182 protein-coding genes, 6 tRNA genes, 3 rRNA genes, 1 other RNA gene and 2 pseudogenes (2 of these 194 only partly in view) are annotated in these 230,686 nt (G+C 34.9%); 100 read left to right on the plus strand and 94 right to left on the minus strand.

Annotated features, from left to right (window positions below; genetic code table 11):
- The 7 genes from LPC21_RS08490 to LPC21_RS08520 all read right to left on the minus strand — a co-directional run.
- A protein-coding gene (locus LPC21_RS08490) for a SixA phosphatase family protein (RefSeq protein WP_229316738.1) crosses the window boundary here: on the minus strand, positions 1–336 show its 5' portion. Its footprint begins 150 nt before the window's first position; 336 of the gene's 486 nt are visible here — the first part of the coding sequence; the start codon lies at positions 334–336; its stop codon lies beyond the left edge, outside the window.
- Positions 337–467: 131 nt separating this feature from the next.
- Positions 468–1,112 carry a pyridoxamine 5'-phosphate oxidase gene (pdxH, locus tag LPC21_RS08495; RefSeq protein WP_229316739.1) on the minus strand — a complete coding sequence of 215 codons (645 nt, stop codon included), beginning with the start codon at positions 1,110–1,112 and terminating at the stop codon, positions 468–470.
- A 14-nt stretch (positions 1,113–1,126) separates the two neighbouring features.
- Positions 1,127–2,032 carry a ribonuclease Z gene (locus LPC21_RS08500; RefSeq protein WP_229316740.1) on the minus strand — a complete coding sequence of 302 codons (906 nt, stop codon included), beginning with the start codon at positions 2,030–2,032 and terminating at the stop codon, positions 1,127–1,129.
- The gene (locus LPC21_RS08505; protein ID WP_229316741.1) at positions 2,032–2,364 is read right to left on the minus strand and encodes a ribonuclease Z; all 333 of its coding nucleotides are present in this window, start codon (positions 2,362–2,364) and stop codon (positions 2,032–2,034) included. The genes LPC21_RS08500 and LPC21_RS08505 overlap by 1 nt, the downstream gene beginning before the upstream one ends.
- 61 nt (positions 2,365–2,425) lie before the next feature.
- Positions 2,426–3,352 (minus strand): aspartate carbamoyltransferase catalytic subunit, encoded by a 927-nt coding sequence (locus tag LPC21_RS08510; RefSeq protein WP_229316742.1) that lies wholly within the window; start codon positions 3,350–3,352, stop codon positions 2,426–2,428.
- 35 nt (positions 3,353–3,387) lie between these two features.
- Positions 3,388–3,927, minus strand: coding sequence for a bifunctional pyr operon transcriptional regulator/uracil phosphoribosyltransferase PyrR (pyrR, locus tag LPC21_RS08515; protein WP_229316743.1), 540 nt, complete (start codon positions 3,925–3,927; stop codon positions 3,388–3,390).
- Between the two features lie 127 nt (positions 3,928–4,054).
- Positions 4,055–5,671 carry an ABC-F family ATP-binding cassette domain-containing protein gene (locus LPC21_RS08520; RefSeq protein ID WP_229316744.1) on the minus strand — a complete coding sequence of 539 codons (1,617 nt, stop codon included), beginning with the start codon at positions 5,669–5,671 and terminating at the stop codon, positions 4,055–4,057.
- A gap of 259 nt (positions 5,672–5,930) precedes the next feature.
- Here LPC21_RS08520 and LPC21_RS08525 point away from each other — a divergent pair, with 259 nt between their 5' ends.
- The gene (locus LPC21_RS08525) at positions 5,931–7,592 is read left to right on the plus strand and encodes an MFS transporter (protein WP_229316745.1); all 1,662 of its coding nucleotides are present in this window, start codon (positions 5,931–5,933) and stop codon (positions 7,590–7,592) included.
- 73 nt (positions 7,593–7,665) lie between these two features.
- Here LPC21_RS08525 and fsa read toward each other — a convergent pair whose 3' ends face one another.
- Together fsa and LPC21_RS08535 are read right to left on the minus strand one after the other, a co-directional pair.
- Positions 7,666–8,322, minus strand: a complete 657-nt coding sequence (gene fsa / locus LPC21_RS08530; RefSeq protein ID WP_229316746.1) for a fructose-6-phosphate aldolase — start codon at positions 8,320–8,322, stop codon at positions 7,666–7,668.
- 126 nt (positions 8,323–8,448) lie between these two features.
- Positions 8,449–9,180, minus strand: coding sequence for a bacteriorhodopsin-like (locus tag LPC21_RS08535; RefSeq protein WP_229316747.1), 732 nt, complete (start codon positions 9,178–9,180; stop codon positions 8,449–8,451).
- 110 nt (positions 9,181–9,290) lie between these two features.
- On the opposite strand from LPC21_RS08535, the gene LPC21_RS08540 reads away from it, so the two are divergent.
- Complete coding sequence (locus LPC21_RS08540) at positions 9,291–10,178, plus strand: Brp/Blh family beta-carotene 15,15'-dioxygenase (protein ID WP_229316748.1); 888 nt, start codon at positions 9,291–9,293, stop codon at positions 10,176–10,178.
- Between the two features lie 2 nt (positions 10,179–10,180).
- Here LPC21_RS08540 and LPC21_RS08545 read toward each other — a convergent pair whose 3' ends face one another.
- The gene (locus LPC21_RS08545) at positions 10,181–10,984 is read right to left on the minus strand and encodes an SDR family oxidoreductase (protein WP_229316749.1); all 804 of its coding nucleotides are present in this window, start codon (positions 10,982–10,984) and stop codon (positions 10,181–10,183) included.
- 101 nt (positions 10,985–11,085) lie between these two features.
- An RNA gene (ffs, locus tag LPC21_RS08550) (signal recognition particle sRNA small type) lies at positions 11,086–11,183 on the minus strand.
- Positions 11,184–11,271: 88 nt separating this feature from the next.
- On the opposite strand from ffs, the gene LPC21_RS08555 reads away from it, so the two are divergent.
- Positions 11,272–12,345, plus strand: a complete 1,074-nt coding sequence (locus LPC21_RS08555; RefSeq protein ID WP_229316750.1) for a glutaminyl-peptide cyclotransferase — start codon at positions 11,272–11,274, stop codon at positions 12,343–12,345.
- A gap of 58 nt (positions 12,346–12,403) precedes the next feature.
- Here LPC21_RS08555 and LPC21_RS08560 read toward each other — a convergent pair whose 3' ends face one another.
- Positions 12,404–13,279 (minus strand): hypothetical protein, encoded by an 876-nt coding sequence (locus LPC21_RS08560; RefSeq protein WP_229316751.1) that lies wholly within the window; start codon positions 13,277–13,279, stop codon positions 12,404–12,406.
- Positions 13,280–13,385: 106 nt separating this feature from the next.
- Between LPC21_RS08560 and LPC21_RS08565 the strand changes: the two genes are divergently transcribed.
- On the plus strand, positions 13,386–14,450 hold the full coding sequence (locus tag LPC21_RS08565) for a formimidoylglutamase (RefSeq protein WP_229316752.1): 1,065 nt from the start codon (positions 13,386–13,388) through the stop codon (positions 14,448–14,450).
- A 72-nt stretch (positions 14,451–14,522) separates the two neighbouring features.
- A complete protein-coding gene (locus tag LPC21_RS08570; RefSeq protein WP_229316753.1) occupies positions 14,523–15,773 on the plus strand; it encodes a DEAD/DEAH box helicase in 1,251 nt (416 codons plus the stop codon).
- A 39-nt stretch (positions 15,774–15,812) separates the two neighbouring features.
- On the opposite strand, the gene LPC21_RS08575 is transcribed toward LPC21_RS08570, so the two are convergent.
- The 10 genes from LPC21_RS08575 to LPC21_RS08620 form a co-directional block, all read right to left on the minus strand.
- A complete protein-coding gene (locus LPC21_RS08575; RefSeq protein WP_229316754.1) occupies positions 15,813–17,078 on the minus strand; it encodes a dicarboxylate/amino acid:cation symporter in 1,266 nt (421 codons plus the stop codon).
- A gap of 97 nt (positions 17,079–17,175) precedes the next feature.
- Positions 17,176–18,240 (minus strand): chorismate synthase, encoded by a 1,065-nt coding sequence (aroC, locus tag LPC21_RS08580; RefSeq protein ID WP_229316755.1) that lies wholly within the window; start codon positions 18,238–18,240, stop codon positions 17,176–17,178.
- 160 nt (positions 18,241–18,400) lie between these two features.
- Positions 18,401–19,534 (minus strand): N-acetyl-alpha-D-glucosaminyl L-malate synthase BshA, encoded by a 1,134-nt coding sequence (bshA, locus tag LPC21_RS08585; RefSeq protein ID WP_229316756.1) that lies wholly within the window; start codon positions 19,532–19,534, stop codon positions 18,401–18,403.
- 64 nt (positions 19,535–19,598) lie between these two features.
- A complete protein-coding gene (locus tag LPC21_RS08590; RefSeq protein ID WP_229316757.1) occupies positions 19,599–20,201 on the minus strand; it encodes a phosphatase PAP2 family protein in 603 nt (200 codons plus the stop codon).
- 5 nt (positions 20,202–20,206) lie between these two features.
- Positions 20,207–23,215 (minus strand): serine hydrolase domain-containing protein, encoded by a 3,009-nt coding sequence (locus LPC21_RS08595; protein ID WP_229316758.1) that lies wholly within the window; start codon positions 23,213–23,215, stop codon positions 20,207–20,209.
- A gap of 10 nt (positions 23,216–23,225) precedes the next feature.
- Complete coding sequence (locus LPC21_RS08600) at positions 23,226–23,708, minus strand: ABC transporter ATPase (RefSeq protein WP_229316759.1); 483 nt, start codon at positions 23,706–23,708, stop codon at positions 23,226–23,228.
- A gap of 34 nt (positions 23,709–23,742) precedes the next feature.
- Positions 23,743–24,534, minus strand: coding sequence for a (Fe-S)-binding protein (locus LPC21_RS08605; protein ID WP_229316760.1), 792 nt, complete (start codon positions 24,532–24,534; stop codon positions 23,743–23,745).
- A gap of 49 nt (positions 24,535–24,583) precedes the next feature.
- A complete protein-coding gene (locus tag LPC21_RS08610) occupies positions 24,584–25,912 on the minus strand; it encodes a 4Fe-4S dicluster domain-containing protein (protein ID WP_229316761.1) in 1,329 nt (442 codons plus the stop codon).
- Positions 25,913–25,919: 7 nt separating this feature from the next.
- Positions 25,920–26,909 (minus strand): MlaD family protein, encoded by a 990-nt coding sequence (locus LPC21_RS08615; protein WP_229316762.1) that lies wholly within the window; start codon positions 26,907–26,909, stop codon positions 25,920–25,922.
- A 43-nt stretch (positions 26,910–26,952) separates the two neighbouring features.
- Entirely contained in the window at positions 26,953–28,125 is a 1,173-nt protein-coding gene (locus tag LPC21_RS08620) for an N-acetylmuramoyl-L-alanine amidase family protein (protein WP_229316763.1), read from the minus strand.
- Between the two features lie 82 nt (positions 28,126–28,207).
- Here LPC21_RS08620 and LPC21_RS08625 point away from each other — a divergent pair, with 82 nt between their 5' ends.
- Positions 28,208–30,943: a putative LPS assembly protein LptD gene (locus LPC21_RS08625; protein WP_229316764.1), complete on the plus strand. Its 2,736-nt coding sequence runs from the start codon at positions 28,208–28,210 to the stop codon at positions 30,941–30,943.
- Between the two features lie 10 nt (positions 30,944–30,953).
- Positions 30,954–31,337 carry a RidA family protein gene (locus tag LPC21_RS08630; RefSeq protein ID WP_229316765.1) on the plus strand — a complete coding sequence of 128 codons (384 nt, stop codon included), beginning with the start codon at positions 30,954–30,956 and terminating at the stop codon, positions 31,335–31,337.
- A gap of 18 nt (positions 31,338–31,355) precedes the next feature.
- Here LPC21_RS08630 and LPC21_RS08635 read toward each other — a convergent pair whose 3' ends face one another.
- From LPC21_RS08635 to LPC21_RS08650, 4 genes are all read right to left on the minus strand, one after another.
- Positions 31,356–32,207 (minus strand): N-acetylglucosamine kinase, encoded by an 852-nt coding sequence (locus LPC21_RS08635; protein WP_229316766.1) that lies wholly within the window; start codon positions 32,205–32,207, stop codon positions 31,356–31,358.
- Between the two features lie 152 nt (positions 32,208–32,359).
- Entirely contained in the window at positions 32,360–33,364 is a 1,005-nt protein-coding gene (gene gap, locus LPC21_RS08640; protein WP_229316767.1) for a type I glyceraldehyde-3-phosphate dehydrogenase, read from the minus strand.
- Between the two features lie 80 nt (positions 33,365–33,444).
- On the minus strand, positions 33,445–34,431 hold the full coding sequence (pfkA, locus tag LPC21_RS08645) for a 6-phosphofructokinase (protein ID WP_229316768.1): 987 nt from the start codon (positions 34,429–34,431) through the stop codon (positions 33,445–33,447).
- Positions 34,432–34,622: 191 nt separating this feature from the next.
- Entirely contained in the window at positions 34,623–38,996 is a 4,374-nt protein-coding gene (locus LPC21_RS08650; protein WP_229316769.1) for a translocation/assembly module TamB domain-containing protein, read from the minus strand.
- Between the two features lie 253 nt (positions 38,997–39,249).
- Between LPC21_RS08650 and tsaD the strand changes: the two genes are divergently transcribed.
- The 6 genes from tsaD to LPC21_RS08680 all read left to right on the plus strand — a co-directional run bounded on the left by tsaD (position 39,250) and on the right by LPC21_RS08680 (position 44,416).
- Positions 39,250–40,272: a tRNA (adenosine(37)-N6)-threonylcarbamoyltransferase complex transferase subunit TsaD gene (gene tsaD / locus LPC21_RS08655; protein WP_229316770.1), complete on the plus strand. Its 1,023-nt coding sequence runs from the start codon at positions 39,250–39,252 to the stop codon at positions 40,270–40,272.
- A 4-nt stretch (positions 40,273–40,276) separates the two neighbouring features.
- A complete protein-coding gene (locus tag LPC21_RS08660) occupies positions 40,277–40,984 on the plus strand; it encodes a 16S rRNA (uracil(1498)-N(3))-methyltransferase (RefSeq protein WP_229316771.1) in 708 nt (235 codons plus the stop codon).
- A gap of 5 nt (positions 40,985–40,989) precedes the next feature.
- Entirely contained in the window at positions 40,990–41,505 is a 516-nt protein-coding gene (locus LPC21_RS08665) for a TrmH family RNA methyltransferase (protein ID WP_229316772.1), read from the plus strand.
- A gap of 66 nt (positions 41,506–41,571) precedes the next feature.
- Positions 41,572–42,663 (plus strand): AI-2E family transporter, encoded by a 1,092-nt coding sequence (locus tag LPC21_RS08670; RefSeq protein ID WP_229316773.1) that lies wholly within the window; start codon positions 41,572–41,574, stop codon positions 42,661–42,663.
- Between the two features lie 2 nt (positions 42,664–42,665).
- Positions 42,666–43,847 (plus strand): class I SAM-dependent methyltransferase, encoded by a 1,182-nt coding sequence (locus tag LPC21_RS08675; protein WP_229316774.1) that lies wholly within the window; start codon positions 42,666–42,668, stop codon positions 43,845–43,847.
- A gap of 2 nt (positions 43,848–43,849) precedes the next feature.
- Entirely contained in the window at positions 43,850–44,416 is a 567-nt protein-coding gene (locus tag LPC21_RS08680; protein WP_229316775.1) for a hypothetical protein, read from the plus strand.
- A 16-nt stretch (positions 44,417–44,432) separates the two neighbouring features.
- Here the strand turns inward: LPC21_RS08680 and ddpX are convergent, their stop codons facing one another.
- A complete protein-coding gene (ddpX, locus tag LPC21_RS08685; RefSeq protein ID WP_229316776.1) occupies positions 44,433–45,062 on the minus strand; it encodes a D-alanyl-D-alanine dipeptidase in 630 nt (209 codons plus the stop codon).
- Between the two features lie 132 nt (positions 45,063–45,194).
- Between ddpX and LPC21_RS08690 the strand changes: the two genes are divergently transcribed.
- A complete protein-coding gene (locus tag LPC21_RS08690) occupies positions 45,195–46,646 on the plus strand; it encodes a redoxin domain-containing protein (RefSeq protein WP_229316777.1) in 1,452 nt (483 codons plus the stop codon).
- 87 nt (positions 46,647–46,733) lie between these two features.
- On the opposite strand, the gene LPC21_RS08695 is transcribed toward LPC21_RS08690, so the two are convergent.
- Positions 46,734–47,186, minus strand: a complete 453-nt coding sequence (locus LPC21_RS08695) for a hypothetical protein (RefSeq protein ID WP_229316778.1) — start codon at positions 47,184–47,186, stop codon at positions 46,734–46,736.
- A 62-nt stretch (positions 47,187–47,248) separates the two neighbouring features.
- On the minus strand, positions 47,249–47,698 hold the full coding sequence (locus LPC21_RS08700) for a hypothetical protein (protein ID WP_229316779.1): 450 nt from the start codon (positions 47,696–47,698) through the stop codon (positions 47,249–47,251).
- 237 nt (positions 47,699–47,935) lie between these two features.
- On the opposite strand from LPC21_RS08700, the gene LPC21_RS08705 reads away from it, so the two are divergent.
- On the plus strand, positions 47,936–48,385 hold the full coding sequence (locus tag LPC21_RS08705; RefSeq protein WP_229316780.1) for a LexA family protein: 450 nt from the start codon (positions 47,936–47,938) through the stop codon (positions 48,383–48,385).
- Entirely contained in the window at positions 48,385–49,644 is a 1,260-nt protein-coding gene (locus LPC21_RS08710) for a Y-family DNA polymerase (protein WP_229316781.1), read from the plus strand. The genes LPC21_RS08705 and LPC21_RS08710 overlap by 1 nt, the downstream gene beginning before the upstream one ends.
- Positions 49,645–49,737: 93 nt before the next feature.
- On the opposite strand, the gene LPC21_RS08715 is transcribed toward LPC21_RS08710, so the two are convergent.
- The 8 genes from LPC21_RS08715 to LPC21_RS08750 form a co-directional block, all read right to left on the minus strand.
- The gene (locus tag LPC21_RS08715; RefSeq protein ID WP_229316782.1) at positions 49,738–51,252 is read right to left on the minus strand and encodes an ArnT family glycosyltransferase; all 1,515 of its coding nucleotides are present in this window, start codon (positions 51,250–51,252) and stop codon (positions 49,738–49,740) included.
- 7 nt (positions 51,253–51,259) lie between these two features.
- Positions 51,260–51,634, minus strand: coding sequence for a GtrA family protein (locus tag LPC21_RS08720; protein ID WP_229316783.1), 375 nt, complete (start codon positions 51,632–51,634; stop codon positions 51,260–51,262).
- Positions 51,634–52,215: a phosphatase PAP2 family protein gene (locus LPC21_RS08725; protein WP_229316784.1), complete on the minus strand. Its 582-nt coding sequence runs from the start codon at positions 52,213–52,215 to the stop codon at positions 51,634–51,636. The genes LPC21_RS08720 and LPC21_RS08725 overlap by 1 nt, the downstream gene beginning before the upstream one ends.
- A 274-nt stretch (positions 52,216–52,489) precedes the next feature.
- Positions 52,490–53,857: a 30S ribosomal protein S6--L-glutamate ligase gene (rimK, locus tag LPC21_RS08730; RefSeq protein ID WP_229316785.1), complete on the minus strand. Its 1,368-nt coding sequence runs from the start codon at positions 53,855–53,857 to the stop codon at positions 52,490–52,492.
- 225 nt (positions 53,858–54,082) lie between these two features.
- Positions 54,083–54,421 carry a hypothetical protein gene (locus LPC21_RS08735; RefSeq protein ID WP_229316786.1) on the minus strand — a complete coding sequence of 113 codons (339 nt, stop codon included), beginning with the start codon at positions 54,419–54,421 and terminating at the stop codon, positions 54,083–54,085.
- A gap of 795 nt (positions 54,422–55,216) precedes the next feature.
- Positions 55,217–57,211 carry a tetratricopeptide repeat-containing sensor histidine kinase gene (locus LPC21_RS08740; RefSeq protein WP_229316787.1) on the minus strand — a complete coding sequence of 665 codons (1,995 nt, stop codon included), beginning with the start codon at positions 57,209–57,211 and terminating at the stop codon, positions 55,217–55,219.
- 60 nt (positions 57,212–57,271) lie between these two features.
- Positions 57,272–57,454 (minus strand): hypothetical protein, encoded by a 183-nt coding sequence (locus LPC21_RS08745; protein ID WP_229316788.1) that lies wholly within the window; start codon positions 57,452–57,454, stop codon positions 57,272–57,274.
- Positions 57,455–57,732: 278 nt separating this feature from the next.
- The gene (locus LPC21_RS08750; protein ID WP_229316789.1) at positions 57,733–58,449 is read right to left on the minus strand and encodes a LytR/AlgR family response regulator transcription factor; all 717 of its coding nucleotides are present in this window, start codon (positions 58,447–58,449) and stop codon (positions 57,733–57,735) included.
- A gap of 110 nt (positions 58,450–58,559) precedes the next feature.
- Between LPC21_RS08750 and LPC21_RS08755 the strand changes: the two genes are divergently transcribed.
- From LPC21_RS08755 to LPC21_RS08775, 5 genes are all read left to right on the plus strand, one after another.
- Positions 58,560–59,243 carry a response regulator gene (locus tag LPC21_RS08755; protein WP_229316790.1) on the plus strand — a complete coding sequence of 228 codons (684 nt, stop codon included), beginning with the start codon at positions 58,560–58,562 and terminating at the stop codon, positions 59,241–59,243.
- 505 nt (positions 59,244–59,748) lie between these two features.
- The gene (locus LPC21_RS08760; protein ID WP_229316791.1) at positions 59,749–60,507 is read left to right on the plus strand and encodes a GGDEF domain-containing protein; all 759 of its coding nucleotides are present in this window, start codon (positions 59,749–59,751) and stop codon (positions 60,505–60,507) included.
- Between the two features lie 90 nt (positions 60,508–60,597).
- Entirely contained in the window at positions 60,598–61,401 is an 804-nt protein-coding gene (locus tag LPC21_RS08765) for a nucleotidyltransferase domain-containing protein (protein WP_229316792.1), read from the plus strand.
- A 3-nt stretch (positions 61,402–61,404) separates the two neighbouring features.
- Positions 61,405–61,995 carry a Cap15 family cyclic dinucleotide receptor domain-containing protein gene (locus LPC21_RS08770; protein ID WP_229316793.1) on the plus strand — a complete coding sequence of 197 codons (591 nt, stop codon included), beginning with the start codon at positions 61,405–61,407 and terminating at the stop codon, positions 61,993–61,995.
- Positions 61,996–62,164: 169 nt separating this feature from the next.
- Positions 62,165–63,139, plus strand: coding sequence for an AbiH family protein (locus tag LPC21_RS08775; RefSeq protein ID WP_229316794.1), 975 nt, complete (start codon positions 62,165–62,167; stop codon positions 63,137–63,139).
- A 177-nt stretch (positions 63,140–63,316) separates the two neighbouring features.
- Here the strand turns inward: LPC21_RS08775 and LPC21_RS08780 are convergent, their stop codons facing one another.
- From LPC21_RS08780 to LPC21_RS08820, 9 genes are all read right to left on the minus strand, one after another.
- On the minus strand, positions 63,317–63,661 hold the full coding sequence (locus LPC21_RS08780) for a hypothetical protein (protein WP_229316795.1): 345 nt from the start codon (positions 63,659–63,661) through the stop codon (positions 63,317–63,319).
- 303 nt (positions 63,662–63,964) lie between these two features.
- Positions 63,965–64,426, minus strand: coding sequence for a hypothetical protein (locus LPC21_RS08785; RefSeq protein ID WP_229316796.1), 462 nt, complete (start codon positions 64,424–64,426; stop codon positions 63,965–63,967).
- Between the two features lie 3 nt (positions 64,427–64,429).
- Positions 64,430–66,142 (minus strand): RHS repeat domain-containing protein, encoded by a 1,713-nt coding sequence (locus LPC21_RS08790; RefSeq protein ID WP_229316797.1) that lies wholly within the window; start codon positions 66,140–66,142, stop codon positions 64,430–64,432.
- Positions 66,143–66,292: 150 nt separating this feature from the next.
- Positions 66,293–66,460 carry a hypothetical protein gene (locus tag LPC21_RS08795; RefSeq protein ID WP_229316798.1) on the minus strand — a complete coding sequence of 56 codons (168 nt, stop codon included), beginning with the start codon at positions 66,458–66,460 and terminating at the stop codon, positions 66,293–66,295.
- A gap of 256 nt (positions 66,461–66,716) precedes the next feature.
- Entirely contained in the window at positions 66,717–67,058 is a 342-nt protein-coding gene (locus LPC21_RS08800; protein WP_229316799.1) for a hypothetical protein, read from the minus strand.
- A 294-nt stretch (positions 67,059–67,352) separates the two neighbouring features.
- Positions 67,353–67,757, minus strand: coding sequence for a hypothetical protein (locus tag LPC21_RS08805; RefSeq protein WP_229316800.1), 405 nt, complete (start codon positions 67,755–67,757; stop codon positions 67,353–67,355).
- Positions 67,758–67,760: 3 nt separating this feature from the next.
- Positions 67,761–69,923, minus strand: coding sequence for an RHS repeat domain-containing protein (locus LPC21_RS08810; RefSeq protein ID WP_229316801.1), 2,163 nt, complete (start codon positions 69,921–69,923; stop codon positions 67,761–67,763).
- A 331-nt stretch (positions 69,924–70,254) separates the two neighbouring features.
- On the minus strand, positions 70,255–70,752 hold the full coding sequence (locus LPC21_RS08815; protein WP_229316802.1) for a hypothetical protein: 498 nt from the start codon (positions 70,750–70,752) through the stop codon (positions 70,255–70,257).
- Complete coding sequence (locus LPC21_RS08820; RefSeq protein ID WP_229316803.1) at positions 70,749–72,392, minus strand: RHS repeat domain-containing protein; 1,644 nt, start codon at positions 72,390–72,392, stop codon at positions 70,749–70,751. Before LPC21_RS08820 ends, LPC21_RS08815 begins: the two co-directional genes overlap by 4 nt.
- Positions 72,393–72,832: 440 nt before the next feature.
- Here LPC21_RS08820 and LPC21_RS08825 point away from each other — a divergent pair, with 440 nt between their 5' ends.
- Entirely contained in the window at positions 72,833–73,054 is a 222-nt protein-coding gene (locus LPC21_RS08825) for a hypothetical protein (protein ID WP_229316804.1), read from the plus strand.
- A 10-nt stretch (positions 73,055–73,064) separates the two neighbouring features.
- Here the strand turns inward: LPC21_RS08825 and LPC21_RS08830 are convergent, their stop codons facing one another.
- Genes LPC21_RS08830 through LPC21_RS08840 form a run of 3 tightly spaced genes read right to left on the minus strand, consistent with a single transcriptional unit; the run spans position 73,065 to position 84,456 of the window.
- Positions 73,065–79,412 carry a DUF6443 domain-containing protein gene (locus LPC21_RS08830; RefSeq protein WP_229316805.1) on the minus strand — a complete coding sequence of 2,116 codons (6,348 nt, stop codon included), beginning with the start codon at positions 79,410–79,412 and terminating at the stop codon, positions 73,065–73,067.
- 10 nt (positions 79,413–79,422) lie between these two features.
- A complete protein-coding gene (locus LPC21_RS08835) occupies positions 79,423–82,803 on the minus strand; it encodes an RHS repeat domain-containing protein (protein WP_229316806.1) in 3,381 nt (1,126 codons plus the stop codon).
- A 6-nt stretch (positions 82,804–82,809) separates the two neighbouring features.
- Complete coding sequence (locus LPC21_RS08840; RefSeq protein WP_229316807.1) at positions 82,810–84,456, minus strand: T9SS type A sorting domain-containing protein; 1,647 nt, start codon at positions 84,454–84,456, stop codon at positions 82,810–82,812.
- Between the two features lie 549 nt (positions 84,457–85,005).
- On the opposite strand from LPC21_RS08840, the gene LPC21_RS08845 reads away from it, so the two are divergent.
- The 5 genes from LPC21_RS08845 to LPC21_RS08865 all read left to right on the plus strand — a co-directional run bounded on the left by LPC21_RS08845 (position 85,006) and on the right by LPC21_RS08865 (position 89,899).
- Positions 85,006–85,326 carry an HNH endonuclease signature motif containing protein gene (locus tag LPC21_RS08845; protein WP_229316808.1) on the plus strand — a complete coding sequence of 107 codons (321 nt, stop codon included), beginning with the start codon at positions 85,006–85,008 and terminating at the stop codon, positions 85,324–85,326.
- 265 nt (positions 85,327–85,591) lie between these two features.
- Positions 85,592–85,843: a hypothetical protein gene (locus LPC21_RS08850; RefSeq protein ID WP_229316809.1), complete on the plus strand. Its 252-nt coding sequence runs from the start codon at positions 85,592–85,594 to the stop codon at positions 85,841–85,843.
- A gap of 59 nt (positions 85,844–85,902) precedes the next feature.
- On the plus strand, positions 85,903–86,661 hold the full coding sequence (locus LPC21_RS08855; RefSeq protein ID WP_229316810.1) for a GLPGLI family protein: 759 nt from the start codon (positions 85,903–85,905) through the stop codon (positions 86,659–86,661).
- Between the two features lie 3 nt (positions 86,662–86,664).
- Positions 86,665–87,306: a GLPGLI family protein gene (locus LPC21_RS08860; RefSeq protein ID WP_229316811.1), complete on the plus strand. Its 642-nt coding sequence runs from the start codon at positions 86,665–86,667 to the stop codon at positions 87,304–87,306.
- Between the two features lie 16 nt (positions 87,307–87,322).
- The gene (locus LPC21_RS08865) at positions 87,323–89,899 is read left to right on the plus strand and encodes a TonB-dependent receptor (RefSeq protein WP_229316812.1); all 2,577 of its coding nucleotides are present in this window, start codon (positions 87,323–87,325) and stop codon (positions 89,897–89,899) included.
- A 405-nt stretch (positions 89,900–90,304) separates the two neighbouring features.
- On the opposite strand, the gene LPC21_RS08870 is transcribed toward LPC21_RS08865, so the two are convergent.
- Positions 90,305–90,592 carry a response regulator transcription factor gene (locus tag LPC21_RS08870; RefSeq protein WP_229316813.1) on the minus strand — a complete coding sequence of 96 codons (288 nt, stop codon included), beginning with the start codon at positions 90,590–90,592 and terminating at the stop codon, positions 90,305–90,307.
- Positions 90,593–91,150: 558 nt separating this feature from the next.
- Between LPC21_RS08870 and LPC21_RS08875 the strand changes: the two genes are divergently transcribed.
- From LPC21_RS08875 to LPC21_RS08890, 4 genes are all read left to right on the plus strand, one after another.
- A complete protein-coding gene (locus LPC21_RS08875) occupies positions 91,151–91,441 on the plus strand; it encodes a hypothetical protein (RefSeq protein WP_229316814.1) in 291 nt (96 codons plus the stop codon).
- 85 nt (positions 91,442–91,526) lie between these two features.
- Positions 91,527–91,667 (plus strand): hypothetical protein, encoded by a 141-nt coding sequence (locus LPC21_RS08880; protein WP_229316815.1) that lies wholly within the window; start codon positions 91,527–91,529, stop codon positions 91,665–91,667.
- Positions 91,668–91,752: 85 nt separating this feature from the next.
- Entirely contained in the window at positions 91,753–92,319 is a 567-nt protein-coding gene (locus LPC21_RS08885; protein ID WP_229316816.1) for a hypothetical protein, read from the plus strand.
- Between the two features lie 146 nt (positions 92,320–92,465).
- The gene (locus tag LPC21_RS08890; RefSeq protein WP_229316817.1) at positions 92,466–92,672 is read left to right on the plus strand and encodes a hypothetical protein; all 207 of its coding nucleotides are present in this window, start codon (positions 92,466–92,468) and stop codon (positions 92,670–92,672) included.
- A 211-nt stretch (positions 92,673–92,883) separates the two neighbouring features.
- Here LPC21_RS08890 and LPC21_RS08895 read toward each other — a convergent pair whose 3' ends face one another.
- Complete coding sequence (locus tag LPC21_RS08895) at positions 92,884–93,096, minus strand: hypothetical protein (protein ID WP_229316818.1); 213 nt, start codon at positions 93,094–93,096, stop codon at positions 92,884–92,886.
- Positions 93,097–93,102: 6 nt separating this feature from the next.
- Positions 93,103–93,477, minus strand: coding sequence for a hypothetical protein (locus LPC21_RS08900; RefSeq protein ID WP_229316819.1), 375 nt, complete (start codon positions 93,475–93,477; stop codon positions 93,103–93,105).
- 65 nt (positions 93,478–93,542) lie between these two features.
- Between LPC21_RS08900 and LPC21_RS08905 the strand changes: the two genes are divergently transcribed.
- The 3 genes and pseudogenes from LPC21_RS08905 to LPC21_RS10315 form a co-directional block, all read left to right on the plus strand.
- Positions 93,543–94,487 carry a hypothetical protein gene (locus tag LPC21_RS08905; RefSeq protein ID WP_229316820.1) on the plus strand — a complete coding sequence of 315 codons (945 nt, stop codon included), beginning with the start codon at positions 93,543–93,545 and terminating at the stop codon, positions 94,485–94,487.
- An 80-nt stretch (positions 94,488–94,567) separates the two neighbouring features.
- Complete coding sequence (locus LPC21_RS08910) at positions 94,568–94,732, plus strand: hypothetical protein (RefSeq protein WP_229316821.1); 165 nt, start codon at positions 94,568–94,570, stop codon at positions 94,730–94,732.
- Positions 94,707–95,477, plus strand: a pseudogene (locus LPC21_RS10315) (recombinase family protein); the annotation flags it as partial. The gene LPC21_RS08910 and the pseudogene LPC21_RS10315, both read left to right, overlap by 26 nt.
- Before the next feature lie 733 nt (positions 95,478–96,210).
- Here LPC21_RS10315 and LPC21_RS08915 read toward each other — a convergent pair.
- The 3 genes from LPC21_RS08915 to LPC21_RS08925 all read right to left on the minus strand — a co-directional run bounded on the left by LPC21_RS08915 (position 96,211) and on the right by LPC21_RS08925 (position 96,479).
- Positions 96,211–96,287: transfer RNA gene (locus LPC21_RS08915), tRNA-Arg, on the minus strand.
- A gap of 13 nt (positions 96,288–96,300) precedes the next feature.
- Positions 96,301–96,375 (minus strand) — tRNA-Pro (locus LPC21_RS08920).
- 20 nt (positions 96,376–96,395) lie between these two features.
- A tRNA-Ser gene (locus LPC21_RS08925) sits at positions 96,396–96,479 on the minus strand.
- 226 nt (positions 96,480–96,705) lie between these two features.
- Between LPC21_RS08925 and LPC21_RS08930 the strand changes: the two genes are divergently transcribed.
- Positions 96,706–97,884, plus strand: coding sequence for an acetyl-CoA C-acyltransferase (locus tag LPC21_RS08930; RefSeq protein WP_229316822.1), 1,179 nt, complete (start codon positions 96,706–96,708; stop codon positions 97,882–97,884).
- A 43-nt stretch (positions 97,885–97,927) separates the two neighbouring features.
- A complete protein-coding gene (locus tag LPC21_RS08935; RefSeq protein ID WP_229316823.1) occupies positions 97,928–98,689 on the plus strand; it encodes a C40 family peptidase in 762 nt (253 codons plus the stop codon).
- A gap of 50 nt (positions 98,690–98,739) precedes the next feature.
- Here LPC21_RS08935 and LPC21_RS08940 read toward each other — a convergent pair whose 3' ends face one another.
- Both LPC21_RS08940 and gyrA read right to left on the minus strand, forming a co-directional pair.
- Positions 98,740–100,014 carry a tetratricopeptide repeat protein gene (locus tag LPC21_RS08940; protein WP_229316824.1) on the minus strand — a complete coding sequence of 425 codons (1,275 nt, stop codon included), beginning with the start codon at positions 100,012–100,014 and terminating at the stop codon, positions 98,740–98,742.
- A 39-nt stretch (positions 100,015–100,053) separates the two neighbouring features.
- Positions 100,054–102,675 carry a DNA gyrase subunit A gene (gene gyrA / locus LPC21_RS08945; protein WP_229316825.1) on the minus strand — a complete coding sequence of 874 codons (2,622 nt, stop codon included), beginning with the start codon at positions 102,673–102,675 and terminating at the stop codon, positions 100,054–100,056.
- A 257-nt stretch (positions 102,676–102,932) separates the two neighbouring features.
- Here gyrA and LPC21_RS08950 point away from each other — a divergent pair, with 257 nt between their 5' ends.
- Complete coding sequence (locus LPC21_RS08950; RefSeq protein WP_229316826.1) at positions 102,933–105,479, plus strand: ATP-dependent Clp protease ATP-binding subunit; 2,547 nt, start codon at positions 102,933–102,935, stop codon at positions 105,477–105,479.
- A 67-nt stretch (positions 105,480–105,546) separates the two neighbouring features.
- On the opposite strand, the gene LPC21_RS08955 is transcribed toward LPC21_RS08950, so the two are convergent.
- Together LPC21_RS08955 and LPC21_RS08960 are read right to left on the minus strand one after the other, a co-directional pair.
- Positions 105,547–106,860, minus strand: a complete 1,314-nt coding sequence (locus tag LPC21_RS08955) for an inorganic phosphate transporter (protein ID WP_229316827.1) — start codon at positions 106,858–106,860, stop codon at positions 105,547–105,549.
- Positions 106,861–106,884: 24 nt separating this feature from the next.
- Positions 106,885–107,529: a DUF47 domain-containing protein gene (locus LPC21_RS08960; protein ID WP_229316828.1), complete on the minus strand. Its 645-nt coding sequence runs from the start codon at positions 107,527–107,529 to the stop codon at positions 106,885–106,887.
- Positions 107,530–108,147: 618 nt separating this feature from the next.
- Between LPC21_RS08960 and thrA the strand changes: the two genes are divergently transcribed.
- The 4 genes from thrA to LPC21_RS08980 all read left to right on the plus strand — a co-directional run bounded on the left by thrA (position 108,148) and on the right by LPC21_RS08980 (position 113,455).
- A complete protein-coding gene (thrA, locus tag LPC21_RS08965; RefSeq protein ID WP_229316829.1) occupies positions 108,148–110,595 on the plus strand; it encodes a bifunctional aspartate kinase/homoserine dehydrogenase I in 2,448 nt (815 codons plus the stop codon).
- 31 nt (positions 110,596–110,626) lie between these two features.
- Positions 110,627–111,556, plus strand: a complete 930-nt coding sequence (locus LPC21_RS08970; protein ID WP_229316830.1) for a homoserine kinase — start codon at positions 110,627–110,629, stop codon at positions 111,554–111,556.
- Between the two features lie 31 nt (positions 111,557–111,587).
- On the plus strand, positions 111,588–112,877 hold the full coding sequence (gene thrC / locus LPC21_RS08975; protein ID WP_229316831.1) for a threonine synthase: 1,290 nt from the start codon (positions 111,588–111,590) through the stop codon (positions 112,875–112,877).
- 68 nt (positions 112,878–112,945) lie between these two features.
- Positions 112,946–113,455, plus strand: a complete 510-nt coding sequence (locus tag LPC21_RS08980; protein ID WP_229316832.1) for a GNAT family N-acetyltransferase — start codon at positions 112,946–112,948, stop codon at positions 113,453–113,455.
- On the opposite strand, the gene LPC21_RS08985 is transcribed toward LPC21_RS08980, so the two are convergent.
- The 7 genes from LPC21_RS08985 to LPC21_RS09015 all read right to left on the minus strand — a co-directional run bounded on the left by LPC21_RS08985 (position 113,456) and on the right by LPC21_RS09015 (position 121,204).
- A complete protein-coding gene (locus tag LPC21_RS08985; RefSeq protein WP_338030330.1) occupies positions 113,456–114,304 on the minus strand; it encodes an NAD(P)H-hydrate dehydratase in 849 nt (282 codons plus the stop codon). It abuts the gene before it with no gap.
- Between the two features lie 318 nt (positions 114,305–114,622).
- A 5S ribosomal RNA gene (rrf, locus tag LPC21_RS08990) occupies positions 114,623–114,732 on the minus strand.
- A 162-nt stretch (positions 114,733–114,894) separates the two neighbouring features.
- Positions 114,895–117,774 (minus strand): 23S ribosomal RNA (locus tag LPC21_RS08995).
- A 134-nt stretch (positions 117,775–117,908) separates the two neighbouring features.
- Positions 117,909–117,982, minus strand: a tRNA-Ala gene (locus tag LPC21_RS09000).
- 103 nt (positions 117,983–118,085) lie between these two features.
- A tRNA-Ile gene (locus tag LPC21_RS09005) sits at positions 118,086–118,159 on the minus strand.
- A 129-nt stretch (positions 118,160–118,288) separates the two neighbouring features.
- Positions 118,289–119,802: ribosomal RNA gene (locus LPC21_RS09010) — 16S ribosomal RNA — on the minus strand.
- The 16S, 23S and 5S rRNA genes sit together here with 2 tRNA genes alongside, the layout of an rRNA operon.
- Before the next feature lie 736 nt (positions 119,803–120,538).
- On the minus strand, positions 120,539–121,204 hold the full coding sequence (locus LPC21_RS09015) for a DUF4294 domain-containing protein (RefSeq protein ID WP_229316833.1): 666 nt from the start codon (positions 121,202–121,204) through the stop codon (positions 120,539–120,541).
- 81 nt (positions 121,205–121,285) lie between these two features.
- Here LPC21_RS09015 and LPC21_RS09020 point away from each other — a divergent pair, with 81 nt between their 5' ends.
- Positions 121,286–122,374, plus strand: coding sequence for a M42 family metallopeptidase (locus LPC21_RS09020; protein WP_229316834.1), 1,089 nt, complete (start codon positions 121,286–121,288; stop codon positions 122,372–122,374).
- Positions 122,375–122,535: 161 nt separating this feature from the next.
- Here the strand turns inward: LPC21_RS09020 and LPC21_RS09025 are convergent, their stop codons facing one another.
- From LPC21_RS09025 to LPC21_RS09040, 4 genes are read right to left on the minus strand one after another with little or no spacing between them, the layout of a single operon-like run.
- Positions 122,536–123,489, minus strand: coding sequence for a phosphoribosylaminoimidazolesuccinocarboxamide synthase (locus LPC21_RS09025; protein WP_229316835.1), 954 nt, complete (start codon positions 123,487–123,489; stop codon positions 122,536–122,538).
- 59 nt (positions 123,490–123,548) lie between these two features.
- Positions 123,549–125,894 (minus strand): S9 family peptidase, encoded by a 2,346-nt coding sequence (locus LPC21_RS09030; RefSeq protein WP_229316836.1) that lies wholly within the window; start codon positions 125,892–125,894, stop codon positions 123,549–123,551.
- An 11-nt stretch (positions 125,895–125,905) separates the two neighbouring features.
- Complete coding sequence (locus tag LPC21_RS09035; RefSeq protein WP_229316837.1) at positions 125,906–126,718, minus strand: Cof-type HAD-IIB family hydrolase; 813 nt, start codon at positions 126,716–126,718, stop codon at positions 125,906–125,908.
- A 20-nt stretch (positions 126,719–126,738) separates the two neighbouring features.
- Complete coding sequence (locus tag LPC21_RS09040) at positions 126,739–127,689, minus strand: PhoH family protein (RefSeq protein WP_229316838.1); 951 nt, start codon at positions 127,687–127,689, stop codon at positions 126,739–126,741.
- Between the two features lie 174 nt (positions 127,690–127,863).
- Here LPC21_RS09040 and LPC21_RS09045 point away from each other — a divergent pair, with 174 nt between their 5' ends.
- The 5 genes from LPC21_RS09045 to dnaN all read left to right on the plus strand — a co-directional run bounded on the left by LPC21_RS09045 (position 127,864) and on the right by dnaN (position 132,623).
- Entirely contained in the window at positions 127,864–128,694 is an 831-nt protein-coding gene (locus LPC21_RS09045) for an SAM hydrolase/SAM-dependent halogenase family protein (RefSeq protein WP_229316839.1), read from the plus strand.
- 7 nt (positions 128,695–128,701) lie between these two features.
- A complete protein-coding gene (locus LPC21_RS09050) occupies positions 128,702–128,998 on the plus strand; it encodes a putative quinol monooxygenase (protein WP_229316840.1) in 297 nt (98 codons plus the stop codon).
- 11 nt (positions 128,999–129,009) lie between these two features.
- Positions 129,010–129,738 (plus strand): gliding motility-associated ABC transporter permease subunit GldF, encoded by a 729-nt coding sequence (gene gldF, locus LPC21_RS09055; RefSeq protein WP_229316841.1) that lies wholly within the window; start codon positions 129,010–129,012, stop codon positions 129,736–129,738.
- Positions 129,735–131,420, plus strand: a complete 1,686-nt coding sequence (gldG, locus tag LPC21_RS09060; protein ID WP_229316842.1) for a gliding motility-associated ABC transporter substrate-binding protein GldG — start codon at positions 129,735–129,737, stop codon at positions 131,418–131,420. The genes gldF and gldG overlap by 4 nt, the downstream gene beginning before the upstream one ends.
- Before the next feature lie 84 nt (positions 131,421–131,504).
- On the plus strand, positions 131,505–132,623 hold the full coding sequence (dnaN, locus tag LPC21_RS09065; RefSeq protein ID WP_229316843.1) for a DNA polymerase III subunit beta: 1,119 nt from the start codon (positions 131,505–131,507) through the stop codon (positions 132,621–132,623).
- A 67-nt stretch (positions 132,624–132,690) separates the two neighbouring features.
- Here the strand turns inward: dnaN and LPC21_RS09070 are convergent, their stop codons facing one another.
- Positions 132,691–133,527, minus strand: a complete 837-nt coding sequence (locus LPC21_RS09070; RefSeq protein ID WP_229316844.1) for a universal stress protein — start codon at positions 133,525–133,527, stop codon at positions 132,691–132,693.
- Positions 133,528–133,694: 167 nt separating this feature from the next.
- Here LPC21_RS09070 and mnmE point away from each other — a divergent pair, with 167 nt between their 5' ends.
- The gene (mnmE, locus tag LPC21_RS09075; protein WP_229316845.1) at positions 133,695–135,095 is read left to right on the plus strand and encodes a tRNA uridine-5-carboxymethylaminomethyl(34) synthesis GTPase MnmE; all 1,401 of its coding nucleotides are present in this window, start codon (positions 133,695–133,697) and stop codon (positions 135,093–135,095) included.
- A gap of 14 nt (positions 135,096–135,109) precedes the next feature.
- A complete protein-coding gene (locus LPC21_RS09080; protein WP_229316846.1) occupies positions 135,110–135,820 on the plus strand; it encodes a DUF4339 domain-containing protein in 711 nt (236 codons plus the stop codon).
- A 2-nt stretch (positions 135,821–135,822) separates the two neighbouring features.
- Here the strand turns inward: LPC21_RS09080 and LPC21_RS09085 are convergent, their stop codons facing one another.
- The 4 genes from LPC21_RS09085 to LPC21_RS09100 are packed head-to-tail and all read right to left on the minus strand — an operon-like array spanning position 135,823 to position 137,147.
- Positions 135,823–136,209 carry a YchJ family protein gene (locus LPC21_RS09085; protein WP_229316847.1) on the minus strand — a complete coding sequence of 129 codons (387 nt, stop codon included), beginning with the start codon at positions 136,207–136,209 and terminating at the stop codon, positions 135,823–135,825.
- Positions 136,210–136,431, minus strand: coding sequence for a hypothetical protein (locus tag LPC21_RS09090; RefSeq protein ID WP_229316848.1), 222 nt, complete (start codon positions 136,429–136,431; stop codon positions 136,210–136,212).
- A gap of 7 nt (positions 136,432–136,438) precedes the next feature.
- Positions 136,439–136,594 carry a hypothetical protein gene (locus LPC21_RS09095; protein ID WP_229316849.1) on the minus strand — a complete coding sequence of 52 codons (156 nt, stop codon included), beginning with the start codon at positions 136,592–136,594 and terminating at the stop codon, positions 136,439–136,441.
- Between the two features lie 7 nt (positions 136,595–136,601).
- Positions 136,602–137,147: a hypothetical protein gene (locus LPC21_RS09100; RefSeq protein ID WP_229316850.1), complete on the minus strand. Its 546-nt coding sequence runs from the start codon at positions 137,145–137,147 to the stop codon at positions 136,602–136,604.
- An 88-nt stretch (positions 137,148–137,235) separates the two neighbouring features.
- Between LPC21_RS09100 and LPC21_RS09105 the strand changes: the two genes are divergently transcribed.
- The 5 genes and pseudogenes from LPC21_RS09105 to LPC21_RS09125 all read left to right on the plus strand — a co-directional run bounded on the left by LPC21_RS09105 (position 137,236) and on the right by LPC21_RS09125 (position 139,669).
- Positions 137,236–137,481, plus strand: a complete 246-nt coding sequence (locus LPC21_RS09105; protein WP_229316851.1) for a hypothetical protein — start codon at positions 137,236–137,238, stop codon at positions 137,479–137,481.
- Between the two features lie 144 nt (positions 137,482–137,625).
- Positions 137,626–138,066, plus strand: a complete 441-nt coding sequence (locus LPC21_RS09110) for a KTSC domain-containing protein (RefSeq protein WP_229316852.1) — start codon at positions 137,626–137,628, stop codon at positions 138,064–138,066.
- Between the two features lie 190 nt (positions 138,067–138,256).
- Entirely contained in the window at positions 138,257–139,009 is a 753-nt protein-coding gene (locus LPC21_RS09115) for a DUF4369 domain-containing protein (RefSeq protein WP_229316853.1), read from the plus strand.
- An 18-nt stretch (positions 139,010–139,027) separates the two neighbouring features.
- Positions 139,028–139,414: pseudogene (locus LPC21_RS09120) on the plus strand (peroxiredoxin family protein); the annotation flags it as partial.
- Positions 139,415–139,588: 174 nt separating this feature from the next.
- A tRNA-Tyr gene (locus tag LPC21_RS09125) sits at positions 139,589–139,669 on the plus strand.
- Positions 139,670–139,713: 44 nt separating this feature from the next.
- On the opposite strand, the gene LPC21_RS09130 is transcribed toward LPC21_RS09125, so the two are convergent.
- The gene (locus LPC21_RS09130) at positions 139,714–140,352 is read right to left on the minus strand and encodes a rhomboid family intramembrane serine protease (protein WP_229316854.1); all 639 of its coding nucleotides are present in this window, start codon (positions 140,350–140,352) and stop codon (positions 139,714–139,716) included.
- A gap of 114 nt (positions 140,353–140,466) precedes the next feature.
- Between LPC21_RS09130 and LPC21_RS09135 the strand changes: the two genes are divergently transcribed.
- The gene (locus LPC21_RS09135) at positions 140,467–141,336 is read left to right on the plus strand and encodes a lysophospholipid acyltransferase family protein (RefSeq protein WP_229316855.1); all 870 of its coding nucleotides are present in this window, start codon (positions 140,467–140,469) and stop codon (positions 141,334–141,336) included.
- 52 nt (positions 141,337–141,388) lie between these two features.
- Here the strand turns inward: LPC21_RS09135 and glmM are convergent, their stop codons facing one another.
- The gene (glmM, locus tag LPC21_RS09140; RefSeq protein ID WP_229316856.1) at positions 141,389–142,777 is read right to left on the minus strand and encodes a phosphoglucosamine mutase; all 1,389 of its coding nucleotides are present in this window, start codon (positions 142,775–142,777) and stop codon (positions 141,389–141,391) included.
- A 149-nt stretch (positions 142,778–142,926) separates the two neighbouring features.
- Between glmM and LPC21_RS09145 the strand changes: the two genes are divergently transcribed.
- The 8 genes from LPC21_RS09145 to LPC21_RS09180 all read left to right on the plus strand — a co-directional run bounded on the left by LPC21_RS09145 (position 142,927) and on the right by LPC21_RS09180 (position 156,888).
- Positions 142,927–143,511: an acyl carrier protein phosphodiesterase gene (locus tag LPC21_RS09145; RefSeq protein ID WP_229316857.1), complete on the plus strand. Its 585-nt coding sequence runs from the start codon at positions 142,927–142,929 to the stop codon at positions 143,509–143,511.
- Positions 143,508–145,190, plus strand: coding sequence for a gamma-glutamyltransferase (gene ggt, locus LPC21_RS09150; RefSeq protein ID WP_229316858.1), 1,683 nt, complete (start codon positions 143,508–143,510; stop codon positions 145,188–145,190). Before LPC21_RS09145 ends, ggt begins: the two co-directional genes overlap by 4 nt.
- Positions 145,191–145,199: 9 nt before the next feature.
- The gene (locus LPC21_RS09155; protein ID WP_229316859.1) at positions 145,200–145,865 is read left to right on the plus strand and encodes a DNA alkylation repair protein; all 666 of its coding nucleotides are present in this window, start codon (positions 145,200–145,202) and stop codon (positions 145,863–145,865) included.
- Between the two features lie 29 nt (positions 145,866–145,894).
- A complete protein-coding gene (locus LPC21_RS09160) occupies positions 145,895–147,679 on the plus strand; it encodes a chloride channel protein (RefSeq protein ID WP_229316860.1) in 1,785 nt (594 codons plus the stop codon).
- A gap of 113 nt (positions 147,680–147,792) precedes the next feature.
- Positions 147,793–150,624, plus strand: coding sequence for an excinuclease ABC subunit UvrA (gene uvrA / locus LPC21_RS09165; RefSeq protein WP_229316861.1), 2,832 nt, complete (start codon positions 147,793–147,795; stop codon positions 150,622–150,624).
- 58 nt (positions 150,625–150,682) lie between these two features.
- A complete protein-coding gene (locus LPC21_RS09170) occupies positions 150,683–151,405 on the plus strand; it encodes an LOG family protein (RefSeq protein ID WP_229316862.1) in 723 nt (240 codons plus the stop codon).
- Between the two features lie 150 nt (positions 151,406–151,555).
- On the plus strand, positions 151,556–154,303 hold the full coding sequence (locus tag LPC21_RS09175) for a gluzincin family metallopeptidase (RefSeq protein ID WP_229318577.1): 2,748 nt from the start codon (positions 151,556–151,558) through the stop codon (positions 154,301–154,303).
- A 176-nt stretch (positions 154,304–154,479) separates the two neighbouring features.
- Positions 154,480–156,888, plus strand: a complete 2,409-nt coding sequence (locus tag LPC21_RS09180; RefSeq protein ID WP_229316863.1) for an alpha-ketoacid dehydrogenase subunit alpha/beta — start codon at positions 154,480–154,482, stop codon at positions 156,886–156,888.
- A 60-nt stretch (positions 156,889–156,948) separates the two neighbouring features.
- On the opposite strand, the gene LPC21_RS09185 is transcribed toward LPC21_RS09180, so the two are convergent.
- The 6 genes from LPC21_RS09185 to LPC21_RS09210 form a co-directional block, all read right to left on the minus strand.
- Positions 156,949–157,959 (minus strand): type IX secretion system membrane protein PorP/SprF, encoded by a 1,011-nt coding sequence (locus LPC21_RS09185; RefSeq protein WP_229316864.1) that lies wholly within the window; start codon positions 157,957–157,959, stop codon positions 156,949–156,951.
- A 7-nt stretch (positions 157,960–157,966) separates the two neighbouring features.
- Complete coding sequence (locus tag LPC21_RS09190) at positions 157,967–174,070, minus strand: PKD-like domain-containing protein (RefSeq protein WP_229316865.1); 16,104 nt, start codon at positions 174,068–174,070, stop codon at positions 157,967–157,969.
- Between the two features lie 308 nt (positions 174,071–174,378).
- The gene (locus LPC21_RS09195; RefSeq protein ID WP_229316866.1) at positions 174,379–175,071 is read right to left on the minus strand and encodes a glycoside hydrolase family 78 protein; all 693 of its coding nucleotides are present in this window, start codon (positions 175,069–175,071) and stop codon (positions 174,379–174,381) included.
- Between the two features lie 2 nt (positions 175,072–175,073).
- Complete coding sequence (locus LPC21_RS09200) at positions 175,074–179,756, minus strand: Ig-like domain-containing protein (protein ID WP_229316867.1); 4,683 nt, start codon at positions 179,754–179,756, stop codon at positions 175,074–175,076.
- A gap of 184 nt (positions 179,757–179,940) precedes the next feature.
- Complete coding sequence (locus tag LPC21_RS09205; protein WP_229316868.1) at positions 179,941–181,521, minus strand: NADP-dependent glyceraldehyde-3-phosphate dehydrogenase; 1,581 nt, start codon at positions 181,519–181,521, stop codon at positions 179,941–179,943.
- Between the two features lie 29 nt (positions 181,522–181,550).
- On the minus strand, positions 181,551–181,862 hold the full coding sequence (locus tag LPC21_RS09210) for a rhodanese-like domain-containing protein (protein WP_229316869.1): 312 nt from the start codon (positions 181,860–181,862) through the stop codon (positions 181,551–181,553).
- A gap of 320 nt (positions 181,863–182,182) precedes the next feature.
- Here LPC21_RS09210 and LPC21_RS09215 point away from each other — a divergent pair, with 320 nt between their 5' ends.
- From LPC21_RS09215 to LPC21_RS09240, 6 genes are all read left to right on the plus strand, one after another.
- Positions 182,183–182,971: a sulfite exporter TauE/SafE family protein gene (locus LPC21_RS09215; protein ID WP_229316870.1), complete on the plus strand. Its 789-nt coding sequence runs from the start codon at positions 182,183–182,185 to the stop codon at positions 182,969–182,971.
- A gap of 73 nt (positions 182,972–183,044) precedes the next feature.
- A complete protein-coding gene (locus LPC21_RS09220; protein WP_229316871.1) occupies positions 183,045–184,460 on the plus strand; it encodes an MBL fold metallo-hydrolase in 1,416 nt (471 codons plus the stop codon).
- A gap of 6 nt (positions 184,461–184,466) precedes the next feature.
- Complete coding sequence (locus LPC21_RS09225) at positions 184,467–185,300, plus strand: methyltransferase domain-containing protein (protein ID WP_229316872.1); 834 nt, start codon at positions 184,467–184,469, stop codon at positions 185,298–185,300.
- Positions 185,301–185,306: 6 nt separating this feature from the next.
- Entirely contained in the window at positions 185,307–185,501 is a 195-nt protein-coding gene (locus LPC21_RS09230; protein ID WP_229316873.1) for a hypothetical protein, read from the plus strand.
- Positions 185,502–185,504: 3 nt separating this feature from the next.
- Positions 185,505–185,807, plus strand: a complete 303-nt coding sequence (trxA, locus tag LPC21_RS09235; RefSeq protein ID WP_229316874.1) for a thioredoxin — start codon at positions 185,505–185,507, stop codon at positions 185,805–185,807.
- 183 nt (positions 185,808–185,990) lie between these two features.
- Positions 185,991–186,902, plus strand: coding sequence for a serine aminopeptidase domain-containing protein (locus LPC21_RS09240; protein ID WP_229316875.1), 912 nt, complete (start codon positions 185,991–185,993; stop codon positions 186,900–186,902).
- 97 nt (positions 186,903–186,999) lie between these two features.
- On the opposite strand, the gene ytxJ is transcribed toward LPC21_RS09240, so the two are convergent.
- Entirely contained in the window at positions 187,000–187,389 is a 390-nt protein-coding gene (gene ytxJ / locus LPC21_RS09245) for a bacillithiol system redox-active protein YtxJ (protein WP_229316876.1), read from the minus strand.
- A gap of 145 nt (positions 187,390–187,534) precedes the next feature.
- Here ytxJ and clpB point away from each other — a divergent pair, with 145 nt between their 5' ends.
- The 12 genes from clpB (at position 187,535) to LPC21_RS09305 (ending at position 201,530) form a co-directional block, all read left to right on the plus strand.
- Entirely contained in the window at positions 187,535–190,138 is a 2,604-nt protein-coding gene (gene clpB / locus LPC21_RS09250) for an ATP-dependent chaperone ClpB (RefSeq protein WP_229316877.1), read from the plus strand.
- A 257-nt stretch (positions 190,139–190,395) separates the two neighbouring features.
- The gene (locus LPC21_RS09255) at positions 190,396–191,796 is read left to right on the plus strand and encodes an anthranilate synthase component I family protein (protein ID WP_229318579.1); all 1,401 of its coding nucleotides are present in this window, start codon (positions 190,396–190,398) and stop codon (positions 191,794–191,796) included.
- A 10-nt stretch (positions 191,797–191,806) separates the two neighbouring features.
- The gene (locus LPC21_RS09260) at positions 191,807–192,373 is read left to right on the plus strand and encodes an anthranilate synthase component II (protein WP_229316878.1); all 567 of its coding nucleotides are present in this window, start codon (positions 191,807–191,809) and stop codon (positions 192,371–192,373) included.
- 9 nt (positions 192,374–192,382) lie between these two features.
- Positions 192,383–193,375, plus strand: a complete 993-nt coding sequence (gene trpD / locus LPC21_RS09265; RefSeq protein WP_229316879.1) for an anthranilate phosphoribosyltransferase — start codon at positions 192,383–192,385, stop codon at positions 193,373–193,375.
- Positions 193,376–193,382: 7 nt separating this feature from the next.
- Positions 193,383–194,165: an indole-3-glycerol phosphate synthase TrpC gene (trpC, locus tag LPC21_RS09270; RefSeq protein WP_229316880.1), complete on the plus strand. Its 783-nt coding sequence runs from the start codon at positions 193,383–193,385 to the stop codon at positions 194,163–194,165.
- A 2-nt stretch (positions 194,166–194,167) separates the two neighbouring features.
- Positions 194,168–194,791 carry a phosphoribosylanthranilate isomerase gene (locus LPC21_RS09275; RefSeq protein ID WP_229316881.1) on the plus strand — a complete coding sequence of 208 codons (624 nt, stop codon included), beginning with the start codon at positions 194,168–194,170 and terminating at the stop codon, positions 194,789–194,791.
- Between the two features lie 10 nt (positions 194,792–194,801).
- On the plus strand, positions 194,802–195,983 hold the full coding sequence (trpB, locus tag LPC21_RS09280; RefSeq protein WP_229316882.1) for a tryptophan synthase subunit beta: 1,182 nt from the start codon (positions 194,802–194,804) through the stop codon (positions 195,981–195,983).
- Between the two features lies 1 nt (position 195,984).
- Entirely contained in the window at positions 195,985–196,746 is a 762-nt protein-coding gene (trpA, locus tag LPC21_RS09285) for a tryptophan synthase subunit alpha (RefSeq protein WP_229316883.1), read from the plus strand.
- A gap of 168 nt (positions 196,747–196,914) precedes the next feature.
- Positions 196,915–197,544 (plus strand): TetR/AcrR family transcriptional regulator, encoded by a 630-nt coding sequence (locus LPC21_RS09290; RefSeq protein WP_229316884.1) that lies wholly within the window; start codon positions 196,915–196,917, stop codon positions 197,542–197,544.
- Positions 197,531–198,859 carry a TolC family protein gene (locus LPC21_RS09295; RefSeq protein ID WP_229316885.1) on the plus strand — a complete coding sequence of 443 codons (1,329 nt, stop codon included), beginning with the start codon at positions 197,531–197,533 and terminating at the stop codon, positions 198,857–198,859. Before LPC21_RS09290 ends, LPC21_RS09295 begins: the two co-directional genes overlap by 14 nt.
- A gap of 12 nt (positions 198,860–198,871) precedes the next feature.
- Positions 198,872–199,951: an HlyD family secretion protein gene (locus LPC21_RS09300; protein WP_229316886.1), complete on the plus strand. Its 1,080-nt coding sequence runs from the start codon at positions 198,872–198,874 to the stop codon at positions 199,949–199,951.
- Positions 199,929–201,530, plus strand: a complete 1,602-nt coding sequence (locus LPC21_RS09305; protein WP_420828056.1) for a DHA2 family efflux MFS transporter permease subunit — start codon at positions 199,929–199,931, stop codon at positions 201,528–201,530. The genes LPC21_RS09300 and LPC21_RS09305 overlap by 23 nt, the downstream gene beginning before the upstream one ends.
- Positions 201,531–201,561: 31 nt before the next feature.
- Here LPC21_RS09305 and yaaA read toward each other — a convergent pair whose 3' ends face one another.
- Positions 201,562–202,320, minus strand: a complete 759-nt coding sequence (gene yaaA / locus LPC21_RS09310; protein WP_229316887.1) for a peroxide stress protein YaaA — start codon at positions 202,318–202,320, stop codon at positions 201,562–201,564.
- Positions 202,321–202,443: 123 nt separating this feature from the next.
- Here yaaA and LPC21_RS09315 point away from each other — a divergent pair, with 123 nt between their 5' ends.
- The 3 genes from LPC21_RS09315 (at position 202,444) to LPC21_RS09325 (ending at position 203,778) form a co-directional block, all read left to right on the plus strand.
- A complete protein-coding gene (locus LPC21_RS09315; RefSeq protein ID WP_229316888.1) occupies positions 202,444–202,818 on the plus strand; it encodes an iron chaperone in 375 nt (124 codons plus the stop codon).
- Between the two features lie 251 nt (positions 202,819–203,069).
- Positions 203,070–203,450: a DUF6864 domain-containing function gene (locus LPC21_RS09320; protein WP_229316894.1), complete on the plus strand. Its 381-nt coding sequence runs from the start codon at positions 203,070–203,072 to the stop codon at positions 203,448–203,450.
- A complete protein-coding gene (locus LPC21_RS09325) occupies positions 203,443–203,778 on the plus strand; it encodes a hypothetical protein (protein WP_229316895.1) in 336 nt (111 codons plus the stop codon). Before LPC21_RS09320 ends, LPC21_RS09325 begins: the two co-directional genes overlap by 8 nt.
- Positions 203,779–203,858: 80 nt before the next feature.
- Here LPC21_RS09325 and LPC21_RS09330 read toward each other — a convergent pair whose 3' ends face one another.
- Positions 203,859–204,896, minus strand: coding sequence for an RluA family pseudouridine synthase (locus LPC21_RS09330; RefSeq protein WP_229316896.1), 1,038 nt, complete (start codon positions 204,894–204,896; stop codon positions 203,859–203,861).
- The gene (locus LPC21_RS09335) at positions 204,886–205,506 is read right to left on the minus strand and encodes a PASTA domain-containing protein (protein ID WP_229316897.1); all 621 of its coding nucleotides are present in this window, start codon (positions 205,504–205,506) and stop codon (positions 204,886–204,888) included. Before LPC21_RS09335 ends, LPC21_RS09330 begins: the two co-directional genes overlap by 11 nt.
- Positions 205,507–205,712: 206 nt before the next feature.
- Here LPC21_RS09335 and LPC21_RS09340 point away from each other — a divergent pair, with 206 nt between their 5' ends.
- Genes LPC21_RS09340 through LPC21_RS09350 form a run of 3 tightly spaced genes read left to right on the plus strand, consistent with a single transcriptional unit; the run spans position 205,713 to position 207,789 of the window.
- Positions 205,713–206,684: a D-alanine--D-alanine ligase gene (locus LPC21_RS09340; RefSeq protein WP_229316898.1), complete on the plus strand. Its 972-nt coding sequence runs from the start codon at positions 205,713–205,715 to the stop codon at positions 206,682–206,684.
- Positions 206,685–206,694: 10 nt separating this feature from the next.
- Entirely contained in the window at positions 206,695–207,153 is a 459-nt protein-coding gene (gene coaD / locus LPC21_RS09345; RefSeq protein WP_229316899.1) for a pantetheine-phosphate adenylyltransferase, read from the plus strand.
- Positions 207,154–207,210: 57 nt separating this feature from the next.
- Entirely contained in the window at positions 207,211–207,789 is a 579-nt protein-coding gene (locus LPC21_RS09350) for a PhnA domain-containing protein (RefSeq protein ID WP_229316900.1), read from the plus strand.
- A 91-nt stretch (positions 207,790–207,880) separates the two neighbouring features.
- On the opposite strand, the gene LPC21_RS09355 is transcribed toward LPC21_RS09350, so the two are convergent.
- A complete protein-coding gene (locus LPC21_RS09355; RefSeq protein WP_229316901.1) occupies positions 207,881–209,224 on the minus strand; it encodes a DEAD/DEAH box helicase in 1,344 nt (447 codons plus the stop codon).
- 113 nt (positions 209,225–209,337) lie between these two features.
- Between LPC21_RS09355 and LPC21_RS09360 the strand changes: the two genes are divergently transcribed.
- Positions 209,338–211,068: a M14 family metallopeptidase gene (locus LPC21_RS09360; protein WP_229316902.1), complete on the plus strand. Its 1,731-nt coding sequence runs from the start codon at positions 209,338–209,340 to the stop codon at positions 211,066–211,068.
- A gap of 57 nt (positions 211,069–211,125) precedes the next feature.
- On the opposite strand, the gene rho is transcribed toward LPC21_RS09360, so the two are convergent.
- Positions 211,126–212,811 carry a transcription termination factor Rho gene (rho, locus tag LPC21_RS09365; RefSeq protein ID WP_229316903.1) on the minus strand — a complete coding sequence of 562 codons (1,686 nt, stop codon included), beginning with the start codon at positions 212,809–212,811 and terminating at the stop codon, positions 211,126–211,128.
- A gap of 183 nt (positions 212,812–212,994) precedes the next feature.
- Between rho and LPC21_RS09370 the strand changes: the two genes are divergently transcribed.
- The 3 genes from LPC21_RS09370 to LPC21_RS09380 all read left to right on the plus strand — a co-directional run bounded on the left by LPC21_RS09370 (position 212,995) and on the right by LPC21_RS09380 (position 215,925).
- Positions 212,995–213,408 (plus strand): DUF4293 domain-containing protein, encoded by a 414-nt coding sequence (locus LPC21_RS09370; protein ID WP_229316904.1) that lies wholly within the window; start codon positions 212,995–212,997, stop codon positions 213,406–213,408.
- Positions 213,409–213,543: 135 nt separating this feature from the next.
- Positions 213,544–214,206, plus strand: coding sequence for a response regulator transcription factor (locus tag LPC21_RS09375; RefSeq protein ID WP_229316905.1), 663 nt, complete (start codon positions 213,544–213,546; stop codon positions 214,204–214,206).
- Between the two features lie 21 nt (positions 214,207–214,227).
- The gene (locus LPC21_RS09380) at positions 214,228–215,925 is read left to right on the plus strand and encodes an ATP-binding protein (RefSeq protein WP_229316906.1); all 1,698 of its coding nucleotides are present in this window, start codon (positions 214,228–214,230) and stop codon (positions 215,923–215,925) included.
- Here LPC21_RS09380 and LPC21_RS09385 read toward each other — a convergent pair.
- On the minus strand, positions 215,922–216,419 hold the full coding sequence (locus tag LPC21_RS09385; protein ID WP_229316907.1) for a metallophosphoesterase family protein: 498 nt from the start codon (positions 216,417–216,419) through the stop codon (positions 215,922–215,924). The genes LPC21_RS09380 and LPC21_RS09385 overlap by 4 nt on opposite strands.
- 134 nt (positions 216,420–216,553) lie before the next feature.
- Here LPC21_RS09385 and truA point away from each other — a divergent pair, with 134 nt between their 5' ends.
- The 6 genes from truA to pepT all read left to right on the plus strand — a co-directional run bounded on the left by truA (position 216,554) and on the right by pepT (position 223,511).
- Positions 216,554–217,294: a tRNA pseudouridine(38-40) synthase TruA gene (truA, locus tag LPC21_RS09390; protein WP_229316909.1), complete on the plus strand. Its 741-nt coding sequence runs from the start codon at positions 216,554–216,556 to the stop codon at positions 217,292–217,294.
- Between the two features lie 11 nt (positions 217,295–217,305).
- On the plus strand, positions 217,306–219,060 hold the full coding sequence (locus LPC21_RS09395) for an ABC transporter ATP-binding protein (RefSeq protein WP_229316911.1): 1,755 nt from the start codon (positions 217,306–217,308) through the stop codon (positions 219,058–219,060).
- Between the two features lie 134 nt (positions 219,061–219,194).
- The gene (gene lpdA / locus LPC21_RS09400; RefSeq protein WP_229316913.1) at positions 219,195–220,583 is read left to right on the plus strand and encodes a dihydrolipoyl dehydrogenase; all 1,389 of its coding nucleotides are present in this window, start codon (positions 219,195–219,197) and stop codon (positions 220,581–220,583) included.
- 94 nt (positions 220,584–220,677) lie between these two features.
- A complete protein-coding gene (gene cysK, locus LPC21_RS09405) occupies positions 220,678–221,592 on the plus strand; it encodes a cysteine synthase A (RefSeq protein WP_229316914.1) in 915 nt (304 codons plus the stop codon).
- 127 nt (positions 221,593–221,719) lie between these two features.
- On the plus strand, positions 221,720–222,169 hold the full coding sequence (locus LPC21_RS09410; protein WP_229316915.1) for an endo-arabinase: 450 nt from the start codon (positions 221,720–221,722) through the stop codon (positions 222,167–222,169).
- Between the two features lie 100 nt (positions 222,170–222,269).
- The gene (gene pepT, locus LPC21_RS09415; RefSeq protein ID WP_229316916.1) at positions 222,270–223,511 is read left to right on the plus strand and encodes a peptidase T; all 1,242 of its coding nucleotides are present in this window, start codon (positions 222,270–222,272) and stop codon (positions 223,509–223,511) included.
- A 48-nt stretch (positions 223,512–223,559) separates the two neighbouring features.
- Here pepT and yajC read toward each other — a convergent pair whose 3' ends face one another.
- Complete coding sequence (yajC, locus tag LPC21_RS09420; RefSeq protein WP_229316919.1) at positions 223,560–223,832, minus strand: preprotein translocase subunit YajC; 273 nt, start codon at positions 223,830–223,832, stop codon at positions 223,560–223,562.
- A gap of 27 nt (positions 223,833–223,859) precedes the next feature.
- Positions 223,860–224,771 (minus strand): transcription antitermination factor NusB, encoded by a 912-nt coding sequence (nusB, locus tag LPC21_RS09425; protein ID WP_229318583.1) that lies wholly within the window; start codon positions 224,769–224,771, stop codon positions 223,860–223,862.
- A gap of 222 nt (positions 224,772–224,993) precedes the next feature.
- Between nusB and LPC21_RS09430 the strand changes: the two genes are divergently transcribed.
- Together LPC21_RS09430 and LPC21_RS09435 are read left to right on the plus strand one after the other, a co-directional pair.
- On the plus strand, positions 224,994–226,772 hold the full coding sequence (locus LPC21_RS09430; protein ID WP_229316920.1) for an ABC transporter ATP-binding protein: 1,779 nt from the start codon (positions 224,994–224,996) through the stop codon (positions 226,770–226,772).
- A gap of 67 nt (positions 226,773–226,839) precedes the next feature.
- Positions 226,840–227,220 (plus strand): PUR family DNA/RNA-binding protein, encoded by a 381-nt coding sequence (locus LPC21_RS09435; RefSeq protein ID WP_229316921.1) that lies wholly within the window; start codon positions 226,840–226,842, stop codon positions 227,218–227,220.
- A 58-nt stretch (positions 227,221–227,278) separates the two neighbouring features.
- Here the strand turns inward: LPC21_RS09435 and LPC21_RS09440 are convergent, their stop codons facing one another.
- Together LPC21_RS09440 and LPC21_RS09445 are read right to left on the minus strand one after the other, a co-directional pair.
- Positions 227,279–228,820, minus strand: a complete 1,542-nt coding sequence (locus LPC21_RS09440; protein ID WP_229316922.1) for a S10 family peptidase — start codon at positions 228,818–228,820, stop codon at positions 227,279–227,281.
- A gap of 153 nt (positions 228,821–228,973) precedes the next feature.
- On the minus strand, positions 228,974–229,906 hold the full coding sequence (locus LPC21_RS09445; protein WP_229316924.1) for a peptidylprolyl isomerase: 933 nt from the start codon (positions 229,904–229,906) through the stop codon (positions 228,974–228,976).
- 253 nt (positions 229,907–230,159) lie between these two features.
- Between LPC21_RS09445 and trmD the strand changes: the two genes are divergently transcribed.
- Positions 230,160–230,686, plus strand: the 5' portion of a protein-coding gene (gene trmD, locus LPC21_RS09450) for a tRNA (guanosine(37)-N1)-methyltransferase TrmD (protein WP_229316926.1). It continues 151 nt past the right edge of the window; only the first 527 of its 678 coding nucleotides appear in the window; the start codon lies at positions 230,160–230,162; its stop codon lies beyond the right edge, outside the window.

Here is a 230,686-nt window from a genome sequence, read left to right on the forward strand (position 1 = left end):
AGCCTCGTTATGGCCAAAAAGAATAACAGTTTCGTAAAGATTATTACACGATTTAATAACTTTTTCCAATTGCAATTCATCAAAAGTGTATAAATCTTCTTTGTAAATTATATTCTCTATAGGAAAGGATATGTTTTGTGCAAAAATAAGTGCCGTTTCAGAGGCTCTTTTTGCAATACTACTCCAAAGTAAAAATGTGTTAGGAATATAATTTGAAATAGCAGAAGAAACTAAATGCGCATCTACAATTCCTCTTTGCAATAGCGAACGATCAACGTCTTGAAGTGGAGCTTCCCAACTGGATTTGGCGTGTCTGACTAAAATTAGATTTTTCAAAATAGTGTAGCAATTTAAAGTTCAAATGATTTAAATAATCTTATACATTTCTTTACTACACAATTTACGAAAGTTTAAAACACTAATTACATTTACTATTGATAAATTACTAACGCAAACCAAATTCAATCTTAGGGAGATAAACGATCAATTTTCCAAGAAAAATCAGACTGTGCTTGGTATCGAATTCGATCATGAAGACGATTAGGTCTTCCTTGCCAAAATTCAACTTCAAGAGGGGTTACTAAAAATCCGCCCCAATGTTCAGGTCTAGGAATCACTATCCCTTCAAAATCAGATTCTAATTGCTTTAGATTAGCTTCCAAATACTCTCTCGACGGCACTACCTCCGATTGGTTTGAAACTATAGCACCCAACTTACTTCCGTCGGGTCTTGAAGCAAAATAATTATCCGAAATAATTTCAGCTGTTTTTTGAGCAATTCCTTTGATGATCACTTGACGTTCCATGCTATGCCAAAAAAAGGACAAACAAATATGTGGATTAGCAGTTATAGCTTTTCCTTTTTCGGAATTGTAATTGGTATAAAAAACAAATCCTTCTTCATTGAATTTCTTTAACAAAACGACTCTCGATTTTGGAAATCCATCCAAACCAATTGTAGCAACAGTCATCGCATTGACCTCTTCGGTACCACCAAAATCCTCTACTTCATGAAACCAACGATTAAACAAATTAATCGGATCCCCAGGTATTGAAGTTTCTAACAATTCACTTTTATCGTAAGTTTTTCTGTAATCGCTTAAATCTTTCATAAAAATTTTATGTTTTACAATTCAAAGGTTTTCCCATCTTCTGCCAAAAGCACTTCAGGAAAAATAGTTTTTGCTTCTTCTTTAAATAAATCTATACTTTCGTATCGAGTAGAATAATGTCCTAAAATTAACTGTTTTGCATTAGCTTTCAAAGCAATTCGTGCCGCTTCTTTAGCAGTTGAATGTAAGGTTTTATTGGCTAAACTTACTTCTGATTCTAAAAAAGTAGATTCATGATATAGAATATCAACATTTTCGATAATTGGAATTATGTCTTCATGAAATACGGTATCAGAACAAAAAGCATAACTTTTCGGTTCAATTGGATCAAATGTTAGAACAGAATTTGCAATCAATCTTCCGTCATCCAATTTAATATCTTTTCCGTTTTTAATTTTTTGATAGTAACAGCTCTCAATTTCATGATTCAGAACCGCATCCATATTCAATTTTCGTTCTCCCACTTTTTCTTGGAACAAAAAACCATTGGTATACACTCGATGTTTCAAAGGTATGGTTGTCACCAAAACTTTATCATCTTCAAAAACAACTTCACTTTCTTCCGATTCCAATTCGTGAAAATACAAACCGTAATTCGTCCATGAATTAGACAATCTCAATTGTAAAATGATAATCTCTTTAATTCCTTTTGGCCCGTAAATATGTAAATCGGTGGTTCTACCCAACAAACTAAATGTGGAAATCAATCCGATCAAACCAAAAAAATGATCCCCATGCAAATGGGAAATAAAAACCTGATTGATTTTAGAAAATTTTATTTTATTTTTTCGAAGCTGTACTTGAGTTCCTTCGCCACAATCAATCAAAAACATTCTGTTTTTAATCTCTAATACCTGGGAAGTTGGATTAGTAATTGTTCGTGGTGTAGCGGCATAACAGCCAAGAATAGTAAGTTTCATTAAAATCCTAAATCGCGTTCAATTTCTTCCATCTCAATGATATCATGAGCTTCTAGAACCGAGGGTACTACCGTTAATTGTTCAGGAACCGCATTAAAATCAATTCCTTCAACAACAACGACAAATGATTTCTTGGATTTTTTGTAAAGCTTAGCCAATGGAAGCACTAATTTCAAATCAGCAAGAGTGATCGAATTATTATGAGATAAATCAAGTATTATATTATGCGTTTCAAAAGAAGGGTTAGATTGCGACACTTTGTCTAAAAATGACGTAAAATCTCCCTGAGTATCCTTGATAGTTATGGTATGGCCTTTTTGATCAACTTTCATAAATAGGAAATATAAAACTGAAATAGTTTATTAAATTATAAATCAAGTTTGTAACAATGAACTATTGTATTTTAGACGCCAAAAGGTAGATCACTGCCATTCGTATCGCTACACCATTTTCAACTTGGTCTAGAATAACAGATTGTTGTGAGTCGGCAACATCACTCGTAATTTCAACTCCACGATTGATTGGTCCAGGGTGCATGATGACAATCTCTTTATTGAGCGAATCCAATAGCTTTTTATCTACTCCATATTGTTGTGCGTATTCTCTTGTGGAAGGAAAATAATTCACATCCATTCGCTCATTTTGAACGCGTAACATATTAGCTACATCACACCATTCAAGTGCTTTACGTAAATTAGGCTCAACTGTTACTCCAAGTGATTCAATGTGTTTCGGAATTAAAGTTTTAGGACCGCAAACTTTTACTTCTGCACCTTGCATTTGCAAAGCATAGATGTTAGATAAGGCTACTCGAGAATGTAAAATATCTCCAACAATTACCACTTTTTTTCCAGCAACATCTCCTAGTTTTTCACGAATCGAATAACTATCAAGTAAAGCTTGTGTAGGATGTTCATGTGCTCCATCTCCCGCATTAACAATACTAGCTTTTACATTTTTGGATAAAAAATAAGCTGCTCCAGGGTTAGCATGTCGCATGACTACCATATCCACTTTCATGGAAAGTATGTTATTTACAGTATCTATAAGGGTTTCTCCTTTTTTAACTGAAGATTGTGCAGCCGAAAAACTAATTACATCAGCTGACAAACGTTTTTGGGCTAATTCAAAAGAAAGTTTGGTTCGGGTACTGTTTTCAAAAAAAATATTAGCAATGGTAATGTCTCGCAAAGAAGGAACTTTCTTAATAGGTCTATTGATAACTTCCTTAAAATGATCAGCGGTTTCAAAAATTAAGTCAATATCATTGTTGTTGATATATTTAATTCCTAATAAATGATTTACGCTTAATTCTTTCATTTTTCTTTACAATTATATATTAATGAAGGCTGCTTTTAATTTGTAATTAAATAAACACCATCTTCTCCATCATTTTCTTTCCAACACACTTTTACTTTTTCATTATTGATTGCATCGACCTGTCTACCTCTATAATCAGGTTGTATCGGTAAATTACGGCTAAAACGTCTGTCAATCAAGACCAACAATTCAATTTCAGACGGTCTTCCAAAAGATTGAATAGCAGTTAAAGCGGAACGAATACTACGCCCAGTAAACAAAACGTCATCAATAAAAATGACTTTTTTATTTTCTACTATAAAGTTGATATTGGTTTTATTAGCCTCCAAAGGTTTTTCGGTTCTACGGAAATCATCTCTAAAAAAAGTGATGTCTAAATAGCCTAAGGTAATTGCAGGGGTTTGGTATTCTTTTTCTAAAATTTCTTTCAAACGTTCTGCCAAGAAAACGCCTCTAGGCTGAATCCCTACAAGAATAGTATCTGAGAAATCTAAGTGTTTTTCAATTAATTGACAAGCCAAACGATGTAGTATGATAGTAACTTCTTTTGCAGTAAGTAATACTTTTTGACTCATGGTAAAGTGTAATGTTTGGTTGGGCAAATATACAAATTCTGTTTTATGATTGATAATTAAAAACAACAGAAATAAATATCCAAAAAAAAAGCCTTGAAAATTCAAGACTTTTTAATTTATTTACAAATTAAGAATACATTTTAGTTCTTAATTCTTGTACTTTTTCATCATCCAAATAATCGTCGAATGTCATGTAACGATCAATCGCTCCATTGGGTGTTAATTCGACTACACGATTACCAACAGTTTGTGCAAATTCGTGGTCATGTGTAGTAAATATAACAGAGCCTTTAAAGTTCTTTAACGAATTATTGAAAGCCGTAATCGACTCTAAGTCCAAGTGATTGGTAGGTTCATCCAACATTAAAATATTGGCACGTTCCATCATCATTCGAGACAACATACAACGTACTTTTTCTCCTCCTGATAATACACGGCTAGTTTTTAAAGCTTCTTCTCCAGAGAAAATCATTTTGCCTAAAAACCCTCTAATAAAGACTTCGTCTCTTTCTTCTTCTGTTTTAGCCCATTGACGCAACCAATCTACTAAGGTCAAATCATTCTCAAAATAGGAATGATTTTCAGCTGGTAAGTAGGCTTGATTTGTTGTAATTCCCCAATCAAAAGTACCTTCATCGGCTTTTTGATTGCCGTTTACTATTTCGTAAAAAGCAGTTGTTGCTCGAGAATCTTTAGAAAAAAGAACAATCTTATCCCCTTTTGCCATGTTCAAATCCACTCCTTTAAACAAAAGCTCTCCATCAATCGAAGCACTAAGGTTTTCTACATTTAAAATTTGGTCACCCGCTTCACGGTCTTGATCAAAAATAATAGCAGGATAGCGACGACTTGACGGTTTGATTTCAGAAATGTTTAATTTCGAAATCATTTTTTTACGAGAAGTCGCTTGTTTTGACTTAGCCACATTCGCAGAAAAACGACGAATAAATTCTTCTAATTCTTGTTTCTTTTCTTCGGCTTTTTTGTTTTGTTGTGCACGTTGTTTCGCCGCTAACTGGCTCGATTCGTACCAAAAAGTATAGTTTCCTGAATAATGATTGATTTTTCCGAAATCAATATCAGAAATATGTGTACAAACCGCATCTAAAAAGTGACGGTCGTGCGATACTACAATTACAGTGTTTTCATAATTGGCCAAGAAATTTTCTAACCAAGCAATGGTTTCAAAATCCAAATCGTTGGTAGGCTCATCCATAATCAATACGTCAGGATTCCCAAAAAGAGCTTGTGCCAAAAGCACACGCACTTTGATCTTTCCTTCCAAGTCGGCCATCATGGTATAATGATTGTCCTCTGTAATTCCTAAATTGGATAACATGGAAGCCGCATCAGAATCAGCATTCCAACCATTCATTTCTTCAAATTGGACTTGTAATTCCCCAATTCGATCCGCATTGGAATCGTTATAATCTAAATACAATTCGTCCATTTCTTTTTTAACGGCATACAAAACCTTGTTCCCCATCATTACGGTTTCCAAAACAGTATATTCGTCAAACATATTGTGGTTTTGATTTAAAACCGACATACGTTTTCCTGGCTCCAAATGAATGTGACCCGAAGTTGGATCCATTTCGCCTGAGATAATCTTTAAGAAAGTTGATTTTCCAGCACCATTGGCTCCAATAACACCATAAATATTACCTTGGGTAAAAGTGGTGTTTACTTCGTCGAATAAAATTCGCTTGCCAAACTGAACAGATAGATTATTAACTGATAACATGTGTTTCTAATTTTTTTGCAAAAGTAGCAAAAAACTAAATAGAATCGTGTTTTAATTCTAATGACAAATCAGGTAAATCAAAAGTGTCAAAATCATTTTATAGATATAGGTAATGGTAAATAATCAACAATTGTTACAAAAAACTATTGATTCAATAATTTTAACAATATTTACACTGAAATATTTTTTTTTGATTTTTGTAACAAATATTTTTACATCTTTACAGCAATTAATTATCACAAACTAAAAAAACCAAAACATGAATTCAGAACAGACAAAGTCGAATAACTCGGCCCTTTCGACCCTTATTACGGTTTTCTTCTTCTGGGGATTTATTGGAGCATCAAATGGTGTGTTCATCCCTTTTTGTAAAGCTAAATTCGGATTAGATCAATTTCAAAGTCAGCTAATTGACTTCGCTTTTTACGGAGCTTACTATATTGGTGCTTTATTACTTTTTATTTTTAGTAGTACTGCCAAAAGAGACATTCTTAATGGCTGGGGATTTAAAAAAGGAATTATTTACGGATTGTTGATTAGTACTTTTGGTGCTGCATTGATGATTTTAGCAGTTATTCAAGGAAGTTATTTATTCATACTAGGAGCTTTATTTATAGTAGCCTTAGGATTCTCTCTACAACAAACATCTGCACAACCCTTTGCTGCTTCCTTAGGAGAACCTCATACTGCATCTAGCCGTTTGAACTTGGCTGGAGGTATCAACTCTTTAGGAACAACTATTGGGCCGATCGTAGTATCTTTTGCCCTTTTTGGAGTTATTTCTGGAGTGAGTATTGAAGAGTTTGCACAAAAAGCAGATTCATTAGATTCGATGATCACTTTATACATGGCTGTAGGTGGTTTGTTTTTATTAGCCGCTGCATTATTTCATTTTTCAAAAAAATTACCTGCTGGAAAAAGTGATGATTCCTTTGAAACAGCTAACAAAGCTTTAAAAACACTTATTATCATTACAGTGATTTTAGTAGTGATTTTTGGGTATATCTTTTCTCGTTACGAAGATCCTGAGTTTATAAAACATTTCATCGAAAACAAAGAAGTAGATTATTTAGGATTAGGACTTACCATCTCTACTTTATTAGTTGTTGTAGTTGGTCTTTTATTTGCTAACACAACCGCTCAAAAAAATCCAGAAGGATGGGGAGCTATGAAATATCCTCAATTAGTTTTAGGGATGCTTGCATTATTCTCTTATGTGGGTGTTGAAGTGAGTATCGGTAGTAATTTAGGTGAATTATTAAAAACTGACGATTTTGGTGCCATTACAGGACCAGGACTTGCACCATTTATGTCTATGTATTGGGGAAGTTTAATGATTGGACGTTGGGCTGGTGCGATTTCAGTTTTTAACCCATCTTCTCAAATGAGAAAGATTTTATTGATTGCAGTTCCTTATGTTGCGTTTGGTGTTGTTTTAGCAGCTAATGCTATATCAGGTCAAGATATCACTCCTTTGTATGCTTATGCATTTGTAATTATTTTCCAAATTGTTGGTTTCTTCTTAGGAAAAGATCAACCATCAAGAACCTTATTAATTTTTGGTTTATTAGGAGCAATTGCGATGTTAATCGGTTTAGCTACCACCGGTACAATAGCAATTTTCGCCTTTATGAGTGGTGGATTATTCTTGAGTATTATGTGGCCTTGTATCTTCTCATTAGGAATTGCAGGTTTAGGAAAATACACTTCTCAAGGTGCTGCTTTCTTAGTTATGATGATTTTAGGTGGAGGTATAATTCCACCATTACAAGGTAAATTAGCCGATGTTATCGGAATTCATACTTCTTATTTCATTCCAGTATTGTGTTTTGCTTTTATAGCATTCTACGGTTGGAAAGTAATTGGGATTTTAGAAAAACAAGGTATTGGAAACGATATCGAAGTGGGTGGTGGACACTAAAAATACGCAACTAACCAAAACCAAAAAATCCCATCAATTGATGGGATTTTTCATTTTAAACCAAAAGGTTTATTTATTTGTTTCCTTTTTCAAAATCAGCTACAAACTGCGCTAATCCAATATCGGTTAAAGGGTGTTTTAATAATCCGTAAATTGCTGAAAGTGGTCCTGTCATTACATCAGCACCAATTTTAGCACAATTCATTATATGCATTGTATGACGCACAGAAGCCGCTAAAATTTGTGTTTCAAATCCGTAGTTATCATAGATTTGACGAATTTCTTCAATCAAAGCTAATCCATCTGTAGATACATCATCCAATCGTCCAATAAAAGGAGAAACATAAGTAGCACCTGCTTTAGCAGCTAATAAAGCTTGTCCTGCAGAGAAAACTAAGGTTACATTCGTTCTTATTCCTTTATCAGAAAAGTATTTGGCTGCCATAACACCTTCTTTGGTCATAGGTAATTTCACCACAATTTGCTCATGCAAATCAGCTAACTCCTCTCCTTCTTTCACCATACCTTCAAAATCCAACGCATTAACTTCGGCACTTACATCTCCATCTACTAAATTACAGATATCAACATAATGTTTCAAGATATTATTTTTTCCGGTGATGCCTTCTTTAGCCATCAATGACGGATTAGTAGTTACACCATCCAAAACGCCCAATGCTTGTGCTTCTTTAATCTGAGCTAAATTAGCTGTGTCTATAAAAAATTTCATTCCAAATATATTTAGTTGTGAATACGTTAACAAAAGTAAGAAATGAATTGAGAACAAAAAATAAAATAAATGCATAAAAAAACCGCCTCTTTTCAGAGGCGGTTTAATATTCAATATCTTAAATTTCTAGTTAGAACCAGAAGTAGATTTAACAGCAAGGTTGTAAACAACTAATCCAAATCCGATTTTGTTGATTGCATCTGCAATGTTGTACGCAACATCTACACTTCCTTTTCCAAGGAAACTAGTATACCAACCATCAGTTCCTAACATGTAACCTAATGGGTAAATTGCCCATCCTACAAGTACGAACCAACACAAGATTTTGTGAGAAGCTAATACATCTCCACCAGCAGCTTTAGCTAGTTTAGAAGCTTCACCTAACCAAATTTCATAAACAATTACGAAATAAGCAAGACCTGAGATGAATCCCCACATGGCCGCTTGGTCACTAAAAATAGTTTCTCCAAAGTAACCTGTTACTAACATCACAATTGAAAGGAAAATCATTTTCCACAACAAGTTTTGTTTTGCACCAGCAACTTTAAGGATTAAATAAAACTCAAGACACATCAATGGCACTGTAAGTACCCAATCCACGTATCTAAAGAATGTTGGCGACTCTTGGAAAGCATTCCAATAATCACGCATGTAAAAGTAATGTACTGCAGCAATAAAAGTAATCAATCCAGATACTAATACTGAAGTACGCCATTTCTTATCGAATTGACTTAACGATAAGAAGAAAAAAGCCGAAGCAGCCATCATGGCCATGCTTCCAATGAAGAATGTAAATCCAACATAGTCATTTGGTAGCATTTTTGCTACATTCGCAGAAATAAACATAAAATTTGACATAAAAATAAAAATTAGGTTAATTAATAATCTAAATTTACATTTAAAAAAAATACAAAGCACCATTTATTGTTTATTTTTTTTAAAAAAATGTTAAACAAAAATAAGATTTTATGTCAAAAACTTTGAAACTGTCTGTAATTACTAGCTTTGTTGGACTTTGGCTAACTTCTTATTTATCAAATAAATATCAAATAATTGTAGGATTTATCTTAATTTTGAGTTTTGGAGTGCTACATGGAGCCAATGATTTAGTACTGATCAACAACTTAAAATCAGATAAAAAACTCAATTTCAGAAAGTTAATTATACTATATATCCTGCTTATTGGTATTTCTGCACTTCTATTCACCACCATTCCGATACTGGCCTTACTATTATTTATATTGTTTAGTAGCTATCACTTTGGAGAACAACATTGGAATGAAATAGTCACAATCAATAAAAATAGCTATTCATCCGTATTTCATTTTATATATGGCCTATTAATATTACTTCTATTGTTTTATATAAATACAAACGAAGTTATTGCAATCATATATGAAATCACTCAATTCCGAATTTCAGAAGCATTGATAGAAGTAACTTTACTAGTTTGTTTAGTACTTTTTAGTATCAGTACTATAAAGATGTATATTGATTCAACTGAATTCAGGAAGAATATTATCGAACAGTTGTTCTATTTATTGGTTCTTGTTATAGTATTTAAAGCTTCTAGCTTGATTTGGGGATTTGCTATCTACTTTATTTTTTGGCATAGTATTCCCTCGTTAAATGACCAAATTACATTTTTGTATGGTTCTTCGACATGGGCGAATTGCAAATTGTATTTTAAAACTGCTTTCCCCTATTGGTGTATTTCTTTAATTGGAATTTTTGGATTGTATTATATAGCTAAAGATATGCTCGTTTTTGATGCGCTATTTTTTGCCTTTTTAGCGTCAATTACATTTCCACACTGTATTGTAATACTTAATATGTTTAAAAATAAATCACACTAAGATTACAACTTATAATGGTTCATCAACATTTTTTCGTAGACTTTATCGGGTAAAATTCTCTTCAATACAATGGAGAACTTTTGCATAAAAGCACCCACTTTATAATGGATTCTAGGATTTATTTCTTGAATAATTTGAAAAACTGCTTCTGCCATTTCGTTGGGATTACTTCCACTATCAACGTGTTGATCCATGGTTCGCAATACGTCACCATATACTTTTTCGTAAGCTGAACCATTTGTAACTGGTGCATGAAAACGACCTGCTGCTATATTGGTAGTAAAATCGCCAGGCGCTACATTTGTAATTTGGATTCCGAAAGGTTTCACTTCCATTCGTAACGCCTCTGTTATCAATTCTAAAGCTCCTTTAGAAGCTGAATAGACACTTCGATACGGCAATCCCATATACCCTGCAATTGATGTAATATTAATAATCAAACCTGATTGCTGTGAACGCATTTGTGGCAATGCCGCTTTCATTACTTCGATAGGTCCAAAAAAATTGGTTTCAAAATTATTTTTGATTTCCTCCATCGGAATCTCTTCCAAAGGACCAGTAATTCCTACACCCGCATTATTGATTACAATATCTAACCGACCTGTTTCTTGTATAATTTTGGCAACAGCCAAATGAATAGAAGCCGAATCTCTAACATCCAAAGGAACCAACGGAAAAGATGAGTTAGTAATCTTCTCAGGGTTTCTACTTGTTCCATATACCGTAAATCCTTGATGATGTAAATATTCACCTATAGCTTTTCCTATTCCTGAAGATCCTCCTGTAATTAAAACTACTTTACTCATTCCAATGAATTTAATATGGCTTGTTTAGTTGATAAAAATACTCAAAAAAGAAGTTTTGAATACCCAATAAACAAAAAAATCTTCCCAATGGAAGATCAAAAAAATGGCAAGCGACCTACATCGCACCGCTCAACCACGTACCCTTGCTATGTTCCCATCCTGGGGGAGTCTGCAGGAGCTGGTCGTGTAGGACTTGCCGGTGCAAATATACAACCTTTTTATATTTTTGCAAGAGCATTGTTACTAATAAAATAAGGTTGTATATTCGAATATTAAAAAATATAAACATGAAAAAGTATAACTTCTTATTTATCATTTTATTAGGAGTAATTGTAACCAACTGTGGAGGTGCTAAAAAGGAAAACAATTCTCTTTTTACTTTTGATTCTTCTCAATTTAAAGAACAGTACCAATCGGAAGAATCTATCGATTTGGCATTATTGAATCCGAATACTTTAAGCGTTGATAGTGTTGTCTATTTTGTAAATGATACTAAAATTGGAACTAGAAAAGGATTGGATAGACTATCATTCAATTTTAAAGACCAAAAGTTAGGATACCAAAACTTAAAAGCCATTGTATATTATGATGGGGAACTTATTGAAGCTACTGACCGTGTTGAATTAGTGTCAAATGTTGAGCCTAAATTATTACAGTACACTATTGTAAATACGTACCCTCACGACATACAAGCGTACACACAAGGTTTAGAATTTTACCGTGACACTTTGTATGAAGGAACAGGAAATGGAAGTGGTCCAACAGGAAATAAAGGAATTTCTAGTTTGAGAAAGACCAATTATAAAACCGGAGAAGTATTAAAAAAAATAGAATTAGCTGAACAATATTTTGGTGAAGGAATAACCATTCTAAACAATAAAGTTTACCAATTGACTTGGTTAAATAATGAAGGCTATGTTTACAATGCAGATACGTTCAAAAAAGAAAAAACGTTTCCCTATTATAAAAAAATGGAAGGTTGGGGATTGACAACCGACGGAAAATCTTTGTATATGACAGATAGCTCTGAAACTATTCATATTTTGAATCCGGCAACATTCACTGAAATAGGTTCCATCAATGTGTATTCTTTAGCTAACAAAGTGAAAGCTGTGAATGAATTAGAATGGATCGAAGGAAAAATTTATGGTAACGTATACCAAAAAGACGCCATTGCTGTTATCAACCCTCAAACTGGAGCGGTAGAAGGAATACTAAATTTAGCTGATTTAAAAACAAAAATTACCCAATTACCTGACACGGATGTTCTGAATGGAATTGCTTACAATCCTAAAACTAAGACCATTTTTGTAACTGGTAAAAATTGGGATAAAATGTTTGAACTAAAAATTACAAACTAAATAGTAAGCATAAAAAAAAGGGAGCTTATTGCTCCCTTTTTTTATATCTGAAATAGAATTATCTCAAAGAAAAACTTGTTCTTGAAACCAATTCAGCTTTGTCAAAAACATTTACTGTATAAGTTCCTTTTACAAATTTACTTCCTGCTAAATCTTCTGTAACATCAACTGTTTTGTTATCATATTTTACATTGGTTGTAAAACTGTAAGTTAACGATTTAGTTCCAAAATTTTCTACTTTCTTTTCTCCAACCACATTGTTTTCGCTATCAATAACTTGAACATAAAACATTTTAGTTCCTGATTTTGCGATTTTATTTTCAGCAATTGTAAAACTAACTTTTAAAATGTCAGCTCTACTTGCTTTATCTGTCTCTATTTGTTTACCAGAACTTCTTACTTTGTAAGCAGCACCTTTAGTATTCAACACAGTTAATATAGATCCTTTTTCAACAGTTTTAGCTAATTCTGAATTTTGAGTAGTCAATACTTCATTCGCTTTTTTAGACTCTACCAAAACAACTCTTGTACTATCACGTTGAACGGTCAAAGTCACGTTTTGTTTTTTCAAGTTATCATTTTCAGCAATCAAAACTTTCATGTTATTTTGAAGTGCAGTCAATTGAGATTTAAATTTTGAAACATCTCCATTCGATTTTTTCAAATCAGCCATTAAAGCAACTACTTTATCTCTCTCTTTAATCAATTCTTCTGACATTGTGGTATTTTCAGCAATTGCAGCATCATAAGTTGCTTTTAACGCTTGCAAATCTTTCATTACTGATTCTTTCTCAGTCAATGTAGTTTTTAATTCTGTACGAACCACTTCAGCATCTGTAGACATTTTAAAAATATAACCTAAACTGCCCAATAGTAATAGCGCTAATACAATTACAATTGCTTTCAAATTCGAATTGCTTTTTTGATTTTCCATTTTAATAATTTATAGTTTAATTGTTTCGACAAAAATAATAATATATCGCTACCACACAACGTTTTTTGACACATTTATAGTATTTTTGGACAAACCTTTTTTAACAATGGACAAACTAATTCCTTTTACAAGTACCGATTTAGGCAAAATTACCAATCATCGAAATGGTGAAATTAAATTTGGCGAAAAAATGATTACGGTACCTAAAGGAGTTGATCCATTAGAATTTCTTGCAACTTGTGACGCAAAATATGTAGTCTTCGGAATCCCAGAGGATATAGGTATTAGAGCTAATTATGGTAGACCTGGCGCTGCTTCTGCATGGAAAAGTGCTATAAAAAGTATTGCCAATATTCAGCACAACCGTTTTTGCAAAGGAAACCAAATTGTGATATTGGGAACTATTGATGTAACCAATGAGATGGCAGAAGTAACTAACTTGGATTTCAATGATATTGATGATCGCTCTAAGTTAAGTCAATTAGTGGAGGCAATAGACAAAGAGGTTTCGCATATTATTTTTCATATAATTAAATTAGGTAAAACACCGATTGTTATTGGCGGTGGGCAAAATAACGCCTATGGTAATATTAAAGGAACTGCTTTAGCAAATGGCAAACCAATCAATGCGATCAACTTTGATGCCCATTCTGATTTTAGAATTTTAGAAGGCCGTCACAATGGAAATGCATTTTCATATGCCTTTGAAGAGGGATTTCTGAAAAAATATTTTGTATTTGGTTTGCATGAAAACCACGTTACCAAAAGTGTGTTGGACTCGTTTAAAAAATTAGAAGATCGTTTACAATATGTCACCTATGATAGCATTCGCATTCGAAAAGAAAAAGATTTCGAAGAAGAAATGCTTCAAGCCTCAGAATTCATAACTCAAGAACCATTTGGATTGGAAATAGATTTGGGTGCTATTCCTAATATCGCAAGCAGTACCATGACACTTACTGGATTTTCAATTGAAGAATTACGCCATTTTGTTTCCTATTTTGGCCAATTTAAAAATGCCACTTATCTGCATCTATGTGAAGGCGCTCCCGAATTAGGTGAAGAAAAAAATGATCATTTAATAGGTAAAATTATTGGGCACTTAATTACTGACTTCATTAAGTCCAATAATGAAAAAATAATTCCTCAGCCAGAAGAATTGCCAATTTAATGGATCAAAAATAATAACACTATCTTTGCAAAGTATTGCTGTACTTATTACAGCGTATTTAATACCAAAAATATGTTATTCGAAGATTTATCACTTTCAAAAAGTATTCAAAAAGCCGTCTATGAAGAAGGCTATACCCACCCTACTCCTATTCAAGAACAAGCTATACCTTTAGTTTTATCGGGTAGAGATGTAATTGGATGTGCTCAAACAGGTACAGGAAAAACAGCTGCATTTGCTATTCCAATTATTCATCAATTACACCGAATCGTTGGTTCATCAAAAAAAGCTAAGGAAATTAGAGCTTTAATTGTAACTCCAACACGTGAATTAGCTGTTCAAATAGGCCAGAATTTTGACACTTATGCCAAATATACTAATCTAACTCAAATCACTCTTTTTGGGGGTGTCTCTCAAATTCCACAAGTAGACACCTTGAAAAAAGGGGTCGATGTGGTGATTGCAACTCCTGGAAGATTATTGGATTTGCACAAACAGGGTTTTATCAATTTTGATCATTTACACACCTTAGTATTGGACGAAGCCGATCAAATGTTAGATATGGGTTTTATCAATGATGTCAAGAAAATTGTGAAGCTTACGCCAAGTAACAGACAAACCTTATTATTCTCAGCAACAATGCCAATAGCGATCAGAGAATTAGCTGAGATGTTTTTAAAGGACCCCGCAAAGGTGGAAGTTTCTCCCGTTTCGTCTACCGCTGAAAAAGTAGAACAACGCATTTATTTTGTAGAAAAAACAGAGAAAAGAAACCTACTCTATCATTTAATTAACAATGAAAATCTATCGGATGTTTTAGTTTTTTCAAGAACAAAACACGGAGCTGATAATGTGGTAAAAGCCTTGCGCAAAAACAATATAGCTGCTGAAGCGATACATGGTGACAAATCACAAAACGCTAGACAACGTGTTCTAGAAGCATTTAAAAATAAAGAAGTGGGGGTGCTTGTAGCTACTGATATTGCTGCTCGTGGCATTGATATTGACCAATTGCCTTTTGTAATCAATTTTGATTTACCCAATATTCCTGAAACCTATGTTCACCGAATCGGTCGAACCGGTCGTGCCGGAAATGGCGGAATTGCGATTTCATTTTGTAGTAAAGACGAAGAGCCATACTGGAAAGACATTCAGAAATTGATCAAAGTAGATGTGCAAACCATTACAGATCATCCTTATCCTTGGCACTCTGGAAGTCCTGCAGCTATTACAAATAAACCCAACAATTCGAATCGTAGTGGTGGTGCTCACAAATCAAGAAAATCAAACGCTTCCAAACAAAACAAAAAACGTTGGTATTAATACCAACGTTTTTTTTATGTAAAATGAATTGAAAACAGATTAATTTCCTGCTTCAATTTTGTCTTCCCATTGCCCAACTACAGATGTAGCTAATGCATTTCCTAATACATTGGTTGCCGTTCTAAACATATCACAAAAGTGATCAATTGGCAATATTAATGCAATCCCTTCAACTGGGATATCAAACATCCCACAAGTTGCAGCTACTACTACTAAACTCGCTCTTGGAACACCTGCAATTCCTTTACTAGTTAACATCAAAACAAGCAACATGGTGAATTGTGTTCCTAAATCTAAATCAATTCCATAGGCTTGCGCTATAAAAATACTAGCAAAAGTCATGTACATCATACTTCCGTCTAGATTAAATGAATATCCCAAAGGCAACATGAAGGAAACAATTTTATCCTTTACTCCAAAACGTTCTAATTCTTCTGTTAATTTTGGAAATACTGCCTCGCTACTTGTAGTTCCAAAGGCAACTATTAACGGGCTTGAAATTCTTTTTAAAAGGGTTGACATTCTTGATTTTAAGAAGATATAGCCCACTAGAATAAGAACAGCCCATAATGATGAAATTCCGATTAAAAAAGATCCAAAATATTTGAAATAGGTAATCGCTAATTCTTGAAAATCACGAACGGCAAAAACACCCGCAATGGCACCAAATACACCAATAGGCGCAAACTTCATAACATAGTTTACCATTTTTAAAACAATATGTGAAGTTTTATCAAGTGCATTTACAACTGGCTTAACTGACTCCCCAATAGCTGCTGCAGCTAATCCAAAAAAGATAGAGAAAATTACAATTTGTAAAATTTCATTAGTAGCCATTGCTTCAAAAATACTTTTGGGAACGATATGTTCAATGAAGTTTTCAAAAGATAGTGTGGTTGTTTTTGCAGTTACTTCTGAAGCGGCTGTCAAATCAACATTAGAAAGATTTAATCCAACTCCTGGTTGCAAAATATTTACAAAAAACATACCTAACAATAAGGAAATAAAAGAGGCTGTAAAAAACCAACCTAAAGCTTTTCCTCCAATACGACCAACAGCTTTGATATCTCCTAATTTAGCAATCCCTACCACAAGTGTAGTGAATACCAAAGGAGAAATTATCATTTGCACCAAACGAATAAAAACGGTTGCCAGCATTTTTATTTTGCTACTGAAAGACTGGGCAATTTCATCCGTACAATTGGTATGGATAGCAATTCCTAAAACGGCCCCCACTATCATTGCAATTAAAATTTGTCCCGTAAGTCCAGATAAAAAGGACGGCTTATTAGTAGTTTCTTTCATTTTGGTTTTGGTTTTTGGTTAGCCCTGATGGAAGCGGCATACTTTAACAGCGGGGTTCGCTGGTAAAGATATAGCGTACAGCAGGAAATAGCTCCTATTATTTTGAATAGGTTTTGTTTAACAAATGAAAATCGGCCAAAACAATGGCAGCCATTGCTTCTACAATAGGAACTGCACGAGGAACCACACAAGGATCGTGACGCCCTTTACCAGTCATTTCAGTAATATTTCCTTTATTATCTAAAGATTCTTGTTTTTGCATAATAGTGGCAACTGGTTTGAAGGCTACTCGAAAATAAATATCCATACCGTTACTAATTCCGCCTTGGATTCCTCCAGAAAGATTCGTTTTAGTCGTTCCATCTTCGAGATACAAATCATTGTGATCGCTTCCTTTCATTTCGGCACCACAAAAACCACTTCCAAATTCAAATCCTTTAACGGCATTAATCGAAAGCATGGCTTTACCAAGTTCAGCATGGAGTTTATCAAAAACAGGTTCTCCTAATCCAACAGGTACATTTTGAATCACACAAGTTACAACACCACCAACGGTATCACCTTGCTTGCGAATTTCACGAATGTATTCTTCCATTTTAGCTGCTGAATCGGCATCAGGACAACGAACGGGATTGCTTTCAATTTTGGAGAAATCTAATTCTTGGTATTTCTTGTCTAAATGAATATGACCCACTGAGGATACAAAAGCATTGATTTTTATTTTGGGTAACATTTGCTTTGCAATGGCTCCTGCTACTACTCTACTTGCCGTTTCACGAGCAGAACTTCTTCCGCCTCCTCGATAATCTCTAAAACCATATTTTTGGTCGTACACATAATCGGCATGACTTGGTCTGTAATTGTCTTTTATGTGAGAATAATCGTCTGACTTTTGATTGGTATTCGGTATGATAAAACCAATTGGTGTGCCCGTTGTTTTTCCTTCAAAAATACCTGAAAGAAATTGCACATCGTCTGGTTCTTTACGTTGGGTTACAATAGCGGATTGTCCTGGTTTTCTTCGAGACATCTCTAATTGAACTGCTTCTAAGTCAATCGTAATACCTGGAGGACATCCGTCAATAATTCCGCCTAAAGCTTCTCCATGTGACTCTCCAAAAGTAGTAATTCTAAATAGTGTGCCGTAGCTATTTCCTGCCATTGTAATTAGTTTTGAACAAAAGTACCATTTTAGTTTAAAGTTTAAAAATTTAAGGTTTAAAGATTTACACTACCCCATTGAATTTCGTTTTGAGAATCATAAAACTAGATGGAAAACTACTAGCTATTAAAAAAGCCACTTAAAAGTGGCTTTTTTAATATTATGAATATTTAGCAATGGCTCTTTGGTATAAATCTTCGTATAGTGGTAGAATTTTTTTAATATCAAATTGCTGGGCAGTAATTAGAGCATTTTTCTTAAACTCAGATAATGCATCATCGTCTTTTAAAATTTTCATCGCATTTTTGGCCATGCCGTCAACATCACCTACTTCGCTTAAATAACCTGAAAAACCGTCTTTATTAACTTCAGGCAATCCACCTGCATTACTCGATATTACTGGTACGCCACACGCCATGGCTTCAAGTGCTACCAATCCAAAACTTTCGGTTTTTGAGGGTAATAAGAATAAATCAGTTTGGCATAAAATGGTGTCAATCTCATTACTGTTGCCAAAGAAAATTACTTTATCCTGAATTCCTAATTCGCGACATAAATGCTCTGCTTTTTCTTTTTCTGGACCCTCACCTACCATCATTAATTTGGCCGGAATTTCCTTTTGAATCTTGTTGAAAATTGCAATGATATCTGGTATACGTTTGACTTTTCTAAAATTACTTATGTGCGTAATAATACGTTCCTCGTCATTGGCCATAACCGAACGTTGACAAGGAGATTTATCTTCTTTCTTGATTTTATCCAATTCAATAAAATTCGGAATGACTTGAATTTCATTTTTAATATTGAATAATTTGAGAGTATCGTCTTTCAAACTTTGCGAAACAGAAGTTACAAAATCAGACTTATTAATGCTAAAAGTAACTGCTGGTTTGTAAAATGGGTGATTCCCTACCAGAGTAATATCGGTTCCGTGAAGTGTCGTTACCATAGGGATATCAATTCCTTCGTCCTTTAGCATTTGCTTAGCCATATAGCCCGCATAAGCATGAGGGATAGCATAATGAACGTGTAAAACTTCAATTTTATACAATTTTACCATGTCTACTAATTTGCTAGACAAGGCCAATTCATAAGGTTGGTAATGGAATAATGGATATTCAGGAACGTTAACTTCGTGATAATGAACGTTCGGATTTAAGAGTGCCAAACGTACGGGTTGACTATAGGTTATAAAATGAATTTCGTGACCACGTCGAGCTAATTCAAGACCTAATTCGGTAGCCACAACTCCACTTCCACCAAATGTGGGATAACATACGATTGCAATTCTCATTGGTATAATTTAAGAATACGAATTTACAGAAATAAAGGCGGTTTCTACTTAATGCAGAAAGAAATTAATAATTATTCTTCTCTCGTTTTTTATTTAGCCATTGGATGGCTTTTTGGGTGAGAAAAGCAGAACCGCTTCCAACCAAAGCTCCAACAAGAACATCAGAAGGATAATGGACCCCCAAATGCATACGAGAATACCCAACCGAACTTGCCCAAACAAAGGAAGGTACCACTACATACCATTTAGGAAAAGCCAAACTTAATGAAGTCGCCGTTGCAAATGCTGAAGAGGTATGACCAGAAGGCATAGAATAACTTCCTTCTACCGATAAAGGTTGAATTGATGGATGAGTTACATACGGTCTATCTCTTTTAATAATTGATTTTGATGCAATTGTAACAAAAGCAGAAGCCAAAAAAGTCTCGCCTATAAATAGTGCTTTTTGTTTTATTACTGAATCTTTTTGAATTAAACCAATAGAATACATTACCACGGGAGTGGCAAAACTAAGCGGCACGGCTGTATTTGTAATTAATTTAAAGGTAGGATCAAAAGCCGAATTTCTGTTGACATTGATTTTAGTTAAAATGTCAATGTCAATGTTTTGAGCACTAACAACAAAAAAACTCATCAAGAAAAAAATAGTACAACTTAATTTATTCATTTCAACTATTTTATAATGGCTTCATTAATAATTCTTTGAATGTCTTCGCGAATGTGTTCTTTAGATATAGTATTAATCGGATTCGTTGGATAGGTTCTATTGGACAGAAATACATACACAATTTCAGTAACTGGATCGGCCCAAGCCATTGTTCCTGTGAAACCGGTATGGCCAAAACTTGATGAAGAAACACAACCACAAGTGGGACTATCTCCAGTCAATTGAGGTTTATCAAAACCTAAACCTCTTCGATTTCCTTCTGAACAATAATAACAACTGTTAAAATCATCAAAGGTTTTCTCAGAAAAAAATTGTTGGTTACCATAATTCCCTTTTTGCAAATACAGCTGCATTATTTTGGCAACATCCATAGCATTTGAAAAAACACCGGCGTGACCAGCAACTCCTCCTTCTAGTGCGGCAGCCATGTCGTGCACATAACCTTGAATGGTTTGATAACGAAAATACGAATCCACTTCGGTAGGCGCTATTCGATTTTTATCCATTTTTTGCAAAGGATTATAAAGAGTGTTATTAGCACCAATAGGTTTAAAGAATTGTTCTGTTGCCAAAACATCCAGAGAAACTCCAGTGGCTTTTTCCAGATAATTACCCAAAATGATAAAGGTAAAATCACTGTATTTGTATTCTTTTTTTAAAGACAACTTACTATCTACAATCATTTTCATAATGGTATCATGATAATCATTTCGAATGAACAAACTATCGGCTACTTGTTTTGAGAATTGGGAATCGGCAATTTTTCTATAGTATTTTGCCAAAGGTTTTTCCTTGGTATCCAATGTTGCTTTGTAAAACGGAATCCAAGAAACTAAACCCGCAGAATGAGTAAGTAACTCTTTGAAATGAATATTTTTTTTATCTGAATTAGCAAATAGAGGTACCATTTCTGCTAAAGTTGTGTTCAGATTAATCTTTTGTTGATCGTATTGTTGCATTACATTAGGAAGTGTACCCACAATCTTACTTACAGATGCGATATCAAAAATGGTTTCGTTAGTTACTTTGGTATCGGAATCATAGGTGTAATTACCGAAAGCCTTTTGATAAATAACTTTCCCTTTTCTTGCAACCAAAACTTGTATTCCAGGAGCCATTTTCTCGCGGATTGCTTTTTGTGCAATGGTTTCAATTTGAGCTAATTTTTCGGAACTCATCGCCACATTCTCGGGAGTTGTAAAACCTAATCTATTCATTTTAATAGTAGAAAGTCCCTCATTAACTTGAAACGAATCATTTATAGAAACAGGCAATTTTCCTTTGGCTTCAATTGCACCAAATACCAGTTCAGCACTAACTTCTTGCGCCACATCATTATTTTGATAGGAAACAATTAATCCTTCAATGTCGTCAAAATTGGTTATTGGCAATAATGAATATGGTTTTGCAAAAACATCCAAAATGACGGTATTATTGATTGCAATTTTTTGAAGCCATTCTTTTTCGGTAGCTGTAAAATCATTATTCTTCCAGGGCTTGTCTGCTTTGTGATAGCCAATAATTACTGTAGAAAACTCTTTTAATTTTAGGTTCAAACTATCAATTGTAGCGGCACTAACTTCAGTAACTTCTGTGTATTTTTTTAGTGTTGAAACAAATTTAGTATTGTAATCATCACCCAATTTAACATAGGCGATCTTTTGAGTATTCAGATCTTTAATTGGTAAAATAGTACGATCATTTTTCAAAACCGTTATGGCATTTTCATACAAACGGTATTGCAAAGCCTCATTGGCAAGCGGATTAATATCCTTGATTAGATTTGAAATTGCTATTGGTTTAAATGTGTTCAAACCAGCTTTGTATTTGTATTTTAATATCTTTTTTACCGATTGTTCCAAACGTTCTTCAGAGACGATTTTATCTTCATAGGCTTTTATAATTGTTTCTATGCCAATTGGAACGTTCTCAGAAAAAAGCAAAATATCATTACCAGCAAGAAAGGCATCTAATTCAACGTCACCTGGTTTTTTAAACTTGCTAACCCCTTTCATATTCAGAGCATCTGTAAAAATTAATCCGTCAAATTTTAACTCTTTTTGCAACAAATTAGTAACTACATTATACGAAGTTGAAGTTGGATAATTTTGACGAAATTCTAAACTAGGAACATCCAAATGCGCTACCATAACAGAAACTAATCCTTCATCTATAATTTTATTATAAGGATACAGTTCTACTTTATCTAAATGTTCTTTGGAAAAAGAGAGTGTAGGTAAGCCTAAATGAGAATCAATAGACGTATCCCCATGACCTGGAAAATGTTTTCCAGTTGAAAAGACACCTTGCTTTTGAACCCCCTTCATTAAAGCAATTGCTTTTTCGGTTACATTAAATTTATTCTCACCAAAAGATCGGTTGCCAATGATTGGATTTTTAGGATTGGTATTGATGTCTAAAACGGGGGCAAAATTAAAATGAACGCCCATTCTACGACTTTCTTTACCCATTAACTCTCCAACATTTTCAATAAGATTTAGGTCTTTGATAGCTCCCAAGGTCATGTTCCAAGGATAACGATAGGTAGAATCCAAACGCATGCTCAAACCCCATTCGGCATCAATACCTACGAACAAAGGAATTTTAGATTTAGCTTGGTAACGATTGGTCAAATTCGCTTGACGCAAAGGACCGCCTTGAAAAAAAATGACACCACCAATTTTCTGGTCTTTAATTAATTTTTCAATAGTATTTATGTGGTTACTATCTTTGTTGGAATACGCAGCAACCATAAACAATTGACCCACTTTTTCTTGTAACGTCATTTGGTTGTAGATACTATCAGCCCAATGAGTTTCGGCTTCTGAATCTTTGAAAAAGTTTTTCCTTGCTGATTTTTCTTGAGGAATATATACCTCTTCAAAATCAGAAATTTCAGGTTTATTTAATAGAATTGGTGTAGGCGAAATAAACGTACTTTGAATAGTTCCACAATTGGAAACCATAAGAAGTAATAAAAAAGAAAGTACAATTTTAGTAAAGAACGTTTTCATCAATTGAGTATTAAAAAAAACGGCTGTGCCAACTATCTAAAGCTGGAACTTCCCAGGAGTCATTAAATTCTTCGATAGTATTGATCAAATTATTGAAAACAATCGTGTTTTCAGTAACTGCCTTATCTTTTACCATTTTTTTAAAATCAATCAAAGGTTTGTGGGCAATATGCTCGCCTAATTTGAAGGTCACATTCATTTTATCTAACAAATCAACGCTGTATTTCTTTTCTAAACTTTGAATAAACTCAACCGAAGCATCAATCGAACAACCGGTTGCATTTTGAACCTCTTGATTGACAGCCAAAATAATAAAACGATTGTATTTCAATTGGTAAGAGGATTCCAAACTTGTACCATGCGCCGCCCAGTATTGAAGAAATGCCTGTAAAGCAGTTTCGATTTCGGTCATTTCATCATCCGAAAATTTTCTATTGGATTGGTAAATCCAAATTCTAGACTCTTCGGGTAAACTTTCAAATGGAACGTACATAATACAATTGTATTGAGTTAATTAGTATACTTTTTTATAAATCTTGTGCATTAGCAATCAGTTCTGCAATATCCAGTACCTTCACTTCGCTTTCTTTTTCTTTATTTTTAATTCCATCTGTCATCATGGTATTACAAAATGGGCAACCTGCTGCAATAATATCGGGTTGTGTTTCTAGAGCATCTTCAGTTCGTTCAATATTGATTTCTTTGGAACCAGCTTCCGCATCTTTAAACATTTGAGCCCCACCCGCTCCACAACACAAACCGTTCGCTTTGGAACGTTTCATTTCAATTAATTCAACGTCTAGCTTCTGAATTAAATCTCTAGGCGCTTCGTAAATTTTATTGGCACGACCCAAATAACAGGGATCGTGAAATGTGATTTTTTTGCCTTTAAATTGTCCTCCTTCAATAGTCAAACGTCCTTGATCCAATAAGGACTTTAAAAATTCGGTGTGGTGAACTACTTCATATTTTCCTCCTAATTCTGGATATTCATTTTTTAAGGTATTAAAACAATGTGGACAGGCTGTAACTATTTTCTTGGCTTCATAAGCATTAAGCACTTCGATGTTCATCATGGCTTGCATTTGGAACAAAAACTCATTCCCTGCTCTTTTAGCTGGGTCACCAGTACAACTTTCTTCAGCTCCTAAAACAGCAAATGATACATTGGCACGATTCAAAATACGCACAAATGCTTTGGTTATTTTTTTAGCTCTATCGTCAAAACTACCTGCACAACCTACCCAAAACAATACTTCAGGTTGTTTTCCTTGAGCAAGCATTTCGGCCATTGTAGGTACTACTAAATTTTCGGACATGGTATCAATTTTATAATTAAGTTATTCTATTAATAATAGAAATTACTATTTATTCGTTTTTCCAATTCAATCGATCTTGTTGACTGTATTGCCATGGCGCACCATTATTTTCAATATTAGTCATCATAGAATTTAAAGCCATTGGAGCAGCACTTTGCTCCATTACAAGGTAGCGACGCATATCCATAATAATTGACAACGGACTAATACTTACAGGACATTCTTCTACGCAAGCATTACAAGAAGTACAGGCCCAAAGTTCCTCTGGAGTGATATAATCGTTTAACAAAGACTTGTTATCTGGAATAAAAATACCCTTATTGGCGTCAATGTTTTTACCCACTTCCTCCAAACGATCTCGGGTATCCATCATGATTTTTCGCGGAGATAATTTTTTACCCGTTTGGTTAGCCGGACAGGAAGAAGTACAACGTCCACATTCGGTACAAGTGTAAGCGTTCAACAATTGAACCCAATTCAAATCTTGTACATCACTTGCGCCAAATTTTGCAGGAGCCACTACAGTTTCGGGAGCTGCTGCAAAAGGATCGGCGTTGGGATCCATCATTAATTTAACTTCGTTGGTTACTGAGGCTAAATTATCAAATTGCCCTTCCGGATTTAAATTAGCAAAATAGGTGTTTGGAAATGCTAACAGAATATGCAAGTGTTTTGAATAATATAAGTAGTTCATGAATATCAAAATTCCTATGATATGTAACCACCAAAACAATTCCGATAATAGCATCACCAGTTCATTTGACAAACCATTAAAAAGAGGTTCTATAAACTGACTTATTGGAAATGAACCTGCTTTAATAAAATGAGAAAAACCGCCTGGGACATTTTGCAAATGCAAATCAGAGGCATTCATCAATAAAAATAAAGTCATTAACACCACTTCGAAATACAGAATATAATTGGCATCTTTTTTTGGAGTTCCATTCAAATCAGAACTAGAAAAACGCTTTAATTGAATTACATTTCTTCTTGTCCAAAACACGAACACCGCCACTAAAACCAATACCGCTAAAATTTCAAATGAAGCAATTAACAGATCGTAAATACTACCCAAAAAAACAAAAATTCTATGTGTTCCAAATAGCCCATCTATGATGATTTCAAGCAATTCAATATTAATGATCACAAAACCTACATACACTATAATATGAAAAAATCCTGCTACTGGACGCTTCACCATTTTGGATTGTCCTAAAGCAATCATAGCCATATTAGACCATCTTGTTTTTGGATTATCATTTCGATCAACAGCAATACCTAAATTGATATTTCGAACTAGTTTTTTTATGTTTAAATAAAAATAACCAAATCCTAAACTCAATATAATTGCAAATACTATATTATCTAAATAGTTCATACTACTATTATTTTTCTTTAGACTTAGCTCCTTTTACGGGTCCTACAAAAACGGAATCTTGAACAGGACTTACATAAGGTTTATTTTTTTTACCAAAAACAGAAACATTGATATAACGAGTAGGAAACAATCGCACATCTTGTAACAACAATTCCATTTCTTTGGTTGTTGATTTCAAATTAGAATACAACGCATCATCTTTTAACAACTTACCAGCTGAACCTTTACCGGCATTTAAATCCAATAAAATGGCATCTACTTTAGCCAATGAAGTATTGAAGTTTTTAACTGTTTTTCCTAAATCGGCTTTAGAAATCGAATCCGAAATTTTAGCAAAATCATTAGATATTTTCTTGAAATTGGTTACAACACCTTTTAAATCAGATTTATTGTCTGTCAAAATGGAATTCACATTGGCTGAAGCAGCATGGATTTCGACCATTGTTTTGCTTAACTCAGCTAAAGTAATCTTAAGATTTTCTTGGGATTTTTTGTCCAAAACACTATTAACACCTTGCAATAATTTTTCTACTTCAACTAATACCGTTTCAAATTTTGCTTGTAATGGAACTAATTTTTCTTGGATGGATGCTGTTAAACTCAGTTTCAATTCACCTGACAATTCCTGGCCATCCTCTGCCAATGTTTTATTTTTAAAATCGGGTTCAATTGCAATTTGTTTTCCACCTATAAAGCCTGGCTCATACAAAACCGCCGCACTAGTACTTGAAATAGGAAAGTCAGAAGTAATTTGCAATTCAACAACTATCGAACCATCCGTCTCATTGATTTTAATATCGTTTACTTTTCCAATAGCCAAACCATTTAATGTCACTGGAGCCGATTTAACAAGCCCTTCCACGTTGGTATAGGTTACAAAAAAGGTTTTGTAATTAGCAAACAGCGCTTTTCCTTTTAAAAAACTGTAGCCCCAAATAAACAATACTACAGAGGCTATGACTAAAACCGCTGTTTTGATTTCTCTTGATAGTTTCAAAATTTTATTTTTTTACAAAATTAACACTAAATAATTGACTTGCCTATAATTTCAATGCTTCTTGAATACTAATTTTAGTACCATTATTAAAAGCTACTAAAAACGCTGAGTTATACCCTTTCGATTTGGCCTCTTTTAACAAGTTCTTAGCTGTTTCATAATCGGATGTTTCACCAAACATATAAATAAAAGACTTTTTTAAATCAACTTTACTTATGGGTTCCAAACCTTTAAAATTCTTCGCTTCCAACGCTACTTCTTTGGGACTTACACCAATTTGAACTTTATAAATTAAAGCCGATTGCTTTTCTTTTACTGGTTCTGTTTTTTTGATGTCTTTGGTGTCAATTGCAACTTTTGGTTTCTCTTGAATCAAAGTGTCTTTAATTGGCTTAGGAACAATTCTTTTGGATGGTTTCAATTCTTTGATTGGTAAAATACCATCTCCAAAAAACTCATTTCTATAACTAATAATGGCATTAGCAATAGCTTCCGCCAATTCATATTGCCCTTCTTCTGAATTCAACAAATCTCCTTCTACTGGATTGGATACAAAGCCCATTTCGATTAACACTCTCGGCATATAGGCTTTGTGCAACACCATAAAAGGTGCTTGTTTTACTCCCCCATGACGTAATTTTTTTCCCAATTTCGCAAATTGTTCTTCAACTTTACTTGCTAAAAAAATACTGTTATCTAAAAATTCTTCTTGCATTAAGGTTAATCCCATAATTGATTCTGGCGAATTAGGATCAAAACCTTCGTATTTTTGTTTGTAATCTTTCTCTTTTGTAATTACCGAGTTTTCCTTTTTGGCCACTTCCAAATTAGACGCTAATTTGTTCAAACCCATTACATAGGTCTCAGTTCCATCGGCAGCGGTATTTTTATTAGCGTTGCAATGGATAGAAACAAAAATATCCGACTTGGCACGATTGGCAATATTAGCGCGTTCAATTAAATCGATAAAAACATCGGTATCTCGTGTATAAACAATATCAATCTTATTGGTACGCTCCAAAATTTTACCCACTTTCAATACAACTGCTAAAGCAATATTTTTTTCAATTCGGCCACTATAAACAGCGCCGTAGTCATGTGCACCATGACCGGCATCTAATGTAACTTTAAATTTAGGATTTTGAGCTGCAATTGGCATGGAAAGTACCAATAAGAAAAAGGAGTAAACACCTATTATTTTTGTATTAAAAGACATATATCTGAATGTTAATTTTAATTAAATCTAGATGGTTTTAAAATATTTATTTGACTATTTTTGCCGAAAATAATATGTAAGTTTGGCACATCAAAAAACAAACCATATTTTTACAAAAATAGCATTTAAACCTTTGCGTACAAACTTATTTCATATCGTTTTTCTAGGCTTTTTCCTAACAATTGGATTGGGTGAAATATATGGCCAAGATATCAATAAAAAAACGACTGCAATTAGCCCCGCGAGTACTATAAAAAATTCTAAAACTAATCCTGAAAAATCCCTTGAATCAGCAACTGATAGTACATCTAGTTTGGTAAAAAAAGACAGCACTACCAAGAAACAAGCCTTTTTAGACGGAAAAGTTAAATACAAAGCCAAGGATTATACGAAGATTGATCAAAAGAAAAAACACATTATTCTATATGATAATGCCGAATTGTATTATCAAGATGTTGAATTAAAATCTGGTATTATTCTTTTGGATTATGAAAAAGACGAGGTTTATGCTGGAAGAATTAAAGATTCCGCAGGAAACTACACGCAATTCCCTAATTTCAAACAAGGCGCTAATGTCGTTGAACCGGATTCAATTCGGTTTAATTTTAAAACTAAAAAAGCCATCATTTGGAACTCTCGTTCAGACCAAGGCGAATTCAAAATAAAAGCGGCACTTACCAAGAAGGAAAATGATTCGGTTTATTTTTTGAAAGGGGCCCGATTTACAACTTCTAAAGATGTAGATAATCCAGAATACTATTTTCAGACTAATAAAGTGAAATTTGTACCTGGTAAAAAAGTAGTTACTGGAGTTACAAATATGGTAATTGCCAATGTACCTACTCCGATTGCCTTACCTTTTGCTTTTTTTCCAATGTCAAAAGAAACTAGTATTTCAGGAATTTTATTACCCAGTTATAACGATTCTAATACAAGAGGTTTTTCACTTCAAAACGGAGGATATTATTTTGCTTTAAGCGACAATTATGATTTAACTGTATTAGGAGACTACTATACCAATGGAAGCTATGGGATGCGTTTTGAATCCAACTATGCCAAAAGATATAACTATCGTGGCAATGTAAATATTCGTTTTGAAAATTTAATTTCAAGCGAGAGAGGATATCCCGATTATTCCAAACAAAAAATTTATAACATCCAATGGTCTCACTCTCGAGATAGTAAAGCCAATCCAAATGCTAGTTTTTCAGCATCAGTCAATCTAGGGAGTAGTAAATATTTCAAACAATCTATCAATCAAGTCAACATAGGTTCAAATTTGAACAATACTATGAATTCTTCGGTTTCTTATTCCAGAAACTTTGTAGGTGCAGGACCTCAGTCCAGATTATCGATAACCGCCACACATTCGCAAAATACTCAAACCGAACAAATTGACATGACATTGCCAACGCTGCAATACAGTATAGACAGAGTTTATCCTTTTGTCAAAAAAGATGGCGTAAAAAAAGGATTTTTCAAAAACATCAATTTACAATATGATTTGAGTGCCAAAAATAGTATTTCAACCACTGATTCTTTATTTTTTAAACCTCAAATGTTTGAAAATGCAAAAGTAGGATTACAACACAGTATACCCTTGAGCACCAATTTCAAATTATTCAAATATTTTAGTGCTTCATCTTCCCTGAATTATAAAGAAGTTTGGTATACTAAAACCATCAATAAAAATTTCGATGCTACCCAAGGAAAAGTGGTAGATACCGAAGTAAAAGGTTTTGATGCGTTTAGGACCTATTCTTTTTCTTCAAGTCTTGGAACTACAATATATGGAACATTTAATCGTGGAGCCAATAAAAAAATTCAAGCTATTAGACATGTAATGCGTCCTTCTATTTCGTATGGTTATACACCGAGTTTTGAAAAATATTACGACACCTATGCTGCTGATGGAAGCGGAACGATGTTAAAGGAATACTCACGATTTGAAGGAGGTATTTTTGGTTCACCAAGTAGTTCTAATTCCAATAGTTTAGGATTTGATTTAAGCAATACTATTGAAGCTAAAGTAACCGATAGAGACAGCACCAAAACAGAAGCTAAAAAAGTAATGTTACTAAACAATTTAAATCTATCTACTAGTTATGATTTAAATGCAAATGGAGTAAGAACATTAGCTTGGTCACCAGTTCGAGTAAGTGGTGGTACCCAATTTTTTAATGATAAAATGAATGTTAATTTTGGAGCTACTCTAGATCCTTATGCCATAGACAATTCCGGTAAGAGAATTAATGTGTACAATATAGACAATGGCGGAAGTTTGTTTCGTATGACAAGCGCCAATATGACCCTTAATTATTCGCTTTCAAGCTCTGACAAAGCTAAAAAAAGTGATTCGGATCAAACCAAACGAAATGGTGGTCGAGAGGATGATTTATTTGGAAAACCGAATTTAGGTAATGAGCAAAAAAGTTTGTTTGATGAAAACGAAGATAAAGGTGAAGACACCGTTTCTGAATTTTTTCATTCCAAATTACCTTGGGATATGACCTTTGCTTATTCCTTAACTTATGGAAATAATAATCGTGAAAAGAAAATAATTGGCAACTCCATTATGATTTCAATTAATGCCGATTTAACTCCAAAATGGAAGACTGGAATTTCAACTGGATATGATTTTGTTCAAAAAGGTGTGACCTACACTCAAATTCGTTTTGAAAGAGATTTGTTAAGTTGGAGAATGGATTTCAATTGGTCTCCTTTTGGAACCTATGCTAATTGGGGCTTCTTTATTGGAATCAAATCTGGCGTATTGAGCGACATCAAATGGGATAAACGAAGTACAATCATTCGATAAATTAATAATTATGAAAAAAATACTCTTTACAGACAAAGCACCTGCTCCTATTGGCCCATATAATCAAGCCGTACTTTCAGGAAATACCTTATATACTTCAGGTCAAATTGCTATTAACCCAGCAACTGGAGATCTAGTTCTAGATTCTATAGAAATAGAAACTAAGCAAGTAATGGAAAACATGAAAGCGGTATTGGAATCTGCTGGGATGACCTTTGAAAATGTAGTTAAGTCAACCATATTCATTTCTAACATGAATGAATTTGCTACTATCAACAGCGTTTACGGCAGTTATTTTAACGAAAAAACCGCTCCAGCTCGTGAAACGGTTCAAGTGGCATGTTTGCCAAAAAATGTAAATGTAGAAATCTCTATGATTGCGGTTGCAAACTAAAATTAACTACAATTAAACTTATTTATTAGCTACGTGATACGCGATCAATCCATCGATTGGTCGTCTTAACACGTTACCTAATTTAATTTGGTATTTTTCAAAAGTCACCTCTAATTCTTCTTTTAGGTAAAAAGCAATTGAACCTACAAAATGAACAGGAACTTCTTGGTAATTATCGTATTGTCTGATGTAATTTTTGACAAAAGATTTCATCCCTTTGTATATGATTTTTTTACAGAAAGGATCTTCTTTATGTTGGATTAAGAATTTGGCAAAAGTCGCTAGATACGCATTTGGATTAGCTTCTTTGTACAATTTGCTCTTAATGTAATCAGGTGTCATATCGTACTCTTTTTCAAATTCAACTGCCAAATGCTGCGGCATTTTATTGAAATAATACTTTCTAATTAACTCTTTTCCAAAAACATTACCACTACAATCGTCCATTATAATATAACCTAATGATTGTACTTTCTGATGCAATTCTTTTCCATCAAAATAACTGCAATTGGAACCTGTACCTAAAATACTAACAATTGCTTTCTCTCCTTTTGGAGTAGTAGCAAATACAGCTGCATATGTATCTTCCTCAACTACAACAATAGCATTAGGAAAATAGGCTTGAAAAACTTGGGAAAGAAATAATTTCATTCGTTCAGTTCCACAACCCGCACCATAAAAGAATAAATGAGTTGCCTCATTTTTATTTTGCAATATATCAAAACGATCATTCAAACGTTCAATAACTTCTTCTTCATCCAGAATTTCTGGATTCAATCCTAAGGTTTGAGTAGTAAATAAAATTTTACCACTATCATCTATAGCTATCCAATCGGCTTTGGTAGAACCACTATCAACAATTAATTTCATCTTTTGGTTTTTTGGGTTTGTTTTGGTTTTTGGACTTTAATTTCCAATGCTCTAAAATTAAACTTTTAATAACGTTTTGGAAATAAGTAAATAGTGAAAAAACAAAATCCCGTTACAATAACAATAACGGGATTTTATTGAAAAAGTGTGTATTATTTTAAACCTGAAATATGTACAGATAAATCAATCAATTTACTTGAATATCCGTATTCATTATCATACCAAGAAATAATTTTGAAAAAAGTAGAATTCAAACCAATTCCAGCTTTAGCATCAATAATAGAAGTTCTTGAATCAGATACGAAGTCATTAGATACCACATCATCTTCAGTAAATCCTAAGATTCCTTTCATTGTAGTTTCAGATGCTTTTTTCAATACTGCCATAATCTCAGCATACGAAGTTTCTTTTGCTAATTTTACAGTTAAATCTACTGCTGAAACGTCAACAGTTGGAACACGCATTGACATACCTGTTAATTTTCCGTTTAATGAAGGAATAACAACTCCTACTGCTTTAGCAGCACCTGTAGAAGAAGGAATCATATTAACTAATGCAGAACGACCACCTCTAAAATCTTTTCTAGATGGACCATCGTTTGTCATTTGAGTTGAAGTTGTAGCGTGAACAGTAGTCATTAAACCTTCTACAATTTCGAAGTTATCGTGAATTACTTTAGCCATTGGAGCTAAACAGTTTGTAGTACAAGAAGCATTAGAAACAACTACGTCAGACGCTTTTGCAGTTTCGTGGTTCACTCCCATTACAAACATTGGAGCATCAGCTGAAGGAGCAGAAATAATTACTTTCTTTGCACCACCTTTGATGTGCTCGCTTGCAGTTTCAACTGTAGTAAAGAAACCTGTACATTCAGCAACTACATCAACATCCACTTCATTCCATTTCAAATCAGCTGGATTTCTTTCAGCAGTGATACGAATGTGTCTTCCGTTTACATATAATTTACCTTCTTTCACTTCAACAGTTCCATTGAAACGTCCGTGAACTGAATCATATTTTAATAAGTAAGCCAAGTGATCAACATCTAATAAATCATTGATAGCAACTACCTCAACATTATCTCTATTGAAAGACTCTCTAAAAACGATTCTTCCAATTCTTCCGAAACCGTTTATTCCTAATTTTACTTTTGACATTTTAATTTAATTTTAGATTTAGTTTATTTAGTGTGATTGTTATTTTGATTTGGCTTTAAAACCAAATATTTATTTATTTTTTAGATGGATACAATATCAGAAACACGTAATAATTCAGAATCAATTTCTGAGTGTCCTTTAATAGCTTGCTCTAGAGGAGTCAACGTGATTTTGTCTTGATTGATTCCTGCCATAAAATTTGATTTTCCTTCTAGCAAAGACTCAACAGCTTTTACACCAAGTCTACTCGCTAATACTCTATCAAAACAAGATGGCGAACCTCCTCTTTGCATATGACCTAAAACCGAAACTCTAACATCATATTCAGGTAAGTTAGATTCAACGTAATCTTTTAATTCAAAAACGCTTTTTCCAATTTTATCACCTTCAGCAATAACCACTATACTTGATGATTTCCCAGCTGCTTTACTCTTTTTAAGCGAGTCCAACAAACGGTCTAGTCCCATATCTTCTTCCGGGATTAGAATCTCTTCTGCTCCAGCTCCAATACCAGCATTTAATGCAATATGTCCCGCATCTCTACCCATCACCTCAACCAAAAACAAACGGTTGTGAGAACTTGCTGTATCACGAATTTTATCAATGACTTCAACTACAGTGTTTAAAGCAGTATCGTATCCTAAAGTGTGGCTGGTTCCAAAAATATCGTTATCAATTGTACCTGGAATTCCAATTACAGGAAAGTCATATTCTGAGTTGAATAATAATGCCCCAGTAAAACTTCCGTCTCCACCAATAACAACAAAAGCATCGATTTCAGCTTTTACCAAATTATCGTATGCTTTTTTTCTTCCTTCGGGAGTTTTAAATTCCATAGAACGAGCCGATTTTAAAATCGTACCCCCTTTATTAATAATGTTGTTCACGCTTCGAGGTCCCATTTCTTTGAAGTCACCTTCAATCATTCCTTGGTACCCTCTGTAAATACCCACACATCCAATATTATGGAACGCACAAGTTCTTACAACTGAACGAATAGCAGCATTCATTCCTGGCGAATCACCACCAGAAGTAAGAACACCTATTTTTCTTATTTTATTTGACATTATTGTTTGTATTTGGCGCTAAATTAATAAACGCGAATTAGTTTCAAAGCGATGTATTTAATAAATTATAGAACTACTTAAAATTCAAACGTTTTCGTTAATAAGTTTTAAATTAGAGAATTAAAAATACTATTTATTTAAGAAAATGTAATAATTATGTTATATAATGATAATATTTGAATTTGGGCCCCTTAATCCTCTTCTGGTACTCTGCCTTCTCGATTTTGTTTGGGTTGATCCTTTGTTGATTTTTTTGAATTCGAAAATTGAATAAAATCAGGCGTCCTATCCGAATCCTGGTCTAAATACTCTGCAGGTATTGTTTGTATTACTCGTTTTTTCTTGAACATTTTTTGAATTAACTCTTTAAAAGTATCAAAATCTACTTCATAGGTAAAACCTAATCCTTGAGTATACCCAATTCCTTGGCCAATATAATTAATATCATTTTCCTTATTAAATATACGCCCATTCAAGGTACCCTCTTCGTTCAATCTCCAAAGCAATTCAACATTTCCAATAAATGCTGTTTGATTGATACCCCCAAATGGAACACCAAACTTGCCATTAATTGTAACTCTCTCATTAATTTTGGAAGAAATAGATGCTTCAAAACGACCGTCTGTTTCTTTACCCAATCGCCTGTCTGCACCAACCACATTAATTCCGACATTAAATTTTTCATCTTCAGACTTGATGACATTGCCCAATAATCCTGTAGCCGTTTCAAACAAACTACCAGACAAATCACTTTGGTTCATTCCTTCAGAGCTTAAGAAACTTCCCGTTGAAAGTAAATACAAAGCTTGTGTTTGACGAACATCTTTATCGTATAGTTTGGTTTGAATTTCTGATTTTAAAACCGAACTTACAGTAGGAAAATCGATATTGAAATCGGGATCTGGACTCATCAAATCACCTCTAATTCCAATGACTACTTCTACAGGAACTTTTTTGTTAAACGACGAATTATCAATCAATAAAGATGGATTTGCAGTTGTTTTATATACGGCTTCTAAATTTAATTGCGCTTTCAATGGATTGCCATCCCATGAAATCGACCCTCCTTTTTTGACAGAAAAACGCTTGTTGATACCTGTAGTTCTAAAGTTGTAAGTCCCTTCGTATGCTTGAAAATCGCCCCACATATTGAATTTTCCTAGAGTATTGATTTTAAACAAAAGAGAACCATTCCCTTTTCCTTTCATTCCGTGACCCGAATTTCTATCCAATATAACCTCAACCTCAGCATCAGGTGTTATATTAAAATCAAACTCTAGCTCCAATCCATTATAATCTCTTATTTTTTCTGTAATTCCTTTTTGCAAATTGAATTTTTCTTTTGCCGTAACAAAATGCAAAAATGAATTTTCACTAACACTCTCGGAATTGTTAATTGGAATTTTTATTGATGTTCCTTTTTCAGACTTTGCATCTACAACAATTTTAAGATTGTTTGTTAATCCATTGATCGTTGCCGAACCATTTATAAATGCAGTGCCGTAGTAAGCTGCATCTTCTTTGTCTTTTGTGTCTAATGCCAAAAATCGTTTTGAAGCTACCGCTAAATCTAATTTCCAATTGGAAAAATTTTTATGCTCAATATTACCATTCAACACACCTTTGGTTCCATACTTGGAATCTGTTAATGAATTATTTCTAAATAGAAATTTTTCATCTGTAACATCCACAATGGTTCTAGATGCTAATTCATAATCAACTCCAATATAAGGAATACTCATACCTGCTTTATCCAGATACAAGCGTCCGTTAATTTCTGGCGAATTGACATTGCCTTGAATCGTAGCATTTCCTGAAACTAACCCACGAATATTAGTTAAGATCTCTCCTCCTACCGAGCTAAGTGTAGCCAACTTGAACTCATCAAATTTAACCCGTAAATCAAGCAAGGTTTCATTATTTTGAATGGCAAGATTTCCTCCTGCATTAAACGATTCAAAACCATTATTATTAATAGTTGAGTTAATAGCAAAATTGGACAAACTCTGATCTCCTTCTATATCAAACTGTAAAACACCAAGATCTGTTTTATTCAGTTGCAATTGATCTATAACCAAAGAGGCTGTCGGTCTATAAATCGCTTTGTCTTGCTTAAAATTAATTGCTCCATTAATGTTTCCGTCAAAAACAAACAAATCGTCCTCTGGTGTAATTTTATTTAGATTGACATCTTTAAAACTTAATTTAAGGTCTTTATAATTAGTACCTCTTAGAGCACCTTTCAATTCTATTCGTTGGTTTTCATGCGAAAGAACAATATCCTCAATAGTAAACTCTTTCAACTCTTTATCAAAAACAATTCGATTATCTTGTGTATCATTTTCGTTCAAAAACCACAAATAATCTTTGAATTTCACTTCGGACTTACTAATTCCTACTACATTCTTATTTTCTTTATCAATTGTATGGTATAAGTTCAAATTAAAATAATCTTCGCCTTTAGTTCCACCCTTAAATTCTGTTCGAATAAAAAGAGAATCTTTCATCGTCACATTAATCAAACTGAAATCTCGAATTTTATAATATTTTGATTTAATTGAATCCAGTTCAATAAAGGCATTGTATAATGGATTTTTATTGTCAATTTTTACTCGGACATTATCCAGTGTATTCTCTGAAGCGGAGATTTGTGGTGAATTAAAATTTAATTTAAACTCATTTTTATCGGAGTTGATCGTTCCACTTAGCTTTGTATTGGACCCAATAGAAACTTTTGGAAAAAGTACTTCTACAATTTTATTGTTGATTGAAAAATCAAAATTTAAAAATTGTCCTCGTTCTACTTTATTGGGTTTGTAGTTAGCATACAAACTTCCCAACGAATTTTCAATCAAATGTTGCAACTGGTTAAACTTGTATTTTCCTACAATCTTTCCTTCCACAATATCAGGGGAGTTGACTGTTATCGTGCGCTTATTATCCGAATCAAAACTTGAATTAATGGTAAAATCATCAAAATAATAGGTTGATTTTGAATTGGTATAGGTGGTTCGGTTAATAAAAATAGTGCCATTTAAATTATCCGTTGAATTTCCTGATGCCTGAACAATGACATCTCCTTTTAGAATTGATTTTGGATCCTTAGTGAATTGTAACTGATTTAAATTGGCATTTTCAATTCCAATATTAAAATCAAAGCGATTCTCTTTTTTAGACCAATCCATCAATCCGTCAAAAGTCATGTTCAAGTTAGGATCCGACACCGAAATTTTCCCTTGGTAAATGGGCATTTTAAAATTTCCATTCACTTCAATATTGGAATAGGAATACTTTTTAAAATCTAATTGGGATAGGGAGCCACTAATTTTAGTATTTAAATATTTCTCGGTAAAGCCAATTCCATCTATACTTAGATTAGCGCTTATTTTTCCCAAATCTTTTTCAGATACAAAAGTGCCTAAATCAAATTGATCTAAAACTACTTTACCCACATAAGAGGCTTTATCAATAAAATCAATTGAATGCATTACAAAATTGGATTTCACATTTCCTAAAGCGGTGCGCATTGTAAAATCAGCTTCAATAAATTTAGTGGTCAATTCCGTTTTTCCAACCAAATTGAATTGCCCTAATTTTTTTAAATTTAAAGGCAATGTCTTACCCAACACATTAGGCAATAAACTTATTAGATCATTATAGCTAGACGAAAGAGTGCTAAACTTTCCTTTCATATAAAATTCCTTTCCTTTATTAGGAAACAAATTTTTAAATCGGATAGCACCAATCATTTTGCTTTTATTCGAACTTACTAAATTTATTTGGCTGACTTTTAAATTATTTAATGACCCTAGTGCATTGGCTTTCAAATAAAAAAATTGATTTTTACCCAATTCTTTGTAAAAACAACGAATATCGTTCGTAGCCAAAGTAGAAGAGGCTAATTGTACATCAAATTGTACTTTATTATTGAAATCGGCAAAATCTTCGATTGCATAATTCAAAGCAACATTCGCCTTAATTTCAGAATTTTCTTTGGTCAAGGCCTCTAATTTGGTTAGTTTCAATTGTTTTTTAGTATAACTAAATAAACCACTAAGCCTTTTGACATAGATACCACGATGATCTAAAAATGACATTTTCAGAATCGAAGTAGTCACATCTGGACCATACAATTTAAAATCAGAAAGTTGAATGTTCAATTTGGTAAAATCGACATCTTTGGGTATAACTCGATTTTCATCGGTCAAAATAAAATGTCCTTTGGTAATTTTAGCTTCTTTGGCAGTCAATAAAAAATGTTTATCCGTAGCCGTTGTATCTTTCCCAAAGGCATTAATAAAAACATCTAAATTAGTTAGCTTTTCTTTTTTGTAGGTTTTAAGATGGAATAAAACACCATCTAAATGCAATTCGCTAAAAATCAAATCACCATCCAGTAATTTCTTCCCTTCCAAAATGGAAGTTTTAATCCGATTACTGTAGATTAAAGTATCTTGATGATGATCTCTAATCAATACATTTTTAAATTTTACTCCGCCAAAAGGAGAAATTGCTACCTCGTCTATGCTAATATCTGTTCCAAAGTCGTCATTAATCGAAGTCATAACGTATTTAGCAATGCTAGTTTGCACTACAGGCAAGCTAAGTGCAATACCTAGAATCAGCAAAAACAGGAGGAATCCTATTAGCGAATACGATACTATTTTTTTGACGTTTTTGATACGGCTACTAATTTAATTCTTTGAAAGTCTAATTTGCTCACGCAAAGGAGACGCTTTAAATAAAAATTCTTTAATTTTGGCAAGGCTGAAAAATAGATACAGCACGCCAAATATAATTTAAAATTCGCGCTTTTTTATGCAAAATTCCGAGGTTTTTATTCTTGCCATCGAAAGTTCGTGTGACGATACCGCTGCAGCCGTTTTACATAACGACAAAGTGCTCTCAAATGTTGTTGCTAATCAATTGATTCACAATCAATATGGTGGCGTTGTTCCCGAATTAGCTTCTAGAGCGCACCAACAAAATATAGTTCCTGTTATTGATGCTGCACTGCGAAAAGCGAATATACAAAAAGAACAACTGTCAGCTATTGCATTCACTCAAGGACCCGGATTAATGGGATCGTTGCTAGTAGGAAGTTCTTTTGCAAAATCGTTGGCATTAGCATTGCAAATTCCATTAATCGCAGTCAATCATATGCACGCTCATATTTTAGCGCATTTCATTGACGAAGAAGGATATGACAAACCCGAGTTTCCTTTTTTAGCCTTAACCATTAGTGGAGGGCATACTCAAATTGTTCGTGTCGATGGCTTTTTTGATATGACGATTATTGGGGAAACCACAGATGATGCTGTTGGCGAGGCTTTTGACAAGAGCGCCAAAATACTTGGCCTTCCCTATCCAGGCGGACCTTTGGTAGACAAATATGCGCAATTAGGAAATCCAAAAGCCTTTGCGTTTACCAAACCTAAAGTACCCGGATTGGATTTTAGTTTCTCAGGTTTAAAAACTGCTATTTTATATTTTATCCAGAAGAAACAATTGGAAAACCCTAATTTTATCGAAGAAAACACCAACGATATTTGCGCTTCCATTCAACATACCATTATTGAAATATTGATGGATAAATTGAAACTAGCTGTCAAAGAAACTGGAATCAAACAAATTGCCATTGGCGGAGGTGTTTCGGCTAATTCCGGAATACGCGCCACTTTAAAAGAGGCCGAAAAAAAATACGGATGGAAAACTTTCATTCCTAAATTTGAATACACCACCGATAATGCTGCAATGATTGGAATTGTTGGTTATCAAAAGTTTTTATCTGAACATTTTGAAACGTCTTCGGTTGTTTCTAAAGCACGAATCCAATTTTAAAACTATGCAATTATTCTATAATGCCACTATAAACGAAACTACGGAAACCTTTACTTTTGATAGAGAAGAAAGTAAACACATAATTAAAGTGTTGCGTAAGAAAGATGAAGATATATTATTTGTAACTAATGGTTTAGGTTTTTTATTTACAACAAAAATTATATTGGCTTCTGATTCAAAATGCACTGTTGAAATTGTTTCGTTTGAAAAAGCGTCAATGCCAAAATTGCATTTGCATTTGGCGGTAGCGCCAACCAAAATGAACGACCGTTACGAGTGGTTTTTAGAAAAAGCAACCGAAATTGGCATTCAAGAAATTACACCTATCATTTGTGATCGTTCAGAAAGAAAAGTGATCAATCCGGAGCGTTTTGAAAAAATTATTCTTTCAGCAATGAAACAATCGAACGCTTTGTATTTACCCAAACTAAATCCAGCAATTTCATTCAAAGAATTTGTAAAGCAAAAAAAAGAAGGACTACAACTTATAGCTCATTGCGAAGAAACCGATAAAAAAACATTAAAAGCTGTTTTAGAACCTAATACTGATGTTACTTTATTAATCGGTCCCGAAGGTGATTTTTCTGAAAAAGAAATCGTACTAGCATTAGAACAACACTACATTCCTGTTACTTTAGGCACTACGAGACTTCGTACTGAAACTGCTGCTGTGGTAGCTTGCCACAGTGTGGTATTCTTCAATGAGAATTAAAATCAATGCAACTTACACACGCAAATACACATTTCGAAAAAAGAAGTTTTCCAATCACCTTAGTGTGTGATCATATCTATTTTCAACAAAACTTAGGCTCATTGTTCCGAATTGGAGAAGCTTTCGGAATTGAAAAAATCATTTTTATTGGCAAGGACATTCCATTGACTCCTAGGAAAATCAATAAAACTTCACGCAGTACTCATTTACAAATTCCACATAGTATTATAGAAGAAACGACTGAAGCTATCGCATTATTACAAGAAGAAGAATACCACATTATTGCATTAGAAATCACAAGCACAAGTAATCCGATTCAACAATTATCGGTTCCTAAAAATAAAAAAGTTGCTTTATTAATTGGCAATGAAATTGAGGGTATTAGTTCCGATTTATTGGCTATTGCTAACCAAATAACGCATATCACGATGTATGGCTACAACAGCAGTATGAATGTAGTTCAAGCGACTAGTATTGCACTGTATGAAATAAGCAATCGAATGAATGAATTGCCTAAATGAATTGATTTTTTTGATTCTTTTCCTATCTTTATAACTTAATGTCAGTTTATTAAATCCAATTCATAAATGATTACACCCAAAACAATTGCAAACGGAATTCTAAGATCGATTGGTTTTTTGGTACTTATTGGAATATCTCTCTATTTTATATACCAAATTCAGGCAGTAATTGTGTACTTAATAGTTTCATTAATTCTCACGCTTATTGGTAAACCCATCATGAGTTTTTTAAAAACCAGATTGCGATTTCCTAATACATTAGCAACCATAACTACATTAATTTTCTTTTTTCTACTTATCGTAGGGTTTATTTCGTTGTTTATTCCTTTGATATTATCGCAAAGCGAAAGCTTGTCATTACTCAACACCGCCGAAATTGAGCAAAACATCAATCAGCTAATTCATCAAATTGTAGTATTCTTAGACAATCACAATGTAGATTCTGCGCGTTTTTTAAAAGAAACCAATATCAGTTCTAAAATTGATTTCAATTTTGTACCGCAATTATTGAATACTATTCTCAATACCATTAGCAGTTTTGGCGTTGGCTTAGCCTCTGTTTTTTTTATCACTTTTTTCTTTTTGAAAGATAAGACATACTTTATTGAAAACTTAAAACTACTAATCCCCGACTCACACGAAGCTCCCATCATTAATTCATTGGACAAAATCAATCACCTACTGTCGCGCTACTTTATTGGTTTACTACTACAGCTGGGAATCGTGTTTATTTTGTACCTAATTGTACTGTCCATTTTTGGAATTTCAAATGCCTTCATCATTGCTTTCTTATGCGCGGTACTCAATATCATCCCTTATATCGGACCACTAATTGCATCCATAATCGCTGCTGTTTTAACCATGATCAGTCATTTAGGCAATGACTTTCAAACCGAAACCTTGCCTATTACAATTTATATTTTGATTGGATTTTGGATCGTACAACTAATTGATAACAATCTTTCCCAACCGATTATTTTTTCGAAGAGTGTGAGCTCGCATCCCTTAGAAATTTTCTTGGTGATCCTAATTGCTGGGTTTCTTTCTGGTATAGTAGGAATGGTGATCGCAGTGCCTTTGTACACTATTTTAAAAGTGATTGGGAAAGAATTTTTCCCTAATAATGTGGTGATTCAATTATTAACTAAAAACATTTAGACTTGGATTTAGCCATTTTAAATCCTAGCATTCAGGAATTCATTCAAAAGCAAATCGGAATATCGGTTGCGAAATTAGCGCTGCAAAAAAATCCGTTTCCAGAAGTGGAATGGATTGCTATATTGAACCAAATTGAAGCCAAAACAAAAGCAAAAGAAAAATTACCTACTTGGTATAACACCGCTAATATTATCTATCCCTCAAAGATTTCGGCGGAACAAACCTCTTCGGAAAGCACCGCCCAATACAAATCAAGCCTTATACAAGGAGAAAACCTTATTGATTTAACGGGCGGATTTGGAGTTGACGATTTTTACTTTACCAAACAATTTACATCCGTAACCCATTGCGAAATCAATTCGGATTTATCTGCAATTGTAAAGCATAATTTTGAGCAATTGGGCGTAACGAATATTGACTGCATTCCAGGAGATAGCCAAGCTACACTAGAAACACTTCCAACAAAATGGGATTGGATGTACATTGATCCTTCGCGACGTAATGATGCCAAAGGCAAAGTCTTTATGCTCAAAGATTGTTTGCCCAATGTTCCTGAAAATTTAGATTTCTATTTTAATAAATCAAAAGCCATTTTAATTAAGACTGCACCCTTATTGGATCTTGCAGCTGGCCTTTCTGAATTGCAGAATGTCAAAGCAATTCATATTGTGGCTTTGGAAAACGAAGTCAAAGAATTACTTTGGGAATTGCACAAAAATTACTCTGGTGTAACAACTATCAAAACAGTTAATATCACTAAAGAAGCAAATACTACTTTTGAATTTAATCTTAACGAAGATGGTGTCGAGGCGAGTTATTCGTTACCAAAACGCTATGTATACGAGCCTAATAGCGCCATTATGAAATCGGGTGGGTTTAATGAAATCAGTATGCAATACCAATTGGATAAATTACACAAACATTCGCATTTGTACACTTCGAATGATTTAATTGATTTTCCAGGACGTGTGTTTGAAATACTACACAACTTTCCTTACTCAAAAAAGGAAATCAAAACACATCTTGAAAACACCAAGTACAATATTACCACACGTAATTTTCCCGAAACGGTAGAAACTATTCGCAAAAAATGGAAAATCAAAGAAGGAGGAAATTCCTATTGTTTTTGTACAACCGATATGAAAAATGATAAAATAGTTTTACTTTGCACCAAAATAAAATAACCATGAAAAACGCAGTTGCAATCGCTTTCTTTTTGATCAGTTTTGTCACATTGGCACAAAAACCATGTGAATACACCACTAACGTAACAGATTCTATTGGCACTTATAAATCGACCAAAGAATACATGATTGCTGAGAAAAACTTTGGCGAAACGGCTAGTTATATTTTCTTTTCATTAGCAGTTGCCGACGGAATGCCTTTGTTGAACGTGCAATTGATTCAAAAAAGCAAAGGCTTCATGAAAGCCAATTGTTTTGACAAAAATTCTAAATTATTTTTACAATTAAACAATGGAAAAGTTGTAACATTGATCCATATTGACCAGGAAAACTGTGGGTCGATGCTTCGCGATGAAAAAGGATTTGACAATCGCTTGACACCCGGAACTTTTATGTTTATGAAAGATAGTTTTGACGAATTGAAAAAATCACCGGTGTCGATGATGCGCATCAAATACTTGACGGATACTGAAGATTATGTACTAAAAAAACAATTCACATCGGAATTGAATAATGAAGTATACGAACCTGAAACCTATTTTATCCAAAATATTGACTGTGCTAAATAATCAATTGTAAAGTCAATTAATTACATAGCCATTTAGTATTGGAAACTTTCTCTTTAGCAGCATTTTTTAAATTATAATGCCACCACTCCGAATCAAAGGAAACGAAGCCGCTTTTCTGCATGATTCTTTTGAGAAGTATTCTATTTTTCTTCACTTCATCTGGAAGATTGTCAAAATTATGACTGGCTTCAGGTCCAAAGAAATCAAAAGGTGTTCCCATGTCTAATTGTTTTCCATCAGTATCGACTAAAGTAATATCGACCGCTCCTCCTCTATTATGTATTGAGCCTTTGGCGGGATCAGCTACATAGTCGGGATTGGAAACAATTTGCCACATTCTTTTTTGGATATCCAAAGGACGGTAACAATCAAAAAGTTGAATACGATATCCTTTTTTTATGAATTTGGTATTGGCTTTTACCAGCGCTTTTACCGTTTTTAACCGCAAAAAACATTCGGCACAATCGTACACTTTTGCTTTCAAAAAATTATCTTCTGTGGCATACTTCATATCATAGACAAAGTCAGCACTATAGTCTTTCAAATTAACAAAAGTAGTGTCAGCAATTACTACTTCCTGCTGAGAATACAGCCGAGAAGTACCGAAAAATAAAACCAATAGTAAAAAAGAGAAAATCAATCGCATCGCGTAGTATTCTAAAATTATTAGCTAAAAGTATTTCTTTTTTTTGACTCTATAGCACCACTTTTATTAAATTTGAGTTCGGCAAATGCTAACCCAATAGAAAGTCTTATTTTTGACTAAATTTAAATCGTTATGAAAATCCAATCGGTACTTCTATTATTTTATATTTTTTTAATCAGTAGTCCACTATTGGCTCAAGCCAAAAAAACAATCCCGGCTAGTCAAATTGAATTTCAGTCACCAGAATACGTAAACAAAATGTACTATTTAGCCAGTCATTATGGCAAATACCAAACATTATTAGACTCCGTAAAAGGAAATTCTGAAGGCCAATTAGTCTTTAAAAAAAGTCAAAAATATGTAGAAGGCATTTATATGTTGGTCACTCCCGACAAAAAAATAGAATTGGAATTCATGATGGATGCCAACCAAAAATTTAGTATCCAAGTTACTAACCCAACGGATAAAACAGTAGCCATAAGCAATTCTATTCTAAACCAAGATTTCAATGCGTTCAATTCCTTTTTCAAAACCAAAATGGAAGGAATAAAAGCGTTAGAAAAAAAACTGGCCGATAAAAAAACCAAACAAGATAGTGCTATTGTTATTCAAGATTTGAAGAAAATTCAAAGCGAAATCAATCTCTATAAAAACAATTACATTCAGGCGAATCCCGAAAATACGTTAGCCTTGTTATTTCGAATGAGTCAACCTATTGATAATTTTTTGAACAAATCGGCCGAAGAAAAATTAGCCACTAAAACCGATTCTATTGCCTATTTGAAAAAGCATTTTTTTGACGGTATTAATTTTAAAGACAATCGTTTGTTGCGCAATCCCTTTTTAGAAAACCGCATCACTACCTATTTCAACACATTTGTTCCTGTGACACCTGAAGCAGTTACTGCTGAAATCAACCAAGTTTTAAATCAAACTGATCTTCCTAACGGAGACGTTTTCAAATACCTAAGCCTCCATTTTGTTGATTTGTATGCCGAACCAAAAATCATGGGAATGGACCGCGTGTTCATTAATATTTACAATACCTATTTCAAGAACAAAGAGTACCCTTGGCTACAGCTCAAACAAAAAGAATTCTTTAAGTTCAAAGTGGCGAGTATCAAAGATAATTTAGTGGGCGATAAAGGACGTAACTTATTCATGCTAACCCAAGATCAAAAACGAATTGATTTGTATGACATTAAAGCCAAATACACCATCGTTGCTTTTTGGGATCCTACTTGTGGGCATTGTGCTACCGAAATTCCAAAAATGCACCAATTGTATGAAACCGAATGGAAACAAAAAGGAGTTGTCGTTTTTGCCATAAATAACAACACCAATGAAATGGTAAAATGGAAAGAGTTTATTGAAAAAGAAAAACTATCCGATTGGACTAATGTATATCCGGCTCCAGTAGTGACCGGAAATTATACTAAAGAAGATGTCGATTTTCAAACCTTGTACAATGTGAGACAAACTCCTGTGATCTACCTTTTGGACCAAGACAAAAAAATTATCGCTAAAAAAGTAGGTCCCGAAAACTACACTAAAATCCTAGAGCAATTGGAGAAGAAAAAATAAAATTATTTAGTTTAAATTTATCCCCTTCATAAAATAATAACATTTAAAAAAATTAATTGACACTGATTAATAATTAATCCAAACGTATTAAAGTTTATCACTAATTGAAACACTTAACTCTTCAAACCTTAAATTAGTCCAATAACTTCGATAAGATGTAAATCCTCCAATTATTTTATTCTTTTGATAAATTGTACCGTTAATTGTTGTACGAGCACCAGAGGTTTGTGTTTCTATATACAAGTATATGTACTTTTCTTCTTTTACAACCTTGTTAAAATCATTACAATCAACAGAGAAACAACACTCCTTAATATCTTGTGGACTCAAAACAGTGTACCCTCTTTTTATTAAATTTTTTAATAGTTTATTTGAGAGAATGTGAGAATATTGGTCGTCTTCTGAGGCATCAATAACATGATCGTTATATATTAATTTTAGTTCATACGCTTTATTCAAATTAGTGGTCAAATAAAAATCTAAATGTTTGTCTTGAGCAATTGTAAAAAATGGCACTAAAAATAAAAGAAAATACTTCATACTCTATTAATTAAAAAAGAGCATACTAATTCTAGTATGCTCTTATATTTTTTTAAAACAAATTATTTTTTTAATTGACCTAATCTAGAAGTGGTTTTAACAGTCGATTTTTTGTAAATAAATCCAATTCCTAAAAAAGGGCGAACAACTTTAGTTTCAAATTGAGGGTACAATGCTACATCATAGTTAGGATTTTTTTTCATTAATTCATACAATGAATAACTTGCTGTTTTATCTCCTACAAAATTACCAATTACTGGTATATTAGATGCGTTCACAGATAAAGTAGAACCATCGTGATCAATTGATCCTGATTTTTGATTAAATAGTCTTGCAAAATCGATTCCGAAGATTTTAGTCGTTGATGCTGTTGCAGAAAGTTGATCAGAAATGTTAAAATCATTTTTTGAAAGTTCTAAATGTGTATTTGGTTCTCTCATTGAATTGTGCAAAGAAGTACAACTTGTAGAAAAAATTGCAATTGCACCTAAAATTAATAATTTGTTTTTCATAATAGTTAATTTATAATTAATAAATATTTAGTCAAAAATAACTTACATTATTAACAAATCATATACCTAGATTTAGTGATATTTTAAAATACTTTAATTTGTAAATTCATTTTAAAAAAACCTTTACACTACAACTCCTCTTGTTTCAAGATAGCATTACTCACATATAATTAGTTAATAACTTTTCTTTACAAAACACTTTTTAATTACGTACTTCTGAATTAATTTTGGAGGACTATGAAATTAAAACCGCTGCATACCACTACTACCCTTGAGTTTTACACTCCTGATTTTTCAACAGAGGCACGACTACCCTATGTTGACGCTGGTTTGCGCGCTGGTTTTCCATCACCCGCTGACGATTTTATTGAATTGTCTATTGACATCAATAAAGAATACATCAAAAATAGAGACTGTACTTTTTTTGCCAAGGTAAAAGGACATTCCATGAAGAATGCCGGAATCTATGATGGCGATTTACTCATCATAGACAAAAGTTTAGAGCCTCAAAACGACAAAATTGCGGTCTGCCAAATTGATGGTAACTTTACAGTAAAGCGCATTAAAATTGAACACAATATAGTGTGGCTTATTGCCGAAAATGAAGATTTTGAACCCATCAAAGTCACTCCCGAAAACGAATTGATTATTTGGGGCATCGTAACCGCATCCATCAAAAAATTCTAATGTTTGCACTCGTAGATTGTAATAATTTCTATGCCTCTTGTCAAAGGGTATTTGAACCGCATTTAATTGGAAAACCAGTAGTGATCCTTTCCAATAATGACGGTTGTGTTATTGCGCGTTCCAATGAGGCAAAAGCACTGGGCATTCCAATGGGTGCACCCGCTTTTCAATTGGAGTCGTTATTTAAAAAAAATCAAGTGCATGTCTATTCTTCCAATTATGCACTCTACGGCGACATGAGTAGTCGAGTGATGAATCTCCTTACTACCTTCACGCCTGAAATTGAAGTATACAGTATCGACGAAGCCTTTTTAAAATTCAAAGGATTTGAATTGTTCGACTTGGAAGAATACGGAATCAAAATGCAACGTACCGTTACTAAAGGCACCGGAATTCCTGTAAGTATTGGTTTTGCACCCACAAAAGCATTAGCAAAAGTGGCCAATAAAATCGCTAAAAAGTTTCCGGAGCGAACTCAAAGCGTCTACGTAATTGATTCGGAAGAAAAGAGAATCAAAGCGTTGAAATGGACCAAAATTGCAGATGTTTGGGGCATTGGACGACGCTATGCCAAACGGCTAGAATCACTCAATATCAAAACGGCTTATGCTTTTACGCAATTATCAGACGATTGGGTACGCAAAGAAATGTCGGTGGTAGGTCTACGATTAAAGCGTGAATTGGAAGGAAAACCGACCTTAGATTTAGAAGAAGCTTCCAATAAAAAAGCCATTGCTACCACGCGTTCTTTCGAAAAAACTTACAGTACTTTGGATCAAGTTTCAGAACGAGTAGCCACTTTTACAGCCCATTGTGCCGAAAAAATACGAAAACAACAAAGTCAGTGCAACCTAGTCATGGTCTTTGTAAAAACCAACGGATTTAATCCTGATGCACCACAATATTCCCGAAGTATTACCATTAAAACAGATTACCCAACCGATTCCACTATCGATCTCAACCGCTATGCACAAATAGGATTAAAAGCCATTTTTAAAGAAGGATATCAGTACAAAAAAGCAGGCGTAATTTGTATGGGGTTAACCCCAAATGCAACGGTGCAATTGTCCTTGTTTACCACTGCCAATCCAAAACACCAACCCTTAATGCGCGTGGTAGACCGACTCAATCATTCCATAGGAAAAACCGTAGTACGTTTTGCAACCCAATCTATTGGTAGACAATGGAAAATGAAACAAGAAAAACTATCCCAACGCTATACTACCAATATCAAAGAAGTAGTAGAAATTGAATTGTAAAACTAACTTATTAGGTTTATTCAAAAACAAAAAAACCTACTGTTTCCAGTAGGTTGATGATTAGAGCGCAAATAATTTAAAATCAACTCATCCCTATTTATACGATTCAAGCAAATACACAAACATTTTTCTCGCAGCAATTTTCTTCCGATATTGAGTGATAATGATTGGTTTATTAATTTTTTCAAATGATTTAGAGTACAATTCATTAGGATTTGAAAACGTATTTGAAAATGTAATAAAATAGGCATCATCCCCTTTTTTTAGTTTTTCTCGATAGTTATTTAACCAAGCGTAAGTATGGATATCCTCCAGTTTACCCAGCCCCACAAAACTTAAATGCAAGGGTTGAGCAATATAATTATCAATATGGGCCGCTGGAAACCATTTATTGTTGACTATAAATTTTGTAGTGGTCGTACCGTTCTTCAAATTTGCTTTATAAATAGTATTAAATTCTGATTTAAAATAATCCCATTGGTACATATCTAAAGTTACGTCTCCCTTACCTAAATTATCAGATTGTTTACTTCCAATAGTTCCTGGATAATTATTGATAATTACAATTCCAGAAAAAATAATTCCAACTGTAAGCAGCAATGAAGCATTTACCATTATTGGGAATTTATTTTTTTTATCTGAAGATATACTTAACACCATTGAAGTGATAAGAATCAAACTCACAAAAGCGGGACCGGACCAATGCGGTAATGTATCTCTAAAAAAGGAAATGAAAATCAGTATAAATACCAATGGCAAACTTGTTATAAGTAATAATCGTTTAATAGGCTGATCGATACTGTATTGATTCAAGTAGAGACCAATCAATGCAGATACAATCAAAATATAATTTAACGGATTATTATACAAAGCTCCTCCTAAAACTTCTCTGAAAAAACTATTAAAATTGAAACCTCTATCTAAAGTGACACGATTGCTATGAAAAGTATAGGTAATAAAATGGTTTTCGATATTCCAAATAAGAATTGGAGAAACTATCACTATTGAAATTAAAACAGACAGATAGAAGAACTTATTAAAAAGTAAAGTTCTTTTATAAAATAGCACATACATCGCAAACCCAATCCATAAAAATAAGCCATGAATTTTACTCATTATACACAAACCTGCGAAAAAACCGAAGAGAATTAATTTGTAATTCGTTTGATTAGAACTTTCAGTGACTATTTCAATCAATAAATAAATACAGATAATCCAAAAAAACAATTGGGGTGCATCAGGTAAAATAAATACTCCTGCAATAATACTAGTGTAAATTGAACTTGTAAATAACAATGTCGCTATAAATCCCGTAGTTTTGTTTTTTAATTTACAACCAATCACATACATCAAAAAGGTATTGATGGCAGCTAAAAGTATAGGGCCCAACCTAACAAAAAATGCATCGGTAAAAAATAGATTAAAAGTAGTTAAACGAATCAGCAAGGCAACCATTGGTGGATGATCAAAATAATTCCATTGCAAATGTTGAGCATAGGTCAAATAATATACCTCGTCATTCCCTAAATCAATTGAAGTAGCCAAAACTATTCGAATTAATGTAGCGATTACAATCAACCAAATGATTTTACTTTGTTTGAATATCATCCAGAAATTATTTAAAAGTGTACCAATTATTAGCTCCAAAATTCCATATAAAAACAATCAGGGTGATTATAATTTTGGAAAGATAAAAATTTGTTTTGGTGTAGGTTTGAAGTAAATAAAGCAATAGCATATTAATTCCAAAACCAATCAGCGCAATGAGTAAAAAGCTAGTAAATTGCGCCCCTATATTGGAGTCGGAATTTTGAAAAGTATACAGTCTATTAAGAATGTAATTATTGGAAACAGCCAAGATAAACCCCACTGAATTAGCAAAATATTTATTGAAATGGAGCTTTTCTTTTAAGAGCCAGGTAATAAAAAAATCGATAACTAGTCCGCTTGCACCAACTAATCCAAACTTTATAAATTTAATGTAAAACATCAATTGACGAGATTTGAGTTGGTAAAATCAGTTTGTTTTGTCAATTTGAATTTGTCTTGAATTCGTTTTACAAGATGAGCACCTTTACTTTCAAACCATATCACAGAAAAAGTGCCAAAAACTAGTCCAATAAGTCCTCCTACAAAAACATCAATTAAAAAATGATGTGCCAAATAAATTCTAGAATACCCTGCCAAAGCTGCAATTATAATGGAACTATAGCACACCCATTTTCTTTTACAATAAATAGAAAGTACTGTAAATAATGCAAAAACAGATGACGAATGCCCAGAAGGAAAACTATTAAATCCTACCCTACTATTTGAAAAAGTATCCAAATACAATTTGTAATTATGAAGTTTAAAATACAAACTAGGACGTGGTGCATGTATGATTACTTTGAAAAATTGGGCTAATAAGCCCGAACCCAAATAAGCTAAAAGTAAAATAAGAACAAGATTGCTGTGCTTCTTAAAAAAAATTAAAACCACTACACAAACTAACAATGTAAATACGCCATCACCCAAAAAAGTGATGCCATTGAAAATTAAATTTAATGTTTTAGTATGAAAGCTATTCAAAAATATAAATCCTTCAACTCGAGATACAAAACTTAAAAAAAGAGTGGTAATAATTATTATTAGTAAACTTAAACTATAAAAAAGTTTGTTCTGTCTAATTAGTCTATAAAATAAATTCATTTATTTAGCCTTTAATTTTATGTAAAATTAACCTCCTAATGAGACTCTTACATCAACTAAATATTATATAAAAGTGAACTTAAAATAATCTAAATATTAACTATGTAAAGTATTTATTAAATAAATTCGGATTCAGAAAAAAAACTATCAAGTATTATAATTTGAAATGTTTTTCTATGGCTCTAATCATTTTTCCGGCAATGTCTTTATTGGTTGCTCCTTCAATTCCTTCAAGACCTGGAGACGAATTAACCTCTAATAACAAAGGGCCTTTGGAAGAACGAATTATATCTACTCCCGCAACTTTAAGATTCATGGCTTTAGCAGCTTTAATTGCAATTCTTTTTTCATCTTGTGTAACTTTCACCACAGATGCGGTTCCACCTAAATGAATGTTAGCTCTAAATTCACCAGGTAATGCTTCCCGTTGAATAGCCGCTACAACTTTGCCATCAACTACAAAACAGCGAATATCTTTCCCGTTGGCTTCTTTTATAAATTCTTGGACAAGTATATTAGCATTAATACTTTTGAAAGCATTGATAACACTCTCAGCAGCTTTTTTAGTTTCTGCTAAAACTACTCCTTTACCCTGAGTACCTTCTAATAATTTAACAATCAAAGGGGGTCCTCCTACCATGGTAATCAAATCATCTGTATCGAGTGGAGAATTTGCAAATCCTGTAGTTGGAATGTCTACACCATGATTTAACAATAACTGTAAACTATACAATTTATCTCTAGATTGTGTTATTGCGCTGGACGAATTCAAACAAAAAACTTTTAATGCTTCAAATTGTCGCGTTAGGGCACAACCATAAAAAGTAGCGCTAGGTCTTATTCTTGGAATAATTGCATCAAATTGATTTAAAATCTTACCGCCTCGGTAATGAATTTCAGGTTTTTTGGCATCCAATTTTATATAACATTCTTTAATATTTAAAAAATGCATTTCATGGCCACGCATTTCACCCGCTTCCATAATTCTCTTATTACTATACAATTCAGGATTACTTGCCAAAAGACCAATATGAAGCCCTGATTTTTCTTTTACAGCACCTTTGTAAACTTCTGTTAAGTCTTCTTCAGTTGGTGAGTCTAATAAATATTGTTTTTCAGGATCAACTACTACTCGACCGATCATTGCTTCTCTACCTAGTAGCATTCGGAAACCCATTGAATCTCTATTGGTAAGGGTCATTTCAATCTCCCAATTTTGATCACCCAACTTAAGGATAGTTTGAATAACATAACGTTGTTCTCTATATCCGCTTGAACTTTTAACAATGCGCTTATCAATTAAAGGTGCTTCACAATGAATTATTGTGCGCACATTATTTTGAATGGGATTGATATCAAATTTAACCCAGTTGCTGTCATTTTTAACAAATGGAGCAATATTTATAGCATGAAGTGCAGAAGTTTTTGCGCCAGAATCTACACGAGCTTTAATTGCTGGTATTCCTAATTCAGGAAAAGAACACCATTCTTCACTTCCAAGAACAACTTTATTATCAGACATAGTCAACTTTTAAAATAATTAATTTGGTACTAAACTGCAAAAGTCTACTAAATGATAGAAATTACAAATAATTCATGTTATCATAATGTAACCAATTTGTTATTTTTGCTAAGGTGGGTGTAAATTAACTTTAGTCTAATTAAGTACCTATTTTGATGAGGTTGAAAATCAGTATACACCAAAAGGCAAAAAAAATCGGGACTAGTGTCCCGATTTTCTATTCAACTACTTTTTAGATTTTGCTTTCGCTTTTTTCTTTTTTGTTGCTGTTTTTTTCTTTGCTGCTTTGGCTTTCAATTTCATTTTAGCCTTTTCTTTCTTCGCTTTATCTTTTTTCTTTTTCTTGGCTTTCTTTTCTTTTTCTTTTTGCTTTGATTTAGCTACAGCTTGTTTTTCTTTTTGCTTTGCTTTTTCTTTCTTTTCTTTTTCGGTGATTTTCTTACTCATCTTCTTTAATTTTTTTATATTTTTTTCATCTAATTTTTGGGTATCACTTGTAATCAGTGTAGCCTCTGCAGGATTTTCCTCTAGATGTGCAGATTCAATTGTGTTGTTTTCTTCCATAATATTGTTGTTAATTGTGCTAATGTTAAGTAAATGTTACGCAAAGGTAAATTAAATATTAAATACCCAATGTTAAGTTTTTGATTTGAATGAAAACTTAACATTGAAAATGAATTCATTTGAATAAAAAAAGCGCAATTACATTGGAATTGTGGTAACTATACGAATCCAAAAAAGAAGTAAGAAGAGAAATTAACTTATTGATTTCAAGAAGATTATAGAATCAATATAAAATAAAAAATGACCTTAAAAATGAATTTAAGGTCATTGGTTCAACTTGTGAGCGCTATAGATTTAAAATCGAACCAACTAATTGATTTCATGAAGGTTATAGGTTCAATATAAAATAACCATAATCGTGAATTGAAAATATCTAGTATATTAATTAAGAATCCCTAGAGGTGTAGCTATCGCATAAGGAAAAGGCTGTGTCTACCGATTCTAAGTGCCACTACACCCTAAGAAATAATTACTAACGACAAACACCACAAGTACCGCCATTTTTGGCACAATGCTTACAGTATTTACAGTTTTTACACGCCTTACAAATAGCAGAACCAGTACACTTACCACCTGAAGAGTGATACATTGTAAATCCCATAGCTATAGCGCTAATTAATAATCCAAAAACAATTGATTTTTTCATATATAAAAAAATTACAATTAGGTTTGCAATTTCTCACTAAATACACAACCGATAGTACGGTTTTTTGAAGAAAAAAGTACGGTTTTTTTTTAAAGAAATTAACGTCAGTTCGAGTGATTTTTACCAAAAAATAACCCCAAATAACCCACCTAAACCACAAACCGACATTCAATTCGAGTCCCCTTCCCCGGTGCACTCTCAATATGCAAATCTGCTTTTACCAATCGGGCACGTGTTTTCATATTCGAAAGACCAATCCCTTTAGGAATTACGGCAGCGTCAAATCCCTTGCCATTATCAACGATAATCAAGAGCAAAGTAGCACTATCGGGTTGAGAAATAGTCACCGAGCATTCCATAGCATCCGCATATTTAACAACATTAGACAATCCTTCCTGGACAATTCGGTAAATCGTAATTTTAACTAAACCCGAAATAGACTCCCAGTTAATTTCAGGAGTGCTTTCAAAATGCAAACTCGTTTTGGTTGTGGAACTAGCTTGTTGTACACATTGAGCTAAAAGTACAGCAAAATCAAAATGAGATGCCACAGCATCAGTATGTAAATCGTGTGAGATAGCTCTAATATCATGTTCTATAACTTGAAGACTATTTATTTGATCTAGTCTTTTTTCTTCTGCCTCAATATTAGTGATTGAGTTAAGCATCCCTAATTGTAAACGAGTGCCATAAAGCCGATTCATCACATTATCGTGCAACTCTCTAGAAATTCGATTCTGCTCCTCCTTTTTAGCCTCATTAAGTGCAATTTGAGAAGATTGCATCAATTCGAAAAACTCCAACTCTGCCTTCTGCAACTTTTTTCTATAAGCAATCTCTTTACGTTGACTTACTACATAACGAATACCTAAAGCAACTATTAAAACCACTACCCCAAAAATCAAATACAAATTTCTGCTAATTAATTCTTTATTCGCATCCTCTAAAATAGCCGTTTCATATTCAATTCGAGCGTACTTATTCCTGTTTTTGCGTTGAACTTTAGTAAGGCTATCACTTACAGCAATATACCTTTTATCATAAGAGGATGTATTCGTTTTATCTATTTTAGAAAGAAGCTGCAAATTAACTTTGACATCATCAGTAGATTTCAATTTTTCAGCTAATTGAAGAGATTCCTTTAAATAGTGTGTCGATTGAATGGTGTCTTTAACATCAAAATAGTACTTACCTAAATTGTGTAGCTTATAAACAACACTAGATTCAACCCCGATTTTACTTGACAGAGATAAAGCTTCTTTCATCATAGCCTCACCCTCTTTTAAATGCCCTAATTTGGTTTTAACATAGCCTAAATTGCCAATTACAGTGGCATAGTCTTTGGGCCATTTTACTTTTAAGTCCTCAGTTAAAACTGATTCTAATTCTTTTTCTGCTTTGGAATACTGAAACTGCTTTTCATTAACACTAGCAATATTTACAGACAAAGAAACTTTATAATTGTTCTTTATCTCAAAATCATTTTCATCTTTTTCTAGTCCATTTAATAATTCCTGAGCAAGTAAATAATATTTTAATGCATAATTATATTCTTCCAATTTTTCAAAATCAGAAGCAATTAAATTATAACAAGTAAATAGTAGTTCATCATTATCAATATTCTTCAAAAACTGTAATGCTTTAAAAACTTGAATTTCACTTTCAAGATAATTTCCATCATAAAATAATAAATAGGCTTTATTAAATAACATCCTTCCAATTCTTTCTTTATTACCTAATAAACGATATAATTTTTCAGCTTTTTGATAATAAAAATAAGTACTATCCTTTTGAGTAAGTTCATAACAATCTCCAATATAATACAAAGACTTAGCAATTGACATAGTGTCTTTAACCTCAGATGATAATTGAAATACTTTATTGCTAAGGTTAAGCGATTTTTGAAGTCGATTTAAATAATAATACTCTCCAGCTAAATGAAATAAAAGACGACGGGTTAAAGAATCGTTCGAAAGCGACTTTGATATTAGTTCCAAAGAATCCAAATATTCTTCTTTTTGCTCAGAATTGAATTGGTTATATTTTTGAGAATGAATAAATAAAAAATCAGATGTGTTATTTTTGGAACAAGAAATAGCAACAAATAAAATCAGAAATAATAAAAAAAGCACTAATTTCTTCAAAATATTTTTGTTCAAAAATAATAAAAAAAGACCATGTAAACATGGTCTTGAATATTGTAATTAACCCTTTGTTTTAGGTATGATTAATTCTCCCGCAACCTCCGCACTCACATTCGTCGGCTTGACCACCGTCTTTTCGGGACTAGCCGCTGGGTCTCCAGGTAAGGCATCTGCCGTACACGATTGTAAAACAATACTAAAAACAAATAACACTACTAATTTTGATACAATTGGGGTTTTCATAATAAATCATTTAAGGTTTAGAAATAATATCCTAGCCGTGCTTTCTGGGCGCAGCGATTCAATTGATTATTCTGAAAAGAAGGGCGGTCTTTCTCAGAGCCGTTTTAGCATCCTTACCCTAGGCTAAAAACAACAACTAAAGCTTTAATTCCATTGATTGGATAAGCCAAATGTAGTATGGAGAAATAAGTAATGCTGAAAAATAAAGTCTTGATTAGCAAGTGGTAAAGTAGCTGTAGCAAGTAGACAGCTTTTCTGAGTAAGTTGCAAAACCTTAGCTAAGAAATTCGTATAATTATTGTAGTTATATTGTCTTTGTATGTTCTTGAAAAAGGTAAAGCAATCTCATTATTCAAAAGATAACACTGACTCTTACCTAAATTGATTCGACTTACATGGTCTACATTGATAACATAACCGTGGTGAATCCTAAAGAAATAAAACGGTAATAGTTTCTCGAAATGTTTTAAAGTTTTGAAAGCGGTAATCACCTTTCCGGATTGCAAATGGAAATCAGTAGTATTGTTGTCTGCTTTTAAATACACAATGTCTTGTGCTTTTATAAAGTGGTAATCTCCATTGGACTTAATCGAAATTTTATCCGCATACAAGGACGTATGTGTCTTTTGGTAACGTAGTAAGCACTTACGCAATTCATTCGCATCAATAGGATGTAACAAATACCCAGACACCCCTCGTTGATAGGCGTCAAATGCTTGGTCTTTGGAATTACTTAGTACAATAATGGTAGGCAATACATCTAAAAATTCATGCAATTCACTTAACAAAGAAAGTTGGATAGCGTTTTCAGAGAGATTTGAAGCATCACTGATATTCATAAATACAACATCGGGCTTTAATTCCAATATTTTATTGATGCCTTCGGTTCGATTAGCACAGACTGCTACACACAAAAAAGCATCATGAACTTTTATCATTTCTAATGTAGGTTCAATGATTTGAGACCCATCTATTAGCACATAAGAAAATTGCATTTTTGTTTGCAATTTAAAACCTACACAAATTCAAATTTTACGGGAAACCGTAATATTTTAGATAAATTTTGAGTAGGTTTGAATGTTATTAGTCATAAAATAATCACACGATGAATATTCTTATTGTAGACGACCATCCTTTAATTGTAGATAGTTATGTAACACTATTATCTGCAATCGATTCCAACGAGAATACTAATTTTCACTTAGCCTACAATTGTAAACAAGCGTACGAAAAAATAAATGTTTTAAAGGCTAGTGATACACTATTAGATGTTGCTTTTATTGATGTAAACCTACCACCCTATGAGGAAATGAATTTGCGCTCTGGTGATGAAATAGGGAGTCTGGTTAAACAACGTTTTCCTGATTGTAGCCTTGTAATAATTTCCATGCACTGTGATCCAGTTTGGGTAAATCGAATTGCAAAAACACTCAATCCATTAGGATTCATTTCAAAAAATGATATTAATTATAAAAGCTTTCCCTCTATCATGGAAGCTATTACAAACAAAGAAACTTATTATACTGCTTCAATTCTAGAAGCGCAAAAAGAGTTTATAATTAAGAATATCCATTGGGATGAACATGATAGTAAAATAATTCAACTAATTGCCGACGGAGTTAAAACAAAAGACCTCACTAAATACATCCCACTATCTTTAAGTACCATAGAAAAGAGAAAAGCCAATCTCAAAAAGCAACTCATTTTTAAAGGAGGCACTGATGCTGAACTAATAGAACGTGTTAATAATTTAGGATTGTTTAGCAGTCCAGTAAGTTTGAGCAATTAATTACTCCCCTACTTCTCCTTTAATCTCACCAAAGAGTAAACTGTTCAACTGAATACATCAAACCAAGTTAGGATTTGTGTAGTTTTCTATGCTATTTTTTAATTGAAAGCCTTTCTTCTAATTAAAGCAATATAAAATTTCGGCTAGTTAAACTTTTACTCAAAGCTGTTTTTTGCAAATTCAATACATGTCCATTTGAATTATGAATTGAAATTAGGATTCCAGATGATATAATTCTTTATTGTTAATTCAATAAAAATGAAAAGTCGTTTTACTCTATCAGCCATAAAGAACTAAACCGTAAAAATAATCATGAAAAACCGTAAAATTTATTATTGAGATAAAACGATTTTTGTAAGTAATGAAAAAATGTTGCGTCATTTTAATACTATTAATAGGACTTAATATTATAATAAATTGATATTCGCATGTTTTTAAATTATAATTTGACGCAATGCATGTATTGGTGTGTTATGCAACATTTTAAAGAAGACACAACAAACTAATGAAATATATAAAAGAGTCATTTTCAAAATTTAAAAAAGATGTCCTTTCAAAGGTCTTTTATGACATAATGAAATATTTTTTCGGTACTGTCATTTTAGTGGCAATTTTGAAGTATACACCTATTGTAAATGAAAAACTTGAATTAGAAGTTTCACTAACTATATGGACAATTATTATACTATCATTAATTCTCACTGGAGTAAGTATTACAATTTCATTCGTACTTTTCAACAATAAATTCAAATCAATTCAAGCTAAAAGCCGAATTGATGAGTTAACTGGACTTAAAAATCATAAGGCGTTGGAAATAGACTTGGAAAATTTAGAGAAAAGCCGAGATAGTAAAGAAGAACCAGTCTCTATCATTTTATTTGATATTGACGATTTTAAAAAATTCAATGATGACAATAGCTATGAGATAGCAGACAAAATTCTTACGAAACTTGGAGGTCTTTTAGCAAAGGATAGTCGTATAACGGATGAAACATATAGGTATTTTATGAGAGGTGATGAATTTTTAATCATAGCTAGACAAACCTCGTTATCAAATGCACAAATTGCAGCAGAAAGGAAAAGAAAACTAATTGCGGACTCCTCATTTGAAATTGACGGAAGTAATTTTAAAGTCACAGTTTCTTGTGGTGTAACTGAATTTAATAATGGCGAACTAAAAACTAATGTCCTAGATAGAGCAAGTAAAGCTCTACAAAACGCCAAAAAGAAAACAAACAAAAATTGTACAGAAATAATAGTTTAACATATGGCAAAATATTCTGAGGATACATTTACGAGTTGGACCAAGCCTCCGAGCAAAAGTGTACAAACAAGACTTGAAACATCTGAAAGGATGGTTCGTGAGGCTATTAGCGAGGACAAAAAACTTAGCAAAGAATCTACTGAAACCTTTGGGCAAGGGTCTTATGCAAACGACACAAACGTAAGGCTAAACAGCGATATTGATATTAATGTTAGATACACTGGTGGATTTTACTATGACTTACCAATAGAAAAAACTAAAGAAGATTTCGGACTCACCACTCCCTCAAGTTATTCCTATTCTGAGTTCAAGGACGATGTTGAAACTGCGCTTGTAAATAAGTTTGGTCGTGACCAAGTAAAACGCAATGACAAATGCATAACAATTAAAGGAACCGCACAAAGAGTTCAAACGGACGTAGTTCCAACCTGGGATTATAGGCGTTATTCAGCAGACGGAAGTTATGTTTTGGGGTCAAAGTTTAAAGCAGATAGCGGAACTTGGATTGTGAATTTTCCAAAACAACATATTGAGAATGGAATTAAGAAAAACACAAATACACAGAGAAGATTTAAAAGATTAACTCGACTTCATCGAAAGTTGCGCTACAAAATGAAAGATGATGGAGTTTCTTTTAATGGAAATATCACGTCTTTTCTTCTAGAGTGTTTGGTTTGGAATGTTCCTAATCGAATAATGAATGATTACGATACTTGGACAGACAGATTGAAGCAGTCAATAATTTATATTCACGAACAAACTAAAGAAGAAAGCACCTGCAAAGAATGGGGTGAAGTTTCGGAATTACTTTATTTGTTTCATAGTGGTAGAAAATGGTCAAGAGCAGACGTAAACGAATATATGGTTCAACTTTGGAAATACTTAGAATTTTAGACTATGGTAAAACATAACATCAGAATTTTTGCTTTTGCAATCTTAGGACTTGCGTTTATTGTTTATGCGACAATTTTCCTATTAACTCAAAATCTCGACAGCATTGACTTTCACAAAGCAATTACACACGTTTCGACAACAATTTCTATTAATATAATTCTATGGATGATTTTTATTGCTTGGGGATGGAAGTTAAAAATATTTTATCCTTGGCTTGTTCCATTTCCAAACCTTTCTGGTGATTGGGAAGGAACAATAAAATCGAATTGGAAAGAAAAAAAACTTGAACCTATTCCGATTGAAGTTTCAATTACCCAAAACTTTTTCAATGTTCAAGTGCGCATTAAAACAAAAGAAAGTCGTAGTTACAGTATTGGTGCTTCGTTTGACATTGACAATGAGCGAGGCTTCCAACAGCTATTTTACACTTATCTAAACACCCCGAAAGCAGGGGTTAGAGAAAGAAGTGAAATTCATTATGGCTCGACAATTTTAAACTTTGATGGATTTAAGGTCACAAAAATGGATGGAGAATATTGGACAGATAGAGAAACGACTGGAGAAATCACATTGACCAAGAAAAACGTTGCATGACAGGCGGTTGGCTCAATGGCAGTTGATCTGGTTAGTTGAACATTCTACCTCGCATCAACTTTTGAGGTGTATTAACAGTTTTGTGCTCCGAAATCCGCCACTGCCACAAGCTACAAAACTTGAGCGACAAGGCATCAGAACAAGAGCTTAAATAAACCTATCGAATAGAATGAATATAGTATATATTATCGGAAACGGTTTTGATATGAACCTTAAATTGAATACCAATTACAAAAGTTTCTATAAGCATTATAAAACAATTGAAGCAAAAACAGAACTCATAAAGAATCTAAAAGAAGATATTTCAAGTGGAATAACGGATTGGTCAGATTTAGAACTTGCATTTGGAGCATATACTGTAAAGCTAGAAGATATAAAACAATTCGATGAAGTTTATGAAGATATAGTCGATAATTTAGGAGATTATTTGATTGCAGAAGAAAGTAAACTTGACACAAATAAAGTTGATTTACCGAAATTTATTGAAAATCTTGGATTACCAGAGCATACTCTTACCGATGAAGATATTCAAGAAATAAGAAGTTTCAAGCGACCATGGACAAATGTAGATTGGAAAATAAATATCATCACTCTAAACTATACAAGAGTTATTGAAAAAATTTTTGAAGATAGAACTTCAAATAGACCAATTGGTAGTCATCATCATCATCAAATTATTTTGAAAAACCTTCAACATATTCATGGTTTCACAGACAAAAGAACTATTTTAGGGGTCAATGATATCTCTCAAATTGCAAAAAAAGATTTCCATGAAAATGAAGAAATATTAGAAGCTCTAATAAAGACAAAATGTAATCGTGTACAACGTCATAATGTTGATAGAAAATGTGAAGCTTATATTTCTGAAGCAAATCTAATTTGCATTTTTGGTTCTTCTCTTGGCGATACAGATAACTATTGGTGGCAAGTAATCGGAGAACAATTAAAACGTGATGCTAGAATTATCATTTTTAAAAAAGGTGCTGAAATAAAAGAACGGTTCGGGCAGAAAAATGCAAGAACACGTAGAGAAGTTAAAAAAGTATTTCTAGATAAAACTAACTTATCAGAAGAAGAAAAGAAAAAATTTGAAAATAATATCTACGTTGGAGTGAATACTAAAATGTTTGATATATTAGTGTAAAATGTCCAGTTACTAACAGCGGTAACTTTTGGAGAAACAAATTGACCTTACTCAAAAAAAAAAGAGAAGCTATGGCTCCTCTTTTTTTTTAAACAAATTAACTTAAACCTTGATTATCAATGTAGTAACTTATGTACTTATGGCTATCACTAATTTTGATACACTACCAAATAGTATTTATTCAATTTCTATGAACTCATCATCAACATCTAAAAAAAGTTCTTGAATCGTATCTGAATAAAGTTTAAAAAAATCAAGAGATACATTATTGGTGATTTGTTCAGCTCTGTACAAGTCTCCATTTGCAATTTCAATACTTCCTGACTGATTAAAAGTTTGGAATACTTTTTCTATTTCTATATCCTTTGTCCTGTTTTTTACAACTACTTTCAAACTTTCAGAAATAAGTATTAAAAATTCACCATCCATAATGGTGGAATTTCTAATTTTTACTTTTCTTATTCCCAATCTTCTATCGTCATTTTTCCAACAGATCAACAAATGAGTTAAATCTTCTTTCATAAATATATTTTAGTTAAATTAAATTATTGAAAATAAAATTTATAAATTATTTATTCTTATAAACTTAGAATATCAAAACTAAACCGTCTTTACGAATATATTTTACGGTTTTTTGATATAAAAATTACGGCAATTAGAATAACTCATCTATGTAAGGTACTCAAAAAAAAAGAGAAGCCATAGCTTCTCTTTTTCCTTTTTAAATTAATAATACAATTGATTTTTAGTCCATTAACTAGCTTTTACAAGGCCATCACTAATTTTGATACATTACCCTTTTTGTCCTGTCGCACTATCTTAATTCTATTTATCCCACTTAATTTTTTTTTCACAAATAATTTTATTTTTTAAATCAAATATTTGAGCGTACCTATACTTACAAGAAATACCTGAACAAAAGGGAATTGTATTGATTATATAAAGCTTATTTTTAAATAAATAATATATTGAATTTTCATAATCTGGAAATTCAACATTTTCTATAGATAAACTCTCTTCTTTATTATACAAAGTCTTAATAGATAAGACATTTTTGTTTAATAAAAACTTTTTTATAACATTTTCTGAAATTGGTTTAATTGCTATAATATTAATTTTATCATATTTAATATAGCAGGAATCAACAGAATAACAGTCAATTTTAGGCTCTATTCTAAAACTCTTTTTTGTTTTTAAATAATTTTTCAAATAATCGATTTCCTTATAAGATTGAGCCTTTGCTAAACTTATAATACTAAATACTAATAAAAATAAAAATCTTTTCATATTCTAGTTTCCTAAGGGTTTTGTCATACTGTTTCCTGGATATTGAGCATCTCTCCAAGCGTCACTTAATTTGGAAAATATTGTTTTTCCTATAGCTCCTGTAGATTCATATTTATAGTCCCAAGAACCGAATTTTGTAGATCCATGTTTAATGTTATTTCCCAAATTATATATATCATGGCTTTTATCTGAAAATAAATATCCTGGAACATATCTTTCATTATGACCACCTCCAGATTTAAAATCTACCCCATCCCAAAAAAACGCTCCATTAGAGTAATCAGAAGTAGAAGTCAGTCCTAATATTAAACCTGCTCTAACTGTTAAACGTTTTGCATCTGCTTGTGAACCAGTTTCAAAATATCTATTTCTGTCTTTTTCTCTACTACCATAAACTCCCATTGGATATTTTGGTGACATTTGAGAAATCACATCAGTACCATATGCTTGAGCTCTATTTTCTAATACAGAAAATATACCCGCAACTTCTAATTTACTAGTTTTGGGACTTGATTCAGCATATAATGTCTGAGATGCAAATAAGAATTTAGAATGAGTAATACCTAAATCAGTTGAGTTTTTAGCCGATACTACTAATCCATCTTTATTTTTTTCAACAGAATCAGCATAATATACCTTATTATCATCATACTTATCTTTTCCTAACCAATTACCATTTTTATCATAATAGTCTCCAGGCGGTTCCGCAGCCATTCCTGTAGGATCAATAAAAAATATCGGATTATTATTCAAAAATGAATATGAAGAATACGAATAAAATTTCTCTGCTAATGGGTCTTGTGTTGGTGTTTTAACATAAGACGGGTCATACATCCTAGCTCCAAAATCATACACATTCAAATTCAGTTCATCCTGTAATTCTTTTCCGTTAAAAAGCAATTTTTCCGCAGGATTGTAGGTAGAAACTAAATTATTATACCCCTTGTGCATGAGCCCAAATGGATAGTAGTTGCTTTCCTCCAAAATTTTCAATGAACCTGTTGCGGTGTCTTGAGTATAACTCAATCGAGTATTTCCTAAATGGTCCGTGTAATTAAACACATAGCTGTAGGTGTTCGTTCCACTCACAGGAGTGTTTTTTACATAGCCTTCTGCAGTTGGAAAAAACTGCAATACCGTGTTTTGGTATTGGTAACCACCTAAATAATCAGTCGTGGTTACTGTTGCATTCTCCGTTACTACTTTCTGTACTTTCTGTCCACTAGCAATGTAAAAGTACACAATATTTCCAGTTGGGAAAAATATTTTAGTAGGCAGGTTCAAGTGGTTATACACAATACCAGTAATATTCTTGTTTTTATCCACAGTCATATTACCGTTAGCATCATACGCATAGTCATCCCCTGTGGTGATGCCGTCTTTAAAACCACTGGTGTTATTCGAGTTATCAGCAACGCTTAAAAGTTTGTTTGAGTTGGTAGCATAACCATACTGCAAATAGTCAATTTGTATTGGTAAATACTGTTCGTCTCGATCTCCGTAACGGCTTAAATTCATAATATTACCATTCTTATCATAACTCAAGTTCTCGTTATACATACCAGTCACCTGTCCTGATTTTTGATAGGTAGCGTCTTTCAAACGGTTCAAATTATCGTATTTGTAACCATAGTTCCTCACAAATCCACCATCGGTAGCGGTACTCCAAAACGTCTCGGCTATATTCCCATTGTAAAGTTTATCAGCAGCACTCATCTCATCTTCTTAACCCATACTGTCCCGCTATTCGCTATATCCCCTAGCGGGGGATGCCGCTGCTGTCGGGGCTAGAATACACTTCTATTTTTTCAGTACTCAGAAAAAAGAGGAGCTGAAGCTCCTCTTTTTGAATAATCTAGGTTCTGGTTAAGCATAAGCTGCCAAAATCCAAGTAACTCCATTACCACCATAAGGAGGCATTCTATTACCTTTAGCAATTGGAGCTGTTGTTGAAGGAACTCCAACAACTCTCCAAACACCGCTCTCTGGACAAGTTTGTCCTGTACTAGCTGTAGTACCAATTGGATAACGCATGATTTTTACGTTTAAACTTTCTCCAGTTTTAGAAACCGAGTGGAGAATTAACCCGATAAGGAAATTTGTTTTATCAGATTTAGAACGTAAATTAGTTAAGTCACGAAGATTATATGTAATCTGTTGGGGTCAAGTAAATTTCCTAAACGAAAACTCGACCTTTTTTGTATAATAAATTAACTTAAACATTGATTATCAATATAGTAACTTAATTATTTGGAGTCATCTCTAACTTTGATACAATGCCAAATAGTATTTATTCAATATCGACGAACTCATCTTCAACATCTAAAAAAAGTTCTTGAATCGTATCTGAATAAGGTTTAAAAAAATCAAGTGAAACATTATTGGCGATTTGTTCAGCTCTGTACAAGTCTCCATTTGCAATTTCAATACCTTCTGACTGATTAAAAGTTTGGAATACTTTTTCTATTTCTATATCCTTTGTCCTGTTTATTACAACTACTTTCAAACTTTCAGAAATAAGTATTAAAAATTCACCAACCATAAAGCTGGAATTTCTAATTTTTACTTTTCTTATCCCCAATTTTCTTTCGTCATTTTTCCAATAGGTCAACAAATGAGTTAAATCTTTCATAAATATATTTTAGTTAAATTATTGAAAATAAAAACTTATAAATTATTTATTCTTTTCAACTTATAATATCAAAACTAAACCGTCTATATGATTATATTTTACGGTTTTTTGATATAATAATTACGGCAATTAGAATACCGCATCTATTTTCAGTACTCAAAAAAAAAAGAGAAGCCATAGCTTCTCTTTTTCCTTTTTAAAGTAACAATATAATTGATTTTCAGTTAATTAACTAGCTTTTACACCACTACCACTAATTTTGATACATTACCAAAAAAGAGTTTTGTTACAAAGTTAAACTAGTGTATTTAAAGATTTTTCTAAATCATCTAAAAAATCTTGCACTTTAAAATCTACTAGTTTCTTATCATTAAGGATTATTCTTGATTGATTGATTAATTCATTATATAATATTCTGATTTTATTCTCTGTATTAGACTTAAAAACTTCTTCAAAATCAAGTTTTATTTCATATTCAATTGCTAGTTCTTTTTTTAATATTTTTAAAGGTCTTGCCATAAAATAAGGTTCAAAACCTTTCGACACACATATAAAACCAACATATATTTTTTTTACTTTTAACGAATACTCTTTTTTTGCAAAGCTTTCATTTAAAATTTTTGTTAAACTATCCGTTATTAATGATGTTTCTTCAAAATCAAATTCTCTTGAAAATTGTGTACCTATATTAAATTCCATAGTCTATCTAAATATTTTATTTCCTGGTGGCAAACTACCATTCATTAAAGTGTAACCATATATCATAATTTTCTCCTGTACTTTTGTTTCCACTTGATTTCCAAAAAATATTGGAACCATTGAAACTCCACCAGGAACCATAGAGTTTAATGTTGATTGTGAATATCTACTCATACCGCTTGATGTTTCTCCATACTTCCAAACATCCCCAGCATTTAAGTGTACAACATTCCCTCTTACATCAACGTATTCACCTGTTCTGTTAATTCTTAACTCATAAGTAAACCCTGATGGTTTCATTGTTTTTTCTAGCAATTTTTTTAATTCAATTGCTTGTTTAGCTAATAAAACTCTATTGTCATAAACCCAAGTACCAGCTTCAACACTCCATACAACAGGTAATAATACATCATCTACAACACCTACTACAGTAGCATCATCAGCAACCAAAACAGCCGATGAAGCTGTAGCATACTTTAATGAACTATTATTATATTCTGCTTTTTTAGTATCTTCTTTCTTTCCTTTTTTCTTTTTCTTATCATCATCTCCGCCACCTTCTCCTGTATCTGCACTTTCTCCATTATTTCCTGAAAAAGTACCATCATTATTATTTGTCCAAGTAGTGTCGTTTCCTGATTTATTCCATAAGTCATCTATAAAAGATTGTGACAACATCCCATCAGGATCAATAAAATAAACAGGATTGTTATAAGCATAATTATAAGGAGACCATCTACGGGACATTTCCGCTAGCGGATCCATATTCATCCAACGTCCTAAAGCTGGGTCGTAATTCCTTGCTCCGTAGTCATATTGATTTAATCCGAGTTCATCTTGGTATTCTTTGGAGTTATAACGATACTTAAACTCTGGTTGGAAATTATCTACATTATAACTGTTATGCTTTAATCCAAAAGGATAATAGTTATTTTCTTCAAGAATTTTCAATGAACCTGTTGTGGCGTCTTTAGTATAACTCAATCTCACATTACCCAAGTGGTCAGTGTAGTTGAACACATAACTATATGTATTAGTTCCACTTACAGGAGTACTTTTTACATAACCCTCTGCCGTTGGAAAAAACTGCAAACTAGTATTACTGTACTGGTAACCTCCTAAATAATCCGTTGTAGTTACAGTTGTATTTTCTGTAACTACCTTTTGTACTTTTTGACCACTAGCGTTGTAAAAATACACAATATTTCCAGTTGGAAAAATTATTTTAGTCGGTAGGTTCAAGTGGTTATAAGTAATAGCAGTGATATTCTTGTTTTTGTCCACCGTCATATTGCCATTGGCATCATACACATAGTCATCCCCTGTGGTGATGCCGTCTTTAAAACCACTGGTATTATTCGAGTTATCAGCAACGCTTAAAAGTTTGTTTGAGTTGGTAGCATAACCATACTGCAAATAGTCAATTTGTATTGGTAAATACTGTTCGTCTCGATCTCCGTAACGGCTTAAATTCATAATATTACCATTCTTATCATAACTCAAGTTCTCGTTATACATACCAGTCACCTGCCCAGATTTTTGATAGGTAGCGTCTTTCAAACGGTTCAAATTGTCGTATTTATAACCATAGTTCCTCACAAAACCACCATCGGTAGCGGTGCTCCAAAACGTCTCGGCAATATTGCCATTATAGAGTTTGTTTGCTGCATTTACGTTTCCATCTACGGTATTATAATTGATTTTAAAGCCAAACAAATCAGCAGGATCTGTGCCTTGTTGCAAATTACCTATCTCATTGATTTTAGTCAGCCAGCCTCTAATGTTGTAGCTATAATCTACTTTTTGAAGTGGCAAGGCACTGGTATTCCCTACTTTCTTACTAGTCAATTTACCCAGTTCGTCATAGGTATTCTCCGCTAACAGTTGTTCTGCTCCTCCATTAATCTGGTGGGTATGGGTCGGTAATCGGTTTTGGGCTGAGTACGTAAAGGCTTCTTTAACTGTTAATTCAGCATCATAGCCAGTACGCTTGTGCTTTTGCACCGTGTACTGCAACTGTCCAGAAAAAGCATCCAGTTTACTATCGGTATAGGTATATCCTCCTAAATAATTGTTGGTGTAACTACGTATTGGTCGGTATTTGTAATCGTACAAAGTATAACTCGTTTCAGCTTTAACCTCAGTAGTAGTAGTTGGCACACGCATCCATGAACCTGTAGAAAGTCCCTTGGTTGCGGTGGCTACGGTTTGGTTAGCTACACAATTGTTAGGTTTTTAGTAGCACACATTTTATCTTCTTAACCCATACTGTCCCGCTATTCGCTATATCCCCTAGCGGGGGATGCCGCTGCTATCGGGGCTAGAATACCCGTTTATTTTTCAGTACAAAAAAAGCAACCGTAGTTGCTCTTTTAAAATTGTTTTTAATTAATTTTTATTTCTAGGCACGAGCGAGACGCTCGCGCCAGCTGGGGGGATTATCAAAATAATAGCTTAATCATTTTAAGCCATCACTAATATTGATACATTTCCCACTTTACCTTACCAAATTTTTAATTATTTTTATTTCTGTAGTATTAATATTACACAAGTCTATATCAACCATACGAACTTTAAACCCTATTTCATTAATTTTTAAATAGTTTGTAAATATCATTTTTTCTTTACTTATATCCGCTTTCTTATTAAAGCTTAAATATATCAAGGCTATTCCATATTTTTCTTTGTCAAAAAGAATTCTTTTATCTGTAACTAATTTAGACCATAAATTAGAATTATTATTTTCTCTTATTACTATACCGTTATTCAAATCTTCGTTTGAAACAGCATCAATATCAAATTTTTCTAAATCTACATTACAAATTGGATAAAATTCAATGTATCTTAAAGATCCTGAACTACTATTATTAAATTTAACTATTCCATAACCTGTGTAACTTATATTATTTGAATATTTAATTATACATTCATTTTTCTTTTTTTCACAACTTATATGAAAAGCGGCAAATAAAATTAAAAAAAATAGTTTTTTCATGGTTTTGTTTTTAATGATTTATCAACTGTCATTGTTCCAATAATTCTATTTGTTGAAACATTTGTTTTTGCTCTTGACATTGCATGCTGTATCCATGTTTTGTATTGATTAACATTTAAATTAGTTGAATTGCGATTACCCATTACATTATTTTCATAGCCTTCGTGAGGTACCGCAAATCTTAAATCTTCAGGAATCCATTTCTTATTTCTATTATCATCATATCTATCACTCAGTCCTAAAAGATGCATAGACTCATGAAATACTGTATTATTGTTTGTGCCACTATCATATATGGTCCCAGTTTTTCCAGCTAGAAATCTAGTTTTTTTACCTTCACTACTAATTTCTAAACTATTAACGTGCGAAATATTATTGTCTTCTGCGGCTGAATCAAAAGTTAATAAATTTTCACCTTGTTTTAAGTCTTTCTCTTTTTTGGTACTATCATATTTATAGTTTACACCTATACTTACAGAAATTCCATTGATTGTTTTTGTTTTGAGATTATCATTGGCAAATTTATTTAATTCACCTGCTCTTATATTACTAGCTCCATCTCCTTTTATATAAACAGTAGCACTAATTTTTATACCTGTTATGTTTCCATCTTTATCTCTGATAAAATCAATAAGATAATCTTTTCCATCAAAATCTGAAAACCCTAAAGGGTCATTATTTACATAGGCATACGGAGTTTCACTAATAAATTTTTCAGCCAATGGGTCAATATTCATCCAACGTCCTAATGCTGGGTCATAATTCCTAGCCCCATAATCATATTGGTTCAACCCCAGCTCGTCTTGCAGTTCCTTTCCATTGTATTGGTACTTGTACTCTGGTTGGTAATTATCTACATTATAACTATTATGCTTCAACCCAAATGGATAGTAGTTACTTTCTTCAAGAATTTTCAATGAACCTGTTGTCGTGTCTTTAGCATAACTCAATCGAGTATTCCCTAAATGGTCTGTGTAATTAAACACATAGCTGTAGGTGTTTATTCCGCTAACAGGAGTGTTTTTCACATAGCCTTCCGCCGTTGGAAAAAACTGTAACACTGCATTTTTATACTGGTAACCTCCTAAATAATCCGTTGTAGTTACCGTTGTGTTTTCTGTAACTACCTTTTGTACTTTTTGCCCACTAGCGTTGTAAAAATACACAATATTTCCAGTTGGAAAAATTATTTTAGTAGGCAGGTTCAAGTGGTTATACACAATACCTGTAATATTCTTGTTTTTGTCCACGGTCATATTACCGTTAGCATCATATACATAATCATCTCCTGTCGTGTTGCCATCTTTAAAACCACTGGTGTTATTAGTCGCATCCGTTACACTTTTGAGTTGGTTACTGTTAGTTCCATAGTTGTACCCTAAATTATCAATTTGTATGGGTAAATACTGTTCGTCTCGGTCGCCATAACGGCTTAAATTCATAATATTACCATTCTTATCATAACTCAGGTTTTCGTTATACATACCAGTCAATTGCCCTGATTTTTGGTAGTTCGCCTCTTTCAAACGGTTCAAATTATCGTATTTGTAACCATAGTTCCTCACAAATCCCCCATCGGTAGCGGTGCTCCAAAACGTTTCTGCAATATTCCCATTATAGAGTTTCCCAGCAGCACCCATCCCGTCTTCTCAACCCGTACTGTCCCGCTATTCGCTATATCACCTAGCGGGGGATGCCGCTACTATCGGGGCTAGAATACCTATTTATTTTTCAGTACAAAAAAAGCAACCGAAGTTGCTCATTTTAAATTAGATTTTCATCACTAATTTTGATAGATTACTTCGCTAGATACTCACATACCACACGAAAGGATTCGTGCGGGAGCGGGGGGATTTATAACTCCATCACTAACTTTGATACACTACCTGATTAATTTTGAAATATCTTTACAATCATGACCGCACATATAAAATATAGGGGTAAAATCCCGATAGAACTTAAAAAATAGGCTACAAAGAGCTTCCCATTATGATATTTGTACTTTGATACCAGTTGGTTATATTTCTCTTTATAAAAAATTAAAAAATAATTTAGTGTTAAAAAGGGTAACAAGTACGATATGAAAAAACTAAAAAAGGCATCTATTTTGGTTCCGGTAAAAATATCAATGGGAATAATGAAAATTTTTTCAGTTATACCTAAATCACTAAATACAAACAAAAGAAAAACTAAATTCAATGCCATAGATATTGACATAAATACCATTGTAAATACTTTCCAATTGTTTAGATTTTCTGGTTTTGACTGGGCTTTTAAAATACAATCGACCCATATTTTATAATAAATTTTCATCATTTTTTATTTTCTTGAACTGCATCATAAATCATTGTTGCTCCACCATATATCAATACACCAGCTCCAATAGTCCAACCTACAGGGTTTGATATTAATCCAAAGTAAGCTAATCCTGTCGCTCCCAAACCAATAGCTCCAACTCCAGCATCATAAACATCTCTGTGTTTTGCAACTTCAGACCAGCCACCTAAATTATGTTCATTAATCACTTTACCAACGGAATACCCTGTTGTAACGATACTTCCTGCTACTCCCAATCCTTTAGCAACTTTAAGGTAATTTTGTGCACCTTTACTAAGTTCACTAAGTTTTCCTGCTTCTGCTATCAGGTTTGTTTTTATATCGTTTCCTAAACCAACGGATCCTAATGTGTTATTTAACCCTGTATTTATTCCCTCGTTTATTTTAAAGTCCGCATAAGAACCCGAATTTGCTTTATGTGTGGTTATGGAAACTTCTTGCAGATGGTGGGTTCCTCCAGCATCGGTAAAGGCTTCTCCGTTAGTACCAAAGGTTTTAAATCCGTTGTCGTTTGAGAGGCGGTTCATTAGTCGCTCGTAGCCACCGCCACCTCTGTCAAACCTTCTTTGCAGTCTGTTAAATTCTCGTTGGGTTACTTTCATAGACACATCATCGTGTCCGTCGTTTATGGTATGTGTCTTGCCGTTAACCTCATAGTCGGTTAAGCCTGTTGGGTCAACTCTGTTAATCGGGTTATTGCTTACAAAATGGTACGGTGTTTTGTTTGGAGCAAGTTCCGCCAAAGGGTCAACATTCATCCAACTTCCGAGTGCAGGGTCATAATTCCTAGCCCCATAATCATATTGGTTCAACCCCAGCTCGACTTGCAGTTCCTTGCCATTGTATTGGTACTTATAATCCTGTTGAAAATTATCTAAATTATAACTATTGTGCTTTAATCCAAAAGGATAGTAATTGCTTTCTTCAAGAATTTTCAATGAACCTGTTGTGGTATCTTTAGTATAACTCAATCGAGTATTCCCTAAATGATCCGTGTAATTAAACACATAGCTGTAGGTGTTCGTTCCACTCAAAGGAGTGTTTTTCACATAACCTTCTGCCGTTGGGAAGTATTGCAATACCGTGTTTTGGTATTGGTAACCCCCTAAATAATCAGTCGTGGTTACTGTTGCATTCTCCGTTACTACCTTCTGCACCTTTTGCCCACTAGCGTTGTAAAAATACACAATATTTCCAGTTGGGAAAATTATTTTAGTCGGCAGGTTCAAATGGTTATAAGTAATAGCGGTAATATTTTTGTTTTTATCCACCGTCATATTACCATTGGCATCATAGACATAATCATCTCCTGTGGTGTTACCATCCTTGAACCCGCTGGTATTATTAGTCGCATCCGTTACACTTTTCAATTGGTTACTGTTAGTTCCATAGTTGTACCCTAAATTGTCAATTTGGATAGGCAAATACTGCTCGTCTCGGTCGCCATTACGGCTTAAATTCATAATATTACCATTCTTATCATAACTCAGGTTTTCGTTATACATACCAGTCAATTGCCCTGATTTTTGGTAGTTCGCCTCTTTCAAACGGTTCAAATTGTCGTATTTATAGCCGTAGTTCCTCACAAAACCACCATCGGTAGCGGTGCTCCAAAATGTCTCGGCTATGTTTCCATTGTACAATTTATTTGCCGCATTTACGTTTCCATCTACCGTATTGTAATTTAGCTTAAACGAGAACAAATCCGCTGGGTCAGTTCCTACATTTAAGTTAGCGACAGAATTAATTGCTGTCATCCAGCCTCTAATGTTATAGCTATAATCCACTTTTTGCAGTGGTGTAGCACTGGTATTCCCTACTTTTTTACTTATCAATTGTCCTAGCTCATCATAGGTATTATCCGCTAATAATTGCTCGGCTCCTCCGTTAATTTGGTGGGTATGTTGAATCAATCTATCTTGGGCTGTATAGGCAAAAGTGTCTTTAACGACCAACTCACTATCGCCAGTTGTTCTTTTGTGTTTTTGTATCGTGTACTGCAACTGTCCAGAGAAAACATCCAGTTTACTATCGGTATAGGTATACCCTCCTAAATAATTGGTGGTGTAACTACGTATTGGTCGGTATTTGTAATCGTACAAGACATAATTTATTTCTGCTTTAACCTCAGCGGTAGTAGTCGGCACACGCATCCAAGAACCTGTCGCAAGTCCTTTAGTTGCGGTGGTTACGGTTTGCCCTTCTACGTTAGTTGCTGTACTTACATTCGGTATTGCATAATTATCATAATAATTCACGCTAAGGAGCTTAAAACTTGTGGGTGCCACGTTGTTACTATAATTCACCGCTATAGCATCTATACTACTTGAAGCTTGCTTATTCTCATTGATAGTGGTAGCGTTATTTTGAGCTTGCTGCATCGTGCCTCGGGTACTACTAGTTGCAGGGCTATTCAACCAACCCGTATAGACCACTCTATTAAACGCATCATATTTGGTGATCAACCAACCTGAAGTGGTCAGATCACTAAAAGGCGAGAATGCGGGCCCTGTTGCTACTACTCTATCGAGTTTGTCATACACCATATATTCCCACTGCTTACCCGGTAGTTTTTTGGCCACTAATCGGTTGCGGTAGTCGTATTGGTATTGGTAGCACAACTCGTCCAGTACTGATGAACCGGTATCGCCTTCGGCTTTAGGTGGCAATACATAAGTCAAATTACCATACACATCGTATACATAGTAGGTATCATGAGCCACACCGCTGTCATAATTACGTTTTAGTACAACACGACCTTCTTTATCTTTAAATTCTTCAATTGGATTGTTGTTCTCGTCGGTAGTCACCGTTTTGTACAATACATTAGCGGCATACGAGCCAATTGCGGTAATGCTAGGCACATAGTCTGCGGTCAAAATCACATCAAAGCGTTTCACCTCATCCGCAGTATTGGTTTGGTAGTCCAATTTAATCTCGTGTCCTTGACCTACAGCCCAATCATTACCCGGTGCCGCTTGTTTCAATACTCTACTAAGTGGCGAAGATTCCAAGACTTTCTCAGAAAACGGGTTAGCCGTATTCTCATAGCTTGACGTATTGTAAAAGGACAACGTATTACTTTGAGAATTACTATCAAATGCCATATTTCGGTTACTACCCACAAAAGGCAAATATTCCTTAGTTTGTCTTCCAAAACTGTCGTATTCGGTATGGGTTACAATATCCTTTCCTGTATTAGACTGTTGGTTAGCAATTTGTTGAATGGGTCTACCTAGTCCATCAAAATAAGTAATACCCACTTTAGCTTGTGCTGGTGTTGGAGAAGCTATAGAATTGGCACTAGCCACTTTATAGGCTCTGGTAATAATGAAGTTTTTATCCTGGGCAGGATTAGCAAGCCCGCCACAATCACTACTAGTTCCTGGAACCAACGGGCAATTATCGGTAGCATCCAAAACATATCCCTCTGGCGCAGAACACTGTGTTACAAAACTAGACGCAGCCCCTAGTCCATCGCCATCCACATCGGCATACCACTTAGTGTTGGGATTAATTGTATTTTTAGTATCGTCACAATCCGTGCTATTAGTTACATATCCTGTTGGTTGCACACTATAGTATAAGGTAATACTAGCATTCCCAAAACCATCCCCATCAGCGTCGCTATAAAAAGTTTGCGGCGCAATATTGGTAATGTTCACTGTACTATCATCATAATCACTGGAGTTAGTAACATAACCTACTGGCTTAACGCTATAATACACCGTTACCGTTGGACTTCCAAAGGTATCTCCATCGACATCACGATAAAAAGTAGAAGGAGCTATATTGGTAATGTTTACCGTTGTATCGTCATAATCATTGGAGTTACGCACATATCCTGTTGGCTGGGTACAAGATGCAGTGCTTATTGCCGAAGTTCCGTAGCCGTCACCATCAGCATCACGATACCAAACGGTGGTAGGATTCAATGAAGCATCTGAATCATTGCAATCGGTATTGTTGGTTACATAACCCGATGGTTTTACGCTATAATATACGCTTACTGTAGCACTTCCATAAGTATCACTATCGGCATCTCTGTAAAACGTAGAAGGTGCTATATTAGTAATGTTTATCGTAGTATCGTCATAATCATTGGAGTTGCGTACATAACCTGTTGGCTGGTTACAAGATGCAGTGCTACTTACTGAACTTCCGTAACCGTCATTATCAGCATCACGGTACCATAGTGTATTAGGATTTAATGATGCATCTGAATCGTTGCAATCAGTACTATTGGTTACATAACCTGTTGGTTTTACACTATAAAACACCGTTACTGTTGAACTTCCAAAAGTATCATTATCGGCATCACGGTAAAATGTTTGAGGAGCGATATTGGTGATATTTACCGTTGTGTCATTGTAGTCACTCGAGTTACGTACGTACTCCGCAGGCTGAGTACATGATGATGTGCTTGTGGCTGAAGTTCCATAACCGTCTCCGTCGGCATCCCGATACCAAAGCGTATTTGGATTCAAACTTACATCACTATCATTACAATCGGTATTATTGGTTACATACCCTGTTGGTCGTACACTATAATAAACGGTAACTGATGGGTTTCCAAAACTATCTCCATCGGCATCCCTGTAAAAAGTAGAAGGAGCGATATTGGTAATGTTTACAGTAGTGTCATTGTAATCACTGGAGTTACGTACATACCCTGTAGGCTGGGTACAACTCAATACCGGAGCTCCTCCAGAGCCATAACCATCGCCATCATTATCTCTAAACCAAGGGGTGTTTGGGTTTAGTGTAGCATCACCATCATTACAATCGGAACTATTAGTTACATATCCTGAAAGCAATACGCTATAATATACTGTAACTGTTGGACTTCCAAAACCATCATTATCTGCATCACGGTAAAAAGTAGCAGGCGCAATATTAGTAATGTTGGTTGTGCCATCATTATAATCGCTTGAGTTACGCACATACCCAGTTGGCTGGGTACATGAAGCGGTAGTTGTTGCTGAAGTTCCGTAGCCGTCACCATCTGCATCACGGTACCAAACCGTGTTGGGATTTAAACTCACATCACCATCATTACAATCCGAACTATTAGTTACATAACCCGTGGGTTTAACACTATAATATACGGTAATAGTTGCACTACCATATCCATCACCATCAGCATCACGATAAAAAGTTTGAGGTGCAATGTTGGTAATGTTTATAGTTCCATCATTGTAATCACTTGAATTACGAACATAACCTGAAGGTTGCGAACAAGATGCTGTAGTTAGACTACTCGTGCCATAGCCATCTCCGTCGGCATCTCGGTACCAAACTGTAGCAGGATTTAGTGAATTATCATAATCATTACAGTCTCCACTATTTCTTGAATAGCCAGATGGTTGTAAACAGCTAAATACCGGAGCTCCTCCTAAACCATAACCATCCCCATCGTTATCTCTAAACCAGGCAGTATTCGGTTTCATAGTACTATCCCCATCGTTACAATCTGAATTATTAGTCACATAACCTGAAGGTTGGTAACTATAATAAACGGTCACACTTGGGCTCCCATACCCATCGCCATCGGCATCCCTATAAAAGGTTTGTGGAGCAATATTAGTAATAGTAGTAGTACCATCATTATAATCATTGGAGTTACGCACATAACCTGAGGGCTGATTACAAGATGCAGTGGTAATGGAGCTTGTTCCATAACCATCACCATCGGCATCACGATACCATATTGTTGTGGGATTTAAACTTGCATCTCCATCATTACAATCGGCATAGTTGGTTACATATCCACCAGGTATAATGCTATAATATACCGTTATTGTTGAACTCCCATAGCCGTCACCATCCGCATCACGATAAAAAGTTTGAGGAGGTATATTGGTAATATTTGAATTTGAATCATTTAAATCACTTGTATTATTTACATATCCAGCAGGTTTTGTACATCCCGTAGTTGAACTTCCTACCGAACCATATCCATCACCATCCGCATCAAGATACCAGACAGTAGTAGGATTAACCGATGCGTCAGCATCATTACAATCCAAATTATTAGTAACTTTTCCAGGAGCAATGGTGTTACATAAAACAGCAACACTTCCATATCCATCACCATCATTATCATAGTAAAGAACAGTAGTTGCGGGTATATTTGTAACGCATGGGTCATTATCATTCAAATCACTTGAATTATAAACGTATCCCGAAATAGGATATGAACCTATGTAGACAATATATCTATTTCCATAACCATCCTTATCAGCATCTCTATACCATCTGGTTTGAGAATAACCTGAAATCGTTATTGCAAGTAAAACGATTGTATAAATGTATTTTTTCATATGAAACATCTTAGTTTTTATAGTGGTATTCATTTTCAGAGATGATATTCCCTTGTGCATCTTTCACATTTTTTAACCTACCCAATCCATCATAATTGTAATATACTGTTTGTCCTTTAGGATCAGTAATACTCGATACTCCAACCAATGGAATATGAGTATAGGTGGTGACCATCGCATTAGGCAGCCCTAGTCTTAAAGCATTTATTGCGGTCAGATTAGACTCGTTAACAGCATTTAGGTCACTAACCCCCAAAGCGTTTTTCAACTGAGTAGTTGTGGTGTTTTCAATCTTGGCGATTGGTTGCATTTTGTTATAGCCCCAAAGGATAGTCACCGGAGCACCTCCCTCCGGTGTATACTGCATTAGATTACCCGAACTATCATAGCTGTCATAGGTGAGTTTCTTTTCAAGATTTCCTATATTGGCTATCGTTGGAAATGAATTTGGAAACTTAGCACTATAGGTACTCTTGGGCAATACTAAATTAGAAGTAGAAGCATCCTTGGCATAACTCATTTTTTGTTCGGATAATTTAACCGTTCCATTATAATTCTCTGTACGTATTGGATTTGCTTTACGATTTTGACTAATTAATTCTGACATCAATGGTTCAGTAGCCAAATCGTTGGGATAGTACATTTTAGAGATAAGCTGTTCCCCTTTACTATTGGCAGTAATTATTTTAGTAGGCTGATAATGATTGAATCCAGTATATTCATAGTTTTTGGTTACAGTAACATCCTGACCCTTTAAAGAAGTAGTCTCTGTCTCTGTTTTTAATGTTTTAGTTTGACCTTGGAGGGTGTATACATTAAAGAGTATAACATAACCACCTTGCCCAAAATATACCGAAGGAACCACTCCTTTTACCGTGGTGTTAGAGCCAATGTAGTTATATTCAAATTCACTTTTCTGAACTGTTTGTCCAGTTGTATTAAGTGTTAATACGCTTTGTTTCTCCCCAGCTAATAATGATTGTGATTTAGGAAGGGGTGGAATACCATAATCTGAGTTAAAGCTATTAAGTTCAAAATACCCTTTGTAGCGGTTGAAAAAATGTTTAGTAGTTCCATTCCCATCCGTTTGATTTACTTCTGCATAAGAAATAGTAGGTCCCATAAAATTGATGTCTAAGGGATCAAACCCAGTAGAAAAAGTGTAATATGACCCCTTATCAAATCCAATTGAATAGGAATTATTAACTAATGTTTGATTAAAAATAACTGCATTTTGTGGAACAATACTATAGTAGTTAGGTAAATAAGCATTGCTATTTACATCCCATTGGGTTGGATAAAACAGCTTAGGGTTGCTTACAATTTTTGGTTGAGCATAGGTATAATTAGTTTCTTTAATCACCGAACTTTCATCCTCTTTATGTACTATTTTTTTAATTCGCAATCCACCTACATCATAAATAGGTATTATAGGAACTCTATCTATCTTGGCACTACAGATATTACACATAAAATTCATTCCATTTGTACCTCCATAACCTTGTGCGATTAATTGGTATTGTCTTCCGTTAACAAGAAGTGCTTTATCAATAGGTAAGGAAATAGTTTTAGAAGTAGTTGCTCCCTGATACAAAATAGCAGCTATCTCAGTGTTAGTTACCATATCAACAAGTGATGCGGCTTTCAAGGTACTTGATGGAGAACAGCCAGCAGAACCCATAGGATTATAATTTAAGTTTGCAGTGAGTAAAAGTGTTTCTGTATCACTGGCGACATAGGTAAACAATGAAGATTTGATTCCATCGGTGGATTGTGTAGATGAAATACTAGGTACAAGTGCGGATGAATTATTCACATCATAATACACATCTACAGCCACATCAGATTTATGAGATTCGTACTGAAAATTCACAGACCCTTTGGTAGGATAAATTATTTGCTCCAATATACCCGCCATAGCAAAACTCAAATCCACCTTTCTATCAGCATATAAAGATGCATTCAAAGTAATCCCAGCTGGTGGGAAAAGAGATGGGTTTTGTGTCTTTCCATTGTAATACCCCCATTTGTCTTGAGCAAAAGAAAGTTTACTTGGTAAAGAAGTGGAATTATAGAAAAAGGTATAGGGTTTAGTCAACTGCTCATTGGCATTCATTTCAGTAATCCCTGTAAGTTGTAATCGTTTGATATCAGTTGCTCCTTTACTACCAGTGGTAATTGCACTTTGCAGGGTAGTGTAACTGAATTTAATTTTTTTAATGATTTCTGACGCCTGTGTTACGGGATTCACCACAGTGATTTGAATCTCGTCCAATCGCTTAGGCGTCACTCCAAACTCAGGGGTTAAATCATCTCTATTGCTGTAAATAAAATTAATTTGAGTAGTGCCCGCTTTAATTTTGCTGATTAATTTGGAAATAACATGACTCTGAGAAGTTGTATTTGCAGGATTCTCAGCCAGAGTAGCATATTGGCTTTCCGCTGTTATATCGCAATTGGTACTGGGTAACATATTTGGTAAACACAAAAAAGAGCTTTGCACTATTGGTTTGCTTATAGTCGTATGAGTATAATTATTATCCACATACTCTAATTGAATTTTGTTGGCACTGGTATAATTGGATATTTCAGTCAAAAACCAAGAGTTGATAATGAAATTATTCGCAAACGCTATTTCATCTATGGATTGGTTACTATAATTTTTCTCAACTGCATTGTTCGCCCCAAATTCAGTACCTGTATCCAATCCAAATTTATATTTAGTACCTTTTGGAGAAGTAACCATCCAAGTTTTAAAGTAGCTCGGTACATACTCTTCTTGAATTATAAAATCTGTGTTTTCAAGATAGACTACTTTTCTTTGGTCATTAAAAACAAATTTGCTTCCTCCCTCTGGAGTACTGAAGTAAAACAAATCGGGTTGGGAATCTTTCTTACCTGCATTGACATCTTCTAACCACCAATTGAATTGTAAATACCGGCTATTCTCAACATTTGAATAAGTACTTAGTTCAGTATCCAATTTGGATAAACCATAATCTTTGTAGTAGCCATTCACCATAATGGAACTCTTTGGATAACCTACCGACCCTTCATCTGGTGCACCTTTAGTATTACGACTCACAACTCCTCCTACATTCAAACTCCAATTTTGTCCCACTGAAGAAGCTATAGATTCTACTTTTACTCCTGAAGCATCGTATTCTAATGAAATGGGTAGTGTCAAACCACCATATTCTAAAGTATAGATAGGAATGGATACTTGTGGTGTTCCAGAGACTAAGTTGACAGGCATATTCATGTACTGCTCAAACTTATTCACCTCAGGAGATTTTACTTGAGGTCGTAAATCGGTATTCACTTGTGAACTACATAATGTAGTGGCAAATAGAATATTCAAAAATATAAGTAGGTTACATTGCTTTTTCATATACACTTAGTCTTTTCTCGTTTTTTTAATCACTTTAATTCCCTCACTTTTCACATTGGTCTTAATATTGACTATATAAATACCTTCGGGATACATACTCATATCAATTGGAACAGTTCGACTACTAATAATAAATTGCTGCAATGTCCTTCCAGCTAAATCCACCACCGTAGCAGTACCCGTTTCATACTCGTACCCTATAATTATATTGGTAAACGTACTTACAGGATTGGGTATCGCCTCAATTGAAGACTGAACTTCCAAAGGCACCAGTTGGTCTTTGAGCTTCACTACCCAAAAATCATTACTCCCTAAAGTGGTACTCTTATCTCTGGACGAACTAGCGTTTGAGGTTCCTGCTAACAAATAACCACCATCACGGGTATTTATTAGCTTACGCAAAATATCCTCGCCCCCACTGCCTACTATTTTCTCCCATACTGCTTCTCCTTTCTCATTTACTTTCAAAGCGATATAATCATTAATACCAGTAGCTTTCTTTTGTATCAAACCTTTAGCCATATTAGCACGCTCACTTTGGGCATAACCGCCCACTAAAAAACTATGATCCGAATTCTCCACCAACGAAGTCAATATGTCGCTTTTACCATAATTATAGGTTTCACTCCAAACCACCTCACCTTTAGAATCCAATCGCAACAACCAAAAATCAGAACCCGATTGAACACTGCCTCCTTTAGCTGTTAACGTACCTGGACTATTAGTATTTCCTCCTACTATGAAACCCTCATCTGCTGTTTGATGAACCACATACAACTGATTGTCTCCTGTTCCTCCATAGGTATTCTGCCATTCAATAGCACCCAATTCGTCTGTTTTAATGACCCAATAGTCCCCTATTCCAATAGAAGCAGCTGTCTTATCACCTGATTTAGGAGAGTTAGAATAACCCCCCAATATAAAGCCGCCGTCCTTGGTTTGTTCCAAACTACGCAATAGGTCACTATAGCGTCCCCCATAGGTTTTTTGCCACATTACACTTCCCTTCGAATCCAGTTTAACAATCCAATAATCCATGCTCCCTCGGGTACTTTCGGTCTTCAAAGTCAAATCGGTTTTAGAAGTGCCAAGCTTAGCCAATGAAAGCTTTGGACTAGTAACCGCAACACCTGAACTAGACGAACCACCCAATAAATAGCCGCCATCTCTGGTCGGAATCACAGTCAATAAATCCTCTTGACCGCTCCCTCCTATCGTTTGTTGCCATTGTTCCTGTCCTTTAGCATCCAATTTCACTACCCAAAAATCCGACAAACCCTTACTGTCTAATTGCTTATCCATCCCCTGATTAGAACTTGAAGTTCCTGCTAAAATGAAACCGCCATCCTGAGTACCTTTAATACTTTGCAACAAATCAAAGCCACTGCCTCCAAGACTCTTTTGCCAATCTAATTTTCCGTTAGCATCCATTTTCCAAACCCAATAATCCAAATCGCCGTTATTCCCAGCGGTTTTAGTGCCTGTCTTTCCAGAAAGCGAACTCCCGGCCAAAATAAATCCATTATCGGCTGTGGGTTGGGCATCAAATAAATAATCGGCATTTTTTCCTCCATAGGACTTTTCCCAGAGAATATCTTGGGCATGTATAAAAAGTGGTGCAAAAAGCAACAAATAGAAATATTGGTTTTTCATACGTAATACGAATTATGATTATTTTATTTATTTAAGAAAGGAGACCATACTTGCCAAGAACAAATTCAAGACGATTAAATTCTGGGGTAACAATTGAATCCAAATATTTTACGATAAGGACAAGTCCTTGACGAAGAATAAATTAAGTAGGGCAATTTTGAAAAAATTTTAAAATCTGTATTACGGTTTTTTAGACTTTTTATTACGGTTTTTATTCCCTAGAAAAACAGAAAACCGTCAGTTCGAGTGAATTTATGTCAAAAAAAATGTATCGAGAACCAACAACAGACAACAGACAACAGATAACTGATAACGATGAAACATCCAACTAATTTTAAATAGTGGTTAAACTAGACAAAGTCTTTGATAGTAAAATAAAATGAGTTATGAAGCTAGTTAGAGAGATGGTTTCTTGGAGAAATAAATACGTAAAAACACGTATTTCGGATATGTAAAATGCTCTATAAATTTCGATTTTTAAATAATTAAATCGTAATGTTTAAAAAAAAATATTAGTCAACTTAGTATAAATATTTAACAGTAAACAAAATGGCAAGACAAAACAGTACAGACAGAAGTGGTAATTCTTTTTCGGAAGAAACAAAACGAGTAATTTGGAATAAAGCTAAGATAGTTAATGGTCAGGATCCAACAAAAACCAGAAAAGACTTATGTGGAGCTTTGATTAGTTGGGATAAATACGGTAACACGACTGAAAATGGAAATGGATGGGAAATAGACCACATTAAACCTGTTTCAAAAGGAGGAGGAGACGAATTAAACAACTTACAAGCCTTGCAATGGCAAAATAATAGAAAGAAAGGAGATGACTATCCAGCATCAAATTATTGCATTGTTCCCTTAAAGTAAAAATACCCCTAAGACCTCAGCCGAGGTCTTTTTTTATACCCTATAAATTTACGTATAAACACGTATTTCAATTAAATACAGTACGTTATAAATTGCAATTAATTATCTAATGTAAAAGATAGTACTATTATTTGGCCAATGATTGCGAGACTTTTTCATTACTCAAAGAAAATAATGAAATAGTGAAATATGCTTACACAATAAAACAGCAAAAGAACGAAACCTAACTGCTCAAGTTCTTAATGGAGCGTTAAAATTTATTAAAATGAAAAAATTATTTTTCACTTTGGCATTAGCCTTTTCATTAACTTCGTTTGCTAATGAAGTTGAAAACAAAAATGTAGTAGGGCCTATTAAAAAGGTTATCACAACAGAATTAACAAACACCCCTAAGGATGATTATTGTTATGATGTAACTATCAAATGGATAGAAGTTACTGGTACGCCCGGAGCTGATAGTATCGATGACGGTATCGTTATAACTGAGCATAATATTTCATTTACTATTTGCTTGTAATTCAATTGGGGGTAGTCAACATTGCTACTCCCAATTTTTTAACCTATAAAATTTATACTATGCGACTATTACTTTTTTTTGTTTTTATCACCTCTTTTATTAGTGCACAACAATCTGTACGTATTACTTATGAATCTAAAAAAATCTATCCCGTTAGCTTTTTGCAGAATTTATCTGGTAGTCAAAAAGTAGCCTTCGAAGAAGCCCAAAAAAGACCTTTTTATGCAACCCTTACAAATAATGGGGACGAATCGTTATACAGAAGCATTAATAGAAAAAAAGACGAAATACTCCCTGGAAAAGATACGGGAAATGAATATGCTAAAGATGAAGGTATATTAATGCAAACCCCAAATTTTTGGAGATTAAAAAATTTTAAAGAGAAAAAAAACATATCCCTTATTAATATTAGTGACAAAGAATATTATTTCAAAAAACAAATCGAAGAACCACAGTTATATTTCACAAACAAAACATTAAATGTAGATAAATATTTATGTCATTATGCATACCGTTTAAATCCTAAAAACAATGACACTATAAAATATTGGTACACCAAAGAAATTCCAATAGATGATGGTCCAAGTAATTTAATAGGGTTACCAGGTATGGTATTAAAAATGGAATCAAAGAATTCTATTGAATATGCTACAAAAGTTGAATTTTTTAAAGAAAAAATTGAAATTGACAGACCTAAACAATCCTATAAAATATTATCACAAGAAGAATATGACAAATTAGTAATGGAAGCCATAAAACCAAAAACATATATAGATTCTCAAGGAAGAAAAGTTACTTCTGAAATATTAAAACAATAAACAATGTTAAAAAAAATAGTCCTTATTTTGGTATTGATAAAATTCCAATTTTCATTTGCACAAAACACTACTGTAATAAGTTTTGAAGAAAAAATGATTGTCTCAAAAGAAATGTTGAAAAAAGTTCCGCCGATGTTAAGAGATGTGATGCAAAAACAACTCAACAACACAGTTGTTTTATCTAAAGTATTTTTTAGAGATAATAGTAATTATTACCAATCTAATGAAACCAATAAACAAATAAATTTGAATGGTAATGTAGCAAAAAAAGATAATGTTACGGTTATGGACACAGAAACAACTATAAAATCTAAACCAATAAAAATAAAAAAAGATTTTGCTCAACAAAATTATTCAATGATTGAAAATAAAAAGACAATCAATAACCCCTTAGAAAAGGTAAAATGGATTGTAACAAATAAAACAAAAAAAATATTGAGTTATAATTGTTTTCTAGCCTCTACGACCTACAAAGGACAAAAGCTTGAAGTCTATTTTACAAAAGAAATATCTGGAAACGCATCTCCAGAAAAACTTCCATTCATTAATGGCGTAATTCTCGAATATAAAACAACAATTAAAACGAGTACAGCTACCCAAGTAAAATTCAACCAACCAGATGTTAAGAATTTTTTTGAAGATTAACATAATTATAGTTTAATTGAAAAATCTTTTTGTACTTTTTTTCCTTATCTCCAACTTTGTTTTTAGTCAAAACACTTTAGAATTAAAGGTGGTCGACCAAAACAATAGTCCACTTTTTAGAGCTATTGTTATCATTGAACAAAATAATATCCAAATCGGCTTTGGTAGTACCAATCAAGGTGGTGTTTTTAGTACAAAGCTAGCTGCTGGAGATTACAATTTAAAAATCAATAAACTTGGTTTTGTTTCTCAAGTAAAAACTATAAATATTATCAATACTACAACCCTCACAGTGGAGCTATTTAATGAGACCAATAATCTTGAAACTGTGGTTATTAAGTATAGACCCAAAATAATGAAAGTGAAGCAGGATACCATATCTTATAATCTTAAAACTGTAATAGATGGTACAGAGCGAAAAGTAGAAGATGTTATAAAAAAACTACCTGGGTTGAATGTTGATGAAAACGGAAAGGTTTCATTCAAAGGACAAAATATTGATAATGTCCTTATTGACGGTAATGAATTCTTTGGAAACAAACATCAAATGGCAACAAAAAACATTGATGCCACTATGATTGAAGGCATAGATCTGCTTACAAATTATCAAGGATTTTCAAAACTAGCCATGGGTGCAAAAGGAATAGCTTTAAATTTAAAACTTAAAGAAAAATACAAACAACAAATTATCGGCGATATTGAAAGTAGTTATGGTATAAATGATGCAGCAAGGATACATAATAACTTGTATAAATTTTCAAAAAAGGGGAATTTGGCAATTATCAGTGATTACAATTCAATTGGCAAAACTCCTATTACTGTCGAAGACTATCGAGAAATGCGTATCCCAAATGATGCTGAAAACGAGCAATCTAATACCGAAACATTTGAATTACCTTCTTTTCTTGCACCATCAAGTTTTATAAAATTCAAAAAAAACAAATTCCTTGGTGTAAATTTTACATCACTAATAGGAGAAAAATCAAAAATCTCGTTTTCAAACTTATTTAATAGCACGAGTATGATTGAAGAAAGTACAAAAACGCAAACAAATATTGGGCAGACAAATTCCTTAACTCTATTTGAAAGTAATAAAAAATCGAATTATACTTTAAATAGCACCGATTTTAAATGGGAATTTAATAAAAGTAAAAACACGTTTATTAGTTATAGATTAAATTTCACACCAAATAGAGATGAAGCAAATGATTCTATCAATAATTTTACAAATCAAATAGCAACAAGAGGCACCAATCAAAATTTTATACTTTCACAAGTATTTAAAGCAAACTCTATTATAAGTGACAAAATAAATTATAAATTTCAATTCAATCAGAGTTTAGAAAATAATCAAAAACGGTCACATATCGATAGTGAATCGGCTTTATTTGGTTTAAATGTAGAGAAAGTAAACCAATTTTTAAATTTCAAAAACAACAATTTTTCTGTATTTAACGAGCTTAATTATAAAAAGGGGGAAAATAATTTTATAACCAAATTACTATTACTTCATAAAAATAGTTCTTCAACAAATTTAGTTATTACTGACGGAAGTGAAAATGATTTATTCAGAAAACAAAATACCCTACAAGCACAATTCCAATGGCAACATCAATGGAATAAAAAATGGCGTACTACTTTAGGACTAAAAAATACAAATACATTTATCCTTTATGATGAAAACAAAACTAGTTATGCAATATTAGAACCTGTAGTTATAATTAACTATGCAATTTCCCAATTTCATAAAATAAGTTTGAGTGGCGATTTTTCTCATGATTTTACCTCTCTTTTCCAATTGCAAAATGACGTATTAATTGATGACTTTCAAAATATCAAAACTGCAAGTACTGTTGATTTCAGTAACCCAATACAAAAAAAATCAGTAAATATTGACTATTTAAATATTAATAGTAAAAACCAGAGCATTTTATTCTCAAAAATATCGTACTCAATTTTCGATAAATCAGTAGCTCAAAACACCATTTATAATGTGGGTTATGTAAATAGTAATTTTTTATTCTCACCAAAAACAACACAATTTCAATGGCTTAATTTGTATGATTTGCGGTTTAATACTTTACCTTTCTCAATTAAAAATACTATAGTTTATTTAAACACTCAATCATTCTCCTATTTTAATTCAAATCAAAATCAAACTATAAATCAAAATGTTTCTGTAAAACAACAATGCGTGACAAATTTCAAAAATTCTATTTTTCAATTTGATATAGGCTACAGTCTAAACAATATGAATACTTCACAAAGTTTTACTAATTTTAATAATACTACTAATTCGTATCAAATCTTTTTTACTTTAAAAGGTAGGTATAAAGAAAAAGTAAAATGGGATATTGGATGGATGTTAAACGATCAAAACTCCGGTTATAATCAAAACAGAATTCATTTTTTAAATTGTAATGGAGAATTATACTTAACAAAAAAAATGAGGATAATTGTAAATGGGTATAATTTATTGGATTTAAATAATAATATTTTTATTACTACAACTAATGACCCTTCATTCTTTACTGAATCAATTAATCAAATAATGCCTGGTTATATCATGAGTGGTTTGAACTTTTCGTTTTAAAAAATTGCTCTTCAATTTTAAAAAAACTAACACTAACAATAATTTGCTTAAAGCTGGCTAATTTACAACCTTTAAACACCTTATAACCATTAGTTAAGACTTTCCTGATAATCTCGATCTCCAAACCTAAACGAAGCAAAATAGCTATACGTTAAACACAATCTTAAAAAAAATATACAACGAATGTAATTAGAATAATTAGGAGATAATTTTTATTTGACCAATGATTACTTGCTTGTTCATTACTAAAAGAAAAAAAAACTCAACATTAATAATGATTGAAAAAAATGATTTGTATTTAAAAATAATTTTAAATGAACATAAGTTGTTAATAGATTAGCATGTTTTGTTGACCTAGGGATTAATTTAAATATAAAATAGACCATGCTTTATTGAACAAAACAATTAAATTTCATCCAATTCGATAAGTTTGTATTTCAGTGCAAATAAGACAACCCCAATAAAGTTTTTACATTCTGTTTTTTCCATAATATGCTTTCTATGTTTTTCAACCGTACGAGTACTAATACATAAAAAATCTGCCATCTCTTTACTACATTTCTCCTTTGTGGCTAATTTGACAATCTCAATTTCTCTAGCTGTTAAATGTACTGGTACAACACTATCTTTTGAAAAATCCCTAGAAATAACTCCGTGTAGTAATTCATAACCTTTTTCTTCGTTAAGTCCCATAGGTTTAATTTTATATTGCAAATGATACTTTCAAAGCTAATGCAACCAAATCAATACATTTTACGGTAAAATTATCTAAATAATACGGTTTTTTAAATGTACAGTAAAGCATAAAAAAAACCTCGATACAATGATCGAGGTTTCAATTTGGAGAGAATTCACAATGAATTTAAATGATACCTTCTGAGGGTTTAACAATGCGCATTAAAAAATGTAGTGTATTCAATTTCTATAAACCGTTACAATATATATATTAAACAACTAAACAGTAAACAACTCAAATAGAACATTTTAGAAAAATGTATAAAGTATTTACAATCTTTAAAACAAGACAAAGTATTACATTTTACTCAGGAGTAATACTAAGTAGAACTAATAGTTATTGACCGTAATGAATTGTTTGAAAAACCGTAAAATCATTCCAGACATGCTGTCTAATTTTATGTTTTATAAACAAAACCTCAAAACTGCTATTATAGTAATAAATTATCCTTTAATGTCGCGGTGGGAAAATAGAAAGCTGTATTATAAAATATAAACCCTAAAAATTAATTTGTTATGAGCTTAATCGATAAAACAGAACTTAAATACAAAGATTATACATGGACAACCTATTCAAATGATAATCCAAAAATATCTGGTAAACCTGATAGTACACTTTTGAATAGAAAGGAAGGTTATGAAATATTATACTTCATTAATAAAATATCAGAAATTCATAATTTCAAACTAAAATCATCTGCAATTAAAATTGAAAATATAATAAGAAACGAAGTGCCAACTAATCTACACAGTCAAGAAAACATAAAGGTATGGATTGAAACTAATTGGAGGAAAAGTAAATACTAAACCTTAAAACACCTTTTTGCAGAAGTCTCCTGACTTTGAAATTGTATTAAAACACTATTTTAAATAACTAATCTAAATATAATCTATGACCATTCAAGCTATTAAACCTGGACCAAAAAGAACAGCTACATCAACAGGAAAACCCGATCAACGTCAACGTGATAATAAAGGAACACCAAGCAATACACCATCGTTAAAACCATCGAAATCAACACCAAAAAAATAGAATAATTATACTACAAAAATTTACATCCAAATTTATTACATTAACAAGTTATCCTTAATATTTCTCATCATAAAAAAATAACAAAATGAAACAAATTTTAAAAATTACAGCTTCAATTACAATGATACTTCTTATGACAAATGCAACTTTATTAGCACAAGATGTGAAAAAAGAAGCAGAAGGTTTAAAGACGAAAATGGATGTTTTTAGTTCAAAAACAGGAACAATTACCAAGTTTACTGACACCAAATTACCAAATTTAAAAACTTCTTTTGGTGTAGTAGAAACTAAAATCAGAAAAATATTTAATGGCGCTAATTCAGCTTACTTTTATCAAATAACAAAAGAAGGCAAATATAGCAATAGTACAGCTTCAATTGAATATAATGATTTGTTAGAAGTAATAAAAGCGCTAAAGGCACTACAACCAGAAGTTGAAAAAGATATCTTGTCAAATCCAGACTATCTAGAAAATAAATTTGTAACCGTTGATGGTTTCCAGGTTGGATATTATGTAAGTGGTAAAAAAGCAAGTTGGTATATAAAATTAGAAAAGTATGGATCTGAAAATACTTTGTTTATTGATAATGGGAATATAATTGAAACATCATTTGTAGATGCGAAAAATAAAGTAGACGAACTCAAAAAATAAAATCTACCGACAAAATCCCCAAATTGGTAGGATTATCTTGCTCTTGCATTTAAATAACAGTTCAAGTTAACTACCAATTAACAATTGTCTACTGACTCTAAATCTTTGTAAATAGAAAATAGAAATTATATCTAAATCAAAAAATTATGAAATACTACTATGTTAACAAAATAAATCAATCAAATGGCGACCACGAAGTACACTATTCAACTTGTAATTATTTAACAAGTGTAGAAAATCAAGAACCTTTAGGTTATTTTATTGATTTCAAAGAAGCAGTAAAAAAGGCAAAAGAAAAATATGTCCAATCAGATGGATGTTATTTTTGTTCAAATACTTGTCATAATAAATAACCTCTTTCTACTTAATCGAATTACTATCTTGCTTATGGGAGTAAAACTTACTCGGAAAGCAGTTGCAATTATTGTTTCAGCTAAATAAGCATTACAAGTGATACCTGGAATCTAATAATTAAACCTTTATGAATGTAGTAATGACGTTTGTAAAATATTATAAAATTAATTTGTAATAATTCTTACCAATTTTCACTGATTTTCACTGATTTTAATTATTTAGTTTTTGCTTTTTTTCTTCTTGATGCATTTGATAGACATTATAACAAATGACTAATCCAGCCATTATTATTCCTCCAATGAGTATAAATTGAACTGTTTGATTTCTTTCAAATTCTTGAGGAGTCTCGATTAAATTCAATTCTAATGCTAATTGATCTGGAGAAAGCATTCTTTGTCTAGAAGTTAATAGTATTTCTTTCATAATTTATTATTTGTGAATTATAATTTTATTTGTTTTCTTGTCCAAATGAAAAACGATTTCCTTTATTTGATAACATTGAGTTTCTTTTCCATTTATAATGAAAAATTTAGGTTCCGGTAAGAAACGTGTGTTAAATCCAAATCTCTCTAGTTTCCACAAATCTTCATCAAAGATACCTGCATCAGAATGTGTTTTTAGTAACTTATAATTTTTTTGAAGTCCTTTGCTAAATACATCAAATTCTTCATTTTCAATTAAGCGTCTGAGGTAGCCGGCTCGATTTCTACAATAATCGTTACAATACGCTATCTTAGAAGATTTGTATTCAATTATTTCATCCCTACACTCAGGGTTATTACAAATTTTAATTGGTTTTATCATTTTAATACGTTTATGCAAATATATTAAAATATTTTTAATTACATTTGTCGTATAAAATTAAACTAATGGACATACAAGAATTTTATCCTAACCTTGACGAAAAAAGAATACTACGCAGTCATACAGGTGTAGAAGCTAGGATTTTTAACTCATGGAAGCAAGAAGGAATACTTTGGGAGGAAAGTAAGGTTAAGCAAGGTTCAGAAAAACGAGAGTGGGAATATTTAAATGTTTTCGAGGCGTTATGGTTATTAGTTGTAGTTGAACTCAGAAAGTTAAATCTGAATTTGGATACAATTAAATCGGTTCGAGATTTTTTAAAACAAGTTAATGACCCACGACTGGAAATTGAAAAACTTACAGAAGAAGAATTTCAAAAAAATGTTGTAGAAAAATTTCCTGCTGGAATTTTAGAACAACATGGAGGTACAATTACTAAAAAAGCTTATTTAGAGATTCACCCTAAAACAATAGAAAAGGACAATGGTTATTTTATCAATAATATGGGAATAATGCTCTATGGGATATTGATAGAAAAAACATCCCCATCATTAATTATTGAGCTCAATAATAAGAATAGTAATTATGATATGGCTATTGCAATGAATTGTCACTCAAATAGTAAGTTTAAAAAAGATTTGTTTGATTTTTATACTAAGAAATTTTCTGAATCAATTTTTGTTAATCTTTCCATTCTTCCTATAGTTGAAAAACTATTCGAGAGGGAGGATTTTGAAAAACATAAATTATATTATGGCTTATACACCAAACAAGAAAACCAACTGTTAGAATCTATCAGAGATAATGAATGTACTGAAGTAAAGATCATTAAACATAAAAGTGGAGATATAACAATTAATTTTTCTGAACAAAATGACATAACCGGAGTTAAAGCCAAAGAACTTAGAAAATTGCTCGGTCTGAAAAAATATGATAAAGTAGAGGTTACTTTTAGAAATGAAAATCATATGGTTATAAAAAACACACAAAAGCAAATACTAAAAAAATAGCAATCCTGGGTATCCCCTAGTATTAAATCGCCTAATAACAGTGAACAGGTACATCCTACTTCTTCCTGCCAACAGGTAAAATGGATCTAGAAAAAGCCGAACAAATTGTAAACAAAAACAGAAACAAAAAATTAACTGAGAATCAAATTAAAGAAGTTATTGCTTTAGCAGAGTTATTAGCTAGTTGCACTATTATTAATTTAAAAAAGGGAATCAAAAATGAAAAATGTAATTCTTTACGTTAGGGTCTCCACAGATGAGCAAGCAGGAAGAGGATATTCTTTACGAGACCAAGAGCAGAAATTGCTTAATTATTGCCAAAACAATAATTTAAACGTGCTACATATTTTTAGAGAAGATTACTCTGCTAAAACTTTCAAGCGACCTGAGTTTAAGAAACTATTAGAGTACTGTAAGAAAAATAAAAAAGATGTACACCAATTGATTTTTATCAAATGGGATAGATTCTCCAGAAACACAGCTGAATCTTACCAAATGATTGGAGTATTCAATGGATTAGCCATTCAGGTAAACGCCATTGAGCAACCACTAGATTTAACCATTCCAGAGCAAGGATTAATGTTAGCTGTTTATCTTTCTATGCCTGAGGTAGAAAACCAACGTCGATCATTAAATGTAACGGCAGGGATGCGTAGAGCCTTTAAAGAAGGTAGATATGTTGGAAGTGCTCCAAAAGGGTACGACAACGGCAAAGATGTCTTAAAAAAGCCTCTTTTGATTCCAAATGAAGATGCAAAGTACATTCAGGAAGCTTTTGAACTCATGGCAACAGGAAACTACCAGCGCAATGAAGTATTCTATAAATTAAAAGCAAAAGGTTTTCAATCTAGTAAATCTGTATTCGCAAATATTTTAAATAATCATTTATACTATGGAAGTGTTTTCATAAAAGCTTATAAAGACGAGAAAGAAACCATAGTAGAGGGTATTCACGAACCTATAATCACCAAAGCCTTATTTGATAAAGTACAGCAAGTAATGTACAGCAGAAAAAGAGGAAAGCAAAAAGCGCCTAAGAAGTACAATGAGAACTTCCCTCTAAAAGGATTTTTATGCTGTCCAATTTGCAACAAACAAATGACCGCTAGTGCATCAAAAGGGAGAACACAATACTATAGCTATTATCATTGTATAAGCCCCTGTAAGGGAAGATATACTTCAGATGAAGTGCATCAACAAGTAAATGACTTTTTAGCAGATATTTCCTTTGACAAACAATTCCAAGAATTGTATTTTGAAATCATTAAAGAAAAATTAACTGCTGAAACAAAGCAAAAAGCTTTAGGTCCAAAACATTATGAGCATCTGAAATCTTTAGAAGATAAAATAGTCAAATTGCAAGACTTATACATTGATGGAGATATAGACAAAACTGGATATGAATCTGCTAAAGAACGGTATGGTAATTTGTATGCAGAATTAAAATCTAAAGAAGCATCTTCAGAAGACAATAAAAAACTAATAGAACTCTATAAAATAGCTACAGAAAAGTTTATAGATATTGACAATCAATACAATAACTCTAATTTGGAGCACAAAAGAAGAATAGTCGGTTCGATATTTGGTAAAAATCTTCAATTTGAAAATAAAAAAGTTCGAACCGCTAATTTGAATCCAATCCTAAATGAAATAGCCAGTATTAATAAGGGTTTACGAGATAAAACAAAAAAGGATTTGACTAAAAAAATAGTCAAATCCTCTATGGTGATCGCAGAAGGATTCGAACCTTCGACCGCCTGCTTAGAAGGCAGGTGCTCTATCCAGCTGAGCTATGCGACCAGTATTGTTGTTGTCGGGGTGGCAGGATTCGAACCTGCGGCCTCCTGCTCCCAAAGCAGGCGCGATAACCGGGCTACGCTACACCCCGAAAAAGCAAAATTAAATAAGCGGAGAGACAGGGACTCGAACCCTGGCGACGATTGCTCGTCGACAGATTAGCAATCTGCTCCATTACCACTCTGGCACCTCTCCAAGCTCAAAGAACGTGTCCTATTTTGCGGTGGCAAATGTAGCACTTCATTGTATTAATCACAACTATTTTGTACCTTTTTTTACTTTTATTTCGTGATTTTTATTAAATCACTTAACAATCAAGCCTCTAGCAATAAATAAATTGACTCTAATCAGAATACTGAAATCAAAATTTGAATTTCTATAAAAAAGAGTAAATTTGCTACATCAACTAGTAAAAAGTGCTATGAACAAAAGAGTCGTTATTGTTGCCGCAGCTAGAACCCCTATTGGAAGTTTTATGGGAGGATTAGCAACTACTCCTGCCCCACAATTAGGAGCTATTGCTATTAAAGGTGCACTAGAAAAAATCAATCTGGATCCTACTTTAGTTGATGAAGTGTTCATGGGAAATGTGATACAAGCTGGCGTAGGCCAGGCTCCTGCTCGACAAGCAGCCCTATTTGCTGGGTTATCTAATTCAGTAGCTTGTACAACCGTAAATAAAGTATGTGCATCTGGAATGAAAGCAGTCATGTTTGCTGCTCAAGCCATTCAATCTAATGACGCCGAAATTGTCGTTGCAGGCGGAATGGAAAACATGAGTTTGATTCCACATTACACCCATCTACGAGCGGGAATAAAATTTGGCCCAACCACCTTACAAGACGGAATGCAAAAAGACGGACTTACCGATGCCTATGACAACACTGCCATGGGAGTAAGTGCCGATCTTTGCGCTAACGAATATAAAATTTCCAGAGAAGAACAAGACCAATTTGCCATTCAATCCTATGAGCGAAGTGCCAAAGCTTGGGAAGCTGGAAAATTTGATAACGAAATTGTTCCGGTCGCAGTGCCTCAGCGTAAAGGAGAACCTGTAATCGTTTCAAAAGACGAAGACTATACCAATGTAAAATTAGATAGAATTAGTAGCTTAAACCCCGCTTTTACCAAAGAAGGGACAGTTACTGCTGCTAATGCTTCTACCATTAATGATGGGGCGGCTGCTTTGGTAATTATGAGTGAGGAAAAAGCAAAAGCATTGGATTTATCTCCGCTAGCGTATATCCTTTCTTACGCAGACGCAGCGCAAGAACCAAAATGGTTTACAACAAGTCCAGCATTAGCATTACCCAAGGCTTTGAAAAAAGCAAATCTTACTATTGAAGATGTAGACTATTTTGAGTTTAACGAAGCTTTTTCAGTAGTTGGTTTGGCGAATGCCAAAATATTAAATATTGATCAAAACAAAATCAATGTGAACGGTGGTGCCGTTTCTTTAGGACATCCATTGGGTTGTTCAGGAGCACGAATCATTGTAACCTTATTGAATGTATTAGAACAAAATAACGGAAAAATCGGAGCAGCAGCCATTTGTAATGGTGGTGGAGGTGCTTCGGCAATAGTAATTGAAAGAGCCTAAATCAGTCACTTAATTTACGATCATAAACAATAAAAAGTTTTAAATGTTTGGAATTTGTAACCTAGCCATTATCCCACTTCGAGCGGAACCTAGCGACAGAAGCGAAATTGTTTCTCAGGTCTTGTTTGGCGAACATTTTGAAGTGGTAGAAGAATTAAAACAATGGCGCCGAATCCGATTGCATTATGATGCTTATGAAGGTTGGGTAGATTCCAAACAATTTCAAATGATTTCTGAAGCAGCGTACAACACACTCTCAAAAGAACCAATTATTTTAAATGCTGATTTGATCGACTATATTTCAGCTCCAAATAATACTTTACTCCCTATTCCTTTAGGAGCATCGCTATCTTTTTTAAATCATGACGATATTAATACCGCTCAATTTGAATTTGATGGTACAAAAACTAGTGGCGTACAAGATAAAAGTAAACTAATTGCAACAGCATTTATGTATTTAAACGCGCCTTACCTTTGGGGTGGAAAAACCCCTTTCGGTATTGACTGCTCAGGATTTACCCAAATGATATATAAATTAAATGGCTACCATTTGTTTAGAGATGCCTCGCAACAAGCAACTCAAGGAGAAGCCTTAAGTTTTATTGAAGAAAGTGAACCCGGAGACTTGGCTTTTTTTGATAACGAAGAGGGTAACATCATCCATGTGGGTATTATAATGGAAAACAATTACATTATTCATGCTAGTGGAAAAGTTCGGATTGACCGTCTGGATCATTTGGGTATTTTTAACCCCGAAACACAAAAACACACCCACAAACTAAGAGTAATCAAAAAAATTATATAAATAAAAAAGCCGAATTTTTCAATTCGGCTTTTTTATTTATATGATGAAAACTATTTTTTCATTTTAGCTTTTAAAGCTTTTGCTTTTTCAGTCATTTCTAGGGCTCTGTAAACACTTAATAAAGTACTTTTTACCTCTTCATTAGTACTGTCTAATTCAGATGCTTTTTCTAAGTATGGCAATGCCGATGTAAACACTGCTTCTCTTTGTTTTTTCAACACTTCGTAACGTTTGTTATCTTTTTCAGAGTTGCCTAATTTTTGAATTTCTTCAAATAATTTTTTATCAGCATCCAATTTTAAAATCGCTAAGTTCAAATAGGCATTCACGTAGTCTGATTTAATTTCAATGGCTCTTTTGTAATACTTTTCAGCGTCTACTAAATTTTTAGCATTATAACTAATTACACCTAAGTTAAAAACTAAGTCTGCATCGTTTGGACTTTGTGCCAAAACTTCAGTTATTAATTTTTTATAAGTATCATAATCTTTAGTATCCAAATACAAATTGGCTTCAGTCAAAATTAATGAGGTATCCTCAGGATTAGCTGCTCTTGCCTCGGCAACTGCTTTTTTAGCTTCGGCTACTTTACCGTTTTGCACTAAAATCAAGGCCATATTTTTATAGATTTCACCTCTTTTAGATGGAATATCTTCTGTTCTTGGCTTTTCATGAGTACCTAATTTCACCATTTGGTCTCTTTCTTTAGCAGTAGGGAAAAATTGTTCTTCACCATTGATTTTATTCACTGCATAGAAATTAGTTCCCTTTCCAGAATAGTTTAACATTTTTAACTCGTCATAAGCATTATAAGCTGTTTCATATTCTTTGGCATTTACATAAGTAGAGGCTGCATAATACAAATTGATGGTGTCTTTTTTATCCAACAAATAGGCATCATATAATTTTTTAGCTCCAGCCGCATGTTTTTCCGCTTTGGAATCAGCGATAGCCGCATTGATTAATTTGTATTTAACATCAATAATTGAAGTTGATGCCTGGGCAGAAAATTTGGCTTTACCAGAAGTTTTCTCAATTGACAACACTTCTTGATAGGCTTTGGCAGCAGCCGAAAGATTAGCATCCGTATTTTCATTTTTTGTTGCTAAAGCTAAGTGAGCATTGGCTTTTACAAATTGGAATTGTGCTTTTTCAGCATCTGGTGCTGCTGCTGAAGCCGCTTCAGCGCCTTGTAAAATAGTGATTGCTTCTTGAGCATTTCCTGCTTTTAATGCTTTTTCAGCTGCTTTAATTTGGTCTTTTTGAGCAAAAGTGGCAACTGATATCAACAAAGCTGATGCTAGTAGTACATATTTACTTTTCATAGTATTCTAAATTTGATTGGTTTTAATTATTGTTTTAATTTATTCGTCTGAATCGTCTTCGTCAGCGTCATCACCTTCTTCATCGTCAACGATTTCTTCTTCTTCATCATCGTCATCATCAGCAGCACCATCATCTTCTAGTACTTCTAGAACTGGTTTTACTCTTTCGATCACTTCGACTTCAATTGGATTACCGTCTTCGTCTAATTCTACTTCGGCAGGATCATCTTTCATTACTTTGGTTACCGCCGCAATAGAATCGTTTCCTTTTATGTTGATTAATTTTACTCCTTGAGTAGCACGTCCCATTACACGAAGATCTTCCACTGCCATACGGATAGTTAATCCTGATTTGTTGATAATCATCAAATCGTCAGCATCAGTTACCGCGTTGATCGAGATCAATTGACCTGTTTTTTCTGTAATGTTCAATGTTTTCACTCCTTTTCCTCCACGATTCGTAATTCTGTACTCATCTAAGCTAGAACGTTTACCGTATCCGTTTTCAGCAACTACTAAAATTTCGCTACTCATATCGTTCACCGTCACCATTCCGATTACTTCATCTTTATCGTCTTTCAAAGTAATTCCGCGAACTCCCGAAGCCGTTCTTCCCATTGGACGGGTTTTTGTTTCTTCGAAACGAACCAATTTACCAGATTTAACAGCCAAAATAATTTGACTTTCACCATTGGTTAATTGAGCCGCTAATAATTCGTCTCCTTCTTTAATAGTGATAGCAGCAACTCCATTCACACGAGGTTTAGAATATTTCTCTAAAGACGTTTTCTTCACCTGTCCTTGTTTCGTTACCATCACTAAGTTATGGCTCGTTACATACTCTTTATCTCTCAAGTCTTGTGTACAAATAAATGCTTTCACTTTGTCATCCGACTCGATATTGATTAAGTTTTGCAATGCTCTTCCTTTGGCGGTTTTGCTTCCTTCTGGAATTTCATACACACGCATCCAGAAACATTTTCCTTTTTGCGTAAAGAACATCATGTACTGGTGATTGGTAGCCACAAACATATGCTCTAAGAAATCTTGGTCACGGGTACCTGCACTTTTTTGTCCTACTCCACCTCTATTTTGAGTTTTGTATTCTGACAAGTTGGTACGTTTGATATAACCTGCATGTGAAATTGTAATGACTACATTTTCATCGGCAATCAAATCTTCAATACTTACATCGCCACCAGAATATTCGATTTGAGAACGACGCTCATCACCGTATTTGTCTCTGATTTCAACTAATTCTTCTTTGATCAAGGCGATTCTTAAATTCACATCGGCTAATAAAGCTCTTAAGTGCTCGATTAACTTCATGATTTCTTCATACTCAGCACGCAATTTATCTTGCTCTAATCCTGTTAATTGACGCAAACGCATTTCAACAATAGCACGGGCTTGAATATCAGATAATTTGAATCTTTCGATTAATTTTTCTTTGGCTTCATCAGTATTTTTAGACGCTTTGATTAAAGCAATTACTTCGTCAATGTTATCTGAAGCAATGATTAATCCTTCTAAAATATGGGCTCTTTCTTCTGCTTTACGCAATTCAAATTGAGTTCTACGAATAACCACATCGTGACGGTGCTCAACGAAATGATGAATCATATCTTTTAGATTCAACGTCTCTGGACGACCATTCACCAAGGCAATGTTGTTTACACTAAATGAAGATTGTAATTGGGTATACTTATATAAGGTATTCAACACTACATTAGGTGTAGCGTCGCGTTTCAAGATATACACGATACGCATACCGTTTCTATCCGACTCATCACGGATATTAGCAATACCCTCGATTTTCTTTTCGTTTACTAAGTCAGCAGTACGTTTGATCATATCTGCTTTGTTCACTTGGTATGGAATTTCAGTTACAATGATAGATTCTCTACCATCTACTTCTTCAAAACCTACTTTAGCACGAATAACTACTCTACCACGACCTGTTTTGAATGCTTCACGCACCCCTTCATATCCGTAAATAATTCCACCTGTTGGGAAATCGGGTGCTTTAACGTGCGTAATTAACTCGTCAATTTCAATATCATTATTATCAATATACGCGATAGTTCCGTTAATAACTTCAGTCAAGTTATGAGGTGGCATATTGGTAGCCATACCCACTGCAATACCTGTAGCTCCATTAATTAATAAGGTAGGTACACGTGTTGGCATTACTTTTGGCTCATACAAAGTATCGTCAAAATTCAATTGAAAATCAACTGTTTCTTTTTCAATATCAGCCATAATTTCTTCCGAAATCTTACGCATTCTGGCCTCGGTATAACGCATTGCTGCAGGACTATCACCATCAACAGAACCAAAGTTACCTTGTCCGTCAACTAATAAGTAACGCATACTCCACTCTTGCGCCATACGTACCATAGCATCGTATACAGAAGTATCACCGTGTGGGTGGTACTTACCTAAAACCTCCCCTACAATTCTAGCGGATTTTTTGTGGGCTTTATTTGAAAAAACTCCTAAATCATACATTCCGTAAAGTACTCTTCGATGCACCGGTTTCAAACCATCTCTAACATCTGGAAGTGCTCTTGATACAATTACCGACATCGAATAATCGATGTAAGCTGATTTCATTTCATCTTCTATGTTAATAGGAATTAACTTTTCTCCTTCAGACATAAGTTGTTATATTAAAAAATTATATTCGTTTCAAAACGTGCCAATATACGGAGATTTGAAATTTTTAATGGTATTTTTAACTACTTATTTCAATGATTTATTAACAACTTTTCCATGTATTTTGGTTAATAAAATAAGCCGAATTATTCTTTCTATTTATTATTTTTTTTGTCAATTAGCTGACAGCAGTAGTTAAGGGTATGGTATTTGGTTTTCCAACACCAATTAACTAAATTTACACTATCAAAAATAAATATATGGATGATAATTTTTCACCAAGAGTAAAAGATGTAATCACTTACAGTAAGGAAGAAGCCTTGCGACTAGGCCATGATTTCATTGGTACCGAACACCTAATGTTAGGAATTCTTAGAGATGGAAACGGAAAAGCGATTCATATTTTGAATACGCTTGCAGTAGATTTAGATCACTTGCGTAGAAAAGTGGAAATTTTAAGCCCTGCCAATCCTAGCATTGAAGTAAGTGTAGAAAAGAAAAATTTACACCTTACTCGTCAAGCTGAAAGAGCTTTAAAAACTACTTTTTTGGAAGCCAAAGTTTTTCAAAGTACATCCATTAGTACCGCACATTTGCTTTTATGCATATTGCGAAATGAAAACGATCCCACAACCAAACTACTCAACAAGTTGAAAATCGACTACGATGTAGTTAAAGAACAATACGTAAATATGACTCCAGCAGAAGATGATTTCATGGAAAACTTGCCAAAAAACGAGTCGTATAATGACGAATCAGGACAAGATGACAGTATCAAAGAAAGCAATTTCAATAACCCAACTAATAAATCAAATAAAAAGTCCAAAACACCTGTTTTAGATAACTTTGGAAGAGATTTAACTGAAATGGCTGAAGAAGGAAAATTAGACCCTGTAGTGGGACGCGAAAAAGAGATTGAGCGTGTTTCCCAAATTCTAAGTCGAAGAAAAAAGAACAATCCATTATTGATTGGAGAACCTGGTGTTGGTAAATCAGCCATTGCCGAAGGTTTGGCTTTGCGAATTATACAAAAAAAGGTATCGCGAATTTTATTCAACAAACGTGTAGTAACTCTAGATCTAGCGAGCTTAGTTGCTGGAACTAAATACCGAGGACAGTTTGAAGAACGAATGAAAGCCGTGATGAATGAACTTGAAAAAAATGATGATATCATTCTTTTTATTGACGAAATACACACTATTGTAGGTGCTGGAGGAGCAACAGGTTCTTTGGACGCTTCCAATATGTTCAAACCAGCTTTGGCTCGTGGCGAAATTCAATGTATCGGAGCAACTACTTTAGATGAATACCGTCAATACATTGAAAAAGATGGTGCTTTAGAAAGACGTTTTCAAAAAATAATTGTAGAGCCTACTTCGGTTCCTGAAACAATTACCATTTTGAACAATATCAAAAACAAATACGAGGACCATCACAATGTAACCTATACCCAAGAAGCAATTGAAGCTTGCGTAAAATTAACCGATCGTTATATGTCGGAACGTTTTTTACCAGACAAAGCAATCGATGCTTTAGACGAAGCAGGTTCAAGAGTTCATATTACTAATATTGAGGTTCCAAAACAGATTGTGGATCTTGAACGTCAGTTAGAAGATGTGCGTGTCTTGAAAAATGAAGTAGTTAAGAAACAAAAATACGAAGAGGCAGCCAAACTTCGCGACGACGAAAAACGCATTGAAAAAGACTTAGCTATTGCACAAGAACAATGGGAAGAAGATGCTAAAAACAATCGTATAGAAGTTACTGAGGACAATGTAGCCGATGTCGTTTCTATGATGACTGGTATTCCGGTAAATCGAATCGCACAAACAGAAAGTAATAAATTAGCTAAATTACCCGAACTTATTGAAGGTAAGGTAATTGGTCAAAAAGAAGCAGTACTTAAAATTGCACGTTCTATTCAACGAAACCGTGCCGGATTAAAGGATCCAAACAGACCAATTGGTTCTTTTATTTTCTTAGGACAAACCGGTGTAGGTAAAACCCAATTAGCGAAAGTAATTGCAAAAGAATTATTCGATTCTGAAGATGCCTTAGTACGAATCGACATGAGCGAATACATGGAAAAATTTGCCATTTCAAGGTTAGTGGGAGCTCCTCCAGGTTACGTGGGTTATGAAGAAGGTGGACAATTAACAGAAAAAGTTCGAAGAAAACCGTATTGTGTAGTATTACTAGACGAAATTGAAAAAGCACATCCTGACGTTTTTAATATGTTACTTCAAGTATTAGATGATGGATTTTTAACGGATAGCTTGGGACGAAAAATTGATTTCAAAAACACCATTATTATTATGACATCCAATGTGGGTGCAAGACAATTAAAAGATTTTGGACAAGGAGTTGGTTTTGGAACTGCTGCGAGAACTGCTCAAGTAGATGACAATTCGAAAAGCATTATTGAAAATGCACTTAAGAAAACATTTGCACCTGAATTCTTAAATAGAATTGATGATGTTATCGTATTTAATGCATTAGAGAAACACGATATTGATTTAATTATCGAAATTGAATTAAAGAAACTTACTGCTCGAATTGCCGACTTAGGATACAAATTAAATTTGTCAGACAAAGCCAAAGCTTTTATAGCCGATAAAGGATTTGACAAACAATTTGGTGCTAGACCTTTAAAAAGAGCGATACAGAAGTACGTAGAAGATTCTCTTGCTGAAGAAATCATCACATCAAAAATAGGATCTGGCGACGAAATTTTCATGGATATTGAAGAAGGAGCTCAAGAGTTAAGTGTACAAGTACACAAAGCAGAAGAGCCAACAAATCAATAACATCAAATACCTCTTTAAATAAACAAACCCGCCATAAGGCGGGTTTGTTTATTTAAGAATAAAAAATTTATATAAATAAATTGAGCATATAATAGGTAATAGCAGCTAAAACTGCTGAAACAGGGATGGTTAATACCCAGGCCCATAACAAACTAACAGTTACTCCCCAGCGTACTGCAGAGACACGTTTAGTAACCCCTACTCCAATAATAGAACCTGTTATAGTATGTGTTGTCGAAACCGGAATTTTAAAATGCTCTGTCAAAAATAAAGTTAGAGCCCCGGCAGATTCTGCAACTACTCCTTCAAATGGATTAACTTTAGTAATTTTAGAACCCATTGTTTTTACAATTTTCCAACCTCCGCTTAAGGTTCCTAAAGCAATTACAGAATAACATGTAATTGGTATCCAAGCTGGCATTTTAAACGAACCGTCCTCTTTTGGGAGCTCAACGTCTAACCAATCTGGTAAATCAACATTTCCAGCTGTTTTAACATAAACGGCAACTGCTGCTGCAATAATACCCATCACTTTTTGCGAATCATTACCACCATGTCCCAAACTAAAAGCTGCAGAAGATAATAATTGCATCTTTTTTAATACTGCTTCTGCTTTTGCTGCTGAAAATAAACTGAAAAATAAATTGAATATCGCTAAGCTAAAGAAAATAATAGCAACCAAAAACCATTTTATATTATGTGGTTCAGTAACTACACTCCAAAAAGGACTTTCAAATCTAGGTTTTTCAATTTCTTTAAAAGGAATTAATACAGTAGATAAAAACCAAACCGCCAATCCCATTAACACTAGTGTTAAGAGTTTAGGAAATATATTTTTCTTAGATGAATACATCATCCATAACGAAATGAAATACGAAATAATCATACCAAGTAATGGCGCAATTACAATAAAAAGTATGACAATCAAAACTCCGGAAGGCAATAACTCTCCTTCTTTAGCAGCTTTAAACCAACTCACAATTTTTAGTCCGTAATGTTCCGGATCTTGAACCACTCCTGAAAATCCATGAGCAATAGCCGCCCCTGCAAATCCTCCAATCAAAGTATGCGATGAAGACGAAGGAATTCCTTTCCACCAGGTAAAAAGATTCCAAATTATAGCAGCAATTACACCTGCTAAAATCACTGTCAAGTTGATACTACTAGTATGTGCAGTTTTGGCCACCGTATCGGCTACTCCAAAACCAAAAACCCAATAGGCTAAAAAATTAAAAAATGCTGCCCATAAAACTGCCTGAAATGGTGTCAAAACTTTTGTCGCCACAATAGTAGCAATGGAATTGGCAGCATCATGAAAGCCATTGATATAATCAAAAGCTAAAGACAACAGAATGATAATGATAAGTAAAGTAAAATCCATAGTGAGGTTCAGAAACAGATTAAATTAAGAGTGTTTTACAGCAATAGCTTCTAATACACTAGCTACACTTTTACATTTATCAGTAGCTGTTTCTAAAACTGATAATACTTCTTTGTATTTAATCACATTGATTGCATCTGTCTCATTTTCGAAAATTTCAAAAACGGCTTTATTATAGACATCATCTGATTTGTTTTCCAACTTATTAATTTTAGAACACGCAATAGTTATTTTTTTGGTAGAACTAAAATTTTTCAATTCATTGACAGCAAACTCAATATTTTGACACGCTTCTAAATTAATTTCTGTCAGTTTACGAATTGACTTCGTAATCTTATCTACATGATACAAACGCATTCTGCTTGCTGCTCCTTGAAGATTATCGGCAACATTATCAATGGATGTAATTAAAGAGTGAATATCTTCTCTATCGAATGGCGTTATAAAGTTTCTGCTCAATTCCAAATTAGTTTGACGAGTAATATCTTCCCCTCGTTGTTCCAATTCATCTATTTTTTGAAAAAGTTCTTCTCTTTCTTTTAAGGGTAAATTAACTGCCTCATGCAAATGAGAAGCTAATTGAACTAAATTCGTTGAAGCTTGTTCAAAAAGAGGAAAAAACTTTTTGTCTTTAGGAACTAAAAATTGGAAAATACTGTTTAATGACATGGGTATATATTTTAGATATGCAAAATTAAATGATTATTCAATGCTCGTGTTAAGCTATTGTTAACAATTGGAAATGATTTCAAATTTAAACATAATTATGACATTTAAACTAGTACATAAATTAATTTTGACATCCTTAAATCAAATCAATTTTTCCATTGTATTAATCAATAACCTATCTTGAATATTGTCATTTACAACCAAAACCGAAGTGTTTAAACCTAATTAAGTTTGTCAACTCTTATCTGAAATCCCTAGAAAATATGCCTAAAACACGAAACCAATCAATAAATACAGTCTATATTTTGGAAATTAACGAATATCAATAAAATTAACCGGTCATTTTTAAAATATTCGTAAAAAGCGTTTTTAAGGTTTATTTTTTTTATAAAAAAATGTACTTTTGAAAAATCAAATGACAAACAACAGAAAGACATATTCATCTGCAAAAACAACTTCAACTGAAGTTGCAATTTCTGTTACTTTTTCTTCTACAACAACAACTACCCCTTAGGGGTATACTTTTACATATAATCCTACTCTATTTTTACTTTTCCCTCAAGGGAGAAAGTTCTTGGATGTATAGAAATAGTTGCATTTTAAAATAACACACACACAATGAAAGTATTAAAATTTGGCGGCACTTCAGTAGCCAATGCAGAAAATATAAACCGCGTTCTAACCATAGTTACCGAAAAAGCTAAAAATGAAAAATTAGTTGTAGTCGTTTCGGCTTTAAGTAAAGTAACCGACTTATTACAATTGGCCTCACAAAAAGCAGCTTCCAATGACGAAAGTTATAAAGAAATTGTAACCGAGATTGAAAAGAAACATTTAGACACCTTAAAAGAATTAATTCCAGTAAGCGAACAAAGTAGTTTGCTAAGTCATTTAAAACGAATCGTAAACCATTTAGAAACACTTTTGGATGGTTGTTTCCTTTTAGGGGAACTATCACCTAGAACCGAAGATACAATTTTAGGTTTTGGTGAATTACTTTCCTCCTATATTATTGCGGAAGCTTTAAAACAAAAAGAAAAAAATAGCAGTTATGCTGATAGCCGTGAATTGATTAAAACTAATGCTGGTTTTGGAAAAGCCATCGTTGATTTTGAAACTACCAATAGATTAGTTGCTAATTTCTTCGCTTCCAACAACAGTCAAGTGGTAGTTTTACCTGGATTTATTGCTTCTACCAGCGACAAAATTCCTACTACATTAGGACGTGGCGGATCTGATTATACGGCAGCTATTATTGCAGCTGCATTGAATGCGACAGATCTAGAAATTTGGACAGACGTTAACGGCATGTTTACTGCGAATCCAAAAATTGTAAAACAAGCCCAACCCATTGCTACTATTTCATATCAAGAAGCTATGGAATTGTCACATTTTGGTGCCAAAGTATTGTACCCGCCAACGATTCAACCTGTTTTGAGAAAGAACATTCCAATCCTAATCAAAAATACGTTTGAACCAGAAGCTGTTGGAACGTACATTTCAAATGAAATTGTTGTCCAAACCAATCCTGTAAAAGGAATTAGTCATATAGACAACATTGCTTTATTGACATTAGAAGGTCCCGGAATGGTTGGGGTTTCAGGTTCGTCAAAACGACTTTTTGAAGTTCTTTCACAAGAGAGTATCAATGTAATCTTCATTACGCAGGCCTCATCTGAACATTCTATTTGTATCGGAATTTTAAATTCAGATGCTGAAACAGCAGAAATTGCTATCAACAAAGCATTCGAAGTTGAAATAGCACAAAATAAAATCGATCCTTGTATTGTAGAACATAATTTGTGCATCATTGCCTTAGTGGGTGAAAACATGAAAAACCACCAAGGTTTGAGTGGAAGAATGTTCAGTACTTTAGGAAAAAACAACGTGAACATTCGCGCTATTGCTCAAGGGGCATCAGAACGAAATATTTCTGCTGTTATTAATGAGAGAGATGTCAAAAAAGCATTGAATACTTTACACGAAAATTTCTTTGAAGAAAACACTAAACAATTGAACCTTTTTGTAATGGGTGTTGGAAATGTTGGTGAAAAATTCATTGAACAAATTCACCAACAAAAAAAATTCTTAAAAGAGAATTTAAAAATCAATCTAAGAGTCATTGCTTTATCTAATTCTAGAAAAATGCACTTTGACGAAGACGGTATTTCTTTGAAAGATTGGAAAACGATTTTAGACAATGGTAATGCTGCGAATCAAGAACAATTCATCGCTAAAGTAAAAGAATTGAATCTCAGAAACAGCATTTTTGTTGATATCACAGCGAACGAAAGTGTTTCAAAAACTTATGAACAATATTTAAAACAAAGTGTTGGTGTAGTAACTTGTAATAAAATTGCCTGTTCATCAGCTTATGACAATTACAAAAATTTAAAAAATCTATCACGCCAATACCATGCGCCATTCTTATTTGAAACCAATGTGGGTGCAGGATTACCAATCATAGATACCGTAAAAAATTTAATTGCTTCGGGAGATAAAGTGAATAAAATTCAAGCCGTACTTTCTGGAAGTTTGAATTTTATCTTCAATAATTTTGACGAAAACAATTCGTTTCACGATGTGGTCAAAGAAGCTGGAGTACAAGGATTCACAGAACCTGATCCAAAAATTGATTTAAGCGGAATAGACGTAGCTAGAAAAATCTTAATCTTAATTCGCGAAAGCGGTTACCAAATGGATATTGAAGCAATTGCTAACGAATCGTTTATGCCTGCAGAATGTTTGGAAACCACTTCAAACGAAGCCTTCTTTGCGTCATTATTAAAACATGCTGCTCATTTTGATGCGCTGTACAATGAAGCGAAAAGTAAAGAATCGCGTTTGAAATATGTAGCACAATTTGAAAATGGGAAAACATCTGTTGGCTTACAATTCATTCCGAAAGACCATCCTTTTTATAATTTGGAAGGAAAAGATAATATCGTTTTGTTTTATACCGATCGATATGTGGATCAGCCCTTATTAATAAAAGGCGCAGGTGCAGGAGCAGCAGTAACGGCTTCAGGAATTTTTGCAGATGTCATCCGAATTGGAAACGTATAAAAACTATTGTATCGCTTTAAAAGAATACAAAATGAATGAAATAAAAATATTTTGCCCAGCAACCATTGCCAATCTATCTTGTGGATTCGATGTACTTGGACTTTGCCTTGACAATGTAGGAGATGAAATGGTGGTTCGGAAATCAGCTGAAAAAGGAATACGAATTACCAAAATTGTTGGTGCTGATCTACCATTGGAAACCGAAAACAATGTATCGGGTGTCGCTGGATTAGCATTATTAGAAACGGTTAACCCTGACTTTGGTTTTGAGATCGAAATCTACAAAAACATCAAAGCGGGAAGCGGTATTGGAAGTAGTGCGGCAAGTTCAGCTGGAGCTGTTTTTGGAATCAATGCATTATTAGGTTATCCTTACCAAACTAAAGACTTAGTCCAGTTTGCCATGCAAGGCGAAAAGTTAGCCTGTGGTAATGCGCATGCTGATAATGTAGCTCCTGCCCTTTTGGGTGGATTTACCTTAGTTAGAAGTTACAGTCCATTAGATATTATTAAAATAGAAAGTCCTTCTGAATTATATGCCACAGTAGTGCATCCGCAAATCGAATTAAAAACTTCAGATGCTCGTTCAGTATTAAAACAAACCGTCTCTCTAAAAAGTGCTATTATGCAATGGGGAAATGTGGGCGGTTTAATTGCGGGATTATATACTCAAGATTACGATTTAATTGGACGTTCCTTACACGATGAAATTGTAGAACCTTTACGAAGTGTTCTCATTCCAGGATTTGATTCAATCAAACAAGCCGCTTTAGAAAATGGCGCTTTAGGTTCAGGTATATCCGGTTCAGGTCCATCAATTTTTGCATTGAGCAAAGGGGCAGCGACCGCAGAAAAAATTGCCAAAGCCATGTGTGAAGTATATGAAGCTATCAATCTACCTTATGAAATTCACGTTTCTAAAGTGAATTCAGAGGGAGTTAAAATTTTAAGTCAACAATAACAATATTGCTTACCCAAGCAATCACAATACAATGAAATATTACAGTTTAAACCACAACGCACCCAAAGTTTCTTTTGAAGAAGCGGTTATACAAGGATTGGCAACCGACAGAGGATTGTATTTCCCAGAGAAAATTACACCTTTACCTGCTGCATTTTTTGATACAATCGAAAATAAAAGCAACGAAGAAATTGCGTTTCAAGCCATTCAACAATTTGTTGGGAATGAAATTCCTGAAACTGAACTTCAAGCGATCATTAAAGAAACCTTATGTTTTGACTTTCCAGTGGTTGAAGTAGAAAAAGGAATCTATTCACTGGAGTTATTTCACGGTCCAACCATGGCATTTAAAGATGTAGGTGCACGATTCATGTCACGCTGCTTGGGCTATTTCAATCGCAATGACAAAACATCCAAAAACACGGTTTTAGTTGCAACTTCTGGTGATACTGGAGGAGCCGTAGCCAGTGGTTTTCTTGGTGTCAAAGGTGTCGAAGTGGTCATTTTATATCCATCTGGAAAAGTAAGTGACATTCAAGAAAGACAGTTAACTACTTTGGGGCAAAATATAAAAGCTCTCGAAATTGATGGCGTTTTCGACGATTGTCAAGACATGGTAAAAAAAGCATTTTTGGACGAAAGTCTAAAACATCACAATTTAACTTCGGCCAATTCTATCAATATAGCTCGTTGGTTACCACAAATGTTTTACTTTTTCTTTGCTTATAAAGCATTAAAAAACCAAAACAAACCTTTAGTATTTTCATGTCCAAGTGGTAATTTCGGAAATATTTGCGCAGGTATTATTGCAAAAAAAATGGGATTGCCAATTACACATTTTGTAGCTTCGACCAATGTTAACGATACCGTTCCAAGATTTTTAACAAACGGCATTTACGATCCAAAACCATCTATCGCGACAATTTCTAACGCTATGGATGTGGGTAATCCTAGTAATTTTATCCGAATCCAAGAAATGTATCAAAACGATTTGGAGCATTTCAAAACTGATTTTTCTTCGTATACTTTTTCAGACCAAGCCACATTGGAAGCGATGAAAAGTATATATGAAACCAATGAATATATTGCAGAACCTCATGGAGCGGTTGGTTACTTAGGATTGAAAAAAGAATTAGACAATTATCCAAATGCCATTGGAATATTTTTAGAAACCGCTCATCCAATCAAGTTTTTAGATGTAGTAGAACCTGCTCTGAACGTAAAATTGCCTATTCCTACACAAATTGAAAGTGTTTTAGGAAAAGAAAAAATAAGTACCAAAATTAAAACGTACGAAGAATTGAAGTCGTTTTTGGGATAAAATTCCTAGATTTATATTGAATACATTCGTATTCTGGTTGATTCTAGTTTCAAAATAAAAACTTTAGTATGATTGCAAAAGTATTAGCAGCAGACATTGCCTCATTAAATACACTAATCAATTCGGCCTATCGAGGCGAGTTTTCAAAAAAAGGCTGGACAACCGAAGCCCATATATTGGAAGGTAGCAGAACCACTGAGGCAGAATTACTTGAAATCATTCAAGATAAACACAATACTATTCTAAAATATTCAGAGCATAACAAAATTATTGGTTGTGTCCTTTTGAAAGCAAAAGAAAACGAATTGTATTTAGGAATGCTGACAGTTTCTCCAGAATTGCAAAATAGTGGTATCGGTAAAAAATTGTTGCAACAAGCTGAAGTTTTTGCCGCTGAATTGGGTCTCCCAAAAATTGTAATGACAGTAATATCCGTTCGTGAAGAATTGATTTCGTGGTACAAAAGAAATGGTTATGTGGATACAGGAGTAAGAGAGCCTTTCCCAGTGAGTGATGTTTTCAATCCAACAACACAAGAACCTTTAGAATTTATGGTGTTAGAAAAAATAATTTCATAATTACTGACTCAAACTCAAATAGGCTTTACCTAAATACGAAATAATATCCGAAGCGATAAACGATTGATAACCCGTTTCAGGAAAGGCAATATCTGCCGTCAGTCCGTGAAGATACACCCCTAATAGTGCTGCATTGATAGGTTCATACGACTGAGCTAACAAACTGGTAATCACTCCAGTCAAAACATCACCACTTCCAGCAGTTGCCAAAGCTGCATTACCTGTAGTATTTTGGTAGACCAATTCCCCATAAACAATATAGGTAGGCGCACCTTTCATTACTACAATTAATTGGTGTTTTTTAGAAAAGGCAATTGTTTTTTCAAATAGTTCAGCTTCCGAATTCCATTTCCCAATCAAACGTTCCAATTCTTTTAAATGCGGAGTTATAATTGTCTTAGGAGGTAATAATGACAACCAATCCGAATGCAATGCCAAAATATTCAACGCATCCGCATCAATGATTAAAGGAATTGAATTGTACTTCAAGAACTTGTACAATCCCTGTTGCGTAGCGATATCTTGACCCAAACCAGGTCCAATACCAATGGCATCAGGAACAATATCAAAATGAATTTTTGAAATACAACTATCTTGATCATCCGTCAACACCATGACTTCAGGTACCGCTATTTGTACGATATCATAACCACATTTAGGAATAAACGCAGTCACTAATCCACATCCGAACTTAATCGCTGCTTTAGATGACAGACATATTGAACCCATTTTTCCATAGCTTCCGCCAATCAACATAGCATGACCTTGAATTCCTTTATGAGTAGTAGCAATAATAGGTTGGTAAATTGAAGAAATTGTTTGCTTGTCAACAACAGTAGAGTGCATCATACAAAATAATTAATAATTAAAATTACAAAAAGATTCTCTACGCTATGTAACAAATTCAAATAACATTATTTGCAGCACCTTTCTAGGTCCTGAACACTAGTTGTCCCGCTATCCGCGCTACGCGGTAGCTAGCTCCTATCGGGGCTATTCAAGTCGTGGTGTATTTCAGTGGCAGTTCGCGGATGTATCTAAAACAAAAAACCCCGTTTGGTTAGAAACAGGGTTTTTAAAAGAAAGCGACGAACCGAGCCCTTTAGGGCGAACACGTCGATCCATTAAAAAAAATGAGCCTTGTCTATAAAGACAAGGCTCAATAAAGAAAGGCGACGACATACTCTCCCACATAACTGCAGTACCATCTGCGCAGGCGGGCTTAACTACTCTGTTCGGGATGGGAAGAGGTGAGCCCCGCCGCAATAACCACCTTAAGGTTGTTAGTGATTAGTTAGTAGTGATTAGTAATTAGTCTTACACTAATTACTAGTTACTGTTCACTAGTCACTGCTCGCGTCGAGCAAATATCTTAACATACTGAGATAAAGAAAAAAATTAAGAAAGTTTCTCCCTGCCCCTTGCGGGGCAGGAAAAGCGTACATAAGCTTACGGGTTATTAGTACTACTCGACTATGACATTACTGCCTTTACATCTATAGCCTATCAACGTGGTCATCTTCCACGACCCTTAAAAGAAATCTCATCTTGTGGTGGGTTTCGCGCTTATATGCTTTCAGCGCTTATCCCTTCCAAACGTAGCTACTCTGCGGTGCCCCTGGCGGGACAACAGATACACTAGAGGTTTGTCCAATTCGGTCCTCTCGTACTAGAATCAGATCCACTCAAATTTCTAACGCCCACAGTAGATAGAGACCGAACTGTCTCACGACGTTCTGAACCCAGCTCGCGTGCCACTTTAATGGGCGAACAGCCCAACCCTTGGGACCTTCTCCAGCCCCAGGATGTGACGAGCCGACATCGAGGTGCCAAACCCCCCCGTCGATATGAGCTCTTGGGGGAGATCAGCCTGTTATCCCCGGCGTACCTTTTATCCTTTGAGCGATGGCCCTTCCATGCGGAACCACCGGATCACTATGCTCTACTTTCGTACCTGATCGACCTGTATGTCTCTCAGTCAAGCTCCCTTATGCCATTGCACTCTACGCACGGTTACCAAGCGTACTGAGGGAACCTTTAGAAGCCTCCGTTACTCTTTTGGAGGCGACCACCCCAGTCAAACTACCCACCAAGCAATGTCCCCCGCATAGCGGGGTTAGGCCTCAGATAAACAAAGGGTTGTATTTCAACAATGACTCCACAACGCCTGGCGACGCCACTTCATAGTCTCCAACCTATCCTACACATCATTTATCCAAGGTCAATACTAAGCTATAGTAAAGGTGCACAGGGTCTTTTCGTCCCACTGCGGGTAAACGGCATCTTCACCGTTACTACAATTTCACCGAGCTCATGGCTGAGACAGTGTCCAGATCGTTACACCATTCGTGCAGGTCGGAACTTACCCGACAAGGAATTTCGCTACCTTAGGACCGTTATAGTTACGGCCGCCGTTTACTGGGGCTTCAATTCAATGCTTCTCCGAAGATAACATCTCCTCTTAACCTTCCAGCACCGGGCAGGTGTCAGGCCCTATACTTCATCTTACGATTTTGCAGAGCCCTGTGTTTTTGATAAACAGTCGCCTGGACCTCTTCACTGCGGCCAGCTTGCGCTGGCGACCTTTCTCCCGAAGTTACAGGTCTATTTTGCCTAATTCCTTAGCCATGAATCTCTCGAGCACCTTAGGATTCTCTCCTCGACTACCTGTGTCGGTTTGCGGTACGGGTACTTATTACCTGAAGTTTAGAGGTTTTTCTTGGAAGCCCTTAGGCGCACTATCTCTTTGACCGAAGTCTCCGAGTACTATCGTATTTCCCCAAGAAGCGTGGATTTGCCTGCGCTTCTTATAGGTAGGTACTTCAACGAACTATTCCGTCAGTTCGCGGCGCTTTCATCACTCCGTCACCCCATCACAGTAATAAGTAGTACGGGAATATTAACCCGTTGGCCATCGACTGTCCCTTTCGGGTTCGCCTTAGGTCCCGACTAACCCACAGCTGATTAGCATAGCTGTGGAAACCTTAGTCTTTCGGTGTGCGGGTTTCTCGCCCGCATTATCGTTACTTATGCCTACATTTTCTTTTCTAACCAGTCCAGCATACCTTACGATACACCTTCTACCCTGTTAGAATGCTCCCCTACCACTTGTATATAATACAAATCCATAGCTTCGGTACTATACTTATGCCCGATTATTATCCATGCTCGTCCGCTCGACTAGTGAGCTGTTACGCACTCTTTAAATGAATGGCTGCTTCCAAGCCAACATCCTAGCTGTCTGGGCAGACAAACCTCGTTCTTTCAACTTAGTATAGATTTGGGGACCTTAGCTGATGGTCTGGGTTCTTTCCCTCTCGGACTTGGACCTTAGCACCCAAGCCCTCACTGCTGGTAAACATTATATAGCATTCGGAGTTTGTCAGGAATTGGTAGGCGGTGAAGCCCCCGCATCCAATCAGTAGCTCTACCTCTATATAACTTAAATCCAGCGCTGCACCTAAATGCATTTCGGGGAGTACGAGCTATTTCCGAGTTTGATTGGCCTTTCACCCCTACCCACAGGTCATCCGAAGACTTTTCAACGTCAACCGGTTCGGTCCTCCACTGTGTGTTACCACAGCTTCAACCTGCCCATGGGTAGATCACACGGTTTCGCGTCTAACACTACTGACTAAAGCGCCCTATTCAGACTCGCTTTCGCTACGGATCCGTGACTTAACCACTTATCCTTGCCAGCAACGTTAACTCGTAGGCTCATTATGCAAAAGGCACGCCGTCACCCCACTAAAGGGCTCCGACCGCTTGTAAGCGTATGGTTTCAGGATCTATTTCACTCCGTTATTCACGGTTCTTTTCACCTTTCCCTCACGGTACTGGTTCACTATCGGTCTCTCAGGAGTATTTAGCCTTAGCGGATGGTCCCGCCAAATTCAGACAGGGTTTCACGTGCCCCGCCCTACTCAGGATACCACTATCCTTTACACTCATTACCTATACGGGACTATCACCCTCTTTGGTCCTACTTTCCAGTAGATTCTAGTTCTTTGTGCAAGAAATGTCGTGGTCCTACAACCCCAACATTGCCGTAACAACATTGGTTTGGGCTAATCCGCGTTCGCTCGCCACTACTTACGGAATCACTTTTGTTTTCTTCTCCTCCGCCTACTTAGATGTTTCAGTTCAGCGGGTTTGCCCACCTATCGGTGTACTATGTCTTCAACATAGTGGGTTGCCCCATTCAGGTATTTACGGATCGTATCGTGTGTGCCAATCCCCGTAACTTTTCGCAGCTTATCACGCCTTTCATCGCCTCTGAGAGCCTAGGCATCCCCCATACGCCCTTATTTTGCTTATTGTACCAACATATTACTTAAAATATGCCGTTTCTTTTACTTGTCTAATGATAAACAAGTAAAAATGTTTTCTACTTTATTATTTTCTTATCTCAATATGTCAATGAACGTGTGTGCTAAATCTAATTAGCATCTTGTGGAGAATAACGGAGTCGAACCGTTGACCTCCTGCGTGCAAGGCAGGCGCTCTAGCCAGCTGAGCTAATCCCCCGTGTTTTAGTTGTCAGTTATCAGTCGTCTGTTGACAGTATAATGATAAAGACAACATCCATCGGATGACTCAACTTCTAAAATTTCCATAAGCTAAAAAATAGTAGTCCCGCCCAGACTCGAACTGGGGACCCCTACATTATCAGTGTAGTACTCTAACCAGCTGAGCTACGAGACTCTGTTTTTTACTTATTTGTATTATTTGAACTAACAGCAAGAGTAATATTATCATGAAATTCAATCCCATGTCGATCTATCGTCTTCTTTCTTGAAAGTGTTACCAAAATAACTAACATTCAAGCTCTAGAAAGGAGGTGTTCCAGCCGCACCTTCCGGTACGGCTACCTTGTTACGACTTAGCCCTAGTTACCAGTTTTACCCTAGGCAGCTCCTTGCGGTCACCGACTTCAGGCACCCCCAGCTTCCATGGCTTGACGGGCGGTGTGTACAAGGCCCGGGAACGTATTCACCGGATCATGGCTGATATCCGATTACTAGCGATTCCAGCTTCACGGAGTCGAGTTGCAGACTCCGATCCGAACTGTGACCGGTTTTGTAGATTCGCTCCTGGTCACCCAGTGGCTGCTCTCTGTACCGGCCATTGTAGCACGTGTGTAGCCCAAGGCGTAAGGGCCGTGATGATTTGACGTCATCCCCACCTTCCTCACAGTTTACACTGGCAGTCTTGTTAGAGTTCCCGACTTGACTCGCTGGCAACTAACAACAGGGGTTGCGCTCGTTATAGGACTTAACCTGACACCTCACGGCACGAGCTGACGACAACCATGCAGCACCTTGTAATTTGTCTTGCGAAAGATCTGTTTCCAAATCGGTCAAACTACATTTAAGCCTTGGTAAGGTTCCTCGCGTATCATCGAATTAAACCACATGCTCCACCGCTTGTGCGGGCCCCCGTCAATTCCTTTGAGTTTCATTCTTGCGAACGTACTCCCCAGGTGGGATACTTATCACTTTCGCTTAGCCACTGAGATTGCTCCCAACAGCTAGTATCCATCGTTTACGGCGTGGACTACCAGGGTATCTAATCCTGTTCGCTACCCACGCTTTCGTCCATCAGCGTCAATCCATTAGTAGTAACCTGCCTTCGCAATTGGTATTCCATGTAATCTCTAAGCATTTCACCGCTACACTACATATTCTAGTTACTTCCTAATAATTCAAGTTTAACAGTATCAATGGCCGTTCCACCGTTGAGCGATGGGCTTTCACCACTGACTTATTAAACCGCCTACGGACCCTTTAAACCCAATGATTCCGGATAACGCTTGGATCCTCCGTATTACCGCGGCTGCTGGCACGGAGTTAGCCGATCCTTATTCTTACAGTACCGTCAAGCTCCCTCACGAGGGAGTGTTTCTTCCTGTACAAAAGCAGTTTACAATCCATAGGACCGTCATCCTGCACGCGGCATGGCTGGATCAGGCTTGCGCCCATTGTCCAATATTCCTCACTGCTGCCTCCCGTAGGAGTCTGGTCCGTGTCTCAGTACCAGTGTGGGGGATCTCCCTCTCAGGACCCCTACCCATCGTCGCCATGGTAAGCCGTTACCTTACCATCTAGCTAATGGGACGCATGCTCATCTTTTACCGTTGGAACTTTAATGTGAAAACCATGCGATTCTCACATACTATGAGGTATTAATCCAAATTTCTCTGGGCTATCCCTCTGTAAAAGGTAGATTGCATACGCGTTACGCACCCGTGCGCCGGTCTCTAGCTCCGAAGAACTATACCCCTCGACTTGCATGTGTTAAGCCTGCCGCTAGCGTTCATCCTGAGCCAGGATCAAACTCTTCATCGTATATTATGCGAAGCAAATAAATTTGCTTCTATTTATTATGACAATGATCTAATGGTCTTTTTCGAATCTTACGATTCTATTACTCTTTAATTTGTTTTGAGATCTCTCTCAAAACGGCTGTCAATTCAATATGTCTAGGAACGTGTCTAACTTGTTTGTTGCGCTTATCTCTCAAAGCGGGTGCAAAAGTACAACTTCTTTTTTATCTCGCAAGTCTATTTGAAAATTTTTTAGAAAAAATACTTTCTTTTTTAACTCACTCAACTTACTTAAGAACTTGGCTCCTTTTGGGGAGGGCAAAGATAATTACTTTTTTATCTCTAGCAAATTTTTTACAAGTAAAATTTCTTTTATCTCCTTTTGTTTGCTTTTCAATATCTATGTAAGAACCTCGCCTTTATTGCGGGTGCAAAAGTACAACCTAAATCCACTCTGGCAAGTATTTTTTGAGTTTATTTTGCAGCTTTTTCTTAACTGGCTGATTCCCCGTTTTGTAAATACCAAAGTTTTTTATCAATTGGGAATTGTAAAGGTTGAATTAGAAGGTTCAAACAACAAAAATTCGATAAAGAATGTTGAATGTTGAACTTTGATATAGGTGTTTTCATCACAAACCGCGTTAGGGATAGAAGCGAAAAGCCCACAGCGCAGCGAGGACTTGTAGCATATAGCCCGGCCTAGTTTGCGAGGCTACGAGGCAAACCAGGTAACGCACTAGTGCTTAAAAATTCGAAGTTTATTTATTGGCAGCATTTACCTTTGCTTGCCAAGCAGTACTTAAATCGAAAAAATCTACTTTAATTGCAGGGGGTTGGTTTTGCAAACGACCGGTTTCGAAGGCGTACACTAATATGGATTCAATGAGATAATCTTCATTGTTTTGATACGGATCGTATTTGGTTTTTAAATTGATATCAAACAGTTTTGCCGTAACATTGGACCAAAATGCTTTCCAACCACTTTTTAAGTTAGTGATCAAATCGTAAGTAGTGGTGCCGGTTTGACGATGAATTAGTTTGACAAGAATTTGTCCTTGTTTGCGAGATAGCTTTTTTAGTTTTGCTTCAAACTCGTTGGTTAAATAATTCTCAACTATCTTGAAGTATTTCTTTTTTTCTTTTTCCGTTTTCAAATTGGCCATGCCACGATTTAAAGCGGTCAATCGCTCGGCAGTAATTTTAGCATAAGGATATACTTTTAACACTCGGTTTTGAAGTAATTGAAATTGCTTTCTGGCTTCAATATCCAATTTTTCTTTTCGAACAATGATTTCAGGAAGTTCAATGGTGTCATTTAAAATGGTATCGTTTTCTACTGTAAGATCAGACTCTTTTTGTATTACCTGCGCTTGAACGGCTGTCGATAGAAATGCGAAGCCAATTAGAAATAGAATGCGTTTCATTTGTGAAAAATTTAATTACAAAATTAGGCATTCTATACACAACTGTAATGCCAAATTTATAATTTAGCAAAAAAATATTTTATGAGCACTACATCTATATTAAACGAAAAATCGATTGCCTTTTTAGAAAGTTACCTTAATAATGCCTCGCCTACTGGTTTTGAAGCCGAAGGTCAAAAAATTTGGATGGATTATGTAAAACCCTATGTGGATACGTTTATTACTGATACGTATGGCACTGCTGTAGGAATCATTAATCCTGATGCTCCTTATAAAGTAGTTATTGAAGGGCATGCTGATGAGATTGCCTGGTATGTAAATTATATTACGGATGACGGATTAATATATGTAATAAGAAACGGTGGCTCTGACCATCAGATTGCACCTTCTAAACGTGTTAATATTCATACTAAAAACGGCATTGTAAAAGGTGTTTTTGGTTGGCCAGCCATCCATACTCGTAACCGAGGAAAAGAAGAACCAGCCAAAACCGATAATATCTTTATTGATTGCGGTTGCGAAAATAAAGAACAAGTTGAAAAATTGGGCGTACATGTGGGTTGTGTTATTACTTACCCTGACGAATTCATGGTCTTGAACGAAAATAAATTTGTTTGTCGCGCGATAGACAACCGTATGGGCGGATTTATGATTGCCGAAGTAGCGCGTTTGTTGCACGAAAACGGCAAAAAATTACCTTTCGGATTGTATATCACCAACTCGGTGCAAGAAGAAGTAGGATTGCGTGGAGCTGAAATGATTACACAAACCATCAAGCCTAATGTGGCTATTGTAACTGATGTTTGCCACGACTCTACCACTCCAATGATTGACAAGAAAATTGAAGGAGAGACAAAAATTGGTAAAGGACCTGTTGTTACTTACGCTCCTGCTGTTCAAAATAATTTAAGAGAATTAATTCTAAATACGGCCACCGAGAAAAAGATTCCTTTTCAACGACTAGCTTCGTCTCGAGTGACTGGAACAGACACAGATGCTTTTGCGTACAGCAATGGCGGTGTGGCTTCGGCGTTGATTTCGCTTCCATTGCGATACATGCACACGACAGTAGAAATGGTGCATCGCGAAGATGTGGAAAATGTCATTCAATTGATTTATGAAACCTTATTGAAAATAGAGAACGAAGAAACTTTTTCGTATTTCAAATAATAGTTTCTATTGGAGCTATTCCCGCTTTCCGCTCTATCTTTATAGTTTAGCTTCGGAAGCCTCAGCTAAATACTATAAAGGATGCCGCTGCAATCGGGGCTAAAAAAAACCGCAATTCAAAACAATTGAATTGCGGTTTTTTTATTTAAGCTAAATGAAGTTTATCTGTTTTCTAAAAACGCCACTACATTCTTTTCGATTCGCTCATTAATATTACTAATATCCGCTTTTATAAATTGTTCTCCCAAGATATTTTCATACAACTCAATATATCGTTCAGAAACCGATTCGATGTAGGTATCAGTCATATCTGGAATTTGTTGTCCTTCTTGTCCTTGAAAACCATTTTCAATCAACCAACGACGAACAAATTCTTTAGACAATTGTTTTTGTTCTTCGCCTTTGTCTTGTCTTTCTTGATAGCCTTCTGCATAAAAATAGCGAGAAGAATCAGGAGTATGAATTTCGTCAATTAATACAATTTGCCCGTCTTTGGTCTTACCAAATTCATATTTAGTATCCACCAAAATCAAACCTCGGCTAGCCGCAATTTCAGTTCCTCTTTGAAACAAAGCGCGGGTGTATTGTTCTAAAACCAAATAATCTTCTTCGGTAACAATTCCTTTCGACAAAATAGCTTCTCTCGAAATATCCTCATCATGAGAACCATTATCCGCTTTGGTTGTTGGGGTGATTATAGGAGTTGGAAATCGGTCGTTTTCTTTTAATCCTTCTGGCATGGTTACTCCGCAAAGTATTCTTTTACCCGCAGCATATTCTCGTGCTGCATGACCCGAAACATAACCACGAATCACCATTTCTACTTTAAAAGGCTCGCACAAATGACCAACTGCAACATTAGGATCAGGTGTTGCGATTAACCAATTGGGAACGATGTCTTGTGTCATTTTCATGAATTGTGTAGCAATTTGATTCAGGATCTGTCCTTTGTACGGAATTCCTTTTGGCAATACCACATCAAAAGCAGATAATCTATCCGTTGCAATCATGACCAATAGATCATCATTTATATTGTATACTTCACGAACTTTTCCACGATAAACTGATTTTTGTCCTGGAAAATTAAAGTTAGTAGTTGTAATTGTTGAACTCATTATTTTATTGTGTTGTTTCGAATTGCGGCAAATTTAGCATTAATTCATGGAGAATAAAATTATTTATTTAGCAAAGTAGAATTGAATAAATCCAAGATTCTACCATATTCATCCACCCATGAATACGTTTCTTTAAATCCATGTGACTCAACAGGAAAACTAGCTAGACTCCATTTTTTCTTCCCTAATTCAATAAATCGTTGCGATAAACGTACAACATCTTTGTATTCTACATTATCATCTACCATGCCGTGAAGCATCAATAAATTGCCTTCTAAATTATTAGCAAAATAAATAGGTGAACTTTTTTTATAAGCATCCGGATCGGTTTCAGGGAAATTCAAAATATTCCCAGTATAGCCGTGGTTGTAATGTGCCCAATCAGTTACCGAACGTAAAGCGGCTCCAGCGGCAAATTCTTTAGGTGTAGTTAGCATTCCCATTAAAGTGATAAAACCTCCGTATGAACCTCCATATATCCCTACTCTATTTGGATCTACTCCATAATTTTGAACTAAGAAATTTTTTCCATCGATTTGATCGGAAAGATCTTTACCTCCCATAAAACGATAAATACCAGTTCTCACATCTCGTCCGTATCCATCACTTCCTCTATAATCAATATCCAAAACAGTATAACCTAAATCAGTCAGCAAATTATGGAACATATATTCTCTATGATACGTACTCCAATGATTATGCGCATTTTGCAAATAGCCCGCTCCATGGACAAAAATAACAGCGGCTTTATTAGCTTGATTTCTATTTGGTGTATACAAACGAGCATTGACTGGTGTTCCGTCTTGTGCTTTGAAAGTAATCACTTCTGGACTTCTCCAATTATATTCCTGGAATGCTGCAGTAGTCGAAAACGTAATTTGATTTAAAGAACTTCCTTTCTTATTGGTAGCCCAATACAATTCCCAAGGTTTGTTTTTGTATGAATAACGAACTAACAAGGTTTTCTCATCAGGTGAAAGACTCACTTCATGAGCACCGTCATTGGTTAATATAGGTTGCAAAATCGCATCCGAAACATTCATTTTGTACCACTCACGATTCCCTGGATGAGTGGTATTGGTAGTTAAGTAAAACGTTTTTTTATCTTTTGATAAATCTACACCACGAACTTCCCAGTTGCCTTGAGTTAGTTGTACTTTTTTATTGGTTCTTAAATTGTAGGTATACAAATGGGAATAACCTGTTATTTCTGACTGAAAGTAAATGGTTTCGTTATCGGCCAAAAAACCTAAAGTCCCAGAACTAAATGCATAGGACGGAATTCCGGGCCCACCAATCCAAGCCTCATCGTGTTGGTGTTCAATTTCTTTAAAACTTCCTGTAGCTAAATTCAAGTTAACCAACCAACGGTCCTTGTTATCTTGACTTCTAATTTCAACAATGGCATACGATCCATCTTGATTGTAAATTGGAGCTTGTGCTACAATCAGTTTGTCTTTCTTATCTAGATTTTTATTTTTTTCATACAATTTGAAATAATCAGGAACATCTTGAATATGACTCAAAGACGAAAAATTGACCATATACACTGTATCCTTTGCCACATTATAGATACCCATTTTTGTATTTACAAAATTATTAGTCGAAACTTTTGTTTTGGTATCTCTGAATTTGTTATAGCCATCGGCTGTAATAAAAAGCTCCATTTCTTCTTGTTTTACCTCAGCTTCTTCTCGTAAACGGAAAGTAACAAAATCTCCCTTCGGACTGGCTTTGGTACTTTCAATACTGTTTTTTCCAAAGAAATACGGTTTTGGAAAATCTGATTTTGCATCATCATTAGCTGTATTCCATTTCTCTTTTTGTTCTTGGTCCCTAACAAATTGAAACAATTCTTTTTGTTGCTCTTTCAAAAAAGATTCTTTTTCTTTTGGCTTTTCCTCTGATTTTCCCTTTTTAAAATTGGTCAACTGAACCAATGACCCAAGTTTGGTATCGAATTTAAAAAGATTATCACTTTGTTTAAAATAAACAACCCCTTCCTCTTTTCCTATCTGAAGATTGGAAACCGGCACACTATGCTGAAATAATTTTTTGATTTTTTTATCTTTAATGGCATACGAATACAGTTGTCCTTTGTCTATGTAGTAATAGATTCCGCTACCTTCTTTTTCCACAAATCGAATTTTCGAAAACCTAGCTTCCTCTTTAGACGCTTTTTGTGGAGCTTTCATTCCTTTTTTCCAATAGTAAGTCAAATTACCCCATTCTTTATTCGGATTCCAATCAAAATAAATGGTCGATCCATCCAAAGACCATCTTTCATTTTCAGGGAGATTCCCAATGAAATCATTTCCTTTCATTATTTCTTCCAGCTTCAATGATTGTGCTTGGAAAATAGTGGACCAAAAAATACAAATAAAAAGTAGTAAGATTTTTTTCATCGTTTTTTAAATTAATTCTTTAATAATAAATCGGAAAGATAATTAGCCACTCCATCCTCGTGATTAGTAGCGATTACTTCCATATGAGATAATTTGTTTTTTAAAGTGTCTGGTGCATTGCCCATAATCAGTCCTTTACCAGAAGTCACCAGCATCATTTCATCATTAAACCCATCTCCAAAAGAAATGGCATGGCTAAAATCTAAATTCTCTTTTTCTAAAATTTTTGCAATTGCATGGCTTTTGTCGACATTTTTATCCATGAATTCAAGGCAAATAGGCAGACTAAATGCATGATTGAAAGTTTCAGGATGGTGCTCTAAAATCAAATCCCGAAGAGCCATTAATTTCTCTTGATTTTCGTGGGTAAAGAAAATTTTAATGGCTTCAAAATCCTCTAACTCCTCGAAATTTACTAATTCACGATGGTATGTAACTTCTTTGGAAAAGCTATTTAATTTTTCATTGTGTATGTTCGTTTGCCAAACTTCTTCCTTAAATAAAACTGTAGTTATGTCTGGGTCAATGTCTAACGCCAAAATGGATTTTACTAGTTCGCTTTCCATATTGACTGAAAAAAGCAATTCTTTTTCAGGCGAATGAATTCTGGCGCCATTTGAAGTAACTAAATATAAGGGTACCTCTAATTTTTCGACTAAAGGCATGGCATCCAAATGATGGCGACCTGTAGCTACAACAATTAAATACTTTTGTTGGTGCAATTCTTGAAAAACCGATTTTGTATAGTCTGAAATTACGTGATGTTGATTCAATAAAGTACCGTCTAAATCACTGATAATAACCTTCGTGTTTGCTTTAATCATCCTATAACTCCCCTACTTAATTAATCGTTATTCTCAATTTTTTTATAGGCTTCGATTACTTTTTTAACCAATCGGTGGCGCACCACGTCTTTGTCATCCAAATAAATAATCCCAATACCGTCGACATCTTTCAACACTAACAATGCTTCTTTTAAACCTGAGATAGTGCGACGAGGCAAATCAACCTGACCTGGATCTCCCGTAATCATGAACTTAGCATTCTTACCCATACGAGTTAAAAACATTTTCATTTGAGAATGCGTGGTATTTTGTGCCTCATCTAAAATCACAAAAGCATTATCTAAAGTTCGTCCACGCATGAAGGCCAGAGGAGCAATTTGAATAATTCCTTTTAAAATATAATCTTCAATTTTTTCATTGGGCAACATATCGCGCAACGCATCGTATAAGGGTTGCATGTAAGGATCCAATTTCTCCTTCATGTCACCAGGTAAGAAACCAAGGTTTTCTCCTGCTTCAACCGCAGGACGAGTCAATATTATGCGTTTGACTTCTTTTTCTTTTAATGCTTTAACCGCCATTGCCACACCTGTGTATGTCTTTCCAGTACCAGCAGGTCCCACAGCAAAAACCATATCGTTTTTGGTCAAAGTATCAACTAATAATTGTTGATTAGGTGTTAACGCTTTGATCAACTTTCCTCCTACTCCATGAACTAATATTTTGTCATGACCATTGATATTTCGTTCGTCTTGACCATCGCCCAAAATAACGCGTTCAATGACATTATCATCAATATTGTTGTAGCGAGTAAAATGCAACATCAAGCGTTGAAATCGTTTTTCAAACTCATCTAGAACCTCTTTTTCGCCAAAAGCTTTGAGGGTTGTCCCACGAGCCACAATTTTTAATTTGGGATAGTATTTTTTAATCGTTTCCAAATGAGCATCCTGATCACCCCAAAATTCTTTAGGAGCAATGTCAACTAATTCAATGATTCTTTCGTTCAAATTGGGAGTTTTTAGAGTATTAATTCGTCTTGAAGCAACCGTTAAATCAATTAAAATTCCGAAATAGAAAAAATTTTTCTTTATTTCGTTTTTGAATTTACTATTGTTAGCTTTGCATTTCTCAAATTTAATGAAATTTAGGCTTACCCAAACTCAATAGTTATAAACAAAATTATGTCAATAATTACCCTTACTACCGATTACGGCTTGAAAGATCACTTTGTAGGTGCTCTTAAGGGTAAAATTATATCGGAATATCCTGAAGTTAACATTATTGATATCTCACACGACATTGATCCATTTAACATACTTGAAGCGAGTTATATTATTGGCGCTGCCTATAGTAGTTTTCCCAAAGGAACGGTACATATTATTGGCGTAGATAGTGAACGAAATAAAGAAAACCAACACATTGCCATCCAATGGAATGATCAATATTTTATTGGAGCCGACAATGGGATTTTGAGTATGCTTACGCAAAAAGTAGTCCCTCAAAAAATGGTGGCTATCACCATTCACGATCGTTTGCATACTGATGCATCTGATTTAGATGTGTTTGTAAAAGTGGCTTGCCATTTGTCTAAAGGTGGTTTGTTGAATGTAATTGGAAAAGAAATCGTTCAATTAAAATCGGTAACTGGTTTACAGGCGAGTGTGGCCAATGACTTTAACTCTATCAAAGGCAATGTAATTTACATCGATCATTTTGGGAATGTTGTGACCAATATCTCCAAAAAACAATTTTTGGATGTAGCCAAAGGCAGACCTTATGAAATTGTCATGAAAACTAAAAATATCAAAACGATTTTACCTAATTATTCAGCTGTGGCAACCAATGAAAATTATGCCATAAAGAATTATGAGGGAGAAAAATTAGCTATTTTTAACGAAGCGGGTTTTTTAGAAATCGCTATTTTTAGAAGTAATCCTTCAAAAATTGGTTCGGCCAATAGTTTACTCGGATTAAGTTACAGAGATGTGGTTTTGATTCAATTTAAAAACTAATTCGGCTATGTTTGTTCGAATCGTTAAGTTGAGTTTTCACCCAGAAAATATTCCGGTATTTCTTGAAAATTTTGAATTGGTTAAAAATCAAATACGAAATTTCCCCGGAAATCGTTTATTAGAATTGTATCAAGACAAAACAAATTCTTCCATTTTCTTTACCTACAGTTATTGGGAAAGCGAAGAAGATTTGGAAAACTATAGAAAATCAAAATTATTCAATGAGGTTTGGGATTTTACGAAGAAACTATTCAATGATAAACCCGAAGCTTGGAGCGTTGACAAATTAGACCGTTTAGTGTAAAACAAAAACAGATGAAATCAATCGTATTACGTGAAATAAAATCATTCTTTGGTTCGCCAATTGGGTATTTGGTGATTGCCATTTTCCTTATTTTGAACGGACTCTTTCTTTGGGTGTTTGAAGGAGATTATAATATATTAAATTCGGGTTTTGCTGATTTGACTCCTTTTTTCACCTTGTCACCTTGGATTCTCGTTTTCTTAATTCCTGCGGTTACCATGCGTAGTTTTTCGGATGAAAAAAAACAGGGTACTTTGGAATTGTTATTAACCAAACCTTTAAGTGTTTGGGAGATTGTAAATGGGAAATTTTTGGGGGCAGTACTTTTGATTTGCATCGCAATTATACCCACATTTATCTATGTAGCGGCCATTTCTTGTTTTGGAATGCCTGAAGGAAATATTGATATGGGAAGTACCTTGGGTTCCTATTTTGGCTTAGTTTTCTTGGTTGGCGCATATGCCGCAATTGGACTATTTACCTCGACACTTTCAGACAACCAAATTGTTGCATTCATCATTGCGGTATTTCTATGCTTTTTGTTCTATTTTGGTTTTGAAGCATTGGCTACTGTTTTACCCACTTTTTCAAATACAATTGCCTACTTAGGCATGCAAGACCATTTTAAAAGTATGAGCCGTGGTGTTTTGGACACTCGCGACATTCTCTATTTCAGTAGTATTATTATAGTGTTTCTTTCCTTGACGGTTAACCAATTAAAATCATTTCAATCGCAATGAATACTGTAATTAAAAATAGGCTAAAATCAGTTGGAATTACACTATTCCTTCTATTGGTTATAAACACCATTGGTAGTTTCTTTTTCTATCGATTGGATTTGACCAAAGACAAAAGATACACCTTGTCTTCAACGTCATTAAACATTATTGAACAAGTTAAAAACCCATTGTATATCAAAGTATATATGCAAGGTGAATTACCTTCTGAATTCAAACGACTCCAATTGGAAACCCGTCAAATGCTAGAAGAATTTCAAGGATATAATTCTAATATTGTTTTCGAATTCATAGATCCTTTGGAAGATGAAGCTACAAGCATGGATAACATCAAAGAATTGTACCGCAAAGGCCTTACTCCTATCAATATTTCTGTAGATGACAAAGGAAAACAATCGCAAGCTATGGTTTTTCCTTGGGCTATTGCTGTCTACGATAATAAAGAAGTTAATATTCCTCTTTTGAAAAATATCATGGGGGCTTCGACTACAGATAAGATTATTGGATCCGTGCAACATTTGGAATATTCTACAGCTGATGCGTTGTATAAAATTACGAACTACAAGCAGAAAAAAATTGCAATTATTAAAGGAAATGGTGAATTGCACGAAGCGTATATTGCCAAATTTTTATTGCAAACCAAAGAGAGCTACCACATTGGTCCGTTTACTTTGGATTCTGTTGCCAAACAACCTTTAAATTCTTTAACCGAATTAAAAAAATACGATTTAGCCATTATAGCCAAACCCACTGAAGCTTTTTCTGAAAATGAAAAACAAGTACTGGATCAATATATTGTAAATGGAGGAAAAACGATTTGGTTAATCGATCAGGTAGTGGCAGAAATGGATAGTTTATACAGTCCTACTGGCAGTGCTTTAGCGTTTCCAAGAGATTTAAACTTAAATGATTTTTTCTTTAAATACGGTGTCCGAATTTATCCTGATTTAGTCAAAGACGAACAAGGAAGTCCAATAAAACTAGCTACTGGAGAACAAGGGAATGCCACTCAATATCAAGAATTCAATTGGAAATTTGCACCACAGGTCTATTCGCAAAGTAATCACCCCATTGTAAAAAACTTAGGCGGTATCAAATTTGATTTTGCCAATGCGATTGACACCCTTAAAAACGGTATCAAGAAAACCGTTTTATTGCAATCCTCTCCCTATTCGAAACGAATAGGAACGCCTACCGAAATCAATTTGAATAGCGTTAACGAAGAAACTAGCCCAGCTGATTATTTGAACAAAGGCCATATTCCGTTAGCGGTTTTGTTAGAAGGAAAATTCCATTCCATGTTCGAAAACCGTATTTTGGCTTTTGACCAAAATAATTTTCAAGCCAAAGGAAAATCGAGTAAAATGATTGTTATTTCGGATGGTGATATCATTAAAAATCAATTGGATAAAAATGGAATACCTGTAGAATTAGGTTACGATCAACGCTCCGGTAATTTGTATGACAACAAGGATTTATTAATGAATTGTGTCAATTATTTATTGGATGATACCGGACTTATTAACATTCGCTCCAAAGATTTAGATTTGCCTTTATTAGACAAAGAAAAAGTATATGAAAACTATACTAATATACAATTACTAACTATCGGGCTTCCAATAGCTATTTTAGGTGTTTTTGGCTTTCTGTTTTCTTTCCTAAGAAAAAGAAAATACAGCCGATAGATGTTAATAAAAATTTTTCCATACTAAACTAGTTTACGATATATTTGTAAAAAAGTATATCCCAAAAAATATAAAATATAACAGATGAAATTTATAGTATCGAGTTCGTACTTATTAAAACAATTACAAGTGCTAGGAAGCGTTATCAATAGCAATAATACTTTACCTATTTTAGATAATTTCCTATTTGAATTGAACAACAATCTTTTGACAGTTTCTGCTTCTGATTTAGAGACTACGATGTCTGCTACTTTGGATATTGATTCTACCAGCCAAGGAAGTGTTGCAGTTCCTGCCAAATTGCTTTTAGAAATACTTAAAACTTTCCCTGAACAACCCCTGACTTTCACTGTTGAAGAAAACAGTACAATCGAAATTAGCTCTAATTCTGGAAAATATGCCTTGGCATATGCTCCGGGTGAAGAATTTCCTAAATCGGTAAACTTAGACGAACCTTCAGTAACTTTAGTTCCTGCAGATGTGTTGGCAACAGCAATCAGTAAAACTATTTTTGCTGCTGGAAATGATGATTTACGTCCAGTAATGTCAGGCGTATTCTTTCAGTTTTCTCCACAAGGATTGACATTTGTTGCAACAGATGCTCATAAATTAGTAAAATATGCTCGCACCGATGTAACGGCTTCTCAAGTAGCTGATTTCATTATGCCGAAAAAACCATTGAATATTTTAAAAAGTATTTTAGGTGCTTCGGATGCAGAAGTGAAAATTGAATACAACGATTCTAATGCGACTTTCTCATTTGACAATTATTTGTTGATGTGTCGTTTAATCGATGGAAAATATCCAAACTACGAAGCGGTAATTCCTAAGGAAAATCCAAACAAATTAATGATTGACCGATCTCAATTTTTGAGTTCTGTGCGTCGTGTGGCTATTTTCTCTAATAAAACTACTCACCAAATTCGTTTGAAAATTGCAGGTGCTGAATTGAATATTTCTGCTGAAGATATTGATTACTCAAACAAAGCCGAAGAAAGATTGACTTGTGATTATCAAGGAGACGATATGCAAATAGGGTTCAACTCACGTTTCTTAACTGAAATGTTAACTAACCTACAATCCGATATGATCATGTTAGAAATGTCATTACCCAACCGCGCCGGAATCCTTACACCTGTTGATGGTTTAGAAGAAGGAGAAACCGTAACGATGTTAGTTATGCCAGTTATGTTGAACGCCTAATTCAACTCATTTAAATAAAATAAAAAACCGCTATTCAATTGGATAGCGGTTTTTTTATTTTTAGAATCTATTCCTTTATTGGAATTGATAAAATTGGAATCTCAAAATCAGTGGCTAACTTTTTAGTTAAACTGGTATGAAAGAGTCCTTCAAAAAAACCTCTTTTATAGGGCAACATAATTAAAACATCTACTTCTTTATACATAATAAAATTAGTGATAATGGCTTGAACATCATCATCTTCAATAGTATAAAAGTCGATTGGTTCTGATTTGAATTCTTCTTTCCATTCGGCAATCGTAGCATTAGTAATATCTGAGTTGGAGGTTTTAACATACAAACATTTTACTTTTGCTTTTGCCTTATGTGCCAATTGTAATACGATTTGCAATGCCTTTTTATCTTTTGATCTAAATCGAGTAGTGAAACCAATGGTGTGTATTTTTTGAAATGGCGCATTAGAAGGAATACAATAAACCGGTATACCTGCATCTGTTATGATCGAACTCGCATTGGTACCCATAAAAAAACTTTCCCAACCAGTCGCTCCTGAAGTACCCATAACCAAATAATCAATCGCGTCATCTTTAATTGATTCTTTGATGGCTGAAACCAAATCCCCATCTTTCAATCGGTGAGACATTTTAATTTTGTCGAGATGATGTACTTCGGCAATTGCTCGCAACTTTGGAATTTCGTTCTTAAACATTTCAAATTCACTTAATTCCACCGAATCATAAATTGCGGCATAATTCTCCGGAAAAAATTGATTGTCGTAAATAGGCAATTCAAAAGAATGCAACAAAATTAATTCGCCATGAACCATTTTGGCGAATTCTAATGCATGAACAAACGCATTATTGGCAACTTCAGAAAAATCAGTAGGAAATAGAATCTTTTTCATAAATAAAGTGTTTATCAATTTATTTTATCAAAATTAGTTACAACAATTTTGATATAAAATGATAATTATCAGTAATTTACAATTATTATAGTTGTCTTACACCTTCCAAAATAATACCCAAATTTACCCAGAGAGTTTTATTATCTTTGTGACTTAGAATAATCAAAATGATGTACACCGATTCCATCGTAGCCTTAGCAACACCCTCGGGGGCTGGAGCAATTTCAATAATTAGAGTTTCTGGACCAGACGCCATCGAAATAGGCGCCAGTGTTTTTAAATCAATCAAAAACAAGGATTTAAAACAACAGAAAACACACACCTTACATTTGGGGCATATTATTGATGAAGGAAAAACTTTAGATGAAGTTTTGATTTCTATTTTTAAAGGCCCTAATTCCTACACAGGTGAAAACACCATCGAAATTTCCTGTCATGGTTCTACTTACATTCAACAACAAATAATCCAATTATTACTGCGTAAAGGTTGTCGCATGGCCGATGCCGGTGAATTTACCTTACGCGCTTTTTTAAACGGTAAATTAGATTTGTCACAAGCCGAAGCAGTTGCTGATTTGATTTCGTCAGACAACGAAGCCTCACACCAAATTGCGATGCAACAAATGCGTGGCGGATTCTCTAACGAAATTGCCAGACTGCGAGAAGAACTATTAAATTTTGCTTCTTTAATCGAATTGGAATTAGACTTTGCGGAAGAGGATGTTGAATTTGCTGATCGAACACAATTTCATGAATTACTCAACCGTATCGAATTTGTTCTGAAAAGATTGATTGATTCTTTTGCTGTAGGAAATGTTATTAAAAACGGAATTCCTGTGGCTATCGTGGGCGAACCCAACGTGGGCAAATCGACTTTATTAAATGCTTTATTGAATGAAGAACGTGCCATAGTTTCAGACATTGCTGGAACAACAAGAGATACCATCGAGGACGAATTAGTCATTGGAGGTATTGGTTTCCGATTTATTGATACGGCTGGAATTCGCGAAACTAAAGACGTAGTAGAAAGTATTGGAATTCAAAAAACTTTCGAGAAAATTGAACAAGCCCAAGTCGTACTTTATTTGTTTGAAAGTTTAAAGTTTAAAGTTTCAGGTTCTGAATATGTTACTGAAATTGAAAAAGTTAAAAACAAATATCCGCTTAAACCTGTAGTAATTGTAATCAACAAATCGGATCTAATTTCGAGTGAAGAAACAGAAAGTCTTATTGTACAACTTGAAACTTTAAACCTGAAACAAATTTTAATCTCAGCCAAACAAAAAACGGGCATTGATGAACTTAAAAACACTTTACTTTCTTTTGTAAATACAGGAGCTTTACGAAATAATGAAACTATTGTAACCAACACGCGTCATTATGATTCGTTACTGAAAGCATTGGACGAAATTCAAAAAGTTAAATTTGGATTGGAATCCAATCTATCCAGCGATTTAATGGCATTGGATATTAAAGAAGCCTTGTACCATTTCGGCTTAATTACTGGTCAAGTAACAAACGATGAATTGCTTGGAAACATTTTTGCTAATTTTTGTATCGGAAAATAAAACTACAACAGTCTATGAAAAAATATTTTTTACATAACGGAACCGAAAGCTCAGGTCCTTTTAGCTTTGACGAATTACGAGCGATGAAAATTACTAAAACCACACCCGTTTGGTTTGAGGGAATGGAAAAGTGGAAATATGCAGGAGATGTAGAAGAACTGTACGAATTAGTTGCAGTTACTCCTCCTCCATTTCAAGTAGAAGAAACTGTGGTGCCACAAGCGCCAAAAACAACTAGCAATGCTGCTTTTTTAGGGCTTTCAAAAAATACTTTTATTATAGTAATTGTACTAATTGTAGTAGGTTCAACTATTGCGATTAATATTGTTCAAAATATTCGTAGTGAAGAATTAGAAGCTAAAAACAAAAAAACAGAATTAGAAAACAGACAGTTTTTATTACAGCAAAAAGAAATTGAAGCTCAAAAAAAATTAATTGAAGAGCAAGAAAAAGCGGAAGCTGAACGAACAGCCCGAGAAAAAAAACAAACGATAATCGATCGCATAGCAGCTATAGAAAACGAAATGGCAGTTACCAAAGATAATTTAGACACTGCTAAAGAAAAATTGGCCAAAGCAACCGACTTCAAAGTATTGCGAACTTCAACAGAAAAAAGCGAAGAACTTAAAAAAATCAAACAAGAAATCGTTGATTTTGAACAAGAATTGGAAGACCTAGAATTAGAACAAAACCGATTAAATCTAGAATTAGATAAAATCAAATAATGCTACAACTCAAAATAGTCGCCGTCTACGTACATCCACTCGCCATTTTCTTCTACAAAACGGGAATGTTCATGATGTACTTGTAACTCTTTATTTGGGTTGAAATAGAAAGCTTTGAATTCAACCGTATTTGAAGTAACACGAATTATTTCAAGGCGTTGCCATTGATTACTGGTTGCCCAATACAAAATTTCATTCTTGGAATGAGTAGTTCTTGTACTGGAATGCGTTGTTGCAATCAAATAATCTGCATTGTGAGTGGCATAGGCAGAATAGCGTGATCGCATCAGTACTTCTGCAGTAACTGCTTTTTGATTGCCCACGAGTATTGGCTCACAACATTGTGTAAAAGGAAAAGCCGACCCACAAAAACAACTTTGAGTCACCATTTAATTTAACTCGTTAATTTTTTGATGCAATTGATTTAAGAGTACTTGATAACGACTTATTTCAATTAAGTCGGCATCATCGTCTGAAAAATCAAGAAAATCGTCCAGTTGCTGGCTTATTTCCACCAATTTATTGTTGGCTTCTTTTCCGTTTTTAGCGGCAATTAAATCGATTATTTTTTGTACTTCTTGTTGTAATAAATTGAAATCGTTATTTTCCATAAGGTCATTAATTAGTGGTGTCTTCGGGCTTATTGGTATTGAATTGCTTGACAATTTGCTTCAACTTTTCTTTCCGAGCCATAGCCGCTTTTTTGGCTTTGTCTTGCTCTTTGTGCAATTTGTCGTTATGCTTTTTGATATTTCGTTCGTTATTTCTACCCATAATTGATTTAGCGTTGTTCGCTTTTTATTTCTTCCAAAGACTTATTAGTATAAATAAGTCCATTTATAATTTTCATTCGCAAGTTATCCAAATCATCGTACTCAAAATACTTTGCCCAAGAAGTCAATTCAAATAAATTGCGCACTTGTTTGATCCGCTTAGCGGTTTCAAAACTTGTTCGAAGTACTGCTTTTTGATCGTAAGATGGATTGTTTTTATGTTGGTATTGTACCGTTTTAGTGTCAAAATTAGCTTCCAAATAATACAATTTATCCTCTGCGTTATCTGGATAAAAACTAGTCCATAGTGCAAAACCCAATTTTTGTTTTGACAACGATGTTTCTTGCATAGGTTCTAAACGCCATTTACTATTAGCCAATCTTCCCCAGTGATTGGACAATCTGTACATTCCCTCTTTGGTATAATAATAAGAACTACCTGCCTTACTTGCATATTGAACCTCTAGACCATCGATAGCATCAAGTGGTACTTCATGAAATACACAGAATGTATTCTTGAATGAATTTGGGCTTGGACGAAAGGATTGTTTCATGTCACAAAAGTAAGTAGAATCTGCTTTTCAGCCTAACCAAACAATAATTGATTAAGTTTGCAGTCTAATAATTAAAAAATACAAGATTATGTCAAAATCTTCACACGATAAAATGCTTCAAAAGGGAGTTTTTACAGGAAAAATGGAACAGGATGAAAATGGTAACTTTTTTTGTGGAGACTACTTATTGGATTATAAATTAGCTTCTACCCATCATGCCATTGGCGATTGGATTACCATTAAATCCATAATAGAAAATCCAAGTGATATTAGTTATGACAAATATCCTAAAAAATCAAAAAACTTTGACAAAGCCAATTACAAAGAAGAATAACAATTACTATACTTCCTAAAATTTAAGAATATTCTTTGGTCCAAACCAAAAACTTAAAAAAAAGTGTACCTTTGCAAAAAATTTGTCGATTTGGAACAATAATCCATTACAAACAAACAAAAAGACAAATAGTTATCTTTATTTATGAAAAAAATAGTTGAATACCGTAAGTTATTAAATGTTGACAAAACTGTCGATTTAAAAGATTTAAAAACCATTTATCGCAATGCGATGAAAGATGCACATCCTGATAAATTTCAAGGTGATGAAGCGGGTTTAAAAGCGGCAGAAGAAAATAGTAAATTAATTATTGAAGCCTATCACTTTTTAGTAAGTATTAATCCAGAAACGATTAAACAAAACTTACCTGAATACACTGAAACCATTTCTACTTCAACCATTACTGATTATAAATTTGTAGACGGACGATTGATTATCAATTTTTCAAATGGAAGTGTGTACGAATACATCAGTGTACCAAAAGCAACCTACGTAAAAATGGTCAATGCAGACTCTCCTGGACGTTTTGCAAAAAGACATATTTTGAATAACTTTACTTGGAGAAAAACGATCAACCAAGACTAAAACAAGTACATTTTAATAATTTAAGCACACTTTTTAGTGTGCTTTTTTTATATTCTTCTTTATCAAATAAAGACCTACTAATACAAAAAACCTATAATACTAAATACAACAAAAATTTAAGATTAAAAAAGTAGTGATACTTTATAATTTTAAATACTTTTGTCAACTTAAATCATTTAACAAACTTATAATGAAAAAAATAATTGTATTACTTTCTGCTGCAGTAGTTTTAGTTGCATGTAGCAAAGCTGGAAAAGGAGAATATGTAATTTCTGGTACCGCAAAAGGAGTTGAAAACGGAAAAACTATTATTCTTGAAACGCAAGATGAGACTGGATTAATCGCTAAAGATACTGTAAAAGTAGAAAATGGTAAATTTGAAATGACAGGTAAAATTACTGAGCCTGCTTTTTATACAATTAAATTGGAAGGTGCTCCAGCTCCAATCCCATTTATCTTAGAAGATGGAGAAGAAGTAACTATCGAAATCAACAAAGACAGTATTCAAAAATCAAAAGTTTCTGGTACTTATAATAATGATGAATACGTAAAATTCACAGAAGAACTAGCTAAAATTCAAAAGAAATTAGTTGATTTTCAAACTAAGAATACACCAGCTATGCAAGCGGCTCAACAAGCAAAAGACACTGTTGCAATTACTAAATTAATGCAAGAATTTGGTAAAATTCAACAAGAAGTAGGTGAAGCTGCTAAAGCAAAATACCTTACTTATGCTGAGACACATCCGAAATCATTTATTTCAGTTCTTATTTTACAAGGAATGTTAAATGACCCAACTACTGATGTTAAAAAAGCTGAAGCTACATTTAATGAATTAGAAGAGAGAATTCAAAACACAAAACCAGGTAAAGCCGTAAAAGAAGCTTTGGCTAAATTAAAATCAGGACCTGCTGCACCACCAGCTATTGGTGGAGCAAAATGAAGAGCTGACTTTTCTGCACCTAATCCTGCAGGAAAAGTAGTTTCATTAAAAGAGAGTTTAGGAAAAATAACTATTGTTGATTTCTGGGCTTCTTGGTGTGGTCCGTGTCGTAAAGAAAACCCGAATATGGTTGCCCTTTACAAAGAGTTTCACTCAAAAGGGTTAAATATCATAGGTGTTTCTTTAGACAAAGAAGCAAAAGCTTGGAAAGAAGCAATTGCAAAAGACCAACTGAACTGGGTTCAGGTTTCTAATTTAAAACACTGGGACGAACCAATTGCAAGACAATATAATGTCGAATCTATACCAGCAACATTTATTTTAGATGCCACTGGAAAAGTAATTGCAAAAGATTTAAGAGGAGCTGATTTACGCAATAAAATCGCATCTCTTTTAGCTAAATAAAGAACTCAATTATTGAAAATAAAAAAATCTCCCAATGGGAGATTTTTTTATTTTATTCAATACCAATAGGTTAAAAATTATACCGAAATTATGTGGTGTTTTAATTTGCAAACATCAAAACAGTTTATATATTTGCAACCGCTTAGACAAACAAAACGGCCTAGTCTAGGAAATGGGGAGATACTCAAGCGGCCAACGAGGGCAGACTGTAAATCTGCTGTGAAAACTTCGCAGGTTCGAATCCTGCTCTCCCCACAAAAAAGTCCCGATGTATGTCGGGACTTTTTTATTGGAAACAATTATAACTTTCCTAATCGCTGCATAACAAACAGCACTATAATTGGAATTGTCAATAATACAACCATTTCAGTATGATCGATTAGTAATTGAGGCTGCTCAATTAATGTAATAACATACCCTCCAACTGCACCTCCAAAATGAGCTGAATGTCCAATATTGTCATTTTTTGATTTCATTCCGTAAATAGAATACAGCAAATACAAAATTCCGAATAGATAGGCCGGTATAGGAATTATAAAGAAAAGTCCCAACATCATATCCGGTTGCAACAAAATGGCTGAGTACAAAACACCAGTGACTGCTCCAGAAGCACCAACAGCTCGATAACTATAGTTGTTCTTATTAAAAAGCAAGGTCAACAAATTGCCAAAAATCAAACTTCCCATATAAACTAGTACAAAAGTCCAGTTTCCTAAATAGGCTAAAACCAAGGGAGCAAAAAACCAAAGCGTTACCATATTAAAAAATAAATGCCCCATATCGACATGTAAAAAACCTGAAGAAATCATTCTGATTTGCTCTCCTTTCAGGATGCTACCAACATGGAATTCAAATTTTCTAAAAAAAGAAAGATCGTTAAATCCTCTATAGCTAATTAGAACTGTAATAGCTATGATTACAATCAAAAGTATATTCATTATGTATCCATTTTAGTGAATGGTAAAGATAGTAATTCAGTCAAATTGCAGTTGTTCTCGTTCTTATTTATATTTCAACAATTATTTTGATTTATATTTGTAAAAAATTACCGCATGCAATTTTTGATTTATAGTATTAGTTTCCCTTTTCTTTGGATTATATCAAAGTTACCCTTTCGATTATTTTATTGGTTTTCCGATTGTATCTATATTCTGGTTTATTATCTCGTTGGCTACCGAAAAAAAATAGTTCGAAACAATATATTAATTGCATTACCTCATTTAAGTGAAGAAAAACGTTTGTTGATAGAAAAAAAATTCTACCATCATATGTGCGATATGTTTTTAGAAATGATAAAAACCATGTCTATTTCTTCAGAGGAAATGAAAGAGCGTTTCAGAATTACCAATATTGAATTACTCAAAGAATACGAACAAAAGAATAAAAGTATCATCTTACTAGCAGCTCATTATGCAAGTTGGGAGTGGCTACTATCAATAAATGAAAGTACGACCTTCAAATGTTATGGGGTATACAAGAAAATAAACAACAAATACTTTGATGCCAAAGTGAGAGCCATTCGATCTAAGTTTAAATCAGAGTTAGTTACAACCGAAAATACCATTGCCTTAATTAATGATAATGAAAAAAATGGCATCATAAGTCTTTATGGTTTAGCAAGTGATCAGTCGCCTCAAGTACATAAAACATTTCACTGGCAGCAATTTATGGGCATCACTGTTCCTGTTCATACAGGAGCCGAAATGTTGGCCAAACGCTACGATTTAGAAGTGGTTTTTGCCAAAGTGAAAAAAGTAAAAAGAGGCTATTATGAGGCCACTTTTGTTCCAATTGCTACTGATCCTAAATCAATTCCTGATTATGAAATCACGGATGCGTATCTGAAAGAAGTGGAACAACAAATTGTAGAAGCACCTGAATTTTATTTTTGGACGCACAAAAGATGGAAACACCGCAGATAAAAAAATCCCCTTTCAATCAAAAAGGGGATTTTTATTTTTATTTGCAATCGGATTAGATTCCCGCAATCGCTTTTATTTCATCAATGATGCGCAAGGCCAAAACATCGGCTGCTTGCTGTGAAGGTGCTTCCGTATAAATTCTGATAATAGGTTCTGTATTGGATTTTCTCAAATGCACCCATTCAGAAGCAAAATCAATTTTTACTCCATCTATTGTAGTGATATCCTCATTTTTATACTTATCAGTCATGGCAACCAAAATAGCATCTACATCAATTTGTGGTGTCAACTCAATTTTGTTTTTGCTCATATAATATTCTGGATACGAAGCACGTAATGCCGAAACTTTCATTTTTTTATTGGCCAAATGAGTTAAGAATAAAGCAACTCCCACCAAGCTGTCACGCCCATAATGCAATTCTGGGTAAATGATCCCACCGTTTCCTTCTCCTCCAATAATGGCATTATTTTTTTTCATTAACTCCACTACATTCACTTCTCCAACAGCACTCGCTTCATAATTTCCTTTGTGCGCATTAGTAACATCACGCAACGCACGAGAAGAAGACATATTGGAAACCGTATTCCCAGGAGTTTTACTCAATACATAATCCGCGCAAGCTACTAAAGTATATTCTTCACCAAACATTTCGCCGTCTTCAGAAATGAATGCTAATCTGTCTACATCTGGATCTACTACAATTCCTAAATGAGCTTTTTCTTTAACAACCAATTCTGAAATATCAGTCAAATGTTCTTTCAAAGGTTCTGGATTGTGTGGAAAATGACCGTTGGGTTCGCAATATAGTTTCACTACTTCAACGCCCATCAATTCTAATAATTTAGGGATGATAATTCCTCCCGAAGAATTCACACCATCAACCACTACTTTAAATTGCGCCGCTTTTACAGCCGCAACATCTACTAAGGGTAAATTCAACACCTCGTCAATATGAATATCCATGTACGCATCGTTTTCTGTCACGGTTCCTAATGCATCAACATCTGAGAAATCAAAGGCTTCGGCTTCCGCAATTTCTAAAATTTTCTCCCCTTCTACTCCATTCAAAAACTCTCCTTTTTCATTCAACAACTTCAAGGCGTTCCATTGTTTTGGATTGTGCGAAGCTGTTAAAATGATTCCACCATCAGCTTTTTCCAAAGGGACCGCAACTTCCACTGTGGGTGTCGTCGATAATCCCAAATCAATCACATCGATTCCAAGACCTACCAAAGTATTCACAACCAAATTATGAATCATAGGTCCTGAAATTCGAGCATCGCGACCAATTACTACAGATAATTTTTCTTTACCTGAATAGTTTTTTAGCCAAGTTCCATATGCCGAAGCAAATTTCACTGCATCTACTGGAGTCAAGTTATCTCCTACTTTACCTCCTATTGTTCCTCGAATTCCTGAAATTGATTTTATTAAAGTCATCTATGTCTGAATTAATTTTTTATTTTGAAATACAAATATAAAAGTTCGCTTTTAGCTAGACGACAAAATCATCACCTTTTTTTTACAAAATGAAAATCTAAAATGAACTGAACTTTGTATATTTGAAAAGAAACAACTCGAACAACAAAATGAATTTCCTTGCCCACATTCATCTTTCTGGCGATAACGAATGGATCAAAATTGGCAATTTTATGGCCGATGGCGTTCGAGGTAAACAGTATGAAAATTTTCCTATGGACATTCAAAAAGGAATTTTATTGCATCGAGCGATTGATACCTTTACGGATGCCCATCCTGTTTTTAGACAAAGTACAAAGAAACTGCATTCGCGTTATCATCACTATGCAGGGGTTATTGTCGACATGTATTACGATCATTTTTTAGCTAAAAATTGGTCCGCCTATTCTGAAGAAACTTTGGAAAGTTATTCCGATCGTTTTTACCGATCCTTATTGGACAATCCCGAGGTATTAACTACCAAAACACAGCACCTATTGCCGTATATGATTCAGCACAATTGGCTTGTCAATTATCAATCTATCAATGGTTTAGAGCGAATTTTAAGTCAAATGGATCAACGTACTAAAAACCAATCGTTAATGCGTTTTGCAACCGAAGAATTGGTCGCAAACTACGAAGAATTTGAATCCGATTTTACACTGTTTTATAAAGAAGTACAACTATTTTCAAAAAACAAACTCAACGAATTATGAAAACAACTTTTCGTGTTTTTTTTATTACATTATTGGTACTAGTAACCAATATAACCCAAGCCCAAAAAGGGCTAATCGCTGACAAAGCCATGGTAGTTTCCGCTCGTGAAGAGGCGTCTAAAATTGGCGTTGCTATTATGAAAAAAGGCGGCAATGCATTTGATGCCATGGTTGCTACCGAATTAGCTTTGGCAGTGGCTTATCCTTATGCAGGCAATATTGGCGGTGGCGGATTTATGGTCTATCGCAAAGCTAATGGTGAAACTGGAACACTTGACTATCGAGAAAAAGCACCTTTATCGGCAACTAAAAATATGTTCTTAGACAAAGCAGGTAATATACTACCCGATAAAAGTACGGATTCTCCTTTGGCTATCGGTGTGCCTGGAACTATAGCAGGTGTATTTGCAGTCCATAAAAAATTAGGTTCTTTACCCATGTCTGAAATCATGAAACCAGTAATTGAGCTCGCTGAAAAGGGAGTCATTGTGACCAAAAAACAAGAAAAAAGTTTGAACAATTACCGAGAAGCCATTATCAAAGCGAATGGAAATACAACCAAATTCGCTACTATTTTCAAAGAAAACGATACCATTAAATATCCTGCATTAGCGGAGACATTAAAACGAATTGCTAAAAATGGAAAAGACGAATTTTATAAAGGAGAAACGTCACAACAATTAGTTCGTTATTTTGAAAAAATTGGGGCTATAATTACCCAAGAAGACTTGGCTCATTACCAAGCAAAATGGAGAAATTCACTTGAATTTAATTACAAAGAGTTAAAGATAATTTCGATGGCACCGCCTAGCAGTGGTGGCATTTGCTTATCACAAATCATGAAGATGATTGCGCCATTTGATATCAAGAGGATGGGACAGAATTCAGCAGAGGCAATTCAAGTTATGGTGGAAGCAGAACGAAGAGCCTATGCCGATAGAAGTGCCTTTTTAGGCGATCCTGATTTTGTAAAAATTCCGCTAAAAGAGTTAATGGACTCAGAGTATTTAAAAACTCGAATGGCAACATTCAATTCAGATAAAGCTACTTTATCCTCTGATATAAAAGAAGGTAAAGTGAATTACAATGAAAGTACAGAAACTACACATTATTCCATTGTGGATTCTTTTGGAAATGCCGTAGCAGCTACAACTACTATTAATGATGGTTTTGGATCCAAATATTATTGCGACGAATTGGGTTTTTTCTTGAATAACGAAATGGATGATTTTAGTGCCAAACCAGGCGAACCCAATATGTTTGGATTGATTGGAAATGAAGCCAACAGTATCGCTCCCCAAAAACGAATGCTAAGCTCGATGACACCAACGATCGTTGAAAAAAATGGAAAATTATTCATGGTAGTGGGGTCTCCTGGTGGATCCACAATTATTACTTCGGTTTTACAAACTATTCTAAATGTATACGAATACAACTTAAGTATGCAAGAGGCGGTGAATGCTCCTCGCTTTCATCACCAATGGCTGCCTGACATTATCACTTTTGAACCCAATGCTTTTAATGCCAAAACCTTGGGAACTTTAAAAACAAAATCCTATTTAATCAATGAAAAAACCACGCCTGTAATTGGCAAAGTAGACGCTATTTTAGTTTTATCAAATGGAAAATTAGAAGGAGGTGCTGATTTTAGAGGAGATGATAAAGCTGTTGGATTTTAATTGATGACCATGAATTTTATTACCGAATTAGAAACCAAATTCAAAACCAAGCAGCATCCTGAAAATGCATTGCCAATGGCCAAATACATGAAAGATTTATTTCCGTTTTTTGGAATTAAAACCGATGAAAGGAGAGCTATTTTTAAATCTATTTGTAAAACACACCAAGCTGAAATCAATGAAAATGCAAGAGCAATCAGCTGGGAATTATTTTTGAAAAAAGAACGTGAATTGCAGTATTGCGGGATAGAACTATTAATTAAAAATCTAAAAAATAAATATGTAATTGATGATATCATTTGGATCGAAAAATTACTCATTACCAATTCTTGGTGGGATAGTGTCGATACGATTTCAAAATTTATTTTAGGCGATTATTTACAGCAATTTCCTGCTGAAATACCAACAGTTGTGGCACGATTTTCAAATGCAGAAAATATTTGGTTGAACCGAAGTGTGATCTTGTTTCAATTAGGGTATAAATCCCAAACTGATTTTAAACTACTGCAATCATTGTGTACAAAACATAGTAATTCTAATGAATTTTTTATTCGTAAAGCAATTGGTTGGGCGCTTCGTGAATATGCCAAAACAGATCCAGAAGCCGTTCGAGGATTTGTATTGCAATCCAACTTAAAGCCTTTGAGTAAAAAAGAAGCATTAAAAAATATTTAATTGTAATTTAGCGCGCTGAAAAAAATACCATGTTTAAGAAAATCATACTCCAAATAGAAGGCACGATCGCTTGGTCCAGATCAAAATTAGGCGATAAACAATTTATCTTTCTATCGGCTGTTTTGGTTGGAATTTCAGCTGCTTTTGCAGTAATCGTTTTAAAAGCCTTTGCGCACTGGGTATTTACTTTTGCCACCTATGTCAGTCGGATTTTAAAATTAGGTTTTTTCAATAGTATCTTGCCTATCATAGGGATTTTACTCACCGTTTTTTTAATCAAAAAATTCTTAGGAGGAACTATTCAAAAAGGGACTTCGCAAATCCTGTATGCGGTAGCTAAAAAAGCCAGTATTATCCCTGCCAAACAAATGTATGCGCAAATCATTACCAGTTCCTTAACGGTGGGTATGGGTGGATCTGCTGGACTAGAAAGTCCCATTGTAATTACGGGTGCTGCCTTTGGTTCTAATTTTGCTCAGAAATACCGTTTAAGTTATAAAGACCGAACTTTATTGATTGGATGTGGGGTTGCTGCTGGAATAGCAGCCGCGTTTAACGCTCCTATTGCAGGAGTTTTATTTGCTATCGAAGTACTTTTAGTTGATGTGAGTATTTCGGCATTTACACCCATTATGATCGCTGCAGCTACAGGCGCTTTAGTATCCGTGATTGTGCTAAATGAGAATATCTTACTTTCGTTCAAGCAACAAGAAGATTTTAATTATCATTACATTCCGTTTTATGCTTTCTTAGGCATATTCACCGGTTTGATTTCCATTTATTATTCCCGTAATTTTCAACGCGTAGAACATTTCTTTAGCCGATTAAAACTAAGCCCATATAAAAAAGCGCTGTTTGGCTCAACTCTACTAGCCATTTTAATTTATGTTTTTCCAACTTTGTTTGGTGAAGGTTACGAAAGCATCAGGATTCTATCAGAAAGCGATCCGGGACAAATACTAGATGACACCTTATTTAGCAGTTTTAGAAACAACAGCTGGGCACTATTACTTTTTGTAGGTAGTACCATGTTATTGAAAGCTTTTGCTTCCGGTCTAACTATTGGTAGTGGTGGTAATGGTGGTAACTTTGCTCCTTCCCTATTTTTAGGATCCTATGTTGGTTTTTTCTTTTCCAAGTTGATTAACCTTATTGGGTTAGCCAAATTGCCCATCAGTAACTTTACATTAGTAGGAATGGCGGGTATTTTAAGTGGGTTGTTTCATGCCCCTTTAACTGCGATTTTCTTGATTGCCGAAATCACCGGAGGCTACAACTTAATGATTCCATTGATGATTGTCTCATCAATCAGTTTTGCTATTTCGAAACGTTTCGAAAAACACTCCATGGATGTGAAAAATTTAGCCAAAAAAGGACATGCTTTTACGAGTAACAAAGATGCCAATGTATTATCTACTTTGAATACTAATTCCATCATTCAAACCGATTATTTGACGGTTTATCCCAATGAAAATTTAGATAAATTAGTCGACTTGATTTCCAATTCTACTCAGGTTGTTTTTGCAGTTGTAAATTTGGAAAACGAATTGGTGGGCGTGGTCTATTTTAATGATATTAAAGAAATTATTTTCAACACCTACCGAGTGAAATTTACCCTAATCAAAGAGATCATGTCGGCACCCAAAGAAATCATTACACCAGAAGACAGTATGGAAATGGTAATGAATAAATTTGAGCAAACTAAAATGGCCTTTTTACCGGTACTCAAAAACGACAAGTATTACGGATTTATTTCGAAATCTATGGCTTTAGAAGCTTATCGTACCAAACTGAAATCCATGACCATTGAGTAATCAGATCGGTACACAAGTCAATTCCAAATTTACAAGCTATTTTAACATAAACTTCGCTGCTGTTGTACCAAAAGATTCAATCAAAATGGTAACTTTGCTTTTTTGCAAAAATTATGGTAGACACAGACAATACTATTGACGTTCAGGGTGCACGCGTTCACAACCTAAAAAATATCGATATTTCTATTCCAAGAGAGCAATTGGTAGTGATCACAGGACTTTCAGGTTCAGGAAAATCATCTTTAGCTTTTGATACGATTTATGCCGAAGGACAACGTCGTTATGTTGAAACTTTTTCGGCCTATGCCCGTCAGTTTTTAGGTGGATTGGAACGCCCCGATGTCGATAAAATTGACGGACTTTCTCCTGTAATTGCTATTGAGCAAAAAACAACCAGCAAAAGTCCGCGCTCTACGGTTGGAACCATTACTGAAATTTACGACTTCTTGCGTTTATTGTATGCCCGTGGCGCCGATGCCTACAGTTACAATACAGGCGAAAAAATGGTTTCCTATTCCGATGAGCAAATCAAAGAATTGATTACCCAAGATTTCTCTGGAAAACGAATCAATATTCTAGCACCCATTATCCGGGCTAGAAAAGGACATTATGCCGAGCTTTTTCAGCAAATCACCAAACAAGGCTTTCTGAAAGTACGCGTAAATGGAGAAATTCAGGATTTGGTTAGCGGTATGAAATTAGACCGTTACAAAACCCATGATATTGAAATTGTAGTCGACCGCTTAGTTGTCGATAACAGCGATGACAATCAGAAACGTTTATACGAAAGCATCAATACCGCTATGCATCATGGTGAAAATGTGTTGATGGTGTTGGACCAAGATTCGAATGAAGTGCGTTATTTTAGTCGAAATCTAATGTGTCCAACTACCGGAATTTCCTATCAAAATCCAGAACCCAATTTGTTTTCTTTTAATTCGCCAAAAGGCGCTTGCGCACATTGTAACGGATTAGGAACGGTAAATGAAATCAATCGCAAAAAGATCATTCCAAATCCTAAATTATCTATAAAAAATGGTGGTTTTGCGCCATTGGGCGAATACAAATCGTCTTGGATTTTCAAGCAATTGGAAATTATTGGCGAAAAATACGGTTTCAAATTGACCGATGCGGTAGAGACCATTTCGGAAGAAGCGATGGACATTATTTTGAACGGTGGTAAGGAAAAATTCACTATCAACTCCAAAGATTTAGGCGTTGCCAGAGAATACAAAATAGACTTTGAAGGCATCGCTCATTTTATCAAAAACCAACACGACGAAAGCGGTTCAAGCTCCATTAAACGTTGGGCAAAAGAATTCATGGACGAAGTACAATGCCCTGAATGTGAAGGCTCACGATTAAAAAAGGAAGCCCTGTTTTTCAAAGTAAACGATAAAAACATAGCCGAATTAAGCGATTTAGATATTTCTGATTTAACCCTTTGGTTTCAAGAATTGGAGAGTCATTTATCGGACAAACAAAAAACAATTGCAACGGAAGTCATCAAAGAAATCAAAGATCGATTGGACTTTTTGATGAACGTAGGCTTGAATTATTTGGCCTTGAGCCGAAGCTCTAAATCCCTTTCCGGTGGAGAAGCACAACGTATCCGATTGGCAACTCAAATTGGTTCGCAATTAGTTGGCGTATTGTATATTTTGGATGAACCTAGTATTGGTTTGCACCAAAGAGACAACGAAAAATTGATTCATTCATTGGAACAATTACGTGATATTGGCAATTCGGTAATTGTAGTGGAACATGACAAAGACATGATTGAACGCGCCGATTATGTAATCGATATTGGTCCAAGAGCAGGAAAATTCGGTGGCGAAATCATTAGTCAAGGTACACCTGCTGCCATTTTAAAAAGCAACACCATTACGGCTCAATTCATGAATGGCGAGATGAAAATTGAAGTACCTAAAAAGCGTCGTGGGGGCAATGGTAAATTTTTAAAACTAACTGGAGCCACAGGAAATAATTTAAAAAATGTTTCTATCGAATTGCCTTTGGGTCAACTCATTTGTGTAACAGGCGTTTCGGGCAGTGGTAAATCGACTTTGATTAACGAAACCCTCTATCCTATTTTAAATGCCTATTATTTCAATGGTGTCAAAAAACCACAACCCTATAAAAAAATTGAAGGTTTAGAACATATTGACAAAGTGATTGATATAGATCAAAGTCCAATTGGGCGTACGCCAAGATCGAATCCAGCGACCTATACCGAAGTTTTTTCGGAGATTCGTAACTTATTCACGATGACTTCTGAAAGTATGATTCGCGGTTACAAAGCGGGACGTTTTAGTTTTAATGTAAAAGGCGGACGTTGCGAAACTTGTGAAGGCTCCGGAGTGCGTACCATTGAAATGAATTTTTTACCGGATGTATATGTAGAATGTGAAACCTGTCAAGGCAAACGTTTCAACAGAGAAACTTTAGAAATTCGCTACAAAGGAAAATCCATCTCAGATGTGTTGAACATGACGGTGGATGAAGCGGTTCCTTTCTTTGAAAACATTCCTAAAATTTACCGAAAAGTTAAAACTATCCAAGAAGTGGGATTGGGTTATATTACTTTAGGACAACAGAGTACCACGCTTTCGGGTGGCGAAGCACAACGCATCAAATTGGCGGGAGAATTGTCCAAAAAAGATACTGGAAACACCTTTTATATCTTAGACGAGCCCACTACCGGACTGCATTTTGAAGATATTCGAGTTTTGATGGGGGTGATTAATAAATTGGTTGATAAAGGGAATACCATATTGATCATTGAACACAATATGGATGTGATCAAATTGGCAGATTATATCATCGACATTGGCCCTGAAGGAGGTAAAGGCGGCGGACAATTAGTGGCCAAAGGAACTCCTGAAGAAATAGTAAAAAATAAAAAAAGCTATACTGCTGAATTTTTGAAAAAAGAATTAGTTTAGTAGGTCGTAAACCTAGCTATTCGTAATAAGACATGAAAAGCTACCAAAATTTAAAACTATGAAATTACACGATAGTACCGAAGATAATGAGATTCAAGCCCAACTCAATCAAAAAGATTGGAATGATATTCGTGCCAATGACAGTTGGGGTATTTTTAAAATCATGTCTGAATTTGTCAATGGTTATGAAGCTATGGGACGTATCGGACCTTGTGTGAGTATTTTTGGCTCGGCCAGAATCAAACCTGGAGATCCTTACTATTTATTGGCAGAAAAAATTGCCTATAAAATTAGCAAAGCCGGATACGGAGTAATCACCGGCGGAGGTCCAGGCATCATGGAAGCCGGAAACAAAGGAGCTCATTTAGGCGAGGGTACTTCTGTTGGGTTAAATATCGAATTACCATTTGAACAACATCATAATCCCTATATTGATCGAGATAAAAATTTGAACTTTGACTATTTCTTTGTTCGAAAAGTAATGTTTGTAAAATATTCACAAGGATTCGTAGTGATGCCAGGAGGATTTGGAACTTTGGACGAACTATTTGAAGCCATCACTTTGATTCAAACCAAAAAAATAGGTCGTTTCCCAATAGTTTTAGTAGGAACAGCTTTTTGGTCTGGTCTAATTGATTGGATAAAAACGGTTTTAATCGAACGCGAGGCAACTGTGAGTGCTTCTGATTTAGATCTAATAAAAATTGTAGACACCGAAGATGAAGTAGTTGCAGTAATTGACGCTTTCTATAAAAAATTCGACTTAAGTCCTAACTTTTAATCGTTAGATTATCCTATTCTGAATTGTTTTCGGTTATTAAATTGTACCTTGTAGTTAAATCATTTAAAGTTGAAATCATTTCTCAAAATAGTATTGTATTCGCTATTGATGTTATCATCAATAAGTAGCATGGCACAACATCAATCTAAGATGATGGTTGAACTGGATGCTGCATCCCAAACACTTCGAATTCAACAAGAAATTACCTTTATTAATCAGACCAACGACACTCTTTCTTCTCTTGTATTAAATGATTGGAATACCGCCTACTCCAATAAAAACACTCCTTTAGCGAATCGTTTTTCTGATGAATTCTACAGAGGATTCCATTTGGCTACTGAAGCGGAACGTGGTGGAACTTCTAATTTAACCATTCTGAATGTAGATAAATTATTTCTATCTTGGAGTAGAATCATAGAAAACCCCGATTTAATTACCGTAGATTTGAGAGACAAGTTAGCTCCTAATCAATCCGTTTCACTCTTTCTAACCTATTTTTCAAAAATTCCAAGCGATCAGTTTACGAAATATGGATATGCTGCTAATGGAAATTTACATCTTAAAAATTGGTACATCACTCCAGCAAGATATGAAGACCACGATTTTGTTAGGTACAGCAATAGTAACTTGGACGATATTGCCAATAGTAGTTGTGATTTTAATATTCAATTCAAAATCCCAAAAGAAGCAGCACTCACAACAGATTTAGTGATCACGCATCAAATGGAAGAAAAAAATCAAATGAGTTACTTTTTAGAGGATGAAAATAGGACCGACTTTAGTATCGTAATTCAATCCAAATCTAATTTCAAAAGTTACCATAACGATCATAACGAAGTTATCACAGACATCAATACTACAAAATTAGATGACATTCAAAAAATCATTATAATCAATAGAATTGCCAATTTTGCAAATGAATTTATTGGATTATATCCCCATCAAAAAATCCTTGTTTCCCAAACCAACTATGATCGAAATCCGTTTTATGGACTCAATCAATTACCCCAATTTCTGAATCCGTTTGAAGATGATTTTTTATTTGAAATTAAATTCTTAAAAACCTATTTAGAAACTTATTTAAAAACTAGTTTACAACTGGATCCGAGAAAAAACAATTGGATTTACGATGCCATCCAAATGGATGCCATGATCCGATACATTGAGCTTTATCATGCCAATAGTACCATGCTTGGAAAAGCATCCGATTTTAAAATTTTAAAAAGTTACAATGTAGCAAATCTTAAATTTAACGAACAATACAGCTATTTTTATATGTTGATGGCTCGTAAAAATTTAGATCAGGCTTTAGGAAGTCCTAAAACAGATTTAATTAAATTTAACGAACAAATTGCCAGTAAATACAGAGCCGGATTAAGCATTCGTTTCCTTGATAATTACCTTCAAAATGGAATTGTAAAAAAAAGTATTCGAGAATTCTACAATTTGAACAAAGCAAAACAAACCACGGATAAAGACTTTGAAACTATTTTAAAATCAAATACAACTAAGAATATTGATTGGTTCTTTACCACCATCGTGCATTCGAGAGAATTAATTGATTATAAATTTGCCAAAGTTTCCAAAACCAAAGACAGTATTACTTTTTCAATAAAAAACAAAACTGATTTACCTATTCCTATTCCCATTTATGGACTAAAAAAGAAAGAAATTGTTTTCAAAGATTGGTTGGATTTAAAAGAATGTGATAGCACCTTTACGATACCACGAAAAGAGGCAGATAAAATTATTCTGAATTATAACAATGAAGTACCCGAATATAATTTAAGAAATAATTGGAATAAATTAGAAGGTTTTTTTCCAAACAATCGCCCTATAAAGTTCGTACTAATGAAAGATCTAGAAGATCCCTATTACAATCAAATTTTATACGTGCCCACATTAACGTATAATTTATATGATGGTCTTTCGCCAGGCTTACGCTTACATAATAAAACCATTTTAGACAAACCTTTCATTTTTGATTTGGCTCCCTCCTATTCCACAAAATCAAAAAATTTATCTGGTGGTGGAGGATTCATAATCAACGACAATCGTAGAACGGGTACTTTATATTCCGTTAGGTATCTTTTGTCGGGTTCTTATTTTCATTATGCGCCTGATGCGAGTTATACCAAAATTACCCCAGCCATAGAATTCCGATTTCGGAAACCTGATTTTAGAGACAATACAAAAGAGGGGATTTTACTAAGACAAGTTATTGTTACTCGAGATCAAAGTAAAATTGTACCAACGGATTTGGAAGCCAATTATTCCGTATTCAATACCCGCTATTATATTTCAAAAACTGAAATAACGAAGCATATTAGTTCCAATGGCGATATTCAATTGGCAAGTAAATTTGGTAAGATTGCTGCGGAATTCGAATACAGAAAGCTATTTGAAAATAACCGTCAAGTGAATTTACGTTTGTATTTAGGAGCATTTTTATATAACAAAACCAAATCCAATTATTTTAGTTTTGCTTTAGACAGACCCACTGATTATCTATTTGACTACAATTTTTATGGACGATCTGAAAGCAGTGGATTCTTTAGTCAACAATACATTCAAGCGGAAGGTGGTTTCAAATCAAAGTTGCAACCCGCTTTTGCTAATCAGTGGATGGGAACGGTAAATGGAAGTTTCAATATATGGAGATGGATAGAAATCTATGGAGATTTTGGCGTACTTAAAAACAGGAATAATACGGCTCAATTTGTTTATGATAATGGCATTCGATTGAATTTAGTAACCGATTATTTTGAAATGTATTTACCGTTTTATTCCAACAATGGTTTCGAAATTAATCAGAAAAATTACCATGAAAAGATTCGTTTTGTCATTACATTATCGCCAAAAACTTTAATCAACCTTTTCAATAGAAAATGGTTTTAATAAAACTCAAAAAAATTACATAATTATTTAACAAATTATGTTTTGACAAATAATTATTCAACAAAATACTATAAATATCGAAATTGATTACAAAAAGCTAATTTTAATTAGTAGTGTTAGTATGAAAATATCTAGTTTTTAATTAGATTTGTACATTATGTCATCCTTTTTCAATTATGGTACAAGAAAAAACTACTACGGCCTTAACTTTTGAAGACTTCAAAATAGAAGTTTTGAATGATTACAAAATTGCGATAACAAGCAGAGAATGTAGTTTGTTAGGTCGTAAAGAAGTACTTACTGGAAAGGCTAAATTTGGCATCTTTGGAGACGGAAAAGAAGTACCGCAATTAGCCATGGCTAAATACTTCAAAAATGGAGACTTCCGCTCTGGTTACTATCGTGATCAAACCTTTATGATGGCGATAGGTAAATTAACCATTAAAGAATTTTTTGCTGGTTTGTATGGGCATACTGATTTGGATTATGAACCCATGTCGGCAGGAAGACAAATGGGAGGTCATTTTGTAACACACAGTTTACACGCCGATGGTTCTTGGAAAAATTTAACCAAACAAAAAAACTCAAGCTCAGACATCTCCCCTACGGCAGCTCAAATGCCACGCCTTTTAGGATTAGCATATGCTTCAAAAATATACAGAGAAGTTCCCGGAATTACTAATGCAGCAAATTTTTCAATCGAAGGAAATGAAATTGCTTGGGGTACTATTGGCAATGCCAGTACCTCTGAAGGGGTTTTCTTTGAAACAATCAATGCTGCAGGAGTTTTACAAGTACCTATGGTAATGAGTGTTTGGGACGATGAATATGGAATTTCGGTTCATGCCAAGCACCAAACTACTAAAGAAAGTATTTCAGAAATTTTAAAAGGCTACCAAAGAGAAAACGGAAGCAATGGTTTTGAAATCCTTCAAGTAAAAGGTTGGGATTATGCTGATTTAATTGCCACCTACGAAAAGGCAGCTAATGTAGCGCGAAAAGAACATGTACCCGTTTTAGTTCATGTTTCACAATTAACTCAACCCCAAGGTCATTCAAGTTCTGGGTCTCATGAACGTTACAAAAGCGCGGAAAGATTAGCTTGGGAAAAAGAATATGACTGTATTCGTCAAATGCGATTGTGGATGATCGCTATTAATATAGCCTCACCAGAAGAATTGGATATGATCGATGCCAATGCAAAAACCGCAGTTCTTGAAGGTAAAAAAGAAGCCTGGAAAGAATTTATTGAGCCTATTATTACCGAACAAAAAGAGCTCGTTGCGCTGCTAGAAAGAGTAGCCGAAATGAGTCAAAATAAATCTAAAATTCTTCAATACATATCCGTATTAAAAAATATTAAAGATCCATTAAAAAAGGAAATTTTAGGCACCGCTCGTAAGGTATTGCGTTTGGTAATCAACGAAAGTGGTCAAGCCGAAGTAGCCCAATGGATTCAAAGTTATACTGCAGTAACCCAGCATAAATTTAGTAGCCATTTGCATTCTGAATCCAATTCGAATGTTAACTCAGTCCAGCCAATAGCTCCGAAATATAGTGACAACAGTATCGCTGATACGGATGGCCGAATGATTGTTAGAGACAATTTTGACGCCTTGTTTACCAAATATCCTCAAGCCTTAGTTTTTGGCGAAGACGCCGGAAATATTGGCGATGTGAACCAAGGTCTTGAAGGCATGCAAGAAAAATATGGAGAATTGCGTGTGACTGATGCTGGTATTAGAGAAGCTACTATTATCGGTCAAGGAATTGGATTGGCTTTACGTGGACTTCGCCCTATTGCCGAAATACAATATTTAGATTATTTATTGTATGCCATTCAAATATTAAGTGATGATTTGGCCACCTTACAATACCGAACATTTGGAAGACAAAAAGCACCATTAATTATTCGAACACGCGGCCATCGATTAGAAGGTATTTGGCATTCTGGCTCTCCAATGGGAATGATCATTAATGCCATTAGAGGAATTCACGTTTTGGTTCCAAGAAATATGACACAAGCCGCTGGCTTTTACAATACGCTTTTAGAAGCTGATGAACCCGCTTTAGTCATTGAATGTTTGAATGGATACCGATTAAAAGAAAAAGCACCATTGAATTATGGTGAGTTTAAAACTCCTATTGGAATCGTAGAAACACTTCGAGAAGGAAAAGATATTACGCTAGTTTCGTATGGTTCTACTTTACGTTTAGTAGAACAAGCCGCTAATGAATTAGCAGAAATAGGCATCGATTGCGAAGTGATTGACATCCAATCATTGTTACCGTTTGATATCAATAAGGATATTGTTAAAAGTATTGCCAAAACGAATCGATTATTAGTAATCGATGAAGATGTTCCTGGAGGAGCCTCGGCCTATATCTTACAACAAATTATAGAAGTACAAGATGGTTATTCGTATTTAGATAGTAAACCTCAAACTTTAACTTCTAAGGCTCACCGTCCAGCTTATGGAACGGATGGCGACTATTTTTCAAAACCATCAGTGGATGATATTTATGAAAAAATATATGCCATGATGAGCGAAGCCAGACCCAACCAATACCCTGATTTGTATTAAATTAGAATCATAAAAAAGGCTGCCAAATTAGGCAGCCTTTTTTATGAAATAAAATTACATTTATTGCATATCGTAAAAACGACTATTGTTACCTCTTCGATTTTTCTTAAATGGATTAAAATCAAAAGTGAGGTACAATTCAAATGAAGTATAACTAGCTCCAACCGTTTTTTTACTTCCCATATCGAACGAATAATTCGCTCCAACTTCAATTTCTTCTATAAAAATACTCAATGAAGTTCCTATTTGTGAAACTGAAAAACCATCGTATTTATTAAAATGTTCATTAATTCCAAAAGAAATGTTACCCAAAATCAATTCTTGATACAAATCAAAACGTGATTTAGTTCCTTGTTTAGTAAATGAATTATACAAATACAAATAGGAGTTTTCAGGTAAAAAAGCACTTTGCCCATACTGATTTATATCTTTTTCGTACCCTGTTTGAAAAGACATTAACATATCTTTTTTATTACTTGCTTGACTATTAAAAGATGTTTCAGGTCGATTAATATGTTTTATACTTAATCCAAAAAATAGATTTCTATTATTATGAACCACTGCAGCTGCTCCAACATCTAAATAATTAATTTTATTATCAATATTAACTGGATCTCTTGAGACTTCTGCAATATATCCTGTCAAAACATTAATTTGATCTTCAAAAACTAAAGATGAATAATCTAATCTGCTATTTCCATAACCAACCGAGATAGAAGGATTAAATGTCCATTCATATGACAATCGAGTATTATAGATATAATGCAACTTCGCTTCATTGATTGAAAATCCTAACTGGCTAATTTTAGTAGAATTAACATCGAATGCCAATGAAAAATCATTGTCTGCAAAAAAGTGATTCGCAAATCCAAATCGTGTTTCAATTTTACTTCCCTCATTATATCCTTCGGTACTGTAAATAGCACCCGCTTTGGAAGAGTCTCCAAAACCATAAAAACTTGGATTGAGTGTACCCATAACTTTATTCTGATTTTTTACTGCAAAATCTTGAGAAAAAGCACTTTGAATGGCAACAAATAGAAAAAGTGTATATATATTTTTTATTTTCATAATCATTTTATTTTATAAGCATGAATCGACCTTCTTTCTCAATTGTTTTGTCGTTAATCGTTTTTGCCATAATATAGTAACGGTAATTACCATTCTTTGGCTCTGAATTCACTTTTTCAATTCCGTTCCATCCCCAATCAGTAGGAAGAGAAGCAGTATCTGATGTAATTTCATATATCAAATTACCCCAATTATCATAGATGTACATGCTTACTTCTTTAAGCCCTAATAAAGAAGGTCTAAACAAATCATTAATTCCATCACTATTGGGTGAAAAAGCTGTTGGTAACATAATACCAGCACCCTGACCAACCGTAACAATTTCAGTTATGGAACGAGAACAACCAAATTGATTGTATACCGTTAAGGTAACAGGATACAAGCCGTCAATAGCATAAGTATGGAATACAGTTGTTATACTTTCTCCAGCACTATTTAGATTAATATCTTTTGGATTAAAAAACACTTTAAATGGACTATTATCGCCAAAATCCCAAACGATATGATCGTATTCAGCTGGTATAGTTGCGTTAGTTAATCCATTAGTAAACTTGATACTTTCATTTACTGAAACCGAACCATACGTAGTTAAATTAAACGATGTATAATCAATAGTTGGATTTACCATAGTTGTATTTACAGTTATTATATCCCAACAATTTTGACTGTTCATTACTTTAATTATACCCGTTGGATTTGTTGGATTTGGAATAGATAATTCATAAAGATTATTACCTAAATTCAAATGTGATACTATCGTATTATTGTAGTAAAAAGTAAGATTACTATCTAAACTTGATACTGTTATTCTTACTTTTCCAGCGGTATTAGTACATAAATTTCCATCTAAACTAGTTGAATCGATATGTAAAGTACTAAAATCTTGAATTGTAAATAAATACGGTTCGGTAGCACAATTATTACTATCTGTTACTGTTAAGTAGTAAAGTCCTGCTCTTAAATTACAAATATTAAAATAATTATTATTTGGAGGCACGATAGTATTTAAAACTTGTGAGGATGGATCTAGATATTGTAGCAAAAATCGTGTATATATACCACTTCCACCAGAATAATTAAAATTAGCACATCCTAACGATCCATTACAACTTACATTAGCTGTAGAAACCAAAGCAATATTAATAGGTTGCGCTGGTAAAACGGTGTATGTTTTTGTTGGCAAAGGACAACCCACTGAATCAGTACCAGTAAGCGTGTAACTTCCAGCAACCAATCCAGTGATATTGGTTTGATTCTGTTGGAATCCATTTGGACCAGCCCAATGCACTGCGTAAGAACCATTTGTAGGTACCCCACCGATAATGGTAACAGAAATAGCACCATTACTATTAGTACTACAGGAAACATTGGTTACTATTTCATTAGTTACAAACATTGGAATAGATATTTTTAACACTCCTGTTTTTACCACACTACAAGGTAAAGAGGTAATAGTATAATTAAATATTCCTGCACTAGTAGGAGTTCCACTAATTATTAATTCCCCTGTACTTGGATTAAACACATAGGTAACACCTGCTGGTAATCCTGTAACTGTAGCTCCAGTAGCACCTTGAATGGTATATCGAATAGGTGTTATTGGTGAATTAAAAGTAGACTGACACAATGTTTGAAGATCAGTTCCTGTTGCCGAAATCAAGTCTATCGAAACAGCAGAATTCACATTTGAAATCGTTATATTTTGCGATATAGAACATCCTGCTGTAGTTATCGGAATAGTAAACGTTCCATTTACCGTTGGATTTCCTTGAATAGTATAAATTCCTGTTAATGAATCAAAAGTAATGGTTACACCAGTTGGTAAAATTGGTGGTACAATACCCGTTGCTCCTCCTCCAACTGTAAATCGAATTGGTACAATTGGTCCATTCAAACACACTGCTTGATTCAGGGTAGTTGAAGCACCTAAGAAAGTAATGGTGGCAGCTGGTTTTATATCCAAACTAATTGACGTACTTGCAGACGCACCACATCCACCTTGAGTAGTAATTACATAGTTTTGCGGTAAACTAGTCGCTACAGTTGGGGTTCCTGAAATAGTAACAAGACCATTATTTGAATCAACAATAGCACTTACTCCTAAAGGCAATGCCGGACTAACTGTAACTCCTGTTATTCCTGAAGCTATAGCAAAAGATACTGGATCTATTGGATTGTTTATACAAGCAACCTGATTAGCGGTTCCAGATAAGAGCGCAATAGATTGTAACGGATTCACTTTAATTGTCCCACTAATTGTATTTCCACAATTGGTGGTAGAGGAAATAGTATACGGGAACGAACCACTTTGTGTTGGCGTTCCTGTAATAATTCCGGTTACAGGATTAAAACTAACACCTGTTGGTAATACACCAGTCAATTTTAACACCTCCGTTGACGGTGCTATTGCATATTTAATAGGCAATGCAAATGAAGTACCAATACATACTGTTGTATTTGGATTTCCTGAAACCAAACTAACAGTTGCGTTTTGTTTAATTTCTATAGTTCCTGTGTAGGTAGTTTGATCACATATTCCATACGATTGAATAGTGTAAGTATACGTTCCAACTTGACAAGAAGTGCCTGAAATAGTTAATACATTAGAAGCTATAGACCAAATAAGTCCTGTTGGTGCATTTGGTGAGAAGGTTACATCACCACCTGTTGCACCACCACCTAAACTGTAGGATATTGGTTTTATTGCAGCACATGCACATACCGTTTGATTCACGGTTGTTGGCGTCAATATTGTAATGATATCATTAGCATTAATAGTAAGTGTACCATTATAAGTACTATCGCAACCATTTACTGAACCTGCAGTATGAATTACATAATTGAAAACACCTGTAGCAGTTGGATTACCGGAAATAGTTACGGTATGCGATGTCGCATTGTATACTCCATTCACTCCAGCCGGTAAATTAGTGACATAAGCACTTGTTGCTGAACCACCAATTGTAAAAACCACTGGATTTATTGGACTGTCTTGACAAACCGTTTGACTTACTGCAATACCATTCTGAGGAATGATAGTACCTCCTTGCTGTACATTAATGTAAGCCTCACTTGGTAAAGTTATAGTACTATTTCCACATGTTGAAGGACTTGACTCCCTAACATTCAATAAAGTCACAGTATAGTTTCCAACTGTAGTGGTTGGAATTGCAACTGAAACAGTATTACTTGTGGCTGTAGTTGATACTGTTTGAACAGCTCCCGAATTTATTCTGTACTGAAATACATATGGAGGAGTCGCATTGGATCCAGTAAAAGTAACTATAGGTTGTGCATCATTTTGGCAAACAGTAAAACTCGTTGGTCCAGAAATCGTTGCTGAAGGTAATGGATTTATTTTTACCACTACAGGCTTAACATTAGAACAACCGTTTGCATCAGTACCTTTAATAAAATAGGTGCCCGATGTTGTTATTGCTGATGGATTCACAATTGCTATGGAAGTCGCATTATCGTTCCAATAACCATAAGTCAATCCTACACTAGAACCTGAAGTAGTATTGGTAATATTAATTGTATTAGGAACACAAACCTCAGCAGGATTGGTAACAATTAATGTAGGTAATGGATTGACTGTAATTACAGCACTTCCTGATTGTACCTGAGCACAACTAGTTGTGCTTCCATCCGAAACACTTACTAAATTGTATGTATAGATACCCACAGTAGCAGATGGTACCGTAATGATAGCTGTTGAACCCGTTGATGTTATAGTTTGATTTATACCTCCATTTATAGTATAGGTAAAAGTATAAGGAGCAGTGCCTCCTGAGCCGGTAAACGTAATAGTAGGATTAGTACTATTAGCACATACTGCCGTGGTTCCAGAAATCGTTGCTTGTGGTAATGGATTTACTGTAATTACAGCTATACCTGTTTGATTTTGAATACAAGCCGATGCACTTGCATCTTGAACGCTTTGTAAGGCATAATTAAATACCCCTGCAACTGCAGTTGAAGCTTGAAGTGTGACACTATTTCCAGTTATTGTACTTATAGTTTGAGTAGCCCCTCCATTGATAGTATATCTGAATGTATATGGAGCTGTTCCGCCTGAACCTGTAAAAGTGATTAGTGGAGTAGCACTATTTTTACAAATCGTAGTTGTTCCAGCAATAGCTGCACTTGGCAGCGGATTAACCACAACAGTTACTGATTTTATATCATAACATCCAAAGCTTGAAGTGGCCTTAATATAATAAATTCCTGAGCTAGCTGTTGTTGGCGTTAAATATGGGACAGTTGCCGAAGCATCTCTCCAATACGTATACACTAAACCAGTATCTGATCCCGTTGTAGTAGCAGTAATATCAACTGTGTTAGGTGCACAAATGGCTGCTGGTTGATTTACAACTAAATTAGGAGTCGGATTCACTACAATAGTAGCAACACCTGTTTGTGATTGAGTACAAGAAGTAGCACTTGCATCTTGAACACTAACTAAATTATAAATAGCAGTACCCGAAATAGCAGTTGATGAAGTGATACTAGCATTGTTGCCACTGCTAACAATAGTTTGATTTGCTCCACCATTAATTGTATAGGTAAACGTATATGGAGCCGTACCGTTAGAACCAATTAAAGTAACTACTGGATTTGCATCATTTTTACATACCGAAGTTGATCCTACAATTGAAGCCAATGGCAAAGGATTTACCACTACTGGCAACACAATTTGTTTTGCACAACCATAGGAATTCGAAGGTAAAGTAATAGTGTAATTTACCGTCTTAGCTGTAGAAGTAGTATTAATTAAAATTTCATTAATCGAAGCGGTACCAGATGCTGCAGCTAAACTTATTCCTGTCACAGAAGCGCGACTCCAATTAATTACTCCTGCTGTCGATGAACTTGGGGTATAATTAAATGTGCTTCCTGAGCAAAGTCCTACAGCAGCAACTGAAGATGTCAATACTGGAATTGGATTCACCACAACGATCACTGATGCTTGGTTTGAACAAGCCGTTGCGTTAGGTCCAGTAAGAGTAAATTGATACACCACATTAATAGGATTTGAAGTAGTATTAATCAAGGTTTCGCTTATATTACCATTTCCTGAACTAGCTGGATTAGCAATTCCGCTTTGTACTGCTCTAGACCATGCAAAAGTAGATCCTGAAGTACTCGAGGTTGGTACATAATTAAATACCGTATCACTACAAATTGCTGAAGGAGTTAATGAACTCGACAAAGTTGGTTTGGCAACTATTGTAATTGGATAATTTACAGATGCCGGACCTGCCCCACAAGCATTATTCACAATAACACTTAAATTACCGGAAACATCAGTTAATTGATAGTTAATAGTAATGGTATTAGAAGCTGTTAAAACAGTTGATCCATTAGGTAAAGTCCAAGAATAACTTGTAGCCCCTGGAATAGGCAAAGCTGTATATACAACACCTGTAGCTCCCGCACAAACTGCTTGTTGACCACTTATTGTGGTTGCTGTTGGTAATGCATTCACTGTTACAGCAAAACTAGAAATTGATCCATTTCCACAACCATTAGAACCAAAAACAGATACATTTCCTGATAAAGAACCTAATCCGTAACGAACTATAATGGTGTTCGTGTTTTGACCTGAAACTAAAGTTGCTCCTGAAGGAACTGACCAATTATAAGATACAACACTCGAATTTACAGGAACGGTATAAGTTACTGTAGCCGAATTGCTTTGACAAACAGTATTCCCCGCACTTGATGTTACTGGTCCTAAATTAGGGATAGAACAATTTACTGTAAGTGTAACTGAATCCGAATTCGAACTAGTACTACATGCTCCTACCCCATTAACAGTTAACGTCAATACATCAGAAGTACAACTATTACTAAATGAATTGTATAAAACCGGATTCCCTAAGGTAAAAGTTCCTGAACCTGAAGTCGTCCAGTTTTGAGTTCCTCCATTAGTTACAGTTGTTCCGGTAATTGCAAAAGCGTCAATTGGTTGACCTGCAATATAACAAGTTGTTCCACTTACACCCGCTTCAACTACAGGTAAAGCTTGGATATTTATTGTGATATCTTCATATACTGCAGTAGATGATGGACATCCTGGTTTTGGATTTACAAACAATCTAACAACAGCCGTTTTATTAGTAATTTCATTAGATGATACTCCGGAAACATAAACCGGACTTAATGCTGCATTTGAATTAGCAACTATACTTCCTGGTCCACTTTGAACACTCCAATTAACAGACTGATAATTAGAGGCAGTTCCTGTCAATGTAATTTGAGAAGTATTGGCACATAGTTGAACATCGCTTGCCGAAACTGTAGGTTTCTTGACAATATCCAATCGAATTATACTTGAATTAGATGGACAAGTCGAATTACTTGCTCCGGTCAATTTCAAATACACATATCCTAAATTAATATCATCTGAATTTGGATTATATGTTGGGTTCAATGCCGTCGCATCGCTAAAAGATCCTGCTTGATAAGTTCCGCTAGAAGTACCCGTACTATTTTGTGCACTGATCCAACTCAAAGATCCCGTATTATCAGCAGTCGCTTGAGAAAGTGTAAAAGTACTTCCTTCGCAAACAGAAGCATTTACTCCTGCATTTACTCCTGTTCCTGGTGCTATAGTTAACTCCATGGTATCTGCTACCAATGCCGTACAACTTGGATTGGCTACCTTTAGAGTAAGATATACTTTTCCTGAAGCAATATCCGCTACACTAGGTGTAAACGTTGGATTCACCGAATGTATATTTGAAAAAGTTCCCGTTGCTAATGTTACACCATTGACATCACGGTAAGCAAACCATTCTATGTTGGCCGGAGTATTGTTATAATTGGCTGCAGTGGCATTTACTAAATTGTATGATGAGGTTTCGCAAATTGTAACATCTGGGCCAACATTTACAGTTGGCAAAGGAGAAATTGTTACAGTCATGTCATCAACCACCTCTCCTAAACAAGGACTTGGGTTAGTAGCATGTAAAGTTAAAGTTACCACTCCACTTTCATTAATCCCTGGAAGATACTCTGGAAATAGAGTATTGATTGTAGAGGCTTTTATTGTACCCGTTCCATTTTCTGTCCAATAGAAAGAAGTAGCCGTAGTATTGGCGCCATTATTTAATACAATCGAATTACCTTGGCACACCACAATATCCGAACCGGAATTCGCAGTAGCTTTTGGTCTCAAATTCACTTTTATAATCTGAGTTGCGGTCGCAGAACATCCTGTTAGCGGTTGTGCAGTAACAGTAAGATTAACAAACCCATTAGCAATTTCAGCATTTGTTGGAGTGAAAATCGGAGTTTCTGTACCCCCATTTGTAAGGGTTCCTAAAGTACTCAAACCAGTGGTATCTGTCCATGAAATAGATGCTGCATTAGTTACAGTTAGCAAATCAGGTAATGTAAAGGTTTCACCACAAAGAGTTATTTCTGTAGCAGAAGCTTGAATAATTGGGTTTTTATTGACATTAATAACCATTTGATCGACAACTGCTACTTGTGCGCAATTGGCATTTGGCATTGCAGACAAAGTCAGTGTAACCGAAGTCAAGTCATTAGATCCTAAAGTATAGGTAGGGCGAATTCCTCCGTTTGAATTGGCGTAGTTAAACGTTCCATTTCCGGAACTAGTCCAGGAAACTGTATTGTAATTAGTTGCTGTAGCTCCTGATAAACTCACCGTACTTGCTTGACAAGCCGTTTGATCAACACCTGCAAATACTTGAGGTTTTGCATACAAAGTTAGAGTTGATGAATCCACAACTTGTGAACAACCATTAGTTCCTGCTGCAGTTAAAAATACGGTTATCGTATTTACCCCAGAGTTAGTAGTATAATCCGCTGGATTAGGAATGTATTTAGCTTGCAACGGATTGCTAGTCGTTTGAATACTTCCAGCTCCATCGGTAGTCCAAGTATAATTAGTGCCATTGGTAGCCGTTCCATTCAGTGTTACAAAAGCAACTCCTTCACAAATAGTTTGAGCAACTCCCGCGTCCACTACTGGCGATGGGTTTATGGTAACTGTCACCGTATCTGAAACTGGTGTAGGACATTGGGCTGCTCCTTGAACTGTCAAAGTCAAAGTAACAGTACCAGATGCACCAACATTTGGTACAACAACCGGTGATAAAGTAGTTTCAGTTCCTGATCGAATAGTCGCCGGTCCAGAAATAACCCAATCAAAAGTAGCACCTGATGGAACACTTGCGCCTGAAATAGTATGAGTAGCCGTTTCACAAATGCTAGCATCTAAGCCGGCATTTACAATTGGACTTGGAACAATCGTAACTACAACTTCAGAAAAAGCATTAGCGCAAACTGAATTTAAAGCGGTTGCTGTAAGTCGTAAACTTACATTTCCTGATTGAGATGCAGTAGGTGAATAAATCGTTGCGGTGGTTGAATTAGGTGCAAAACTTCCTAGACCATTAGAAGAGGTCCACGTTAATGCACTATAATTTGAAGCCGTTACATCGGTAGAATTTAAAGTTAATGTTTGTCCTTGACAAATAGTTCTGGTTGCTGGTGAAGTAACCACAGGTCTAGGAATGATTGAAATGGTTTTAGATGCAACAGCATTGATCCCACATTGGTTATAACCCGTTGCCGTTAGTGTTAATGTAACATCACCTGTTTGTCCTGGTGCCGGATTATAAATAGGATTTAAACTATGAATTGTACTTACATCCAAAGTTCCTGGACCAGTTGCAGACCAAGTTATAGCCGAATAATTTGTAGCCAAAGCCTCTCCATTTACTAGAGTATATGACGTCCCTTCACATATTGCAACTGCGGGACCAGCACTTGCTGTAGGTTTTTTTAATATTGAAATAACCAGGGTATCTACTACTTCTGGACAATTGGAATCACTCACTCCATGTAAACTAAGTACTACCGTACCATTTAAAATATCAGCCGCACTTGGAATGTATGTCGTTGCAGCTGTATTCGGATTCGCAAAAGTTCCTGAAGAACTGCTAGTCCAATACACGCTAGAAATATGTGATACAGCTCCTGATAATGTAACCGAACTACCTTCGCAAATAGTTTGATCAATTCCAGCATTCACAACTGGTTTAGGATCTAAATTTAAAATAATAAAGTCGGTAACTGAAGAGGCACATGGCGCCAAAGCAGCAGCAGTAATTGTCAAAGTAATTCGAGTTCCCGCAGCTACTTCTGCAGCGCTTGGTGTATAATTCGGATTTAATATTGAGGGATTACTAAAAGTTCCTTTGTTGGTTCCTGAACTAGAATTAGAACTCCATGTGATTGTTCCTAAATTTTGTCCTGTCACTCCTGTTATTGCAAAAGCTTCACCAGCACAATTGTGTCGGGATTCGATTCCTGCATCAAGTACTGGTTTAAGTTGTATCGTTACCGTTTTAGTAGTTGTTGCAGCGGCACAAACTGGATCACCAGTAGCCGTAAATCGTATGGTAAAAGTTGCGGTATCATTAGTGCCTGGAGTATATAAAGCTGTTGTAGTATTCGCATTGGTAAAAGTTCCATTAGAAGTACCAACTGTTGTCCAAAGTACCGAAGTTGCATTCGTAGCAATGGCAGTGGCAGTAAACACATTTCCTTCACACAGCACTCCGGTTGGTGCAGTAGTTACCGTTGGAGCAGGTTTAATTGTGATAGTGATTTCTTTATAATCAGTCAATCCACAAAGTACGTCTGATTTGGCCAATAAACGCAACGTCACAGGTGATGCTGAGGCTAAATCAGCTGCAGAAAAATTGTAAGTAGTTACCAAAGCTGTATTATCGGCAAATGTACCTGTTCCGGTAGTTGTCCATAAATAGGTAGTACTAGCAGTCGTGTTGGCAACAGAATTGCCATTAAGAGCATATGATGTTTGGGTATTACAAATCGTATCCACCAATTTTACAAAAGTGACTAATGGCTTCTTCATCACATTTAAAGTGAATTGAGCAGTTGTAATTTCGGTACAAGGTGAATTGCTTGCTGCACTTGCCTCAATAATGACAGTAGTACTAGAAGCATCTGGAGTATAAATTGGTGTTGCCGTATTAGTCCCTGATAATGTTCCTGATCCAGATACTATTCTCCAGCTAATATTTGCTGGGTTGTGGTTTGCAAAAATGGCATTAAGCTGTTTTGGCGTATTCTCACAAAAAGTATAATTAGTTTGTGTTGTATTTATTGTGGCTTTCTTAGTTATATTTACTCGAATCGTTTTTACTATTGGAGTAGCACACGGATTGATAGGTGTTACTGTCAATGTTAATATCGCAAAACCTGTAGTTTTATCAGCTGCAGAAGGTGTGTATACTGGTGTAAAAGTACTAGCACCTGTTAGTGAACTTGGGTCTGTTGTAGTCCATTGAACCGAATCAATAGATGTAGGATTCACAACATTAATTTGACTTAATGGCACTTGGTAAGTAGCCGTTTCACAAATAGTAACTTGGGTAGGACTTACGGTAATTACTGGATTTTTAACAATTAAATGTTCAACAGTTGATGTTACCGTTCCCACACAAGGAGCAATTGCATCAGCTGTAAGGGTTAGTAAAACTCGTCCACTTGCAATTTCATTTGCACCCGGAGTATATTCTACTACTCTAGTCGTAGGTGAAGTGGTAAAAGTTCCATCACCTCCATTTTTACTCCAATTAATATTGGTTACATTAGTTGTTATGGCATCCGCTGTTGTAATCACAGTTCCTTCGCAAAGGGTTTGAGAAGCACCTGCGTTTACAATTGGTTGACGTTGCACTGGAATACGAACTGTTTTAACCACATTGGCACTGCAAGGCGCATTAGGAATTGCCGTTACTGTGATATCTATGTAACCATTAGAAATATCTGTGGCGCTTGGTGTTACTAATGGTGTCAATGAAGTGGCATTAGCTATGGTTGTTCCGGTCGTTGAAGTCCAAGTATATGAAGCTGCATTAGTTACTGTAGTACCTGAAACCAATACATTAGTAGCATCTTGACAAATCGTAGGTTGCGGACTAACTATTGTAACTATTGGTGATTTAACCAAATTAACTAAAGTTGTAGTAACCAATGGAACCGAACAAGGTGCTATTGAATTTGCAGTTAATGTTAAGGTAATCGGTGAATTTTGAACATCTAAAGCCGAGGGGGTATAGGTTGGATTAATGGTATTATCCACATTAAAAGTTCCCGATCCAGATGAAGTCCATCGTAAACTACTTATTGTTGTCATTGTAGCTGTTGCCGTTGTGATAGTAAAAGGTAAATCACATTGTGTAAGACTCGGACCAGCACTCGCAACTGGCTCAGCAATAAAACTTAAAACAAATGATTTAGATTGTTGTGTTGCACAAGGACTCACAGGCATTACATACATAGTCAAAGTAACCGAACCATTGGCTTTATCGATTGCTGACGGAAGGTATATTGGATTTTTAGCATCGAATGTGGTGGTAAACGAACCGGTTCCACTCGATTCCCAGCGAATAGATCCAGCTAAGAAACTATTGGTGATAGTAGTCCCACTGATAGCATATTGATTAGCACTTTTACAAAGAGAAGCACTTGCTACCGTAGTAATAACTGGCAATTTTTGGAAACTGATAATAACATCATTGGAAACTGGATCTTGGCAAGAATAACCATTGGCAGTTAATGTCAAAGTTACTGAACCGCCCGCTAAATCTGTAGAAGATGGAGTATACACCATTCCATTCATTGAAGTAGCATTAGTAATTGTTCCTGAACTTCCATTAGAAGACCAAACTACAGTGGCGTAATTAGCTGCAGTGGCAGTAGTAGATATATACGTCCCATTTTCACAAATAATTGCATCTGGTCCTGCATTTGCTTCAGGCTTCTTTATAAAATTTAAAGCAATTGTATTGGTAGTTGACGAATTACAATTGGCTGGTGTTCTTGATGCGGTTAAAGTTAAAATCACAGAACCTCGAGATAAATCGGCAGCATCAGGGATATACGAATTCGTTGCAGTAGTATTTGAAGGTGAGGGTGTTGTAAAACTTCCACTTCCTGAAGTTGTCCAAACCAATAAATTAGGGTCGAAATTAGTCGCAACAATTCCAGAGTAAGCACCCGTACCTGAAATCTGAACCGGAACTCCTGCAATGGTACAAATATCTTGTTGTGAGTTCACTACTGAAATTCTTGGAATTTTATTGATGATCAAATTCACTTCAGCAATTGCGTCTATTGTGCAAGGTGAATTTCTCTTGGCCGTTAAAATTAATTTTACCGAACCGTTATTAATATCATTTGCCCCAGGTGTATAGGTTGGAGATAATGTATTTCCTCCTGTAAAACTTCCTCCCGTATTTGAAGCAGTCCATTCTAAGCTTTCATAATTAGTTGCAGTAGCAGTACTAACTGTATAGGTAGCTCCTTCACAAATTTGAGGATTAACCGCACTAATACTAGCCGTTGGTTTTTGTATGATCGTAACGGTTGTGGTAGCTACTGACGGAACCGTACATGGAAATTGAGGTTGCGCTGTTAATGTATACGTTATCGTACCAGAATCTGTAACAGAGGAAACATAATTTGGAGTCAAAGTAGCTGTATTATTAAATACTCCACTTCCTGAACTTTTTGACCAACTAACTGCACTATTATTAGGTGCTGATCCATTTAGATAAACCGTTTGACCTTGACAAATTGTTTGTGCAGTGCCTGCATTAGCTACAGGATTTTTTCTTATAGTAACGGTTACCATACTTTGAGCGTCAGTACAACCCAATTTCTTTCCTTTTAAAGTAAAGGTAACGGACCCATTGATTATATCAGAAGGACTGAAAGTATAGGTAGGATCTTCAGCAGTTGCATTATCTAAAGTTCCTGATCCATCATGTGTCCAAACTACAGAATCCGTAAATGATTTAGAACCATTCAAAACATAAAACTGTTGTGTCTCACAAACGGTGACATTCGGACCAGCACTTACAGTTGGGGCCCCATTGATTTTATAAATAACACTATCCGTTACATTGGGTCCACAACCATTGTTGGGAGTGACAGTAGCCGTAAAAGTAACAAACTGATCACGATCTGAAGCGGATGGATTGTATATTGGCGAACTCACAGATGGATCTACAAAACTTCCCGACCCTCCCGATTTAGTCCAAGTAATAGTCCCCGCATTTTGAATATTTGAAGTAATTGTAATTGGACCTTCACAAACTGTTCGATCAGGACCTAAATCGACTGTTGTTTGATCAATCGTAATTTTTAAATCTTTACTAACGATTGTATTACATGGGTTTTGCCCTGTAACATTTAATCGAACTATAACAAATCCATTGGCAATTCCAATAGAACTTGGTGTAAACATAGGACTTAAAGTATTGGCATTTGCTAAACTACCTCCATTTGCAGGAATTACTTCCCAATTATATGAAGCATATAAATTAGCAATAGACGCTACAATTGTTTGATTTGTAGCTATATCACAAATACTAATTTGAGGAGCTCCATTTATGCTAATTATAGGCAAAGGCTGAACTGTTATAGTAACACTACTCGATTTGGAACAAGCTGTTGCTGTATTGGTTTCTGTTAGTGTATAGGTAGTAGTTGCGGTTGGGGTAACGGATGGATTGGAACTAGTAGAAGTAAAACCTGAAGGATTACTCGACCAAGAATAGGTATTCCCAGTTACCGGACTAGCGCCAAGGTTTACTATATCACCCTCACAAATAGTTTTATTGGATATAACGGTTGCTGCAGGAAGTGGATTAGTAGTTACCTCGAATTGATCTTGTGTTATACAACCGGAAGCAGTATTAGTTACCGTGTAAGTAAAAACCTGAGTTCCTAAAGTAGTAAATAAAATTGAAGATGTAGGAGTAATACTTGAGTATCCTAAATTTGAGGTCAATGAATAGGTCTGTCCTGCGACAAAAGTATCACCAAAGGATCTTGTAGTTCCAATGCAAATTTCTTGATTAGGAAAATCAGTAACTATTGGGGTATCCTTAACTAGAATAGTAACGGCATTGGAAAAGGCCGAAGGACAAACTCCACTTTTAACTTCAACTCGGTATTGAGTTGTTTGAGTTAAAGCAGGTGCTGAAAAACTAGTTGTTGTTGCAGCGATGTCAGACCAAGTGGCGCCGTTATTTGTAGATTGTTGCCATTGTACCACCTCTCCTACTTTGCCCGTCAAATTCAATGCACCACCAATTATATTTTTACACACACTTGAATTAATTGCTGATAAAGCACCCCCATTTGAAACAGTTGACACCGAAATCAATGCGGGTGTTGAATAAGAAGTTGACCCTCCACTTTGAACTACAGCTCTATAGTACAAAGATGCTGTTACGTTAGTGGCTGTAAAGGTTGCATTTTGTACATTGAAATCGGTAACATTAGTTGAAAAATCACTAACCGATGAAGATTGCCATTTGACAATATTTCCTGTATAACCTGCTGCTGTTAATTGGGTTGAATTCACTCCAGAGCAAACTGTAGAAGTTCCAGCAATACTTCCTCCTACAGAGTCAGCAAAAACAGAAACAGCAACAGCGGTTCTTGCTACACTTTCACAGCCATTTATTTTTTGAGAAGCATAATAGGTCCCTGTTGTCAAAAGAGCGGTACCCGAATAAAGTGTACCTCCAGATAGCGAATCATACCAGGCAGGAATACCCAGACTAGTAATTGTAAGGTTATTTACTGTTTTATTTTGAGAAATCAAAAAAGTTTGCGCAATAGCTGATGGCGCAGCAGGTGTAGTTGCTACATTCACAACAACCTGATCTGTATTAGAACATCCATTGGCTCCCACTCCTGTTACCGTATAGGTGGTAGTAGTTGATGGAGAAAAGGATACAGCATTAGTCACACCGTTATTCCATGTATAAGAAGTCGCACCACTTCCTGATAAGATAACCGAATTACCGGCACAAATGGTTTGATCTACTCCAGCATTTACTGATGGCAAAGCATTAATTGAAATTAAATATGAAGCCGTAGAAGCTTCGGAACAAGTGCCACTTTTAACAATTGCTCTGAAATACGTTGGGCTATTCAAAATTCCAGGAGACAAAGTCAAGGCTGTAGAATTGATATCGGTCCAAGAAATGGCATCCAAAGAAGATTGCCATTTGACCACCGTTCCCACATTACCGTTTAATGTTAAAGTACCTGCCGCTATTCCTGCACAAGTTGATCCAGGTCCTGAAATGGTTCCTGAAACACTACTCGGTTCAACCGAAATGGAAAAAGTTTTTGCATCTCCTACACAGCCATCATATGTTGGCGTTACAGTGAATGTAGCAGTGACTGTACTATTGGAAGTATTGGTGGTAATAAAATTAGGAATGGGAGAAGTTGTCCCGCTTGAGGGAGATAATCCAATCAAATTGGCATTAGTTGCACTCCAGGTAAACGAAGTACCAGAACCATTTAAGGGAGAACTTGCAGTTAAATCAATATTAGCAATGGTTGTTCCTTTGCACACTTGTTGTGAAGAAATGGTATTTAATATTGGTTTTGGATTAATTGTAACAACATATTCTTTTGGTATACCAGCACATCCGTTAGTGGATGGCGTAATTCGAATCGTTCCTGAAATCGGTTGATTAGTAGTATTAACTGCAGTAAATGTGGGTATATTCCCTGAACCACTTGAGGCAAGACCAATAGCTGTGTTAGAATTGGTCCATGAAAATTGTGTTCCAGATGGTAGTCCGTTAAGGTTTAGTACTGGGACTGTCGAACCCACGCAATACGATATATTGGGTAATACATTAGAAACTAATGCTGTAGTATAAGTAAAAACAGTAGTAGAAGTTACTCCATCAACTTCAACAAGTCCTGAGGTTAACCCACAAGGGATTATGACCTGTAATTCTGTTGCCGAAACAAATCTAGTGTTAGCGGAAGAGATCGTTGTTGTTCCAATTTTAACAATTGAGTTACTGGTAAAATTAGTTCCTACAATAGTCACAGTCGAACCAGCAGATCCATCAACCGGAGAAAATGAACTAATAGTTGTTGCAACTAAACGTACTTTAATTGTATTTGATTTTATATCTAAATCAGATGAAAAAGAGGAAATACTTATAAATAGAAATAATAAGCTAAAAAGTGATTGAAATTTGTGATAATTTTTCATACTGTTAATAGTAATTTATTGTAAAAGAAAAAAATAAATAAATTCCATTTTTCTCTTGTTAAAAAAGAATTTTCTGTCCCAAAAGCCTAATCTAAAAAGCCATATTAGAGTCAGAAAACGCTATGAACATACCAAATTACTTACAAACATATAAAAAACAACGCGGATTACTGATATTTTAAATAAAATTACTGATATGTTGAAAAAAAATTATGTTTATTAACAATGTTTTGTTAATAACTATTACCACACAAAAAAGCGCCTTATTCTTACAAATAAGACGCTTTTTTGAAAAGTAAAAAAATCAATCAATTAGTCTTAAAACTCCAAATCTGACCTTGGGTTTCAGCTCCTTTTGCGTCTCTAACCACTACTTTCCAATAGTAGATAGTAGCCGCTTGTAGGCTTGCATCAAAGGAGGTCGTGGTCTTATTGTCAACTACCTTAGTAGTAGGTGTAGCAATGGTTCCTAAATACACATCATATGAAAGAACATCTGTAGCATCTACGTCAGAGCCAGTCCATTTTAAGGTGGTTGTTGTCCCTGTAATGATGCTATTAGCAACTGGTGCTACTAATTGTGGTAAAAATGGTGCATGGTTAGTCACAGCGGTACCTTCAGTAAAAAAACTATAAACTGTAGAGTAAGCGCTCGCTGCGCCTTTGCTATCCGTTGCCTTCACCCGCCAGTAATACGCCTTCCCTTTTTCAAGGGTCACCGTATGTGTTGGAGCTGAAACCTCAGCAGTATTCACAATTTGTGTAAACAAATTGTCTGTAGCGATCTGAATTTGATACAAAATTGGATTATTTTCAGCGTCTGTAGAAGCAGTCCATTCGAAATTAATTGAATTACTTATACATAATTTAGCAAGGGTTGGGCTAACCAAACTTGGAATTGACGGGGCTAAATTTTTTGGTTCTAAAACGGGTTCATTTCCTCCGCCACATGAGAGTAATAAAAAATTAAATACGATGTAGTATAGTATATTTCTTTTCATAATTAATTTTTGATTATGATTAAACTTGTAGGTATAGCAGTGTATACTTTAGCAATATAAGTTCCGCTCGTTTGGTTGTCTAAATTTAATTGTATCTTTTGGTTTACTACTGGATAAACACCTTTAGATATTAATTCCGCTTTGATTGAATACAATTCTATGTAGATCTCTTTCAATTCGGTAGACATACTAATTTCAAATGAGCCTTTGGTAGGATTTGGATACGCCATATAACTATTTGGAAGATCCGAAATTACTTTTGAATAAATACCTTCGCAAGCTATTGCTGATTTGACCATTACCACATCACCAACATTGACATCAAGTTCAAATAGGGTGTGATCGGTTGTAAATTTTGATTTACCGTTCAACAGTACTTCAAAGGGTGCGCTACCCTCTGTAATTTCAATTGCCACTTTGTTAGACGAAACTCCTGATGTTTTTCCTGTCAACGAACCACCTTTACCAATTGTTAAGGTATAACAATGTGGGAATGTTTTCCCCGTAATATTGATACAAACATTATACTCCCCTGCTGTTAAATCAGGTACAATCAAAGAATTATTTACAAAATTATAAACTTTGTTATTGATAGTAGCTGTATAATTAAAACTCTGAGTAGCCTTAATGCTAATTTCACCGTTATTCTTTCCTGAGCATGTTTCAGATTTAGTAATAATAGTAAAATTATCGAATGGCAAACTAAATGCTTCTATACTAATATTTACTGTTGCAATATTACTATCTACACTTCCATCATTTACTTTATAAGTAAAACTATCGGTAATAGTATTTGAACCATTATGAACATAGGTAAAGGTTCCATTACTATTGAGTGTTAAAGTTCCATTAACTGGATTAGTAACACGAACAGCTGTTAAAGTATTATTTTCAGCATCTGTGTCGTTTGTTAGAACACTCGTAATTCCTCCAGATAATAATGTTGCTGTCTCACCATTTTTAATTGTAATCTGATCAGATAAAGCTACTGGAGCATCATTTACAGGATTAATTGTTATAGTAACAGTTGCTATATCACTATCCGATGTTCCATCATTAACTTTATAAGTAAAACTATCTTTTGTGGTTTCAGATCCATTATGAACATAACTAAATGTTCCATTACTATTAAGAGTTACTGTCCCATTAATTGGATTGGTAACAATAATTGGTATTAAATTAGTATTTAATTTAAAATCATTATATAACAAATTATCAGATCCATTCTTTAATACCCCCGAAACTTTACCTTCATCAACTTCAATAAAATCATTAACCGGAGTAGTTTTGTTCAGTATTGATATTTTACCATCAAGTTTATAGAAATATTTTTTAATTGGTACTCCTTCATTCCCATTTGGATCGGTTATCAGTATTGATGATGAAAATACTCCGTCTTTTAAACTACTAATATTTAAATTATTCAATACTATTTCGGTTTGAGTTATTACGCCCTCTATTGAAATAGAAGGAATTGAAGTAGATGAACTTTTAATATCGAATTGTTTATTAGTTGTGGAATTTTGTTCAAATAAGACTTTATATGTCCCATTTAAATCTACATTTTCGGCTAGCACTTTAAACACAATTGAATCAATATTGCTTGAACCAGAATCTTGTAGATTTGATTTTAAGTAATATCCTTTAGGCAGAACTGTATCTTTGGTATAATCAGTCGTTGTTGTCGCTATAAGTTGATTTTGGTTATCAGTAACCTGAACTGTTAACTTAATAATACCGTCTAAAACTCCCGTCAAGTTAATAGAGTTTAACGAAATAAAATTGGAGGTAAATATTCCTTCGCCTCTTACTACATTACCACCTAATAGGCTATATACTTGATAAACATATTTATTCCCTTGACAGGGTTTACAACTAATTTCTGCGCTAATTGAACTTACATTTTTTGAATTGACTACTTTACTTGTGATTGTTGCAACAAGAGCTTCATCTAATTTTACATCTGATTCAATCACATCAAATCTAACAATCTCTACAAATGAATAATTCCTGAAATTCCCAGCTCTATCAACCGTTTGCATAGAAGATATCCCCCACTTACCCGGAGGGGAACCTTTAGGTAGTAAAATATCGAGATTGATCAGATTCCATTCTGAATTTCCGTCTGGTTTTAAGCTATAATAATTTAGTAGCATATTATCATTCCAACTACTGTAACTATGCTCAATACCCAATGGATCACGCAATACATATCGTACTAATTTTGCACCGGATTCATGGGTTGGGAAATCTGACAAATCCCTTATTAATAAAGAAATATCAACTCTAGTTTCACCATCTGGAGACAAAGGATTAGTTGGTTTAGCAATTACATTAATTCGATTTAAATCTATTTCAGGGGCAATATAATCAGGAAAATTAGTTTTGACATATAAACTATCTCTTATATCTTTAAATATATCTAACTTTCCAGGTTTAATATAAAAATTAGCAGTATCCTTTACCATATAAACATTAGTATAATTGCCCGCAATATCACTAGAATTCAATTGTGAAACAGAGTAATAACCAGAAGGAAAATATTCTGGAATAACTAAATGCATTTCAAAATGTTTGATTGAATTATAATCATTTTTATACGATTTAGCTGCATTAATGATAGGTTTTCCTTGGATTTGCTCCTCATATTTTTGAGCATTTGAATTGTCTAATTTTGGAAAATAAATTCTAGTTATACTTCGATCCATTGGACTATTATCATAATAATCGTAGGAATATTTTATCGCTTGCATTTGCAATCCATTGACATTGTCTGAAGTATTTTGACCATTTGGATCAAATTTTCCTTGAACTAATTCTGATTTTAAATTATATTGCCATTTAGGTGGGGTTATATCTTCTAGAGGATTTTCTATATATAATTTAAACCCAAATGAAGAAGTATTTTCAAAACGAGAATTCCCAACAGGATCTTCAATCCTTAATGATACTAAATTCCAATAACCACTTTTTTCATGTTTACTAAATGTAGTTGTTCCAACCAAAGTGGAATCGACTGAACCATTTTTCGGAGTCAACCATAAATCGTGAATAGTACCTATACTGGATGCTAATCGTATATATCCAACAGAAGCTCCGTCAATTTTTGGATCTTTTGAGTTCAATTTAAATTCAAATTTTACAACTTTATCATCGTTTGCACTTCCTTCAACATTAATTGTTGATCCAATTATTTTTCCAGGATAAGTATAATCAGGAAATAAATTATAAACCATAAAGGTCAAATCTTCTCTAATTTGGGCTTTATAACGAGTTCCATGCATAATTCTGTCTCGAATAAACTCATATTTTCGAACTGATCTAGATAGCAATAAATCTGGATTTAATATGTAAGTAGCAATCGACTCAGCCATATCTTCATCTGGATTCTTTTCATGTGCATATTCAGTAACAAATTCAGTTGTGTTATAAGTAGACCATCCTGAACTAGAGGTAGGATCTTGGAACCAACCTCCCAAATCAGACCAATCTTTTTTTAATACACTATCAAAAGCATATGCCCATAAAAAATGAGATTTCTCATGTAAAATTAATCTTCTAACAACACTATTTATTTCTGTGTTATTAAAAGTTTTACTCATAAATTCTATAGTATTAAAACTTGTCCAAGCAATTGCAGCTGCAGTCGTATAAATAGGATGATCTTGTCCATTTACTCTTCTTACTAAATATTTAAGCCCTTCTTGTTTATGAAATCCCTCTGGCAATTCCTCAAACATAGAGAGTATTTCAATTTTTTCTTCATTGAAAAATTCTTGAAAATTAGACGCGTCTTCATGCATTAAATTTTGGGTTTCTAGATTCGATTTCATAAACCTAAATCCGTATTTTTCTTGTGCTATTATATCTACATTTTGCTCATTTGACCCAAAGTCAGTATAATAATTTAAAATAGCATGATTCAATCTTTTAGAATAAAACTTCGTTTTAATTCCATCCAAAATCCCTATTTGTGGACTTGCATAGGTAAATGCGGATTGACTAACGGTAACATGTTTAACCCCGTTTACATTGACAATATTGATGTCTTTAAATTGTTCTTGATCCGTTAAATAAAAAATAGCTTTGACATTTTCACCCTTCTCAAAATTGAGCACACTCCCTTCCCCAAATGTTTGCAATGGCAACGTTTTAAGCATTGAATATAATCTGAAACTATCTTCACTTGACCATTTTGATCTATCATTAGATAAAATTATACCAAACTCATTCCTTAGTTTAACTGACGAATAATCATTTGGTATTGAAACCGTATTGTTTAATACTACTAAAGTTGAAGGCTCATTTACATACACTTGTGTTGCATGACCTGCATAACTATCGTCATCTTTCCAATTATAGATATAATTTGTGTTTAATAGAGGCGTTAAAGTAACCGTGGCATTATTTGTTTCAGGAATATTGATAACCGTAGAAGAAGGAAAAGTGTATCCAGTTGCATCTATTATCAATGCCCATTTTCCGTTATCTACATTAAATTGAACCGTTGAAGTACCCGAAGAATTATACTTAACCCATTTTTTTAATAATTTTTCTGCACTTTTTTGAACAATAATTCGGATAGAATCGTTTGCTTTTATTCCGTTTACATTGACGGTCAAATTATTTTGAGCAAATAAATTAGTACCAAGCATCAATAATGTAATCAATAAATATTTTTTCATAAGTAATATTTTATGGACATAATATTATAACCAATTTCTAACTGTAATTTTACAAAAATATCCAATTCATATATAGCAAACCATACCTATATTTAGTGATATTCTACTTTAAATCAATTATATAATATAAAAAAAGCGTCTTATTCTTACAAATAAGACGCTTTCAAAAATTAAAAAATCAGACTTATAAAATATAATCCGTATTGATAAAGTTAGACTCTTTACTATTTAATAATTCTTGTAAAATAGCATTGTTATACTCATTGTCTTTTGAGGCTACAAATGTTCGAATTGAAAACGAACGCAAGGCATCGTGAATACTCAAGGTTCCTACTGCAGAATCTTTACGACCTGTAAACGGAAACACATCGGGTCCTCTCTGACATGAACTGTTCAAGTTTACTCTACACACTAAGTTGACCAAAGTATCAATTAATGGTGCAATGGTTTTAATGTCTTTTCCAAACAAACTCACTTGCTGACCGTAATTCGATTCGGCCATATCATTCAACGGCTCTTGAATATCTTTAAACGAAATGATTGGCACCACAGGACCAAATTGCTCCTCGTGGTACACACGCATGTTTTTGTTCACTGGGTACAAAACCGCTGGAAAGATAAAATTGTCGCTATGCTGCCCACCTTTTGTATTCAAAATTTGAGCGCCGTTGGCTTTTGCATCGTCAATCAATTCTTGAATATAGGCTGGTTTTTCTTTTTCAGGAAGTGGAGTCAACATCACTCCTTTTTCCCATGGATTTCCAAAAGCCAATGCGTCTACTTTAGCCGCAAAACGGGTATTGAATTCTTGTGCAATTGATTCGTGAACATACAATACTTTCAAAGCGGTACAACGTTGCCCGTTGAATGACAACGATCCTGTAATACATTCTTGGATTGCCAAATCCAAATCGGCGTCTGGTAAAATAATCGCTGGATTTTTGGCTTCCAATCCTAAGATTAAACGCAATCTGTTTTTATTAGGGTGTTGGTCTTGCAACGCAATCGCTGAGGTACTGTTTCCAATCAAAGCCAAAACACCCACTTTTCCAGATTTCATTATTGGCGAAGCCACTTCTCTACCTCGACCGTAAATAATATTAATAGCACCTTTTGGGAAACTACTTCTAAATGCTTCTAAAAGTGGAGACAACAATAATACACCGTGTTTCGCTGGTTTAAACACCACCGGATTACCCATGATTAAAGCAGGAATCAACAATGAAAAGGTTTCATTCAAAGGATAATTATAAGGTCCAAGACACAAAACTACACCTAAAGGCCCTCTTCGAACCATAGCATGAATACCTTGCACTTTACTGAAATGAGCACTTCGGCTGTTCAATTCCTTCAAACTATCAATCGTATCGTAAATGTACTCTACCGTTCTGTCAAATTCTTTTTCAGAATCGCCAAGGGTTTTTCCAATTTCCCACATTAATAATTTGACCACTTCGGCACGAGTGTCTTTCATTTTGGTAACAAAATCTTCCATGCATTGAATGCGGTCCACTACTTTCATGGTGGGCCACAAACCTTGACCGTTATTGAAGGCTAAATCAGCCGATTCAACTGCTTCCATCGCTTCTTTTTCTCCCATTGCAGGAATAGTTCCTAGCAAAGTGGGTGCATAATCAGCTGTAGAGGAAATGGTGGAATAAACTGGTGTGGTAACGCCAGTCCATTTTTTTAATTCGCCATGAACTAAATAGGTATCTTGAGTTAAAGGCGATGTAATTTGAAATTCTTGAGGAATTGTACTCATAGTAGGTTGTTGTGTTGTTGTTTAGTAAATTAGGGTTCAACGATATCGCCGTCCCATTCGATAATTCCACCTAATAAGTTATAGGCATTTTCAAAACCTAATTCGTTCATAATGGCACAGGCATTAGCACTTCTAGCTCCCGAACGACAGTAAACATAATAGTTTTTGGATTTATCCAAAGTTTCTAGATCCGCTACAAAAGCAGCACCTTGATGAAAATCATAATTAATAGCTCCCGCAATATATCCTTCTTCAAATTCCATGGCTGTTCTCACATCAAGTATAACAGCATTTTCGTCTGACTCAAATTGAGCAATCCAATCTTCTTGTGTTAAATTCATATCAAATAATTTTGTTTTTGTAAAAATACGATGTTTTTAGTAAACAACAGATGAGATAGTTACGAATTGAAAACTAATTTAACGAAAACGATTTCCCGATTTCATTATATTCAACAAAATGATCTTTCGGGAGAATTCTTTTGAAAAATTAGTTGTGGTGGAGATAAAATGAATTGAAATTAATAGTTGTATAAATCCTATTTAAGCCAATTTCTATATGCTGAAAATAATATTTAAGAAATTGATCCGCTAAGACTGTGACAAATGTTACATTTGGTATGATTCAAAATGTTCATTTTTGTAATTAAAATTATCGAAATATGGAATACATCGGCTACTTTGCGTCAATTATAATAGGTCTTTCCCTTGGTTTGATAGGAGGTGGTGGATCCATTCTTACTATTCCGATATTGGTCTATTTATTCAAAATTGATCCTGAATTAGCCACCAGTTATTCCTTATTTATAGTTGGTATCACTTCATTATCAGGTTGTATTAGCCACTATCGAATGGGAAATTTGCAAATAAAAGCAGCCTTGTATTTTGCCGTTCCCTCTATATTTTCAATTCTGATTATTCGTGAAGTAATTTTTCCACAAATTGCCGAAACACTTTTTTCTATAGCTTCTTATCAAGTTTCAAAGAGTTTCTTAATTATGATCGTATTCTCATTGCTGATGATGGCCGCTTCGATTTCAATGATTAGAAAAAGTAAAGAAGTTTCAACAACTGGAAAAACCAACTATATTCAATTGGGAGTAATTGGGTTTTTTGTAGGAATTGTAACTGGCTTCTTGGGTGCTGGTGGCGGATTTTTAATTATACCCGCTCTGCTTTTTTTCGCAAAATTACCCATGAAACAAGCTATTGGAACCTCATTGTTAATCATTTTCATCAACTCAGCTATCGGATTTGGCGGCGACTTATACATAGGAACTCCAATTGATTATGGGTTTCTACTAATTATTTCAGGCATTGCCTTTATAGGTATGCTGATTGGTACTCAATTATCTAAACGAATTGATAGCAGCCAACTCAAACCCATTTTTGGTTGGTTTGTTTTAATCATGGGAATGTATATTATTACCAAAGAAATTTTCTTTACCTAATACTCAAACAAAAATCAATTTTTAAAATCTATAATCTGAATTACATTTGTAATCAAATAAGGAATTTACACTCATGCAAATAGAACAAATTTATACTGGATGTTTAGCTCAAGGAGCCTATTATATTACTTCTAATGGAGAAGCAGCGATTATTGATCCGCTACGTGAAGTACAACCGTATTTAGATCGTTTAGAACGCGACAAAGTAAGTTTAAAATACATATTTGAAACCCATTTCCATGCAGATTTCGTTTCAGGTCATTTAGATTTAGCTAAAGCGACCAATGCAAAAATTGTATATGGACCAACGGCTAAACCGGAGTTTGAAGCTCTAGTTGCCGCTGACGAACAAGTTTTTGAAGTGGGGAAAATCAAAATCAAAGTACTCCACACTCCAGGTCACACTATGGAAAGTACTACGTGCTTATTGATTGACGAAAACGGAAAAGACCACGCCATTTTTTCTGGAGATACCTTATTTATTGGCGATGTAGGTCGTCCGGACTTGGCACAAAAAGCGGCTTCGATGACACAAGAAGAATTGGCTGCTACATTATTTCATTCGCTTCGCAATAAAATCATGACTTTGGCCGATGATGTTATTGTATACCCTGCTCACGGCGCTGGAAGTGCTTGTGGAAAAAACATGAGTAAGGAAACAGTTTCTACCATTGGTAACCAAAAAGCAACGAATTATGCCTTGAGAGCCAATATGACTGAAGCCGAATTCATCAAAGAAGTTACCGATGGTTTATTGCCTCCTCCAGCTTATTTTGGGATGAATGTAGCCATGAACAAAAAAGGATACGAAAGTTTCGAAACCGTTTTAAACCATGGTATGCGCGCTATTCCTGTAGCTCAATTAGAGGTAATGATAGAAGAAACCAGAGCGTTACTGCTAGATACACGTAACAATGGAGATTTTAGTAAAGGTTTTATTCCGCAATCTATTAACATTGGAATCGATGGCGATTTTGCTCCATGGGTAGGTGCTTTAATTGCCGATGTGAAACAACCGATTATATTAGTTACTGCTAACGGACGCGAAGAAGAAACGGTAACTCGTTTGAGCCGCGTTGGTTTTGACAACCTAATCGGGCATTTAGAAGGCGGATTTGAGGCTTGGAAAAATGCAGGACATGATATTGATACTGTCAATCGAATTTCAGCGGAAGAGTTTGAAAAACAAGTGACCATTGGCGAAAGCAAAATTATCGACATTCGTAAAGAAAGCGAATACGAAGCAGAACATATCGAAGACGCTTACAGCAAACCCTTAGCGTATATCAACGAATGGGTTAAAGACATCAATCCTGAAGAGCATTTTTTCTTGCATTGTGCTGGAGGATATCGTTCTATGATTGCAGCTTCTATTTTGGAAGCACGCGGTTTTAGAAATTTTAGTGAAGTAGAAGGTGGTTTCAATGCCATTGCAAAAACGACTGTTCCCAAAACTAATTTTGTATGTCAAAGTAAAGTTTTAAAATAAAATACCATGGAAGATTTAAAATGTTGTGTCACTTCTTGCGAAAAGCCTTTAGACCAAGACTATTGGGATGCCCAATACAAAGCTAAAGCAACGGGATGGGATTTGGGAACTGTTTCCCCTCCTATCCAAGAATTCGTTGATAGCATTCAAGATAAAAATAGTGCTATTTTGATTCCAGGTGGCGGAAATTCGTATGAAGCAGAATACCTGTTGCAACAAGGATTTACCAATATTACCGTGATTGATATTGCGCCTACCTTGATTGCTGTTTTGAAACAAAAATTTGACAATCATCCCAATATCAACATCATTTTAGGAGACTTTTTTGAACACCAAGGACAATATGATTGGATCATTGAACAAACTTTTTTCTGTGCGCTTCCGCTAACGATGCGTCCCAATTACGTTTGGAAAATGCACCAGCTATTAGCTCCTAAAGGGAAAATAGCAGGATTACTTTTCAATCGAGAATTTGAAGAAGGTCCTCCTTTTGGTGGTAACAAAGCCGAGTATACTAATTTATTCTCAGGAGCGTTCACTATCAACAAAATGGAAGTCTGTACCAATTCGGTTGCACCAAGAGCCAATTCCGAATTGTTCATTGAATTAGAAAAAAACACTGCAGCCGAAGTTCATTTATACACCTTTGAAGGCATAACCTGTATTGGTTGTAAAGCGACTGTTTCTGAAAAATTAGCCGAAATAGACAGGGTAATGAATGTCAATATGAATACTAATTTCACAGAGGTAATTATCGCTAGCGAAAAAGAAGTCGCTCTGCAAAAATTACAAGAGACCGTTTCTTATGACGAAAAATACAAAATCATAAAAGCCAATTAGTAGCTTATGAAAAATTTACTTTTAACCAATTGGCATCTAATGCGTTGGGTTCGTTTGGCTTTCGCTATTTTCCTTTTCATTCAAGCCTATATATTGAGAGAATGGGGATTTGTGGCTTTTGGAGCCTTTTTCTTATTTCAAGTGATTTTTAATATGGGTTGCGGACCAAATGGTTGTGCTGTACCCAATTCTAAAAAATAAATTATGGGAAACTTTAATCAAATCATACAATCAGACCAAACCGTTTTAGTAGACTTTTTTGCTACATGGTGTGGACCTTGCCAAATGTTAGCGCCCATTTTAAAAGACGTAAAAACCAATCTAGGCGAACGCATTTCCATTATTAAAATTGATGTGGATAAAAATCAAGCTGTTGCAGCTCAATATCAAGTGCGTGGCGTGCCTACGATGATTCTATTCCAAAACGGTAAACAACTATGGAGACAATCAGGAGTGATTTCAAAAGAGGAAATTATCAAAATCATTGTAGAAAAAAGTAATCCTTGACTACCCCTACTTCAAATAGGCTTACATTCTATTTTATTATTTCTAATGCAATAATTAATATATTTGAAAATGATATAGTAAAAACGCAACTTCACTTATAAAGCCTATTATAAATAAATCACCGATAGTTTTAGCTCATATAAACAAGATAGCGATAATTTAAAAATAAAATTTTAGACAAAAATGAAGATATACAGTAAGTCACACTTCAAAAACGAAAAAACAGACCGAAACTATTTTGAAAATTGGGTATCACAATTAGAAAAAAATAACGGTAGGAAATATGAGCGATATGAAATCGAAACTTCAATTGGCAAAACAATTGTTTGGGGTTTATATACAAACGAAGAATATTCAGACACATTAGTCATTTTCCCAGGAGCTAGAACTACTTCATTGATTTGGGACTTTGATAGAGGTCTTGACCACTTAAATCATAAAATGAGAATTTTTATGGTCGAAACTAATGGACTTCCCAATTTAAGTGATGGTGATACTCCGGACATTAGATCATTAGATTACGGTATTTGGGCAACGGAAGTTTTTGACAGATTAAATATAGATAATGCTTTTATTGCTGGAGCTTCATTTGGTGGATTAATTTGTATGAAATTTGGAATAGTAAGTCCAGAAAGAATAAAGGCAGCATTTTTACTAAACCCTGGTTGCTTACAACCTTTTTCTTTGACCTTAAAAAATCTCTATTATAATCTTCTACCCATCCTAAAACCAACTTCCCAAAATGTATTAAAATTTCTTGAAAAAGCTATTTTTTCAAAACCTAATCATAAGCTATCTGAGTTTTCAGAAAAAATGCTTGTAGACTATGAAGTATTCGCAATAAGTCGTTTCAAGGATAAGACTCAAAAACCTTATTACATGAATAGTGAACTAGAAAAAGTTAAAATAGAAACATTTTTACTTGTTGGAGATAAAGACCTTTTATTTCCATATCAAAAATCTGTTAATAATGCCAAAAGACAGATAAAGACATTGAAAGAAGTAAAGATTTACAAAAAGGTTGGACATGGGATTGAGACCTACGACAAGGCGATGAACTATATTGGTGAAATAATTAATAACTATGATCAATAGAGTTTTCAATAGTCTCGCTAACGAGCAAAATAAAATTCAGCCAAACAAAAACTACTCAAAGTCAACAACTTAAGTATTTTCTACTAATTTAAAAAAACTACACTCTCCGCTTCAACTCCACAGCATCAATATCGCTATGCGAAGCATCATAGATTGATTTTCCTTCTTTAATCAAAAGCAATTGCGGTGATTGATGGTACACCTCAAAACGAGTCGCAATCTCATTCGAGATATCTCTGTGATTTAGTAAGTCTAAAAAATACGGAGTGACACTGCCTTCCAAATCAAATTCATTCTCAAATTGTTTCAACGCCATGCGACTTATACTACAACGCGTGCTATGTTTAAAAATCACAACCGGTTGTTCATAAGAAAGATCCATTATTTCGTTCAACTGACCTAAATCAGTCAATTCGATCCAGTTGATTTTGGATGCATTGCTATTATTATTTTCTGAATCTCCAAAAATAGATTTGAATAAAGTCATTTTGTCGTTTTTTAAGTCATTTTGTCGGCTGTAATCCCTTGATATACGTCAAATTGACGTAAATTTAAGAGTGGAATAACAATTGACGATTTTGATGCGAAGTTAGTTATTTAACCCTAAATAATAATTTAAAAAAAAGACAAAAATGAACATCAATAAATTTACTACCAAATCGCAAGAGGCCATCCAACTTTCGCAACAAATTGCGCAAGGATTAGGGCAACAACAAATCGAAAATGAACACCTATTCAAAGCACTTTTAGAAGTCGATGAAAATGTGACTCCTTTTTTATTAAAAAAATTGAATGTGAATGTGTCGCTTTTCAAACAAATCTTGGAAAGTACCATTCAAAGTTTCCCAAAAGTGTCGGGTGGCGATATTATGTTATCAAGAACAGCTAACTCCACTTTGAACGAAGCCGAAATTTTAGCCGGAAAAATGAACGACGAATTCGTTTCGGTAGAACATTTGGTACTCGCTATTTTTGGTTCCAAAAGTAAAATCGCTCAAAGCTTAAAAGACCAAGGCGTAACCGAAAAAGGACTAAAAGCCGCCATTGACGAAATGAGAAAGGGCGAAAGAGTAACCTCTGCCTCTGCCGAGGAAACCTACAATGCTTTAAATAAATACGCCAAAAACCTGAACGATTTGGCTCGAAGTGGCAAGCTCGATCCTGTTATTGGTCGTGATGAAGAAATTCGTCGTGTGCTTCAAATTTTAACCCGTAGAACCAAAAACAATCCAATGCTAGTGGGCGAACCAGGCGTGGGTAAAACTGCCATTGCCGAAGGTTTAGCGCACCGAATTGTAGATGGCGATGTACCGGATAACTTGAAAGACAAAATCGTCTTCTCTCTCGATATGGGCGCCTTGATTGCGGGTGCTAAATACAAAGGCGAATTTGAAGAACGTTTGAAATCAGTGGTGAAAGAAGTGACTGCTGCCGAAGGGGATATTGTCCTTTTCATTGACGAAATTCACACTTTAGTGGGAGCTGGCGGTGGCGAAGGGGCTATGGATGCAGCAAATATTTTGAAACCCGCTTTGGCACGTGGCGAATTGCGCGCGATTGGGGCAACGACTTTGGACGAATACCAAAAATATTTTGAAAAAGATAAAGCGTTAGAAAGACGTTTCCAAAAAGTAATTGTAGAAGAACCAGATACCGAAAGTGCGATTTCGATCTTACGTGGAATCAAAGAAAAATACGAAACGCACCATAAAGTGCAAATCAAAGATGAGGCAATCATTGCAGCGGTCGAATTATCGCAACGCTATATTACCAACCGTTTTTTACCAGACAAAGCGATTGATTTAATGGACGAAGCGGCTTCTAAATTGCGTATGGAAATCAATTCAAAACCCGAAGAATTAGATGTTTTGGATCGAAAAATCATGCAATTAGAAATCGAAATTGAAGCTATCAAACGCGAAAAAGACGAAAGTAAGCTGAAAGTTTTGGGCATGGATTTGGCCAATTTAAAAGAAGACCGCAACGAGATTTATGCCAAATGGAAATCTGAAAAAGATGTGGTAGACAATATTCAAGCGGTAAAAACCGAAATTGAAGATTTCAAATACGAAGCCGAACGTGCCGAACGTGATGGCGACTACGGAAAAGTAGCCGAAATTCGTTACGGAAAAATCAAAGAGGCCCAAGAACGCTTGGATGTATTGGTGAAACAATTGCAAGAAAATCAATCGGGAACTTCCTTAATAAAAGAAGTCGTTACCCGCGAAGATATTGCCGAAGTCGTAGCCAAATGGACTGGAATTCCGGTGATGAAAATGCTGCAAGGCGAAAGAGAAAAACTCTTGCATTTGGAAGCCGAATTACATAAACGTGTGGTGGGTCAAGAAGAAGCCATTGAAGCGGTAAGTGATGCGGTGCGAAGAAGTCGCGCTGGTTTACAAGACATGAAAAAACCTGTGGGTACTTTTCTTTTCTTGGGAACAACGGGGGTGGGAAAAACCGAATTGGCAAAAGCACTTGCGGAATATTTATTTGACGATGAAAATGCCATGACCCGAATTGACATGAGCGAATACCAAGAACGCCACTCGGTAAGTCGTTTGGTAGGAGCGCCTCCAGGATATGTAGGCTATGACGAAGGCGGACAGTTAACCGAAGCTGTGCGCAGAAAACCCTACTCTGTGATCTTGTTGGACGAAATTGAAAAAGCGCATCCAGATACGTTTAACATCTTGTTACAAGTCTTGGACGAAGGACGTTTGACCGATAACAAAGGACGTCTCGCCGACTTCAAAAACACGATTATCATCATGACGTCGAATATGGGTAGCCAAATCATTCAAGACACTTTTGACAACTTGAAAGGAAGTGTCGAAGGAGCTACAGAATCTGCTAAAGTGGAAGTCTTGGGTTTATTGAAACAAACGGTGCGACCTGAATTCATCAATCGTATTGACGAAATTGTAATGTTTACGCCTTTGACTCCAGCTAATATTGCACAAATCGTAGGCTTACAATTGAAATCGGTAACCAAAATGTTAGCGCAACAAGGTATTACCATGGATGCGACTCCAGAAGCGATTGACTATTTGTCGCAAAAAGGCTATGATCCACAATTCGGAGCTAGACCCGTGAAGCGTGTGATTCAAAGAGAAGTATTGAACCAATTGTCTAAAGAAATTTTGGCAGGAGCCATCAAAACTGAAAGTATTATTCTTTTGGATGCTTTTGATGGACAATTGGTCTTTAGAAATCAAGCCGAATTGGTTTCTTAATTTAACAAAAAAGCGAAAAAAAATAATTTTTTTTCGCTTTTTTATATTGGGTTAATGGAATAACCTTTATATATTTGTCAACACATAAAAAGATTATGATAACGAATACAAACAATACTTGGTGGTGGAACAATTTACGTCAGTCGTCGTGAACAAAGCTCCTATAGTATAACTATCAATATAAAAGGCTTGTCATGACGACAAGCCTTTTTTCATATCTTTTTTATGCTTTTGATAACAATATAAAAATGAATAGTTTGAAATCATTTATTTTAAATACCCATTACAAACAAATCCTAGCCGACACGATTACGCCGGTGAGTGTTTATTTGAAAATTCGCGATAAATTCCCGAATAGCTTACTATTAGAAAGTAGTGACTACCACGGAAACGATAATAGTTTTTCGTACATCTGTTGCAATCCGATTGCTTCCATTAAAATAGAAAACGAAACTATTTTTAAAAGCTATCCTGACGGAAGTACAGAAAAAATCGCTATCGATGCTACAACTGATATTCCAGAGGTAATTCAGCAATTCTCAGGACAATTTGAATCGGAAAAGAATGATTTCAAATTCATTAACAATGGCTTATTTGGTTACATTTCGTATGATGCCGTTCGCTATTTTGAAAAAGTAAGTATCGCCAAAAAAGAAAATAGCAATACCATTCCTGATGTGTATTATGCGGTTTACCAAAACATCATTGCCATCAATCATTTCAAAAATGAAGCCTATATTTTCTGCCATAGTTTGGATGGGAAAAATAACATTTCAGAAATCGAACAATTATTGCAATCCAGAAATATAGCTTCCTATTCTTTCACCAAAGACGGTGAAGGTTTTTCTAATTTAACCGACGAAGAGTTCAAGCACAATGTGGCTTTGACCAAAAAACATTGCTACCGTGGCGATGTGTTCCAATTGGTTTTATCACGACGTTTCACCCAAGGATTTAAAGGAGACGAATTCAACGTATACCGTGCGTTGCGCAGCATTAACCCATCGCCTTATCTATTCTTCTTTGATTATGGTGATTTCAAAATATTCGGTTCTTCACCCGAAGCTCAAATTATTGTAAAAGACCGTAAAGCCGAAATTCACCCCATCGCAGGAACCTTCAAAAGAACAGGCGATGATGAAAAAGATGCGGTATTGGCCAAACAATTATCTGAAGATAAAAAAGAAAATAGCGAACATGTGATGTTGGTGGATTTGGCTCGAAATGATTTAAGCCGCAACGGTCACGATGTGCAGGTTGAAAAATATAGAGAAGTACAATTCTTTTCGCATGTAATTCATTTAGTATCCAAAGTAACGGGACATTTGCACGACAAAGCCTCTACGATGCAAGTAGTAGCCGATACTTTTCCAGCAGGAACCTTAAGTGGTGCACCCAAACATCGTGCTATGCAATTGATTGAAGACTATGAAAAAACCAATCGTAACTTTTATGGAGGTGCCATCGGATTTATGGATTTCAAAGGCAATTTCAATCATGCGATTATGATTCGTACTTTCTTGAGTAAAAACCACCAATTACATTGTCAAGCCGGTGCTGGAATCGTAGCCGATTCGGATGAAGAAAGCGAAATGCAAGAAGTGTACAACAAATTACGAGCCTTGAATACGGCTTTGGATTTGGCAGAAACAATTTAAAATGAACACAATGAAAAAGATATTAGTCATAGACAATTACGATAGCTTCACCTACAATCTAGTTCACTATTTAGAAGACTTAGATTGCGAGGTAACAGTGTATAGAAATGATGAATTTGAAATGGAAGAAATTGCTCGTTTTGACAAAATTTTATTGTCGCCAGGTCCTGGAATTCCTGATGAAGCGGGTTTTTTGAAACAAGTCATTCAGCAGTACGGACCGACCAAAAGTATTTTTGGCGTATGCCTAGGACAACAAGCGATTGGTGAAGTCTATGGCGGAACACTTTCCAATTTAGACAAAGTCTATCATGGTGTAGCGACAAATGTCACTAAAGCGGTGAACGACGAATTGCTTTTTGAAGGCTTAGACAACGAATTTGAAGTAGGACGTTACCATTCTTGGGTAGTCGATACTAACCTACCCGATTGTTTGGAAGCTACTTCATTTGACGCCAACGGACAAGTGATGTCGCTCCGCCATAAAACCTATGATGTTAGAGGAGTACAATTTCACCCAGAAAGTGTCTTGACTCCTAACGGAAAGAAAATGTTAGAAAATTGGGTGAAAGCTTAAAATAAGAAAATGAAAAACATACTCAACAGACTGATCAATCATGAACTGCTTTCGAAAGAAGAAGCAAAAAATGTCTTGGTAAACATCTCCAACGGAGCCTACAACCCAAGCCAAATTGCCTCTTTCCTAACGGTCTATATGATGCGTAGCATTAGCATCGAAGAATTAGCCGGTTTTCGTGAAGCTTTATTGGATTTGTGTATCCGTGTCGATTTATCAGCTTATAATACAATCGATTTGTGCGGAACAGGTGGTGATGGAAAAGACACCTTCAATATTTCGACTTTGGCGTCTTTTGTAGCTGCTGGAGCCGGAATCAAGGTGGCAAAACATGGGAATTATGGTGTTTCGTCTATTTCAGGATCGAGTAATGTGATGGAAAAAATGGGAATCAAATTCAGTAATGATGCTGGTTTCTTAGAAAAATGTATGGAGAAAGCAGGAATCTGTATTTTGCATGCACCGCTCTTCCACCCAGCTATGAAAAATGTAGGTCCTATTCGAAAAGAATTAGGGGTGAAAACTTTCTTCAATATGCTGGGACCTATGGTAAATCCCGCTTTCCCTCAGAATCAGTTGGTAGGTGTTTTTAATTTAGAATTGGCTCGAATGTATGCGTATTTGTACCAAAACACCGATAGAAATTTTACCATTTTGCATTCACTTGACGGCTATGACGAAGTATCCTTAACTTGCCCAACCAAATGCATTACGAATACCAAAGAATTAATGCTGAATCCGGATGATTTTGGGGTGCGTTTATTGTCTCAAACCGAAATTGAAGGAGGTAAAACCATTGAAGCATCAGCCCAATTGTTTACGGATATTATTTCAGGAAAAGGAACTGAAGCACAAAACAATGTGGTTTGTGCCAATGCAGCAATGGCGATTGCAACGGTAACCCAATGCAGTCCTTTAGAAGGGTTTGAATTAGCCAAAGAGAGTTTGTTCTCTGGAAAAGGATTGCAAGCCTTAAAAACGTTACAAGAATTAAGTAAATAATTATCGAATGAACATACTCGACAAAATAATATTCGACAAACGAAGAGAGGTAGTGCTCAAAAAATCGATTATTCCAGTTTCCCAATTGGAAGCATCGGTATTCTTTGAAAAACAAACTATTTCGTTGAGCCATAATTTACGCAACAGTAATTCTGGAATTATTGCCGAACACAAACGACGTTCCCCTTCAAAAGCTGAAATCAATTACGGTTTTACCGTAGAAGAAGTAGTCAAAGGTTATGAAACGGCTGGTGCTTGTGGTATTTCAGTTTTAACAGATGGCAAATATTTTGGTGGATCATTAGACGATTTGTTGTTAGCTAGAGCTACAGTCAACATTCCGCTATTACGAAAAGAATTCATAGTAGACGAATACCAAATCTTGGAAGCCAAAGCCCACGGAGCTGATTTAATTCTGCTAATTGCTGCGGTGTTGAGCCGGGAAGAAATCAAGAGTTTGTCTGAATTTGCACATCGTTTAGGATTGGAAGTCCTTCTGGAAGTGCACAATCAAGAAGAATTAGAGAAATCGATTATGCCAAGTTTGGACATGATTGGAGTCAACAACCGAAATCTGAAAACCTTTGAAGTGAGTTTGGATTTCAGTAAAGAATTGGCAGCCCAAATTCCGAACGACTTTGTAAAGGTGTCCGAAAGTGGAATCTCTTCTATTGAAGCGATAACCGAATTAAAACCGTATGGCTATCAAGGGTTTTTAATTGGTGAAAACTTTATGAAAACCGACAATGCAGGTCAAGCGGCTAAAGAATTTATAGCTCAATTAAAGTAAGTATGAAACTCAAGATCTGCGGCATGAAATACCCCGACAATATTCTCGAAGTAGGAACGCTCCTACCCGATTATATGGGCTTTATATTCTGGGAAAAGTCGGCACGCTATTTTGATGGAACCCTACCTACTTTGCCCCAAAGCATTAAAAAAATTGGAGTTTTTGTCAATGCTAATAAAGAAGAAATTGAAGCACAGGTATTGAAACACGATTTGCAAGCGGTTCAATTGCACGGACAGGAATCAGTAGCTTTTTGCCATGAGTTAAAAAATACTTTGGCTAATACGACTGAAATTATCAAGGTGTTTTCGGTGGATGACACATTTGATTTTAACCAATTAGAGCCTTTCGAAACGGTTTGTGATTATTTCCTTTTTGACACCAAAGGAAAACTACCTGGAGGCAATGGAACCACTTTCGATTGGAAAGTACTGGAACAATATCCATCGCAAAAACCATTTTTTTTAAGTGGCGGCATTGGATTGGATGAAATCGATTTGGTCAAACAAATACTAAAAACCGATTTACCCATTATTGCTATTGATGTAAATAGTAAATTTGAAATCGAAGCCGGATTAAAAAACAAAGAAGAATTAGATCGTTTTAAACAAAAAATAAACTTTTAATAAGTACAACATGAGTTACAACGTCAATGAAAAAGGGTATTACGGAGAATTTGGAGGAGCTTACATTCCTGAAATGTTATACCCCAATGTAGAAGAATTACGTCAAAATTATTTAAAAATAACGGCTGAACCTGAGTTTCAAGCTGAGTTTGACGATTTGTTAAAAGAATATGTGGGACGCCCTACTCCACTTTATTTTGCAAAACGTTTATCAGAAAAATACAATACCAAAGTCTACCTCAAAAGAGAAGATTTGTGCCATACAGGAGCGCATAAAGTAAACAATACCATTGGGCAAATTTTATTAGCCAAACGTTTAGGGAAAAAGCGAATTATTGCCGAAACGGGAGCTGGTCAACACGGTGTAGCTACCGCAACTGTTTGTGCTTTAATGGGATTGGAATGTATTGTGTACATGGGTGAAATTGATATCAAACGACAAGCACCCAATGTAGCTCGTATGAAGATGTTAGGAGCCGAAGTACGACCGGCCATGTCGGGTTCACGTACCTTAAAAGATGCTACAAACGAAGCGATTCGCGATTGGATTAACAATCCGGTTGATACCTATTACATTATTGGCTCTGTAGTGGGACCACATCCTTATCCGGACATGGTAGCGCGATTCCAATCGGTAATTTCGAAAGAAATCAAAAGCCAATTATTGGAAAAAGAAGGAAAAGAAAATCCAGATTATGTGATTGCATGTGTCGGTGGAGGTAGTAATGCTGCAGGAGCCTATTACCACTTTTTGGATGAAAAAGACGTTACTATCATTGCTGTAGAAGCAGCAGGATTAGGAGTACATTCCGGTGAAAGTGCCGCTACCTCCGCTTTAGGAAAAGTAGGTGTTATTCATGGGAGTAAAACCTTATTGATGCAAACCCCAGACGGTCAAATAACAGAACCCTACTCTATTTCAGCAGGACTGGATTATCCTGGTGTAGGACCAATGCACGCCAATTTATATGCAACCGGTAGAGCACAATTCATCTCAATTACCGATGAACAAGCGATGCATTGGGGATTGGAATTATCTAAATTAGAAGGTATCATTCCGGCAATCGAAACGGCGCATGCCTTTGCGGTTTTGGACGAAATGAAATTCAAACCAAATGATGTGGTCGTAATTAATTTATCGGGACGTGGCGACAAAGATTTGAATACTTATATTGATTATTTTAAATTATAACATGAACAGAATCAATCAAAAATTACAAGAGAATAAAAAAATACTATCCATATATTTTTCTGCGGGTTATCCAAGCCTAAATGATACCGTACAAATCATTCAAGATTTGGAAAAAAGTGGAGTTGATATGATCGAAATTGGGTTGCCTTTTAGCGATCCATTGGCAGATGGACCAACGATTCAAGCGAGTTCCACCCAGGCTTTACATAATGGAATGACAACTCAAGTATTGTTTGACCAATTGAAAGACATTCGAAAAACGGTTTCCATCCCATTAGTGATTATGGGGTATTTTAACCCAATGTTGCAGTATGGTGTGGAAGAATTCTGTAAGAAATGTGCTGAAATAGGCATTGACGGTTTAATCATCCCAGACCTACCTGTGGATGTCTATGCAGACCAATACAAAGCCACTTTCGAGAAGTACGGACTGATCAACATATTCTTAATCACTCCACAAACGGCAGAAGAACGTATCCGTTTTATTGACAGCGTATCGGACGGATTTATTTATATGGTGAGTTCAGCAAGTGTGACGGGTTCGCTAACAGGTTTTGGAAACACACAAGAAAATTATTTCAAGCGAATAGCCGGCATGAATTTGAATAACCCGCAAATCATTGGATTTGGAATCAACAATGCTGAAACCTTTAAACAGGCAACACAATTTGCCAAAGGTGCCATTATTGGAAGTGCATTCATTAATCATCTTACACAGAATGGGACAGGAAAAATCGAAGAATTTGTAAATGGGATTCGATAGTCCGAAACAAAATTGTCATCTATGCCTCTACATCTGTTAGAGGCATTTTTTATTTAATTCGTTTCGATTTTAATTCTTTTAATTTTTGTTAAAAAAATGTTAAATTACATTTAAACAACTGTTTAATTAAACGGTTGTTTAATTTTGTTTTCGATAAATAAAACTGCATTGAAAAGTAATTTCACTGACAAACAGATCCATATTTTAGAAGCCGCAGAAAACTTATTTGCCGATAAGGGTTTTGAAGGCACTTCCATTCGGGATATTTCAAAAGTAGCGAAGATCAATATTGCCATGATTTCGTATTATTTTGGTTCGAAAGAACGTTTATTGGAATCTTTGCTTTTTTACAGAACTTCAGATCTAAAAAATCAATTGGATCATTTAATTGTAGAAGAATTAGCACCTATTGACAAAATCAATAAACTGATTGCCTTATACATCAATCGAATTAATAAAAACAAAGGTATTTATCGCATTATCCATTTTGAATTCAATTCGGAAAAAAGAGCCAAGAGTTTAGCTGCATTTGCAGAGTTAAAAAAAGGCAATCTTAAAACACTGGAAACCATCATTGCAGAAGGACAGAAAAAAGGAGTATTTAGAAAAGACATCATTGTTCCCCTTCTCACCCCAACAATTTTAGGAACCTTCTTTCATTTTCAAATGAACAAGCCCTTTTTTGAAGAAGTGCTTCAGTTAAAAACGAAAGAATCTTTTGAAAACTATATTACAAACGAATTAACAAATCACATTCAACAAACCATAAAAGCATTACTGATACATGAAGAAAATTAATCGATTCTTGCTCGTTGGACTATCCATTTTTGGGATAAACACCATAGCTGCTCAAGGAAAAAGAAGTCTGACACTAGAAGAGTCAGTTCATTTGGCTTGGGACAATAGTAACGAAGTAGGATTGGCAAATGCCAAGGTGCTCTCAAAGAAATACGAATTACAGTCGGCTAAGAACAATCAGTATCCTGAATTTAAAATTTCGGGACAATACCAACGATTGGCTAATGCGGCTATCGATTTAAAGTCAACACAAAATTCCAATTCTGGTACTTTGCCAATCGTTGACCAATTAATCATTGGACAAGCCAATGCAACTTTACCCATTTTTGCAGGATTTAAAGTGCAAAATAACATTCAGTTACACGACAATTTATACCAAGCTGAGGCAGCCAATACTTTGCATACTAAAGAAGAGGTGGCGATTCAAGTGATAAATTTGTATGCTCGTTTATTCAAAGCGCAAAAAACTATAGCACTTTTGAAAGAAAACCAAAAAAGAGCAGAACAACGTGCCTATGATTTTGGCGAATTAGAAAAAAATGAAATCATTGCTCGAAATGATTTATTGAAAGCACAATTGCAAGTCTCTAAAATCAAGTTATCGATTGTAGAAGAAATGAATCATGAAAATACCATCAACTTTCAATTAATCACTTTATTAAAACTCCCTGCGGGTACCCAATTAGAAATTCGGGAAAGTGATTTTGCTAATTTCAAAATGGACAATATCCCAACCAATGAAGAACCTGCATTAGCTAACCGAAAAGATTTGCAAGCCATTCAATTACAAGGAAAAGCAAGCAAAGTGAATGTCCAATTAGCCAAAGGGAATTATTACCCAACTATCAATTTTATTGGTGGTTATGTCATGTTAGATCTTAAAAATGTGGTAACGGTACAAAATGCAATGAACTTTGGTATGGGAATATCTTATGATTTGAGTTCTATTTTTAAAAATGATGCTGCAGTAAAATTAGCTGAAAGTAAACTGACTGAAATTAAAAATTCAGAAGCTATGCTAACGGATTATATCAAAATTGAAGTTCAAAAAGCAATAGAGGATTACCATTTGGCTATCCAACAAAATGAAGTTTATGCGGAATCCGTTGCGCAATCATCTGAAAATTACCGAATCATCAAAGACAAATACGATAACGGCTTAGCCAATACCAATGATTTATTAGAAGCCGACGTAGAACAACTAAGCGCCAATATTAATAAAACATTAGCCAAAGCCAATATCATTCAAAAATACTACGCCTTACTGAATGCAACAGGGCAATTAACTGCTACTTTCACTATTTCAAAACTATAATCAACCCCAGACATGGAAAAGAAAAATACCAATAAAAAGTTCATCACTATATTTTTAACACTAATCATTGTGGGTGGTTCTTATGGAACCTACAAATACCTACATGCACAATCCCACGAGCTAACCGATGATGCTCAGATTGAGAAAAAAATGAATCCGATTATCCCAAGAGTTTCAGGATATGTGGATAAAGTGTATGTAAAAGACAACGATTATGTAAAAAAAGGAGATACCTTATTTACAATTGATCAAAGAGACTTTAAAATTAAAATCGAAGAAGCCAAAGCTACTCTTGTTGCTGCCGAAAGTAGTTTTGAAGTATCAAAAGCCGATATTAGTGGTGCATTGGCTAGTATAGCCGTTTCTAATGCAAACGTACAATCAGCTGGAGGAAATATTGAAGCTGCAAAAATACGTTTAGGTCGCTTAACTAGTGATTATAACAGATACAACAATTTGTACAAAAATCATTCAATTACCAAACAACAGTACGAACAAGCTTTGGCTGCTAAACAAGAAGCAGAAACACAAGTACGCATTTTGCAACAACAAGAAAAAGCGAGTAGTTTCCAAAAATCAGTGATTGAAGCCAAATCAAAAGTATCTAACAAACAAACTGATGTTGCTGCTGCGAATATCAAAAGAGCCCAAGCGCAACTTGAAGCGGCTCAATTGAACTTAACGTATACAGTAATTACTGCGGCTATTGACGGACAAGTATCTAAAGTAGATATTCAACCAGGCCAATTGGTACAAGCAGGACAATCCTTGTTCCAAATTATCAATAATGCCTCGGCATGGGTGATTGCTAATTTCAAAGAAACGCAATTGAACAAAATGGTCGAAGGACAAAAAGTAACCATTAAAGTAGACGCTTATCCAGATTATGATTTCCAAGGAACCATAGCTTCTTTTTCTCCAGCAACTGGTTCCCGTTTTTCATTACTTCCTCCAGATAATGCTACTGGAAATTTTGTTAAAACTATTCAACGTTTGCCTGTCAAAATTAGTTTAGACACCACCAACGATCCAAAAAAAATACAATTATTACGTCCGGGTATGAACGCGGATGTTGACGTACATTTACAATAAAATGGTGCAAGCTGACGATTTAGTAGAATACGGCTATCGACGTGTAGTTATTACGATTACAGCAGTACTTTGTGCCTTGCTTGAAATTGTAGACACTACAATTGTCAATGTGGCGCTGACTAATATGCGTGGAAGTCTCGGAGCCACCCTAAACGATGTGGCTTGGGTAATTACGGCTTACGCTATCGCCAATGTAATTGTCATACCCATGACGAGTTGGCTATCGCAACAATTCGGCAGACGGAATTATTTTGTAGTTTCTATTGTTCTTTTTACAACTGCTTCCTTTTTATGTGGGAATGCAGGTACGATTTGGGAACTAATTATCTACCGATTTATTCAAGGTCTTGGAGGTGGTGCATTATTGGTAACCGCTCAAACTATCATTACCGAAAGTTATCCTGCAGCTAAACGTGGAATGGCACAAGCCATATACGGAATGGGGGTTATTGTTGGACCTACCTTGGGTCCGCCCTTGGGAGGTTATATCGTGGATAATTTTTCTTGGCCATATATTTTTTACATCAACATTCCAATTGGTATTGTAGCCGCAATTTTAGCTTTCTCATTTGTTAGAAGTCCTAAATACGGCGAAAAACTAAAAGCACACCAGGTCGATTGGTTGGGAATATTTCTTTTAACCGCATTTATTGGTTCGCTACAATATGTTTTGGAACACGGTCAACAAGACGACTGGTTTAATGATTCTACTATTTTAGTTTTAAGTATTGTATCCGTTTTTGGATTACTCTTTTTTGTATGGAGAGAACTCACCTACAAACACCCAATTGTCAACCTAAGTGTGTTAAAAGATGGTAATTTACGAATCGGAATCGTGATGTGTTTTATTCTTGGTTTTGGTTTGTACGGATCAACTTTAATCATTCCCATTTACACTCAAGCCATTTTGGGCTGGACCGCCACCGATGCCGGTTTATTATTAATTCCAGGTTCGATCACCACTGCATTCATGATGCCAATAATTGGTAAAATGATTCAGAAAGGCATTCCTCAGGGGTATATGGTTGGAGTAGGATTCTTAATATTCTTCTTCTTTACCTTCATGATGTACAACCGAATGACACCCGATACTGGAACAGAACATTTGTTTTGGCCTTTAATTTTAAGAGGAATTGGATTGGGATTGCTTTTTGTGCCAATCACTACCCTATCGCTATCTACTTTAAAAGGAAGAAGTATCGGTGAGGGAGCTGCTTTTACAGGAATGATGCGTCAGCTGGGAGGCTCTTTTGGGATTGCAATTATTACTACTTTCATTTCTAGATTCAGTCAAGAACACCGAGTAAATTTATTAGCACATTTAGACCCAACCAAAACGAATGTTCAACAACGTATTGCTTTACTTCAAAAGGGATTTATGTCCAAAGGGTATAGCAGTAATGAAGCCTTGAAAAAAGCGTATCAAATACTTGATTATTCGGTAATGAAACAAGCTACGGTTATGGCCTATATGGATGTGTTTATGTACCTCGGAATTCTTTTCCTTTGTTGTATTCCGATTATTTTTTTAATAAAAAAAGGGAAAAACAAAATCGATCCAGCCGAAGCAATGCACTAAATAAAACTCGGAAAGCATTTGGAGAATAGAATTACCTCGTAAAAACCAGATGGTTTCCTTTAGATAAATTGGCGTCAAATTGATAGCCTTCGTAGTTGAAGCCTTTTAGGTCTTCGATAGTTTCAGCATTGGTATCTATTATGTACCGTACCATCATGCCTCTCGCCTTTTTCGCAAAGAAACTAATCATCTTTAATTTGCCGTCTTTGTAGTCTTTAAAGTCGGGGGTAATAACAGGTACTTTTAGTGCTTTGGTATCAATAACGGAAAAATATTCATTGCTTGCCAAGTTGACAAACAACTCTCCTTTTTTGAGTTCTTTATTCAAACTAGCCGTTACCGTTTTTTTCCAAAAATCATACAAATTCTTGCTTTCGCCAATGGGCAATTTGGTCCCCATTTCCAAACGGTAGGCTTGCATCAAATCTAAAGGTTTCAAAACGCCGTACAAACCTGACAAAATGCGCAAACGTTCTTGTAATAAGTCTAACTTTTCTAAAGGAATGGAATAGGCATCCAAACCGTTATATACTTCTCCGTCGAAAGCATAGACTGCAGGACGTGAATTAGTAGGATTGAAAGGCGTTTTCCATGCCTTATTGCGTTGCCAATTCAAGTCGGCCAATTTATCCGAAATCGACATCAAATCAGTTAATTCGGTAGGCGATTTTTGTTTCAAAACCGCATGTACTTTTTTAGACTCTTTCAACAAACTCGGTTGCGTGAATTGCGTTGTAGGCAATTCTTTTTCGAAGTTCAACGACTTGGCTGGGGAAATGACTATTTTCATGGTAAACGACGATTAATCTGCTGATTGAATTGAATCCAAAAGTACAAATTGAAAACCCGAAAATCAAACTTTGTTTTCGTGAGAGGTAAAACTTTTATTATTTTTGAAACAAATTGAATGACAATGGCAGCAACTAAACCCAACGACACCGAAGGCGTAAACCAATACATAGCCAACTTACCCATAGAGCAACAAATTGCTTTAGAGCGTGTACGCCAAATCATAAAAAATACTGTTCCCGAAGCAGTAGAATTCATCAGCTATAAAATGCCCGCCTACCATTGTCACGGAATGATTGGTGGTTTTGCCGCTTTTAAAAATCACTGCAGTTTCTTTCCTTGGAATGCCCAAACCATAATCGATTTTGCAACCGAACTCAAAGACTTCAAAACCTCAGCGGGTACTATTCAATTCACACCCGAAAAACCACTTCCCAAAGAATTGCTTCAAAAAATACTGCGCTATCGTGTAGCGGGTAATTTGGAAAAGAAGAAATAATGATTTGATTTTCAAAACAATAATTTTTTTTGATAAAATTGATTGATAAATTAAAATTATCGATTTATGTATTAAAATAATTAGTACATTTGAAACACCCTGTAACTACCATTTGACCCCAAATCGAATCTCCCTTACAGTTATAAAATATAAAATGTCTCTTTATTGCTACAATCCTACATTCACGTTGGTATAGCAATAAACTTGCATGAACAATTCTATTTTCAAAAAGTAATATTAAAAAAATAATAATGGCTGTAAAAATTTCATTTGGACAAACGATTAAAGTCTTTGAAACTGGGACACTTGTACAATTTAATCATGAAAACATTATATTGGAGTTAAAAGGAATATTAGACCAAACAAAACTAAATTTTGAATTTAGATTCCAAACAAGTAATGAAAATCAAGATCCACAAATAAATCTAGAAAATGGTGGTACAAATCGATTGATTTTCAATCTAATCAACTTTGACAACAAAATCAATCATGGGAATATGGAACCCGTAAAGCTTGGAAAATTAGATAATAAAGAATTATTTCTTTCGTTCAGAGTGACTTCTGGAAAAGATACATTCCCAAGAACATTTGTTTATACTTTTTACTTAGGAGAGGAGGTTAAAAATGGCTAGCGGAATAGATTATGCAAATTTACCACAGGATAAAAAACTAGCTACTCAAGCCCTTGATATAGAAAAAAATGACAAAGAACTTGAACGCAAACTTGGTAGTTTAGGAAAACTTTTTGGATACGGAAACAACGTTGTGCTTTATATTATTGCTCTTATTACAATCTTTTTGGTATTGATTGCAGCTATTTACTCGTTCATTCCATTAAATGAAAATAAAATGACTCCGATAGATTTATGGAAAATATTATCTCCATTTATAACAGCTGGATTTGGATTCATTGCAGGTAAAAATGGAAAAATTGATTCAAATATTCATAAACAGATTTAATGAGCTAGAATGAAATATTTTAAAATTCATGATTTTAATTAATTTGAATTTAAAGTAAAAAGCCCCAATCGAGGCTTTCTTTATTCTTCTTCCGCAGTATGCGATTTAGAGTAATTTCTCCAACGTTCCAAACAATCAGTAAAGTCAACTGGCAATTCGGTGTCAAATCGCATCATCTCGCCCGTATTCGGGTGAATAAAGCCCAAGGTCTTTGCGTGTAAAGCTTGTCTTGGCAACGCCTTGAAACAGTTGTCTATAAATTGTTTGTATTTGGTAAACGTAGTTCCTTTCAATATCAAATGACCGCCGTAGCGTTCGTCATTAAATAAAGGGTGTCCAATGTGTTTCATGTGGGCACGAATCTGGTGCGTACGGCCCGTTTCCAGTTGGCACGAAATCAAAGTCACATACCCAAAACGCTCCAATACTTTGTAATGTGTAATGGCAGGTTTCCCAATTTCGGGATCATCAAAAACCGCCATTTGCATGCGGTCTTTCAGGTGTCGTGCTAAATTACCCTCAATGGTTCCGGCATCATTGGCGACATTCCCCCAAACCAAAGCCATGTATTCTCTTTCGGTTGTTTTGGCTTCAAATTGTTTGGCTAAATGCGTCATGGCTGCTTCGGTTTTAGCAATCACTAACAAGCCCGAAGTATCTTTATCAATACGATGCACCAAGCCCGGACGCTCACTGCTGTTCATTGGTAAATTTTCAAAATGAAAAGCCAAGGCATTCACTAAAGTCCCGGTATAATTCCCGTGTCCAGGATGCACGACTAAACCCGGCTCTTTGTTAACCAGTAACAACGCCTCGTCTTCGTACACAATATTCAAGGGGATATTTTCAGGCAAAACATGATTTTCAAAAGGTGGATGCGATAACATCACCTTAATCACATCAAACGGCTTGACTTTGTAATTGGATTTTACAATTTCGTCATTGACAAAAATGTTCCCACTATTCGCCGCATTCTGAATTTTATTGCGTGTCGCATTCGGGATTAGTCCCATCAAGTATTTGTCAATTCGCAAAAAGGCTTGCCCTTTGGGAACTTCAAATTTAAAATGCTCAAATAATTCGTCTTCTAAGTCGAAGGATTCGGTATTATTGCTCATCTACTGGAGTATCTTCTGTAGTTGTAGCGGTACTGTCCACCTGAACTTCCTCTTCATAACTCATTTTTCCATCTCCTAAAACTAAATCAATTTTAGACGATTTCATTACGCGCTCTCCGGGTTTTAAATTACGCCCTTTGTAACGCATCGCTAATACCATATCTTTTCCTAAACTAGGCTCATACGTTATCGTTCCTTCTTCTAAACCAATGGCTTTCAATGTAGGAACCGCCTCACGGTAGGTTTTATCAATCAAATCAGGCAACTTCACTGATGAATAACCCGAAGCGTTAATTTTAATATATACTTTTCGACCCACTTTCACTTTCGTTCCAGGCAATGGATCTTGCTCAACCACAGTAAAGGCAGGATAATCACCTCTAAAATCAACACTATCCAAGAGCACATAATCCAAATCCAACTCGTCCAGCTTGTCTTCTACTTGTTCTTCGGTTAACTTACTCAAATTCGGCACTGCAATTTCATGACCGTGATCGGTTGTAAAAGTCAACCAATGCATAAACAAATAACCCAAAACAGCAATAATAGCTAGTGCAGCTAAAAATTGACCGAAAAACACTCGACTTGTTAGATACTTACGTAAACTCATAAATTTATTTTTAGTAGCCACAAAGATAAACCTATTTCGTTTCAAAAAAAATGATAATTTTGTTTACTAGTTGGTCAGGAGCTTTTTCCCGCTATCCGCTCTATCTTTTTTTGGCCAAAAGCCAAAAAAAAGGATGTCGCTTCTATCGGGGCTAAGAAAAACGCTACACAGCTATTGCACTAAAATAAAGACTTAAACCATTTTAAATGAAAAACATTGCCATCATCATGGGCGGCTATTCTAGCGAATACAAAATATCCCTAATTAGCGGAAACGTCGTATACCAATTCTTAGACAAAACTAAATTCAACGGATTTAGAATCCATATTTTCAAAGAAAAATGGGTCTATGTAGATGCTAATGATACCGAATTCCCTATTGATAGAAATGATTTTTCAGTAACTGTTGATGGAAAAAAAATAATTTTTGATTGTGTTTTCAATGCCATACACGGTACTCCCGGTGAAGACGGCTTGATGCAAGCCTATTTTGAATTACTTGGTATTCCGCAAACCGCTTGCGATTACTATCAAGCTGCCTTAACTTTCAACAAACGTGATTTACTGTCCGTTTTAAAACCCTACGGCATCAAAACTGCAACTTCCTATTATTTGAACAAAGGCGATCTAATCGATACAAATGCTATTGTAGCTAAAGTAGGTTTGCCTTGTTTTGTAAAACCCAATAAAGCCGGTTCTAGTTTCGGAATCTCTAAAGTGAAAACCGCTGCTGAGTTACCAATAGCTATTGAAGTAGCTTACAAAGAGGATAACGAAATCATCATCGAGAGTTTCTTGGATGGAACTGAGGTCTCTGTTGGGGTGATCAATTACAAAGGCGAAATTACCGTGTTACCTATTACCGAAATTGTTTCTGAAAATGATTTCTTTGACTACGAAGCCAAGTATTTAGGAAAATCTCAAGAAATTACACCAGCACGCATTTCAGACGAGATGACGCAAAAAGTAGGCGAAATTGCGAAACGTGCCTACAAAGCTTTAAAAATGAAAGGCTTCTCACGTTCTGAATTTATTATTGTAGACGGCGAACCGCATATGTTAGAAATGAATACTATTCCCGGTTTAACCACCGAGAGTTTGTTGCCACAACAAGCTAAAGAAGCTGGTATTTCATTAGAAGACTTGTTTTCTAATGCCATCGAATTGGCTTTAGCCTAAACCCAACACCATGAGAAAAGCCATATTTCCAGGTTCGTTTGACCCCATTACCTTAGGCCATCAAGACATCATCAACAGAGCCTTGCCTTTGTTTGACGAAATCGTGATTGCAATTGGTGTCAACGCCGATAAAAAATACATGTTTTCGTTAGAAGAAAGAAAACGTTTCATCGAAAAAACCTTCCAAAACGAACCTAAAATTTCGGTAATTACTTACGAAGGATTGACCATTGATTTGTGTCATAAAATCAACGCTAACTTTATTTTACGCGGTTTGCGCAACCCAGCCGACTTCGAATTTGAAAAAGCTATTGCGCACACCAACCGACGTTTGTCTAAGATTGAAACCGTCTTTTTGTTAACAGCTGCTAAAACTTCCTACATCAGTTCAAGTATTGTACGCGATGTGATTCGCAATCATGGCGAATACAAACTATTGGTTCCTGAAGCCGTAAGAGTCAATAAGTAATAGTACCAAAATTTGTGAAAGGCGCTATTTAGCCTTACTTTCGCCAAAAAATCAACAATGAGTTTAGATAGAGAATTAAACAAACGTAGCGGAGGTCAATGTGAATTGTGTGCTGCTACTGAAAACTTAAAAGTATATACCGTTTTACCTACTCAAAAAGGAGGTATTGACGAAAGCGTTTTTGCTTGTGCTACTTGTGTAGACCAAATTGAAAATCCAGATAACGTGGATTTGAACCACTGGCGTTGTTTGAACGACAGCATGTGGAGTGAACAAACTGCGGTTCAAGTGGTAGCTTGGAGAATGTTAAGCCGTATGCGTGCAGCGGGTTGGCCACAAGAATTATTAGACATGATGTACCTTGACGAAGATACTTTAGCTTGGGCGCAAGCCACTGGCGAAGGGGAAGATGACGAAAACAAAATCATTCACCGTGATAGCAATGGGGTGATTTTGGAACACGGCGATTCTGTGGTTTTAATCAAAGACTTGAAAGTGAAAGGATCCAGTATGGTGGCAAAACAAGGAACTGCGGTGCGTAACATCCGTTTGGATCATGAGAATGCCGAATACATTGAAGGAAAAGTCGATGGACAACAAATTGTAATTATCACACAATACGTGAAGAAAATATAATTTTCGTTTACACCAAAATAAAAAACGTCTTGAGAAATCAAGACGTTTTTTTTATTCTTCGTAAATCAAATATCGTAAATGGTACATGAAATTATTCTTCTTTCTTAATCACTTTTCGAGCGACTTCAATTTTGAACTTCTTCCCTTTCATTTTCTCGTCTCTCACGTTTTGAAGCAAGTCTTTCACTTTGTTGAATTTGACCGCTGCAAACGAAATAAAATCTTTCACTTCAATCAAACCTAAGTCGCCTTTTTCTAATTTTCCTTTTTGCGAAAAGAATCCCACAATATCAATTTTGTTCAGTTTGTTCTTCTTTCCTCCACTGATATAAATCGTTTGGAATTCAGGTGGTTTAGGTAAAGTTGTAGCCGAATCAACTTTCAACACATCCATACCGTAATCCAAATACTCCATTTTTTTCTCCGATTCATGTGCAATAATATAAGCCGTTCCAGAGGATTCCATACGAGCCGTTCGACCATTTCGATGGGTAAACTCGTCCTCTTTTAAAGGCAAATGGTAATGAATTACGTGTTTCATTTCAGGAATATCCAATCCACGCGCAGCTAAATCGGTAGTAATTAAATAACTCACACTACCATTTCTAAACTGAATTAAAGCACGCTCACGTTCGTCTTGATCCATTCCACCATGGTAATAGGTCGCATAAATTCCTTTAGTATTTAAAGTGTCACTAATGCGTTCTGCAGCATCCCGATGATTGCAAAAAATAATGGCTGCTTGCGATTTCAATGAACAAATCAATTGAAACAAAGTATTGATTTTATCTTTCTCTTTGGAAACCACAAGTTTCAAGCTCAAATTGTTCTCCTCCTGTGTTTCAGGAATAAAATCCAAAACGGTTGGATTGACTACACGAGTGTATTTTGGAATTTCAATATCCGAGGTTGCCGATACCAAAACGCGTTTGTTCAATTTGGTTAATTTGCCAATGATAAAAGACATTTGCTCATGGAACCCTAATTGCAAGGATTTATCAAATTCGTCTAAGATCAAGGTTTGAATTTTATCCACTCGAAAAGTCCCTCGATCTATATGATCTGCGATTCGACCAGGCGTACCAATCAACACCGCTGGTGGATTACTTAAGTTTTTAATTTCGGTATCAATGGAGTGCCCGCCGTAACAAGTATTGACTTTATAATCGGTTCCCATTTTTTTCCAAACTTGTTCAATTTGCAACCCTAATTCGCGAGAAGGAACTAAAATCAAACATTGCACCGAAAGAATTTCGGGTTGTAATAATTCGAAAATTGGCAATAAAAAAGCCAATGTTTTTCCTGAACCTGTTGGCGAAAGCAATAAGACATTGTTATCGTTTAGAATAGCATCTTGTGCTACTTCTTGCATTTCATTCAGACGTTCAATGCCTAAATTCAGGAGTATGTTGTTGGAATGGTGTTTTGTATTCATGGCGCAAAGATAGCGCTTTGGTTTGCGAATTAGAAAGTCCAAGTCTTTATTTGATTGTTTTTCGTAACTAAAAGTAAAAAAGCTACATTTGATATTTATAAAAACTACCAAAAATGAGATTTTTAACGACGCTTTTATTCTTGTGTTCCTTGACTATTTTGGCACAAAACAATACTAAATACAACACCTATTTCGAAAAAGGAAACGGCAATCAATCGGCTACTTATCAAGAGACCATTGCATATTTTCAATTATTGGCCCATGATTTTGAAAGCATCGACATGAAAACAATGGGGTTGACTGATAGTGGCGAACCCTTGCATATAGTCACTTTTAATCCGGATGCGACTTTTGACTTTGAGGCTATTCAAAAAAACAAAGCGGTACTATTAATCAATAACGGAATTCATGCAGGAGAGCCTGACGGGATTGATGCTTCGATGCAGTTCTTTAGAGATTTGGCATTAGGCAAAATAAAAGCGCCTAAAAATACTGTAATTGTGTGCATACCGGTATATAATATTGGCGGTGCTTTGAACAGAAACAGTTCTACAAGAGCCAATCAAAATGGACCAGAAGAATATGGTTTTAGAGGTAATGCACGTAACTATGATTTGAATCGAGATTGTATCAAATCAGATACACGAAACACCAAAAGTTTTGTTGAAATTTTCCATTTAACTAACCCAGATGTGTTTATTGACAACCACGTGAGTAATGGTTCGGATTACCAATACAAACTCACCTACATCATGACAGAGCCGAGTAAATTAGGAACTGTTTTAGGTTCGTATTTAAAGACTGAAATGATGCCTCGTTTGGTTTCCGATTTAAAAAAGAAAAAAATAGAAACAACTCCCTATGTAAATACCTTTCATGAAACTCCTGACCAAGGATTTGCGCAGTTTATGGACAGTCCGCGCTATACGACGGGCTATACTTCCCTATTCAATTCCATCGGATTTATAGTAGAAACACATATGCTAAAAAAATATAGCGATCGTATCAAAGTAACTTACGAATTCATGCAATCTACTTTAGCATTCACAGATGCCAATACTACCATCATCAAACAAAAAAGAAAAGAAAACGAAGCGCAATTTCAACCGAATCAAAACTATACCCTACAATGGGAAGTAGACCAAAATATCCAAGAACCTTTTACTTTTTTGGGCTATGAAGCGGGCTATAAAAAAAGTGATGCTACAACTGGACAACGTTTATATTACGACCGAACTAAAGCGTTCAAAAAAGAAGTGCCTTTCTTTCCGCAATACAAATCAGTAAAAGATGTGACCATTCCGAAATCTTATGTCATTCCGCGTGGATTTTGGCACGTAATTGAACTTCTAAAAAGTAATGGAATTGACTGTCAAACCATTCAGAAAGACACCCTAATTGATGTAGAAAGCTACCGAATTGTAGACTTTAAAACAACAACTTCAGCTTACGAAGGGCATTATAATCATCGCAATACTGTGGTGAAAACAACAACGAAAAAAATAGCTTTCGCCAAAGGAGATTATATCATTCCAACCCAACAAAAAGGCATCAAATACATTTTGGAAACACTAGAACCCGAAGCGGTTGATTCCTATTTTAATTGGAATTTCTTCGATCCTATTTTACAACAAAAAGAAGGCTATTCCGATTATGTATTTGAAGATACTGCAGCGCAGTTACTTAAGGATAGTCCGAAATTAAAAAGTGAGTTGGAAGCAAAAAAACAAACAGAACCCGATTTCTTAAACAATCCAAAAGCACAATTGGATTGGATTTACAAACAGTCAGTGTATTACGAAAAAGCGCATTTACAATATCCTGTTTACCGAATTAGCAATTAAAAAAAATACCCCAAATCGCAATAACGTTTTGGGGTATTTTTATAGGGTACTTAAGAATTAATCATTCATTGAAATCAAAAATTCTTCGTTATTTCTAGTCTTTTTGAATCGGTCATTGATAAAATCCATCGCTTCCACAGGGTTCATGTCGGATAGGTATTTACGCATAATCCACATACGTTGTAAAGTTTGCGGATCTAACAATAAATCATCTCTACGTGTACTTGAAGAGGTTAAATCAATCGCTGGGAAAATACGTTTGTTTGCAATTTTTCTATCCAATTGCAATTCCATATTACCTGTTCCTTTGAATTCCTCAAAAATAACCTCGTCCATTTTAGAACCCGTTTCAGTCAATGCAGTAGCAATAATACTTAATGAACCACCATTCTCTACATTTCGAGCCGCTCCAAAGAAACGTTTTGGTTTTTGTAGCGCATTTGCATCTACTCCACCACTCAATACTTTTCCTGAAGCAGGTTGTACCGTGTTGTAAGCACGAGCTAAACGAGTAATCGAATCCAAAAGAATGACTACATCATGTCCACACTCTACAAGACGTTTGGCTTTTTCCAAAACGATATTGGCAATTTTAACATGTTCTTGAGGTTCTCTATCAAAAGTAGAAGCAATTACTTCGCCACGCACACTGCGTTGCATATCGGTTACCTCTTCTGGACGTTCGTCAATCAAAAGAACAATCAAATATACTTCAGGATGATTCGCAGCAATGGCATTGGCAATGTCTTTTAATAACATCGTTTTACCCGTTTTGGGTTGCGCCACAATCATTCCACGTTGTCCTTTCCCAATTGGTGAAAACAAATCAATAATTCGAGTAGAAATAGTACTTTGTTTATCGGCCAATTTGAATTTTTCTTTTGGAAAAACAGGTGTTAAATGTTCAAATGAAACGCGATCACGAACTACTTGAGGATCATGTCCATTGATTTTCAAAACGCGCACTAATGGGAAGAATTTCTCTCCCTCTTTTGGAGGACGAACAACACCTTTAACAGTATCACCCGTTTTTAGACCAAACAATCGAATTTGTGAAGTAGATAAATAAATATCATCTGGCGAAGCCAAATAATTATAGTCAGAAGAACGCAAAAAACCGTAACCGTCTGGCATCATTTCTAACACTCCTTCACTTTCAATAATTCCGTCAAATTCATAATCCGAATGTCCAAAATTATTTTTCTTATTCTTTAGGTTGGAATTTTGATTTCCGTTCCCGTTTTGATTAGGGTTTTGGTTTTGTTTATTTTGTTGATTAGGATTTACTTTTCTATTGTTTGCTGGAGCTTCCGTAATTTCTTTATCAGTAGTTTCCAATGGCAATTCTTGTTCACCTTCATTAGCAATTGAACTTTCTTTTTTTGCCATTTTTTGCTCGTAAGCTGTTTTACTGAATTTGACCACTTTTGGTCCTATATTTTCAGCCGCTTCAACTGGAGCGCTAATGGCGTCTAAAGATGGCGAATTGGCAACAATTTCATTATCTATAGTTTGGGTCTGAATAGTTCCTTTTTTAGCAGGAAGTATTCTAGCTCTTTTGGGTTTATCAGCATTTACATCTCCTGATGCATTTTCTACAACTGAAGAGGTTGCTTGTTGCTCTAAAATTTGACTAATCAAATCTTCTTTTTTAACGCCCGCAAACTTTATGGTTTTAGCTAATTTAGCAATGTCTTGAAGCTCAGAAAGCTTCATGTTTTTTAATGCAGAAATATCAAACATGAATGTTCTTGTATTTAATTTGTTTTTTTGGAAATGAAATGTGAGAAATAAGTAGAAACTTTTTTTGGATTGTCCGCAAGATGAAGTGCTTACGATTTAGTCATGCAATAATACGAATATTTTTTTATCTCACAATAGTATTTCTAAAAAAGAAACTTTATTTTTGTTGAAGATTTATTGAAAATGATACAAAGAATTCAAACCTTATATTTAGTACTATCCTTCATCATTACGGGAGTTCTTCCCTTTGTTTTTCCTTTATGGTCAACAGTTGATGGAAAAGAGTATTTATTCATGCAAAATCAATTGTATGTAATTCTTTTTGGTTTGAGTACTACCTTAAGTTTACTAAGTATCATTTCGTACAAAAAGAGACAACATCAATTTGTAATAGGCAGATTGAACATCATATTAAATTTAATTTTATTAGGATTATTTGTTTATCATTCACTAAACTTATCCGGAGAGACTCCTGCAGTTTCAGAGAAGGGTATTGGGATGTTTCTACCTATCTTGGCTATCGTATTATTAGGTTTTGCTAATAAGGCCATCAAGAAGGATGAAGATCTTGTAAAATCTGTGGATCGATTGAGATAAACCTATAAACTTAGTTTATTAGTGCGAAAAAAACCCGAATGTAACAATTCGGGTTTTTTATTTGCAATCAATTTTGAAAGAAAAAGAAAAATTTGTCAAATTTTCTTACATTTGAAAACAAGACAATCCAAAACTATGGAAGATACAATCAAAATTTACTTAGCCGATGACCACCAGGTACTACTTGATGGAATTCATAGTTTATTAAATACCATTCCAAACTTTGAGGTTGTTGGATTTTCACTTAATGGAACCAATCTCTATCAACAAGTAATTGATTATAGTGCTGAAATTTTAATTTTGGACTTAAACATGCCCGAAAAAGATGGTATTGAAGTGATTAAAGAATTTTCTCAAAAAGGAATTCCATGTAAAGTAATTATTTTGTCCAGTTTTGATGATTTAAAACTAATCAAAGAAGTGATGCGACTCGGAGCCAGCGGTTATTTAACAAAAAAATGTGCTGGAGAAAATATTGTAGAAGCCATTCATGCCGTACATAATGGAGAAGATTATTTTTGTAACTCTGTGAGAGAAAAAATATTCCATTTAGTTACCAAGGATAACCAAAAGGTAAATCATAACTTTACACTTGCCAATACTATTTTAACTGATAGAGAATTAGAAATAATTACGTTAATTTCCTTAGAACTGAGCGGAAAAGAAATCAGTGAAAAGTTATTTATAAGCACCAATACTGTAGAAACACATCGTAAAAATATTATGAAAAAAATTGGAGCGAAAAACACGATCGGTTTGGTGAAATATGCTATTGTTAACAATCTTATTATTCCCTAACACCTATCTAATATTCAAATTATGTCATTAAATAGGTATCGGTCTATTATTTTACTCTTCTTTTTATTGCATGGAATGAGTGTTTTTTCGTTTAAAAAAACACCTTCAAAAGAGGAAATTGGCCTAGAATTAAAGAGCGCAATTCATTTGATGCGCGAAGGAAAATATGATCAATCGTTAATCAAATGTAGGCATATTTTACGTTATGCTATTTTTTTAAACGATTATGATTTGATAGCGTCTACCTATAATACCATTGGTGGTAATTTTGATTTGTTTTCTAATCCGGAAAAATCATTTTTTTATTACAACAAAGGTTTGATGTATGCTAATAAAACTAAAGATTCAAAATTAAAAAACTTACTACATAATAATTTAGGCAACATTTATTGCTTCGACAAAAAAGAATATAAAAAAGGGATTAATCATTATAAAAAGTCTTTAGAATACAGTGCAATAGCAAAAGATTCGTCTCAGTTACTTCTTACCAATCTCAATATTGCTTGGGCCTTTTTTGATATTAAAGAGTTTGATCAAGGTTACCCTTACCTTCAATTTGTAAATAAATATCACGAAAAACATGGTAGTGACATGACTATTGTAGCAATAAACATGTTAAATGCTATTTATCATGCCGACAAACGAGAGAGTTCAAACGCCGAATATTATTTTAATAAAGCCATTCGTCTTGGAAAGACTAGCAATGAAAAATTTGATTTAGCATTGACACACCAAGAATATGCAAACTATTTAAAATCAATAGGGAATTATAAAGATGCTTTTGAAAACTTGCTTTTATACAAGACCATTACGGACCAAATCAATAATGAAGAGAAGTTAAATAATGCTAGAACAGAAGGTTTAAATCTTGAAATTGAAGAATACAAAAGAGAAGTCCAAAAAATTGAAGCGCAATATAAAACCCAACAAGAAGTTTTAGCTCAAGAAAAAACTATGACTAGAAGAAAATTCTTCGCAATAATTTCAATTTTTCTAATAAGCATTGTGCTTTTCTACCTTTATATACAAAATTCCAGATTAATTCAAAAAAACAGATTGAATGGGCTACGAAATAAATTACAACAAAACATCATTAATGCTACGCTCACTGGCCAAGAGATGGAACGTAAAAAAATAGCGTACTTTTTACACGATAACATTAGCGCATTGTTATCTACTGCTGGTATTCATTTGAGCATCATAAATTCAAAAAGCGATCAGAAAAATGAGGAACTGACAAAAACTATAACCATTCTAAATGAAGTACACGAAAAAGTTCGTGATTTATCACATGAATTAATTCCGGCACTATTAGTTCGATTTGGATTATTTTATGCTGTTGAGGATGTGTGTGAAAAGAATTCTAATTCAAAATTACAAGTAGAATATGAAAGTTCCATTGAGAAAGAAAAACGATTTGCTGACGAATTTGAAATTAAAATTTTCTTCATCATTTCAGAATTAATTAATAATATTATCAAACACAGTAATGCCTCCATCGCCAAAATTTCAATTGATCTAAATCAGGACCAACTACAGATTAAAGCTTTTGATAATGGAAAAGGTTTTGACACGAAACAATTCAATACTGCAGAAGGTTTTGGTATCAACCAAATAAAATCAAGAATCAACGGTATGAATGGAAAATTTATAATCGATTCAAAATTGGATATGGGCACCATCATCACAATTGAGGTTCCAATACCGTCAGAAAATTAGACTCTTTTTTCAATCTCTATAATTTCTAGGTCTTGAATTGCTTCACCATTAATTACGAAGCGTAACATCGTTCTCACTTGATGGAAACCGCTTTTACCGGCTGCGCCTGGATTCATATGTAGCAAATTCAATTTTTTGTTGAACTGCACTTTTAAAATATGAGAATGTCCGCAGATGAATAATTTAGGGGGATTGCGTTCTAATTCGGCTCGAATAGCAGGATTGTATTTCCCTGGATAACCACCAATATGGGTCATCCAAACCGAAACTCCTTCGCACAAAAAACGTTCGTGTAATGGGAATTCCAAACGAGCTTGCGCATCATCAATATTACCATAAACCGCTCGTAAAGGTGTTACTTTTTTAATCGCGTCCGTAACTGACAAGTCTCCAATATCTCCAGCATGCCAAACCTCATCTGCTTGAGCAACATACTTTAAAATAGTATCGTCAATATGACTATGAGTGTCCGAAAGCAAGAGTATTTTTTTCATATTGAAGGTAAATAACAAGGCCAAAGTTACAAACATAAAAGACGATAAAAAAGTCTGGACGAACTTCCTGTTTTTAGGCTTTGCTCTACCTAAAAACTTTGTACCTTTGGGGCTTAACTCTGTGTCGATTCAACTTGAGATATTTTATACATTTAGCTTATAACGGAACCTCGTATCATGGCTGGCAAATTCAGCCAAATGCTGCTTCTATTCAAGAAACTCTGAATAAAGCATTTTCTGTTTTGCTTCAATCTGAAATTAATTTAATGGGCGCAGGTCGCACTGACACTGGTGTTCACGCCAAAGAAATGTATGCTCATTTTGATTTTGAAACTACTTTTGATATTTCGAATTTGGTGCATAAACTCAATTCCTTTTTGCCAAAAGACATAGTTATTTATGATATTATCCCTGTTCACGAAGAAGCACATACTCGATTTGATGCTACAAAAAGAACCTATGAATACCATATTCACCAATTTAAAAATCCATTTTTAGACGACTTAAGTTGGTATTTTCATCAGCATTTGGATGTGGACTTGATGAATGAGGCCGCCAAGTTATTATTCAATTACACCGACTTTGAATGTTTTTCGAAAGTCAACACCGATGTAAATACCTTTGATTGTACTATTTTTGAGGCCTACTGGAAACAAGAAAACGACCATTTAATTTTTACCATTTCAGCTAACCGATTCTTGAGAAATATGGTGCGATCTATTGTTGGAACTCTAGTAAATGTTGGTCTACACAAAATTACTTTAGACGATTTTACCAAAATTATAGAAAGCAAAAGCCGAGATAAAGCGGGATTTTCAGTACCCGCACAGGGTTTATATTTAACAAAAATAGAGTACGATTACATTAGCAAATAGCTTATATAAATATGAAAGCAAAAGCATTCGATACACGATTATTCAAACGAATTTTACAATACACTAAACCCTATCAGTTGCGTTTTAGAGGAGTAATTGCGTTTGCGATTTCGCTTTCTGTTTTTGCAGCCTTGCGTCCTTATTTGTTAAAGCAAACTGTTGACGGTTACATTAAAACACACGATCAGCAAGGATTATTATTGTACATCAGCCTTATGGGAATTGTGTTGTTAGCCGAGGTGTTTTCGCAATATTACTTTGTATTATGGGCCAATTGGTTGGGACAAGACATTGTGAAAGATATTAGAACCAAATTATTCAAACACATTTTGAGCTTCCGAATGAAGTACTTTGACCATGTGCCTGTGGGGCAATTAGTAACGCGTTCGGTTTCGGATATTGAAGCTATTGCGCGTATCTTCAGTCAAGGACTGTTCATGATCATAAGCGACTTGATGAAAATGGTGGTAGTGCTGTTCTTTATGTTTTATATGAACTGGAAACTAACTTGGATTGTTATTGTTGCGATGCCGATTTTAGTTTTTTTTACTCGAATATTCCAACGCAAGATGCAAGTGGCTTTTGAAGAAGTACGAAATGAAATTGCCAATATGAATTCCTTTGTTCAAGAGCGTGTTACGGGAATGAAAATTGTGCAATTGTTCAATCGAGAGAACATTGAATTTGATAAGTTTAAAAACATCAACGACAAACATAGAAAAGCTTGGATTAAAACCATTTTGTACAACTCCATCTTCTTCCCTATTGCCGATATTATTTCGTCATTAACCTTAGGATTTATTGTATTGTATGGTGGATTTAAAATATTAAATGGAGATTCGTTTACCACCTTTGGCGATTTGTTTTCATACACCATGTTCATTGGAATGTTGTTCAATCCGCTACGCCAAATTGCAGATAAATTCAACGAAATGCAATTGGGCATGATTGCTGCCAATCGAGTGTTTGATATTTTGGATACCCAAGACCAAATACAAGATACGGGGACAATTGAAGCCCCTCTTTTTGATGGCAATATTGAATTTAAAGAGATTCATTTTGGATATGTTCCCAATGAAGAAGTGATAAAAGGAATTGATTTAGAGGTAAAAGCGGGTCAAACCATTGCGATTGTAGGTTCTACAGGGGCAGGCAAATCTACCATTATCAATTTATTGAATCGTTTTTATGAAATCAACAGTGGGTCGATTTATATTGATCATCAAAACATCGAAAATTATACTTTGGAATCACTGCGCAAGCAAATTGCAGTGGTTTTGCAAGATGTTTTCTTATTCGCCGACACCATTTACAACAATATTACTCTCAATAATCCAGCAATCAGTCGCGAAGAAGTTTTGGCTGCCGCCCAAAAAATTGGGGTTCATGAGTTTATTATGAGTTTACCGGATAATTATGATTTTGATGTCAAAGAACGTGGTGTTATGTTGTCCTCTGGGCAACGCCAATTGATTGCTTTTTTACGTGCTTTTGTAAGCAACCCAAGTATTTTGATCTTGGACGAAGCTACTTCCTCAATCGATACCTATTCTGAAGAATTAATTCAGCGTGCTACCGAAACCATTACCAAAGGCAGAACTTCCATTGTCATTGCTCACCGATTAGCCACTATTATGAATGCTGATAAAATTGTAGTAATGGATAAAGGGTTGATTGTAGAACAAGGCATACACCAAGAACTTATCAAGAAGGAAAGTGGTTATTACAAAAACTTATACGATTCGCAGTTTTCGGCAGCTAATTAAAAAGGTATACGGGTTTATTTTTAGTTGTTTTTTTGAAAATTTGTTAGTTTTCGACTTTATCGGTTTGAAAATTTCACAAAACAGAATAATTCCTTAAATTCGCAGCATCAATTAATAGAGATAAAATTATACACATGAAATACGATATTATTGTTTTAGGAAGTGGACCTGGAGGATATGTTACTGCTATCCGAGCTTCTCAATTAGGCTTTAAAGTAGCTGTTATCGAAAAAGAAAATCTAGGTGGAGTTTGCTTGAACTGGGGATGTATCCCAACGAAAGCTTTATTGAAATCGGCTCAAGTTTTTGATTATTTAAAACACGCTTCTGATTACGGATTGACTGTTTCATCATTTGATAAAGATTTCTCAGCGGTGGTAAACCGTTCAAGAGGAGTAGCTGATGGAATGAGCAAAGGAGTTCAATTCTTGATGAAAAAAAATAAAATCGACGTTATTGATGGTTTTGGTAAAATCAAACCAGGCAAAAAAGTAGATGTAACTGATAAAGACGGCAAAGTAACTGAATACAGCGCAGATCATATTATTTTGGCAACCGGAGCGCGTTCTCGTGAATTACCTAATTTACCACAAGATGGTGTAAAAGTAATTGGATACCGTCAAGCAATGACTTTACCAAAGCAACCTAAATCAATGATTATTGTTGGTTCAGGAGCTATTGGAATTGAGTTTGCTCATTTTTACAATTCCATGGGAACTGATGTGACTATTGTAGAATTTATGCCCAACATTGTTCCTGTTGAAGACGAAGACATTTCGAAACAAATGGAACGTTCTATGAAAAAAGCAGGAGTTACTATTATGACTAATGCTTCTGTAGAAAAAATTGATACTTCAGGAAAAGGCGTTAAAGCATTTGTAAAAACAGCCAAAGGTGAAGAAGTGTTAGAAGCTGACATTTTACTTTCTGCGGTGGGTATCAAAACCAACATTGAAAACATCGGTTTAGAAGAAGTAGGTATTGCTACAGATAGAGATAAAATCTTAGTCAATGCTTACAACCAAACTAATATCCCTGGTTATTACGCTATTGGAGATATTACTCCAGGACAAGCTTTGGCTCACGTTGCCTCAGCAGAAGGAATTAACTGTGTGGAAAAAATTGCAGGATTACATGTTGAACCAATTGATTACGGAAACGTTCCTGGTTGTACTTATGCTACTCCAGAAATTGCTTCGGTTGGATTAACTGAAAAAGCTGCCAAAGAAAAAGGATACGAATTGAAAATTGGTAAATTCCCATTCTCAGCTTCAGGAAAAGCAAAAGCTTCTGGTGCTGCAGATGGATTTGTAAAAGTAATTTTTGATGCGAAATACGGAGAATGGTTAGGATGTCATATGATTGGAGCTGGAGTTACGGATATGATTGCGGAAGCGGTTGTCGCTCGTAAATTAGAAACAACGGGACACGAAATCTTAAAAGCGATTCACCCACACCCAACCATGAGTGAGGCGGTAATGGAAGCTGTAGCAGATGCCTACGGGGAAGTAATTCACTTGTAATTCACATACCAAATATCTATTATATACCCCGATTGATGCATTCTCTCGGGGTTATTTTTTACCAATATTTATACACCAATTTAAAATCAACATCATGCAATACAACAACATTTTAGAAACTATTGGCAACACGCCACACATCAAAATAAACCGACTTTTTGGTGAAAACAAAAACGTTTGGATCAAACTGGAACGAGCTAACCCAGGGGCAAGTATCAAGGACAGAATTGCATTAGCCATGATCGAAGATGCTGAAGCAAAAGGATTATTACAAAAAGACAGCACTATCATTGAAGCAACATCTGGAAATACAGGAATTGGTTTAGCCATGGTCGCTGCAGTAAAAGGTTACCGATTAATTTTGGTAATGCCCGAATCGATGTCAATAGAAAGAAGACGCTTGATGAGCATTTACGGCGCTGAATTTGTTTTGACTCCTCGTGAAAAAGGGATGAAAGGTGCTATTGAAAAAGCACAAGAATTGACTGCTGAGATTCCACACGCTTGGTCGCCTTTACAATTTGAAAATCCTGCCAATATAGAAGTTCATAAAAAAACTACCGCTCAAGAAATTATTAAAGCTTTTCCAAATGGATTGGACTATTTGATTACCGGAGTAGGAACTGGAGGACACATAACGGGTTGTGCTGAAATATTAAAAGCGCACTACCCTAACCTAAAGGTTTTTGCTGTAGAGCCTGAGGCCTCTCCAGTAATAAGTGGAGGGTCTCCTGCTCCTCACCCAATTCAAGGAATTGGCGCTGGATTTATCCCAACCAATTTGCATACCGATGTTTTGGACGGAGCCATTCAAGTGAGCAAAGATGACGCTTTCAGTTATGCACAACGAGCAGCAAAAGAAGAAGGAATTTTATTGGGTATTTCTTCAGGAGCTTCTTTAGCAGCTGTTGCCAAAAAAATAAAGGATATTCCGGCTGATGCAACGGTACTTACTTTTTGTTACGATACAGGAGAACGTTACTTGAGTATCGAAGGTTTATTCGAATAAATCCACTTTGATCATAAACACAATCCGATTGTTGAAAAGCAGTCGGATTTTTTATTTCAGTAGTTGGTAGAACCTGTAAAATTGAGTATCTTTCGTTGGAACAAACTACCCCCTAACCTCCCCGATTATGAAATGGAAAGTCATATTAATTGCAATCATTTGTTTCTCTTCTAACACCTACAGCCAAAAGAGTAAGGAAGAAATAGCTATCAAAAAATTATTAGAAAAAGAATCGGCCACCTGGCGTGCCAAAGATGTTCAGGGACACACTGAATGTTGGCATATTCAACCTTATAGCCGAATTTTAGTTTCATTACCTAATGGTCAAACTATAGACGTACCGCCTACTGCAATGCAAAACGAAAAACCCGAAAGTATGGGTAATGGTGGGTTTGCAGTAAATTCAAATTATAAAATGAGTATCAACAAAAATAATGCTTGGGTTAGTCATGACGAACTCTCCACCGATGCTGAAGGAAAAAGAACTTGGTCTTATGAAATCCGATTGTTAGAAAAAATTAAAGGACAATGGAAATTGGTAGGACAATCGCTCCACATCTACAAACGTGAAAATTAATTTGACTCATAACTATGCAAAGAAAAATTCAACCTTGGTGTTGGATTTTTTCATTTTAGAACGCTTGTAAAATGTCTATATTTGTTTAAAATAAAATAGCATGCAACATATTATAGATAGATTCATTAGTTATGTCACCATTGACACCGAATCCGATCCCAATTCAACAACAACTCCAAGTACACCTAAACAATGGAATTTAGCAACCCAACTAGTAGAGGAGTTAAAAACTATTGGTTTGCAAGACGTCACCATTGACGATAAAGCCTACATCATGGCAACACTTCCGAGCAATGTCGATTTCAAAGTTCCTACCATTGGTTTCATTTCGCATTTTGATACTTCTCCTGACTTCACTGGTGCTAATGTAAATCCGCAAGTAATTCCAAATTACGATGGTGGCGATATTGTATTGAATTCGGATAAAAATATCGTTTTGTCGCCAAAATACTTTAAGGATTTACTACAATACAGAGGACAAACATTAATTACTACAGACGGAACTACACTTCTAGGTGCCGATGACAAAGCGGGAATTACTGAAATTGTAACTGCTATGGAATACCTAATCCAACATCCCGAGATTAAACACGGAAAAATACGTATTGGATTTACCCCTGACGAAGAAATTGGACGAGGAGCGCATCATTTTGACGTAGACCAATTTGGTGCTGATTGGGCCTATACAATGGATGGAAGCCAGGTTGGCGAATTGGAATATGAAAATTTCAATGCGGCTGGAGCCAAAATAACCTTCAAAGGCAAAAGTGTACATCCTGGTTATGCCAAAGGCAAAATGATCAACTCTATGTTGATTGCTAACGAATTCATTAATGCCTTACCAAAAGGAGAAACCCCAGAAGAAACGAGAGGATATGAAGGATTTTTCCATGTGCATCATCTTAGTGGAAGTATAGAAGAAAGCGTTGTCGAATTGATTATTCGAGATCACAACAAAACAAAGTTTGAAAAGCGTAAAGCACTAATCGAAAAAATCACAAAAAAAATTAATAAAAAATTCGCCAAACAATTTGGTGAAAATATTGCCATTGCTGAAATCAACGACCAATACTACAACATGAAAGAAAAGGTTTTGCCTGTTAAACATATTGTCGATATTGCCGAGCAAGCCATGAAAGAAGTAGGAATTAAACCACTCATTAAACCCATCCGCGGAGGAACTGACGGTTCGCAATTGTCATATAAAGGACTACCTTGCCCTAATATTTTTGCTGGTGGACATAATTTTCATGGAAAATACGAATATGTCCCTGTGGAAAGCATTCAAAAAGCTATTGAGGTCATTGTCAAAATTGCAGAATTAACCGCAATCCGAAAATAATCCATAAAAAAAGCTCCCGATTGGGAGCTTTTTTATTTTGTTTTGCGATTATTTTTTATTCAAAGCAGCGCTCATTTCCATTGAAATAGCAGAACGCTCCATTTTTAATTTTCCTGACATCGTTTCGACAACTACAGTAGTCTCTGCCAATTCAGCAATTTTACCATGAAGTCCGCTTTTAGTGATAATTTTATCCCCTACTTTTAAGCTACTTTCAAATTCCTTTTCAGCTTTGGCTCTTTTTTGTTGTGGTCGAATCATAAAGAAATAGATCACTACAAACATTAATAAGAACGGCGCAAATTGACTTAATTGTCCCATAATTGTATTTTATTATTGTTAAACGTATTACATCAAGCCTCTTCCAGCTTTGATCATTTTTTTATTAGCTTGAAACTCTTTGACTAAATTATCTAAAATTCCGTTGATAAAAATACTACTTTTTGGCGTAGAATATTCTTTGGCTAATTCCAAATATTCATTCAACGTAACTTTTACAGGAATGGATGGAAATTTCAACAATTCGCAGATAGCCATTTTAAGAATAATCGTATCAATTTCAGCAATTCGATCCATATCCCAATTCGGTGTTTTGGTATCAAATTCTTTGGCCAATTCTTTCTCGTTTAAAACTGTTTTTATGAACAAATCTTTGGCAAAATCTTTATCGTCGGCATCTTTAAACAATTTAGGCACTCTAAAACTAGCATCTTCAGCTGATTTAATCGCTTTTAATTGTTTAACGATATGAGTATTTACTACCGGAATATCATCAATCCAAGTTAATTTATCATCTTCTAAATACTCGTATAACTTTTCGTTAGGAACAATAATATCAGTAAAAAGATCTACCACAAACTGCTTGTCTTCTTCAAAAGTATTCACAAAAGTACTCATGTATTTTTCATACAATTTACTTTCTTTCAAAGCAGTTAAAAGTAAATTAATATAATCATCATGAATGTTCCAATTTGTAATTTTTCTGTTTTCCAGAGCAATGCTCAAGGAATTATTATCTTCTAATAATTGAAAAATACTATTGTTTACGAATTTATTATTGGGATTGCGTTCTTCTTTGGTAGCCAAATGTTTTTGACTGGACAACTGTAAAAAGACTTTTTCCTTTTTGGCCATTTCAATTAATGAAGATAGCATGATCAGGTATAAATCTTGAATAGCGTCGATGCTGTAAAATAGAAATTTTTCTTGACCTTCTAAATTATCCGAACCGTTTTGGTGCATGGCATAAATGGATTGCATAACCTTAACGCGAATGTGTCTTCTATTTACCACTGTGTAAGAACTTTTAATGAATTAGACTGCAAAAATAGGCATTTCATCCATTAAAATAAAATTTAAATCTCTTTTTTAAACCAAAAAAATGTGTGCTGTAAATCAACATTTTAATCAATCAGTCCTGTTTTTACTGTCAATTATTCTTTTTATTCACCTATATTTGCGGAGCAATATAGCAGCGATCCCATGAAAGAATTAGGTTATTTAAATAAGTACTTTATCAAATACAAATTTAGTTTTTTACTAGGTATTGTAATTACTATCATTGCCCAATTCTTCTCACTCTATACTCCTAAATTGATTAGTAAGTCGTTGGGTGCAATTGAGCAATTTGACCAACTTTCAGACACTCAAAAAGCTACCGAAACTATTTTGTCTGGATTCAAAAGCGAATTAGTGTCTAACATTCTATTGATTATTGGCACCACCATTATCGCTGGTTTTTTGACCTTTTTAATGCGTCAAACCTTAATTGTAATGTCGCGACACATCGAATTTGATTTAAAAAACGAAGTCTTTAGACAGTACGAAAATCTTTCGCAACAATTCTACAAACAAAACAGAACTGGAGATTTAATGAATCGCATCAGTGAAGATGTTTCCAAAGTGAGAATGTATGTCGGTCCGGCTGTGATGTACACCATTAACACCTTCATCCGATTTGCCATTGTGATCGCTTATATGTATAATGTTTCACCAAGACTGACTTTATATACCTTATTGCCCTTACCCATTCTTTCGTATACGATTTTCAAACTGAGTTCAGAAATTAACAAACGAAGTACCATTTTCCAACAATACCTGTCTAAAGTATCGAGTTTTACTCAAGAAATTTTCTCAGGAATTAGAGTAATCAAAGCCTATTCTTTAGAAAACCAACACCAAAACAATATGATTGATTTGGCTGATGAAAGTAAAAACAAGAGCTTGGATTTAGCTCGTGTGCAATCTTTATTTGGACCATTGATGATGGCATTGATTGGTATAAGTAATTTAGTAGTGATCTATTTTGGCGGATTGATGTATATGGAGGGAACCATAAAAAGTATTGGAACCATTGCCGAATTTATTTTGTACGTAAACATGCTCACATGGCCCGTGGCCTCTTTGGGCTGGGTTTCGTCAATGGTACAAGAAGCTGAAGCTTCACAAAAACGTTTGAATGAGTTCTTGAAAATTGAACCTGAAATAAAAAACACCAATCCAAATCATTCTACAATTGAAGGAAGTATTGCTTTCAACAATGTAAGCTATACCTACGAGGATACAAATATTAAAGCAATTCAAAATATTTCCTTTACAGTAAAGAAAGGCGAAACATTGGCAATCTTAGGAAAAACTGGTTCTGGTAAATCTACTATCCTTTCCTTAATTTCTAGATTACACGATGTAACGGATGGAAACATAACAGTTGATGGTAGTGAAATTAGTCAGCTCAATTTATTCGACCTTAGAAACAGTATTGGAATTGTCCCTCAAGATGCTTTCTTATTTTCAGATAGTATCAAGAACAATATTAAATTTGGCAAAGAAAACGCCACTGATTTCGAAATAGAAAGTGCTGCAAAAAGTGCTGTGGTTCACGATAATATTATGGGATTTAATGCACAATATGAAACCATTCTAGGTGAAAGAGGAATTACACTTTCAGGCGGTCAAAAACAACGCGTATCGATCGCAAGGGCCATTATCAAAAACCCTCCTATTTTACTTTTCGACGATTGTTTATCAGCGGTTGATACTGAAACTGAAGAAACTATTTTGAACAATTTATTTGAAATTTGCAAAGACAAAACAACGATTATTGTAAGTCATCGTGTTTCGTCTGCTAAAAATGCAGATCAAATTATTATCATTGACGAAGGAAGAATAATACAACAAGGTTCTCATAATCAATTAATAAATGAAGAAGGCTACTATGCCGACTTGTATTTGAAACAACTATCCGAAAAAGAATTAACATAATTTTTTGGTCAATCAATTTTTTTTTATCATTTTTGGATGTCTATAAACCAATTAATGAAGACGGATTATGAGAGAACATGATATGTTAGAAAAAGAAGAAATATTTTCTAAAATTTTAAGAGCTGGAAGAAGAACCTACTTTTTTGATGTAAGAGCTACAAAAGCAGATGATTATTACATTACAATTACTGAAAGTAAGAAGTTTACTGAAGAGGATGGATCGTTTCATTTCAAAAAACATAAAATTTATTTGTACAAAGAAGACTTTGCTGCTTTTACTGAAATTTTAGGCGATATGACTTCCTACGTTTTAAACCACAAAGGCGAAGAAGTAATTTCTGAAAGACATCAAAAAGATTTCAAAAAAGAATACACTTCAGCAACTTCAGATGAAGAAATAACACCTCAGGTGTCTAGTTTTACAGATATTGATTTTGATGATATTTAATTAAAAATCAACTCAATAAAAAAGCCCAAAATCAAATGATTTTGGGCTTTTTTGTTTCTTAATACTTAGCAGGAACACCTGGCTTAGGTAATGATTTTTGAATAAATTTTCTTAGGTCATCATTTCCTTTAATCAAGTCTTCTTTTCGAAGATACATCATATGGCCACTGCGATACCCTTCAAAAGACATTCTGTCTTTTAGTCTGCCGCTCGGATCCATTTGCCACAAATTGTATTTGGCATTGAAATAATCACAAGCCCCATCGTAATATCCAGATTGTACTAATACATGCAAATACGGATTTTGAGCCATCGCTTGACGCAAATTCTCCCCCGTTTTATCACCCGAATTATCCCAAGGATGAACTGGTCCAAACATATTGTATTTTAAATCGGTTTTATATCCTAAATTATTACGAAGATAAATATTGATCGCTGGTGTAAATGAATGCAACCAAGAAGTTAATTCCGAATTAAAATCGGGTCCATCTCCAGCATCTTTGCGATCTATTCCTTTGTAACGAGAATCTAATCTACCCACAGTATACCCTTGATCTCTCAACAACTCTTTCCAAAAATAATCCAATGGAACATCCAAATTATTTTGCAAAATTACTTTTTCATCAACCCCTGAATAACGAGCCATTTTAGAAGCAATTGCTTTTCTTTCGGCTGGATCTATAAATCCTCCTTTACTCATGGCAGGAATTAATTCGTTAATGGTGAATTGTTCCACTTCTGGCAACATTGCAGTTAAATCTTTGGATTGCAAATCAGCAGCAAGTTTTTTATGAAACCAAGCTGTAGCCGCAAAATAAGGCAAACGCAAAGCAGCTTTTGAAGCCACTCCTCTTTCTATTCCTAAAGTAGTTGGTGAAACTAAAACAACACCATTTAAATACATCCATTGATTTTCTTGTAATTCCAAAGCCAATCCAGAAACACGTGTGGTTCCATAACTTTCACCTATTAGATACTTTGGTGATGCCCAACGATTATTACGAGTTACAAATGTTTTGATCCATTCTGCCAAATACTTCACATCGGCATTGACTCCAAAAAAAGTTGATTTCGGTGTTTCTTTGTTTGTCATTCTAGAATAAGCGGTATTGACTGGATTGACAAAAACAATATCAGCTACATCCAAAATAGAATACGGATTTTGTTTAACTCCATAGGGCTGTACCGGATATCCTTCGTCATCAATATTCAACAAAGTTGGTCCTGTGTAAGCAATTTGCATCCAAACCGAAGCCGAACCTGGACCACCATTAAATGAAATTACCAAGGGACGACTAGCTCTGTCATTCACATCGGAACGCTCATAATAGGTGTAAAATATTCCTGCAATAGTTTTCCCATCCTCGTCCCAAACCGGCATTGTTCCGGTTGTTGCTTGGTATGGAACCTTTTGACCTTTAATAGTAGTAAGATGCTGAGTAATTACTTTTTCATCTGGATTGAATTTAATATTGGATGCCAAACTTTCTACTTTTTCAGCTGGTGCAACAGCTGGTGTATCGGTTTTTTTAGTAGGAGTTTGCGCAATAGCGGTTAAGAAAGAACCGGTGAGCACTAAAGAAAACAACATTTTTTTCATAATAATAGTATTGAAGCGGTTATTTTTTTGATTAGACAAACAAATGTAAAATAAAATAGGAATAAATCACTCTATACAAACCAGTTAAATAATGGAATAAAAAAAAATCCCAAAACGACTGCTTTGGGATTTTATACTATTAAATTAAATGGATTATTTTACATCCATCAACTCTACGTCAAAGATTAAAGTAGCATTGGGCGGAATCACTCCTCCAGCACCGCGAGAACCATATCCTAAGTGTGATGGAATCACAAATCGAGCTTTATCACCCACTTGCAATAAGGCAATTCCTTCATCCCAACCTTCGATCACATTACCTCTACCTAATGGAAATTCGATTGGTTTTTTTCGTGCGTAGGAACTATCAAACACTTTTCCGTCAGGTAATTGCCCTGAATAGTGTACCGATACTGTTTTACCGTCTTCTGCTTTTTTACCAGATCCTCTTTGGATAAATTGGTAACGCAAACCACTTTCAGTTTTTTCAAAACCAGCAGCTAACTTTTCCATTTCAGCTTCAGCAGCAGCGCGTTCCGCTTCAATACGTTTGGCACGAGAACCTTCAAAAGTTCTAAAAGCTTCTACTGCATTCCATTGCTCTGCTTCTGCACCTACTCTAATTATTTCTAAAGACTCTAATAGATCACCTTGAGCCACCGCATCCACAACCTCTTGCCCTTCGATCACATGACCAAAAACAGTATGTTTACCATCCAACCAAGAAGTTGGCACGTGCGTAATATAAAATTGAGACCCATTGGTACCCGGACCAGCATTAGCCATAGCCAAAACTCCCGGACGATCGTGCTTCAAACTAGGGTGAAATTCATCATCAAATTTGTATCCTGCATCTCCAGTTCCAGTTCCTTGAGGACAACCTCCTTGAATCATAAAATCAGGGATAACACGGTGAAATGTTAAACCGTCATAATATTTAGTTCCTTGAGGTTTTACTTTATTTTCCAAATTCCCTTCAGCCAAAGCCACAAAGTTTCCTACTGTTCCTGGCGTTAAATCGTGTGTTAATTTTACTAAAACTGAACCCTTAGCGGTATTGAATTTAGCGTATATTCCGTTTTCCATTGTTGTTGATTTTTATTGATGCGCAAAATTACAACAATAATATAGAAATGACAAAAACTTCTTGGGCGTGCCCTTCGCAATCGCTACGGTCGGGCTATTCGTTCTATCTTTTAAACCGCTCAAAAAAAATTCGCAGTTTAAAAGGATGTCACTACTATCCCTCACGCATGAACCAACTTGTATTAAGATATTCATTATAAAAAATACTTTAAACTTTGTACCTTTGACCCTTCCAACTTTGCAACTATTTGAAATGCGTATAGATATTATAACTGTTCTACCGGAATTATTACGAAGCCCATTCGAAGCTTCCATTATGAAACGCGCTATCGACAAAGGTTTGGTAGAAGTTCATATTCATAATTTACGCGACTATACTACCAACAAGCAAAAAAGTGTCGATGATTATCCTTTTGGAGGTGGTGCCGGAATGGTCATGACAGTACAACCTATTGATGCTTGTATTACGTATTTAAAAAGTGAAAGAGAATACGACGAAATCATTTATATGTCGCCCGATGGAGAAACGTTAAACCAAAAAATGGCTAATACGATGTCCATGTATGAAAACATTATCATTTTATGCGGACATTATAAAGGAGTTGATCAACGGGTGCGTGATCATTTTATCACCAAAGAAATTTCGATTGGGGATTATGTTTTAAGTGGTGGTGAATTAGGCGCTTTAGTTGTATCGGATGCGTTGATCCGATTGATACCTGGCGTTTTGAGTGATGAAACCTCCGCCCTAACCGACAGTTTTCAAGATGGTTTATTATC

This window comes from Flavobacterium ammoniigenes, assembly GCF_020886055.1.
GTDB lineage: Bacteria > Bacteroidota > Bacteroidia > Flavobacteriales > Flavobacteriaceae > Flavobacterium > Flavobacterium ammoniigenes.

Excerpts from the sequence above, each read along its gene's own strand:
- LPC21_RS08825 (WP_229316804.1), top strand. The coding sequence starts at position 72,833 with ATGAAAAAACTAAAAAAGGCATCTATTTTGGTTCCGGTAAAAATATCA.
- LPC21_RS08765 (WP_229316792.1), top strand. The coding sequence starts at position 60,598 with ATGGTTCGTGAGGCTATTAGCGAGGACAAAAAACTTAGCAAAGAATCT.
- nusB (WP_229318583.1), bottom strand. The coding sequence starts at position 224,771 with ATGCAATCCATTTATGCCATGCACCAAAACGGTTCGGATAATTTAGAA.
- LPC21_RS08935 (WP_229316823.1), top strand. The coding sequence starts at position 97,928 with ATGTTTGGAATTTGTAACCTAGCCATTATCCCACTTCGAGCGGAACCT.
- LPC21_RS08800 (WP_229316799.1), bottom strand. The coding sequence starts at position 67,058 with ATGAAAGATTTAACTCATTTGTTGACCTATTGGAAAAATGACGAAAGA.
- LPC21_RS08705 (WP_229316780.1), top strand. The coding sequence starts at position 47,936 with ATGAAATTAAAACCGCTGCATACCACTACTACCCTTGAGTTTTACACT.
- fsa (WP_229316746.1), bottom strand. The coding sequence starts at position 8,322 with ATGAAATTTTTTATAGACACAGCTAATTTAGCTCAGATTAAAGAAGCA.
- LPC21_RS09160 (WP_229316860.1), top strand. The coding sequence starts at position 145,895 with ATGTTTAAGAAAATCATACTCCAAATAGAAGGCACGATCGCTTGGTCC.
- coaD (WP_229316899.1), top strand. The coding sequence starts at position 206,695 with ATGAGAAAAGCCATATTTCCAGGTTCGTTTGACCCCATTACCTTAGGC.
- LPC21_RS09130 (WP_229316854.1), bottom strand. The coding sequence starts at position 140,352 with ATGAATATACTTTTGATTGTAATCATAGCTATTACAGTTCTAATTAGC.
- gldG (WP_229316842.1), top strand. The coding sequence starts at position 129,735 with ATGAATACTGTAATTAAAAATAGGCTAAAATCAGTTGGAATTACACTA.
- LPC21_RS08770 (WP_229316793.1), top strand. The coding sequence starts at position 61,405 with ATGGTAAAACATAACATCAGAATTTTTGCTTTTGCAATCTTAGGACTT.
- LPC21_RS08895 (WP_229316818.1), bottom strand. The coding sequence starts at position 93,096 with ATGAAAGAAATACTATTAACTTCTAGACAAAGAATGCTTTCTCCAGAT.
- LPC21_RS09410 (WP_229316915.1), top strand. The coding sequence starts at position 221,720 with ATGAAATGGAAAGTCATATTAATTGCAATCATTTGTTTCTCTTCTAAC.
- LPC21_RS09435 (WP_229316921.1), top strand. The coding sequence starts at position 226,840 with ATGAGAGAACATGATATGTTAGAAAAAGAAGAAATATTTTCTAAAATT.
- rho (WP_229316903.1), bottom strand. The coding sequence starts at position 212,811 with ATGTTTGATATTTCTGCATTAAAAAACATGAAGCTTTCTGAGCTTCAA.
- LPC21_RS08510 (WP_229316742.1), bottom strand. The coding sequence starts at position 3,352 with ATGAAAGAATTAAGCGTAAATCATTTATTAGGAATTAAATATATCAAC.
- LPC21_RS09305 (WP_420828056.1), top strand. The coding sequence starts at position 199,929 with ATGTTGACGTACATTTACAATAAAATGGTGCAAGCTGACGATTTAGTA.
- LPC21_RS09225 (WP_229316872.1), top strand. The coding sequence starts at position 184,467 with ATGGAAGATTTAAAATGTTGTGTCACTTCTTGCGAAAAGCCTTTAGAC.
- LPC21_RS09195 (WP_229316866.1), bottom strand. The coding sequence starts at position 175,071 with ATGAAAAGAAATATACTATACTACATCGTATTTAATTTTTTATTACTC.
- LPC21_RS08815 (WP_229316802.1), bottom strand. The coding sequence starts at position 70,752 with ATGAAAAAACTATTTTTTTTAATTTTATTTGCCGCTTTTCATATAAGT.
- LPC21_RS08535 (WP_229316747.1), bottom strand. The coding sequence starts at position 9,180 with ATGTCAAATTTTATGTTTATTTCTGCGAATGTAGCAAAAATGCTACCA.
- LPC21_RS08885 (WP_229316816.1), top strand. The coding sequence starts at position 91,753 with ATGAAACAAATTTTAAAAATTACAGCTTCAATTACAATGATACTTCTT.
- LPC21_RS08835 (WP_229316806.1), bottom strand. The coding sequence starts at position 82,803 with ATGAAAAAGCAATGTAACCTACTTATATTTTTGAATATTCTATTTGCC.
- LPC21_RS08950 (WP_229316826.1), top strand. The coding sequence starts at position 102,933 with ATGGATGATAATTTTTCACCAAGAGTAAAAGATGTAATCACTTACAGT.
- LPC21_RS08760 (WP_229316791.1), top strand. The coding sequence starts at position 59,749 with ATGAAATATATAAAAGAGTCATTTTCAAAATTTAAAAAAGATGTCCTT.
- LPC21_RS09300 (WP_229316886.1), top strand. The coding sequence starts at position 198,872 with ATGGAAAAGAAAAATACCAATAAAAAGTTCATCACTATATTTTTAACA.
- LPC21_RS08575 (WP_229316754.1), bottom strand. The coding sequence starts at position 17,078 with ATGAAAGAAACTACTAATAAGCCGTCCTTTTTATCTGGACTTACGGGA.
- ggt (WP_229316858.1), top strand. The coding sequence starts at position 143,508 with ATGAAAACAACTTTTCGTGTTTTTTTTATTACATTATTGGTACTAGTA.
- LPC21_RS09370 (WP_229316904.1), top strand. The coding sequence starts at position 212,995 with ATGATACAAAGAATTCAAACCTTATATTTAGTACTATCCTTCATCATT.
- LPC21_RS09025 (WP_229316835.1), bottom strand. The coding sequence starts at position 123,489 with ATGAGTTCAACAATTACAACTACTAACTTTAATTTTCCAGGACAAAAA.
- LPC21_RS09185 (WP_229316864.1), bottom strand. The coding sequence starts at position 157,959 with ATGAAAATAAAAAATATATATACACTTTTTCTATTTGTTGCCATTCAA.
- LPC21_RS09355 (WP_229316901.1), bottom strand. The coding sequence starts at position 209,224 with ATGAATACAAAACACCATTCCAACAACATACTCCTGAATTTAGGCATT.
- LPC21_RS08715 (WP_229316782.1), bottom strand. The coding sequence starts at position 51,252 with ATGATATTCAAACAAAGTAAAATCATTTGGTTGATTGTAATCGCTACA.
- LPC21_RS09070 (WP_229316844.1), bottom strand. The coding sequence starts at position 133,527 with ATGAAAAAGATTCTATTTCCTACTGATTTTTCTGAAGTTGCCAATAAT.
- LPC21_RS08910 (WP_229316821.1), top strand. The coding sequence starts at position 94,568 with ATGGATCTAGAAAAAGCCGAACAAATTGTAAACAAAAACAGAAACAAA.
- LPC21_RS09320 (WP_229316894.1), top strand. The coding sequence starts at position 203,070 with ATGGCTGTAAAAATTTCATTTGGACAAACGATTAAAGTCTTTGAAACT.
- bshA (WP_229316756.1), bottom strand. The coding sequence starts at position 19,534 with ATGAGAATTGCAATCGTATGTTATCCCACATTTGGTGGAAGTGGAGTT.
- LPC21_RS08805 (WP_229316800.1), bottom strand. The coding sequence starts at position 67,757 with ATGGAATTTAATATAGGTACACAATTTTCAAGAGAATTTGATTTTGAA.
- LPC21_RS08755 (WP_229316790.1), top strand. The coding sequence starts at position 58,560 with ATGAATATTCTTATTGTAGACGACCATCCTTTAATTGTAGATAGTTAT.
- LPC21_RS08525 (WP_229316745.1), top strand. The coding sequence starts at position 5,931 with ATGAATTCAGAACAGACAAAGTCGAATAACTCGGCCCTTTCGACCCTT.
- ddpX (WP_229316776.1), bottom strand. The coding sequence starts at position 45,062 with ATGCGATTGATTTTCTCTTTTTTACTATTGGTTTTATTTTTCGGTACT.
- LPC21_RS09090 (WP_229316848.1), bottom strand. The coding sequence starts at position 136,431 with ATGGAAAATAACGATTTCAATTTATTACAACAAGAAGTACAAAAAATA.
- LPC21_RS08745 (WP_229316788.1), bottom strand. The coding sequence starts at position 57,454 with ATGAAAACCCCAATTGTATCAAAATTAGTAGTGTTATTTGTTTTTAGT.
- LPC21_RS08930 (WP_229316822.1), top strand. The coding sequence starts at position 96,706 with ATGAACAAAAGAGTCGTTATTGTTGCCGCAGCTAGAACCCCTATTGGA.
- glmM (WP_229316856.1), bottom strand. The coding sequence starts at position 142,777 with ATGACTTTAATAAAATCAATTTCAGGAATTCGAGGAACAATAGGAGGT.
- LPC21_RS09240 (WP_229316875.1), top strand. The coding sequence starts at position 185,991 with ATGAAGATATACAGTAAGTCACACTTCAAAAACGAAAAAACAGACCGA.
- LPC21_RS09170 (WP_229316862.1), top strand. The coding sequence starts at position 150,683 with ATGAAATTACACGATAGTACCGAAGATAATGAGATTCAAGCCCAACTC.
- LPC21_RS09385 (WP_229316907.1), bottom strand. The coding sequence starts at position 216,419 with ATGAAAAAAATACTCTTGCTTTCGGACACTCATAGTCATATTGACGAT.
- LPC21_RS08590 (WP_229316757.1), bottom strand. The coding sequence starts at position 20,201 with ATGAATAAATTAAGTTGTACTATTTTTTTCTTGATGAGTTTTTTTGTT.
- LPC21_RS09315 (WP_229316888.1), top strand. The coding sequence starts at position 202,444 with ATGGCAGCAACTAAACCCAACGACACCGAAGGCGTAAACCAATACATA.
- LPC21_RS08595 (WP_229316758.1), bottom strand. The coding sequence starts at position 23,215 with ATGAAAACGTTCTTTACTAAAATTGTACTTTCTTTTTTATTACTTCTT.
- LPC21_RS08720 (WP_229316783.1), bottom strand. The coding sequence starts at position 51,634 with ATGTTTTACATTAAATTTATAAAGTTTGGATTAGTTGGTGCAAGCGGA.
- rimK (WP_229316785.1), bottom strand. The coding sequence starts at position 53,857 with ATGTCTGATAATAAAGTTGTTCTTGGAAGTGAAGAATGGTGTTCTTTT.
- LPC21_RS09380 (WP_229316906.1), top strand. The coding sequence starts at position 214,228 with ATGTCATTAAATAGGTATCGGTCTATTATTTTACTCTTCTTTTTATTG.
- LPC21_RS08560 (WP_229316751.1), bottom strand. The coding sequence starts at position 13,279 with ATGGAAAATCAAAAAAGCAATTCGAATTTGAAAGCAATTGTAATTGTA.
- LPC21_RS08840 (WP_229316807.1), bottom strand. The coding sequence starts at position 84,456 with ATGAAAAACCAATATTTCTATTTGTTGCTTTTTGCACCACTTTTTATA.
- pepT (WP_229316916.1), top strand. The coding sequence starts at position 222,270 with ATGCAACATATTATAGATAGATTCATTAGTTATGTCACCATTGACACC.
- LPC21_RS08880 (WP_229316815.1), top strand. The coding sequence starts at position 91,527 with ATGACCATTCAAGCTATTAAACCTGGACCAAAAAGAACAGCTACATCA.
- LPC21_RS08665 (WP_229316772.1), top strand. The coding sequence starts at position 40,990 with ATGCAACTTACACACGCAAATACACATTTCGAAAAAAGAAGTTTTCCA.
- LPC21_RS09110 (WP_229316852.1), top strand. The coding sequence starts at position 137,626 with ATGAAAAAAATAGTTGAATACCGTAAGTTATTAAATGTTGACAAAACT.
- LPC21_RS08790 (WP_229316797.1), bottom strand. The coding sequence starts at position 66,142 with ATGAGTGCTGCTGATAAACTTTACAATGGGAATATAGCCGAGACGTTT.
- trpD (WP_229316879.1), top strand. The coding sequence starts at position 192,383 with ATGAAAAACATACTCAACAGACTGATCAATCATGAACTGCTTTCGAAA.
- LPC21_RS09330 (WP_229316896.1), bottom strand. The coding sequence starts at position 204,896 with ATGAGCAATAATACCGAATCCTTCGACTTAGAAGACGAATTATTTGAG.
- aroC (WP_229316755.1), bottom strand. The coding sequence starts at position 18,240 with ATGGCAGGAAATAGCTACGGCACACTATTTAGAATTACTACTTTTGGA.
- cysK (WP_229316914.1), top strand. The coding sequence starts at position 220,678 with ATGCAATACAACAACATTTTAGAAACTATTGGCAACACGCCACACATC.
- LPC21_RS08670 (WP_229316773.1), top strand. The coding sequence starts at position 41,572 with ATGATTACACCCAAAACAATTGCAAACGGAATTCTAAGATCGATTGGT.
- mnmE (WP_229316845.1), top strand. The coding sequence starts at position 133,695 with ATGATGTACACCGATTCCATCGTAGCCTTAGCAACACCCTCGGGGGCT.
- LPC21_RS08795 (WP_229316798.1), bottom strand. The coding sequence starts at position 66,460 with ATGCGTTATCCAATTGGTACTACAGCTAGTACAGGACAAACTTGTCCA.
- LPC21_RS08985 (WP_338030330.1), bottom strand. The coding sequence starts at position 114,304 with ATGATGCACTCTACTGTTGTTGACAAGCAAACAATTTCTTCAATTTAC.
- LPC21_RS09175 (WP_229318577.1), top strand. The coding sequence starts at position 151,556 with ATGATGGTTGAACTGGATGCTGCATCCCAAACACTTCGAATTCAACAA.
- LPC21_RS09145 (WP_229316857.1), top strand. The coding sequence starts at position 142,927 with ATGAATTTCCTTGCCCACATTCATCTTTCTGGCGATAACGAATGGATC.
- pyrR (WP_229316743.1), bottom strand. The coding sequence starts at position 3,927 with ATGAGTCAAAAAGTATTACTTACTGCAAAAGAAGTTACTATCATACTA.
- LPC21_RS08540 (WP_229316748.1), top strand. The coding sequence starts at position 9,291 with ATGTCAAAAACTTTGAAACTGTCTGTAATTACTAGCTTTGTTGGACTT.
- trpB (WP_229316882.1), top strand. The coding sequence starts at position 194,802 with ATGAGTTACAACGTCAATGAAAAAGGGTATTACGGAGAATTTGGAGGA.
- lpdA (WP_229316913.1), top strand. The coding sequence starts at position 219,195 with ATGAAATACGATATTATTGTTTTAGGAAGTGGACCTGGAGGATATGTT.
- LPC21_RS09035 (WP_229316837.1), bottom strand. The coding sequence starts at position 126,718 with ATGATTAAAGCAAACACGAAGGTTATTATCAGTGATTTAGACGGTACT.
- LPC21_RS08845 (WP_229316808.1), top strand. The coding sequence starts at position 85,006 with ATGGCAAGACAAAACAGTACAGACAGAAGTGGTAATTCTTTTTCGGAA.
- tsaD (WP_229316770.1), top strand. The coding sequence starts at position 39,250 with ATGCAAAATTCCGAGGTTTTTATTCTTGCCATCGAAAGTTCGTGTGAC.
- LPC21_RS09105 (WP_229316851.1), top strand. The coding sequence starts at position 137,236 with ATGTCAAAATCTTCACACGATAAAATGCTTCAAAAGGGAGTTTTTACA.
- yajC (WP_229316919.1), bottom strand. The coding sequence starts at position 223,832 with ATGGGACAATTAAGTCAATTTGCGCCGTTCTTATTAATGTTTGTAGTG.
- LPC21_RS08605 (WP_229316760.1), bottom strand. The coding sequence starts at position 24,534 with ATGTCCGAAAATTTAGTAGTACCTACAATGGCCGAAATGCTTGCTCAA.
- LPC21_RS08690 (WP_229316777.1), top strand. The coding sequence starts at position 45,195 with ATGAAAATCCAATCGGTACTTCTATTATTTTATATTTTTTTAATCAGT.
- LPC21_RS08660 (WP_229316771.1), top strand. The coding sequence starts at position 40,277 with ATGCAATTATTCTATAATGCCACTATAAACGAAACTACGGAAACCTTT.
- uvrA (WP_229316861.1), top strand. The coding sequence starts at position 147,793 with ATGGTAGACACAGACAATACTATTGACGTTCAGGGTGCACGCGTTCAC.
- gap (WP_229316767.1), bottom strand. The coding sequence starts at position 33,364 with ATGTCAAAAGTAAAATTAGGAATAAACGGTTTCGGAAGAATTGGAAGA.
- LPC21_RS09430 (WP_229316920.1), top strand. The coding sequence starts at position 224,994 with ATGAAAGAATTAGGTTATTTAAATAAGTACTTTATCAAATACAAATTT.
- LPC21_RS08875 (WP_229316814.1), top strand. The coding sequence starts at position 91,151 with ATGAGCTTAATCGATAAAACAGAACTTAAATACAAAGATTATACATGG.
- LPC21_RS09295 (WP_229316885.1), top strand. The coding sequence starts at position 197,531 with ATGAAGAAAATTAATCGATTCTTGCTCGTTGGACTATCCATTTTTGGG.
- LPC21_RS09200 (WP_229316867.1), bottom strand. The coding sequence starts at position 179,756 with ATGAAAAAATATTTATTGATTACATTATTGATGCTTGGTACTAATTTA.
- LPC21_RS09440 (WP_229316922.1), bottom strand. The coding sequence starts at position 228,820 with ATGAAAAAAATGTTGTTTTCTTTAGTGCTCACCGGTTCTTTCTTAACC.
- LPC21_RS08785 (WP_229316796.1), bottom strand. The coding sequence starts at position 64,426 with ATGAAAAGATTTTTATTTTTATTAGTATTTAGTATTATAAGTTTAGCA.
- pfkA (WP_229316768.1), bottom strand. The coding sequence starts at position 34,431 with ATGTCAAATAAAATAAGAAAAATAGGTGTTCTTACTTCTGGTGGTGAT.
- LPC21_RS09050 (WP_229316840.1), top strand. The coding sequence starts at position 128,702 with ATGTTTGTTCGAATCGTTAAGTTGAGTTTTCACCCAGAAAATATTCCG.
- LPC21_RS08565 (WP_229316752.1), top strand. The coding sequence starts at position 13,386 with ATGGACAAACTAATTCCTTTTACAAGTACCGATTTAGGCAAAATTACC.
- dnaN (WP_229316843.1), top strand. The coding sequence starts at position 131,505 with ATGAAATTTATAGTATCGAGTTCGTACTTATTAAAACAATTACAAGTG.
- LPC21_RS09115 (WP_229316853.1), top strand. The coding sequence starts at position 138,257 with ATGAAAAAAATAATTGTATTACTTTCTGCTGCAGTAGTTTTAGTTGCA.
- LPC21_RS08750 (WP_229316789.1), bottom strand. The coding sequence starts at position 58,449 with ATGCAATTTTCTTATGTGCTAATAGATGGGTCTCAAATCATTGAACCT.
- LPC21_RS09275 (WP_229316881.1), top strand. The coding sequence starts at position 194,168 with ATGAAACTCAAGATCTGCGGCATGAAATACCCCGACAATATTCTCGAA.
- LPC21_RS09375 (WP_229316905.1), top strand. The coding sequence starts at position 213,544 with ATGGAAGATACAATCAAAATTTACTTAGCCGATGACCACCAGGTACTA.
- LPC21_RS08505 (WP_229316741.1), bottom strand. The coding sequence starts at position 2,364 with ATGAAAGTTGATCAAAAAGGCCATACCATAACTATCAAGGATACTCAG.
- LPC21_RS08810 (WP_229316801.1), bottom strand. The coding sequence starts at position 69,923 with ATGCGTGTGCCAACTACTACTACTGAGGTTAAAGCTGAAACGAGTTAT.
- LPC21_RS09045 (WP_229316839.1), top strand. The coding sequence starts at position 127,864 with ATGTCAATAATTACCCTTACTACCGATTACGGCTTGAAAGATCACTTT.
- LPC21_RS08700 (WP_229316779.1), bottom strand. The coding sequence starts at position 47,698 with ATGAAAAACAAATTATTAATTTTAGGTGCAATTGCAATTTTTTCTACA.
- LPC21_RS08855 (WP_229316810.1), top strand. The coding sequence starts at position 85,903 with ATGCGACTATTACTTTTTTTTGTTTTTATCACCTCTTTTATTAGTGCA.
- trpA (WP_229316883.1), top strand. The coding sequence starts at position 195,985 with ATGAACAGAATCAATCAAAAATTACAAGAGAATAAAAAAATACTATCC.
- LPC21_RS09335 (WP_229316897.1), bottom strand. The coding sequence starts at position 205,506 with ATGAGTTTACGTAAGTATCTAACAAGTCGAGTGTTTTTCGGTCAATTT.
- LPC21_RS08955 (WP_229316827.1), bottom strand. The coding sequence starts at position 106,860 with ATGGATTTTACTTTACTTATCATTATCATTCTGTTGTCTTTAGCTTTT.
- LPC21_RS08905 (WP_229316820.1), top strand. The coding sequence starts at position 93,543 with ATGGACATACAAGAATTTTATCCTAACCTTGACGAAAAAAGAATACTA.
- LPC21_RS08830 (WP_229316805.1), bottom strand. The coding sequence starts at position 79,412 with ATGAAAAAATACATTTATACAATCGTTTTACTTGCAATAACGATTTCA.
- LPC21_RS08890 (WP_229316817.1), top strand. The coding sequence starts at position 92,466 with ATGAAATACTACTATGTTAACAAAATAAATCAATCAAATGGCGACCAC.
- LPC21_RS08940 (WP_229316824.1), bottom strand. The coding sequence starts at position 100,014 with ATGAAAAGTAAATATGTACTACTAGCATCAGCTTTGTTGATATCAGTT.
- LPC21_RS09155 (WP_229316859.1), top strand. The coding sequence starts at position 145,200 with ATGAATTTTATTACCGAATTAGAAACCAAATTCAAAACCAAGCAGCAT.
- LPC21_RS08545 (WP_229316749.1), bottom strand. The coding sequence starts at position 10,984 with ATGAGTAAAGTAGTTTTAATTACAGGAGGATCTTCAGGAATAGGAAAA.
- LPC21_RS09180 (WP_229316863.1), top strand. The coding sequence starts at position 154,480 with ATGGTACAAGAAAAAACTACTACGGCCTTAACTTTTGAAGACTTCAAA.
- LPC21_RS09135 (WP_229316855.1), top strand. The coding sequence starts at position 140,467 with ATGCAATTTTTGATTTATAGTATTAGTTTCCCTTTTCTTTGGATTATA.
- LPC21_RS08970 (WP_229316830.1), top strand. The coding sequence starts at position 110,627 with ATGAATGAAATAAAAATATTTTGCCCAGCAACCATTGCCAATCTATCT.
- LPC21_RS08780 (WP_229316795.1), bottom strand. The coding sequence starts at position 63,661 with ATGAAAGAAGATTTAACTCATTTGTTGATCTGTTGGAAAAATGACGAT.
- LPC21_RS09395 (WP_229316911.1), top strand. The coding sequence starts at position 217,306 with ATGAAAGCAAAAGCATTCGATACACGATTATTCAAACGAATTTTACAA.
- gldF (WP_229316841.1), top strand. The coding sequence starts at position 129,010 with ATGAAATCAATCGTATTACGTGAAATAAAATCATTCTTTGGTTCGCCA.
- LPC21_RS08600 (WP_229316759.1), bottom strand. The coding sequence starts at position 23,708 with ATGTACGTTCCATTTGAAAGTTTACCCGAAGAGTCTAGAATTTGGATT.
- LPC21_RS08960 (WP_229316828.1), bottom strand. The coding sequence starts at position 107,529 with ATGTCATTAAACAGTATTTTCCAATTTTTAGTTCCTAAAGACAAAAAG.
- LPC21_RS08695 (WP_229316778.1), bottom strand. The coding sequence starts at position 47,186 with ATGAAGTATTTTCTTTTATTTTTAGTGCCATTTTTTACAATTGCTCAA.
- LPC21_RS08520 (WP_229316744.1), bottom strand. The coding sequence starts at position 5,671 with ATGTTATCAGTTAATAATCTATCTGTTCAGTTTGGCAAGCGAATTTTA.
- LPC21_RS09360 (WP_229316902.1), top strand. The coding sequence starts at position 209,338 with ATGAGATTTTTAACGACGCTTTTATTCTTGTGTTCCTTGACTATTTTG.
- LPC21_RS08710 (WP_229316781.1), top strand. The coding sequence starts at position 48,385 with ATGTTTGCACTCGTAGATTGTAATAATTTCTATGCCTCTTGTCAAAGG.
- LPC21_RS09085 (WP_229316847.1), bottom strand. The coding sequence starts at position 136,209 with ATGGTGACTCAAAGTTGTTTTTGTGGGTCGGCTTTTCCTTTTACACAA.
- LPC21_RS09220 (WP_229316871.1), top strand. The coding sequence starts at position 183,045 with ATGCAAATAGAACAAATTTATACTGGATGTTTAGCTCAAGGAGCCTAT.
- gyrA (WP_229316825.1), bottom strand. The coding sequence starts at position 102,675 with ATGTCTGAAGGAGAAAAGTTAATTCCTATTAACATAGAAGATGAAATG.
- pdxH (WP_229316739.1), bottom strand. The coding sequence starts at position 1,112 with ATGAAAGATTTAAGCGATTACAGAAAAACTTACGATAAAAGTGAATTG.
- clpB (WP_229316877.1), top strand. The coding sequence starts at position 187,535 with ATGAACATCAATAAATTTACTACCAAATCGCAAGAGGCCATCCAACTT.
- LPC21_RS09215 (WP_229316870.1), top strand. The coding sequence starts at position 182,183 with ATGGAATACATCGGCTACTTTGCGTCAATTATAATAGGTCTTTCCCTT.
- LPC21_RS08980 (WP_229316832.1), top strand. The coding sequence starts at position 112,946 with ATGATTGCAAAAGTATTAGCAGCAGACATTGCCTCATTAAATACACTA.
- LPC21_RS09260 (WP_229316878.1), top strand. The coding sequence starts at position 191,807 with ATGAAAAAGATATTAGTCATAGACAATTACGATAGCTTCACCTACAAT.
- LPC21_RS09100 (WP_229316850.1), bottom strand. The coding sequence starts at position 137,147 with ATGAAACAATCCTTTCGTCCAAGCCCAAATTCATTCAAGAATACATTC.
- LPC21_RS08630 (WP_229316765.1), top strand. The coding sequence starts at position 30,954 with ATGAAAAAAATACTCTTTACAGACAAAGCACCTGCTCCTATTGGCCCA.
- LPC21_RS08570 (WP_229316753.1), top strand. The coding sequence starts at position 14,523 with ATGTTATTCGAAGATTTATCACTTTCAAAAAGTATTCAAAAAGCCGTC.
- LPC21_RS08870 (WP_229316813.1), bottom strand. The coding sequence starts at position 90,592 with ATGGGACTTAACGAAGAAAAAGGTTATGAATTACTACACGGAGTTATT.
- LPC21_RS09080 (WP_229316846.1), top strand. The coding sequence starts at position 135,110 with ATGAAAAAATATTTTTTACATAACGGAACCGAAAGCTCAGGTCCTTTT.
- trxA (WP_229316874.1), top strand. The coding sequence starts at position 185,505 with ATGGGAAACTTTAATCAAATCATACAATCAGACCAAACCGTTTTAGTA.
- LPC21_RS09325 (WP_229316895.1), top strand. The coding sequence starts at position 203,443 with ATGGCTAGCGGAATAGATTATGCAAATTTACCACAGGATAAAAAACTA.
- LPC21_RS09210 (WP_229316869.1), bottom strand. The coding sequence starts at position 181,862 with ATGAATTTAACACAAGAAGATTGGATTGCTCAATTTGAGTCAGACGAA.
- LPC21_RS09340 (WP_229316898.1), top strand. The coding sequence starts at position 205,713 with ATGAAAAACATTGCCATCATCATGGGCGGCTATTCTAGCGAATACAAA.
- LPC21_RS09230 (WP_229316873.1), top strand. The coding sequence starts at position 185,307 with ATGAAAAATTTACTTTTAACCAATTGGCATCTAATGCGTTGGGTTCGT.
- LPC21_RS09095 (WP_229316849.1), bottom strand. The coding sequence starts at position 136,594 with ATGGGTAGAAATAACGAACGAAATATCAAAAAGCATAACGACAAATTG.
- thrA (WP_229316829.1), top strand. The coding sequence starts at position 108,148 with ATGAAAGTATTAAAATTTGGCGGCACTTCAGTAGCCAATGCAGAAAAT.
- LPC21_RS09445 (WP_229316924.1), bottom strand. The coding sequence starts at position 229,906 with ATGGAAAACGGAATATACGCTAAATTCAATACCGCTAAGGGTTCAGTT.
- LPC21_RS08610 (WP_229316761.1), bottom strand. The coding sequence starts at position 25,912 with ATGAACTATTTAGATAATATAGTATTTGCAATTATATTGAGTTTAGGA.
- yaaA (WP_229316887.1), bottom strand. The coding sequence starts at position 202,320 with ATGAAAATAGTCATTTCCCCAGCCAAGTCGTTGAACTTCGAAAAAGAA.
- LPC21_RS09350 (WP_229316900.1), top strand. The coding sequence starts at position 207,211 with ATGAGTTTAGATAGAGAATTAAACAAACGTAGCGGAGGTCAATGTGAA.
- LPC21_RS08775 (WP_229316794.1), top strand. The coding sequence starts at position 62,165 with ATGAATATAGTATATATTATCGGAAACGGTTTTGATATGAACCTTAAA.
- LPC21_RS09015 (WP_229316833.1), bottom strand. The coding sequence starts at position 121,204 with ATGAAACGCATTCTATTTCTAATTGGCTTCGCATTTCTATCGACAGCC.
- LPC21_RS08820 (WP_229316803.1), bottom strand. The coding sequence starts at position 72,392 with ATGGGTGCTGCTGGGAAACTCTATAATGGGAATATTGCAGAAACGTTT.
- LPC21_RS09030 (WP_229316836.1), bottom strand. The coding sequence starts at position 125,894 with ATGAAAAAAATCTTACTACTTTTTATTTGTATTTTTTGGTCCACTATT.
- LPC21_RS08500 (WP_229316740.1), bottom strand. The coding sequence starts at position 2,032 with ATGAAACTTACTATTCTTGGCTGTTATGCCGCTACACCACGAACAATT.
- LPC21_RS09190 (WP_229316865.1), bottom strand. The coding sequence starts at position 174,070 with ATGAAAAATTATCACAAATTTCAATCACTTTTTAGCTTATTATTTCTA.
- LPC21_RS08900 (WP_229316819.1), bottom strand. The coding sequence starts at position 93,477 with ATGATAAAACCAATTAAAATTTGTAATAACCCTGAGTGTAGGGATGAA.
- ytxJ (WP_229316876.1), bottom strand. The coding sequence starts at position 187,389 with ATGACTTTATTCAAATCTATTTTTGGAGATTCAGAAAATAATAATAGC.
- thrC (WP_229316831.1), top strand. The coding sequence starts at position 111,588 with ATGAAATATTACAGTTTAAACCACAACGCACCCAAAGTTTCTTTTGAA.
- LPC21_RS08735 (WP_229316786.1), bottom strand. The coding sequence starts at position 54,421 with ATGGAAGAAAACAACACAATTGAATCTGCACATCTAGAGGAAAATCCT.
- trpC (WP_229316880.1), top strand. The coding sequence starts at position 193,383 with ATGAACATACTCGACAAAATAATATTCGACAAACGAAGAGAGGTAGTG.
- LPC21_RS08850 (WP_229316809.1), top strand. The coding sequence starts at position 85,592 with ATGAAAAAATTATTTTTCACTTTGGCATTAGCCTTTTCATTAACTTCG.
- LPC21_RS08635 (WP_229316766.1), bottom strand. The coding sequence starts at position 32,207 with ATGAAATTAATTGTTGATAGTGGTTCTACCAAAGCCGATTGGATAGCT.
- LPC21_RS08620 (WP_229316763.1), bottom strand. The coding sequence starts at position 28,125 with ATGTCTTTTAATACAAAAATAATAGGTGTTTACTCCTTTTTCTTATTG.
- LPC21_RS08650 (WP_229316769.1), bottom strand. The coding sequence starts at position 38,996 with ATGACTTCGATTAATGACGACTTTGGAACAGATATTAGCATAGACGAG.
- LPC21_RS09205 (WP_229316868.1), bottom strand. The coding sequence starts at position 181,521 with ATGAGTACAATTCCTCAAGAATTTCAAATTACATCGCCTTTAACTCAA.
- LPC21_RS08860 (WP_229316811.1), top strand. The coding sequence starts at position 86,665 with ATGTTAAAAAAAATAGTCCTTATTTTGGTATTGATAAAATTCCAATTT.
- LPC21_RS09020 (WP_229316834.1), top strand. The coding sequence starts at position 121,286 with ATGAGCACTACATCTATATTAAACGAAAAATCGATTGCCTTTTTAGAA.
- LPC21_RS08680 (WP_229316775.1), top strand. The coding sequence starts at position 43,850 with ATGAAAAACGCAGTTGCAATCGCTTTCTTTTTGATCAGTTTTGTCACA.
- LPC21_RS08555 (WP_229316750.1), top strand. The coding sequence starts at position 11,272 with ATGAAAAAGTATAACTTCTTATTTATCATTTTATTAGGAGTAATTGTA.